Source organism: Echinicola soli (assembly GCF_006575665.1).
Lineage (GTDB): Bacteria > Bacteroidota > Bacteroidia > Cytophagales > Cyclobacteriaceae > Echinicola > Echinicola soli.
In genome coordinates, this window is record NZ_CP041253.1 from 182,844 (window position 1) to 413,529 (window position 230,686).

Genomic DNA, 230,686 nt, shown 5'->3' on the forward strand with positions numbered 1-230,686 from the left:
TTGAGCCATCTACAATGACCACTTCGCTTGACTGCATACTTTCAGCACAATCTGATATTCCATCGTTATCACTATCCACATCCGCATAATCGGGTACATTGTCGCCGTCGGCATCACCGGATAGGGTATTGTCATAACAGTCACAAGTGTCGCCTATCCCATCGTCATCAGCATCGTCGCTGGCAGTTTGACTATCACCAATTCCCTGTTCCTGACTGATGGTTTCCCTGACAGGAACCCCACGGGCGTCTACACAGCTGCGGTCAGGGCATAAATTCCTCTTCTCTTCAAGATCCCCCCCATCATTAAAAGCCTCCTGTAAATCAGCCTGCGTAAAAGCCCCATCTCCCTCTATAGCATCGGGGCAGCCGTCTCCATCACTGTCCAGATCATGATGATCAGGAATATCATCCTGATCAGTATCGGCAGGTTCACAATCTAAAGCCGTCGTCGCCCTTATCCATACCCTATGAATGGTATTGTTGGCCGATCCACTGCCATCCGGCGCATCCACTTCCCATCGATTCCCACGTCCTCTTATGCCCCAATGGTTAGTTAAATTCCTGTAAAAAGGAAAATTTGTCAAAGCTTGATCATTTTGATTCAAAAATCGGTTATTTGCTATTGCAGGCAGGTTGGCCGTATGCCCACTAAGCAGTGTATGATTTGCCACATCGGAGATCCCGGCAAAAGATCCTATGCCGGTTTTGACATACGAAGTCCCTAATGTGGTTTTAAAATGAATTTTCCGGCCATGTAAACTGGTTTCTCCATAAAAACGTATTTCAAAGTCGCCATCAAATTGATTAAGGGCTGAATTGCCGGCGTGTCCCCATTTGGCCATATCTGCAGCTTCACTGGTTCCCAAAGCAGCCCCACTGGTTTCGGGGAAATCGTCTCCGGCAGCTAATGCGGTCAATGAGGGATTAGTGCCTCCCTTATGTACATACTGCAGTACCAACAGCCATCCGCCATTTTCACTGTCATCTATATCCGCTTGAAAAACCCCTTCACCTAAATCAAAATAATACCTTCCCGAAGGGATATTTCGAATTTGTGACAAACTCGTGAAAGCACTATGAGGTGCCAACCCATCAGGACAGGCACCTTCCTGCATATCAGGAATCCCGTCATTGTCGTCATCAACATCTGCCCTGTCATTTATTCCATCTCCATCCAAATCATCCGTTGATCCCGTTTGCTGTAAGTTGTGGTGATATCCGGGAAATAAAAAACGGCCTGAAGCAATACCTACCTCCAGGTCCCAATCCCCGTCCTTTCCTGTAATATCCTCAGAAGCGGCCACTTTGATTCCAAGTTTGTTCCCTATGTATTCTACTGCTTCTGTTCCTATGTTCCCCTTAGCAAATTCACAGCCGTAAATATGCAGGTTTTTGAACCTTGAATTTTGAATACCTGGCTCCAAAAAATCCACAATTTGTGCTTTATCCAGCCATTCCCCATCAATCAGCAGATACCCCGGACGGCCATGGGTGATCAAATGATACGTTTCCGAACCTGAAGCTCTCTCCAATAAAAAGAAGCTTTCACGCTCTTTAACGGCTTTATCCACATATATCCCCCCCGCATAATCAGCAGAAAAGGAACAACCGAACAAAAAAGCACAAATGATCAGTACCGTAATATTAAATCTATGCATAAATCAACCGATTAAGTGCCCTGTTAAAGGCCTTTCGCGTTAGTTTTCTTTGACCACAAAAATGATGTTCATAAATGAACTTTCGGTCACTTCGGTACCGGAGAGCAGTTGGTAAGTCAGCACACCGGCATCACTGACACTTATCGATGCACTATCAAACACCGTATCATCATACCAGGTAATATGGTATTCCAATGCCCCCGAAGGCAATACCGGAATACCTTCTGTAGCTCCGGGGTTCTTCACCGTATTGGTACTTACCCCGGTATATTGGTCTATGTACTTTTGATAGAGATCGATTGTGAAGGTTCCTGTACCGCCATCAAAACCATAAGCCACATCTCCATGAGGTAGCTGCTCCTCCGCTGTCGGTATCAATACCGATGGCATAAAAAAGAACTTCGGAAGCACCGCCTTTAAGCTTTTGAGCACCCCGTCTGCCCCGGCGACGACCACACGGTCTTTTTGACCCTCCGCTGCCTGTTCCAGCTTTCCTCGGTAAGTATTGTTTTGAGCAGTCGGGTTCACTTCGCGCAACCTGACCGATCCCTGTTTTATATCCAGGCGATCGGTCGCCTCATCGCCGGAAAAGTCCCCGATGCCCACATTGCCCGTATGAGTCGCTATCGCCATCACCTCGGTAAGCTCGTCGCTTCCCGTAAAACTGAAATGGCCTGCACCAGCCGTGGTACCGTCCGCCACATATCCAAAGGCTGCATAGTCGGTATCCGTGTCACCCAAATGGCCCCTGAAACGGATCCCGCCCAGGTGATCACCCGCCTCGATATCCAATTCGGATGCCAAACTGCCCCGCGAACGAGCAAACAGGATGCCTGCTGATCCGGATGCCAAGCTGCTGAAATATTTGAAATGGCCGATAGCTGCCCCCCCACGGACGTCCAGCTTCCAGGACGGGTCTTCCGTACCTATGCCTACCTTACCGTCATCCTTGATCACAAAACCTGTCCCTGCTGCACGGACAGTCCTCCCGTCGCTTTCCGTGCCCAGCCTCACCATCCCATTGGTAGCGTCGTCCTCCCAGATGTCCACCGAGGTGTCCATCGCATCCATCACCGCCTTTTCCAGCCATTGGGCACCGTTCCAATACCAAAAGCTCCCCGTGTCGGTATCGTAGACCTGCGTCCCTACCGGGGTGGACAAAGGGAACCTGCCCGTGTCAGTGCGATCCGCCGTGGTCACACGGGGCATCAAAAATCCGCTGGTAACGGTTTCCTGGGCTAACAAACCCGGTAAAAAACCTACCACCAGCAATAATAAAAGACCGAAATGTTTCATACAAAGGGTTCATTTTTTGATAATTCAACTCCATATCGATTTATTTTATTCCATAACCGATTCTGATTCCCCCTACTGGGCAGACAGACTCTTAGTGATGATTTTTAAATCGAACTATGGTTAATTAATAAATTCTATAAAACAGGGCCGGCACCTAATAACCGAATACAGGCTCCGCACCAATATTCTCCTACCTACTTGAAAGCTAGCCGGGTTTTTAGCTCGAAGTATGCACCAGAAAACATATTATAACTTGACACCGTACCTACCAAAAAACATGGAAATAACAACACTGGTTAAAACAGGTTATTTTCGCCAGTTACTGGTTTCTTAAAACAGTTTTACGTGTATTATTAGCGTAAAAATGTATATAAACGTTAACCCTCATGAATATAGGTGATTTTCTTAATAGATAAAAGAAGGCGGTTAGGGAAATCCCTTTTAGAATCTGATAATTTTAGCTCTGAAATTATCATTTAGTGCAGCGAGCAGTCCTTTGGAGGAATTACTTTTCTTGGTTTATTTCTCCTGGTCTATTAAAGTCAAGACCATTTTAGCGATCATGTTGTAGTTGCGGGCGGAATGGTATTTATTTTTAAGTGATGCATCTTCTTTGAAGATAACATCCAGGTTCCAATGCAGGTTGTTTTCCAGCAAGTATAAGTGGTTGCCTTTGTTTGTTCTTCCAGGATCTTTCAAATCTGCAAAAAATGAAGAAAAACCGGGATTTTTTCGGGGGATATCGTTGGATTGGGCATCTTCTTTACCCACTGACGGATATAAACAACTCCCCCTCTTTTCAGAATTTTTAAAAAGCGATTTCCCTAACCAAGTAACAGTAATATGACAAAGAGGGATTTTTTCATTTATCATTATCCAAAATATCACCAATATCGGGAGATCGGCATTATAATAATATGGACAATAATCCATCCCGGCCGAGGGGATTACCTCATCGTCAAAATAGATGTGACTCTCGACACTAGAACACCACCCTTACGATACCGTCACCCGAATGGTAAAATGCACCTGCGGTCAATCCCTCTGCTATAGCAGCCGCATTGTCTACAAAGACCGGTAATCCCGCAACCTGTAATTTCGAAGTTGGGCTATTGGACCCGATCCCCACTTCACCCAAGTCTGTCACAACCACTTCTGAACCTGCGGCACGGGCAGTGGAGCCGTCACTCTGAACACCCAATTCCACCCGTTCATTGGCTCTATCGTCCATCCAGGCATCTTTAGTGTTATCGGTTTGGCTCATATCGGCTACTTTTAACCATACTGTCCCGTTATTATAATAAAATCCAGGGCTTATATCTCCCACTGTTGCGGTATTGTATACCATCATACCGGCCACATGGGCTCTCAGGGGACTTGCTGCCGTGGTGGATGTCAATTCAATCCGCGGTATCAACACCCCTTTGTCCGTAGCACTGATATCCAGTTGGGCATCGGCATTCGGGAAGCCCGTTCCTATACCTACCTTTCCGTCATCTTCTATTACAAAATCAGTATTGTCGTCACGGACAGAACTACCGTCACTTTTAGTTTCCAGTTTTATTTGGTCATTAGCACTATCGTCTGCCCAGGCGTCCCGGCTTCTGTCTGCTTCCGAATTCACCGTCAAACACTCAAAAGTTGTTCCTTTATATATTTGTATACAGTTTTCTTCTGTATTGTAAATGACCATACCCTCTGAAGGATTCTTATTGGCCAGTGTGGTCACTTCCGCTCCGCTGAGTCTCGGAATCAGCATGCCCTTTGTGTTGCTCGACACATCCAGTACCGAATTCCCATCCGGAATCTTGGTCCCTATGCCTGTCTGCGCCATAGCCGAAGGCACAACCAAACACAAAATAAATAACATTAATGAGTTCCTCATCGTTATCATCCGCTTTATCATTTCTTTCCTTCCTGTTCTACCCCGCACCATTCATTGTACCTATACAAGAACATAAAAAAACAACCTCTTCAACCCAGTTTTTGAGCTCCAGCGCCCTCCTCCTTATGCCCGGCATAGCTACGGTTAATATGAATATAAACCGATCATCCTTACAAATAAATGTATAATTTTACTTTTTTAAGAATAATTACCTACGCACATATACGCAAAACAGTAGGTTCCCACTCCTCAAAACAAATACATCCTCTAAAAAGAAAGTTGTTACAACAGTTACCGCATTAAATTTCAATCATAACCGGGGCAATTTGTTCAATTAAAAAAAAACGTCAATCCTGCAAAAGGGGGACTTACCAGGGGGATAAAAACAACTGGGCCAGCTTAATTATTATATACCAGTACCTGCATTTTGGTAAGCATGGCTTCTGTGTCGCCATTATAACCGATAAATGACGAGGGATTAAAATTAACCGTCTGGTTATCACTCCATGCTTTATACTGTACCTTAAATGTATAGGTTCCTGGGGAAAGTGTTACCGACTTGAGCAAAGTAGTTGATATCGGCACATGATCAAGATCACCAATATCGCCTGAAGCAGCATAAGCCGATGACACCTTAGTGGTTCCCTGCAACAGTGTAAATACTCCCTGGGCTGCCTGGCCACTAATAATTTCCCCAGATCTAACGGCATAACCTGTAATGGTAAACAACAATGTTTGGGAGGCACCTGCTGGCACGGTATGGGTAAACGTCACGCCAGGTACGTCAATAGGCGTTCCATTCGCACCAAAACTTGTAGTAGTGGCCTCGGAAGTCCCTTGTACATATACAGCCTTAGCAATGGTTCCGGAAGTCGTAGTGTTACTTTTCCATGTCGGTGCCGCACCCGCCCCATTGGAGACCAGGACTTGTCCTGCCGTACCCGCACTGCCCGCAGTAGTAGCATTGCCCCCTAAGTTTATTTCATTGGTTACTTGCAGGGAGCCGTTTACATGGAGCTTGGCTTTGGGGTCAGTAGTTCCAACGCCTACATTTCCCCCAGCTAAAATGCTTAAACGAGTATCTGTTCCAGTAAATCCAAAATCTAAACGATTGGAAAGACTACCCAGTCCAACATTATAAAAACGATATTCCCCTGAATTATTAGTAGTTGATCCCGTTCCTATGCGTATTTGAGTATTCTTTCCTGTCGCAGTATTTTCAGTTGCTAAAAAATTAGCTACAGTCACAAAATTGCCGGTTGATGTTGTTTTTGTTTCTACCTGTAATGTTGCTTGGGGATTGTTGGTAGTACCTATACCCACATGTCCACCCGTTGGGTTCAGCACCAAAGGCAAGCCAGTAGCACTTCCATTACCATGCGATTGAATATACCCCCCCCCCATGGCGAAATGCTATATGTCCCAAAGTCTAAGTTGTGACCAGATCCATCTACTCTAAGAGTAGCATTAGTCCCTTCCGAAACAACACCACTTGTAGGTGGGTTATCCTCACCCTTAACCACTAACTTATTCAATGGGTTAACTTTGTTTATGCCCACATTGCCCGAAGGACTAAGAATGGTCATCAGTTCACTATCCTCAAAAGCAGCTCCGCCAGTAAAAAAAGCATATCTACCATCTTCAGCAGTTGTGCTTTTCGCTACAAATGCCATTGTAGCGTAATCAACGTCTGCACCTCCCGTGCGTCCCCTGAACAGCAACTTGCCAAGAAAGTCACCTGCCTGAATATCAGCCTCCGAACCTATCATCCCACGAGCCCTGGTAAACAGGAACCCCGCAGAAGTATTAGTGGCTCCTGAAGTAATACGCTTGAATTGCCCAATAGCTCTCGAACCCCGTACATCCAGTTCCCATACAGGGTTGCTGGTCCCTATCCCCACTCTGCCATCGTCCTTCGCCACGAACTCAGTTCCGGCTGTCCGGGCCGTGATACCATCGCTCAATGTACCCAGTTTCACCATATCATTGGCAGGATCGTCTACCCAAGCATCTTTGGTGATATCAGCATCAGTGGTGGAAGCCATAGTTACCCAGTCCGTATCATTGTGATATTGGAAGGTTTTATTAGGACCGTACCGGATCATGCCCTCTCGGTCAGCATCGCTGCCAGAGGTGGATTTTAGGTCCTCACTGCCCAGTTTGACATAGCCATTCACGTCCAAGCGTGATTTAGGGGCAGTGGTGCCTATGCCAATTACACCATCATCACCGTAAATCCAATTGCCAATATTAAGTTGGTTAATACTAAGACCAGGAGCAGGTGCTACTTCGGTCCCATTCCCTATCACTATATTATTATCGCCAGTTGTGCTTTTTCCTGCACCTTTTCCTATCAGAATGTTATCATGGCCATCGGCATTATATCCTGCGCTATCACCAAGCATTATCGAATTTTCAAAAACACCCATCCTACCCGCAGATTGTCCTATTATTGTGTTATGCGAAGGCCCCTGGTCGTTAAAAGTCGTTGAACCGGCAAAATGCCCGATATACAAGCCGGGGGATGTATCTACATCCATGCCCGAACCCAATTTCTCACCAGCCGACTGGCCAATGGCTATAAGCCCATTAGCCTGGGCATCTTGACCTGCATCTTGACCGATAAGTATCCGGTTGCTCCAATCAGCATCAACTGTACCTGTATTTTGACCAATGAAAATGTTGTTATTGCCCGTACCTGCATCTGTGCCGTTACTGCCTATACCTGCATCTTTGGTAATATGGTTGTTGGTGCCTACAAAGCGCATATCTTGAGAAGAAACATCGGCCACTCTCACCCATGCGGAGCCGTCGTTGTAGTAAAAGCCGGGCGTGACATTTTCCGGTGCAGTGCCAGCTGTCGCTGTGTTGTAAACGATCATTCCAGCAACATTTGCGGAAAGTGGCGCAGGGGACGTGGTACTGGTCAAAGCCAGTCGTGGGATCAGCACGCCCTTAGTCGTACTGGACACATCCAGTACTGCACTCTCATCGGGGGATTGTGTTCCTATACCCGTTTGCGCTAACGTTTCCGTAACAGCAACAAAAAAAAACAGTCCCAACACTACATGTTTAAATTTCACTACTTTAAAATTCATATCTTGATCATTATCTAAGGTTCCTATATATGGACATTACCTGATCCGCCTTTCATACCATTGTCATTTTGAAGATCAATTCTTATAGAATGCGATATACTCAACCTCTTAGTGTATTTATCTAAGCCTTTTTACCGAAACTTGACTTACAGGGCCACTACCTGTATCACCACTACTTTGTGCTCTTATGGTAGTTGTTCCTCCGGATGCAGCACACCTAAACGAATAGGTCTTCGCTGCAAGCATATTAATGGATGTGATAAGTGTAAATGTTTGTAGCCCTGTACCTATAGCATCGTTTACACGCGCAACCCAGGCACCCGCAGTATTATCCCAAATACCTATAACTGGATTTCCGCTAGCTGTATTGGATAATTGCATGTTCATTACAATTTGATAAATACCATCAGCAGTTACTGTAAAGGAATTTGTACTTGCAGTTCCACTGTAAGTACCTTCATTATCCATAATTTCAACATTTAAATTACCAATGGCTGTTGCTGATGAAGATGACGTACTAAAATTATCCGATAAGTGTGCGATAATTTCCTGTGCGATTCGAAGTTCTCCGTTTACTGCTATTACTGTACCATTTGAAGTCGGTACAATGCCCGCAGGTGATTGCCACGTAGGAGCTGCCCCGGAGCCATTGGACGTTAAATATTGCCCGGCAGTACCGGCACTTCCTGCCGTTGTGGCATTGCCGCCCACATTTAGTTCATTGGTCACTTGTAAGGAGCCGTTTACATGTATTGTTTTCTGCGGTGTTGCAGTGCCAACCCCAAGGATATTGGTAGAATTAGTATTAATTGAAACCACTTCAACCGACTCCGAAGAACCTGTTCCATTAAAGAATGCAAAGCGACCATCGCCTATGGTGGTGCTTGTTGCAACATACCCAAGTGTGGCATAATCTTCATCTGCGCTACCAACACGACCGCGAAATTGTACTTTCCCAAGAAAATCACCGCTAGAAATCCCTAATTCAGAACCTAATGTGCCACGAGCTCGGGTAAAAAGAAACCCTGGAGCATTATTGGCGGCAGTATTGTTCACCCGTTTGAACAATCCTATTGCCCTATCCCCCTGAACGTGCAATTGCCAGTCGGGATTACTGGTTCCTATACCTACCCTGCCATTATCCTTTGCCACAAATTCAGTCCCTGCTGGCCGGGCCGTGGTGCCGTCACTTTTAGCCCCCAGCTTTATTTGGGTATTGGAATTATCGTCTACCCAGACATCTTTGGTAAGATCTGCTCCTGTATCCACTGTTAGACATTCAAAAGCACTTCCCCTATATATTTGGACACAACTCTGGTCGGTGTTATAGACAAGCATGCCGTCTGCAGGGGAATTTCCTTCCAAAGCGGTCACCTGCTCGCCGGTAAGCCTGGGGATCAGCACCCCCTTAGTTGTACTGGACACATCCAGTACCGCATTTTCATCCGGGGATTGGGTCCCTATACCCGTTTGGGCTAACGTTTCCGTAACAGCTACAAAAAAAAACAGTCCCAGTATTGCAGTTTTAAATTTCACTACTTTAAAATTCATATCTTGATCATTATCTAAAGTTTCTATAAATGGAATTTCACACATTTTTCACCATCATCTATGGTTTATCTACAGCGTATGCAGAAGCTGCTTCTCTCCCCATCACCACACAGGACGTATTTTCCCGTAAACCATCATACCCCCTAACCAGTGGTATGATGGCTTAAAACTTCTCAAGACACTTGCAAAGTTTATCTTTTTTATTTGGATATATGACTTAACAACCTGCCCTAAACGTTAACTTCTAACATCGCTTCTCCCCTATCTGCTTCTAAAGCTTTGAAAGACGTTCATAACGACAGGTGTAAAATTAGGAGCAGCAGCATAGTTCATTCTTATAGATCCTCCCGATCCGATGCCTGTTGCGCTTAAAACCAAATCGCCACCAGAATCAAAGTTGAAGGTTAAGGTTTGTGTGCCTTCACCAGTAATCACCAGGGGGTTTGATCCTGTTCCACCAACCTCATAACCATAAGTAACCACCCTGAAGCCTGAGTTGTAGCCATAAGTAATCTCAGCATACAGGTTCAACCCTGTTCCATTAGAACCTAACTCAAAACCTCCACTGTACATCTGGAACCTAACGATAGAGCCGTTATTTACTGACACAATATCTTGTGGGGTATTTGTGATATTGTAAGTACCATCGAAAGAAGTTGCACCTGAGTGTTCAAGTACTGGGTTGAATTTTTTGTATACATATCCGTTTCCATCTATATACATCGGACTATTATTAGGACTGGTATATGCGATGTTTGCATCCTGTTTATTTTTGGAATTGGAAATATTCTCTAAACGAAGCCCACTCGCGCTTGCCGATGCAGGTTTTACATTTAATCGAGCCGTTGGTGCGGTAGTCCCAATACCCACATTGCCCCCGGCTCGAATACTCATTCGCGGATCGCCAATGCCATCAAAGCCAAAATCCAGACGGTTTAAATCACTATTACTTCCTTGATAATTGAACCTGATATCGGCACTGTTCCTGTCGCTTGAGGCAACACCCAGTTTCAAATTCGTATTATTGCCAGCAATGGCATTAGCAGGTGCCAAGAAATCCGCTATCGGCACATAGGCGCCTTCGCCGGTAGCGTCTACTACACTAAGTTTGCTGAATGGAAATTCCGTCCCAATACCCACATTGCCGTCATCATAAGCTACAAATCCTCTTCCCGCAGGACGGATCGTGGTACCATCGCTCAATGTACCCAGCTTCACCATATTGTTGGCAGGATCGTCTACCCAGGCGTCTTTGGTAGGATCCACTCCGGTATCCACAGTTAGACATTCAAAAGCACTTCCCGTATATATTTGGACACAACCCTGGTCGGTATTATAGACAAGCATGCCTTCTACAGGGGAATTGTCTTCCAAAGCTGTCACCTGTACCTCGGTAAGCCTGGGGATCAGCACGCCCTTAGTCGTACTGGACACATCCAGTACTGCATTCTCATCGGGGGATTGTGTTCCTATGCCCGTTTGGGCTAACGTTTCCGTAACAGCTAGGAAAAAAAACAGTCCCAGCACCACACTTTCTAATCTCATTCCTATAGAATTCATATCTTGAATATTTTTTTCAATCCATTTTGCCTTACCTCGGAAAAAACAATCGTCATATTTCTCCAAGGTTTTGAGCGTATATTTTTCGATCAAACCAGGCAGTCCTTCATAGAATAAGCGTAAAGTGTTCAGATTTATATTGGCAGGAGCTCCATTTTCTTCTCTGATCAAAAAAGCTGGCTTAAAGGTTAAATTATCGGAGCGTGGAACGAAACCACCAGCAGTTAGGTAAAAATGAAATTCCCAATAGCCAAAGCCGATATGAAGTCCGTCGAATATAGATTGACTGATTTTGGGAAGCTGTTGAGCAAGCCCAGCCATTATGCCCAAGGCAAACGCATGTAAGACCGCTATTTTATATACTTCGCCCATGTTCAAAACCTAAATCAAAATTCTACTTACTTCATAAATAAAGAACCTATTCAGGACGCGCCTATTAATATAGTTATTAACTATCATTTATAACCACTTACAAACTAGTTAAATACTTGTTCATACAAAGGAATAAAGATATTTAACTATAAAAGAAAAATCACATACGTAAATATACGCAAACTGATAAATCCACCCCAACCTCACGTAACGAAAATAAAAAAAACATATAAAAACAAAAAATAAAACAATTTAAAAGCATTAAAAACCATTAAAAACACAATCACTTCATAAAACTATCAAAACAAAAAACACACTACAAACTACAATAATTTAATATTTAAATAATCCTATATAAATTAAAAAAGTATAAATTCTTCTTAAAATCTATTAAAAAGAAGCGTTCCACTTCCAGTAAGAAAAACAACGTGATTCACGTAAAATCCGCCAACACAAGACTTCTTAGCTTCCTTATCTCCATTATCTCATTTGGTCTTCTGAAGCAGAAAAATGTTGCATAAATTAACGCAAAAGAAAAAACTAAAGGTTCTATATGATTTACAGTGGGTAAATTATCCTCGGGACTGTCCCTCTTGTGCGGATAGATCAGGGAAATAGTTTTGTCCCTACGGCACAAAGCCCCTTAGAGGCAACCTGATTTTACCAAGTTTAAATGCCTAGCGGCTAGGAATCCCTCCTCTCTATTTTAGCCGACAGAAGTGTAAGCAGGGATGCTCCGTTAGGTGCATTAGCTTGGTAACAGAAATTGTGGATCAAGCGAAAAAGCTGGGGGGATTAGGGTTGGTTTCGATAGCACGCAGATGATGCAGATTAATAAAATTTACGCTGATTTTTTTATACTGGAGCACGCATTACTATTGCTAAATTAAAGAGAAATATGCTTACCAAAACCACCTGTAAATCTCTCATCTTCCAGAAATATTGTTTGGTCCTCAAAATGTGCTAAAAAGGAGGCAGGCGAAAAAGCTGAGGGCATGAATCCCTTTATTTTAATAGGATTTCTTTTTTGTTTTTTTGCCACAAAGATTCTAAAACCCAAAGCTGTTTGTTTTCCATGAAATTTGGAATCCGCCTACAAAACACTTCGTGTCTTGGCGGCTTCGTGGCGACATACCAATTGAATATAAATCTTCTCCCGCCCCCAGAAATATTGCTTGATCCGAAATTAGATACAGTATCCTCACAGTATTCCATATAAGGCCAATAAAAAGGGGAGATCGTATAGCCTTACAACCTCCCCCTATAAGTATATAAATCGTTTCCTATAATTCCGCTTTGATCCTGGCTGCAATATCTGCCAGTTCTTGATCATTTAGCGTTAATTTAGGCCGGGTAAAATTGATATCATCCATCGTATTCAAGGGCACCAAATGGATGTGAACATGTGGCACTTCCAGTCCGATCACTGCTACGCCAACCCGTGTACACTTGATAGCCTTATCCACTCCTTTAGCCACCTTTTTAGCGAAAATATTCAGCCCCGAAAGCATTTCATCTTCCAAGTCAAAAATATAATCCACTTCCTTTTTAGGAACGACCAGCACATGTCCCTTTACCAAGGGCATGATATCCAGAAACGCGATGTAATTTTCGTCTTCCGCTACGATATGGGCGGGAATTTCTCTTTTAATGATCTTTGTAAAAATACTTGCCATGGGATAAAAATAAAAAATCCCGAAGGAAATACCATCGGGATTGTGCTTTTTAGTATGTAATGTCTAGTACTTCAAACTCCACTACACCTGCAGGTGCATTTATCTGAGCGATCTCGCCTACTTTCTTGCCTAAAAGGCCTTTCCCAAAAGGTGAGGCCAAAGAAATTTTATTGGCTTTTAGGTCAGCCTCTTCCTCTGACACCAAGGTATAGGCGACCGTCATGCCATTTTTTACATTTTTGATTTTCACAGTGCACAGAATCCCCACTTTTGACGTATCCATTTTGGAATTGTCCAGCACGCGGGCATTGCCGATCACGCCTTCCAGCTTAGCTATTTTCAATTCAAGAAGCCCCTGGGCATCTTTGGCAGCATCATACTCTGCGTTTTCACTAAGGTCTCCTTTGTCCCTTGCCTCAGCGATCTGCTTGGCAATATCCTGTCTTCCTTTGGTCTTCAATTCCTGAAGCTCATCCTTCAGTTTCTTAAGCCCCTCTTCTGTATAATATTGTACTTGTCCCATAGTCTTATAATTTCTCAAAGTGTGAAAAATAAAAGAACGGTCTCATTTCTGAAGACCGTTTCTCTTTTCCACTTGTATTTTGTGTATAGTGCAAATATAAGTAGATATTGATGACAAAGCAATTTTACCCTTTGGATTTATAGGCCAAACTGCCTTATTCCACTAAAAACTCACCTGAAATCTTACTTACGAGCACCTCATTGATCTTTTCATAGGATTGGAAAGTCCAGCCCGCTATATGTGGGGTAAACAGCACGTCTTTTCTAGTCACTAGCTTTTCAAAAGAACGCTTTTGGAGGGCTGTTAGTGCATGGAGCTTCTCATTTTCGAGTACATCAAGCAACGCTCCTTTTAGGATCCCTTTTTCCAGTGTTTCATTTAATGTCTCCAAGTTGATCACCTCTCCTCTCGCTGTGTTGATGAGGTAAAACGGCTTACTAAAATCACCTAATACCTCTGTAGTAAAGAAGTTCCTCGTTTCCATAGTGAGTGGGACATGGATACTCAGGACATCCGCCTCCCGCTGAATCTCCTCAAAAGTGGCCTCGGTGGCATATTCATCACTGTAGTGCTCTAAGTACTTATCATATGCAATCACATTAACGCCAAAACCACTAAGCCTGCGGGCAAAGGCTCTCCCCATATTACCATAACCAAAAATCCCTACGGTCTTGCCCTGAAGTTCTTCGCCCCTATTGCCTTCTCTGTCCCATATTCCCTGGCGCACTTCGTTATCTGCTTTCTGGAGGTTGTTGAACAGCATCAGCAGCATCGCTACAGCATGCTCTGCTACCGCGTCACGGTTCCCCTCAGGGGCATGAAATAGCTTTATCCCATGCTCTTCGATATAGTCCAGGTCTATTTTATCCAGTCCGGCACCCGCCCTTCCGATAAATTTCAGCTTGATTGCCTTTTCTAACAGCGGCTTGTCCATCGGCGTTTTTGACCTGATGATCAATCCTTCATAATCTGCGATGATATCCTCTATCTCTGCCCGGGTGATCTTTGGGCTATAATTCACCTTAAAACCTTTCGCCTCCAGCAAAGGTGTAATACTGGAGTGCATTTCATCAATTATCAGTATGTTCATCTATCTGTTCATTAAAAACTTGGCCACCCCAAGTCTTCTATTGTCAACTTTTAAAGGTTTAGCAGCATCATGGCCACTAAAAAGTAAACTGCTAACCCTAAAAGGTCATTTGCAGTAGTGATAAACGGCCCAGAAGCCATGGCGGGATTGATCCCTATTTTATCCAAAACGATCGGGGTCACCGTCCCCATAAACGAGGCCAAAAGCACCACGCTGAACAATGCAAACCCAACCACGATGCCAAATTTCACCTCATTGCCATAGACAAACACCACCGTCCCGAAAACAACGGCGCCCAACACAATACCATTCAGCACGGCCACCAGCAGCACTTTAGCAAATCGCCTCCCAATACTTTCGGCAAATACCGATTTTGCCGCCAGAGACTGTACCACAAGTGAGGATGATTGGATGCCTACATTCCCTCCCGTCGCGGTAATTAGCGGAATAAAAGAGGCCAGCTGAATGTATTTGCTCAATCCGTCATTAAACACCCCGATGATCTTTGCACCCATCAATCCGCCAAAAATCCCTATCAACAGCCAAGGCAAGCGTGCTTTTGAAAGCCGAAAGACTGAATCCGATTCCTCCACGTCATCGGAAATACCTGTCATCGCCTGCATATCTTCTTCTGCCTGCTCCCTGATCACATCCAGCACGTCATCGACTGTAATCCTCCCTACCAATTTATTTTTGGCATTGACCACGGGAAGTGCTTCAAGGTCATACTTACGCATAATCTCGGCGATTTCTTCTTCATCCATATAAGTGGGCACCGACATGATATCTTCTTCGTAAATATCCTTGATCTTGGTATTTGCAGACCCTAAAATAATCTTCTTTAACGCCACCCTTCCGAGAAGACTCTCTTTATTGTCCACCACATAAATAGAGTAGATTTTCTCAACATTTTCAGCTTGCCTTCGGATCTCATCAATGGTCTGCACCACCGTCCAATTCAAATTGGCCTTGATAAATTCCTTGGCCATCAAGGCACCAGCACTTCCTTCCTCGTACCGCAACAGCTCCATAATATGGCCTGCCTTCTCTCTTTCCTGCAGATGGCTGATGACGTCTTCCCGGTCTTTCACCACAAGCTGATGGAGGATATCCACCGCATCATCGGACTCCATCGAATCAAGCAAGACTGCCAATTCTTCGGATTCCATTTCCTGGACCAACTTAAACTGCGACTCTTCATCCAGCTCGATAAGCACGTCAGCGGCAAACTCATGTTCAAGCACCCGCAGCACAAACAGCACCTCCTCTATCTCCAACTCATCAAGCAATGAAGCCACATCAGCCTCTTTGGTTCCCTCTAATGATTCGCGGATACCTTCAATGTTCTCTTCCTCAATACTCGCTTTTAAGGATTCCAAGTACTCTCTCGAGAGCTCAAATTCTTTTATTTTTTCCAAGACAATTCCAGTTTATTGGTGAGTGAAATAAAAGCTGATACATCTAGCTGTTCTGCCCGTTTATCCAAAATGGGATCCTGTTTCATTTCGTCGGACAGGCCTAACGATTTCAATGCATTCCTTAACGTCTTTCGTCTCGTGCTGAAGCCCTGCTTTACCACCCTAAAAAACAACTTTTCGTTACAATCCAGCGTTTGGACATTGTTTCTCTTGAGCCGGATCACACCACTGTTTACTCTTGGTGGGGGATCAAAAACATCCGGAGGCACGGTAAATAAATATTCTATATCATAATATGCCTGCAAAAGCACACTCAGAATACCGTAATCTTTGTTACCATGTGGAGAGGCTATTCGCTGGGCCACCTCCTTCTGAAGCATACAGACTACTTCGGTCACATTACTTCGAAATTCCAGAACTTTGAAAAATATCTGAGACGAAATATTATATGGAAAATTACCAGCTACGATATACTCTCCCTCAATAACCTTTCCAAAATCATATTTCAGAAAATCGGCATCGATAATTTTTTCATTCAATTGGGGATATTTTTTATGTAAGTACGCAATTGACTCCTTATCAATATCCACCAAATACAGCTCCCATTCCTCCTGAAGCAGAAAGTCGGTCAGTACTCCCATCCCTGGTCCTATTTCCAATACCTTTTTGACGCCCATGTGACCAGTTACTGACATGGCGATCTTTTCTGCTATCCCAAGGTCTTTCAGGAAGTGCTGTCCAAGATGCTTTTTCGCTCTGACCTTCTCCATCTTTATTTGTCTGATAAAATTATACTAAATTGCCAATCAAAATTAAGACAATATATGTTAACCGCCATAAGATTACTAGACTCTCCGGGAAATCTTCTCCACCAAAGTGGAGTGATATTTATATCAGGTGAGAAAGACCTTGAGCAGGTACCTGTAGATAATACCAAGTCCGCCTATATCAACGCGCAGTTTTGGGAAAAGAATAAGTCACAAGTACATTTCTCAAGTGAAAACAGCCAATTGGTATTTGTAAAGGCCAAAGATCATGACAGCTCCAGTTATCAATTGGAACTGGCAAGAAAAGCAGGAGCTGCCAGTTGGAAAACGCTGAAGGAATCTGACCATCCCCGTGTTTATTATTTTGGAAAATCAGAGAAACTGTTATTGGCATTTTTAGAGGGAGCCGTCCTAGCTTCTTACAAATTCTCCAAATACAAATCCGCGAAAAACCAAGGGCCTTCTACGTTAGAGGTCTGTACCGATATTACCGATGAAAGCAATCTGGAAGAACTGGTCACGGTTTGCCTGTCCACTTTCGTTGCGCGGGACTTGGTCAATGAGCCGGTGATATACCTGAGTGCCGTCCAGCTAAGCAATGAGATCGAAAAACTGGGAAAAACCTATGGCTTCAACACTGAAGTACTGGATGAAAGTAAAATCACTTCGCTAAAAATGGAAGGCCTCCTCGCCGTCAATGCCGGAAGTGAACTTCCTCCGACCTTCACGATAATGCATTATAAGCCTGCTTCCGCCAAGAAATTCAAGAAACCCATTGTCCTGGTCGGAAAAGGAGTCGTGTATGACACCGGTGGACTTAGCCTTAAGCCCACACCAAACTCCATGGACTTTATGAAAGCAGACATGGCCGGTGCAGCTGCTGTTATCGGAGCGTTATGCGCTGTTGCCAAAACGGGATTGCCCGTGGAAGTGATCGGGCTCGTCCCCGCCACCGACAACCGCCCAGGCTATAATGCCATCACTCCAGGAGACATCATCACCTACCCCAACGGCAAAAGCGTGGAAATTCTCAATACTGATGCAGAAGGCCGGCTGATCCTTGCGGACGCACTGATCTATGCAGCCAAATATGACCCTAAACTGGTCATTGACCTGGCCACACTGACTGGTTCTGCAGCTGCTGCGCTAGGAAAAGAAGGCGCTGTGATGATGGGGAAAGCCTATGATGAGGAAAAAGGCTTCCTAAAAATAGCCGGCAAGGAAGTTTGTGAACGATTGGTGGAATTTCCCCTATGGGATGAATATGGCGATCAGCTGAAATCTACTGTGGCCGACATTTCCAATATTGGAGGCCCCACTGCTGGTGCCATTACAGCAGGGAAATTCCTCGAGCACTTCACGGATTACAACTGGATCCATATCGATATTGCAGGCCCATCGTTTATAAAAACCGGGGAAAGCTACAAACCTGCAGGAGGCACAGGCTTTGGGGTGAGACTGATCACACAATTTCTAAAAAACATTTCCAATTAAGCCCATTCCAAAAAAACGTTAAACCATCGCGCGATGCCCTCTGTCTAAATGCTTCCAAAGGAAAAGGATACGGTATTGAAAAAATATAAACAAACTGATGAAATGAATCCTAAAAAAAATAAGCCTGTAATTGGCATTACTATTGGCGACATTAACGGGGTCAGTGCTGAAGTGACCATGAAAGCACTCATGGACAATCGGATCCTCAAACTAGTCACTCCTGTCATCTACGCCCATGGCAAAGCATTGACTTTTTATCGAAAGCACCTAAAGCTGGAGGATTTTAACTTCATGCAGATCAGAAACATTGGCGAAATCCATCACAAAAAGGTAAACGTCATCAATGTAACCGAAGAATGTCCGGAGGTCATGCCGGGAACCGAGACTTCTGAAGCCGGTAAAATGGCCTTGGCAGCATTGGATCATGCCATTGCTGACATCAAAGATCATAAATTAGACGCACTGGTAACCGCTCCGCTAAACAAAAACAATATTAACGCTGAATCGTTGAAATTTGTGGGGCACACAGAATATTTGACCGAGGCTTTCGAGGCCAAGGAAAGCATGATGTTTATGGTCTCAGAGGACATGCGTGTCGGATTAGTTTCCGGCCATATTCCCTTAAGCCAGGTAACTGAAAGTGTCACAGGCCATAAGATAGAGCAAAAGCTAAAAATCATGCTGGCTTCGTTGCGCGAAGATTTCGGCATCGAAAAGCCACGAATTGCGGTTTTGGGGCTCAACCCACATGCCGGGGAAGACGGGCTTTTGGGCAAGGAAGAAATAGAAATCATCCAGCCGGCCATCCGGGAATTTAAGGACAAAGGCCATTTGATTTTTGGCCCGTATCCATCGGACGGTTTCTTCGGTATGATGCACCAGAAAAAATTTGATGGTGTCCTGGCCATGTACCATGATCAGGGCCTGGTTCCTTTCAAGACCTTGGCTTTTGACAATGGTGTCAACTTCACGGCAGGACTCCCTATCGTGAGGACATCGCCAGACCACGGCACTGCGTACAATATTGCTGGCAAGAACCTTGCTGACGAAGGTTCCATGCGCGCTGCCATCTTTATGGCCTACGATATCCTTTCCCAAAAACAACCTTGGGAAGAGGACGAATAAAAATAAATCGTAGCCATATTTTATATTTAAAAAATAGTTCGCTAAATTTGCGGTCTTAAACGAGCGGGAGGAATGGTTAAATTCTGGAGAGCTTTTGACATTGATATCATCAAACTCAACGAAGGAACGCATGAGTTTTCCTTTGATGTGTCCGATGAATTCTTTGAGCAAATCAAAGACAATGATCTGGTAAAAAAAGGAAATCTGAAGGTTATAGTTCTTCTACGAAAAGAAGTCAACCTTTTGGAGGCAACATTCAAAATAGATGGCACAGTGGAGCTCACCTGTGACAGGAGCTTGGAGAAATTTGATCAAGCGCTGCACACTGTCGAAAAGATCATCTATAAATACGGGCCGGAGGAGCAGGAAATCAACGAGGAGATCTTCGTAATTACCCGCGACACCCCCAAGATCAATGTTGCCCAATTGATTTATGAGTTTATAATACTTGCTTTGCCAATCAAGAAAATTCACCCTGATTACCAGGATGAAGAAGAAATGGAAGGCGAAGGCAGGTTGGTATATTGGTCAGACGAGCCGGAAGAAGGGGAAGAAGAAAATGATTCTTCCAAACCCGACATTGAAGATCAGATAGATCCCAGATGGGAAGCATTAAAAAACATTAAGAAAAAAGATTAATCTAAAAACTGTATAGAGATGGCACATCCTAAGCGCAAAATTTCAAAAACCAGAAGAGACAAGAGAAGAACGCATTACAAGCTTACCGCTCCAGGTTTAGCTCAATGCCCCACTACAGGTGAATTCCACTTGCCTCACAGAGCTTACTGGCTTGATGGCAAACTTTATTACAAAGGTCAAGTGATCATTGAAAAAGAAGTTCTTGCCTAAGCAAGTAGATTTGATCAACGAATCTTATGTCACTTAGATAAGTGAAAGCTATAATTAAATCCATTTGGAAAAAAACCAGATGGATTTTTTTTATGCAAAAAGGAGAGCCTTTGGCCAGTTTTGACCAAATTCCCATTTCCCTCTATCAGCTTCTAAAAAGACGTCCCAAAAATCGCGACCTGCGAACTGAAGCGAGGGCTGCAAGGTTTTAATCGGGCACAAAAAAGATTCTACTTCCAAAATTACTTGGTGGTAAGGCACATTTTAAATAATTTTGAAAGCCAAAATTATTTTGTATTTATTTTACATTAAGGAATACTACAAAATAGTATAGTGTAAGGGGCAAATGCGAACTTCCCTCCGATGTAACAACAGCATTTGCCCAAAACAAAAAATAAATGGAAAAAACTAGAGCTGTCATTACCGGCGTCAATGGATGGGTTCCGGATTACGTTTTGACAAATAAGGAACTTGAGTCCATGGTGGAAACCAGCGATGAATGGATCACCTCTCGTACCGGCATCAAAGAACGACGAATCCTTAAAGGCGAAAACAAAGCCACTTCGGACATCGGTGCCAATGCCATCAAGGGACTTCTCGAAAAGACGAATACTAACCCAGAAGACATTGACCTCATCATCTGCGCGACGGTAACCCCTGACATGCCTTTCCCGTCCTGTGCAAATACGATCGCCCATAAAGTAGGAGCAAAAAACAGTTACAGTTTTGATATTTCTGCTGCATGCTCAGGTTTTATCTACGCACTTACCATAGGCAGTCAGTTTATCGAAACAGGCATGCATAAAAAGGTCATCATAGTGGGCGCAGACAAAATGTCCTCCATCGTAAACTATGAAGACAGGACGACCTGCATCATCTTTGGTGATGGTGGCGGGGCCGTGTTATTGGAACCCACCACAGAAAATGTGGGCGTTATGGACTCCATGCACCATTCTGACGGATCCGGCTCCCCTTATCTGCACATCAAGGCAGGAGGCAGCTTAAAGCCCGCATCCGAAGAGACCGTCAAGGCAAAAGAACACTATGCTTACCAGGAAGGCTCTACAGTCTTTAAATTTGCAGTAACCAACATGGCCGAGGTAAGTGCCCGGATCATGGCCAAAAACAACCTCAAGGGAGACGACATTGCTTGGCTGGTACCTCACCAGGCCAACAAACGGATCATTGACGCCACCGCCAACCGCATGAACGTGGGACCTGAAAAGGTCATGATCAACATCGAAAAGTACGGCAACACCACCGCCGGAACCATCCCGCTCTGCTTATGGGATTATGAATCAAAACTTAACAAAGGAGACAATATCATCCTTGCCGCTTTTGGAGGAGGATTTACTTGGGGCTCCGTTTATCTCAAATGGGGATACGACCCAAAATAAATTAACATAACTAATAAAAATTTTATGGCAAGTACTGCAGATTTCAAAAATGGTTTATGCATGGAAATGAACAATGACATTTGGAGCATTGTGGAATTCCAGCATGTCAAGCCCGGAAAAGGCGCTGCTTTTGTCAGGACCAAACTAAAAAGCCTAACCACTGGCAAGGTCCTGGAAAAAACCTTTAACGCTGGAGAAAAAATCACTACCGCCAGAGTAGAAAGAAGACAGCACCAGTTTTTGTATGCAGACGACCTAGGGTATCATTTTATGGATACCACCACCTTCGAACAGATCCCTATTGAAGAGAAGCTCATCGACAGGGCCGACCTGATGAAGGAAGGGCAGCTGGTGGACATCCTTATCCATGATGAAACAGAAACACCCCTTGGTGTAGAGTTACCGCCTTTTGTAGAGCTTCTGATCACTTATACGGAACCCGGCATCAAAGGCGACACGGCCACCAATGCCTTAAAACCTGCCACACTGGAAACAGGAGCCACTGTAATGGTACCACTTTTCGTGGACCAAGACATCGTGATCAAGGTGGATACACGTGACGGATCATATTCAGAAAGAGTAAAATAATTTCAAAAGCTGTGTGATTTAGTTAAATTACATAGCTTTACGTTTTTATAAGCCCATTGATTGCTCCATAAAAAAAAGCAATTGTTAAAACATAATTTTATGAAAGCCAAAGAAATCCAAGAACTAATAGATTTTATTTCCAACTCGGGCTTAGCCGAGGTAAAAATCGAAACGGACGAATTTAAATTGTCCATCAAGAAAAATGCAGAAGCCCAGGTAGTCAAAGCTGTAGAAGCAGCTCCCGCACCTGCACCAAATCCGGCGTCGGCGCCAGCACCTGCTGCGGCTTCCGCTCCCGCCACAGAAAAAGAAGCTCCTGCGGCTGACTCCAACAATTATGTAGAGATCAAATCGCCGATGATCGGCACCTTCTATACCACACCGAACCCTGATGCTGACAACTTTGTCAACGTAGGGGACAGCGTAAAGACCGGGCAGACCGTTTGTATCATTGAAGCCATGAAACTGTTCAATGAAATTGAGTCTGAGGTTTCAGGAAAAATCGTAAAAGTCCTAGTCGAAAATGCCACACCGGTAGAATACGACCAACCCCTATTCTTGGTTGACCCAGCAGGATAAACTTATTTTTCCACCAATTTGAAAGAACCGTGTTTAAGAAAATACTAATTGCCAATAGAGGAGAAATAGCACTGAGGATCATCCGTACATGTAAAGAAATGGGAATCAAGACAGTGGCCGTTTACTCCACAGCAGATAAAGACAGCCTCCATGTGAGATTTGCAGATGAAGCCGTCTGCATAGGTGCGGCTCCCAGCCGTGAATCCTACCTGAACATCCCAAGGGTCATCGCGGCAGCCGAAATCACCAATGCTGACGCCATCCACCCTGGTTATGGTTTTCTTTCAGAAAATGCTGAATTTTCTAAAATCTGTGAAGAATACAACATCAAATTCATTGGTGCCAGCTCAGAAATGATCAATAAAATGGGAGACAAGGCCACCGCCAAAGCGACCATGAAAGCAGCTGGAGTGCCTACCATCCCTGGTTCTGAAGGTTTGCTCGACTCCATCGAGCAAGGCATCAAGATCGCCAATGAAATGGGATACCCGGTCATCCTCAAAGCCACTGCTGGTGGCGGTGGACGCGGCATGAGGATCGTCCGTGAAGAAAGTGGATTCAAAAAAGCATGGGATGACGCTCGCCAAGAATCTGGCGCAGCCTTCGGCAATGATGGCCTGTACCTGGAGAAATTCGTAGAAGAACCTCGCCATATCGAAATCCAAATAGTCGGCGATAGCACCGGAAAGGCCTGTCACCTCTCAGAAAGAGACTGCTCTATCCAAAGAAGACACCAAAAACTGGTCGAAGAAACGCCTTCTCCTTTTATCACTGACGAACTCAGGGATGCCATGGGCAAAGCTGCCATAAAAGGCGCAGAGGCCATTGGCTATGAAGGCGCCGGGACCATAGAGTTCCTTGTGGACAAGCACCGTAACTTCTACTTCATGGAGATGAACACCCGTATCCAGGTAGAACACCCGATCACCGAAGAAGTGACCGATTACGACCTGATCAAGGAACAAATAAAAGTAGCTGCGGGCATCCCCATCTCGGGTCAAAACTACTATCCAAAATTATACGCTATGGAGTGCCGGATCAATGCCGAGGATCCAACCAATGGTTTCCGACCAAGCCCTGGCAAAATCAACAACCTCCACCTCCCCGGAGGGCGTGGTGTAAGGGTGGACAGCCATGTATATGCCGGCTATATCATCCCACCAAATTATGATTCGATGATTGCCAAGCTGATTGTCAGCGGACAATCAAGAGAAGAAGTGATCGTAAGAATGAAGCGTGCACTAGAGGAATTTGTCATTGACGGCATCAAGACTACCATTCCATTCCACATTGCTCTTCTGGAAGACGAACAGTTTAAAGCAGGTAATTTTACCACGAAGTTTCTGGAGACTTTTGACTTCTCCATTATCAAAGGATAAAAAGCACAACTTCGACTATAAGAAAACAGAAAGGCTCCGATTTTGGAGCCTTTCTGTTTTTTGAACCTGTTTTTAACATGGTTTCATAATTGCTCCCTTTCCACTTCCCTTTTAGCGCCGACGTGGATCACCTTATAAGAACACCCCTTCATTAGCACCTCAGAACCTCCACTCATAGCATTATTGGTATAAAACTGATATATTTAACATCACCACTAATCATATCGGCCTATGCAAACTATACTTGGATCAGGAGGAGTTATCGCAAATGAATTGGCCAAGGAGTTAAGTCCGTACACGACCGAGCTCAGATTGGTTAGTCGCCACCCTCAAAAAGTAAATCCCAATGACCATACTTTCGCTGCAGACCTCACCAATGCAGCACAAGTAAACAAAGCAGTAGCAGGGAGCCACATCGTGTACCTTACAGCCGGGCTTAAGTACAAGACCAGGTTATGGGAAAATGCTTGGCCAAAAATCATGTCCAATGTCCTGCAAGCGTGCATCCGCCATCAATGTAAATTGGTGTTCTTCGATAACGTGTACATGTACGACCCCAATTACATTGGTCAAATGACGGAGAATACCCCTGTCAGGCCTGTTAGTAGAAAAGGGGCTGTCAGGGCCAAGATTGCAGATATGCTATTGGAAAAAGTAGAAAAAGGGGAGCTGCAAGCCCAGATAGCCAGATCCGCTGATTTTTACGGCCCCCATATCAAATTAAACAGCCTCCTAACAGAACTTGTCTTTAAGCCAATGGCCACATCGGGAACAGCCAAATGGCTAAGCAATGCCCACCAGCCGCACGCATTTACCTTCACGCCGGATGCCGGCAAGGCCCTTGCACTTCTCGGCAATACCGAAGATGCCTATAATCAGGTATGGCACCTTCCCACAGCCTCCAATCCTCCAACAGGCAAAGAATGGATTTACCTTATCGCCAAGGAATTGGGAAAAACGCCAAAACACCAGGTGTTACCGCCATGGTTTTTTGCTGCTTCTGGATGGTTCGTCCCTTTTATGAGGGAATTAAAGGAAATGCTGTATCAATATGATAGGCCATATGTCTTTGACAGCACCAAATTTCAAGAGAATTTTTTCTTCAAGCCTACCAAATACAAAGTCGGCATAAAAAAAATCATCGAGACTGAGTTTTCCACTTAAATCAAAACGTCTATTTTCCTTCAATATCCGCAACCAGTTCCTCATACCATGCCTCACCGTATTTACGGATCAAGGCATCTTTGACAAATTTATAGATGGGAACATTTAGCTCTTTCCCGAGCCCGCAGGCAGGGCTACAAATTTCCCATCGGTCGTAGTTCAAGGCATCATATTCATCGTATTTGGTCACTCGTACTGGATAAAGATGGCAGCTGAGGGGCTTTTTATAATCAATATCTCCTTGGATATGCGCCTCTTCAATACCACATTTCAACGTACCGTTTTCATCTCTTAAGGCATAAGCACATTCCCGATTATTTATAGTGGGCGTTCCTTTTTCACCTTCCTGGTCGATCACCCACGTACCTTGCTCCTCAATCGCCTTGATGCCCTCCTTGGTGAGGTATTTCTTGATTTTTGGATAAAGTTCTTCCAAAATCACCGTTTCATCATCTTCTAAAGGTGCTCCAGCATCACCTTCCACACAACAAGCCCCTTTACATTTTTCCAAGTTACAAACAAAGAAATGCTCTTTCAGGTCATCACTGAGCACTGCATTACCTACTAATATCATAAATTTTCTCTTTTCCGGTACAAAGTTAGAAAAAGTACGGCGCATATCCCCTCCATTCGCCAAAGCATTGCTTTATAGCAGAACATTTCTATATATTCATGAAAAATCAATGGAAATTCACTTATTTTGCAAGGTGCAAGCTGACTTGTCGCTCCGGTCCTAGAGGCTGGTGAGGAAAGTCCGGGCAACATAGAGCACCATACTTCCTAACGGGAAGGGGTTTAGCTGGAGACAGCTGAACTACAGACAGTGCCACAGAAAACAAACCGCTCCATCCCCCGGGATGGGGTAAGGGTGAAAAGGTGGGGTAAGAGCCCACCGGGCAGCGGGCGACCGATGCCGCATGGCAAACCTTATGGGTTGAAAGATCAAATAGGCTCCGGTCCAAGAGCTGCTCGTTCAATTCCCGCCTTGGCGGGAAAACCGGAGTGGGTAGATCGATAGATCCTGATCGCGAGGTCAGGGCCAGATAAATGACAAGTATCCATCCCATTGATACCGGGATGGGGACAGAACCCGGCTTATAGGCTTGCACATTTATCATTTAACGTTATACAATTACTTATGCCGAAAATCCTGATTATCGATGATGAGAAAGTCATCAGATCTACGCTCAAAGAAATTTTAGAATACGAAAATTATGAAATCCATGAGGCACAGGATGGTGTAGAAGGGCTGAAAAAAATAGAAAGCCAGGATTTTGACTTGGTGCTCTGTGATATCAAAATGCCCAAAATGGATGGACTGGAAGTACTGGATAAAGTTTACCAATCCGACAAGCAGCCACAGTTCATCATGATATCGGCACACGGCTCCATCGAATCGGCGGTAGAAGCTACCAAAAAAGGTGCTTTTGACTTTATCCCAAAGCCTCCTGACCTCAATAGACTTTTACTTACGGTCAGAAATGCATTGGAGAAGAAAGACTTGGTCACCGAAACCAAGGTCCTCAAGAAGAAACTTTCCAAAAAGCTGGATATGGTGGGAGAATCCGCAGCTATTCAGCAAGTAAAGGAAACCATCGAAAAAGTAGCCCCGACGGATGCGCGGGTACTTATCACGGGACCTAATGGAACGGGAAAAGAGCTCGTAGCACACTGGCTCCATCAAAAAAGCGGGCGGAGCAAGTCGCCATTTATTGCGGTAAATTGCGCAGCCATTCCTGCTGAGCTTATCGAAAGTGAACTTTTTGGCCATGAAAAAGGAGCATTTACTTCTGCCAACAAACAGCGGCAAGGGAAATTTGAGCAGGCCAATGGCGGCACCATCTTCTTGGATGAAATTGGTGACATGAGCCTTTCTGCCCAAGCCAAAGTACTCAGAGCGCTTCAAGAACACAAGATTTCCAGGGTTGGCGGAGACAAAGACATCAAAATAGATGTCAGGGTTTTAGCGGCCACCAATAAGGATTTAAGGAAAGAGATAGAAGAAAACAACTTTCGCGAAGACCTCTACCATCGTCTTAGCGTGATCCTCATCCAAGTGCCCGCATTGAAAGACCGAAAAGAAGATATTCCATTGCTAGTGGATCGCTTCCTGGAAGACATCGCCAAGGAATATGGCACTTCTAAAAAAGGTATCGATGAAAAAGCGGTGGCAAAATTACAGGAATATCAATGGACAGGAAATATCAGGGAGCTTAGGAATGTAGTAGAAAGACTGATTATACTGGGAGGAAAATCAATATCCCTCGATGATATAAAAAAATACGCTGACTTCTAATCAGCGTATTTTTTTATCCTTTTACTTCTTGGTTATCCATTGCTTTTGCGTAAGCAGGACAAGGCTTGCTCGAAGCACATGCTCCTAGTGCCAATAGGCCGGAAGCAAGAATAATAGCTGCTAGTCTTCTCATACTAAAATCATTTTTTATCCAAATCAAATATGTCCAATATTAAAAGGAATACAAAATTAATTCACCATTAAATTACATCCTCTAATCTCACTATTATCAAATCTCCCAAGGATCTCAAGCCTCCCCTGGCTATCAAAACGTCCCAGATCTTGCGTCTCTATAAATGCACTGGAATGAAAATTGGCCAAGTCTATGATGTTCACACCACCTTGTTTCCGTGGGCTCCAGGACAAAGGGTCATTGACATCCCGCAGCATAACACGCATGCTGGCAGGTAAGCGATATTTCCCCTCTCCCTGCGAATACGCCTGCGACATCAGCTCTGTCATACCATACTCTGAATGAATCCTACGCTGCTTAAAAGCATGTGTAAGTACCGCATGAACCTCCTCACGGATCATTTCCTTTCTTCGCCCCTTCATGCCTCCAGTCTCCATCACGATTAAATTGTCCATCTGGGGAAAATCCTCTCCAAACTGCTCCGCCAAGTCCAGCAAAGCAAAAGTCACCCCCAGTAATAATACCTTTTTCCCGTCCTTTAATTGCTTCAGGTGATAAAGCCGGTCGATCAATACATCGTAATTGTACAAATAGAACCCCGATTGGCCAGAGCCTGATTGCTTGATAAAATGATCGGCCATGGCCACCAGTGAGCTGCCCTTCCGCTCCAAATAAGCCGGTAAGAGCGCCAACACATGAAATCGTTCTAACGAACCATAAACCTGCTCAAAAATCTTCTGTGAATGCCTCAGGTAATATTCCTCAGACCAGATAAAATGCCGGCTCGTAACCTGGCCAGTGGTGCCACTACTGGAATAAAACGACTCAAACCCTTCATAGGGCCCACTCACCACCTTGTGTGACTTAAAGAAACGAATGGGTAAGAAGGGAATCTCATCCACCGCTTTCACCTCTACAGGGTTGATGCCCCGAGCATCCAAATACGCCTTGTAGGTCGTATTTTCTCTTGCTTGATAGTGAAACAGCTCCATGGCCAGCGGTTCAAAATCACCTGGTTCCATGCGCTGGACCTGTTCAGAAAAACTTTTGAAATAATTCATCGTTTTATTATCTATAATGGACAAATTTAAGCAAATTTAAGATTGACTCTACACAATCAACTATTACTGGCAATATGAAAGCAAAAAGCTATGCATATATCTTGGTTTTAATTTTTTCTGTGGGTGCCTGCGTGTCTCCCCCTGATAATTTCCCTACCGTTCCGGAGATCAGTTATGCTGGACTTTCCTACCTGGAATTGGACGGTGCTTCGGATTCCCTCAAGGTTGCCATAAACTTCCGGGATGCAGAAGGAGACCTTGGTTTAGACCCAAAAGAAGACAATCCTCCCTACAACCCACTCATATTCCTTACCGACGAAAGCGGAAATTACATCACCTATTCCAACCGTCCTGCCGATGCCCCCAACTACAACCCGAGGGATTGGGAGGTAAAACCAACCATTAATAATGAAACCATCGAAGATACCCTTTGGGTGGAGCATAACCCGGATTATTACAATATCTTCGTGCGCTTTTTCATTAAGAGAAACGGTACGTTTAACGAATTCAAATGGACTGACGCCCCATATTACACCACATTTGACGGGCGTTTTCCGCTGATACTTAACGACAATAACCAACGGGCCGTAGAGGGAACCATTGAATACTCCATGCTTTCCTCAGGATGGCGATCCATCTTCCGAAACGACACCGTCCGTCTGGACCTGCAAATCCAAGACCGGGCACTCAACAAGAGCAATGTGGTTTCCACGCCTGAATTTACCCTCAATCAAATTCAGCAGCAATAAATCAAAACGGCTTAAATCAATCGCTGATTTAAGCCGCTTATATTTATGCCCTTTGCCAAGGGCCTAAAATTCCTTTATTACAATCTCCTACTACCATATTGGATAGCTTACCGGATCTACTTCATGCATGATACGATAGGCTTTTTCCACCACATCATCCACGCTAGGCTTGGAGAAATAATCCCCATCCGAGGAATAAGCAGGACGGTGTGGCTGTGCAGAAAGGGTCACTGGCTCAGAATCCAGCTGATAATAGGCCTTTTGCTTTTCCAAAACCTGCTGCATCATATAGGCTGACGCACCTCCCGGGACATCTTCATCGGCAAAAATGACACGATTGGTCTTTTTGATGGACTCAAAAATGATATGATGCACATCAAAAGGCAGCAACGTCTGCACATCTATCACCTCCACAGAAACGCCATATTCATCCAACTGCCCGGCTGCATCCAGCACGACACGGCACATGGCACCATAAGTTACCACGGTAATATCCGTGCCCTCCCTGAGCACTTCAGGCCTGCCCAAAGGAACGGTAAACTCACCCACATTGGAAGGCATCAGTTCCTTTTGGCGATAAGCATTGAGGCACTCGATCATCAGCGCAGGCTCATCGCTTCTCAATAGCGTATTGTACATCCCCGCTGCTTGCGTCATATTTCTTGGTACACAGACCAACAATCCGCGCAAGCAGCCCAAAATAGCACTCATGGGCGAACCTGAATGCCAAACACCTTCAAGACGGTGTCCCCTTGTCCTCACGATCATAGGAGCCTTCTGACCGCCTTTGGTGCGGTAATGGAGACAGGCCAAATCATCGGTCAGCGTCATCAGGGCATAGTAAATATAATCCAAATACTGGATCTCGGCAATTGGGCGCAAGCCGCGGAGGGCCGTCCCTATTCCCTGACCAATGATCGTCATTTCACGGATTCCTGTATCGGTAACGCGCAGCTCCCCGTGCTTCTCCTGAAGCCCAGCAAAAGCTTGGTTAACGTCACCGATTTTTCCCACATCTTCCCCAAAAGCAAACACCCTGGGGTCATTGCTGAGCATTTGATCAAAGCACGCCTGCAAAACTTCCCTGCCGTCCACCGTTGGAGATTTATCGGTATACACTGGATCGACTATCTTAATGCGCTGATTCCCTTCTTCGGACTCACTATAGAGATGGCTATTATAACGATCATAATTGCGACTCTTCTGCTCCTCGTACCATTCTTTTAAAGGAGTCCTGGCCTCTTCTGCATCAAAACGCATTAACAACAACGTCTTCCGAACCGCTCCGAAAACATCTTTTCTAATTGGATTAATTGTTTTGGAAAGATCACCTGACAGCTGACTGAGGGCATCTTGCTGCTTACTGTGACTAGCCGCATCCTTGATCAGGCCAACGACCACTTTAAGGTCAGATTTAATATCTTCTGTAAAGGATTTCCAAGCTTTTTCCTTTTGTTCTCTCACAAACCGAACAGCCTCTTTATCGATTTCATTCAGTTCCTCCTCGGTTGCGATACCGTTTTCCAGAATGTAGGTACGGAACATCATGTTACAATCATGATCTGCCTCCCACCGCAGTCTCTCCTTGGACTTGTAGCGCTCATGCGATCCAGAAGTAGAATGCCCTTGAGGCTGCGTCATTTCGACCACATGAACCAGCGAAGGCACGGAGTGTTCCCTTGCCAGTTCTTCGGATTTTTTATAGGCCGCATGAAGGGATTCATAATCCCAGCCTTTGGCCACAATGATCTCCACTCCAGGCTTTCCCTCTTCCCGCTGATACCCAGCCAAGGCTTCCGAAATACTGCCTTTGGTGGTCTGGAACTCATTTGGTACTGAAATACCATAGTCATCATCCCAAACGGAAAAAACCACCGGAATCTGTAAAACACCTGCCGCATTGACCGTCTCCAAAAACATCCCTTCGGCACAAGAAGCATTTCCGATGGTTCCCCAGGCAATCTCCTTCCCGAGCCCCTTGAACTGCTTTAGCTTCTGGAGTTCTTCATTTTCCCTAAACAGTTTGGACGCGTAGCCCAAACCAATCAGTCTAGGAACTTGCCCGGCAGTAGGTGAAATATCACCACCTGAGTTTTTGGTATTTCTGATGTCCCTCCAAGAGCCATCATCGTTTAGCGAGCGGGTGGCAAAGTGTCCATTCATCAAACGCCCACCGGAAGCAGGCTCCTCCTTGACCTGGGTATGCGCATAGAGCTGTGCAAAATATTCCTGTAATCTCAACTCTTCAATCGCAAACATAAAAGTCTGGTCACGGTAATATCCAGAACGCCAATCGCCCTTCCTGAAATATCGTGCCATGACCACTTGCGCCAGTTCCTTGCCGTCACCGAAAATCCCAAATTTAGCCTTGCCCATAAAGACCTCTTTCCTTCCCATTAAGGAAGCTTGACGACTCTGCTGAACAATTCTATAGTCAAATAAAATTTGATCCTTCTCTAAATCTAGATTAACCTTATGTCTTGGTAACGTTTCCAATTCTATCATATTTAAATATTAACAGCTATTTTGGGTTTTTCAAGGTACTTCAAAAATACTGATTTTTAAGTTCTATACAAATAGAACCCTCAAGTATTAACTCATAAAACCGATAATAAATTTCAAAAACAATTAAACTTAACAAGTTTAATAAAATAATATTCCGATAATAACGAAATAGCGATAAAATTACAATATTTTAAAATTTTACCTAATTGTATTAAAGTAACGTCAATTTTTAAAAATCCTATCACCAAATAAAAAACATCTAAAAAGAATTGTTTTGAAACTTTATACATATCAGGATATTTAAAAAGAATTTTATTCTACAAACAACTAATTTTCTTACCCGTACCAAAATAATCAGTAAGTATCTAACAACCAATCACCTTACAGTTAGTATATTTGCAAGGTAAGTAGTATATCCAACCAATAACAGTTATGATCATAGGGATACCCAAAGAGATTAAAAACAACGAAAACAGAGTTGCCCTAACACCTGCTGGTGCTCAGGAACTGGTCAAAAGAGGCCACACCGTATATATACAGCACACAGCCGGTGACGGCAGCGGTTTCCCCGACTACCTTTATGAGGAAGCAGGAGCCAAGATCCTCCCCACTATTGAGGAAACTTACCGCATCGCTGAGATGATCATGAAGGTCAAAGAGCCTATTGAGCCGGAGTATGACCTTGTTCGTGAAGACCAACTTTTGTTCACCTATTTTCACTTTGCTTCCCACGAACCACTGACCAATGCCATGATCAAAAGCAAGTCAGTTTGTCTCGCTTATGAAACGGTGGAAAAACCAGGAGGAGGCCTCCCTCTCCTTGTCCCTATGTCGGAAGTAGCCGGTAGAATGGCCACGCAGAAAGGTGCAAATTACTTAGAGAAGCCACTTGGCGGAAAAGGCATCCTCATGGGAGGCGTGCCCGGCACATTACCTGCAAAAGTCTTGATTCTAGGCGGAGGAATAGTCGGAACACAAGCCGCTTGGATGGCGGCTGGCATGAAGGCCGATGTCACTATCCTGGATGTTTCGCTCCCACGGATGAGATACCTATCCGACGTGATGCCTGCGAACGTAAAAACCAGAATGTCCAATGAATACAACATCAGGGAACTGATCAAAACCGCCGACCTGATTATTGGCGCGGTACTTATCCCGGGAGCCAAGGCACCACACCTTATCACCAGGGATATGCTGAAGGAAATGCAGCCTGGCACCGTACTCGTAGATGTGGCAGTGGACCAAGGAGGATGCATCGAGACCTGTAAGCCTACGACCCACCAAGACCCCACCTTTACTATCGATGGTGTACTACATTACTGCGTAGCCAATATGCCAGGAGCTGTACCTTACACTTCTACCATCGCACTGACCAATGCCACCCTTCCTTATGCTATCCAATTGGCAGACAAGGGATGGAAAAGAGCCTCTAAAGAAAGTATAGAGCTGACGACAGGGCTGAATGTAATAAAAGGGGATGTGGTTTATAAAGCCGTAGCGGATGCTTTTAACCTACCTTTCACAGCAGTGGAAAAACACTTAGAAAACTAAAAATCAATCCCTTAAATAGGATATTTCCCAAATATAAATAAAAAGACTGCTTTGTAAAGCAGTCTTTTTTCTGTTATATATGATTTACAGTCAATGCTGTCCTAAATAATTTTTGATTTACCCTTTAGTCTGTATTTGAAAGCAAATTGGGGACATATTAAGGAGTTTGAGCAAACAGATCCCCCTGTACTATTTTCAGGGGTGGTTTTTCGGGTTCCGTAAATGGGCTATCAAGCCATTTTTGCAGTTCGATTTTCACGAATATATTGAGCCGGATAAAGGCCACCAGATTGGACAGGTGCCAGCCGAATTTAGCTGTTGCCTTCATGACTTTGATCAGCAGGATGGTGATCAAAGCCGTCCATATCTGGATCATTACTGCATTTTTAGAGGTTCCGATAAAGGTTTTGATATGCAATAGCTGCTTGATGTCCCGAAAAAACACCTCAATCTCCCATCTTGATTTGTAGAGGTCCCCAATGGTCTGGGCCGCCCAGGCAAAGTTGTTGGTGATCAGTTCAATGGTCTGCCGGTTTTCCTCATCCCACACGGCCACTCTTCTGAGCCTTCCCTTATACTTGGTTTTGGATTGTGGGTTGGTCAGTTCGATTTCTTCGTCTTTGAGCACATGTTGGGCGGTTGTTTCGGGCAGCTCCCGTTCTTCGACGGTGCTGAAGGCAAGGTTTCCCTTGTGCCTGATCACGAAGAACACCCCTTTGCTGTCCCAGACGTTGAGCATGGGCAAGTCATTGTAATACCGGTCGGCGACGATCACCGAGCCCTTTTCCAAGGGAATGTCGTAAGCTCCTTTATTATCCCCGACACTCCCCTCGGTAATGTTCACGTAAACAGGGAGTTTCCCGTCATATTCCAGCAGGGTGTGCATCTTTACAGCTCCCTTTTTGGTACGGAAAGTAGCCCAGTCAAACACCGAAAGACAAAGGCTGATCACCGTGGCATCGAGCAGGTAAACGGGGACCTTGATCCTGAGTTTGGACCTCTTGACAGCTGCCTGCTGTCCTAAACTTCCCAGTAGGGAATAGTAAAGGTCCCTGAACAGGTCCGAATCCCTTCGTTTGTTCTGATAGCTGATACTTGATTTGGAGGGGGCTTTGGCAATACCAAGATGGTTAAGGTTCCCGGTAGCAGACCGGAGTCCGTTGGAAATGTCCCTTACCGAGGTGCTCTTGGCAAAATGGCAGAACAACATCGAGACAAGATGCGTCCAGCTGTCAAATCCCTTGCAGCCCTTATCGGTTTGCTTTTCCTTGACCAATTTCTTGAAAATTGATCGGTCTATCTTTTTAATAATCTGTGAAAACAATGTAATATTACACATGAGAGGTTCGTGTTTTTTGGTGCAAACCCAAAATAACTTTTTTGGGCAAAAAATAGAACCTCTCATTTTTTATTTAGGACGCTATTGATTTACAGTGGGTAAATATCACGGATCAAGCGGAAAAGTTTTTTGGAGGGGAATAGGGTTGGTTTCGATAGCACGCAGATGATGCAGATTAATAAGATTTACGCTGATTTTTTATAATAAACGCGATTTAAAATACCGTCATTGCGAATGCAGAGCAACGGAGTGAAGCAATCTCGTTTTCTTAATACGGGATTGCCACGTTCCCGATAGGTCGGGACAGGCTATACTTCCTCGCAATGACGGATTTATACTGATTTTATAATCTACACATTCCTATTGCTACATTAAAGAGAAATATGCTTACCAAAACCACCTGGAAATCTCTCATCTTCCAGAAATATTGCTTGGTCCTCAAAATGTGCGAAAAAGGAGGCAAGCGAAAAAGTTGAGGGCATGAATCCCTTTATTTTAATAGGATTTCTTTTTTGTTTTTTTGCCACAAAGATTCTAAGACCCAAAGCTGTTTGTTTTCCATGAAATTTGGAATCCGCCTACAAAAAACTTCGTGTCTTGGCGACTTCGTGGCGACCTACCAAATGAATATAAACCTTCTCCCGCCCCCAGAAATATTGCTTGATCCAATATCACTCGGATCATCAGGAACCGTAGTAGCCTGTCCCGAAATCCTTCGGGACAGGCTGGCAAATATCAGGAAAGAACTGATTTTGAAGCAATTTCACACCTGAATAAAAGAACAGAAAATAACATGCCCCTTACCATATTGGGTTACGTGCAACATTACGAATACACATATTTAGGAAAATAAATTTTCAAACTCCTCGACTTTTCTTTCCCTCAAAAACTGTATCGTCTTATCGATATCCACTGACAACACCCTGTCCTGGGCATTAAAACTCACCTGCTCCCGATAACACCCAACTAAGCCCTCCACAATAGCAGAACTCTTCGCAGGGCGTCTAAATTCCAATGCTTGTGCAGCTGTCAACAACTCTATGGCCAGGATCTTTTCCAAGTTATCCAAAACACGCAAGCACTTGGTGGCTCCATTGGCACCCATACTGACATGATCTTCCTGTCCATTTGAGGAAACAATCGAATCCACCGAGGCGGGCGTACAAAGCTGCTTGTTTTCACTCACTACTGAAGCCGCGGTATATTGCGGGATCATCAATCCAGAATGTAGGCCTGGATCATCCACCAAAAACAATGGAAGGCCGCGCTGACCGGAAAGCAGTTGATAAGTCCTACGTTCGGAAATATTACCAATTTCCGCCATCGCAATGGCAAGATAATCAAATCCCAGTGCCAATGGCTGACCATGAAAATTGCCGCCGGACAAAATCTCATCTTCGTCAGGGAAGATATTAGGATTATCGGTCACAGAATCGGCTTCACGCTCAAACGTCTTTTCCACAAAAGCCAACGTGTCTTTGGAAGCCCCGTGCACTTGGGGAATGCACCGGAAAGAATAAGGATCCTGTACCTGCTTTTCTTTTGATAAAGCAATTTCACTTCCTTCAAGATAGTGACGCATGGCTGCAGCTGTACTTAACTGCCCCTCATGAGCCCTCACTTGGTGAATCAGCGCGTTAAAAGGCTGCAAATTCCCATTAAAACCATCTACCGAAATCGAAGCAATCAAATCAGCCCACCTGAACAACGCTCCTGCCCGCTGGGTAATATGCACTCCATAGCTTAGCATGAATTGGGTACCGTTGATAAGCGAAAGCCCTTCTTTTGACCGTAACGTAACGGGCTGCCAGCCAAATTCCTCCAACACTTGAGCACTGGGCAAAATTTTACCTTCAAAATAAACCTCGCCCATTCCAATCAACGGCAAACTCAAGTGGGAAAGCGGAGACAAATCCCCAGAAGCCCCCAACGACCCTTGGTTATAGACCACTGGAAGTACATCATGGTTGTAAAAATCCACTAAACGCTGGACTGTTTCCAGCTGCACACCTGAATGACCCCGAGAAAGAGACTCAATCTTGGTCAGTAACATCAGCCGCACCAGCTCCTTAGGCACCTTCTCTCCCACCCCGCACGCATGCGACTGTAGTAGATTATACTGAAGCTGCTGAATCTCCTTTCGATCAATCCTTACTTGCTGCAAATAGCCAAATCCGGTATTGATCCCGTAAAACAGGGCCGTCTCATCCTGAGAAATCTTATCATCCAGGTATCCCCTGCATCGCCGGATCCTTTCCATGGCCGCAGGCGATATCACCAAAAGCTCACCACTGGACACTACACGGTGAATCCTCTCTAAAGTAACGGGCATTTCGCCAACTTTATACTCTCCTCGCTTTACTGCAACATCTATCATCATAGGTCGATTTAAAATCTGTAGAAATAAATGGGTTTATACACTGACAACAGCAAAGGTCAAGATTATAACTAATAATAAAAAATAGTATTATATTCACTATTTAATAACTAAAAGTGATCAAAAATGGAATTGAGACAGCTAAGATATTTTTCGGTATTGGCAGAGGAATTGCATTTTCGAAAAGCAGCCGAACGACTGTTTATCGTCCAACCGGCCCTTTCGAAACAAATCAAATTACTAGAGGAGGAGCTGGGAACAGCCCTGTTTAAAAGAGATAAAAGGAATGTCCGGCTTACTGCTGCAGGCCAATACTTTAAGAAAGAAACTAAAGGCATCCTAGATCAACTGGAATTGATAAAAAGCCATGCCAAGCTAGTGCAAGAAGGCGAAAAGGGTGAAATCAGGATCGGCTACGTGGGATCCTGCATCCATACGTTTTTACCTGATGTGCTTACCGAAATGCACCAATCCCACCCCCACATCCAAACCTATCTAAACGAAATGACCAGCCGTACCCAATTAGAAGCCATTAAAAATGGAGAATTGGACATTGCCTTTCTAAGAAACCCCTATCCTCAGCCCCAATATGGAAGTCAGTTGGTATTCAGGGAACCTTTTTCTCTTGTCCTCCCTGCAAACCACCCGATCGGCCCTGAAAATTTCCAAAAAATCTCCCAACTAAAATCAGAAGAGTTTATTCTTCCCACTCAGGCGGACGGGGAATTATACTACAGACTACAGCTGAGCATATGTGAAGACGGGGGATTTTCTCCTCACATTGCTCACGAGACCGTCCATGGACATACCGTACTTAACCTCGTGGACCATGGACTGGGCATCACCTTTCTTCCGGTCTCCTTTGAGCACGTCTCCAATGCAGCCGTAAAATTCATTCATTTACCCGATATCCCCCAAAAGGCTGAAATCACCGCACTCTGGAACAAGGAAAACCCCAACCCCAGTCTCCAAAAACTCCTTAACTACATCCCCTGCATTGACTGACTCCCGCTAACAGCACCAGCTATATAATTAACCTTCATTTTTTCACATTCCTATTTCAGTCCATTTAAATTTTCGTTATATTTCTTTTCTATTTCATAAAATACATAACGAAAGAAAAAAAACCATTATAGCGCCCATTTTAAATCCCCCTCAAATGATCAAAAGAAAAACAACATTCGCCATTTTGGCACTATTCCTTATCGGCTCACTCCAAGCCCAAGAAACCGAAAAACACCTTTCAGTCATCCCAAAACCAGCTGAAATGACCCTAAAAGAAGGGGATTTCTCCCTAAACGAGGAGACTTACATATTTGCAGAAAGTGACCAGTCAAGAAAATCAGCTGATATTTTCAATAATTTCCTGGACAAACTTTACGGCATCAGACTCCCTATATCGGCCCTTGAACAAGACAGACCTTCCATCGAATTATCTGTAACGACCGACGAGCATGACACCAATGAAAGCTACCAACTGGACGTTGACAAAACACACATCTCTATCTCAGGTTCTGAAAAAGGCATATTTTATGGGCTTCAGACCAGTCTCCAGCTCATCTCCCAAACCAACGGAACACTCACCCTTCCCGCGGTTTCCATTAAGGACAAACCAGAGTTTGGTTATAGAGGCATCATGCTGGATGTTGGTCGTCATTTTTTTGAAGTAGCAGAAATAAAAAAGATGATCGACCTGATGGCTTATTTCAAATTCAATAAAATGCATTGGCACCTAACAGAGGACCAAGGCTGGAGACTGGAAATCAAAAAATATCCCAAGCTCACAGAAATAGGAGCTTGGCGAGACTCCACCATCATCGGGCAATATTGGGACTACGACCCTTTTATTTATGATGGTGTAAAACATGGTGGATTCTACACCCAAGAAGAAGCGAGGGAAATCGTCAAGTATGCTGCGGACAGAATGATCACCGTCATTCCTGAAATCGAGCTCCCCGGACACAGCTCTGCTGCCCTTGCTGCTTACCCGGAATTTGGTAGTTTTAAAACGGACGGATACGAGCCAAAAGACGGAAAACCGCTGACCGGATCTGTCATGGCCATGAACGAGAAAGGCGAACCCTACGACAATGACCTCAACACTGCCGTCCCAGGATATTGGGGAGTCCATCCCAATATCTATGGCGTGAAAGAAGAAACCTTCCAATTCCTGGAGGACATACTCATGGAAGTGATGGACATTTTCCCCAGCGAATACATACACATCGGTGGTGACGAAGCCCCAAAAGACCACTGGAAAACCTCAAGCATCTCCCAAGACCTTATTAAAAAGGAGAACCTGGAAGATGAACACGAGCTACAGAGTTATTTCATTACCAGAATCGAAAAATTCCTCAATGAAAACAACAGAAAGCTCATAGGATGGGACGAAATCCTGGAAGGCGGATTGGCTCCCAACGCAACTGTCATGAGCTGGAGAGGTGAAAAAGGCGGAATAGCAGCTGCCAAGATGAACCATGACGTCATCATGACTCCCAATAGCCACATGTACTTTGACCATTATCAGGCAGAAGATAAAACCACCGAACCCGTGGCCATCGGCGGATTCCTCCCACTCGAAAAGGTCTACCATTACACTCCACGTCCTGAGGCGTTGACCGCTGATCAGCAGACCCATATCTTAGGGGTACAAGCCAATCTTTGGACAGAATATATTGCCACCAACAACAAACTGGAATACCACCTTTTCCCTCGTGCCCTGGCCTTGGCCGAGGTAGCCTGGATGGGTAGCCAGCGAAAGGACTACCAGGAATTCACCGCCAATCGCCTCCCCAAAAGGCTCGCTGAACTAGAACAGCTCCAAGTATTCTACCGGGTGCCCGAAGCCGAGGTCACTATATCCACCGATGAGCGCTCAGGCCGGCACATGATTGCTATTCGGCCCTTGGTAAAAGGCAGCAACGTCTACTATACCGTGGATGGCCACAAGGCAGACCAAACAGGAAACCTTTACACTGGTAGTTTCTTCGCCCCCATCACCGGACCTGAACAGGAAAGCCTGACACTGCGCTATATCGTCATCACACCCGAAGGCAGACAAAGCAACGAATTCTCATCCACCATTCAATAAAGGCCAATCTGATGAAAAAACTATCTTTAGCATTATTGCTCAGCCTTGCTGCGATTCCATTCTGGACACATGCACAGCAAACCTCTCTCACCCTGATGAGCTATAACATCTATCACGGGGAAAAACCTTACGAAAAGGGCAGTAAAAACCTGGAAGAAATCGCTCAGCTGATCAAAGACATCGACCCAGACTTTGTCGCCCTGCAAGAAGTGGACAGCATGACCCAGCGAACCGCAGCAATTTATGATAACACCCCTATAGACTTAGTGAAAGAACTGGCAAAGCGTACGGGGATGCATGGATTTTTTGCCAAAGCGATTGACTTTAGCAACGGAGGGTACGGAGAAGGGCTGCTCAGTAAGCATCCTGCACAAATGCGAAAAATCGACCTCCCCATTCCCGAGGGAGGAGAAGGAAGAGCAATGGCGCTAGCTACTCTTACATTGGAAAATGGGGATCAAATTACTTTTGGTGCCACCCACCTCTGCCATCAGTTTGACGCTAACAGAATGGCGCAAACCAAGGCAATCGTGGAACACCTCCGAAAAACAAATGGAGCCGTGGTGGTAGCAGGCGACCTTAATTTCAAACCAACCGACAATCCATATCCTATTATGGAAAAAGATTTCACTGATGCAGCCGCTGCTTTTGGAAACCCGCAAGCTACCATCCCATTTGACAATCCCACATCACGGATTGACTATGTATGGCTTTCCAAAAATGTCAATTGGGAGATCAAGGAAGTAAAGGTGATCCCAGTGGACTTTAGTGATCATATGCCTGTAGTCACTAAAGTCATCTTAAAGGAATAGGATCAAATAAAACGGGCCTTTCCCAATTCTGGTGAAAGGCCCTTATTTTTTAGCCAGCGATAATCACTTCCACATTATTTCTCTCGAGCATTTTCACATGCTCTGTTTCGATCCGATCGTCTGTTATTACTTTATGCACTTTATTAAAGCCTGCAATAAAAGCCAAACCTATTTTTTTGAACTTGGTCGAATCTGACACCACGATCACCTCCTCTGCGATATCAATCATGATCTGGTTAAGGTACGCTTCCTCCATGTAGTGAGTAAACACGCCCACATCAGCCTTAATCCCATCGACTCCCAAGAACATTTTATTACAGTGCAGCTGCTTCAGGTTTCGCTCTGCCATAGGCCCTACCAATGACATGGAAAACTCCTTCAGGAAACCTCCTGGCATCATTACATCCAGGTTATCATAACTTGCCAAATTATTGACAATATCCAATGCATTGCTTATCACGGTCAATCGTTCAAACTTGGCGAGGTTATTGGAAATCTCAAAAGTGGTCGTCCCTGAATCCAATATAATGGAATCATTCTCCTCAATCATCGACACCGCTTTCTTACCAATCTTACGCTTGAGATCCAGGTTAATCTTTTTCTTTTCAGTTACCGGAAGAGCCATATTATTGGTCTTGAAGGCTCCTCCGTGAGCCCTTACCAACAGTTTATTTCTTTCTAAATTTGCAAGGTCATTTCGGATCGTCACCTCACTTACGCCCAAGGCTTTACTCAGTTCACTGACATTAACCTGCCCATGCTCATCCAAAACCTCCAAGATCCTGGATCTTCGCTGTGCCGTCTTTTTCATATCTATTTATCTATCTATGTTTTATTAAATAATACAGTTCTCTTAAAAAGTCTTTCGAAAAATACTCAATAAGTTTCATTTATCAAACACCTCTTTAATTCATAACCTTTTGATCGCTATCAAAATAACAAGACATAATTTACGATTATAACTTTTTACTTTAGAACGAACGCCTAAACACAAAATTATATTTTCGTTTTTTATTTACCTGAAAACTTAATTAAAAGACAACTTTAACGAAAGCAAAGTTTTCGATTGTTTCCAATTTATTGATTTTATTTATTACTCACAAAGCCCCTTAACCTTCCCAAACACCTTGTTTTCAAGCAACTAATCCCGCACTTTTCCACATGCACTTCCCATAATTCCCATGCTAGATCAAAGTCCTTTATAGTACCTTTTGACAATACCACTTTATAAATACAAGAAATCAAAACAAAATTTATTTTCGTTTTGTTTGTATTTCAATATTAATTCGCGAAATTAGTGGCCAGATATAGATTATCTGGTTTGTTAGGGTTATTTTTCTAAAAAGGCCGATCACTGTACTCCACACACAGATGATCGGTTTTTTTTATGATCATAAGGACAGGACTCTAGCAAAAAGTTGAGGCTATTAATAACCTGATTTTCTATTAATTAGTATGGATCAAGTGAAAAAATTGGGGGGATTAAGGCTGGTTCCGATAGCATGCAGATGGCACAGATTAATAAGATTTGGGCTGATTTCTTTATACTGGGGCACGCATTCCTATTGCTAAATTAAAGAGAAATATCCTTACCATAGCCACCTGGAAATCTCTCATCCCCCAAAAATATTGCTTGGTCCATTAGTATTATAAAACATCCCCGAAGGTGCCGGAACAGGCTTTTCCGGTGCCAAGCAGACCCAATAGTGCGCCGTAAAAAGGCACCGCATTCCCGTAATTAATGAGACTGCCACAGCTCCTTCCCTCAAATCCCCTTTTCACGTTTCGCAGTGACGATTTTTAAATCGAACTGAGGCTAATATTGAAACCATCAAGGGGCTCGGGACATACAAGGGACTCCCTGGTATGCGGTAGACAATGAAGTTTGACCAAAAAATCCCCATAATTGCATGCATCTGTCCCCGTCTGTAGTTATCTTTATTTATCAGCAATGCTCAAAACTTAACCAACATGAAACCTCTCCCTACCCTACTTATGCTCTGTTTCGGGATTTCCTTTAGTCTCCTGGGGCAAGACATTCCAAACAGTTATTCCCTGATCTATGAGCAGGACTTTACAGAAAAGGAAGCTATTGATGAGTTCGAAATGACCGATCAGCGGGCATGGGACCTCACCGTTGAAAAAGCAGGATACGCTTTAGCCATTTCCCAACAGAGCGACTACAGCCCACCGTTCAGGTCTCCCTTTAACATTGCCATGATAAAGTCTGTAAGCGTGGGCAGCTTTATCCTTGAAGCCGATTTGCAGCAAACGGGAAAAGAGTATGGCCATCGGGACCTTTGTATTTTCTTTGGCATGAAAGATCCAGCAAACTTTTATTACACCCATATTGCCTCCAAACCTGATCCTCATGCCCATAATATTTTCTTGGTCAACGATGCCCCCAGAGTGGCCATTGGTAAAAAAATAAACGGTGGCATAAACTGGGGAAGCACAGAACAGTGGCATAAAGTAAAAGTCATTAGGAACCTGGAAGACCACAGTATCAAGGTGTACTTCGACGATATGACCACTCCAATTATGGAAACCACTGACAATCATTTCAATATTGGCCATATTGGCTTTGGGACTTTTGATGATATCGGTAAGTTTGACAATATTAAAATCTGGGCTCCAGATCAAATCAAACCTTCTAAAAACTTCTTCGGCAACTAATTGGCTCTCTAAAATTATCGGTATTTGGCCAGTTCCTGATCGATGTATTCATTCCACTTTCGCTGGGCATCTTTATTTCTTCCGTGATCAGTTTCATCATCATAGGCTTCCTGCATTTTGTTCATCTCCCGATATGTCTCTATATACAAGTAGCCGATACGGCCATCATAATCCTCAGGACCAAGCTCCAACTGCCGTACCTTTTCCTTAAAGCGTTCCACTACGATTTTGGTAATATCAAAATGGCGTTGCTCATGATTGATTCCATAAGCATCCTTTCTGGAACTCCTTGCCCATGAGGATGATTTAAGCATAAAAACCTTCACGACCAACTCAAGTTTCACCCTGCCATCTTCCACCTTTGGATCGCCTTCCCAGGCAAAGCTGGTAAAAATCGATGCAGCGTAAGAACTTCCCGTATGCGGCCTGGCCTTAAAATCATCCCAATCCAGTTTTCTATCCGGATGGTAAAAAACAGTGTCACCTTTTTCGGCTGCCGGATAATCCACAATCTCCAAATCGAGGCCTTGGGCCAGTTTAATATTCCGCGGTGCTTGCTGGTTGATCCATTCATTGAAGTAATTTAACGCATTCCCCAGGGACTGCTCCATGGCACTTCCAATGACCGCATACCTCCCCAAGGACCTGGTATAGCGCGCTCCACCATCATAATCGAGCAAATGAACCAAACTATCCCCATCCAACAAAAAACGTAAGGATAAACCTATTTGCCCTTTTATCTTACCATCTGTGGCGCTTTTCTCCGCTACATTCATTTCTTGCACTTGCACCACCACAGGTCTTTTTGACCGATCAGTGTAAAGCATTCCTTCGATGAAGCCCTCCGTACTTTTCACTACCCCGTCTTTAATTTCCAGTGATTCCTTCCTCAGGGATTGGGAAGAAGTAAAGATTTCACCGATACTTGACTGGGCAACCCTGATATCCTGAACTCCACTAATAAAAAACTCGGCTGGCCGAATGGACTGCTTGCTGGACTTTAGGACCAAGTATATGGGCGTATCCTGAGCCATTGCTTTATTTATAACACAAAGCAAAAGCAATGACATAATGCCATTTGCAAATATTTTAGTTACCCTCATTATACCTTATTACAACTGGTCCTTTCGTGAAAGATAATAAAAAAACTGCCGTAGCTCCACGGCAGTTCCCTTCCTTTATAGAATTGTACTCTATTAAGGCAAAATCACCTCATCTATTACATGAACCACACCATTGGTCGCATGGATATTTAGCATATCAGTATTGAGCGCAGCACCTCCCACAGTTCCCGCACCAAGATCAATCGCTAGTGATGCGTCTGTGTTTAACGGTGTAAGTGAAGTTCCCGTTCTTAGATCCTGGGAAAAAGCCCTGGCCGGCACCACATGCGCAGTAAGCACTGCCGTCAGGGTTTCCATTGGAATATCATTGTAATCATTCCAGTTTGGATTGGTATCATAGAGCGCCTGAAAGGCTGCATCTGTCGGCGCAAAAACCGTAAGATCACCTTCATCGCCACTCACCGCATCTACCAGACTGGCACGCTGCAAGGCTCCTACCAACTGTGTAAATTCAGGAGTAGCTGCAGTAGTCATTCCCACAGCTATTTCAGCAATGGACTGAGAAGGTGGCATAATTACGTAATCCAATGTATGGATAATGCCATTTGATGCCTCTATATCGGTATCCACCACCATGGCCGAGCCATTGATCCAGAAATTCCCGTCCACATCCTCACTCACATAAAAACTAGCTCCGTTCACTGTTTCTAGTTCCCCAGCACCGACACCGGATGCCATTACTTCGCCAGCAAGCACATGATAGGTCAAAATATCAGCCAAATCAGGACTCCCCAATAAGTCATCAGCAGCCATACCAGTATCATCCAAAAACGCCGTAAAAGCGGCATCGGTAGGAGCAAAAACGGTAAATGGACCATCTCCTTTCAGTGTGGTGACTAAATCTGCTTCCACCACTGCAGATTCCAGCACTGTAAAGTCATTGCTAGACGTAACGATATCCACGATATCGTCTTCCTCCATAGGCACAGGATCATCATCATCGTTACATGCGATCAGAAACATCCATGCTGAAAAAAGCAGCAAAAGGATGGGAAACTTTGTCTTTGTGGTTTTCATGGTTCAGTTGAATTTAAGTTAATGTTTTGTTATAACTGATTAACCATTCGCAGGTATTTTTGTTTAATATTTATGATAAAAAATTAAACAAATTAGTGAAAAACACCATTTACACACGTTAAACATAGCATAAGATGCGATAAAAAATCATTGGCATCCGGGTGAAGATTTTGCTTTCGCAAGGAAATCCGTTAAAACCCACCCCTAAATCCCCTAAAGGGGACTTTCTGATCAACCCTTCAGAGGACGGGGTAGTTTTAGGAAATCGAAAATATCTTTTCTCTTTTCGTTTAAACCTACTTTTTCGGCGTATGTGAAATTTAGTCGGACGACAGTAATAAAAAATTGATCATTCTACCAACTCGTACCACTCGATCTCGCTAAGATTAGCTCTTCTGCCACGCTGAACAGGCGCATAATGCTCTGCAAGATATGCCACAATGACTTGCTCATTTTTCCCAAGATCCCACAGCCCCTGGGTTTCCTGCATCCAATCAATTAACTTTTCCCAATGTTCCTTGTCTCCACGGTTTTGGGTGATCAAATTGGCTGCATGACAATTGGTGCAATTGGCAATAACCATTTCATATCCCTCAGCAGCCACCAGACCAGTGGCCACATGGACACCATCTTTGACCAAATTTTCTGACACCAGCGGTGGAGGGATTGTGGTATCCTCTTCCTTGGGACTAACCAACACATCAGGGTGCTGCTGCAGCAGTAGCACCCCTCCCAACAGTACCATTACGACTATGCCCAAAACCACCACTATCGTAAAAAGCCCCTTTAATGACTTGATAATATCCTGATCCATCCTAACCTACTTTTACGGCAATTCTGTGACATGCATTGTTTAAATACCCTTTCGGATTCCAACCTGGAACCACCATGGGCTGACTTACCCCATTGCTATCGGTGGCCCTCGCCCATACCTCATAGTATCCCTTTTGCGGGAATTCCACCTGTGCACTGAAGTGCTGCCAAGCCAATCGGTTTACTGGCGGGGCTAGTTTGCAGGCCTGCCACGTCGCGCCAAAATCAATAGAAACATGCAGCTCATTCACCTCCAACTCCCCTGCCCAAGCATGTCCCCTTATTTCCAGTGAATCTCCCAAATCTATCATGGCCCCACTTTTAGGATAGGTAATCAAGGACTTTACAGGCATGGATTCAATGATACACATCTCCTCGTCGGGTACCTCCTCACCCGGAGAAACGGGCTTGCAAGGAACACGGTAAGAGGGAGCTGCCATTTTGGTCCCGTCGTGTACTTTATCCCTAACCGAGATCCTATTCAGCCACTTTCCAGAAGCCGATGCGGGAAAACCTCCTGCCACCAACCTTAGCGGGTACCCATGCGCGATAGGGATAGCTTCACCATTCATCTCAAAAGCCAACAACGTTTCCTCTTGTAGTGCTTTGGCAATTGGAACGCCTCGAGAGATCGGCTCTTTATCAGGATCACCGCTCAGGTGAGTATCGGCAGAATGGTAACCAATATATACTGCATTATCCCCAATCCCGACATCTTCCAGTACATCCTTGAGCCTCACGCCTGTCCAGAAAGCACAGGAAACAGCTCCCGTTTTCCACTGGTTGCCGCTGGCAGGCGGATAAAATTCACTGCGGCCGTTCCCTCCACACTCAAGTGTAAGCTGATAAGTATAATGATGAAATCTACGCTTTAGCTCTGCCAGTGAATAGGTTTTTGGGGAGGACACCGCTTCTCCATCAAATATGAGTTCCCAACTCCCTTCGTCGATGGATTCTGGAATGAGCCCATTATTTCTTATGAACATTTTATCGGCGGGTGTTACCTTATCATCCAACAGGTGTGGTTGTGATTCAATGTTCCAAGGCTTATTATTAAGGACGATAAGCTCTTTGTCCTTCTTGAAAAGCGTATATGGATCATCATCCTGTAATACTACCGGCACGTACCCCTCCGGCATGGATGATGCAAAAACCACCTTGGCCCCCACTGCCGCAGCAACAGTCGCTAGTGTGCTATTCCTTAAAAACTTCCTTCTGCTACTCACAGAAGGAGTATGCTTATCTTCCTTGGCCATTGGTATTGCTAGTTTATGCTGAAACAAACGGTATTGGTTCTTGCCTTATAACCTTTCCACCTTCGTGGTCATTCAAAAATAAGAAAGTTTCAAATTCTTCCGAAGGAAATTATATTGATCCTCCATATCTTTATCGCTCCCCCTTTCCAAAATAACAGTAAACCACTTGCCATCCGTCAATATCTTTAAGTTTTTCCACAAACTGTATAATATGGGTCAAGCGAAAAAGTTGGGGGGGGGATTAGGGTTGGTTCCGATAGCACGCAAATGGTGCAGATTAATAAGATTTGCGCTGATTTTTTTATGCTGGAACACGTATTCCTATTGCTAAATTAAAGAGAAATACACTTACAAAAACCACCTGTAAGTCTCTCATCCCCAGAAATATTGCTTGGCCCTATAATATTCGCTACAGACCAGTTCGATCCAGTTCGGCTAAAAAGACAGAAACCCCATTTCATGTGTTGGCACAAAAAATGAACATCATTAAAACAGGCTCGCTTCAAAGATTAGAAATACGCCTAAAGAAGTATTGGAAGCAATCATGTTCGACAAAGCCTGGATCAAATTACCCTAACTAAATTAACATATAGATCTATACTACTTAAAAGTAATTTGCCCCTATTCCTTCATTGCCCCTAAACAGGCCATTTCTCTGAGCGATAGGCACTGTCCCAAAACATCCACTCCAGTTTGGACGCCATCTCAAACGCCTCAAACATCTCTTCTCGTGCTGTGGGACTGGCTTTCTCTGCCAGCTGGTCTGTGATTTCGAGTGCCTTGGCGACGGAAGTCGCAAATTCCTCCCCAGCATAGGTATCAATCCAGTTTTTGTAGGGGTTCTCACTTCCATCTTGCTGTGCGTAGATGTAATCACCTACTTCTTTATAGATCCAAAAACACGGTAAAATAGCAGCTACCGCCTTTTCTATATTGGCAAAGCTTGCCTGGTTTCTGATATAATTGGTGTAGAGCAAGCAGGAAGGGGAAGGGTCTACCTCATCAGGGAGTCCCAGCTCTTTGAAATAGCTCTCATGTAGCGCCCGCTCTACCACAATGGCACCAGCGGCAAATTCCGAAAATGCCAACACCTTGTCCAGATCAGTCAAACGACCACTGATCGTACTAAGGGCCTTGCCAAATTCACCCAAATAAAACGCATCCTGCGCCATGTAAAATTTAAACGTTTCCTTTGGCAGTGTACCTTTCTGCAACTCTTGATTAAAAGGCATATGGATGATCTTGTCATAAAGGGGAGCGATTCCCTTCCATGCTTCATTGGTCCAGCTCATGGATAATCATTTTTTGGGGTTGGTAGAAGTGATTCAAAGGCCCACTTCCCTGACCTGTCTTAATGGTTTTCCCTGCGTCAATCGCCTGAAAGACGAAGCTTCTGGCCAACTCCACTGCTTTTTTAATATCCATTCCCCTTGCCAGAAAAACAGCTATGGCAGATGACAGTGTACAGCCTGTTCCATGTACATTTCCTGTGTTTATTTTTTCACTTTCAAAGACATGCTTTTGCTCATTACCACAAAGGACGTCTGCCACCGTATTTCCATTTAGATGTCCTCCTTTGACCAACACATAGGTTGATCCGTATGGCAACAATTGGCTGGCTGCTTTTTCCATCTTAGATAGTGAATCCACTGCTTTGCCGATCAGTACTGCTGCTTCATCCATATTGGGCGTGATGATATGCGAAATAGGGAAAAGTTCTTTTTTCAATAATTCGACCGTTTCCTCCTTAATCAAACGGTCTCCACTGGTAGCCACCATGACAGGATCAAAGACCACGGGAATACCGGGATATTGGGCTAGTGCCTCCACAATTACCTGAACCACTTCTGGTCGGTTGATCATCCCTATCTTTATGGCCTTCGGTTCGATGTCTGAAAGCACCGCTTCCAGCTGCTCCTTTATGTGCTCCACGGGGATATCATGGATACTCTTCACGCCTAAGGTATTCTGTGCTGTCGTGGCCGTAATGACACTGGCACCAAAACAGCCTAAGGCAGAAAATGTCTTTAGATCCGCCTGGATACCTGCCCCACCACCACTGTCTGATCCTGCAATGGTCAGCACAGGGATATACGTCTTTATTTTATTGCTCATTTTACTTTTTCTATTTCGTTTCGGAATTTCTCCGCTGCTTTGGCAGGGCTTTCCGCACTGCAAATGGCCGACACGACCGCGAGACAGTCTGCTCCCGCACGGATGACTTCTGCAGCATTTAATGCATTAATATTGCCGATAGCCACTAACGGTTTGGCAGTAGCATTTCGGAGGTCCCTTAGCCCTCCCAACCCCCATTCAAAACGGGTATCAGGCTTAGTGGGAGTAGAAAAAACAGGGCTCACGCCGTAATACCAACCCAAATCAGCCTCCTTAGCGGTAAGTTCATCCATTCGCTCAAGTGATAGCCCAACCGGAAATTCTTCGCCTAAAAAAGCTTTAGCGCCTTTCATACTACTGTCAGACTGCCCGATGTGTACTCCGTGAGCAGCTACTTCTTTTGCTACCTCTAAACTATCATTGATTACCAAGGGGACTTTATACCGATCGCAAAGGGACTTCACCTTGTGAGCCTTATTTAAGAATGCTTCCTTTGAAAGTTCTTTTTCCCGCAATTGGACCAAATCCACACCGCCCTTCAATGCTTCCTCCAGCACCCAAAAAAAATCCCTGCCAAGGCAAGCCTGTTGGTCGGTTACCAAATACAGTTTATAAGGGAACGGAGTCTCAGTCATGACTTTCTTCCACCTTTGCCCATTGCTTCACTTCACTTTCCTTGAGATGATAGAGCGCATCATACAAATACAATTGGAGCGTCCCGGGTCCCTCGGCCTTGCGTGCAGCAATCTCTCCAGCTAAGCCGAGCGTGGTCATTCCTGCCACTGTTGCCCGATAAGGATCAGGTTCTATTCCCGCAAAGGCCGCTACCAAAGCAGTCGCTGTACAGCCCATCCCGGTTACTTTCCCCATCAGTTCATGGCCATTCTTGATCTTGGTCAACTTATCGCCGTCAATGACATAATCTACTGCCCCGGAAATGCACACTACTGCCGATGTTTCTTTGGAAAGTTGCTTGCCATATGCCAAGGCCTCATCAGAAGAATGGGTACTGTCCACGCCTTTGGTCTGCACATTCGCCTTTGCCAAGGCCATGATTTCTGAGGCGTTTCCTCTTATAATGGTCGGCTTAAAGGTCAATAGCCGGGTCAAGGTCTCATTCCGGTACGGCGTAGCACCAGCCCCGACAGGATCCAATACCCAGGGTGTATTCCGTTCATTGGCTTCCTTGGCTGCGAGCAGCATGCTATCTACCCAAAACTCATCCAATGTACCAATATTTACTACCAGTGCATTGACGATCTTGACCATATCAGCCATCTCCAATTTGGCATGAGCCATGATTGGGGATGCCCCGATGGCCAATAAGGCATTTGCAGTATTGTTCATGACCACATAATTGGTGATACTCTGCACCAATGGCCCTTTCTCTCTCAGTATTTTTAGATTTTTTATTACAGATTCCTTCATATCCGTTAGCTTAAAAAACTTTAGGGAACCTGCAAACTATACAGGCAAAAGCCTGCAAGAAAGGATAACTTTTTCCTTCGTCGGCATCACCCGCGTCAGGTTCAAAGGGTCTCATCTCAGTCCCATGCAGGGACACCCCTAAAGTTTGTATAATGGTGAATTTACGATTTTAATCCCATGGAGCAAAGTTACTCCCAAGAAGATTCATGCTGTAAAACTCCTGGTCAAAACACTTTTGCTCAAGAGCGTAAATCAAAGTGCATCCGCAGGTTTCTTAAAGCACGATGCAGCCAACTCATAGGATTCTAATCGCTCTTCATGGTCATAAACATGAGAACAGATCATGATTTCATCCACCTGGGCAATTTCCTGAAAATGCTCCAAGTTTTCCCGAACTGTTGCGGCTGTCCCTACAAAACTACAAGCCATCATCTGGTTTATAGCAGCTGCTTCCGGTTCTGTCCACAAGCCGTCCATGGTATCCACCGGAGGCCTTAATGGATAGGATTTTCTTCTCACAATTCCCAATGCCATTTGATAAAAGGAAGTAGCTGTTTTATGGGCTTTCTCATCGGTTTCCGCAGCAATCACATTGACGCAGGAAACCACATAGGGATGTTTCAAATATTCAGAAGGCTGGAAATTCTCCCGGTAATAGCGAGTGGCATCCAAGAATTGTGCAGGTGCAAAATGGCTGGCAAAGGCATAAGGCAAACCATTCTTGGCTGCGAGCACGGCACTGCTCATGCTGCTTCCCAGTAAGTAGATTGGAATATCGAGTCCTTCACCTGGAATGGCCCGGACCTTACCATCGATGTTTTCATCAGAAAGGTAAAGCTGAAGCTCTTCCAGATCCCGGGGAAACTCCTCCACCGTCTCCAACCGATCCCGCCTTAAAGCCCTCGCAGTCGTCTGATCGGTACCAGGAGCTCTTCCCAAGCCAAGATCAATCCTCCCAGGATAAAGTGAGGCCAATGTCCCAAATTGCTCCGCCACCATCAATGGAGCATGATTAGGCAGCATAATCCCTCCTGATCCTACACGAATATTTTCGGTTCCTCCTGCGATATGCCCTATCAAAACAGCCGTGGCAGAACTGCCTACACTGACCATATTGTGATGTTCCGCCAGCCAAAAACGCTTATAGCCCAATTTCTCCACATGTCTGGCAAGATCCAAGCTCCTAGCAAAGGCATCTCCGGCATCGTGGTGCTCTTTAATAATGGCCAAATCCAGTACGGAAAAAGCTACTTCATCCAGTGGTTTGATATTTCTCATTTCACATCATATTGTCGTCTTCTTACCAACTGGATTAACTCCAAAATCGTTCTCTTAACGCCAATAATCAGTGTAAATTAGTGAAATTTATGAATGTTCGCCTTGAAAAAATCACCCAAACAAATCAGAGCTCAAATAACGGTCCCCACGGTCACAGGTAATGCAGACGATCACCCCAGCATCCAATGTTTCTGCGAGCTTCACAGCTGCATGTAAGGCTCCACCGCTGCTCATACCAGCCAGTATCCCTTCTTCTTTTGCCATTCGGCGCGTCATTTCAGTCGCCTCATCTTGACTTACATCGATGATCTGATCCACCCGTGTGGCATCGTATATTTTGGGCAAAAACTCCGGTGACCATCTTCTGATCCCTGGTATACTAGAACCATCGGTAGGTTGGGTGCCGACTATTTGAATCGCTGGATTTTGCTCTTTCAGGTATCGGGAAACTCCCATGATGGTCCCCGTAGTCCCCATGGCAGAAACAAAATGCGTAATACCACCATTGGTGTCACGCATGATCTCTGGACCCGTTCCCTCATAGTGAGCCTGATAATTATCAGGATTGGCAAATTGGTTCAGGATATAATACCCTTCCTTTTCGGCCATCTCTTCGGCAAGTGTCCTGGAATATTCGATGGTTTTGGCAGCGGGAGTCAAGATTACTTCCGCGCCATACGCCTCCATCGAAACCACTCTTTCCCTGGTTGAATTATCGGGCATGATCAAGGTCATTTCCACACCAAGGACCTTGGCAATCATCGCCAGGGCGATCCCTGTATTACCACTGGTGGCTTCTACTACCCTATCTCCTTTTTTGATATCTCCACGGTCCATGGCCCTTTTGATCATGCTATAGGCTGCACGGTCTTTCACACTGCCGCCGGGATTTTGTCCCTCTAGCTTACAGTATATCTTGACGTTGGGATTGGTGGGAATATGTTCAAGCTCAACAAGAGGCGTCTTGCCGATCAACTCAAATAACTTCATGTGCTAAGCATCATTTTTAAAAACATACATGTCAGTGGTCTCCGCACTGGCATCATACATTTTGGTCTGATAATAGATTTTACTTTTGGCGGGGATACTTTTCGTCAGCCAAACATTCCCTCCAATGACACTCCCTGCGCCGACAACGGTTTTGCCCCCAAGAATCGTAGCTCCGGCATAAATGACCACATGGTCCTCAATCGTCGGGTGGCGCTGGATATCGGCATCTTCCTTGTTCACACTTAGTGCGCCTAGCGTGACGCCTTGATAAATCTTCACATGGTCGCCTATACGGGTGGTTTCCCCGATGACCACACCAGTGCCATGGTCAATGCAAAAATACCTGCCAATTTCCGCTCCGGGATGGATGTCAATACCCGTCTTGCTGTGCGCAAACTCGGTAATCATCCTGGGGATGAGTGACACTCCCTGCTCATGGAGCAAATGCGCTATCCGATAGGCAGCAATGGCATAAAACCCCGGATAACTCCTGATCACCTCGGTCGTTGACTTCGCTGCGGGGTCACCATCAAACATGGCATGAATATCCTCATGGATGGCATCGTACACGCCGGAAAGGCGATCAAAAAACGCCTCTGATACCATTTCACTGTCCACATCGATCAGCCTGTTGTTTTTGCCCAAGATCTCCTGCAATTGGATCTGGTAGTATGTTAACTTATCCTCTATCTCTTGGGTATCATGCAGGATCTTAATAGCATATTCCGGAAAAAGCACACCCAAAACACCTTCAAAAAACTCCTGAACCTTCCTTGGTGAGGGACATCCGGGACATTGCTTGTGGGAATCGTGAATTTTTTTTATAAATGATTTTCTATATTCCATCGTAAACGTTAGCAGTTATAGAACAAAACCCAGTCTGATCACATATGGTTCAGTATAAATCAGGTTTTGGTTATCATACAGCACATTGTACAGCAAGGTGAAGTTCACACCACCTCTGCGACCGAAGGGCACAAAATATCCGCCCCCTAAGAACAAGCCCGGCACCCACTCCCTGTCTGCTACAATCCGTCCAAAATCATCCTCCCTATAAGCCTCCACACTAAGGTTTTCATATTCTGCATGGGCAAAGAGATTGGGAAGGACATTATAGCGGTTAAAGATTCTGCCTCCATAAACATTGGAAGCTTCTCCAAAATTCTTGTACTTGAGGTACTGATAGGTAATGCCTAAACCCGCAGAATAACGGTCGGTAATCATCACTCCCACCAATGGAGACACTTCTACATAAGTAATGTTACCAAACTGTAACCCAAGGTTACCTCCAAAATACAGCCGTTCGCTTAAAGGGACTTTTTCATCTTCTTCCTGATAAAATTCCCGCTGCGCCACTACCTCTACTGTTCCTACAAAAAAGAAAAGTACAAACAATACGGGCAAAGCCCTGAGTTTACTCATCGACGATAACATACAGATCTTCAGTTTTTTTCTTCATTAAGTATCTTTCACGAGCAAACTTTTCCAAAAGTTCGTAATTACTGAGTAATTCTTGTCGCTCGGACTTAATCTTTTCTTTCCGTTCCTGGTAAAATTCCTTCTGATCTTGCAGACTATTGAGTTTAGACCGTAATTTAAATTGGCTGATAATATCATTATTATCAATGAACACCATCCAAATCAAAAAAAACACGGTGAAGATAACGTAAAAATTCTTAGTGTATTTTAGGTACTTGGCCATAGGACGATCCGTTTTGCTTATGACAAATATATAAAATAGTCGGGACTAATCTTCAAACGGCTATGTACAATAAGGGATAATTGGCTATTGGTTGTTAGGTTAGAAGGTTGAAAGTTATATGATTGGGAAATTGGAAGATTGGAAGATTGGAAGATTCGGTATGTTATGGATCGATAAAAGAGCCGGTTTCAGTTGTATGGACTTTGTCTGCCATGTTGTGCCGTAACCATTGACCTTTGTCAACTGCCTATTTGGTTTTTACTGAATCTTATAAATTGAAATCTTAACTTTCAGATTTCAATTTATACAGCCAAAAATATTGAAAATTGAAATTTACACTTTCGAATTTCAATATTTTTCATCCATATTTGATACATATTTCGGTTAAAATATGATACGCAGGGAAAAGCAACAGCACCTTCAGCAGGCATTGCACGCCATGCCTGTGGTAGCACTACTCGGTTCCAAGCAAGTGGGCAAAACCACCCTGGCACTTTCTATCACAAAGGCATTTAATAAAAAGACTACTTATCTCGATTTGGAACTGGATTCGGATTTCAACAAACTGACCGATCCTGAAGCCTATTTGGGGCGGTTTTCCAGACAGTTATTTAGCGGAGGACGATAAAGCGAGCTGGGATTGGCGGACTGACTTTATTTCCACTTATTTGGAACGTGACATCCCTCAAATGGGCCCTGATATTCCGGCTACTTCACTTAGAAAGTTCTGGACCATGTTAGCCCACTATCACGGGCAACAAGAGGTATTGAGTGAACTTGGCAGAAGTCTGGAACTCAGCCATACGACCATACGGAATTACCTGGACGTACTTACCGACTTCTATATGGTGCGCCAATTGCCCCCTTGGTCAGGTAATGTAAAAAAACGTCTCGTAAAGTCACCCAAAATCTACTTAAGGGATACCGGACTGCTTCACCGGTTATTACAGATTTCAAATTTTGAAAGCCTTATGGGACACCCTGTACTGGGTGCCAGCTGGGAGGGATTTGTGGTAGAGAACATCCTCCGACAGCTTGATGACCGATGGAAATACTGCTATTACCGGACCCATACACAAAATGAGATCGATTTGGCCCTGGAAACCCCGGACAATGAAATTTGGGTAATAGAGGTAAAACGTTCTTCCACACCAAAACTCTCCAGACGATTTCACCAGGCCTGTGAGGATGTTCGGGCCACTAAAAAATGGGTTATAACCGCTGGAAAAGACCAATACCCCCTTACAGATGGCGTGGAAGTGATTGGACTCCAAGCTTTTTTGGGACTAAAGGAATTGAAGGGGGACGCTAAGTCGCATTCAGGTTGTTAGCGCAGAATTTTTATTGGTGATCAACCGTTAATAAATTAAGGTGTATCAAGTCAAGAAGGATACCTATAGCGTAATAGCCTTTAGGTTCTTAAAAACAACAGATAAAAAGCTCTCACGGACAAAATGTGTCCGTGAGAGCTTTTTACTTTGTATTACATCAGATATTATCAAACTAAATTTCACACATTATGAGACCAAACAAGCTCAAGTCCAAGGAAGTAGCCGAAAAGGATGTTGTTGATTTCAATACATTGGTCACCATCTGAAAAGATAAAAAGTCAAGGTTGTTCTGGAAGATTTTGTTGGCGCCGAATGGCAAACAGCTTAAAACTACTTCCGGGTTGGAATTTATTCCTCTAAATAATTTCTATACACTTCCCCAGTTCCTTCTCTATATTTCAGGAATAGCTGCTTTGACCTACCTCCCGCGCTTTGTACTTCCGGGAGGAAGCGGCATCGGTACAGAAATCCCGGTAGCCGCTGCCACCGCTTTGACTTGGTGTATCATGATATTGGCAACGTACAGGTATAGAATCCTTCATGCTGTAAATACTATGTTTGTGAAGGAATTACCCTTTCTTGCCCCTTATTTTAGCTTACTCCCATTAAATCTCCCTCTAAGCCCTGTTTTGCTTCAGACAAGCTCGCAGTGACGATTTATAAACGAACTGTGGTTTGTACCACGGCGTGCAGCCTATCCGCGGAAAACAAAAAAAGCATCCGCCGCGGCGGATGCTTCTACAGTTATTAGTTGGAATTGGACGTTTACTTCTTAGGGAAATAAGCGGTGTCGCCCAAAAGCTCTTCGATTCTCAGCAGCTGATTGTACTTGGCCATTCTGTCAGAACGAGAAGCAGATCCCGTTTTGATTTGACCGGTGTTACAAGCTACGGCAAGATCAGCAATCGTGCTGTCTTCGGTCTCACCGGATCTGTGGGACATTACGGCGGTAAATCCCGCCTTGTGCGCCAGATCAATGGCATCCAATGTCTCTGTCAACGTACCGATTTGGTTTACTTTGATCAAGATAGAATTGGCAGATTTTTCTTCAATACCTCTTTGAAGGAATTTCACATTGGTTACGAAAAGGTCATCACCTACCAGCTGTACTTTGTCGCCGATTTTGGCAGTAAGCATGGCCCATCCCTGCCAGTCTTCTTCATCACATCCATCTTCGATAGAGTCGATGGGGTACTTTTCGGTAAGTTCTGCAAGGTAAGCCACTTGCTCTTCTCTGCTTCTAACTACACCGGTATCTCCTTCAAACTTCTTATAATTGTATTTTCCATCTTCAAAGAACTCAGAAGCAGCACAATCAAGGGCGATAGTAACATCATCTCCCGGCTTGTAACCAGCCTTAGTAATGGCATCCAAGATGCAATTAAGCGCTTCTTCCGTTCCTCCAGAGAAGTTTGGTGCAAAACCACCTTCATCACCTACAGCAGTGCTCAGGCCTTTGTCATGAAGGATTTTCTTAAGATTATGGAAGATCTCAGCACCAGTTCTCATGGCTTCGGAGAAAGTAGGTGCACCTACTGGCCGGATCATAAATTCCTGGAATGCGATAGGTGCATCAGAGTGGGAACCTCCATTGATAATGTTCATCATCGGTACTGGAAGGGTCTTGGCATTCACGCCACCCACATATCTGAACAATGGCAGACCAATATCATCAGCTCCCGCTTTGGCTACTGCCAAAGAAACACCTAAAATGGCATTGGCTCCCAATTTTGATTTTGTATCAGTTCCATCCAATTGGATCATCAAATCATCGATACCACGCTGATCGAAAACGGATTGGCCAATCAGTTCAGGCTGAATGATTTCATTAACGTTTTTCACGGCTTCAAGCACTCCTTTGCCCAAGTACTTGCTCTTATCTCCATCACGCAGTTCCACGGCCTCATTGACACCGGTAGAAGCACCACTTGGCACAGCGGCCCTTCCAAAAGCACCACTTTCAGTAGCTACATCTACTTCTACGGTAGGGTTTCCCCTGGAATCTAAAATTTGTCTAGCATGAATTGCTGTAATCAAAGTCATAATGCTAAAAGGTTTATAGGTTGTATTAATTATTGTTGATCAAAGAAATAAAATCATCAAACAGATACCTGGAATCATGTGGCCCAGGAGCGGATTCTGGATGATATTGGACCGAAAATACAGGTCTATCTTTTAACCTGATGCCGGCTACGGTATCGTCGTTAAGGTGGACATGGGTAATCTCTATATCCGGATGCCCTTCACTGTCCTCCCTTACGATATTAAACCCGTGGTTTTGCGAGGTAATTTCACTCTTTCCAGTCAGCAAATTCTTGATAGGGTGATTGATTCCACGGTGGCCGTGGTGCATTTTATAGGTTTTTATCCCAACTGCTTCCGCCAAAAGCTGATGGCCAAGGCATATACCAAAGATGGGCTTATTTAAGGCAAGGATTTCCTTTACGGTATCCACTGCATAATCCATTACGGCTGGATCTCCTGGTCCATTGGAAAGGAAATAGGCACTTGGTTGCCACGCTTCCATTTCGGAAAGAGGGGTCTTGGCAGGAAATACTTTACAATATGCTCCACGAGCTACCAGATTCCGAAGAATGTTCTTCTTGATTCCATAATCCACACAGGCGACTTTGATACTAGAGTGCTCATCACCTACATAGTATGGCTCCTTGGTACATACTTTAGAGGAAAGCTCTAGACCGGCCATATCAGGCACCTTCTCAAGCTCCTTTTTTAAGTCTTCAAGACTATCATATTCGGAGCTGATAATAGCGTTCATAGCACCTTTTGACCTAATGTGCCTCACCAATTTCCTGGTGTCCACATCAGCGATACCGGTGATACCATTGGATTCTAGAAATTCCTGAAGAGATTGGGTAGCGTCTAACCTGCTGTAGATTTCAGAAAAACTATTGACCACGATACTGGCGATAGTGGGGCCATCAGATTCTGCTTCAGAATCGATCACACCATAATTACCAATGTGTGAAGTGGTGGTCACCACAATCTGTCCCGTATAAGACGGGTCAGTGTAGATTTCCTGATAGCCGGTCATGCCTGTATTAAAGCAGATCTCGCCACCATTTGTACCATGTCTACCGATCAATGTACCGTAAAATACGGTTCCATCTTCAAGAAGGAGTGTTGCTTTTTGTTTGTCCATTTATTGAAATTGAATGCCCAAATTTAAGGATTTTATCACTAAGAGACAGAAATTTTTTAAAAAGGATAATAAAAAAGGGATTGAACTAACGTCCAACCCCTTTCATATTTAATATCATGAATGCATATATTATTCAGATTTTGTTTCCTCATCTGAGTCAGCATCACCTTCAGCAGCCTTTTTATCTGCTGGCTTTTTCTCAGTCTTGGCTTTGGTTTCTGCCGCTTTCTTTTTTGCCTTTGGAGCTTTTTCTTCCTTAGCATCTGCAGTTTTTTCCTCAGCACCTTCAGCTTTCGCTTCAGTAGCAGCCTCAGCATCTTCAGACTTACCTGATCCACGACGGCTTCTTCGAGTTTTCTTTTTCTCAGGCTTAGCTTCTTTCAACATCAATTCGTTGAAATCCACCAGCTCAATGATACACATTTCTGCATTATCACCTAGACGGAATCCAGTCTTGATAATACGAGTGTACCCACCAGCTCTATTGGCCACTTTCTCAATCACTTCACCAAAAAGTGCCTTGATAGCCTCTTTGTCTTGAAGGTATGAGAAGGCAATACGTCTGTTATGTGTAGTATCTTCCTTGGCTCTAGTCACTAGAGGCTCTACATATTTTCTTAATTCCTTGGCCTTGGCAAGCGTAGTAGAAATACGCTTGTGAAGAATAAGAGAAGCTGCCATATTAGAAAGCATAGCCTTTCTGTGGGAAGCTTTTCTTCCAAGGTGGTTGAATTTCTTACCGTGTCTCATCGTTTTTTATTCTTCGTCAAGTTTATACTTAGATATGTCCATGCCGAACTGCAAGCCTTTCTCTTGGATAAGCTGCTCTAGTTCTGCTAAGGATTTTTTACCGAAGTTTCTAAATTTCATCATATCAGAAATCTCCAGTTTCGCTAAGTCTCCCAATGTTTTCACATCGGCAGCTTTCAGGCAGTTAAATGCCCTGACAGATAGATCAAGATCACTAAGCGGAGTCTTAAGCAACTTACGCATGTGAAGGAACTCTTCGTCTATCGGCTCAGGAGAATCTCCACCTGGAGTATCAATAACCATCGTCTGGTCAGAGAACAACATAAAGTGCTGGATCAGGATCTTAGCTGATTCCTGAAGGGCCTTTTCAGGGTGGATAGAACCGTCAGTACTCACTTCCAGAACCAACTTCTCAAAGTCGGTCTTTTGCTCTACCCTGGTGTTCTCTACGCTATATTTCACGTTTTTGATAGGAGTGAAGATCGCATCGATCGGAATCACTCCAAACACCTGCTCTTTTGGTTTTGATTCCTCTGCAGGAAGGTAGCCTCTACCTTTTTCTACAGTAAGCTCAATTTCAAAGCTCTTGGAATCATCCAGGTGGCAAATAACCAAGTCTGGATTCAATACCTCAAAAGAAGAGGTGAACTTAGCGATATCTCCAGCAGTAAAAACATCTTGGTTCTTCACTTCCACAGTGATCTTACCATCGATGGAATCATGGATTTTTTTAAACCTCACCTGCTTTAGGTTAAGGATAATATCAGTTACGTCTTCCACAACTCCCTCGATCGTCGAGAATTCATGAACTACACCGGGTAATTTCACCGAGGTGATGGCGTAGCCCTCAAGGGAAGAGAGCAAGATTCTTCTCAGCGCATTACCAATTGTAACCCCGTAACCTTTTTCAAGTGGCTTAAAAGTGAACAAACCGTGGAAATCATCGGCTTTTTCCATCACCACTTTTTCGGGCATTTGAAATGCAAGTATGGACATATCAATAGTTCTTTTAAGTCAGAAAGTTTAGTTATTACTTAGAGTATAATTCGACGATAAGTTGTTCCTTGATATTCTCAGGAATGTCCTCTCTTACGGGAACACTTACAAACTTACCGGACAGTGAATTATTATCCCACTCTAACCAGGAATAACGGTTTGCTCTACCTGCAAGACTGGAGGTAATCGCCTCAAGCGACTTAGATCGCTCTCTAACTGACACAACATCGCCTGGTTTTAATGTATATGAAGGAATGTTTACCAATTCCCCATTTACCAATATATGCTTATGAGAAACCAATTGTCTCGCCCCTCTTCTGGTCGGTGCTATACCCAATCTGAACACAGTGTTATCCAGACGGGCTTCCAACAGTTGGAGAAGGTTTTCACCGGTAATCCCTTGTTTTCTGGAAGCAATCCCGAACATTTTGGCAAATTGTCTCTCCAATACGCCGTAAATATATTTCGCTTTTTGCTTCTCAGCTAGCTGAATTGCATATTCAGATTGCTTCTTTCTTCTTCCTCTTCCGTGTTGACCAGGAGGATAGTTTTTCTTCTGAAGTGCCTTGCTTTGTCCTTCGATAGGCTCTCCGAATTTTCTAGAAATTTTCGCTTTTGGACCTCTATATCTAGCCATTCTTATTTCTTCGTTAAATTAAACTCTTCTACGTTTTGGAGGACGACATCCATTATGAGGAAGCGGAGTCACATCGATAATCGTAGTAACATCAAGACCTACATTCTGCAATGTTCTGATTGCAGACTCTCTACCAGAACCTGGACCTTTTACAAACACTTCGATTTTACGCAGTCCCAAGTCATAAGCTACTTGTCCACAGTTTTGTGCGGCCATTTGTGCAGCATATGGAGTATTTTTCTTAGATCCTCTGAAGCCCATTTTACCGGCTGAGGCCCAGGAAATCACCTGACCTGAATTATTGGTAATGGAAATAATGATGTTGTTAAAAGAAGCTTTGATGTGGGCCTGGCCTACAGCTTCCACCTTAACAACTCTCTTTTTCCCTTTCGATTTATCGTTTCTTCTTTGAGCCATAATCTATATCAAGATTTATTTGGTTGCTTTCTTCTTGTTAGCAACAGTCTTTCTCTTACCTTTTCTAGTTCTAGCGTTGTTCTTTGTCTTCTGACCTCTTACTGGAAGTCCTTTTCTGTGACGAAGACCTCTGTAACAACCGATATCCATCAATCTCTTAATGTTCAACTGAACCTCTGACTTCAAAACACCTTCAGTCTTGAATTCCTCAGCAATGATATTCCTGATTGCGGTAGATTCATCATCTGTCCACTCTCCGGCTTTTTTATCAAACGATATTCCTGCTTTCGTTAGGATCGCTTTCGCAGAGCTTCTGCCTATTCCGAAGATATAGGTCAAGCCAATTTCCCCGCGCTTGTTGTCGGGAATGTCAACACCTGCAATTCTAGCCATAATTTTAACCTTGTCTTTGTTTAAACTTAGGATTCTTCTTGTTGATGACGTAAAGTTTACCTTTTCTTCTGATCACTTTACAATCAACACTTCTCTTCTTAATAGATGCCTTTACTTTCATGACATTTTATTTATATCGATATACAATTCTGCCTTTAGAAAGATCATATGGAGACATTTCCAGTTTTACTTTGTCCCCTGGCAAGATCTTTATGTAATTCATTCTCATCTTACCGGATATATGGGCGATCAGTTGATGTCCATTCTCCAGTTCCACTTTAAACATCGCGTTGGATAACGCTTCTATGATTGTGCCATCCTGCTCTATTGATGCTTGTTTAGCCATATTTAGAATTTAAAGTTTTCTTCTATATATTGATGCGTAGTGAGTATTTCTGTCCTATCCTCAAATATTGCTATGGTGTGTTCGTAATGTGCCGAGGGTTTCCGGTCAGCCGTTCTGATCGTCCATCCATCTCTTTCTTGGACGACATTCCTGGTTCCCAGATTCACCATAGGCTCAATGGCGATTACCATACCGTCCTTAAGTAAAGGTCCACTTCCTTTTTTACCGTAATTTGGTACTTCAGGTGACTCGTGAAGGCTTTTGCCTACACCATGTCCTACAAGCTCTCTTACCACGGTATAGCCTCGGGCCTCGACAAATTTCTGAATGGCATTTCCTACATCGCCTATTCGATTACCGAACACGGCCTTTTCAATACCTAGATACAATGACTCTTTCGTGTCCTGGAGCAATGACAATATTTTTGGGGAAACTTCACCGACAGGGTAAGTATAAGCGCAATCGCTATGAAAACCTTGGTGAAAGACTCCACAATCTATTGAGATTATATCGCCATCTTTCAAAACATTATCACTAGGAAATCCATGAACCACTACTTCGTTCACGGAAATACATAATGATGCGGGAAAACCATTGTAACCTTTAAAGGAAGGTACTCCTCCGTGATCCCTTATAAATTCTTCAGCCACTTTATCAAGGTGTGAGGTCGTTACCCCTGCCTTTACAAGCTTGGCCACTTCTCCGTGGGCCTTACCTAATATTTGAGCACTTTCTTTAATTAACTGGACTTCTTCTGAAGTCTTGTAGTGTATCATATTATGCTACTGCGTAATTAGAAGGATTGTTCTTCATGTTTCCACTTTTCATCATCCCTTCATAATGCCTCATCAGCAGATAGCTTTCTATTTGACGCAATGTATCCATTATCACCCCTACCATGATCAACAGGGACGTTCCCCCGTAAAACTGGGCAAACTGATTACCCACTCCGGCAATCATCGCAAATGCTGGCATTATCGCTACAAGTGCAAGCAATACTGATCCCGGAAGTGTGATCCTGGATATAATATTATCAATGAAATCTGCTGTAGGAGCTCCTGGTTTCACCCCTGGAACAAATCCCCCGTTCCTCTTCATGTCTTCTGCTATCTGCTCCGGATTTACCGTGATGGCTGTATAGAAGAAGGTGAAAAGAATAATCATCAAGGCAAATACCAAGTTATATTGCCAGGAAGTAGGATTACTGAACGTGCTACCAATATAGTTGGCAATATCACTTTCTGAAGACCAAATTTGTGCGATCAGTGCCGGTACAAACATCAAGGATTGTGCAAAGATAATCGGCATTACACCTGATGCATTTACCTTGATTGGGATGTATTGACGCTGTCCGCCGTAAACCTTTCCTCCAACTACCTGCTTGGCATATTGTACAGGGATCCTCCTGGTGGCTTCTGTAAGTGCTACAACACCTACTACAACGAAGAACAACACAAAGAATTCAATAATCAATAACAACGCACCAGAAGTCCCTTTGGAAACAACCTCTCCGAGAATAGCTCCTGGCAAGTTAGAAATGATACCAATCATGATCAGCATAGAGATACCGTTACCGATTCCTTTTTCTGTGATCTTCTCTCCTAACCACATACAGAACATGGTACCCGAAGTAAGAAGTATCAGAGAACTGAACATAAACAGCACCTGGCTTACCAATATGGCATCATTAGGAATAGTAGCTTTAATATACCCTATCCCCTGTGCCAGAGTGATCAAAATCGTCAGCACTCGCGTGATCTGATTGATTCTTTTTCTACCCGACTCTCCTTCTTTCTGGAGCTTTTGGAAATAAGGTACTCCAACAGTTAATAATTGCAGCACGATGGATGCAGAAATGTACGGCATGATACCTAAGCCAAAGATGGAAGCATTACTGAACGCCCCTCCCAGGAATGTATCGATCAAGCCAAAGATCCCTTCTGATGAACCTTCGAGTTGATTAGGATCAACTCCCGGTAAAACGATATAAGAGCCCAATCTGAATACAACCAGAAAACCGATTGTATTCACGATACGGATTCTTAGATCTTCAATAGAAAAGATATTCTTAACTGTTGAGATAAATTTTTTCATTTGTTAAATCTTGTTAACAGTTCCGCCCAGCTTCTCAATTGTTTCTGAAGCAGAGGCTGAGAAATAATGTGCACTTACGTTTAATTTTGACGTAAGTTCGCCTCTTCCTAGGACTTTTACAACATCTTTTTTAGAAACCAATCCGTTATCCACAAGGATATCAAACGTAATGGAGTCAGTGTCAAGCTTTTCAGCCAGAGCCTGTAATACGTCTAAATTTATTGGTTTGTACTCAACTCTGTTGTGATTTTTAAAGCCAAACTTAGGAACTCGTCTTTGAAGTGGCATCTGGCCCCCTTCAAAGCCAAGCTTGCGGCTGTAACCGGATCTTGACTGAGCACCTTTATGACCTCTTGTCGACGTTCCGCCTCTACCGGATCCCTGTCCTCTACCGATTCTCTTACGGTTTTTTACGGATCCTTTTGCAGGTTGTAATGTATGTAATTTCATGATTAGGCTTCCTCTACTTTTACAAGGTGACTAACTTTTCTTATCATTCCAGCCATCTGTGGAGTATTCTCTACTTCTACAGACTTGTTGATTTTACCAAGGCCAAGGGCTACTATGGTAGCTTTTTGATCCTTAGGTCTGCTGATCGTACTTCTTACTTGAGTTACTTTTACCTTCGCCATGTTCTTACCCGTTAAATACTTTAGACAATTTAACACCGCGTTGTTGTGAAACGGCAATTGCATCTCTGATTTTTGACAATGCATCGATGGTTGCCTTCACCACGTTGTGTGGGTTGGAAGACCCTTTGGACTTCGCCAAAACGTCCGTTACACCAGCACTCTCCAATACAGCACGCATCGCACCACCTGCAATCACACCGGTACCTGGAGCTGCTGGCTTGATCAATACCAAACCACCGCTATATTTACCAATGGATTCATGAGGAATGGTTCCTTTCAGTATAGGCACTTGTACCAAGCTTTTCTTGGCGTCTTCGATACCTTTGGTAATAGCATCGGTTACCTCATTGGCTTTACCCAAGCCAAAACCAACAATGCCGTTGCCATCTCCTACTACTACGATAGCTGAGAAAGAGAAACGTCTACCACCTTTCACTACTTTAGCTACACGGTTGATAGCCACTACTTTTTCCTTAAGCTCTGTATCTGTTGCCCTGATGGGTTTTCTTCTTAATTGCGACATAATTGATTAAAATTTAAGGCCACCTTCCCTCGCACCTTCTGCGAGAGCTTTTACATTACCATGATACAAGTAGCCATTTCTATCAAAAACTACTTCTGTTAATCCGCCTGCTACCGCACGCTCAGCTAACTTCTTTCCTACTTCTTTAGAGGCAGAAACGTTGATATTAGCCTTATTGCCTAGCTCTTTGGAAGAAGCCTGGGCAAGCGTATGACCTTTAAGGTCATCTACCAGTTGCGCGTATATACCCGTATTGCTTTTGAATACGGACAAACGAGGTCTCACGTCCGTACCCGAAATTTTCTTCCGAACACTTCTCTTGATCCTAGATCTTCGTAAATTTTTATTAAAAGCCATCTTTCAATTATTTTTTAGCGGCAGTTTTACCAGCCTTACGTCTAATATGTTCACCTACAAAGCGAATACCTTTACCTTTGTAAGGTTCTACCTTACGTAGCGACTTGATTTTAGCGGCTATTTGCCCGATCAATTCCTTATCAATACTCTCTAGCGATACCAACGGGTTTTTACCTTTTGGTGTCTCAGCACTAACTTTGACTTCATCAGGAAGGGCAAAGAAAATATTGTGGGAGTAACCTAGGGAAAGCTCTAGCACTTGACCCTGGGTAGTGGCTTTATAACCCACACCTACTAGTTCCAATTCTTTCTTATATCCTTCACTTACACCAACAACCATGTTGTTGATCAAAGCGCGATACAGGCCATGAAGTGACTTATGCCTCTTCGATTCGGTCGGACGGGTGAATACCACCTCGTTTTCTTCCACCGAAACGGCAATGTCGGGATTCACATCCTGAGTCAGCGTACCTTTGGGACCTTTAACAGTAACAACATTATCTGTTGCTACGTCTACAGTAACACCCGCTGGTAGATTTATTGGTTTTTTACCTATTCTTGACATAACGGTATTATTAATATACGTAACAAAGTACTTCTCCGCCTATTCCTTCAGTACGGGCTTCCTTATCGGTCATCACACCTCTGGAGGTGGAGATAATTGCAATTCCCAGTCCGTTGATCACCCTAGGAAGTTCATCCTTAGGAGCGTATTTCCTTAATCCTGGCTTACTTACTCTGGAAAGGTTCACAATGGCATTCTGCTTCGTGGCAGGGTTATACTTCAAGGCAATCTTAATCGTGCCCTGAGGTCCTACTTCCTCGAATTTGTAATTCTGGATGTAGCCCTTGTCATGAAGTACCTTTGTCATCTCCTTCTTGATATTAGAAGCGGGGATCTCAACGATACGGTGAGAGGCCTTAATGGCATTTCTCAACCTGGTCAAATAATCAGCTATTGGATCAGTCATATTAATATAAGTCTAACTGCACGCCCTAAAGAGCGTGCAAAGTTACACATTGATTCTTAGAATAAAAACTTTTATATGATTTTTACCAGCTGGCCTTAGTGATACCAGGAATTTTACCCGCAGAGGCCATTTCCCTAAAGGTCACCCTGTTGATACCAAACTTCCTCATATATCCTTTTGGACGGCCAGTAAGTTTACATCTGTTATGTAGCCTTACAGGAGAGGCATTCTTTGGCAGTTTATCCAGGGCTTCATAGTCACCTGCTGCTTTTAGTTCGGCTCTCTTTTTGGCATATTTCGCTACCAGACGTTCTCTTTTTCTCTCACGAGCTTTGATCGACTCTCTTGCCATAATTATTCTTCTTTATTGTTGTTTACAAAAGGCATCCCAAAAGCTTTCAACAAAGCATAGCTCTCCTCGTCGGTTTCAGCTGTCGTAACAAAAGTGACGTCCATACCGGAAATCCTGTTTACTTTATCGATGCTGATCTCGGGGAAGATGATTTGCTCTTCTACACCCAAAGTGTAATTTCCTCTTCCGTCAAAACCTTTGTCACTGATACCTTTAAAGTCCCTTACACGTGGAAGTGCTACACTAGTAAGACGATCCAGGAATTCATACATTCTGTTTCCTCTCAATGTCACCTTCGCACCAATTGGCATCCCATCTCTAAGCTTAAAGTTAGAGACCGATTTCTTTGCTTTTGTAGCTACAGCTCTCTGACCGGTGATCAGGGAAAGTTCTTCTACACCTTGGTCTACCAATTTCTTATCTGCCACAGCAGCTCCGATACCCTTGTTGATGACGATTTTCGACAACTTTGGCACCTGCATCACTGTCTTGTATTGAAATTTCTCCTTCAGTTCAGGAGCGATTTCTTTGATGTATTTATCTTTTACTCTAGGATTAGCCATTGATCACCTCCCCGGTTTTCTTAGAATATCTTACTAATTTTCCATTTTCTCCTGGCTTCCTTCCTGTCCTGGTGGCTTCACCAGTCTTAGGATCGATCAGCATCAGGTTACTTACGTGAATGGCAGCTTCTTTCTTTTCGATACCTCCTTGAGGGTTGGCAGCTGTTGGCTTCACATGTTTGGTTACCATGTTAAGGCCTTCCACAATAGCTCTTCTCTTCTCCAAGTTTACCGAAAGAACTTTACCAGACTTACCTTTGTCATCTCCGGACAATACCTTTACAGTATCTCCTCTTTTGATGTGCAATTTAGGTTGCTTATTCTTTTTTCTTTCCATGATTACAATACTTCAGGTGCCAAAGATACGATCTTCATAAATTGCTTCTCTCTCAGCTCTCTTGCCACTGGACCAAAGATACGTGTACCTCTTGGCTCATCATTATTGTTCAAAAGAACCGCTGCGTTATCTTCAAAACGGATATAAGATCCATCTTTTCTTCTAACCTCTTTTCGAGTTCTTACGATTACCGCTTTAGAAACGGTGCCTTTTTTCATATTGCTGGAAGAAAGAGCAGATTTTACTGTCACGACTACTTTATCTCCGATAGAAGCATATCGCTTACCGGTTCCTCCCAGTACTCGGATAACAAGCACTTCTTTAGCGCCTGAGTTATCCGCAACACTTAATCTGGATTCTGACTGTATCATGATTATTTAGCTCTTTCTATAATTTCTACTAATCTCCAACGCTTGTTCTTACTCAGCGGACGAGTTTCACTTATCTTAACGAGGTCTCCTTTGCCACACTCGTTATTCTCGTCATGAACCATAAATTTTGTAGTCTTAGCAACAAACTTACCGTACATCTGGTGTTTAACCCTTCTTTCTACGGCAACGGTGATGGATTTATCCATTTTGCTGCTGACTACTTTTCCTATTCTTTCTTTACGTAGATTTCTCTCAGTAGCCATCTTCTTGTTATTTAGCTAGTTGTTTGGCGGTCAAGAAAGTCTTCAATCTTGCGATAAGCTTCCTTGTCTCACTAATTCTATTAGGATTCTCTATAGGAGAAATTGCATGAGCAAACCTCAACTTTGTAAGTTTCTCTTGCTCAGCGGCAATACGCTCAATGATTTCACTCTCGGAGAGTGCTTGGATTTCAGAGTTTTTCATAGTTGTTATTATCCTACGTAATCTCTACGCACTACAAATTTTGTACTCACTGGAAGCTTTTGCTGGGCAAGACGAAGAGCCTCTTGGGCCAATTCTTGGCTTACACCAGTTGCTTCAAAAAGGATGGTTCCTGGTTTGATTACTGCTACCCAGTACTCAGGGGCACCTTTACCCTTACCCATACGGACCTCAGCAGGTTTCTTGGTGATAGGCTTGTCAGGAAAAATTCTGATCCATACTTGCCCTTCCCTTTTCATTGCTCTGGTCATCGCAATACGAGCTGCCTCGATTTGACGAGAGGTAATCCATCCTGCTTCCAGGGACTTAATACCAAAGTTACCGAAGGCAAGAGTATGTCCTCTTTGCGCGATACCTTTGATGCGTCCCTTTTGCATCTTTCTATATTTAGTTCTTCTTGGCTGTAACATGATTTCTCACTTATTGGGTGAAAATTAGTTATTTCTCTTTCTTCTCTTAGGACCGCCTTCTCTTCTTCTTCGTCCCGCTCCGCCAGATTTCTCATTGGCGATTCCGGCATTTGGAGAAAGATCTCGCTTGCCATAAACCTCACCTTTGAAAATCCATACTTTGATACCGATGATACCATAGACGGTCTGCGCTTCAGAGAGTGCATAATCGATGTCCGCTCTCAAGGTGTGCAAAGGAATTCTTCCTTCTTTGTACATCTCAGAGCGTGCCATTTCTGCACCACCAAGACGTCCTGAAAGCTTGATCTTGATACCTTCAGCACCTACTCTCATCGTAGCGGCAATGGATTGCTTCATTGCTCTTCTAAATGAGATTCTCGCCTGAAGTTGCTGAGCGATTGATTCTCCTACCAATTTCGCATCCAGTTCAGGACGCTTGATTTCAAAGATGTTGATCTGAACATCCTTATTGGTAAGCTTCTTAAGCTCTTCTTTCAATTTATCTACTTCCGCACCACCTTTACCAATGACTACACCTGGACGGGCAGTGTGGATAGTAAGTGTTATTCTCTTAAGCGTTCTTTCGATAATTACTTTTGCAATGCCCCCTTTAGGAATCCTGGCATATACATATTTCCTGATCTTTTGATCTTCGTACAGTTTGTCGGCAAAATCCCTGCCGCCATACCAGTTGGAATCCCAGCCCTTAACGATACCTAGTCTAAGACCAATAGGGTTAACTTTTTGTCCCATATTCTAATCTTAATTAGCGTTTTCTTTTGTTTCTACTTCATCAGCGGTAACTTCAGAGTTGAACGCATCTACTACCAAAGTCACATGATTTGATCTTTTACGAATTCTGTGGGCCCTACCCTGGGGAGCAGGTCTAAGTCTTTTCAGCATTCGACCACCGTCCACTTGAATAGTCTTTACATATAGGTCAGCTTCTTCAAGTTTTTCGTCTGGATTTTTTGCTTGCCAGTTTGCAATGGCAGATAGCAACAATTTCTCCAGTTTTGCTGCACCGTGATTCGGTGTAAATTTCAATATGCTCAAGGCGCTACCTACTCTCTGTCCCCTTACCAGGTCAGCTACAAGACGCATCTTGCGAGGCGACGTAGGTACATTATTTAGTCTTGCTATTGCTTCCATGATTATCTTCTTCCTTTATCTTTTTTGGCAATGTGACCTCTAAAGTTTCTTGTAGGAGCAAATTCACCAAGCTTGTGACCTACCATGTTATCTGTTACAAATACTGGAATAAATTTATTTCCATTATGCACAGCAAAGGTATGGCCTACAAAATCCGGAGAGATCATAGATCTTCTTGACCAAGTCTTGATCACAGACTTTTTGCCGGATTCGTTCATTGCATCTACTTTTTTGGCCAAGTGATGAGCTATATAAGGCCCTTTTTTTAATGAACGTGCCATAATTATTTAGATCTTTTACTAATGATAAACTTGTTTGAATACTTTTTAGGCGATCTGGTTTTCTTACCCTTAGCCAGCAAACCAGTCCTAGATCTTGGGTGTCCTCCAGATGAACGGCCTTCACCACCACCCATTGGGTGATCCACAGGGTTCATCGCCACACCTCTTACTCTTGGACGCTTGCCTAACCAACGGTTTCTACCAGCTTTGCCCAATACCACGTTCATGTGATCTGCATTAGACACGGTTCCTACGGTAGCTTTACATACACCCAGGATCAATCGCAGCTCGCCAGATGGTAGTTTGATGGCTACATATTTACCTTCTTTTGCTACCAATTGTGCATAGCTACCAGCACTTCTTGCCAATGTACCACCCTTACCAGGCTTAAGCTCCACATTGTGGATAATGGTACCTAAAGGAATGTTCTTCATCGGAAGGTTATTCCCTACTTCAGGAGCTACATTCTCTCCGGAAACAACAGTATCTCCTGCTGTCAATCCTTGCGGTGCGACGATGTAAGCCTTCGCTCCATCAGCGTAATACAATAACGCCAATCGAGCTGTTCTGTTAGGATCATATTCAATCCCTTTTACAGTAGCAGGCACTCCATCCTTGTTCCGCTTATAGTCAACTAATCTTAGTCTTTTCTTATGACCCCCACCGATATAGCGAGCGGTCATCTTTCCTGAGTTATTTCTTCCGCCTGATTTCTTCAACGGAGCCAACAATGACTTCTCTGGCGTGGACTTAGTGACTTCGTCAAAAGTCGGTGCCAGTCTATATCGGGTACCGGGAGTTACAGGCTTTAATTTTTTAACTGCCATGATTCTGATTCAATTAAATTTCTCCGTAAAAGTCAATTACTTCTCCATCGGCTACTTGTACAATAGCTTTCTTGAAAGCATTGGTATAACCGGATACTACTTTAGTCTTTGTGTAACGTGTCTTTAGTTTTGCTGCATAACGCATTGTTCTCACTGACACCACTTTTACACCGAACATTTTCTCTACGGCTGCTTTGATTTCTGGCTTCTTAGCAGTTTTCTCTACTACAAATCCATAAACGCCTCTTTCGTTCATTGCCGAAATCTTTTCCGTAATCAAAGGCTTTTTTAGTATATCCATTGTCTTACTTCGATAAAAGGGTTTCCAACTTACTTACTGAACCTTCACAAAGTACCAATGTATCCGCGTGCAACAGATCATAAGTATTGATATCTGCTACGGTTTTTACTTGTGCTTTTGGAAGGTTTCTGCTTGACAAATAAACATTGTTGTTTGCTTCTGGAAGCACCAACAGTGTCTTCTTATCCGCCAAAGAAAGACCAGACAATAGCGCTACGTAATTTTTGGTCTTGATGCTGTCAAAGCTTACATCTTCCAAAATCGTCAAGCTGTTGTCCTTAGCTTTGTAAGTAAGGGCAGATTTTCTTGCCAATTGTTTTACTTTCTTGTTCAACTTGAAAGAGTAGTTTCTTGGTCTTGGACCGAATACTCTACCCCCACCCCTGAACAATGGAGATTTAATAGAACCAGCTCTGGCACCACCGGTACCTTTTTGTTTCTTTATCTTCTTTGTTGAGCCGACTATCTCAGCCCTCTCTTTGCTCTTATGAGTACCCTGTCTTTGGTTGGCCAAAAACTGCTTCACATCCAGGTAGATCGCATGATCATTAGGCTCGATCGCGAAAATTTCGTCAGAAAGATTTACCTTTCTACCTGTCTCTTCACCGTTATGTTTTAATACTGCTAATTCCATTTGATTACTTCTCTAAAATAACGTAAGAATTTTTTGGACCAGGGACAGAGCCACTTACCAAGATCAAGTTCTTTTCAGCATAAACCTTCAATACTTTAAGGTTCAATACTTTCACGCGGCTTCCTCCCATTCTACCTGCCATTCTTAGGCCCTTGAATACTCGAGATGGCCAAGAACATGCTCCAATAGAACCGGGGTGTCTTTGACGGTTATGCTGACCGTGGGTAGACCCACCTACACCAGCAAATCCGTGACGTTTTACAACACCCTGGAAACCTTTACCTTTAGAAGTTCCGATAGCATCTACAAAGTCTCCTTCTGCGAAAACCTCTCCTGCTTTTACGGATTTCCCAAGATCCACTTGACCTTCAAATTCAATTCTGAAGTCTCTGAATTCTACAACTTTCTGCTTAGGTGTGGTTCCGGCCTTTTTAAAATGGCCCAGCAATGGCTTAGGAGTGTTTTTCTCCTTACGCTCACCATAACCCAACTGAACAGCGCTGTACCCGTCTGTTTCTACATTTTTTACTTGCGTCACTACGCAAGGACCAGCTTCTATTAGCGTGCATGCGACACTTCGTCCATCGGCACTGAAAACGCTAGTCATTCCTACTTTTTTACCTATTATTCCAGACATCTTCTGTTATATAATATAATTATGCACACGTATTTACACACTTGTGCCTTTTTAAGGACTGCAAAGTTAGTAATTAAAATACAGCTTACAAATTACAACTCATATATTTTCAAACATTTACAAAAATTATATTCCATAAAACACTGACATGCTGTGCCTCCTACAAAATAATATATGAGCATTATCTAAAAAAGAAAAGACCCATCCGCTGATGGCGGACAGGTCCTTTTGCTAAATTTTATGCATAAAGATCAAACTTTGATCTCTACATCTACTCCACTTGGAAGTTCGATTTTCATCAAGGCATCTACAGTTTTAGAGCTGTTGGAATAAATATCCACCAACCTTTTGTAGGTACACAATTGATACTGATCTCTTGCCTTCTTGTTTACGTGTGGCGACTTCAGTACCGTAAACTTCTCCTTTTTGGTAGGCAAAGGAATCGGACCAACCACCACTGCTCCGGTAGTCTTTACAGCTTTAACGATTTTCTCTGATGACTTGTCCACCAAAGTATGATCGTAAGACTTAAGTTTTATTCTTATTTTCTGATTCATGTTCAATTAAATTTAGGCCTTAGCTCCTTTTACTTCAGCAATTACACCTTCAGCGATATTATTAGGAACTGGTTCATAGTGAGAGAATGTCAAGGTAGCTGTTGCTCTACCGGAAGAAATCGTTCTAAGGTCAGTAATATAACCAAACAACTCTGACAATGGCACAGCAGCTTTAACTACTGATGAAGTACCTTTGGTATCCATCCCTTTCATTAATCCTCTTCTTCTGTTCAAATCACCAGTGATAGGTCCAGTATATTCATCTGGAGTAACCACATCCACAGACATAATTGGCTCCAATAGTTGAGGCTTACATTTCTTGGCTGCCTCTTTAAAACCTAATCTGGCGGCCAATTCAAAGGAAAGCGCATCGGAATCGACATCGTGGAAGGAACCGTGGAACAGTCTTACCTTCATCGCCTCGATCGGATAGCCGGCCAAAGGACCGTTTTTCATCGCTTCCTGGAATCCTTTTTGAATAGATGGAATAAATTCTTTCGGAATGACACCACCTACAATACCGTTTTGAAATTCAAGGCCCGGCTTAATTTCGCCAGACTCGGGATCTTCCTCTTTAGGACCAAGTTCAAATACGATGTCGGCAAATTTACCTTTACCACCTGTTTGTTTCTTGTACACTTCTTTGTGTTCCACAGAACCAAACAATGCTTCCTTGTATGCCACTTGGGGAGCACCTTGGGTGATTTCCACCTTAAACTCCCTCTTCAGGCGGTCAATGATGATATCCAAGTGAAGCTCACCCATACCTCTAAGGATTGTCTGACCGGTTTCATGATCAGTATTCACTTGTAGGGTTGGATCTTCTTCCACCAATTTGGTGATGGCCATGGACAGTTTATCCACATCTGCCTTGGTCTTAGGCTCAATGGCATAACCGATCACAGGCTCTGGGAAGATCATGGATTCCAATACCACCTTGCGGTTTTCTGCACACAGGGTATCCCCTGTTTTGATATCTTTAAATCCTACGACAGCTCCGATATCCCCGGCTTCTAATCGTTCGATTTGATTTTGTTTGTTGGCGTGCATTTGGAATACACGTGAAATTCGTTCTTTGTTGCCAGATCGGCTGTTGAACACATAAGAACCAGATTCCAATACTCCGGAATAAGCTCTTACAAAACAAAGGCGCCCTACGAATGGATCAGTGGCGATCTTAAAGGCAAGACCTGCAAAAGGCTCTTTTACATCCGGAGCAAGAGAAACTTCTTTCTCCTCATCATTCAGGTCATGGGCGATGACATTGTCCTTGTCCAGTGGAGAAGGAAGAAGCTCCATCACCAAGTCCAACATGGTCTGAACTCCCTTGTTTTTAAAAGAAGATCCACATACCATTGGTACGATCTTCATATCGATTACAGCTTTTCTCAATGCTGTAAGAATTTCATCTTCTGTAATAGAGCTGGAATCCTCGAAGAATTTCTCCATCAGCGACTCATCATAGTCAGCCACTGCCTCCAGCAAATGCTCTCTCCACTCAGCGGTCTCTTCCAGAAGATCCTCTGGAATAGGCACCTCTTCGAAGGTCATTCCAAAATCATCTTCATTCCATACGATCGCACGGTTGTTGATCAAGTCAACCACACCGCGGAACCTGTCTTCGGCACCGATAGGAATTTGCAAAGGAACAGCATAGCTACCCAGCATGTCCTTCACTTGTTTACATACGTCTAAGAAGTTTGCACCTGCACGGTCCATTTTGTTAACGAAGCCGATGCGGGGTACTTTATAATTATCAGCTAATCTCCAGTTAGTTTCAGATTGGGGCTCTACACCGTCTACTGCACTAAACAAGAAAACAAGCCCATCCAATACACGCAGGGAACGGTTTACTTCTACAGTAAAGTCCACGTGACCTGGAGTATCGATGATGTTGATTTGGTATTTATTATCTCTATAAGGCCAGAACACCGTAGTGGCTGCTGAAGTAATGGTGATACCTCTCTCTTGTTCCTGAGCCATCCAGTCCATCGTAGCAGCACCATCATGCACCTCTCCGATTTTATGGGAAACGCCTGAATAAAACAGTATCCGCTCTGTCGTTGTTGTTTTACCGGCATCGATGTGAGCGGCAATACCGATGTTTCTGGTAAATTTTAAGTTTTTTGACATCCTGATTAGAATCTAAAGTGAGAGAATGCTTTATTGGCTTCTGCCATTCTGTGGGTATCATCTTTCTTCTTCACAGCTGCACCTTCTCCTTTGGATGCAGCGATGATTTCACCAGCCAGTCGGTCCATCATCGTTTTTTCTCCCCTTCTTCTGGCAAAGGTAATCATCCACTTGATACCAAGTGAGGTCTTTCTTTCAGGTCTTACTTCCATTGGTACCTGGAATGTAGCTCCCCCAACCCTACGACTCTTCACCTCTACAGCTGGAGTTATATTGTTAAGCGCTTTTTTCCAAACCTCAAGACCATTCTCACCCAACTTCTCTTCTACTTTCTCTACTGCATCATAGAAGATTCTGTAAGCAATACTCTTCTTCCCGTCTACCATAAGGCAGTTCACAAACTTGGTCACCAAAGTATCATTGAACTTCGGATCAGGAAGAATATATCTCTTTTTCGGTTTCGCTTTTCTCATTGTTCAGTTTGTTTTCTAATGTTTATTTTTTGTCCTTAGGACGCTTAGCACCGTACTTGGAGCGACCTTGCTTACGGTCTTTCACTCCTGCTGTATCCAGTGCACCTCGGATGATGTGATAACGCACACCTGGAAGGTCTTTCACACGACCACCTCTGATCAATACGATAGAGTGCTCTTGCAAATTGTGTCCTTCACCTGGAATGTAAGCGTTCACTTCTTTTCCATTTGTCAATCTAACCCTGGCCACTTTTCTCATCGCCGAGTTAGGTTTCTTAGGTGTAGTGGTGTACACCCTTGTACACACACCCCTCCTCTGAGGACATGCATCCAGTGCTCTAGACTTGGACTTTGTCACCAAAGTGGTTCTACCTTTTCTAACTAACTGTTGTATAGTAGGCATTAACTGATAAAATTTATTTACTCCTTTAACATATGAAATTTGGACTGCAAAGGTAACGAAATCGATAAAACAAACAAAATTAAAGAGTTATATTTTGATTAAGCCTCGCCGAGTGTCCCGCCAAAGTTCATGGGGAATTCCGGAACGTCATTACCCGCTTCTATTTTACCGAAAGCTTTTTCATACTTCTCCACATTGTCCTTCAGTGCCGAAAGTAACCGCTTGGCATGATCCGGCGTCATGATAATCCGGGACTTTACCCGTGCCTTGGGAACGCCTGGCATCAAACGGATAAAATCCAACACAAATTCAGAGTTGGAATGGGCAATCATCGCCAGGTTGGCATAAATCCCTTCAGCCACCTCATCGGACAGTTCCACATTGATCTGCTGATTTTTCTCTTTTTCTTCCTCCTTATTATCTTCCATTACTTTTGGGTATTGGTTATTGATGATTCAGTTTTTGGCCTTTTACTTCGGCCTCCTGGCTTCCGTCCTCCTTGGCCTTATTGGACTTAACCAAAAAAGGCCTGCAATGAATACAGGCCTTTTGCACTTTACTTATAGCAAATTACTTTACAGTCTCCTTAGACTTACGGGACTCTCTCTCCTTGTCAGTGGAAGAAGATAGCTTCTCGTACTCCTCTTTGGAACCAACGATGATGTGCTGGAAGTCTCGCTGTCCTGTACCGGCTGGGATTAAGTGCCCAACAATTACGTTTTCTTTCAAGCCCAACAACTCATCTCGCTTACCTCTGATAGCTGCTTCACTCAAGACCTTGGTAGTCTCCTGGAAGGAGGCTGCTGATATAAAGCTTTCAGTACCCAAAGATGCTGCTGTAATACCTTGAAGTGTCGGCTTGGATACGGCAGTTTCCGCATCTCTTACCTGAACAAGCTTAAGGTCTTTACGCTTCAAGCTGGAGTTTTCATCACGTAGCCTTCTGGAGGTAATGATCATACCAGCTTTTAGAGTGGATGAATCACCAGCGTCCATTACGACCTTCTTATCAAGAATATTATCATTTTCCTCTCTGAATGCCCACTTATCTACGATCTGTCCTTGAAGGAATCCAGTATCACCAGCATCAAGGATCTCTACTTTCTGCATCATTTGGCTTACGATCACTTCGATGTGTTTATCGTTGATCTTCACACCCTGCAGACGGTATACTTCCTGGATCTCATTAACCAAGTATTCCTGAACAGCTGTTGGTCCTTTGATGGATAGGATATCATTTGGCGTGATAGCTCCATCAGAAAGTGGCTCGCCAGCTCTGATAAAGTCATTTTCCTGAACCAGGATGTGCTTGGACAGGGATACCATATAACGCTTCTTCACGCCGTCCTTAGATTCGATGAAGATTTCTCTGTTACCACGCTTGATGCCTCCATAAGTCACCACACCGTCGATTTCAGAAACTACCGCCGGATTGGACGGGTTACGTGCTTCGAACAGTTCTGTTACTCTAGGAAGACCACCCGTGATATCCCGAGTTTTACCTACCGAACGAGGAATCTTCACAAGGATCTGTCCCGCTTTCACTTTGTCGCCCTCTTCTACAGCCAAGTGTGCTCCTACTGGAATGTTGTAGCTCTTGGTTTCGTCACCATAGTTTACCACTACAGCTGGGTTCTTGGTCTTATCCTTGGTATCGATGATTACTTTCTCCTTGTATCCAGTCTGATCATCGGCCACCTCCTTAAAGGTCACCCCTTCGATGATGGACTCAAAGGAAACATCTCCGTCAAATTCGGATAGAATCACGGCATTATATGGATCCCATGTACATAGAGAATCACCTTTACCGATCTTCTGACCATCTTTTACGTTAAGGATAGCACCATAAGGGACGTGGTTAGAAACCAGTGTTTTGCCAGATTTGGCATCGTTGATCTTGATCTCACCGGATCGGCCCATCACGACTGCCACTGGATCTCCGTCCTTATTGGTAGTATTGATAAATCTGAATTCTTCTTCAAATTCCACTACACCTTCAAACTTCGCATTGATACTTGCCTCTACGGAAATGTTAGATGCTGTACCACCCACGTGGAATGTTCTCAAGGTAAGTTGTGTACCTGGTTCACCAATGGATTGGGCTGCAATAACCCCTACGGATTCACCATTTTGCACAACACTACCAGTGGTCAGGTTACGACCGTAGCATTTGGTACAAACGCCTCTTCTGGATTCACAGGTCAATACTGATCTGATCTCCACCTCTTCTACTGCAGACTCATCTACTTTTCTGGCAAGCTCGTCAGTGATTTCTTCTCCAGACTGAATGATAACCTCATCAGAAATCGGATCAACCACATCGTGCACAGAAACCCTGCCCACTATACGTTCAGAAAGTGGCTCTACGATCTCGTCATTATCTTTAAGTGCCTGTACGACCAGGCCTCTTAGCGTACCGCAATCCTCTTCGGACACGATCACATCCTGCGCCACATCCACCAGTCTTCTGGTCAGGTAACCGGCATCGGCGGTTTTAAGCGCCGTATCGGCAAGCCCCTTACGCGCACCGTGCGTAGAGATAAAGTACTCCAATACATCCAGCCCTTCCTTAAAGTTGGACAGAATAGGGTTTTCGATGATCTCTCCTACAGACCCTTGAAGGTTTTTCTGTGGTTTGGCCATCAATCCCCGCATACCTCCCAGCTGACGAATCTGTTCTCTTGAACCCCTCGCGCCGGAGTGCATCATCATGTAGATAGCATTGAAGCCTTGTTTATCCTCCTCCATCTGCTTCATAAGGATATTTGTCAGATTGGAGTTGGTTCTTGTCCAGATATCAATTACCTGGTTGTATCGCTCGTTATCAGTGATCAGCCCCATCAGGTAGTTATTCCATACCTGATCCACTTCGTCTTTTGCTTTGGTGATCAATGGATCCTTGTCACTTGGAATGATCACATCGTTCAATCCCATGGAAAGTCCGCCGGCATAGGCCATCTGGAATCCAAGGTGCTTGATATCATCCAAGAACTGGGCACTACGTGCAATACCACATATTTTCACTACTTCGGCAATAATTTGCTGAAGCTTCTTTTTGGTCAATAGCTCATTTACATAACCTACTTCTTCTGGAACAAACTGGTTAAAGATCAATCTACCAGCAACGGTTTCAACGATCTTATCTACCAATTCTCCGTTCTCATCCCTTACTTTCACTTTACACTTAATGAAAGCGTGTTGTGAAATAACTTTTTCGTTTAAGGCGATGATCACATCCTCCTCGCCGTAGAATGTCATCCCTTCTCCAGGAACAACCTCTTCTTCGGTGGATCTTTTCCCTTTGGTTACATAATACAGTCCCAACACCATATCCTGTGAAGGCACGGTAATTGGTGCCCCATTAGCTGGGTTAAGGATATTGTGTGAAGAAAGCATCAAGGTAGATGCCTCCAAAATAGCCTCATGGCCAAGTGGCACGTGAACGGCCATTTGGTCACCGTCAAAGTCGGCATTAAAGGCAGTACACACCAATGGATGCAACTGGATAGCTTTTCCTTCGATCAATTTCGGCTGGAAAGCTTGAATACCCAATCTGTGCAGCGTAGGAGCCCGGTTAAGCAATACAGGGTGTCCTTTCAATACATTTTCAAGGATGTCCCATACCACCGGATCTTTACGGTCTACAATCTTCTTAGCGGATTTCACCGTCTTCACAATGCCTCTTTCGATCAGCTTTCTGATGATGAAAGGCTTGAAAAGCTCCGCTGCCATATTTTTGGGCAAACCGCACTCGTGAAGTTTCAGTTCAGGCCCTACCACGATGACAGAACGTCCAGAATAATCCACACGCTTACCAAGCAAGTTTTGACGGAAACGCCCTTGCTTACCTTTCAGCATGTCGGAAAGTGACTTCAGTGCCCTGTTTCCGTCAGACCTTACTGCATTTACCTTTCTGGAATTATCAAAAAGGGAATCCACCGCTTCCTGAAGCATACGCTTCTCGTTACGAAGGATTACTTCTGGCGCTTTGATGTCAATTAGTCTCTTCAGACGGTTGTTTCGGATAATCACCCTTCTGTATAGGTCATTCAAATCAGAAGTAGCAAATCGTCCACCATCCAATGGCACCAATGGACGAAGCTCTGGTGGAATCACAGGTACCATTCTCACGACCATCCATTCGGGACGGTTTTCGATTCTGGTCCTTGCATCCCTAAAAGCTTCCACCACCTTCAGACGCTTCAAGGCCTCAGCTTTACGCTGCTGCGAAGTATCTGTGGCAGCTTGGTGACGAAGGCTATAAGACAGATCATCTAGATCCAATCGAGACAATAGCATCTCAATAGCTTCGGCTCCCATTTTTGCGATGAACTTATTAGGATCATCATCATCAAGCATTTGGTTTTCTTTTGGAAGCTTATCCATGATATCCAAATACTCGTCTTCTGTTAGAAAATCAAGGTACTGAAGGCCATCTTCTGCCTTGACACCAGGATTAATAACAGCGTATCTCTCGTAGTATACGATTTGATCCAGTTTCTTGGTAGGTAACCCTAGCAAGTAGCCGATTTTGTTCGGCAGGGATTTGAAATACCAGATGTGCGCCACAGGGACCACCAGTTCAATGTGCCCCATTCTTTCACGTCGCACCTTCTTCTCGGTAACCTCAACCCCACATCTGTCACAAATAATACCTTTATATCTTATGCGCTTGTACTTTCCACAATGACATTCCCAGTCTTTGACAGGGCCAAAAATCCGCTCACAGAAAAGACCGCCCATTTCAGGCTTATACGTTCTGTAGTTGATGGTTTCTGGCTGTGTCACCTCACCATGAGAGCTATCCAGGATGGATTCCGGAGAAGCCAAACTAATAGTGACTCTGGAAAAGTCGTTGTTTAGTTTTTTATTTTTTCTGAACGCCATAATTTGTTTTGTGCTTATGTGAAGGGCCTTGCGGCCCAATAAGATCTAATTTAGTCGAGTGTGATTTCTAGTGCCAAACCTCTTAGTTCATGAACCAATACATTAAAGGATTCAGGAATATTTGGTTTTGGAAGGTTTTCACCTTTTACTATGGACTCGTAAGCCTTGGCTCTACCAATCACATCATCAGACTTCACGGTAAGAATTTCTTGTAGCACATGGGAAGCACCGAAGGCCTCCAATGCCCAAACCTCCATCTCTCCAAAACGCTGACCACCAAACTGGGCCTTACCACCAAGTGGCTGTTGCGTGATGAGGGAGTATGGACCAATCGATCTTGCGTGCATCTTATCATCTACCAAGTGACCCAGCTTCAGCATATAAGCGATACCTACGGTCACCGGCTGATCAAACTGCTTTCCTGTCAGACCATCATATAGATACGTCCTTCCGAAGGAAGGCAAACCTGCCAGATCCAGTTCTGCAGCTACTTCTTCAGTGGTAGCACCATCAAAGATTGGTGTTGCATATTTCTTGTTCAGTTTCTGTCCGGCCCAAGCAAGCACCGTCTCAAATATCTGCCCAATGTTCATACGGGAAGGTACACCCAGCGGATTTAGCACGATGTCCATTGGCGTTCCGTCTTCCAGGAACGGCATATCTTCATCACGCACGATTTTCGCCACAATACCTTTATTACCGTGACGACCCGCCATCTTATCACCTACTTTTAGCTTACGCTTCTTAGCCACGTAAACTTTGGCAAGTCTGACGATTCCGGCAGGAAGTTCATCACCTACTTCCAGGGTAAACCTGTCTCGCTTAAACCTACCAGAGATTTCATTTCTGGTATTGGTATAGTTTTTCACCAATTGCTGGATCAAGCTGTTGGTGTGCTCATCTTCTGTCCAGTCATCAAGGATGATATCTGAAATAAGATTCGCTTCCTCCGGTACATTATAGTTACTCTCATCCCTGTACGGATTCTTAGCAGGGAAAAGATTATTCTCTATGTTTTGGTGGTTAAACTTCACTCCTTTGCTGATGATTTCATCACCAAATTTGTGCTTAACACCCAAAGAGGTCATACCTTCCAGTATGCTGACCAATTTATTGATCATCTTAGCCCTTACTCCAAGAAGTTCCTTTGTGTAAGTTTGCTTGAGTTTTTCTACTTCCGCTTTGGCTTTTGCACGAAGGTCCTTGTCCTTTTTAGGTCTGGAGAACAACTTGGTTTCGATCACCACACCATTAAGGGATGGAGAGGCCTTAAGTGAGGCATCTTTCACATCTCCAGCTTTGTCACCAAAGATCGCTCTAAGGAGCTTTTCCTCAGGAGTAGGATCTGTTTCTCCTTTTGGTGTAATCTTACCGATAATGATATCTCCCTCTTTCAGTTCAGCACCGATACGGATAATACCATTTTCGTCCAAGTTTTTAACGGCCTCTTCTGATACGTTTGGAATTTCAGAGGTCAATTCCTCCTCACCACGCTTAGTATCCCTCACTTCTAGTTGGAACTCTTCCACGTGGATGGAAGTAAAGATATCTTCACGAACGACACGCTCGGAAATTACAATTGCATCCTCAAAGTTATATCCTTGCCATGGCATGTAAGCCACTTTAAGGTTTTTACCCAAAGCCAGTTCACCTTGGTTGGTTGAATATCCTTCTACCAGTACCTGTCCTTTGGTAACACGCTGGCCCTTCAGCACTAAAGGCGTCAGGTTAATGGTCGTATCTTGGTTAGTTCTTCTGAACTTGATAAGGTCATAAGCCTTATATTCATCACTGAAGTTCACCAATAGCTCATCGTCACTCAAGTCATACTTAATGACAATTTTCTTTGCATCCACAAAATCCACTACGCCATCAGCCTCGGCAATAATCAATGAACGGGAGTCCACTGCAGCCTTTGCTTCAAGTCCGGTACCTACGATCGGCGATTCAGCTTTCAGAAGCGGTACGGCTTGGCGCTGCATATTGGATCCCATCAGGGCACGGTTGGCATCATCATGCTCCAAGAAAGGAATCAAGGAAGCGGCCACAGATACAATCTGGTTTGGCGCTACGTCCATATAACTGATTTCCTTCGGCTCGAGCACAGGGAAGTCACCTTCATAGCGCGCCTTTACACGGTCATTCACAAAGCTGCCATCAGCCTCCAATGGCGCATTGGCCTGTGCAATGTTATTATTGTCCTCTTCTTCAGCAGTAAGGAAAACGATATCTTCTGTCTTCATACCGGCCTTTCCTGCCTTCACCTTTCTGTATGGTGTTTCCAAGAAGCCCATGGAGTTCACTTTGGCATGCACACAAAGGGAGGAAATCAATCCAATATTTGGCCCCTCTGGTGTCTCAATGGTACACAGACGACCATAGTGGGTATAGTGAACGTCACGTACCTCAAATCCTGCTCGTTCTCTGGATAGACCACCTGGTCCCAAAGCGGACAACCTACGTTTGTGCGTAAGCTCTGCCAACGGGTTGGTCTGGTCCATAAACTGAGATAGCTGGTTAGTTCCGAAGAAAGAGTTGATCACTGAGGAAAGAGTCCTTGCATTGATCAGGTCCACGGGCTTAAAGTCCTCGTTGTCCCTTACATTCATTCTTTCACGGATGGTTCTTGCCATTCTGGCAAGTCCTACACCGAACTGGCTATATAATTGCTCCCCAACGGTTCTTACTCTCCTGTTACTCAAGTGATCAATATCATCGACCACTGCCTTGGAGTTGATAAGACCAATCAGGTATTTTACGATGTTAATAATATCTTCCGTGGTCAGAACAATCTTCTCCGCCTCAATATCAAGACCGAGTTTTTTATTGATTCTGTAACGACCTACTTCACCAAGATCATATCGCTTATCTGAGAAGAACAGGCCATGGATGACCTCTCTTGCAGTGGCCTCATCTGGAGCCTCTGTATTACGCAACTGGCGGTAGATTACCTCAACTGCTTCTTTCTCCGAGTTGGAATTGTCTTTCTGAAGTGTATTATAGATGATGGAATAATCAGCGATGTTTACATCATCACGGTGAAGGATCACACTCTTGGCACCTGAATCAAGGATCAATTCGATATCCTCATCGGTCAGCACAGAATCCCTCTCCAACAATACTTCGTTTCGGTCAATAGAAACTACTTCCCCGGTATCCTCATCTACAAAGTCTTCCACCCAAGTTTTCAAAACACGGGCGGCTAGTTTTCTACCGACAATTTTCTTAAGGTTGGACTTATTGGCTTCAATTTCCTCTGACAGCCCAAATAGATCCAAGATAGCTTTATCCGAACCATAACCAATAGCTCTCAAAAGAGTGGTAACTGGGAATTTCTTCTTTCTGTCAATGTAGGCATACATGACATTGTTGATATCCGTAGCGAATTCTATCCAAGATCCTTTGAAAGGAATAATCCTGGCAGAATACAGCTTGGTACCGTTTGTGTGTTTACTTTGCGCAAAGAACACCCCTGGAGACCTATGAAGCTGGGATACAATTACCCTTTCCGCGCCGTTAATGACAAAAGAGCCTTTCTCGGTCATATACGGAAGGTTTCCCAAGAATACTTCCTGTTCTATTGTTTCAAAATCTTCATTGTCCTCATCAGAGCACAACAAGCGAAGCTTTGCCTTCAATGGAACAGAGTAAGTCAACCCTCTGTCAATACATTCACCCACACTATATTTAGGCGGATCTACGGTATAATCAATAAATTCAAGTGTGAAGTTTTCTCTCGAGTCACTTATTGGGAAGTTCTCAGAGAACACCTTGAAAAGCCCATCCTGTCTCCTCTTTTCAGCGGGAGTATCCAATTGGAAAAAATCTTTGAATGATTGTAACTGGATGTCGAGGAAATCCGGATAGTCTTTGACCACCTTAATAGATGAGAAACTTTTCCTTTCGGTTTGATTCTGGATAGCCAAGGCAGTATATGTTTATAGTGATAATAAATAACTGAATGCGGCAATTTCCGCTTAGAATAGTGCAATTTTAAAACTGTGCACAAACAGGAAAAGACCTGACTTAAAAGTCAGGTCTAATCAATAACCTACATCCAATCAGATGAGGTTATTCAAATTATTTAAGCTCTACTTCAGCACCAGCTTCCTCAAGTTGCTTCTTAAGTGCTTCTGCTTCGTCTTTTGCAATACCTTCTTTGATTGCCTTAGGAGCGCTGTCTACTACTTCTTTAGCTTCCTTAAGACCAAGGCCGGTCAATTCTTTAACCAATTTCACTACTGCAAGCTTTTGTCCACCAGCAGCTTTAAGAACTACATCGAAAGAAGATTTTTCTTCTTCACCAGCACCTTCACCAGCACCACCAGCTACCATTACTGGAGCAGCTGCAGCAGCAGGTTCGATACCATACTCTTCTTTCAATATTTCGGCTAATTCACTAACCTCTTTAACAGTCAAGTTAACTAACTGCTCAGCGAATGCTTTAAGATCTGCCATTGTATTATTATTTAAAATTAACTGATTTTTTTACTTAATTGATTTGAATGATATTATGATTCTCTTTCAGAAAGAGTTTTAACAAGCCCTGCCAATGTATCTTTTCCACTCTGTAGAGCAGATATAACGTTTTTGGCTGGAGACTGAAGCAATCCGATAACTTCGCCCAATAGCTCTTCTTTGGATTTCAAAGAAGCCAACATGTCGAGATTGTTTTCACCAATCACTACATCGCTGTCAATTGAAGCGCCTTTGAATACGGGTCTTGTCTCTTTAGAACCTGCTTTTTTTCGATAGTCCTTGATTACTTTTGCAGGCAAGTTTGCTGTCTCTGACGCAAAAATGATTCCTGAAAAGCCTTTAAGAACACTGTCTAATTCTGAGAAGTCTGCATCAAGATTATTCAGAGCTTGTTTAATAAACGTGTTTTTGTATACACGGTATTCAACTCCTTTCTCATAACACATTCTTCTGAAAGTATTTACCTGAGCAACGGTGAAACCTGAGGCATCTGTGATATAGAAATGCGGAGTTTCTTTGAATTTCTCGGTAAGACTTTCGATTATTGTTTTCTTTTCCTCTCTAGTCATAATTAAATACCTTGAATACTCCCCTTATCAATTGCAATACCAGGAGACATTGTGCTAGATAAATGTATACTCTTGAAGTATGTACCTTTAGAAGATGCAGGCTTCAATTTAGAAATTGTATTGATGAGTTCCTGGGCGTTCTCTTGGATCTTATCAGAATCAAAAGAAACTTTACCTACACTTGCGTGTACAATACCGAACTTATCTACTTTAAAATCTATTTTACCACCTTTTACTTCTTTCACTGCTTTCCCCACTTCTAGGGTTACAGTTCCAGACTTAGGGTTAGGCATTAGGCCTCTAGGACCCAGCACTCTACCTAATCTACCTACTTTAGCCATTACGTTGGGCATGGTGATGATCACATCGATATCAGTCCATCCACCTTCGATTTTGGCAATATAGTCATCCAAGCCGACGTAGTCAGCTCCAGCTTCTTTCGCTTCTTCTTCCTTGTCCGGAGTGCAAAGTACCAATACTTTTACATCTTTTCCGGTACCATGGGGCAAAGCAACCACGCCTCTTACCATTTGATCAGCTTTTCTAGGATCTACACCCAAACGGATGTCAAGATCCACAGAAGCGTCAAATTTCACAGCAGTGATGTCCTTGACGATCGAAGAAGCCTCAGTAAGGGAGTACTGCTGGCTTGGGTCGTACTTAGAAAGAGCTTCTTTTTGCTTTTTTGTTAACTTAGCCATTGTTTTATGTTTATTCCTCCCAAGGAGCTTTTCCTGAAACTGTGATTCCCATACTTCTTGCCGTTCCTGCAACCATTTTCATTGCGGACTCCACCTTAAAGGCGTTCAAGTCAGGCATCTTCACCTCAGCAATTTCTTTTACCTGATCCCAGGATACTGAACCTACTTTTTTCCTGTTTGGCTCTGGAGAACCTCCTTTTAACTTCGCAGCCTCTAACAGCAAGTTTGCCGCTGGAGGAGTTTTGATCACGAAATCAAAGGACTTGTCAGAATAAATCGTAACAAGGACAGGTAGAAGTTGACCCATTTTTTCCTGAGTTCTGGCATTAAATTGCTTACAGAACTCCATGATGTTCAAACCCTTGGCACCAAGGGCCGGACCAACAGGAGGAGATGGATTTGCCTGGCCACCTTTCACCTGTAATTTCAGATAACCAGTAATTTCCTTAGCCATTTCCTAGTCTTGTTTTTCTACTTGCATAAAGTTTAACTCAACAGGGGTATTTCGTCCGAAAATCTTAACCATAACATTAAGCTTTTTCTTGTCCTCAAACACCTCTTCTATCGTTCCCGAGAAACCACTAAAGGGACCATCCATTACATTAATGGTCTCTCCGACTATATATGGCGTATCAAGCTTCTCGGCAAACTCATCAATCCCTTCAACCCTACCTAAGATACGGTTGATCTCTGATTGTCGTAATGGCTCAGGAGTCTTGGAAGCTCCTCCTGCGTTTGCACCTAGAAACCCGATAACACCCGGGATACTCGTGATTACGTGATTGGCTTCACCATGGGACAAATCCGCATTAACCAAAACATAGCCAGGAAAGAAGTTTCTCTCTCTGACTCTCTTTTTGCCATTGCGCATTTCATATACTTTTTCAGAAGGTATTAACACCTCGGGAATATAATCCTCCAGTTTCTGCCGGGTGATTTCGTTGTCCAAATAAGATTTGGCCTTCTTCTCTTGCCCTGCTACCACTCTGAGTACATACCATTTATGTTCTGCCATCAGTAACTATTGATTCTATTTAGAATAAATCATAAAACCATTTCATGATGTTCTCAAAGCCCAAATTAATCAAGCCGATAACTACAGCAAAGATCAAAGAGGCAACAAGAACCAGCACAGCATTGCTTTGCAATGAAGAATATTTAGGCCATGTAACCTTGTTCTTCATTTCGTCTATTGACTCTACAACAAAGTTTTTTACGTTCATGTTCTATGATTTTAATTGCACGGGCAGAGAGATTCGAACTCCCATCAACGGTTTTGGAGACCGCTATTCTGCCATTGAACTATGCCCGTGTTTTTCCTTTTACAATCCAAAAGGAACGCAAAAGTAGGTAATAATATATAAAGAAACAAATGCGATCCTGAAAAATTCAGAATCGCATTTTATATATCTTGATCAATTATGATTAGTCAAGAATTTCAGTTACCTGACCGGCTCCTACTGTTCTACCACCCTCACGGATTGCGAAACGTAGACCTTTTTCCAAGGCAACTTTGTTGATCAATTGTACTTCCATAGTGATGTTATCACCTGGCATTACCATCTCAACGTTCTCTGGAAGTTTTACTTCTCCAGTTACGTCTGTGGTTCTCAAGTAGAACTGTGGACGGTATTTGTTAAAGAATGGAGTGTGACGTCCACCTTCTTCTTTAGACAGTACGTAAACCTCAGCTTTGAATAGAGAGTGAGGAGTTACAGAACCTGGCTTACAGATGATCATACCTCTCTTGATCTGAGCTTTCTCAATACCTCTTAGAAGTAGACCTACGTTGTCACCAGCTTCACCTCTGTCCAAAATCTTACGGAACATCTCCACACCAGTTACGGTAGACTTAAGACCTTCAGCTCCCATACCGATGATATCAACTGCATCACCAGAGTTGATCACACCTCTTTCTATTCTACCAGTAGCCACAGTACCACGACCAGTGATCGAGAATACGTCCTCTACAGGCATCAAGAAGTCTTTGTCAATAAGACGCTCTGGAAGTGGAATGTAGCTATCTACAGCTTCCATCAATTCCATTACTTTTTCTTCCCACTTGTCTTCACCGTTAAGGGCGCCAAGTGCTGAACCTTGGATAACGGGGATGTTGTCTCCGTCGAAGTCATAGAAAGAAAGCAATTCTCTTACTTCCATATCTACAAGCTCAAGAAGCTCTTCGTCATCTACCAAGTCAACTTTGTTCAAGAAAACAACTAGTGCTGGTACACCTACCTGACGAGCAAGAAGGATGTGCTCTCTAGTTTGAGGCATTGGTCCGTCAGTGGCAGCAACTACTAGAATAGCACCGTCCATCTGCGCAGCACCAGTTACCATGTTTTTCACGTAGTCAGCGTGACCAGGACAGTCAACGTGTGCATAGTGTCTTGATTCAGTTTGATACTCTACGTGTGAAGTATTGATAGTGATACCTCTTTCTTTCTCTTCTGGAGCATTATCGATAGAAGAGAAGTCTCTTAATTCAGAAAGACCCTTTCTAGCCAATACAGTTGTAATGGCAGCAGTCAAGGTAGTCTTACCGTGATCGACGTGACCAATAGTACCGATATTTACGTGCGGTTTGGAACGGTCAAAGGTTGCTTTTGCCATGCGTGAAAATCCTCTGTTTAGTTAATGATATGAATTAGTTAAATTATGCTAATGTCATTGAGCCAACGATGGGATTTGAACCCATGACCTCTTCCTTACCAAGGAAGCACTCTACCCCTGAGCTACGTCGGCTGATAACATCGATTATCTATGCTTTACAAATAAGCATAGAGCGGGAGACGAGGCTCGAACCCGCGACCTGCAGCTTGGAAGGCTGCCGCTCTACCAACTGAGCTACTCCCGCTTATTACTCTATCTAGTTTTTCTATACTGACACCCCGACCTTGAATCTCGAAAGTCAATAATAACACTTCGTGATCTTACAGCTGGGCATATTTTTTACATACCAAAATCTTGCAAAAGAATATCAACTCTTGACAATAGTTTCAATCGTCGTCTTACTTTTTGAAAAACTTTTGCTGTACGATTTCCACAAATTTAGAAAAATCCGTGGAAATATAAAGTGTGGGGGAAACAGGATTCGAACCTGTGAAGACATAAGTCAACGGATTTACAGTCCGTCCCAGTTGGCCGCTTTGGTATTCCCCCAAATCAGTATTTCAATTCGTTAAGCCCTTTTTCGAACGCGTTTGTCCTTTTTTGTTTGTCTTAACGGATGGCAAAATTATACCCTTTTCTGAAACATTCAAAATATTGCACAAAAATTCCTTAAGTTTTTTTCGTGCTTTTTATTAAGTTTTTCGAAATCAGGTAATTAATTTTCTTCTTGATAGGGTGCCAAGAAATACTTTTCGCTGTTCTTGATGGATGCATCGGGTTCATGGTCGAAAATATCATTGATTTTTACCTGTACGCCTTCCTCATCAATAAAACCAAAAAGGGCCTGAAAAGCTGCAAATCTCACATAAGATGCTGTGTGGTTCATCCCTGTCTGATAAAGCCTCTCAATGGCCCTATCACTGTCCTCGCCTGGTAGCTTAACAAAATAATCCCCATAGTAGCCGATCAGATAATATAAATCTTTACCGGATGTACGGTCATAAACTTCATGTAACCACGCTCCCTTCCCCGCAACTTCCTGTTGCGTGAAAAAATCGATCAGGGGAATTATCATTCGAATACTCTGTTCATCTTGGAATGCACTTGCCACTGTTTCTTTTTCGATCCCATCGCCCTCCATTTGCAGATAAGCATCCAGTGCTGCTCCGGCCACATAGTATGAGGAATCCTCCATCCAAAGCATGTATTGGTCTGCATAATGATCCCCTCCAATCGCCGCCAATGCGGTAATGGCACTCGCCCGGACACTGTTACTTTTGTCCTGGCTTGCTAGCGCCACTAAAGCTTCCTCCATCCCAAATGATGAAATGCTACTTCCGAAGTTATTCAGGGTAACTTCTCTAATCGGCCAGAAATCATCTTCCAGCCCCAAACTCACCAACTTCCGCACATCTGTTGTGTCCAAAGACCGCTGGCCTAGGCTATCCAAGGCTTCATACCGCGCCACACCAAACCGTGACTCGCTAAATTGTGCCCTCAACTGATCATCACTTCTGGTGGTCTGCTTTTCTGCGAGGAGCACTTTTCGCTCATCAAAATAGGCCTCGGTGATAGGAATATTATTATCCAATTGAAATTCCCCTTGCTTTCCCCTCAGGACAAATTCCTTCGCAAACCGCTTCCCTCCTGCATACCAGCTCACTTCAAAAGGCAAAACATATAATGGGGTATTTTCCAGGTCCTGCTGCTGCGTCACTGTCAACAACACATTATCTGGCTGACTGTAGTCAAAATCAATATCCAAGACAGGGTGGCCTGACGCCAAAAACCACTGGTTAAAAAACCAGTTCAGGTCTTTGCCGCTGACTTCTTCCAGTGCCAACCTGAGATCATGCACCTCCACGGCACGAAAAGCATGCTTGGTCAGGTAATTTTTCAGTCCTGTAAAGAATGCTTTATCTCCCAAATAGTCCCGCAACATATGCAGCACCCTTCCTCCTTTCGCGTAAGAGTGACTGTCAAACATTTCCTCATTGTGTTCATATTCAAAGCGGATCAGGTCCACTTGCTTTTCTTCCGCTTCCCAAAGATAGGTTTCCAGCTCTCCGATATGGTGAAGGTCTGCCGCGTCCCTTCCCTCTTTGTGCTCGTACCACAAGTATTCTCCATAATTGGCAAACGCCTCATTTAGTGGTAAATTTGACCAGGACTCTGTGGTCACGTAGTCACCAAACCAATGATGAAAAAGCTCATGGGCAATAATCCCATCATATTCACTGTCAATCGCTTCCCGAGCATTCATATTGAGCTCCTCCATAAAAATAGAAACAGTGGTGTTTTCCATGGCTCCCGACACGAAATCCCTCACCACCACCTGATCGTACTTCGGCCAGGGATAAGGTACCCCCAGCAATTTTGAGTAAAAGTCCATCATCTCAGGTGTCCTGCCAAACACTTTTCCAGCTCCTTCGGCAAATTGCTTTTCCACATAATAACCCAGCGGGATACCGTTCCACTGGGAGGATACATGCTCAAATTCCCCTACAGCAAAAGCCACCAAATAGGGAGCTGAAGGCTGTTCCATCACCCAATGATCGGTACGCATGCCATTTTCAGACTTCTCTTGCGCTACCAGTTCACCATTGCTGACCGTGGTGAATTTTTCCTCTACGGTAAGTTTTAGGTCATGGGTAGCGCGCTCATTTGGGGTGTCGATGGTCGGAAACCACTTTGAATTATGATCAGTTTCTCCCTGTGTCCATACTTGAACCGGCTTTGCTTCTTCCCCAGTGGGATTAATAAAATAAAGGCCTTGGGTATCGGTGATTGCCGCGCTTCCCTTCCCGCTATTCCTACTCGGATGGGCTGTATAGCTGATATGTATAGAAAGGGTATCCTCAGCGGTATAGGTCTCTGGAAGCCGTATTTCCAACTGCTGGGAATCATACCTAAATTCCAGATGCTGGTGAGAAGTACCTAAACTGACTGTGTGAAGATCAAAATCCTGCGCATCCAGCATCAAATTGTTTTGAGGATAGAAGTAAGGCCTCAACAATAATTCCACCTCCCCATGCACCAACTGCCTTTGCCTGTCAAAGCTTAGATCCAGCGAAGTATGAAGCAAATCAAACTTCCTTTCGGGTGTGGCTCTATAATTGCTTAGGACGTTTTCCCGCTCCATTACCAAGCCCCGAACATCACCTGAACCCTTCTTTTCAATCACCGGTAATGGCTGCTCACTGGCTGACGGGACGGTGGATTTTCGGACACTGCATGCACCCCACAACATCACTCCCATTAAAAAAGGGAAAGAGAATCTAACATTCATAAAGGCCAATTAAAGATAAATTGTATATTTAAAGTCAAAACAGCACAAATGTACTCAGTTACCGTAAACGAAAAAAACTTTAGTATTGAACAGGACGGTGGAGACTTTTTGATTAACGGGACCGCCGTGGACTGGGAGATAAACCCAATAGATAACCGTCATTTTCATATCATCAGAGGTCACAAATCTTACGTAGTGGAACTGGTAAGGCTGGATGCTGCCAAAAAAGAGTTGACGTTAAAGATCAACAACAAATCAGCGGAGGTCAAGATCAAGGACAAATTTGATCTCTTATTGGAAAAACTGGGCATGAATGGCCAGGCAAACACCAAGCTAAGCTCCGTTATGGCCCCTATGCCAGGACTGATCCTGGAAATCAATGTTCAGGAAGGGGATATCGTAAAAAAAGACCAACCAATGGTAATTTTGGAAGCCATGAAAATGGAGAATATCATCAAGGCTCCTGGAGATGGCACTGTCAGAAAAATACTGGTTGCCACAGGGCAAAGTGTAGAAAAAAAACAAATCTTGATACAATTTTAGAAACGATCGTTTAGTTTTCTAAGCTCAAGAATTTATATTTGTCGAGTTTATCTATTCATCAATAAAACAACAATTGGCAGGCTAGCTAACCAACTTTACTTATGAAATACAAACGAATTCTGCTCAAGCTCAGCGGTGAGGCTTTAATGGGACCCAATGGCTACGGCATTGACTCCAATAAATTAAAGCAATACACCCAGGAAATCAAAAAAGTGAAAGAACTGGGCGTCGAACTCGCCATTGTCATCGGAGGCGGAAACATTTTTAGGGGTGTCCAAGGAGAAAAAGTAGGTATAGACCGCGTACAGGGCGATTACATGGGAATGCTTGCCACACTTATCAATGCCATGGCCCTACAAAGTTCCTTGGAACAAAACGAGATGTACACCAGGCTCATGTCAGGCATCAAGATCGAGAGTGTCTGCGAACCCTTTATCCGTAGAAGGGCCATCCGCCACTTGGAAAAAGGCAGAATTGTGATCTTTGGCGCAGGAATAGGCAATCCTTACTTCACTACTGATTCTACCGCCAGCCTTAGGGCAATTGAAATCGAAGCCGATGTGGTACTGAAAGGCACGCGCGTAGACGGTGTCTATACTGCCGATCCGGAAAAAGACAAAACCGCAGAAAGATATACCAATATATCCTTCCAAGAAGTGTACGAAAAGAACCTAAATGTCATGGACATGACAGCATTTACACTCTGCCAGGAAAACAACCTGCCCATTATTGTATTTGACATGAACAAGGCCGGCAACCTGGAAGATTTGGTAAAAGGAGAAGAAGTTGGTACTTTAATCACCTCAAATTAAGTAAACATAAAGATGGAAGAGATACAGTTAGAGCTCGAGGCAGCAAAGGAACAAATGCAAAAAGCTGTCGACCATACAGTGAATGAACTCCTCAAAATTAGAGCTGGTAAAGCCATGCCCAATTTGGTGGATGGTATTATGGTGGATTATTATGGATCCGCTACGCCCATTCAGCAGGTGGCCTCGGTCAACACTCCCGATGCCAGAACATTGGCCATCAAACCCTGGGAGAAAAACCTCATCGGTGAGATAGAGAAAGCCATCATCAACTCCGACTTGGGACTTGCCCCCCAAAACAATGGTGAAATCGTCATCCTCACCATTCCGCCACTAACTGAAGAGCGCAGAAAAGACTTGGTAAAGTACGCCAAAAACGAATGCGAAAACGGTAAGATCAGCATCCGGAGTGCCCGGAAAGAGACCAATGATTCACTGAAAAAACTCCAAAAAGAAGGTGTTTCGGAAGATGATGTCAAAAGAGCAGAAGATAAAGTCCAAAAACTAACCGACGATTTCTCTGCCAAAATTGACGCCCTATTCGAGAAAAAAGAAGCCGATATCATGAAGGTGTAGTTTAGTGCCTTTGCATTACAAAAGCGGGCCACGGATACATAGCCTGCCCCGACCCATCGGGGAATATTTTATCAGTGTAACCGTGGCCTGTTTTCTTTCCTCTCAGTATTAGGCTTTGGAGAATCATATGGAATAGTTTTTTTTGCCCCAGCAACCTTGCTTCATCCGCCTTTAACAATACCCTTCTCTCAGTCACACAACTGCCATTCCTATCACCTGTGCTAACTTTTTTCAGCGATCCCACCTACTCTCCAAAGTCCACATTGATAAAGGTCGCTATGCCCAGTCTCACACCTCCACGTGAATATTCTCCATTCTCAAATCCTGCTCCCACTTCCACCCGGAATATACGAAACAGATTGTCCAAGGAATATCCCACCTCCCAGTAATGCGGAGAATTTACTGTCTTCAGGTAGTTGAAAAACACATTTTCCCTGAGCCCTGAAAATCGCAGCATCGGCAACTGAGTCAGCAAAAATTTCCTGAACTGATAGTGGATAATACCACTGATATAATCTCCTTTAGTACTGAATTTGTAATAGTCCATAAAACGGTAGTTGCTCACTGTTCCCATATTGCTGAAAATGGTCCTGTTACCGCCAAAATGCTCATAATCCATAAAGTACACTTGGTCAGCATTCAGGAAGGAGCCTGCTCTTACGTTAAAATCCAGCTCGCCACTGACCCCAAATTCAAAGCTGTGCTTTACCCCTAGCTCCAACTGGTCAAAATCCGCACTTCCTTCCCCGAGCCCCACATTGGCAATACCTTTATGGTAGCGCAGGCTGACCACTGGAGCAGTATTGCCCAATGGGTACTTTTTATCATTTCTCACATAATATTTCAGTCCCGGACGCCAGTTAAATTCTGCGTTAAGTAGCAAAGATTCATTTGATTGGAACGCGGCTTCATCTGTCTCTATATTTTCAGGCTCATTGGAACTATAATCCCGACCTGTTTTCTTGTAAAAACTATAGTTCGACTGGTTGGTGAGCATCCCCCGATCAGCATAGGTCAATGATAAATTATAGGAAAACGCATCCTTTGGCCGATGGTCCATGTAGAACCTTACAAATTGCTGGTTGTAAAGCTTCATGTAATTTTGCCTCAGCAATAAAGAGTAAGCAGCATTCACCAGCTCATTGATCGGGTTTTCTCCATTAAACTGATAAATGTATTTTCCTGCTGTCAGGCCATACAGAAACCTAGCACGGTCCTGTTTCCAGGACTTTTGGAAATCCAAGGTACCATACCACTGCTTACTGGAAAATCCGTAACGCACCTCCGGACTTATCTTCCAGGTGCTTGTTCGCTTAGAGGCACTGTCCATCCGGATCACTTGATAATCTCCCCCAAAACCAAACTTAAATCCTTCCACCGTATTAAAAGACAGTTTGGTAAAATTGGCATCAAACCCAGCTGACCTACCGCCTCCGAAGTGATATGTTCCTCCACCCAAGACATCCAGTGGATTGAAGGACTTTTTGGCCTTCTTGGCAATGGAATCCACCTCACTTTTCTTGGCCTCCTCCACTATGGCCAAGCTGTCATCACGGTGATAGCCCCTCGTTTCCTTTTCGGTAAGCTTTACCGGACGGATGCTGTCCCAATAGGCTATGCTCCGCTCATGGGCCATGGAGTCCACTTTATGATTCCTGACCACGGCTACATCGGCGTTTTTCCGTTGCTTCTCCTGTTCCTTTTCGTATTGGTTGATCATTTTACGAAAATCCTTCCGGGACATTTTACTGGCATCGGTGATTTGCTCCTGGGCAGGTGTTTTCCGCTCAAAAATCTCCACCTCTTCAGGAATATCCTCAACGTTTTCGTCCAAAATTTCTGTCTCGGCTACTAAATCCGGGTTAAGGGAGATCTGGTAATCCCTGGTGGACGCGAGATATTTGTAATGCCCTTTAAACCCAAAAAAACTTCCCCCAAAGGTATAAACATGCGTTAACGGCATCCACACACCTTCATCCACCGGCGCATACTGTTGTGTCACCCCTACGTCAAATCCCATGATGGAGGTTTTCAGCCTTAGGCTATGAATGGCCCACAGGTCTTCGATAATATAAATATGCCCTTCAAAAACCTGCTCTCCCCGGGAGCGCGGGGTCACTTGGACCTTATTGACCAATACACCATTTTCGAAAAAAGTCCCCTCATGCTTAAACCGATAATATGAAAACGCATACCTGCTGAGCGGAGATACCACATCATTGATCTTGTCCTGATAAAAAGATGCTCCGATGTATGGGGCGGGATCCGTTTGGTTACTTTCTCCAGAAGAGCGAATACTGATTACTTTTTCACTCAGTTCATTGGGTTGTTTGAAGGTAATTTCAGAAACAGACTCAGAGGTATAGGCTTCATTTAGCGAAATCCCTTCCTCCTTCAGCTTTTTCTTTAAAAAAAAAGGGGCATCGGTCAACTCCCCGGTACCTTTAATGTACACTTTCATGGTATATTCGGCCACCTGCAGTCGATGATACTTGGCTTTGGCAATGGCTTTTCTCATCACCGTAAGCGCAGGATCTTCGGCACCGCCCTTTACTTCCACTTCTTCCATGGCATAGGTCTGGGAGGCCAAGGCCACATCCAGCTGCACCCAACCATCCTTTACCTCCACTGTTCGCTGCTGGGTTTCGTAGCCCAGGTGCCTGACGATTATATCATAATGCCCCGGAGCCAATGCGTATTCAAATGCTCCATTTTGATTTGTCGGAATCCCATCATTAAGGTTCCTCACAAACACCGAGGCATAGGCCACTGGCTCTCCATCCTCGGTAAGCACCTTGCCCCGGATACCTTGACCTAGGACTGTAGGCATTTTCCATAGACAGACCGTCAGAAAAATCGCCATTGATCGCAGTAAAAAACTTCTCATAAGAACTGTAGACTTTTACAGGGAGAAATTAAGCATTTAAAATCAAAACCCTTCAAAAACAGGCCATCTCTTGACATACTTTAACAAAAAGAATATCACAGCAGAAAGAAAAAAGTACAGGCATAAAAAAAGCTTCCTAAGAAGCATCGAAATAAAGAACGGACAGCTATGAGCTGCCAATTCTTTCCTTTTATTTAAACCTTACGCGATAAATATACCTTTGCTGTGAAATAAATCAAAATTTTAAGAGAAGTAAATCTCCAAAGCTCCATTTTTTGGGCAAAAGCCTTTCTGACCTTTTCCATTTTACCGCAACTAAAGCGATCACCCTCCCTATCATACCCCAGGCACATAAAAGAGACTATCCGATGGTAATTATCACGTATTATGGAAACCATTCCGGCTTTGCCTATCCCTTTCACCAGTATTTCCAAACACGCTGTTCCTCGCGTGAGGCGAGGAAGCTATTGCGAACACCAATAGAATAAAATAGAAGCCAAAAGTCAATGGCAACAGCCTCAGTTCGATCATAAAAACCGTTTACATCAGCAAAAACACAATTTGAACATAAACGAACCATAATCTTCAGGATGATATTTGTCAAAAACACACTTTTAACAAATATTAACACAGCAATCGGTTCCGGTTAAAGATGCCTAATTGAATAATTATATTTTTTCAATAATCAATAATAAAACAATAGATTTTATAGAAATTTTTAAATATTAATAGCAGGAAACGTAAAATATAGTTTTGTTTTTCTCCAAATATTAAATCACTTTAGTAAAAGCAATAAATCATTTTAATAACCCTTTTAACATTAACCCACATGACTCAAACTTTACGGAAGCTAAGAGTCCTTTTGCTATGTTTATTTTTTTCTGCCAGTTGGCAGATGGTAGCATTTGGGCAAGGGAAAGAAGTGACAGGAAATGTTATTTCTTCCGAAGACAAGCTACCATTACCGGGTGTATCAGTTTTGGTACAAGGCACCACCCGGGGAGCAATCACCGATCTGGACGGTAATTTCAGCATCAACCTTAATGAAGGCGAAGATGTTCTTACATTTTCATTCATTGGATTTGAGACTAAAAGTGTTGCCGTCGCTAATCAATCTGAGATCTCTGTCACCCTTAACCCAGACATGCAAGCCCTGGAGGAAGTGGTGGTAGTAGGTTACGGCGAACAAAAGAAAGAAACAGTCACAGGATCAGTGACCGCCGTAAAAGGAACAGAACTGGCCAAATCCCCGGCGACAAACATTTCCAATTCCATCGCTGGCCGTATGCCCGGAGTCGTGGCCGTAAACCGTAGTGGTGAACCAGGCTATGATGGATCAGGCATCCGTATCCGGGGATCAAATACCTTAGGGAATAACGATGCCCTTATTGTAATCGACGGAATCCCTGCCAGGGCTGGCGGTTTCGAACGCCTTAACCCTAATGATATCGAAAGCATCTCGGTCCTAAAAGATGCCTCTGCGGCTATCTATGGTTCCAGGGCAGCCAATGGTGTCATCCTGGTAACCACCAAACGCGGCAGGTCCGGCAAACCGGAGCTATCCTATCAGTTTAACCAAGGCTGGGCACAACCAACTGTAATACCAGACTTGGCAAATGCCGCTCAGTACACCCAAATGCTCAATGACCTCAGCGTTTATGAGTTACCAGTGGATGAATGGCAAGCGGCCAATGATGCCTATAAAAACACAGGTGTGTACACACGTCCCAACGGTCAAGAAAGGGCAGCTCCGTACACTCCTGAAGACATCGCTGCCTACAGGGCAGGAAATGACCCCTGGAACTACCCCAACACAGACTGGTACGATGCGACCTTAAAGGAGTGGTCCCCACAGTCCAAACACAACTTACAGCTGATCGGTGGCAGTGAAAACGTAAAGTACCTGGCCTCCCTTGGTTACCAAAACCAAGATGCCTATTATAAAAACTCTGCCACAGGCTATAAGCAGTACGACCTGAGGATTAACCTTGACGCCAAGATCAATGACTATGTTAGCCTGAAATTGGGCGTACTGGGCAGAGAGGAATTCCGATTCTTCCCTACTCGGGGTGCTGGAGCAATCTTCCGTATGCAAATGCGGGGCAAACCCCATCAGCCTGCCTTCTGGCCAAATGGACTCCCGGGACCCGATATCGAAAACGGTGAAAACCCCGTGGTCATCACCACCAATGAAACGGGTTATGACCGGGACAAAAGGGACTATTTCCAGTCCAATGGAGAACTGACCATCAAAATCCCCGGTGTAGAAGGGCTGAAATTTATCGGTACCGCAGCGGTAGATAAACTCTCCAGAGATATCAAAAGATGGGAGACACCTTGGACACTTTATGAGCGAGGAAGCGGCTTCGAAGAAGATGGCGTGACCCCTGTGCTGGTTCCCAGCCAAAGGGGGCCTGCTGATCCCCGCCTGAGACAAGAGCACTTCAATCAACTCAACATCCTACTGGGCGGTGTTCTCTCCTATGAAAAGACCATCAACGAAGACCATAAACTAAACATCCTGGCCGGTACCAACCGTGAAACCGAAGAAGGAGATGATTTCTTTGCCTTTCGCAGGTATTACCTCTCTACAACAATTGATCAATTATTTGCCGGTGGTGAACTGGAAAAAGATAACGGCGGTGATGCTTATGAACGTGCCAGGCTAAACTATTTTGGACGTGTAGCCTATAACTACAAGGAAAAATATTTGGCCGAATTCCTCTGGAGATACGATGCTTCGTACATTTTCCCTGAAAACACTAGGTTTGGCTTCTTCCCCGGCATCATGTTGGGATGGGTAGCTTCTGAGGAAGACTTCTTTAAAAATGCCATCCCTGGACTGGAATTCTTCAAAATCCGTGGTAGCTGGGGCCAGATGGGAAATGATCAAGTTTATTACGACTCCAACGACGACGGGACACAGACCTTACAGGAATATCAATTCCTTTCGACCTATCTATTTGACAGCTATATCATAAACGGTGTAGAAACTAAAACTTTATACGAAAGTCGAGTGCCGAATCCCGCCATTACTTGGGAAATTGCCAACAATGCCAATATCGGGATAGAAGGGCAGCTACTTGACGGTAAGATTTACTTCGAATTTGATTATTTCTATAACAAACGTACCAATATCCTTTGGAGGAAAAACGCTTCTGTACCACAAACCACAGGAATTACCTTACCAGCCGAAAACATCGGTGAAGTCGCCAATTCTGGTTTCGACGCCTTGATGGGCTATCGTGGAAGAACCAGCGGCGGCTTTAACTACAGCGTCAGTGTAAACGGTGGCTACGCCAAAAACAAGATACTTTTCTGGGATGAGCCACCAGGTGCCCCAGATTGGCAGCTATCTACCGGCAAGCCGATGAACACCTTCCTGGTATATCAATATGACGGTGTATTCCCAGACCAGCAGTCCATCGATAACGAAGATCTGGACTATTCTGCGATCACCAATGAACTGCGTCCTGGAGATATGAGATATGTAGATTATGATAATGATGGTGCCATCACACCGGATGACCGTGTACGGATGGACCAAAACAACATCCCATTATTTCAAGGTGGTATGAACATCACTGCTTCCTATAAAAACTTTGATCTGTCCATACTCTTGCAAGGAGCATTTGGTGCCAGGCAATACGTAAGTGCTGGAGAATCAGGAAATATCGGCAACTACCTGCTGGACATCTATGAAAATCGCTGGACAGTGGACAATCCAAGCAGCGAACACCCAAGGATTGCCAACAGAAGTGACCAGTATTATTCCAATGGCAACACCTATTGGTTTAGACAAGCAGATTACATCCGGTTGAAAAACTTTGAGATCGGCTATACCCTTCCAATGGAGATCGGGGAAAAGGTGGGCATTAAAAACCTCAGGGTATTTGCCAATGGCCTGAACTTGTTCAATATCATGAACAAGCTAGAAGTAATGGATCCTGAGTCCTCCAACTCAACCGGTCAATACTACCCGCAGGCAAGAGTGATCAACACGGGGCTATCTGTTACCTTTTAAATCCTAAACTGACATGAAAATGAATAAATTCAAAAACATAACCTATCTATGCCTCCTGGCAGTGAGCTTATGGGTCATGTCCAGCTGTAATGCAGATTTTGTTAATACAGTCCCTTTGGAAGAGGTGAACTCTGAAGATGTATGGTCAGACCCGGCCCTTGCAGAAGCTGCAGTCACTGGCGCATATGCCGGCCTGGGCCAAGGAGGTTTTAATGAGCAAATGCTAGCTTCTCTTACCGATGAAGCCATCTTTACCCACCCTGGAAGAGATATTACCGTCATTACCGAAGCCAGATCCAATCCTGCAGAACCTGGCTGGATCAATAACACCTTGGAATGGGGCAATATGTACAGTAATATCAGAGCATGTAACGTAGCTATCGAAAACCTCACCGAGCCGTTATTTACAGATCAGGACTTAGCTGACCGACTGATGGGAGAGGCCAAGTTTATGCGCGCCTATTACAGCCACCAACTATTGCGCTACTACGGTGGTTTTCCAATTGTGGACAGGGCCTATGAATTGGGCGAAGATTCTTATGAAATCCCCAGAAATACCTGGGAGGAATGTATCGATTTCATCGTCGGAGACCTGGATGAGGCAGCCACCTTATTGGAAGGCAAATCCATGGATTCCGGTAGGGCAAGTAGAACAGCCGCGCTGGCCCTAAAATCCAGAATTCTGCTCTACGCCGCCAGTGACCTGCACGACATCCCTACGGCTTCCGGTCAGTCCAGCTTGATTGCCGGTTATGCCAATCCCGAATACTTGGGATACACTTCCGGCGATCGCATGTCCAGGTGGCAAAGGGCAAAAGATGCTGCCAAGGCAGTCTTGGACAATGACGAAGGTAACTTACTCAATCTCTCGGCTCCCGTCTCCCAGGAAGAAGGAATCCAGAATTATATGAACAATTCACTTTCTAAAAACGGTGGTGAGGAAGAACTGATCTTTGCGCGGTATTTTATCAATGCAAAGCAAGAAGACGGTGGACGTCAAGGCCTGTTCAATGGGCCGAACGGCTATAACAACTGGGCCGGGAACACGCCGATTCAGCATTTTGTGGATGACTATGAGATGATGGACGGTACGGAGTTTGACTGGGACAATTCAGAGCATGCCGAAGCCCCTTATAAAAACAGGGATGCACGCTTCTACGCTTCCCTGCTCTACGACGGGGCCCAGTGGAAACCACGGTCATCAGCCAATCAGTCCAAAGACCCTCTGGGACAAATCCAGACCGGACAATATGAAATCACACAAAACGGATCAATCGTAACCCATTTTGGGCTGGATACCCGTAACAGCTCCATTGAAGACTGGAACGGCTCTTACACCGGCTACTATATAAGAAAATTCACCGATCCGGATCCTGCCATCGTAGACCAAAACACCTGGCAGGAGATTCCATGGCCTTTCTTGCGCTACACTGAAGCGGTATTGAACTATGTGGAAGCCTGTATCGAACTTGGTCAGGAAGAAGAAGCTCGCACTTGGTTAAACAGAATCCGCTACCGCGTAGGCATGCCCGCCATCAACGACTCCGGTGAAGCCCTTATGGAGCGTTACCGCAATGAACGACGTGTCGAAATGGCCTACGAAGAACAACGCTACCATGACTGTCGCCGCTGGATGATTGCAGATGAGACCTTGGGAAGGAAGGCCAACGGCATCAATATCGTGGGAGAATTCAAATCAGGCCAAAGCTTGGAACTCTACCGATATGATCCTGAGATATACGATTATTCCTATCAAGTCACACCTATTGACCCGGGTAAGGAAAACCGTCAATGGCTGGATAAAATGTACTTCCTGCCAATTCACCAAAACGAGATGAACAGGAACGCCAAACTCGTACAGAACCCAGGCTACACCGAATAACCCTAACCTATTGTTTTTTCATCTAAAAGAATCTATACCATCTAAAGCAATGGTATAGATTCTTTTTATATTTAAATTCCAAACCCAACAATACCTCTATGCTAAAACGTTACCCCCAATTGGTCTGTCTTGGCTTGCTCTGCGGTATGCTCATAAACTGTAGTCAGCCAGAAGAAAGTACCGCACCGGACATCCCACCGTTATTCACCCTTCTCTCCTCCTCCCACACGCAAGTCTCCTTCAAAAACCAACTCACCGAAGGACTCAATACCAACGTCCTGATGTACGAATACTTTTACAATGGCGGTGGTGTGGCCATCGGTGATGTAAACGGCGATGGTTTGGACGATATTTATTTCACCGGAAATATGATCGCCAACAAACTTTACCTGAACAAGGGTCAGATGACGTTTGAAGATATCACTACCGGCTCTGGCACCGCCGGACGGAATAGTCCCTGGAAAACCGGCGTCACCATGGCAGATGTAAACGGAGACGGCAAACTGGACATCTACGTTTGTTACTCTGGCAACCTGAGGCCGGAAAAACGAAAAAATGAACTGTATATCAATGAAGGCAATGAAGATAACGGCCATCCAAAATTCTCAGAACAAGCTGAAAAATTCGGTATTGCCAGCAGTTCCACCAGCACACAAGGCATCTTCTTTGACTACGATAAAGATGGAGACCTGGACTTGTTCCTTCTCAATCACAACCATAAATCACTTCCCATATTGGATGAAGCCAGCACCACTGCCATCATGAAAGAAAAAGATCCAGCAGGATCGCAGCTTTTCAAAAATGACAAAGGAACATTCACCGAAGTAACAGAAGCTGCTGGCATCCAAAACTCGGCACTTTCCTATGGGCTGGGTGCTGGAGCTGCAGATATCAATGGTGACGGATGGACAGACTTATACATCTGCAATGACTACACCGCGCCCGATTACCTGTACATCAACAACCAGGACGGTACATTCACCGACCGCATTGGCAATAGCATGGGACACACTTCCCACTTCTCTATGGGCAATGATGTAGCTGATGTAAACAATGATGGGCTTCCAGACCTCTTTACACTGGACATGCTTCCTGAAGGCAATGAACGCCAAAAACTACTCATGGCCCCTGACAATTATGAGAAGTTTGACTTCAAGGTAAATATGGGCTTCCACCACCAGTACATGCGAAACATGCTGCAGGTAAACAACGGCAACAGCACATTTAGTGAAATCGGCCAGCTATCGGGGATTTCCAATACGGACTGGAGCTGGTCGGCCCAATTTGCTGATTTTGACAACGACGGTTGGAAGGATCTCTATATCACCAATGGCTACTTGCGCGACTACACCAATATGGACTTCCTCAAATTTATGGGGGATTATGTCCAAAACAATGATGGTAACATCAGACGTCAAAATGTACTGGAGCTGGTAAAGCAAATCCCCTCTTCCAACCTCCACAACTACATGTTCAAAAACAACGGAGACCTTACCTTTGACAAGGTGAGCAAAAGCTGGGGGCTGGATTATTTATCCAATAGCAACGGTGCGGCCTATGCTGATCTAGACAATGACGGTGACCTTGACCTTGTGGTAAACAATATCAATTTGGAAGCTTTCATTTTCGAAAACCAGGCAAACATGCAGCTTTCCAATAGCTACCTGAAAATCAAGCTGAATGGAGAAAAATCGAACAAATTCGGATTGGGCACTAAGGTCACTCTATACGATGAAGGGAAGACCCTATTTCAAGAACAGATGCCCGCCCGAGGCTATCAATCCAGCGTTTCTCCCGTGCTCCATTTTGGACTGGGAGAAACCGAATTTATCGATTCCCTGCAGGTGAAATGGCTGGGAGGGAAAGCCCTGACCGTCCGAAACATCGCCACCAATCAACTGATCACGCTCAACGAATCTGAAGCAGAAACCCTTGATCTTGATAAAGAACCGCCAGCACCACTTTTCAAAGAAACCAACGCTCCTTTCACTGTTAAGCTGACCCAAAACCAGCTCAATGACTTCAAACGACAGCCACTGATCGTGAATCCACTTTCCTTTGAAAGCCCTTCCCTGGCCAAAGCAGATGTCAATGGTGATGGATTAGAGGACATTTTTGTAGGTGCAGGCTCTGGTGACATTTCGAAGGTCTTTATCCAGCAAAAGAACGGGCAATTTATCACAAAAGGAGAAGACGAGTTTGCTTTGGATAAAGAAAGTGAAGACAGCTATGCTGAATTTGCGGATGTCAATGCAGATGGGTTTCCAGACTTGTATGTTTGCAGTGGCGGTTACGGTAATTTTATGCCTGCCGACACCAAACTTCAGGATCGACTTTACCTTAATGACGGAAATGGAAATTTCAAAAAACAATCCCCATCCTTACCAGAAATGCTGACCAGCACCAGCTGTGTCACCTTCCTGGACATAAATGGAGACCAAGCACCGGATATTTTCGTGGGAGGCCGAACAGTACCTGGAAAGTATCCTGAAATCCCCCGGAGTTATCTACTTGTCAATGACGGCAAAGGAAACTTTACCGATCAAACTGCCACCGTGGCTCCTGCATTGGTCAATCCAGGCATGATCACAGATTCGGCACTGGCTGATCTTAATATGGATGGCAAACCTGAACTACTTACTGTGGGAGAGTGGATGCCGGTTCAGGTTTTCACCGTTGGCAAAGGGAAATTAGAAGAAGTCACCAACCAATATTTTGACAAGGAATACAGTGGCTGGTGGAATGCCATCCATATCGATGACCTAAATGGGGACCAAAAACCTGATCTGGTATTGGGAAACCAGGGAACCAACGCCCAAATCCATGCCAGTGACGATGAACCAGCCAGTTTAATCTATAAGGATTTTGACCAAAATGGCTCCTTGGACCCTATCCTGTGCTGTTATATTCAAGGGGAAAATTATCCTTATGTCACTCGAGACGAACTACTGGATCAAATGGCGAAAATGCGCACACGCTTTCCTGACTATAAAAGTTATGCCAGTGCTAAGATCGAAGACATCTTCACCAATGAAGAGCTTAAGAACAGTAAAACACTTACCGCAAACCATCTGGCAACGGCCCTCTTCCTGAGCACAGCGTCACAAAAGTTATCCTTGGCCAACTTACCAATACAGGCTCAAAACAGCCCCGTCATGGCCATCGCCAGCGGAGACATGGACAACGACGGAAACAAGGACATTCTCCTCTGTGGTAACATCGAAAATGCAAGGCTTCGGTTTGGGAAATATGATGCCAATTATGGGCTTTTGCTAAAAGGCGATGGAAAAGGCAACTTTATAGACTTATCTCAGGCCCGTTCGGGATTCTCCCTGAAAGGTGATGTAAGAAGCATCCTTTCACTACAGGAGAAGTGGATCTTTGGGATCAACCAAGAAGGAATTGTCACTTATGCCAAAACCAACAACACCAATTAAACCCCTGATCATTATGAAACGCATTAGTTTTCGTCTAGCTTTTATCGCATCCCTCAGCGTAGTAATCGGCTGTAGTACAGACAAAAAAAAAGCACCTGAACTACCCACCAAATACATTGGTGAAGTCGCCGAGCAAATGACAGAGCTGATGATCCATGATGTCACCAATCCCCCATTGGCGGCACGGTTCTTTTCGTATGCCTGCCTCACGGGCTATGAAATTGTGTCCCAAAATGACTCCTCGCTGACGGATTTACACGGGATTATCAATCAATACCCGGACATCAAAAAGCCATCCGGCTTCTCTGAACAGGCATATCAATTAAGTGCGATACTGGGCATGATCCAGACGGCAAAGACCATTCAGCCATCTGGAACTGAACTTCAAGAATATGAAGATACGCTGCTGGACAGTTGCAGGGAAATGGGATATTCTGAAGAGACCATCAAACATTCCTTAGCTTATGCCAAAGCTATGACCAAAGCGGTCTTAAACTATGCCAAAACCGATGGCTATACCCTCATCAGCAACTATCCCCGTTATACCCCTTTGGGCACCCCGGGAAGTTGGTACCCTACTCCTCCTGGGTATTTTGCCCCGGTAGAGCCTTATTTTGACACGGTCAGGCCATTCTTTCTTGATTCAGCAGCCCAGTTCAAACCACTCGCGCCGATAGCCTTCTCAGAAGGTAAAGATTCTGAATTTTATACAATCACCAAAGAGGTCTATGACGTAGAAATGTCCGAAATAAACAAAGAAATTGCTGCATTTTGGGACTGTAACCCCTTTGCTTTACAGGACAATGGCCACCTGATGGTGGGAATGAAGAAAATCTCTCCAGGAGCACATTGGATGGGGATCACCAACATCGCCTGTCAAAAAGCAACACTTTCCTTTACGGAATCCATGAAAATCCACACCATGGTGGCCACCACATTAATGGATGGATTTATTGCTTGCTGGGATGAGAAATACCGTAGTAACCGCATCCGCCCCGAAACGGCCATTAGAAAGTACATAGACCCCACATGGACACCTTTTTTGCAAACGCCACCTTTTCCGGAATACCTGAGTGGACACTCTACCATTTCCACGGCAGCAGCGGTCGTCCTTACCCACTATTTCGGGGACAATTTCAGCTATTCGGACACCGTCGAGGAACGCTATGGACTGAAAGCCCGGGACTTCACCTCCTTTAACCAAGCAGCCAACGAGGCCGCCATTTCAAGGCTCTATGGCGGGATCCACTTTATGGATGCCATCACCAGGGGCCAAAAACAAGGAAAGGAAGTAGGGAATTGGGTGATCAAGAAATTTTCTCCCTCCAAGCAAAATCAAGCAGGAGCTGCCCACGCGATGAAGTAAATGACATATTGAATAGCAGCTTAAACTGATAGCTATGGTCTTCCCCAGACAGACGTGAACTATTCTCAAGAAGGCTGAAGAGGGATGTCACTCGCCACAACAAGGCCAAATGATGGCACTGACCCCTGACTCTACCTGATCGACAGACAGGCTCGCTCGGTATGACATCTTCGTAAGTACCATATCATAACGGAATTGGGGTATTCCCTTCGGGGTTGCTAAATCTAGCCGTGTTTTCATCGTCCAAGGATCGATTCTTGGACGATGAATGGTTAAATCCCACCTAATCCCTTGTTAATGATCCCTATTATCAGAAAATCGCTTGTAGCCATTAAGGCTGAAAGCCCAGCCCAGTTCTTCCATCTATCCAAATATATGCACAGGAAGATTTTTAGCTGGTCTTACAGGCCGCACATCACCTATTGGCCCAATGCGTGTCATTGGGCTGGATTAAACATCCCCTTCGGGGGAGTAATTTAAAAACAATTTCCCTGACCCTTTTTGGTAAGTTGATATATTCCTATAACCGCAGAAAGGGTTAATATGCACAACCAATGGTCAGTTGTCCACCCCTTGAGAATCGGCAATTAGACCTGTTGTTCATAAAACCATTAATTTTGCTCATGCTTGGTAAATGCGTTTGCCCTAAGGACAGTGACGTTTTTTTTAAATCGAACTGAAGTTATCTGTTCATTTCAACAGAAAAGTCCTATGGCCAGATGTTATCAACCTTAAAAAACACAAATATTTACAGTAATTTTAATGGTTATAATCATCAATCATTAGTGATAAATACCAAATAATGTTTTTATTTCAAAACGATCAAAAATGAACATTTTTCAAATTGAAATCGATTTCATCAATCAAAATGTAAATATCCGTTTATTATTTTCACCAAATCAATAAAACTTACGGGGTATATTTAAAATAATGACATAAAAACGATAAAATAAAAGAATAAAATCTTCTCATCAATCCCATTAACAATATTATATTGCGAAAATATATTAGACAGTATTTTTACTTAAACCTAAAAATACTATCAAAAAACCATCTATCTAGAGTGGCAGCAATAAAGGTCTCAGCTTCAGGGCCATTCCTCTTTCCCGTTCCGGAATTTCAATAGAAGGTAAAACAAAAGGAATATCGCCCATTGACATACAAGGAACTACACATTAGCTGGTCATCAGAAACAATGATATACCGAAGTTATTTCGGTATAATCCGCTGCTCTAAACCTAAATAGTATTATCAATTAATCATGCTTATCCAATTTATTATGAACCGGTTGCCCAACCTATTAAGATCTACGCTCCTATTACCCATCCTCCTATTGAGCTTCTGTAAACCAGAAGCCGATTATCAGCATCTGCTCACCGATAGTTCGGCGCTTTCTACAGCCAACAGGCATTTGACAGAAGTAATGGTGCACGATATTTTTTCCCCACCGGTATCCAGTAGAATTTATGCCTACGCCTCCCTGGCAGCCTATGAAGTCACTGCGCTTTCGGATTCATCATATCACTCCATGACGGGTAAGTTGAACGGTTTCAAAGCGGACAACTTCCAGGTAAGTCTTCCGTGCAGCTATCCCCTGGCAGCGCTGGTGGCCCACTATAAAGTAGGCCAGACACTGGTGTTCTCCGAAGATAAAATCAACCAAAAAAGGGAGACCTTATATCAAAAATTAAAAGATAACGGAATGCCCGACGATATTTTCGAAAATTCAGTTAAGCTGGGAAATGCCGTCGCGGCCCATGTCCTTGATTATGCCTCGGGAGACAATTACCATGAAAGCCGATCCTACGAAAAATACACAGTTACCTCAAAACCCGGCACCTGGACCCCTACTCCTCCTGCATACATGGAGGGCATTGAGCCCCACTGGAATAAAATTCGTCCCATGACCATGGATTCCGCGGCGCAATTTGTTCCTGCCAAGCCATATCCCTTTGATACCGATCCTGAAAGCAAATTCTATAAAGAGGCAAAAGCGGTAATGGATATAGGAAACCAGCTCAATGACAATCAGAGTGATATTGCCTTCTTCTGGGACTGCAATCCTTATAAAATGAACATCAAGGGACATGTCATGTTTGCCGAAAAGAAAATCACCCCGGGAGGACACTGGATGGGCATAGCATCCATCGCTGCCACAGGCCAAAACCAGGACTGGAAAGCAACCAGTCAGACCCTCGCCTACACCTCTATTGCCCTATTTGATGCCTTTATATCCTGCTGGGATGAGAAATACAGAAGTGTTCTCATCCGGCCGGAAACGTATATCAACCAATATATGGATGAAAACTGGCTTCCTATCTTACAGACTCCCCCTTTCCCGGAATACACCAGCGGCCATAGTGTAGCATCTAAAGCAGCGGCCGTCGCACTTACCCATCTGATCGGCGATCAGTTTCATTTAGTGGACAGTACCGAAGTACCCTATGGGCTGCCCATAAGAGAATTCAACTCCTTCAAGGAAGCCTCCGAAGAGGCGGCGATAAGTAGGTTTTATGGAGGTATTCATTATATGCAGGCCATCGACGAAGGGGTAGAGCAAGGCCGGATGGTAGGCAATCACGTGCTTTCAAAAATCTCCGAAAACAATAAAGAAACGCTCTCATCCAAATGATCTTTTTACGGGTCAAGCGAAAAAGTTGGGGGGATTAGGGTTGGTTTCGATAGCACGCAGATGGCGCAGATTAATAAGATCTGCGCTGATTTTTTATACTGGAGCACGCATTCCTATTGCTAAATTAAAGAGAAATATGCTTACCAAAACCACCTGGAAATCTCTCATCCCCCAGAAATATTGCTTGGTCCCTTTTTACGGGTTTGGTTGAGAATGTACAATTCAGTGTCGTTTAGTTAACGTATTGCATAAATCGAACCGAGGTTATATGGAATGCTCTGTGAGTAAATATACATGAACAAACGTGTCCTTGAACTGGACACCTGATTTACACAAAAAATTTCTTGCCTTTGATATAATCCTCTACAAGGGGTGGCAAAAGATAGGTTACGGACTTGCCTTCCTCTACGGACTTTCTGATAAAAGTAGCTGAAATATCGATCAACGGGGCTTCCACGTGACGGACATTTGGATGGTCATAGTTTACCGACTCACCAGGCCGGGGATAAACATACAGTCCGTATTGTCCCAAAATCTGATCGCTGTTCTTCCACTTGTGGAAATGCGTCAGGTTATCTCCACCTATGATCAGTTTAAAATCATGCTGTGGAAATTTATCGGAAAGATAGGCCAAGGTATCCACGGTATAGCTTGGCTTGGGCATATGAAATTCCACATCAATGGCCTTAAACCGATAATTCCCTTCAATGGCCAGTTCCACCATCCTAAGCCTATCAAATTCGTGCAGTAGGGCCTTTCTTTTTTTGAAGGGATTTTGGGGAGATACCACAAACCATACCTCGTCCAAGTCAGTACTGTCCTGCATGACATTGGCAATGATCAAATGTCCAATGTGGATGGGGTTAAATGAACCGAAAAATAAACCTACCTTCAATTTCCTCTATTTATCAATGAATGCATTGATTAACTTTTCTGCCTCATCGAAAGACTTCTCCATATGGTCGTTGACAATTGTCACGTCAAATTGACCTTCAAAAGTCATCTCGAATTTTGCTTTGTAGATCCTCCGCGAAAGGCTTTCTTCAGACTCAGTACCTCGATCCTTCAGCCGTTCTTCCAAGGTATCCAAAGAAGGCACCTTCACAAAAACCGCCAATGCCTTATCCCCAAAATATTCTTTCAGATGGAGACCACCCTTGACATCTACATCGAATATAACGTGCTTGCCACTGTCCCAAATCCGCTGGATCTCGGATTTCAATGTACCATAAAAATTCCCCTCGTAAACTTCTTCCCATTCGATAAATTCATCCTGGTCAATTTTCTCTTTAAATTCCTGGGGAGTCAAGAAGTAATAATCCTTACCGTGCTCCTCATGGCGTCCTCGCTTATCCCTGGTGCAGGCAGATATCGAAAACCCCAAATCATTTCGGGAGGAAAGGAGGTGTTTGACAATAGTCGTCTTTCCGGAACCCGACGGGGCCGAAAAAATGAAAGCTTTTCCTGAAGACATATGTGGGTGGTGATCGCTTATTTTATTTCTTCTATTTTCTGACGGATGCTTGCGGCCAATTCGCCAGGTACAGCTTGCTTGGTGCATTTGTTTTTCAGCACTTCCCTTATGGCTTGCTCCAGGTGGTAGTGCTCAAAACAAGGTTGGCATTTGGACAGCTTATCCTTAAGGATTTCCTTGGAACTATCACAGTCCTCTCCATCCAAAATACGTTCCAGCAGCTGAAAGCACTTACTCACATCACCACACTCAAGTTTTCTTTCTCCGGATGAGTTTACATTTTTCTCCATGTCACTTTATTTTCACTTTAAAACTCAAATCAATCTTCATCAGCATCATATCCCATATCCTTTGCATAAGAATGCAATTTCTCCTTCAATAAGTTCCGGGCACGGTGTAATCTTGACCTCACAGTACCTATCGGAATGTCCAAAATCTTGGCCATTTCCTCATAGGTAAACCCTTCCAGATCACACAATATGATCACTGTTCTGAAGTCCACAGCCAAACTGTTCAGGGCATTGGAAATTTCGTCCCCGAGCATATCCTTTACTGCGTCTACCCTCAGATCAGAGGTAATATTGTAATCAACACTATCTGAGTTATAATAAGTTTCAACCTCTTGATAATCAACCTTGGATGGTTGCTTGCTTTTCTTCCTATATTCGTTAATAAAACTGTTCTTCAATATCCTGAACAACCATGCTTTTGCATTGGTCCCTTGTTCAAAAGAATTGATAAAACGGTACGCTTTTAGATAGGTATCCTGCACCAGGTCCTTGGCATCATCTTCGTCAAATGTTAGCCTGAAGGCAAAATTATACATCGAGTCTATGTGAGGCATAAACTCTTTGTCGAAGATGTTATTCTTCTCTTTGTCGCTATATTTTTTCTTTTGTACCTCAGACATAAGTTTCAAAAATAATCATTGACTCAATTTATCACTAATTTTTTGAAAGAATTCGCTCCTTTTGATTTATTTTGGAAATCAAAAAACCGTCTATTCTCCCTAGAATAAGACGGATTTAACGTAAGACAGCTGTTAAATGTTTGCATTTCGAATAATTTCTTATCTCCCGCTTTGGAGCCTTTATATCTTTTCTGACTGTTTCTATCTGATAGCCTATTACTTGGTGGGATACCGCAAAAAGGTAGTTTGGATCAACTTAAAACATGCCTTTCCGGAAAAAACGGACAAGGAACTAAAAAAAATCATGCGGGAATTTTACCGTAACCTCACTGATTCCTTTGCCGAGACCATCAAACTTATGACTATGGGAAAGGCTGAAATGGAAAAAAGATTCCAGCTCGAAAACATGGACCTCCTCCGCGACCTTCTCAAGAAGGAGCAAGTCATCGTGGGGCTTACGGCTCACTTTTTTAATTGGGAAGGGCACCCCCTGGCAGTTCGCGCACTGGTGGACGAGCGGATCGAAATTGTCTATCAAAAAGTTTCCAGCCCTTTTTTCGAGAACCTCATGAAAACTATCAGAAACAGGTTTGGTGGATACCTGGTAGAAAAGAACAAATTCCAGCGCCACTTTATCAAATACAGGCACCATCCCCGCCTTATCGGCCTAGCCGCAGACCAACGTCCCAACAGGGAAGACCAACGCTACCACGCCAAATTCATGCACCGGGAAACAGGCTTTTTCGAAGGTGCAGAAAAACTCGCCAAGCGGTTTAACCTAACTGTTATCTTTTCCGAAGTCCACAAACTCAAACGTGGCCACTACAAATTCACTTATCGCTTTGTGGCTGAGCCACCCCATGACACCCGTGAACACAGTATCACGGACCAGTTCATCGCATTGACCGAAAAGAATATCCGAGAAGAGCCTGCACTTTACCTGTGGTCACACAACCGCTGGAAAAACAGCTGAAATCAGAAAAAAGTAGTGAGACTTGCAGATAGCAAAAATATAAGTTTGAGTCGGGAGACACAGTCTTTGTGCTCCCGACTCAGAGACGGCGGGACAACGCTAAGACGTGGTTGTACCGGGGCTCGGTTCTCTGCCCCGGCACTAAAAAACATTGAGTTCCTGCCTGGGCACAGCCCATAACCAATAATGGGCAAAAGCTGGGGAAGGTTTTAGAGGAATTGGTCAAAACTTTCATCTAAGGGAAGACCAGTTATTACAATGTTTGACAATGAAACCTAATAAATAATCCGGTCAACTATAACCAAGGATTTACACCGGAGCTGGATGTCCAGCAGTGCCCCCCTCAACATCCATGCAGGAATAGCATACAGTACGTATCTGTGGACCGGATGCTTTTCGTCTTTACCACTGATATTTCTCAATTCACTTTGTAATTCTTTCAAGCTCCCTACATTCCAACCTTAAACCTTTCTACCTTTAACAACACTTGATTTTTCCAATCTCCCGATTTTTCAGCCTCCCAATCTTTAAATTTCCCAATCCCCTTACGTAAGTAAACTATTCCTCTTAACTTTGAGGTTTATAGGAGGAAAGAAGTATGGATTATTTAGAAGGTTTAAATCCCCCACAACGAGAAGCCGTAGAACACGCAGAAGGACCACTGATGATCATTGCCGGTGCAGGTTCCGGAAAAACCCGGGTGCTCACTTACCGTATCGCTTATCTGATCAAAACCAAAAACGTAGATCCCTTTCAGATTTTAGCGTTGACCTTTACCAATAAGGCCGCCAGTGAAATGCGTCATCGTATTGAAAGGCTGATCGGATTGGAAGCACGCAACACCTGGATGGGCACTTTTCACTCTATTTTTGCCAAAATCCTCAGAGTGGAATCAGAAAAACTGGGTTTCCCTTCCAACTTCACTATTTATGATACCGATGACAGCAAATCCCTGATCAAGAGCATTGTAAAGGCCAAAAACCTAGACGAAAAAGTATACAAACCGAACACCGTACTTTCGAGAATCTCCGGAGCCAAAAACAGGCTGATCTCATGGGAAAACTACATCAACGATCCCTATATCAAAGCAGACGATGAAGCAGCCATGAAGCCACGTATGGGAGAGATTTACCGGGCTTATCAAAAAAGGCTCTTTAAATCTTCAGCAATGGACTTTGATGACCTATTGTTCAATACCAATGTACTGTTCAGGGATCATCCCGATGTGCTCAACAAGTACCAGCAGCGTTTTCGGTATGTATTGGTGGATGAATTTCAGGACACCAACCTATCCCAATACCTGATTACCAAAAAACTGGCTGCGGTTCATCAAAACATCTGCGTAGTAGGCGATGATGCACAAAGTATCTATGCGTTCCGTGGCGCTGATATCCAGAATATCCTGAATTTCGAAAAAGATTACCCAGACCTCTATGTAGTCAAGCTGGAGCAAAATTACCGCTCTACCAAGAATATTGTGGAAGCGGCCAATTCAATCATTGAGAAAAACAAAGCCCAGCTCAAGAAAAATGTCTGGACCCAAAATGACAACGGAGACCTCATCGAACTGATCAAGTCCGCCTCGGACAATGAAGAGGGCAGAATGGTTGCCTCGACCATTTTTGAAGAAAAAAACAATAAAAAGCTTCAGAATAGCGATTTCGCCATCCTTTATCGTACCAACTCCCAATCCAGGGCACTGGAGGAAGCACTTCGCAAAATGAACATCTCCTATAAGATCGTGGGAGGACTATCCTTTTACCAAAGAAAGGAAATCAAGGACCTCATGGCTTATTTTCGCTATGTGGTCAATCAGGATGATGAAGAAGCCTTCAAGCGCATCATCAATTATCCCAAAAGGGGTATAGGACTGAGCAGTGTAGAAAAGATGATGGTCGCCGCCTATGAGCACGACATCCCACTATGGCAAGTGGTCACCAACTCCAGCAGCTTCCTTGCCGGACGAGCAGCAAACAGCGTATCGGACTTCTCCACCATGATCAAAAGCTTCCGCATGGAAGTAGAGCGAAAGGATGCCTATGAGGCTGCATCCACCATCGCAAAACAATCGGGATTGCTCAGGGAACTGTATGAGGATAAGACGATAGAAGGCCTAAACCGCTATGAAAACGTCCAGGAATTGCTCAATGCCATCAAAGAATACGTGGACAATCCTGATAATGAAGATAAAAACCTAGGTGCTTTTCTTCAGGAAATCGCCCTGCTTACTGATAATGATCGTGACAAGGATGAAATGGATGCAGTCACCCTGATGACCATCCACTCATCCAAAGGTCTTGAATTCCGACAAGTATTCGTAGTGGGAATGGAAGAAGACCTATTCCCCTCCCAGATGATGATGCAAAGCCGTGAGGACCTGGAAGAAGAAAGGCGGCTATTCTATGTGGCTTCTACCAGAGCCATGGAAAAATTATACTTTAGCTACGCCATTACTCGTTATCGTTTTGGCAGGCTTTTGGATTGTGAGAAAAGCAGGTTTCTAGATGAAGTGGATCCCAATTGCATCAGGGTCACCAAGAGGAGAGGACAACAACCCATAGGTGATCATTTTGGCCAAAGCAATGGCCGGGAAGGGAAATCCGGATTTGTGGGACTTAAAACTCCGTCTGTAAGAAAAAACACCACGGCCAAAGTCTATACCCCAAGTCCTGATTTCAAGCCTTCCAACACAAATAATCTGGCAGCAGGCATGAAGGTAGAACATCCAAAATTCGGCTATGGGAAAGTACTAAAAGTAGAAATTGAAGGTTTAAATAAAAAAGCGACGATTGGCTTTGACAATTTTGGAGAAAAGACTTTATTACTTAGCTTTGCTAAGCTTCGGATAGTGGAATGAACCTTGTAATGGCCTTACCCAAAAAGCCCATTCCCAAATGATTAACTTAGAACAAGTAATACACAGTACTGCCTCGTTTAACGACATTTTTTCGTAACTTGAAACTATCGTTAATTAATCTGAGGAACGGTATGGAAGAAAAAGAAAAGCATAAACACTCAGTTATTTTGAAAGAATACGGAAAAAATATCCAGAAACTGGTGGACTATATATCCACAGTCCCTGACAAGGCCAAGCGTACAGAGCAAGCCTACACGCTTGTAGAGCTCATGAAACAGCTAAATCCACAGCTGAAAATCGAAAATGACCAAAAACTTTGGGATGATTTGTTCATCATGTCCGGCTTTGAACTGGACGTGGACAGTCCATTCCCAATGCCTGAAAAAGAACTGCTTGGCAAAAAACCCCAGGTAGTAGGCTATCCTGAAGGAGAAGTGAAATTCAAGCATTACGGCCGAAACATCGAGAAGCTGATCGAAAAAGCCATCGAAATCGAAAATGATGAGGAGCAGGAAGCTGCGATCGTATATATTGGCCAATTGATGAGAAGTTTTCATTCTACCTGGAATCGCGAAAACTTCGATGATGGTATCATCATCGACGATATCAAAACCCTATCCAAAGGAAAACTGCACATCGACCTGGAAAAGGTAAAAGAGAATGCACTTTTTGAAAGCAGCACGAGAAGGGACTTCAAAACCAACACCCAAGAAGCCTCATCCACCAGCAACAATAGCGGCGGAAGAAGAGCTGGCAAAAGAAGAAACAACGGAGGTAATTACAAAAAACGCAGAAATTAATGTCCTCATTCAGAGTAAAAGGGGGATTAAAACTCAAAGGCGAAATCACCCCGCAGGGTGCCAAAAACGAGGCACTCCAGATACTTTGCGCCGTGCTTCTTACAGAAGAAACTGTCCAAATCCATAAAATTCCCAACATCCGTGACGTCAATAAACTCATAGAACTATTGGCAGACATGGGGGTGGAAGTTTCCAAAACCGGTCCTGAAAGTTATCAGTTTAATGCCGCCAAGGTAGACCTCGACTATTTGGACACCGACAAATTTCTCACCAAAGCATCCTCCTTGCGTGGCTCTGTAATGCTCTTAGGGCCACTTTTGGCCAGGTTCGGCAAAGGAAAAATCTCCAAACCCGGCGGTGATAAAATTGGCCGTAGAAGGTTGGACACTCACTTTGTAGGCTTCCAAAAGCTGGGCGCCAAATTCCATTACGACACCAAAAGGGAAATATATAATATCGACGGCCATAACCTGAAGGGTGTTTATATGCTTTTGGATGAAGCTTCCGTGACTGGTACAGCCAATATCGTGATGGCAGCAGTGATGGCAGAAGGCAAGACCAGCATCTATAATGCAGCTTGTGAACCTTATTTACAGCAGCTCTGTGATATGCTCAATCGTATGGGTGCAAAAATCACAGGTGTAGGCTCCAATCTGCTCCATATCGAAGGCGTCAAAAAGTTAGGAGGCACAGAACATACGTTGCTTCCAGATATGATTGAAATTGGCTCGTTCATTGGCCTTGCCGCCATGACCCAGTCCGAGATCACCATCAAGGATGCCCAAATCCCTCGTCTTGGAATCATCCCTGACACATTTAAACGAATGGGAATTAAGATGGAATTCAAAGGAGACGACATCTATATCCCAGCGCAAAAGCACTATGAAATAGAAACATTCATCGATGGGTCAATCCTCACTGTAGCTGACGCTATCTGGCCCGGCTTTACGCCTGACCTCTTGAGCATCGTACTGGTTACTGCCACACAGGCAAAAGGCACCGTGCTTGTTCACCAAAAGATGTTTGAAAGCAGGTTATTCTTTGTGGATAAGCTCATTGATATGGGTGCCCAGATCATCCTGTGCGACCCCCATAGGGCCACCGTAATCGGATTGGACCGGAAATACCCGCTAAAAGGCATCAGAATGACGTCCCCAGATATCAGGGCAGGGGTATCACTGCTCATTGCTGCGCTTTCAGCTGAAGGCCAATCCATTATTGATAATGTTGAACAAATCGACAGAGGATACCAATATATTGATCAGCGACTCAATGCTTTGGGAGCAGATATTGTTCGCATAGATTAAAAAAACGATAGCCGGTAGATGACACTACCGGCTATTTTTCTAAAAATAAAATAGGTTATCTCCCTGCTAATTTCTTTCCTTCCTCCTGAACAGCTGCGATGTATTCATACAAACTTGTTACACGCTCAGATGGGTAAATAGTCCTCGCTTTGGCCAATTGTTTATAAGTCATTTCGATGTCCCCCTCATTAAAATGGTGAACAGCATCATTATAGTATTGCAGCCCGGCTAATTCCCGCAAGGAGATGGAAGCATAAATCGTGTTTTCCTCCGTGAATTGGGAAGCCACACTTCCTAGCTCAGCTAGCTGTTTGGCCTTACCATTTGCCACCGCTGCGTTAAACACCGATATATATTGTTTTACAGCCTCTTGATCCTTAATAAATCCAGCCCGAGGCTCAGTACTCTCAAATACATAAGTTTTATCACCCTCTCCTTTTATAAGTAAAAAAACATGATAATCTGTTTCGATCACTTCATATTCAAAACCATACCGATCCAATAATAGACCATAAATAGCCGAACCACTTACACAGTCATACACTCCGGTCTCTAAGGCATCATTAAAGGAGCTATGTTTCACATATTCTTTGAGCACATACTGGTGTGCTTTGTAAAAAACCTCCCCCAGAAACCATTCTGTATACGCCTTCTTCTTGGATCGCTTGTCCAACTTCTCAATCAACCTATCAAGCTGTGCGGTTTCTACATTCTCGGAAGCATGTAGTGCCATCAACAAATCCATTGGTGCCGGATCGTCCAAAAACAACTGTTCTTCTGCCGAATTCTCAAACACGGAAGATTCCAGATCCCATCCCTGAGACATCGCATGGCAAATACCTACAAATAACACCACTACACAAAACATCAACCTTTTCACCTTCCCTCCTTTCTTTGTTAAGTTAATATTACTAAAATTAACAATTTGATAATATTAGAGCAATACTAATGCCGCTTTTAACATATTAAGTTTTTTAAGTAGCTGGATTTAAATCAATTACATATTTTCCAAATATTAACAAACCTGATCCAAATAAGATATATTGGCTCTATATAGAATCAACATTTTATTCGGCTATTTACCATTTTCAAGCAATCTAAGAATACCAAGATCTTTTCATTACCTCAGCAGATTTGCTTCAGCATCACTTAAAAGAGGATTTCGAGGAAAGCACAGTCATTTATACTACAACTATCTTGATTAAAAGCATAAAATTTGTGTATATTACCTACTGGATTGTAGACAACCAGCTATTAGATTACAACAATTCTGACTACCCATATATCAAAAGTTGTCCTTTACGATCAAAAAGAAACTACTATGAAAACAGACATTTACTCTTTATTGCTATGCCTATTATTTTTTGTGGCAATTGGCACCACTGTTTATGCTCAAGAAATGCCCTCAAAGAAAAAAGACCTCGAAGCTGCCTATATGACACACGCGGCTGAGATTTCCTCATTAAAGGAGAAAAACAGTGAGCTGGAAACCAACGTATCCAAACTTGAAGCAGACGTAAGAAAACTCGGCTATGAGAAAGAAGGGCTTATAGAAGACCTTAACGCACTGGACAACCAGTTAATGGAATTAAAAAAGAGCGAAGCCTCCCTTAAAGCTGATCTTACCGAAACCCAAAACGAACTGGAGATCAACAAGGGAATCAATATGCAGCTCAAGTCGATGCTATCCACCCTAACAGCAGCCCAGCAAACTACTGGAGAACACAATTCCTCACAAGTGACGCTTGTCAGCAATGGCACTGAGTCCCCATATTATCTTGGCAGCTTCATCGGCACAGCACCCGAATCGGTGATAAAGGATGAAAATGGGAAAGACATGGTCATCAGTGGCCAAAAAATAAAAACACCACCTATCGCACACACCTTTACTTTTACACCTGACCAAAAAGTACGACTGGAGCAAGTCAATGAGAACGACCAATCGGTCAAACAGCTATCAGGTACGTATCAGATCACAAAAGATGATGCACAAAGCTATGAAATCATCTGCTCAGTAAATGACGGCTCTGACATCACCCTTACCTATGCGATCACCATAGACAAAGCCAGCCAAAAAACCATGTGCTCACTGACCAACCAACCCCCGTTTGAATTACTAAAAAACATACTGATGGATAATATCGGGCAGGTCAAAACCGAATAAGCATAAAAAAGCCACGAGCTGAAAAACAGTCGTGGCCTTTTTATTTTTTTTTATCGAATTCCTTATACGTAATTGTTCAGCATTACCGGCATTACTAGCATCAGGATATCTTCATTTTCGCCTTTATCGCTTGGCACAATAAGACCGGCACGGTTTGGCGCGCTAAATTTCAGCGTCACTTGCTTGGAGCTGATATTATTCAGCATCTCTACCAAAAATTTTGCATTGAAGCCGATTTCGATATCCTCGCCATCATGCTCACAGGACAGTCTTTCATTTGCCTCATTAGAGAAATCAAGGTCCTCAGCTGAAATTTGCAGTTCACTTCCTGTTAATTTCAACCTCACCTGATGTGTTGTCTTATTGGCATAAATGGCGATCCTCCTCAAAGAGCTCAAAAACTCCACTCGGTCGATGGTCATGTCGTTTTCATTATCCACCGGAATGACATTTTCATAATCCGGATATCGCTCATCCACCAAGCGGCAAATCATCTGGATGTTGCCAAATTTGAAATAAGCATTGGAGTTATTGAACTCTACGGTTACAGGTACATTTTCAGAAGGAAGTGTAGACTTCAGCAAGTTAAGTGCCTTTCTAGGCACAATAATGCTGGCTGCCTCTGGAGCTGCGATATCCACTCTTCGATAACGAATCAATCGGTGGCCGTCAGTCGCTACAAATGTTGTATTTGTATTGCTCAAATTCACATAAACACCTGTCATTGCCGGCCTAAGCTCGTCATTGCTTGTCGCAAAGATAGTGTTATTGATCGCGCTGCTCAGCACATCGGTAGACATGTCCACTGCAGTGGCATTGCTCACAGAAGGGATTTTAGGGAAATCAGTAGCATTCTCTCCTGCCAACTTGTAGCGCCCGTTGTCAGAACTGATCTCCACACTATAGGTGTCATGGTCAATACTAAAAGTCACCGGCTGCTCAGGTAAATTCTTCAGGGTCTCCATCAGAATTCTGGCGGGCACCGCTATATTTCCGTCTTCCTTGGCCTCCACGTCAATTTCTGTCATCATCGAAGTCTGAAGGTCGGATGCCGTTATGGTCAACTTCCCTTCTTTTATTTCAAAAAGGAAATTCTCAAGTATCGGCACTACCGGATTGGTGGTCACCACTCCATTGATTCCCGAAAGTTGCTTCAAAAGAGCTGAAGAAGAAACAATAAATTTCATGCGAATATGATTTAGTTATCCAAGGTCAGAGCCAGAATTGATGTAAGTAAGTTCTAAAAAACCAACAAATCCCAACACTCTAACCCGAGGCTTATATTTCAATTAGTTTTCAACAGGGTAAATTTATAAATAAAATTAGAAAAGCAGGTACCTATAGCCAATTTCTACCTAAAAAATATTCTTTGCTCCGCAACAAAGACTTTTAGTTGCCCACCCTAGATAAGTCCATTCACACAAACCTTAACCTCCTACCTTTAACATACCATTTATCATCACCCTGCAGCCATACCAGTTTATCGCCGCACGGCATATTTTCGTCTTCGCAAATACACCTTGATCAAACCAATGACAAGGACCACCCCTACAGGAAGCGCTACATTGATAAATTGCCACATCGTTTTTTCGGACTGGACACGCTTTTTATCAAGTGGACGGATTTTAAGTTCCTTACTTCTGGTGGCCATGATACCATCCGGATCCACCAGGTATTTCATCATATTTTGCAGCAACTCGCGATTGGCAAAATTCACTTCTGAATTCGGATCAACTCCCAGTGGCAGCGGGTCGCCCGAAGGAGCATCATGTAGCCCCTGCAACCAATCACCATCGCCCGTCACGATAAGTGCTCCTCCAGTGGAGTTTTCTCTAAAATCCGGATCATCCTCAAAGGCCTTGGGCAAAAACCGATCTTTATACACCGAAGAAAATGTCCCTTCCAGCAAGTACGCCAAGGGAAGGTGGCTTTGGTCAAAAAGGGAAATCGCCGGCTCCTGGGACATATCCTCAAATGCCACCCTCACAGGCTGTGGCATTTTTCTGCTGTATTGCCCACTAAAAATCAACGGCGTCTTCTCCACTCCGGTAGCCTTCACTGTATCCAATGAACTCACCATCCTAAACATTACCTGATCAAAGCCTTTGACAATCACGTGATCACTCATGGTATTGGCCACGACATAAAATGGCCAGGGAAGTGGGACGATTTGTGATTGATTGCCAAACTCGCCTGCTACCACAGGGTAATAACCAAAGTTCATGTCCTGGATAAGATCCTTGTTTATGCGTACCCCATACTTATACAGCATCCGATCTAGCCCTGTTTCAAAGCCTACCGCCACGGTTCCTTCCCCTCCCGCCTTCTCCATGTCCACTGCCAACGGGTCAATTCCAAGCAACAGCTTCCCGCCCCGCATTAAATATTGATCCAGAAGGTAAACTTCCCGCTCCGAATAGGCATCCCGGGGGCCTGCCACAATAACCGCATCAAAGCTAAGCAGGTCCTCCACAGACTTGGCCTGCTGAAGGGGGACTTTGTACACCTCATAGTCCTCTGAAAGCGCCTCCACTATCCCAAAGCCCTGATCATCCTGCAGCTCTCCGTGATTGGTAATCATCGCCACTGCACGCTTTTCCCTACTCGTCAATTTACGAATCATGTTGATCAGCTCGTATTCCAAATTCTCAACGGACAGGTTGAGGGTCTGGTCTGGTGACATACCTCTGTTTCCTTTTAAGAGAAGCCCACCTGTTTCATGGGTAGCATTCCGAATGATCACTCCTGGAAAAATCAACCGTGAGGTCTGGGTACCGTTTTCTGTGGCAAACAGATTGGTAGGGTTAATACCAAATTCGGAAAGGTAAATGATATACTCTTCCTTTTCCTTATTGCTTTCAATCCCCATCGGGTCAAAATACCTTGAAGAGATAGGTGCTCCACTGTAGGCATTAAACGTTTCGAGGGTAGCTTTGATATTCTGCTGGAACCTTCTCATTCCTCCTGGCAGCTTTCCTGAAAGCAAAATATCCACTTCCAGGGGCTCTTCTACCGCCTCTAAAATCTCCTTGGTAGAAGCGTGCAACGAATAGCGCTTTTCCTCGGTCAAGTCAATTCTATATCGGGCAAATTTGCTCAGCAAAAAGATTGTCATCAACAGAACTCCTAACAAAACGATTCCCATAACCAACCGCTTTCTCTTTTTCTGACGAATATCTACCGACTGCTGCTTCATCTTTTTCTGATCAATAAGGTGGTAACTATGATCAGAGAGATGATCCATCCCAAAAAATAATATACATCACCGCTGGCAATCACCCCACGACTCATGCTTTCGTAATGGTAACCCAGACTAAGGTCTTCCACTAACAGCACCAAACTACTCGTGGAAAGCATATCTGCCAGTGCCGTAAAACCGAAATAAAGCACAAAACTCAAAAATGCACCGATCACAAATGCTGTGATCTGATTATCTGTCAATGCAGAACTGAAGAGCCCTATCGCTGCAAAGACAGCACCTATCAACAACATCCCCAAAAAAGACCCCAAAAATCCGGCAGTATCGATATTCCCGACTGGTGCCCCTAACTGGTAAATACTGAAATAATACAACCAAGTGGGCAACACCGCCAATATGACAACCATCACTGCAGCAATGTATTTGGAAAGTACAATTTGATGGGGCTTTAGCGGAGCGGTCATCAGCAATTCCCACGTGCCGTTTTTCTTTTCCTCTGCTATCATCCTCATGGTGATGGCAGGAACCATAAAAACAAACACATACGGTGTATACACAAACAACGCCTCTAAGTCAGCAAAGCCGTACGCTAACACACTCGTCTCAGGAAACACCCATACCAACAGCCCCAAAGCAACTAAGAATATCGAAATAATCAAGTAGCCTGTGAGGTGATTAAAAAAAGCATTGAATTCTTTATAAACTAAACTGATCATTCCTTGGTGCTGGTTAACTGACGAAATATGGATTCCAGGTTTCGCTGCTCTTGACGGAGACTGAGCAGCGACAGGGACTTTTCACTGACCAGCTCCATGATCTCCTTTCTCAAGACGGATACATCAGCTGCCTTAAGCTGAAAATAACCATCTCCCAAAACGCGCAATTTATCAAGTCCCTGCATCGCTGCAAACCACTCTTCTTTTAGTCTTTCTTGTGTTTCCAGGTACAACACCGTCTCTGCTTCATCTGACTTCAAGTTTGCCAACAAGTCTTGTGCCACCACCTTTCCCTGATGGATGATGACCACTTTCTCGCACAGTGCTTCCACTTCCTGCATCACATGGGTACTGAGAATGAGGGTCTTTTCCTTACTGATCGACATGATCAGCTTACGGATATCCACCAGTTGGTTTGGGTCCAGACCTGAGGTAGGTTCATCCAGGACAATCACTTCAGGATCATGGACCAGGGCTTTTGCCAGACCTACACGTTGCCTGTAACCCTTTGATAGTGCTCCTATCTTTTTATGCTGTTCGCCACCAAGCCCGCAGGCTTCTATCACCCCGTCAATACGGGAGGCTGCCTTGCGTCCTTTGAGTTGGTAAAGCCCTGCCACAAAAGACAAAAACTCCCTCACATACATTTCCAAGTACAATGGATTGTGCTCTGGTAGGTAACCAATCATCTTGCTGGCCTCATGCGGATGGTCAATGACAGAAACACCATTTACGAGAACATCCCCTTCGTCAGGAAGAAGGTAGCCGGCAGCAATTTTCATGGCCGTGGACTTGCCTGCCCCATTTGGACCCAAAAACCCCAGCACCTGACCTTTCTCGGCAGTAAAGTTCACTCCGTCCAAGGCCTTTTGTTGGCCATAATATTTGCTCAGCTCCTTTACTTCCAAAGCCATGTCATTGCTTTCCTTTTGGTCGTAGCGGCCTGCATTCTACATCTGCTATGAAATAATTGGGATGTGTCTGTAATGTCTGCACCATGGTCGTGGCCACATCCTCTGCCCTCATCATATTTTCATGGGCATCCATTCCTTCGATATCATCAAAAAAATGGGTGCGTACAGAACCCGGATAGATCGTGGACACCTTAATGCCATATTCCCTCAATTCCATATACAAGGCATGTGAAATCCCTTTTACGGCATGTTTGGTACCGCAGTATCCTGCCATGTTGGCGACGCCATTCAGTCCTGCAATGGAAGCCACGTTGAGAATATGACCTTCATCCTGTTTTTTCATATTGGGCACCACCTTGCGGGTTACATAAAAGATTCCATGGACATTCACATCAAACATCCCTTTCCAATCTTCTATATCCATTTCATCGATTTTTCCCACCTTGCCAAATCCAGCATTGTTTATCAAAATCCTGATATCTTCTCCTAGCACCTTTACCGTTTCATGATAAGCGCTATCTACTGCGGAAGCATCTGACACGTCACACGAAAAGAAGTAAAATCGTTCATGTTCCAATGGAGGACTGTTTCTTCCCCAACCAGCCACGGTCACCCCGCTATCCAATAGCTGGCGGGCCACTTCTAGCCCTATCCCCTTGCTTACCCCTGTAACAATTGCTGTTTTCCCTTCTAATATCATGATTTGGTGAATTTGTGCGGTTATGTGCAAAATCACCCCAAATTGTCCCTTTTTTTGGAGTTATAAAACATTTCAAACTAAAAACTTATTAAAAGTTCCTAACAGCTTATTTTTATCCCTTGGATCTTTTCTTAAATTGAGTAACAAGCAACCCTTATTGATATGATAAAAAAACACCTACTTCCCATATTCCTGTTCTTAGGAGGAACTGTCTATGCACAATCTACCCTTCATCAGGAAATCGATGACCAAGCCGAATCCATTGAACCCAAAGTAATCGAATGGCGGCGTGATATCCATGAAAACCCTGAACTGGGCAATCAAGAAACGAGAACCGCGCAGCTCATCGCCGCACATCTCCGGTCATTGGGAATCGATGTGGAAGAAAACATTGCCGTCACAGGAGTAGTGGGATTATTAAAAGGCGGCAATCCAGGGCCGACAGTGGCTCTCCGTGCAGACATGGACGCTCTTCCTGTCACAGAACGTAACGAACTCCCCTTTAAATCCACCAAAAAAACTGTTTACAATGGCCAAGAGGTCGGGGTCATGCATGCTTGTGGCCACGACACGCACGTGGCCATTTTGATGGGCGTAGCCGAAGTGCTTTCTTCCATGAAAGATGACCTCCATGGCACCGTGAAATTCATCTTCCAACCGGCTGAAGAAGGAGTCTTCGAGGAAGGAGTCTCTTCCTGGGGTGCCAAGCAAATGGTCGAAGAAGGGGTCATGGAAGGCGTAGATGCTGTCTTTGGCCTACATATCAATTCCCAAACGGAAGTGGGCAACATCAAATACCGCTCGGGGCCAGCCATGGCCGCAGTGGACAATCTCAAACTCACCGTTAATGGCCGCCAAGCCCATGGTGCCTACCCTTGGTCCTCTGTAGACCCTATCGTCACCTCCTCCCAAATCATCAATGCACTGCAGACGATTATCAGCCGAAATGTCAACATTACCGAAAACCCCGCCATTGTCACCATTGGTAGCATTCATGGTGGGGTGCGCCAAAATATCATTCCCGAAAAGGTGGAAATGCTGGGCACCATCAGAACTTACGGCAGCTCTCAGCAAACGCTCATCCACCAGCGGATCCATGAAATCGCTACCAAAACAGGTGAAGCAGCTGGTGCCAGTGTAGAGGTGAAAATTGACAAGATTTATCCGGCTACCATTAATGACCCTGACCTTACCGAAAAGATGGTAAATACCTTAAAGACAGTGGCAGGAGAAGAACATGTCATCTATCATGACCCTATCACGGGAGCAGAGGATTTTAGCTACTTCCAGCGGGAAGCCCCTGGACTGTTCATCTTCCTGGGCGGCATGCCAAAAGGCGCCGACCCCGCCGAAGTAGCCGCTCACCATACACCGGACTTCTTCATCGATGAGTCGGGATTATTACTCGGTGTACGTGCACTCAGCTACTTGACAGTGGACTATATGGGAATAAAGTGATAACCCGAGTTCGACTATAAATTCGATGTCATTCCGTCACTGCGAACCTCTCCGGTGCCCAACAGGCCTGTCTTCCACCATAGTCTGGGGAGCAACGTCCCGTCTTTAGAAAACGAGATTGCTTCACTCCGCCTTCGCTGCGTTCGCAATGACGGTTTTTAAAACTCAGGTTAATAGATATGAGACATGAGGGGACAATACACCGAAAACCCAGGGAGTGCTAATACAGGGGCAAGCGGAAGAGCTGGGGCATGAATCCCTTTACTTTAATATGATTTTTTTTTGCCACTTAGGCCCTAAGACCCAAAGCTGTTTGTTTTCCATGAAATTTGGAATCCGCCTACAAAACACTTCGTGTCTTGGCGACTTCGTGGCTACATACCACATGAACGGAAACCTTACCCCGCCCCAGAAATATGGCTTGATCCCTAATACACAAACCACAAGAGCACCCGTGAACAGATGATGCCAAGCAGGCTTGTCTGGTGTAAAAAACAGGCTTGTCTGGAGCCAAACAGGCTTGTCTGGTGTAAAACAGGTGTGTCTGGAGCCAAGCAGGGAGGAACAGCTTGTCTCGGAGGCTATCGGGAACGAGGCAGCCTCATCTCAAGAGAAGGAGATTGCTTCATCCCGTTGCTCTGCGTTCGCAATAGCCTGTCCCGATACTTTCGGGGACGTTAACGACAAGACATAACGTTTTTATCTTTGCTCTTTCTTCTTTCCTCTATCTTGATACTTGCTATTGGATATACCTCGTACTTTTATCTTCGTACTTCCTGCTACTGCTCAAAAACCAGCGTAGAAGGATCAGCTCCAAGTTCTTTTAGGGAGCCATTGACCACCTTCATAAAGCCGGGAGGGCCGCAAACGTAAAAATGCTGGTGTTCGAAATCGGCTATCTTCGATTTCAAATAGGCTTTATCAATCACCCCTTTGTCATAAGCTGTATCCTTTTGGTTGGAAATGATATTGATAAATTTATGTCCTAGAATAGCTTTCAGCTCTTCATAGAGAATGATATCATCATTGGTTTTATTCGCAAAAACAAGGACACTTTTCCCTACTTTGTTCTTTTTGCGTAAGCTCCTAAGAATGGATATAAAGGGCGTAATCCCTGCCCCACCGGCGATAAAGACTCCTTCTCCCTTAAAAGAAATGGTGCCCCAAGGATCCCCGATCTCCACTTCATCACCAACTTTTAGATTTGCCAATCTCTTGGTAACTCCTTCGTGGTCATTATAGGATTTGATCGTAAACTCCAAATGATCATCAGAGGGTAAATTCGTAAACGTAAAAGGTCGCTTTTCTGCTTCCCACCCAGCTATTAGCAAACTTACCTCAGTGGCTTGACCAGGTGTGAATTGGTAGCCACGAGGCTTCTCTACTTTATACCGGTTGACATCATGGGTCACCGGCGTGATTTCCAGTATTTTCAGTCTATAATTTGCCATACCATAACTTACAAAAAACCTGTTGCTTTTAAAACACCACTAACTGGTAAATTCACATTGAAACAATAGCGTCCTAAATAAAAAATGAGAGGTTCTATTTTTTGCCCAAAAAAGTTATTTTGGGTTTGCACCAAAAAACACGAACCTCTCATGTGTAATATTACATTGTTTTCACAGATTATTAAAAAGATAGACCGATCAATTTTCAAGAAATTGGTCAAGGAAAAGCAAACCGATAAGGGCTGCAAGGGATTTGACAGCTGGACGCATCTTGTCTCGATGTTGTTCTGCCATTTTGCCAAGAGCACCTCGGTAAGGGACATTTCCAACGGACTCCGGTCTGCTACCGGGAACCTTAACCATCTTGGTATTGCCAAAGCCCCCTCCAAATCAAGTATCAGCTATCAGAACAAACGAAGGGATTCGGACCTGTTCAGGGACCTTTACTATTCCCTACTGGGAAGTTTAGGACAGCAGGCAGCTGTCAAGAGGTCCAAACTCAGGATCAAGGTCCCCGTTTACCTGCTCGATGCCACGGTGATCAGCCTTTGTCTTTCGGTGTTTGACTGGGCTACTTTCCGTACCAAAAAGGGAGCTGTAAAGATGCACACCCTGCTGGAATATGACGGGAAACTCCCTGTTTACGTGAACATTACCGAGGGGAGTGTCGGGGATAATAAAGGAGCTTACGACATTCCCTTGGAAAAGGGCTCGGTGATCGTCGCCGACCGGTATTACAATGACTTCCCCATGCTCAACGTCTGGGACAGCAAAGGGGTGTTCTTCGTGATCAGGCACAAGGGAAACCTTGCCTTCAGCACCCTCGAAGAACGGGAGCTGCCCGAAACAACCGCCCAACATGTGCTCAAAGACGAAGAAATCGAACTGACCAACCCACAATCCAAAACCAAGTATAAGGGAAGGCTCAGAAGAGTGGCCGTGTGGGATGAGGAAAACCGGCAGACCATTGAACTGATCACCAACAACTTTGCCTGGGCGGCCCAGACCATTGGGGACCTCTACAAATCAAGATGGGAGATTGAGGTGTTTTTTCGGGACATCAAGCAGCTATTGCATATCAAAACCTTTATCGGAACCTCTAAAAATGCAGTAATGATCCAGATATGGACGGCTTTGATCACCATCCTGCTGATCAAAGTCATGAAGGCAACAGCTAAATTCGGCTGGCACCTGTCCAATCTGGTGGCCTTTATCCGGCTCAATATATTCGTGAAAATCGAACTGCAAAAATGGCTTGATAGCCCATTTACGGAACCCGAAAAACCACCCCTGAAAATAGTACAGGGGGATCTGTTTGCTCAAACTCCTTAATATGTCCCCAATTTGCTTTCAAATACAGACTAAAGGGTAAATCAAAAATTATTTAGGACAGCATTGACATTGAAAATAAAACAGATTCCCCCAGGCACCCAGGGAAATCGCTTTTGGATGAGCGACTGCGTATTCCACTAGTTACACCATTCTAACAATGCCTTTATCCCCGATACCACCGGGGCAGGCTATTCGGATCACGATACATCGGGAAGGAATCTCTTATTTAAAATTGAGATCCCTCCTCAAGTCGGGATGACAACGAATTATAAATTGTGATTTATACAACATTTTTTTTAAGAGCGATTGCCCTGCCCAGGCACCGGCCGCTACGCCATCTTACTGATCAGGGAAGCAATGATACGTGTCATCTTAGGTTCAGCAATCGCCGCCGCTGCTATGACCTCTTGGATGGATATCTTCTTCACCTTTCCAGGTGAGCACAAATCAGTAATGGCAGACACCGCAAAAACGGGTAAATCCATCTGCCGTGCCACGATCACTTCCGGAACAGTGCTCATCCCCACTGCATCAGCTCCAATGGTTCGCAGGTAACGGTACTCTGCCTTCGTCTCCAAGTTAGGGCCTTGTACTCCAGCATATACTCCCTGATGAACCCTAATGTCTTCCGCTTTAGCAGCCTCAACTGCCACTTCCAGCATTTTCGGATCATACGGTTCGCTCATATCCGGAAACCGTACTCCAAAAGCATCAAGGTTTTTGCCCCGTAATGGATTTTCGGGAAAAAGGTCTATATGATCAGTGATCAACATCACATCGCCTACTTCAAACTCCGGATCCAAGCCTCCTGCAGCATTGGAAACAATAAGTTTCTTTATTCCCAACTGCCTCATCACCCTGACAGGAAAGGTCACTTCTTTCATGGAATAGCCTTCATAATAATGAAATCGTCCTTTCATCGCCACGACATTTACACCATTCAACACCCCGAAAATCAGTTCCCCGGCATGCGTCTCCACTGTGGAGACGGGAAAGTAGGGAATGTCTTTATAGGAAATGGTCTTGTGCACTTGAATTTTATCGATAAGCTGCCCCAAACCTGTTCCTAAAATAATCCCAACTTCTGGAGAGAGGCCTTGCTGCAGTGAAATGTACCTCACAGCTTCGGCTATCTGCTCGAGGTAAGGGACACTGGTATCTGCTTTTTTCATATTTGATTGGTTTATGGAAATCTTTCCTTTTATTTTTAGTGTTGTACCCAAAAGAAGGTGTGCCTGTTGTGAACGCTAAAGATGGCAACAGGGTATCCTAAACACCAAATTTCAAAAGTAATAAGTACTCATATTCATGATAAAAATAATCATTGGTACCAATAGAAAAAATGCGTTATCCAAGACCATCGCTTCCCAGTACCAAGAAATTCTAAAAGAGAAGGGAGTCGAATCAAGCATCATTGACCTGAGAGAACTTCCTGATGATTTTGTATTTTCGGCCCTTTATGAAAACAATGGTCAAAACCAAGCCTACAATGCCCTTCACGCAGACGTAAAAGCAGGTAGCAAATTTGTATTTATCGTTCCGGAGTATAACGGATCATTTCCAGGGATCCTAAAATCATTTATTGACGGGATGACTTATCCCAATACGTTCAGAGGTAAAAAGTGTGCCATGGTAGGCCTGTCTTCAGGAATAGGCGGCGGTGGCATCGCATTGAGCCACCTTACCGACATATTCCACTACTTGGGCATGCACGTCCTGGCCAATAAGCCAAAACTTGCAAAAATTGAGGAAAATATGTCTAATAACTTGCTCACCAACAAGTTTTACATAGACCTTTTAAAAACCCAAGCAGCAATGTTGATTGACTTTTAGTTAATCAACATTATCATGTAAAAACCGGTTATTGCCCAGAATCTCATTATCATCATTTAAGTTGAACTTAGAGATATTGGTTTCTGAGCTATGTTGCACATCCTGGAGTTTTACATTTTTTCTTAAATAAGCTGGCGTATCAAGCTTTTCTTTAAATTCATCAGGAGTTTGGTTGACCGCCCTGAGGTTTTTAAGCCGTTCAAATCGCTCATGTGCTCTTTGCATGGCCTTTTGCTTGATTTGCTCATAATATTCATTGGCATAACCTGTTTGTGATGCGCTATTGCTTTCCTGTAGCTGCGCTTTTGGCTGCGCTGGTTCATCATCATAAAGTGGTGTCACCTTTTTCTGCGGATTAGCAGGAACGAATTCAAACTCCCCATCTTCTTGGGCATGTTCGTTTTCGGTATCCACTTGGGGCTGCTGGTTGGCAGGGCTTGTGGATTGCTGCTCCTCCTGCTTGTGGTTATTGGCAGGAGTAGGCTGCTGAATGGTAAAGGTAAACGTCTGACCTGCAGAAGCGTTGTTTTCCTCTTCCACCTTGGTGGTCTTTCCGGAATCCAGGTCGATCACCTTTTTGGTGCTTTCTTCCTGCTGAGGCTTGGCTTCTTCGCCATAGGTTCCTTTGGCTAGCTGGCCCGCCTGAAAACCGGTAGCAATTACTGTCACACGGATCGATTTTTTCAAATCCGGATCGATGCCTTGGCCAAAAATCACCTCTGCATCATCACCTGCCCTGTCTTGGATATATTCGGTGATCTCGCTCAATTCATCCATAGAAAGTTCTTCTTCCTCACCGGACATAATCGACAATAGGATTTTTTGGGCACCTTTGATGTCCACATTGTTCAGCAATGGCGAAGCGATGGCTTTCTCGGCTGCCTTGATGGCACGACCTTCCATCTCTTCGGTAGCAGAGCCCATCACGGCTGCCCCGGCATCTTTCATTACCGTCTTCACATCCTCAAAATCGACGTTTACATCCTGATGAACAGTGATGATCTCAGCGATGGATTTCGCAGCAGTGGTCAAGACGTTATCGGCTTTTCCAAATGCAGCGCGAATGGGCAGGTTGCCATAAACCTCTCGCAGTTTGTCATTAAGGATGACCAACACCGTATCACAATTGGACCTTAGTTCTTCGATCCCTTTTTGGGCGGCACCTGTCTTCTTACGGCCTTCAAAAATAAATGGAGCGGTCACTATTCCCACAGTAAGGATATCCATATCCTTGGCGATCTTTGCCAATACCGGAGCGGCTCCCGTACCGGTTCCTCCGCCCATTCCAGCGGTAATGAATACCATCTTGGTATTGTCCGCCAATAGCTCCCGGATTTCTTCTTTGCTTTCCAGGGCTGCATTTTTGCCTTTTTCCGGATTGGCCCCTGCACCAAGTCCCTCGGTCAGGTTGGCGCCTATCTGTAGCTTTAACGGTACCGGGCTGCTCTTCAGCGCCTGGGCGTCCGTATTGACTACCACAAACTCCACATCCTTTATTCCTTGTCCAAACATGTGGTTCACGGCATTGGAACCACCTCCTCCCACACCTATCACCTTGATGATAGATTTGTGGTTTTTAGGAATATCAAATTTGTAATCTCTCATAGTATCTGACATTATTTCCTCAATTTTTGGTGAACTGTATTTCTATTTTTCTAGGGTCACTACCTATCTTAAAATGAGATCAGTAGTTTTCCTCATCTCCTAAATCGTCTGTTATAAAATCCTTTAATCTTCTGCGAATACTGCCAAAGATATCCTTTCCCGGCAATTCAGCACGCTTTTCTTGCCTTCCTGGAACCTGACGCTGACGGTAAATGTCCTCTCTATCATCCAGTGCTTTAAAGCCTGCCAGCACCAATCCCACCGTAGTGGCAAACATTGGGCTCTTCACTTCTTCGATCTTGGATTTGCCAAGGTGCTCATTTGGATAGCCAATACGCGTATCCAAGCCTGTCATATATTCAAAAAGCTGCCCTACTCCCTGTAGCTGCGAGCCACCGCCAGTAAGCACGATGCCTCCTGCCAGTTTTTTGTATAGACCGCTGGCCACAATTTCCGATTGGACCATCTCGATGATCTCTTCCATTCTGGCTTCAATGATATGTGCCAGGTTCTTGACCGAAATCTCTTTTGGAGGACGGTTTCTCAAACCAGGAATGGAAACAATTTCATTTGGGTTGGCCTCTTCCGATATGGCACGACCAAACTTCGTCTTCAGTAGCTCCGCCTGGTTCTGCATCACCATACATCCCTCCTTGATATCAGAAGTAATGATATTGCCACCAAATGGGATGACGGCGGTATGACGGATGATATTATCGTAGAAAATAGCTATGTCTGTGGTACCGCCACCAATATCCACCAAGCAGCAACCAGCCTCTTTGTCCAAATCACTGAGAACGGAAAGTGAACTTGCCAATGGCTCAAGAATCAGGTCTTTGGAATAAAGCTCTGCTCGTTTTACGCATCGGTTGATATTATTGATAGCTGTGGTCTGGGCAGTGATGATATGGAAATCTGCTTCCAAGCGGGCTCCGGACATGCCCACAGGGTCTTTGATACCATCTTCATAATCCACTGTATAATCCTGCGGCATCACGTGAATAATCGTATTTCCTGGAGGCACTACAATGTTCTCCATGTCATTGGAAAGGCGACGCACATCCTCGATGGTAATCTCATCATCCTTGGTGTTTCGGATGATCACCCCGTGATGCACAGAGCTTCGGATATGTTGTCCGGCAATACCCACGATAACCTCGCGGATATCTACTTCTGCCATATCTGAAGCTTCATATACTGCCTTCTGAATAGCATTTACCGTCTTGTCAATATTGGTCACAATACCGCGGATCACACCATCCGAAACGGCCTTGCCCATGCCAAGAACTTCCAGTTTTCCAAATTCATTCTTGCGCCCGATGATCGCACAAATCTTCGTGGTGCCAATGTCCAGTCCTACGATTAATTTTTCAGTTTCCATAGCTATATCAATTATTCACAAATGATTTGATCCTTAAATTTCACGTTTACCCTAGAATAGGCATCCCAGCCTTTCTCGGGTATGATTTCTTCATAGAATAAATTTATCCGTTCAAATTTATCCTCAATGTCTACAGGCTTGCCAAATTCAATTTCCTGTCGCCCTACCTGCTGAAACAAACTTATATTTCCTTTCCTGTCTATTTCCAAGGAGGCAATCTGTGCACTCCAAAAGTCACTCCTATCAATAAAATAGATCAGGTCCAATAAATCCTGATGCTCTTTTCCCAAATCCTTCGCCGCCAACAAATCATCGACACCCTTCCCTTCGATGATCAGCACCCTGGAGGTATAGTGCGAGGATGTCGGCAAGATCAACCCCTCTGACGAAATATAACCGTCCGCTGCCAATGGCCTTGTAATTCGTGCCATCGGCCGGTATTGATCAATCCTCACCAGCACATCTCCCTTCAGGTCATTATAGACCTCTGCATTCTTCACGAAGGGATGGCTCTCTACCTTTTCTTCCAGCTTACTTAACTGGATATTTTCAAGTTTAGCGCCCTCCGAAAGATTAGGGAAGGTTTTGAGCAGCATGGATGAAATCTCATCTTCCTCCACAAAGTACACATCACTGATGCCGTTCACTTTCACCGACAACCCATGGTAGCTGCGCTCAGCTCCTTTCTTCTCCACAAAACCTATAAATCCCACCAACACCAACAAAAGTGCAGTGAATATGGCCGATTGCTTTATTTTCAATTGCTTCAGTCCCATTGCTCCATCAGGTTATTGATTGGATCCACTAATCGATCGATATCTCCCGCCCCCAAGGTCACCAGCACCGCTGGCCGTTGTTTATCCAAAAACTCCAGTAATTCATCCTTGGAATGCAAAGACTTCTCCTTTGCGCTGATCTTATCCATCAGCATCTCCGCATTCACTCCTTCTATCGGCAGCTCCCTGGCAGGGTAGATATCCAATAAAATCACTTCATCGGCCAGGGATAGTGCCTCTGAAAATCCGTCTGCAAAATCCCTCGTCCTGGTATACAGATGAGGCTGGAAAACTGCCGTAAGTTTTTGCTCGGGATACATCGCTCTCACTGACTTTAAAAAAGCCCTTATCTCCTCTGGATGATGGGCATAGTCATCGATGTAAACGCCCTTCTCATCCTGCCGCTTGATCTCAAATCGGCGCTTGACACCTTTAAACGTCTCAAGCCCCTCTCGGATGGCGGCTTCACTGATCCCGAAATGCAAGGCAATGGAAATTGATGCCAAGGCATTTTCCACATTGTGAAAGCCGGGCACACGTAAAACCAGCCCCTTGATGGTCTTCTCTTCGCTGACATAATCAAACTCAAAAGAGGCAATTCCAGCCTTGATATTCTCTGCCCTGACAGCCCCTTCTCCCAGTCCATATTGACGCAAAGTCAAACTGCCAAAATCATTCCTATTTAGCTTTTCAAGGGCATCTTTTTGAATAAATAACACCCCATCATCAGGAAGTAAACTGATGTACTTTTCGAAGTTTCTTGTAAGCTCCTGAGCATCACCATAAATATCCAAGTGATCGGCATCCACACTCGTCACCACAGCCACATTCGGATGTAATCTCAAAAAGGAACGGTCAAACTCATCCGCCTCTACCACTACGATCGGTTGCTCCTCATTTTCCTCATCATGTAGAATAAGGTTACTCTCATAATTCTGCGTAAGGCCGCCCAAAAAAGCGGCAATATTCTTACCAGCAAATTTCAGCATATGGGCCACCATACTGGAGGTTGTGGTTTTGCCATGGGTGCCGGCCACACCGACAGTATACATGGAAGACGTAATCATGCCAAGTACCTCCGAGCGCTTTTTCAGGTCAAAATCTTCCTTGATGAAGTGGTTGAGCTGTACGCTGTCTTTTGGTATCGCAGGCGTCCATACGATCAGCACATCTTCAGCATTTTCTTTGATGTTCGCAGGAATCGTATCCACGGTATCCTCATAGGTAATCTGTATCCCTTCCTCTTCAAGCTTTCTGGTCAAAGGGGATGGTGTCCGGTCATACCCGCTCACAGGGATACCGATATGGTTAAACCACCGGGCAATGGCACTCATGCCAATCCCGCCGATCCCCAGAAAATACACGCTATGTAACTTTTCCCAATTCATTTGATCAACGCTTCCAGTTTCTTTACAATCTCCCGGGCAGCATCTGGCTTGCCCATTTTCTTTATATTTTTGCCAAGGCGCTCCATTCCTTCAGGATCCGCCATAAGTCCGTCCACTTTTCCAACAAGTCCCTCCACAGCCTCATCATCGCTAAGTAATACCGCAGCATCTTTCTCTACACAGGCCAAGGCGTTTTTTGTCTGGTGGTCTTCGGCCACGTTAGGAGACGGAATGAAAATCACCGGCTTGCCTACCAAGCTCAATTCTGACACCGACAAGGCACCCGCTCTGGAAACCACCAGATCTGCAGCCGCATAGGCCAAGTCCATTTCCCGAATAAACTCCAGCGCATGCACATGCGCCAGCCCCGCTGAGACCAACTTCGCTGTCATTTCTTCAATATAAAACTTCCCTGTCTGCCAAAGCACCTGATAGCCTTGCTCCTCAAAATGCTTCATCGACGCCACCACTGCATTATTGATGGTCCTGGCGCCCAAGCTTCCTCCCAACACCAACACCACCTGTCGACCCGCTTCCAATCCAAAATGGCTCAGTGCCTGCTCTTTTTTGGCCCCAAGGTCCAAAATGTCCTTTCTCACTGGATTGCCGGTAAAATAAATCCTGTCAGCAGGAAAAAACTTTTCCATTCCCTCATACGCCACACAAAATGCCCTTGCCTTTTTGGCCAATAACTTGTTGGTCAACCCAGCGAAGGAATTTTGCTCTTGGATCAGCGTGGGAATCCCTTGCTGTTGGGCCACGTATAGCAATGGTCCACTGGCATATCCTCCAACACCTACTACTGCATGAGGCTTAAACCGCTTGATCAGTTTTTTGGCTTTGTTGATACTGTCCCAAAGCTTAAAGGGAAAGCTCAGGTTTTGCAGGGTAAGCCTGCGTTGAAGTCCTGCCACGGGTAAGCCTTCGATGGTATAACCTGCTTCCGGGACTTTTTGCATCTCCATTTTTCCTTCAGCACCGACGAAAAGGATTTCACTTTCCGGGTACCGCTCAGCCCAAGCATGGGCGATGGCTATAGCCGGATAAATATGTCCGCCTGTACCACCTCCACTGATCATGATTCGATATGTTTCCTTCGCTTCGATAAATTTTTTATTTACTGCGCCATCTGCATGGCATTTTTATTTCCTACATTCATTTCTCCTACAAAACCATCTTCATGATCTCCTCGGCTGACACTCAGGATAATTCCCAGCGAAACCCCTGTAAACAACAGGGACGTCCCCCCCATGCTGAGCAATGGCAATGGCTGACCGGTAATCGGTCCCAGTCCCACTGCCACGGCCATATTGACCATGGCCTGGATGACCAACGCAAAGCTTAACCCGGCCGAAAGCAGCCCTCCAAATGGCCGATTGGAAATCGCCACCACTCGCATTCCCCGATAGAGCAATGCCAGGTACAGGAACAGCACCACGCCTCCACCCACCATTCCATATTCCTCAATGATAATGGCATAGATAAAATCAGAGTACGGATGGGGAAGGGAATTTCGCTGTTCGCTATTGCCAGGGCCCTTACCTGCCACTCCTCCCGTAGCGATCGCCATATAAGATTGCTGTGCCTGATAAGGAATATCTTCATCTGACATAAAGTTTTCTATCCTGGAAAAGAAGGTTCCGCCCCTTTGCCCCAAGAATATCGCTGATGTAAGTGCCAAAAAGCCGATCAGGCAAACAGCGATCAAAAACTTCACAGGCACCCTTCCTATAAACATCAGTAACAAGCACGTACACAACAGCATGACCGCTGTGGACATATTGGCCAGGCCTATCAATAGACAGATCAACCCGATCCATATCATCACTGGAATAAAGGTCTTCTTAAAGTCCTGGATATTTTTCTGTCGCTTGCCCAGCATTCCTGCCACTGCTGCGATCAATGCCAACTTCGCCAAATCCGAGGGCTGAAAAGCCTGGTTGATGATAGGAATGGTCAACCACCTGTTTGCATCGTTTACATTTGAACCAAACAGATAGGTAAAGGCCAATAGTGGCACAGATACCCATAAAGCCATCAAGCTCAATTTCGAATAATATTTATAAGGCAAACGGTGCGCCGCCCACATCACCACCAAACTCAGCAACACCAACGAGGAGTGCTTGATTAGGTAGGCTTCTGTGTTTCCGCCCATCCTCCGATAAGCCAGGGATCCGGTGGCAGAATACACGACCAGGATACTGACGATCGATAGCACCAGCACAATCCCCCAAATGATGGGATCACCTTTAAGGTTTTTATCTATCCATGCTTTGACACCTGTCATATTGCCTTTAACTTCAAGTTATTTACTGCTTTCTTAAATTGATCTCCGCGGTCCTCATAGTTTTTGAACAAGTCAAAACTCGCACAGGCCGGAGATAATAGCACCACGTCTCCATTCGCTCCTCTTTCCAGTCCCCACTGTACTGCAGACGTAATATCCTGTGTTTCCAAAATCTCTGGAATCACTCCTTCAAAAGCCGCCTTCAGCTTATCATTATCTTTGCCCAGGCAGATCAAAACTTTTACATGATCTTTCACCACCGGCATTAATGTTTCATAATCATTGCCTTTATCTACACCTCCCGCTATCCAGATCAGCGGCTCCTTGAAGGTGGATAAGGCATATACCGTTGCATCCACATTGGTGCCTTTGCTGTCATTGATAAAGGTCACTCCTTCCAGTTCCCTCACTTTCTCCATACGGTGAGGGGCATTTTTAAAATCGGCCAACCCTGCTTTCAATGCTTCTTCGTTTACCCCTGCCAACAATGCAGCGGTAGCGGCACACATGACATTCAGCATATTATGGTTTCCCTTAAGGGCCATCTCGCTTTCCGGAATTGAAATCATACGATTTCTGAAATTGAGCTTCACCTCTGCGCCGTTGAACAGGCCACCATCTTTTCCAATGTTCTCCAAGGACACTTCATGTACCTTAGGCCGAATATTCATGCTGCTCATTCCCCGCCAGATATGCTGGTCCTCGCGGTAATAAATAAAATCATCCTCCTCTCCCATTTGTTTTAGCACAGCTAACTTGGCCTGGATGTAATTGTCCATTTTATAGTCATACCGATCCAAATGATCAGGGGTAATATTAGTCAGCACCGCGATTTTTGGCCGTAAGGTCATAAACCCATCGATCTGGAAACTGCTTACTTCCAGCACCCACCAGTCATGATCACCATGTACGAGTTGACTGGCCCAACTCTGACCTACATTCCCTCCTAGCCCTACATCCAAGCCACCATTCTTCATCAAATGGTAGGTCAGCATGGCGGTCGTGGTCTTTCCATTGGTGCCTGTAATAGCGATCACCTTACCTTGGGAAAAACCAAAAGCAAATTCCAATTCGTCAATGACAGGCGTTCCCTGCTCCATGGCTGCCTTTACCACTGGATGTGAATAAGGAATTCCTGGGCTTTTGATCAGCTCGGGAAAACCCACCAGTTTTTCCGATTCGTGGCCTCCTTCCTCATAATCGATCCCTGCTTCCTCCAGCTGGAGTTTCCTGCTGTCTTTTATACTGCCCCCGTCTGAGACAAAAACCTCATAGCCGTTCACCTTGGCCAGCAATGCTGCGCCAACCCCACTTTCTCCTGCTCCCAAAATGGCTATTCTCTTCATTTCTTATCGTAGTTTTAATGTTGCCAAAGTAATGATGGCCAGCAAAATCCCTACTATCCAAAAGCGGGTTACGATCTTGGATTCTGGAACTCCACCTTTTTGATAGTGGTGGTGCAAGGGGGACATACGAAAAATCCTCCTGCCTTCACCATATTTCCTTTTGGTGTATTTGAAATAGCTTACCTGCATGATCACAGACAGATTTTCTATCACAAAAATCCCACATAACACTGGGATCAACAGCTCCTTGCGCAAGGTCAGGCAAAGTACGGCGATCACCCCTCCGAGCATCAGGCTTCCCGTATCTCCCATAAATACTTGGGCCGGAAAGGAATTGTACCAAAGAAACCCTACACAAGCTCCCAGGAAAGCGGCACAGAAAATCACCAGCTCACCGGAATTGGGGATAAACATCACATTCAGGTACTGGGAGAAAATCGCATTGCCACTGATATAGGCAAAGATGGCAATGGCCAAACCTATGATCGCCGAAGTACCTGCTGCCAAGCCATCTATTCCATCAGTGATGTTCGCGCCATTGGAAACTGCGGTGATGATAAAAATCACCAGCAGGATATACAGATAAGGCGTCACATCATCTCCCAAGAAGCCCAAGAAGTTCTCATAGTTGAGCTCGTTGTTCTTCATAAAGGGAATAGTAGTCTTCATGGCTTTCACATCTTCAAAAGCTGGAGTTTCCACTACGCCTTCTTCGATGGACACGGGGTTTTGGAATTCCCGAACGACCACATCTTCATGAAAATACAAGGTAGCACCTACGATGATGCCAATGCCGATCTGTCCGATGATCTTGAACTTACCGGCAAGCCCCTCTTTGTTTTTTCTAAATACCTTGATAAAATCATCCAGGAAACCTATCCCTCCTAACCAAATCACCGTCACAAGTAACAGGATGATGTACACATTATATACATCGGCAAAAAGCAAAGTGGGCAGGATAATCGCCGCGATCATCATCAAACCGCCCATGGTAGGGGTTCCTTTTTTTTCGGTTTGCCCTTCCAGACCAAGGTCACGGACGGTTTCCCCGATCTGCTTCCTCCTGATCCAATTGATCATGCTTTTACCAAATGTGATCGTAATGATCAGTGAAAACATTGCCGCCATCCCAGCACGAAAGGAAATGTACCTAAACACCCCCGTCCCAGGAAAGTCGTATGCACTGTCGATATAATCAAAAAGATGGTAAAGCATTCTTTATTTCGTATGTATCAATTCCATTAATTCCTTTACAATTTTCAGATCATCAAATGGATACTTTACCCCTTTGATTTCCTGATAGGTTTCGTGACCCTTTCCGGCCACTAAAATGATGTCCCCCTTTTGGGCCATGACACAGGCTGTCTTGATTGCTTCCTTCCGGTCAGCAATCACCACGGTCTTTTTGTATGCCACAGGATTGACCCCCTCTTCCATTTCATGGATGATCGCCATGGGATCCTCATCGCGCGGATTGTCGGAAGTCAGCACCACCTTATCGCTCATTTCTGTAGCGATTTTGGCCATTACCGGACGTTTTGTCTTGTCGCGGTTTCCTCCGCATCCGACCACTGTAATCACCTTTTCGACACCTGTACGAACGCCCTGGATGGTTTTAAGCACATTCTCCAAAGCATCCGGTGTATGGGCGTAGTCCACAATCGCCGTGATGCCTTCGACATTCAGCTGATCGAACCTCCCTTGTGCCCCCTTGATGCTGGACAACTGCCTCAATACCTCCTCTTCCTCTTCGCCCAGCAAAATGGCCACTCCCATCACACTGGTAATGTTATAGGCATTAAACTCCCCAATCATCCTAAACCAAGCCTGACGGCCATTTAGGTCCAGTTCCAGCCCTTGCAGCGTATTGCTGAGCACTTTGGCCTTAAAATCAGTAGGGTATTTTAAGCCAAACGTGTGTTTGTTTGCCTTGGTGTTCTGCATCATCACCATCCCTCGTTTATCATCTGCATTGACCAGCGCAAAAGCACCTTTTGGAAGCTCATCAAACAGCTTCTTCTTGGCTTTGATGTATTCGTCAAACGTCCCATGATAATCCAAATGGTCATGGGAAATATTCGTAAAGACTGCTCCTGCAAGCTTCAAACCTGCCATCCGCTCCTGCACGATGGCATGGGAACTTGCTTCCATAAAACAATGGGTACATCCTTCCCTTACCATTTGTGCCATGAGCTTATTGATCGCTACACTATCAGGGGTGGTGTGGGTGGCCGGGATCACCTCGCCATTGATTTTATTCTCGACGGTACTCAACATGCCCACCATGTATCCCAGCTCCATAAAGAGCTTGTGCAATAGCGTCACACAAGTGGTCTTTCCATTGGTGCCCGTTACGGCCACTACTTTTAGCTTCTCCGTGGGATGGTCATAGAAATTAGACGCCATGATGCCCATGGATTTTGCCGAATCGACCACTTGGACATAGGTAATGTCCGAAACCAATTCCGAGGGCAAGTCTTCGCAGACAATGGCTATAGCGCCACTGCTAATGGCTCTGGCAATAAATCCATGCCCATCCACTTGTGTTCCTTTGGCGGCCACAAAAACATCTCCTTCACTTACCTTCCGGCTATCGAAGACAATATCCTTCACCACTACTTCCATATCTCCGGTAGTAGAGGTCAGTGATACTTTGTACAATATGTCCTTTAATGTCTTCATTAACCTAAAACGATTCGTATTGAGCCTCCTTTGGGCACATTGGATCCGGCATGGATGGATTGGCTTTTCACCCTTCCACTGCCAGAATAATTGACTTTTAATCCTTTGTTTTCCAACACATATAATGCATCACGTAATGTCATCCCCGAAACATCCGGCACCACGGGCGCTTCCACTTTATTGGATTTCCAAGAGATGGAATGGTTGACCAGGGATGACTGCACCCACTGTTCATCACCATTATAATGGTTTGAAAGGCCAAATCGGTTACAAATCATCTGCAACTCATCCACTTTTCCTGCCTGGATATAAGGAAATACGTCGTCTCCTTTCCGTGTTTTGGGAGAAGCAATTTCTTTATCCTTATTTAACTCCAGGTCCTGCGCATAAATCTTATCTGCGATTTCCTTAAAAACCGGTGCCGACACATCACCTCCATACGCATTAAACCCCTTAGGGCTGTCGATGACGATGATCATGCTATACTTTGGCTTATCGGCAGGGAAATATCCCGCAAAAGAAGTATAGTATTTCCGGGTATACCGTCCATTTACCAGTTTTTGGGCAGTACCGGTCTTACCGGCAATCTTATAATCACTGTCGTTGATATTTCGGGCTGTTCCGCGGACCACGACACCTTCCAGCAATTCCTGTAATTGCCCGATGGTCCTTTCTGAAGCAATACTCTTACGGATCACTTCAGTATCATATTCTTCTTCCACACTGTTTCCTCGCTGGATACGTTCCACGATCATTGGCTTGACCGCTCTTCCACCATTCGCCACGGCATTGTATAGGGTCAGTGTATGAAGCGGGGTGAGCTTTAGCTCATAGCCAATGGACATCCATGGCAAAGTCGTCCCGTACCAATTTTTCTTGTTTTTGGGATCTTTAAAATAGGGCACACCTTCACCCTTTAGCTGAAACCCCAAAGGCTTATCCAGCCCCACCTGCTCCACATAGCCTAAAAACTTGGCCGGATCCACACCAAACTGCTCATCCACCAATCGTGAAATCCCCACATTGGAGGACTTTTCAAACGCCTGTCTGACCGTTAGTTTTCCGTACCCTCCATACTTAGCATCCCGCATGGTCTGGTTATAAAACTTATAATTCCCATCGCCAGTATTCACTGTATCGGTCAGGTTTACCTTTCCTTCTTCGAGTAAAGCCAATATGGACAACAACTTAAACGTCGATCCAGGCTCGGTAAGTCCTTGCTCCCCGATGGCATAGTTATAATATTCTCCGTAACCGTAGCCACTGTCCTTCTTCTCCAGGTTTGCAATGGCTTTGATATGCCCTGTTTTCACTTCCATGACCACCACACAGCCATATTGGGCATCTTTGTTCAATAGCTGTCTCAACAGCGCAGACTCTGCCACATCCTGGATATTGATATCAATGGTCGTGACCACATCATAACCATCTTCAGGTCTGATATCTTCCGCATCATGCACCGGCTTCCAGGTGCCTCCTGCAATTTTTTGGAAGAGGGCTTCTCCATTTTTCCCTTCCAGATAGCCATTAAAGCTGTATTCCAGCCCAGCACCATAATGGTCTTCATTTAAAAAGCCAATTGTCCTTCCCGCCAGATTTTTGAAAGGGTTATAGCGCTTTTCTACTTTTTCGAAAATCACGCCTCCCCCCATTCTTCCATTGCGGAAAATGGGCCACGTTGACATCACCTGTTTTTCTTGGTAACCTATCTGTCTCCTGTTCAAGACAATGTACCTTCTGCCCTCCAAGCGTGCATCATTGATCATCCGCTTATACGCATTGGCGGATTTATCCTTGTAAAATGCGGACAACTTTCTGGATAAGGAATCGATCCCTGCCCGATAGTTGTCTTCATCGGATATACCAGGATCCAGTGCCACCCGATAGAAGGGCAGACTGGTAGCCAATAAGCTTCCGTCGTCACTATAGATATTCCCGCGTGTAGCACTGACCTTTCGGTACTGAAGGTTGATATCATCGGCTTTCTGCCGCCATTTATCACCATCCACAAACTGAACATGGGCTATCCTGTAAAGAATAGCCCCTGCAAAAAGCACTACCGCCAAAAAGGCTAGTCTTACCCTCAGTAATATGGATTTCTTAATGTTCATTTATCCCTGATAATCTTTTTTGGAGGTTCTTCGATTTCGTAAATGTTTAAAACCTTGATCTTTCTGGCCACCTCTGATTGTTTGCTGCTGAACATATATTCTGCTTCCAGTGTGGTGACATCAGCCCTCAGGTCTTCCACTTCCTGCTGAAGATCCTCTATTTCCCGTATGGTACTCTCTGCTTTATGATTGCTCCAGATATAAATCAGTGCAATAAAGGCAGCGTACAGAAAAGGGGGGACCAGCTTCACCGGAATTCCTTCTCCCAGGATATTGCTCATCTTCAGCTTCTCCTCGATCAGTGCAAAGACATTCCTGCTATTGGCAGGTTTCCCGGACACCCGGGTTTCATTGCCTCCCTTTTTCTTTATTCTCTTTTTAAAAGTATTCCCTTCCATGTCTATACTTTTTTTGCAATTCTCAATTTGGCACTTCTCGCACGGTTGTTCTTGGTGACCTCCTCAGGACGAGCCTGAATGGCCTTTCTGCTTACCGGCTCCAGTGGACGAATCAGGTTTCCATAAAAATCCTTTTCTACCTCTCCCTGAAATTTCCCTTTGCTGACAAAATTCTTTACCATTCTATCCTCAAGGGAATGGTAGCTCATCACCACCAATCGTCCCTCAGGCTTTAGCACCTCTACTGTTTGCCCCAACACATCTTCCAGCGCCCCCATCTCATCATTCACCTCGATCCGCAAAGCCTGAAAGACCTGGGCAAAATATTTGAATTCCCTTCCCCTTGGTGCCAGCTTCTGCAGCAGTTGCTTGAACTGCTCTGTGGTTTCAAAAGGCTTATTTGCCCGCTCTGCCACCACCGCCTGTGCCAGGGATTTGGCATTTCTCACTTCCCCATACATCCCAAAAAGCCTATGGAGAGCTGCTTCCTCATAAGTATTGAGCACATCGCGGGCAGACACACTGCCCAACTGGTTCATTCGCATATCCAAACTCCCTTCAAAACGGGTACTGAACCCTCTGGAAGGCTCATCGATCTGGTGGGAGGAAATCCCAAGATCGGCCAAAATCCCGTCCACTTTACTCACTCCGTACAGCCGGAGGTACCTTGCCAAATCCCTAAAGTTGGCCTGGACAAATGTAAACCGGTCGTCATCAGGAGCGTTTGCGACAGCATCCTCATCCTGGTCAAAACCATACAGCCTACCTTCTGGCCCTAAGTGTTTAAGAATTTCTTTGGAATGGCCTCCTCCACCGAAGGTTAGGTCCACATAGACCCCATCTGGGCGAATGGCCAAGCCCTCCACACACTCGTGGAGCATTACTGGAATATGATACGCTGTTGCACTCATTTATTTAGTATCTGACAAATACTCTCTTGCCTGATCGGCAAACACTTCAGGATCGTTTATCAAGAAATTATCATATCGCTCAGGATCCCAGATCTCAATGGTCTTCCCCATGCCCACCACTATTACTTCCTTGCTTATACCAGCAAACCCCAGCAATGGCTTGGGGATCAAAAACCTACCCGCAGTGTCCAGCTCAATTTCTGTGTTTCCACGGTAAAAGCTCCGCTTGAAATTCCTCTGCTTGGGGTCAAAGTCATCCAGTGCAGACACTTTATTGTCCAATTTACGGTACTCATTCAAGGGATAGAGCACCAAACACGGGTCAAACCCCCTGCGCATAACAAGCTCATTACCAAAAGTATCCGGCAATGCCGCCTTTAGTTTGGCAGGCAAAACCAGACGTCCTTTGGCGTCAAGCTTGCAATAATATTCGCTAGAGAAATTCCCCATGTTACTATCGATCGATCTTCTTCAAATACAAAAGTAATAAAAGCAATCACACAATCCACCACCTTTCCCCACTTTTTCCCACTTCTTTATAAATGTATCTAAAAGTTTAATTTTTACCAATAATTACACAAAAAAATATATAAGTTATCAACTGATTTCCACCATGTTACGGCATAAGGCAGTCATACTAAAAACCGATCAAAAAGGGCTTATTTTGTACATAGAGGTGGATTTATATAAAAACCAAGATTTCATAAAACCTACAAACCATGTGATCCTACGCCTTGTGGGGGGATTTCCCATAAAACTCCAAAATTCTCATTTATGGGCTCACTATTGATGAAAAGAGCACTATAAATACCTTAAAAAGTTTACAAAAAACGGAAAAGACCCTTCAATAATCCCCCATTATTCATACATAAAAAATGAATTGTGCTACACAAACTAAGGTCTTTACTTTTTACGCTCAATGGTATATTTTACCAAATTGGCCAAAGATTCTTTGTAGTCCGAACTTGGCTGCCCTTCTAAAATCGCCAAGGCCTCGTCAAAAAACCGGGTCATCACTTCCTGGGCATACTCCAGCCCTCCCGAAGCCTTTACAAACTCAATCACTTGATTGACAGCCTTTTTGTCCTCGTTCTTATTGCGTATCAGGTAAATGATGCGTTTCTTATCCGTCCAGCTTGCATGGTTTAAGGCATAGATCAGGGGAAGGGTCATCTTCTTCTCTTTAATGTCAATCCCCACTGGTTTGCCTACCTCATCTTCCCCATAGTCAAAAAGATCGTCCTTGATCTGAAATGCCATTCCCACTTTCTCCCCAAACTCCCGCATTCGCTCCACCGTCCCATGGTCTGCACCGGATGTCAGAGCGCCCACGGCACAACATGACGCAATCAAACTAGCGGTTTTTTGTCGGATAATGGTATAATATACTTCCTCTGTGATGTCCAGATTACGGGCTTTGGCGATCTGCAGCAGCTCCCCTTCACTCATCTCCCTCACGGCATTGGAAACTTCTTTCAGCAAGTCAAAATCGCCATTGTCGACACTGAGGAGCAAACCTCTCGACAATAAATAATCCCCCACCAGTACCGCAATCTTATTTTTCCATAGTGCATTAACCGAAAAAAATCCCCGACGGTAATTGGCATCATCCACCACATCATCATGCACCAGCGTCGCGGTATGCAACAATTCGATCAACGCCGCACCGCGGTAAGTGGATTCACTGATACCTCCCGCCACCCCTGCTGTGAGAAACACAAACATAGGCCGCATTTGTTTGCCTTTGCGCTTGACGATATAACTGGTGATGTGGTCCAAAAGCTTGACCTTGCTCTTCATAAAAGAACGAAACTTCTTTTCGAAGTCGATCATTTCCTCCGCAATGGGGGCTTGGATATGTTTAAGGTCTGGCTTCATCACTATTTTAGAGATGCAATAATACAATCAAATAAGCCATTGACAAAATGGATGTAGGGATTATCAGCTATTTTATTGGATCATTTGAACCGCAGAACCTTCCCCGGCTTGCCGGGAGGCGCAATGCTCATAGATAGGATTGGTATAACTGATCACTGTTGCTGATGCCTGCACTGAGCAAAAACTGAAGAGTGCAATTCGGAATCCCCATGCGGTGGATTTGTTCGCGGCGGATCCTTTTGGGGCAATCCTCCTCAGACGGGCTGATGCCCAAGAAATGTACCAAACCCTTTCAGAACGTAGTAGTCGTGACACAGGTCTATCTTCTTATTTCCCCACAAAGCAACGGCCACCTGACATCTACCATCAAAAAGTATAATAAAAATACATACTTCCTAAAAACTGACCTTCTGCCAGTGAGGTTTCTTGTGTCCGGTAAAAGAACCGGTAAGCAAATCCCACTTTTGGGTACGCTAGCACCAACTGCCCAAAAAATTCATTGACATTTCTTATTGGGTCCATCGTGGCCAAATCAAATGCAAAGGATTTTTTGGTCCCCTGTAAGGTTGCATTCCAATACACCCGCCTAAAACTTGCTCCACCTTGGAAATAAAGCTCCCTTTTACCCGCCTTTCCCACTCGGCTACCCGCTATAAAACTCTCCGGAGCACGATTAAACTTCCCTATTCTAAAGGAGGGAGTAATCCCCAAACTCCGGTCGTAATTCCCCAAGGCTATCCTTGGCTGGAGCCAAAAATCAACTTTTCCTTCCCGAAATACATTGACTGCGCCCTCCAGCTTGACATTCGCCAAGGCACCACTTTGGATCTGGTACTTCCAGCCTCTGGGCTGAGGAAATCCAAAAAGGGTATGGTACCACACTTGCACATCCTCTGCTTTGGAACCAGGCCCTATTTTCCCAAAAAGCAAATTGCCCGATAGCCATCCACGGTTGATAAAGCGCTGATAACCGACTTCCCCATAAAGCACCCCCGCATATGGGCGATCATATATTCTGATATCATTAGAGGTGTACCGCTCAGGGGTATAAATCTGCTGGGAAATGGTCACATTTAACCTGCCCTTTTTTGACAAGTAATGACTGTATCCAAAAAACACTCCATTGGTATAGTAACGGTCAAAATGGGAAAACGCCAGTGCGTCATTATCTACACGCAAGGAAAACTGGTGCTTTCTTATTGCTCCCGTATCTGTTTGCCCGAAGGAAAAAGAGGCAATCAAACTCAAAAAACATAAGAAAAAGAAGATTATTTTGAGCTTCTTCAATTTTTTAGTAATTATTAGGCGATCAGCTGTTAAATTATTAAAAAAACTTTATTTTGGTTACATTACCGTGTATTTGTTGATTATTGAGATAAAACTTCCTTAATAATTCACCTCACTACCAAAGCTTCATTTTTTCATTATCTTTGAAAAATCATCAACGAAAATCCCCTTGACTGACGATTATATCAAACAAAAATACGACCCGATTCTTCCTCGAAAAGATGAATGGCCAGTGGTGAAGTTAGCCAAAAGCCGCAAGGACTTTGTCCAAAACGTAGCTTCCTTCAGCAAAGATAAAATCATCAGCATGACCGGCAATAACCTTGATTTGCTCAAGGAAGAACTGGAAACGACACTTTACCGTGAAAAGCTGCGCGTCAAACAGAACCCTTGGCTCGTAGACCCAGACGATGAAGAGGAGTTTTGGTCTGGTGTAAAGTCCGCCTTGGTCCAGATATCCTTCGAAAGCCAAGCAACTGAAGAGGAAAGAAAAGTCGCTTACCATAAGATTCTGGAAAGCATCACTACACGATATTCGGAAGAAATCGCCAGTAACTTTAAGCACAGCCATTATAAGGCTACGCGCAAGATGGTAACCTTTGGCTTTTCCCGGTTGCTAAATGCGGGCCGGGTAAAAGGACTGGGATCGATCTTCAGTAAGCAATACACCCTTCAGGACAAAATCCAGATCATCGGCGAGACAGAACGGCTAAGGGACTTGGCATCAAAGGGCACCATCGTCATGGTACCCACCCACTTCAGCAACTTGGACAGTATTCTTATCGGCTGGACGATCAGCACTTTGGGCATGCCGCCATTCCTCTACGGTGCCGGACTAAACCTTTTCAATATCCAGATTTTTGCCTATTTCATGAATGCCCTTGGCGCATACAAAGTGGACCGGAGAAAGAAAAATCTGTTATACCTGGAAACCTTAAAGAGCTACTCCAGTGAAGCCATTCAATTTGGCTGTCACAGTTTGTTTTTTCCTGGCGGAACCCGCTCCAGAAGTGGCAAGATAGAAAACAAACTCAAGCTGGGCCTGCTCAGCACAGCCGTGGAAGCACAGCGTGCCAATTATGAAAAAGGCTTTAATGATATCAGCGGCAAAATATTCATCGTGCCAGTCACCATCAATTACCATTTTACCCTGGAAGCTCCCAGCCTGATCCGCGAACACCTGAGCCTTACCGGCCAAGAGCGATATTACAAGGAAACTGATGAATTTTCTAATTCTTATAAGATTTCAAAGTTTCTGATCAAATTCTTTACCAAAGGCTCTGATATCTCTGTTTCCATAGGACAGCCAATGGATATATTGGGCAATTACGTGGACTTGGAAGGTAACAGCACCGACCGCGATGGCAGAATGATCGATTGCCGTGACTATTTTATGTCCAACGGAAAGGTGAGCGTGGATCCTCAGCGGGAGGAAGTCTATACCCAGATCCTTGGTGACCGCATCGTCGAAGAATTCCATAAAATCAACCGGGTTTTCAGCAGTCACCTGGTCGCCTTTACGGCTTTTCAGATGATCAAGAAGCAAAACAGCAAAATGGATCTTTTCAGCTTGCTGCGACTTCCCGAAGAAGACTTGGTCATCGACTACAGTGATTTTCGTTCCACCTGCCAAACAGTGCTTAATCGCCTGATGGAAATCCGGGCCAAAGGTCTCGTGCATGTGGCGCCCCACTTGAAACAGGACATCGACAAAATCATCGCCCATGGACTGGCAAACGTCGGAATGTATCATTCCAAGCGGCCGCTGATCAAAACCAGTGATGATAAAATCACTACCCAGGACATGAGCCTTTTGTATTACTACCACAACAGACTGGATGGTTATGACCTTGAAAAACTCTTCAAATAATATTGAAAAACCTGTCGGTGTTATCGGTATTGGCAGCTTTGGTACCGCCATCGCCAATATCCTCGCCGAAAAAAACAACGTCATCGTCTACGCCAGAAAACAGGAAATCGTGGACGAGATCAATGAACAACACAGTGCAGAAGGCAGGGCGCTAAACCAAAGCATCTCGGCTACTACCGACCCTCAAACCCTTTGTGAGATGTGTGAGGTGATGTTTCCGGTGGTTTCCTCCTCTGGCTTTAGGGATGTCATGAAGAAATTCGCCCCCTTCCTTCACCCTTACCATATCCTGATCCACGGTACCAAGGGGCTGGTGCTCAACCTTCCTGAAGGCAGGAATCTGGACAACGTATCCAAAATCCACCGCGAAAACATCTGGACGATGAGCGAGGTGATCCAAAATGAAACCGTCGTAGTCCGCGTAGGCTGCTTGGCAGGCCCTAACCTGGCAAAGGAACTCGCCAAAGGCCAACCTGCCGCCACCGTGGTCGCCAGCCGCTTTAACGAAGTCATCCTCGAAGGCCAACGACTCCTTCGCTCCGACAGGTTCCAGGTATACGGCAATCAGGACATCATCGGCGTGGAACTAAGCGGCGTACTCAAAAACACCATTGCCATTGCCTCAGGAGCCTTGGCTGGACTGGGATTGGGAGAAAATGCCAAGGGACTGCTTATCTCACGGGGCATGGTAGAAATGATCCACCTGGGCAATGCACTTGGCGGCCAAACCCAGTCTTTTGTAGGATTGGCAGGCATCGGAGATTTGGTCACCACCTGTAGTTCCACCTTCTCCAGAAACTATACTGTCGGCTACCGACTCGCCAAGGGAGAGACATTAGATGCCATTAATGACAGCATGGATGAAGTGGCCGAAGGAATCAATACGGTACGGTTATTGAAAACCTTCCTGGAAGGGACCGGCATGCGAGCGCCCATTACCGAAAACCTGTACAAGGTCCTCTTCGAAGGATTTAAGGTAGAAGATGCGCTGTACTACTTAATGAAATATCCGTTCAATGTGGACATCGATTTCTTATGATCCTTGTCCCAACTTATTTTTGTACCAAATACATGAATGCAAAGACCCCTATGAAAGCGCCATCATTCACCTTCCTTTTTACCCTGTTGCTCACCACGCTGTCCTGTAGCTCAAACAAGTCTACCCTGCTTCTTATGGGTACTGCCCCGACGTTGGTAGCGGACGACTATGCCTTTACCGAAGGACCTGCCGTAGCGCCAAATGGTGACGTTTATTTCACCGATCAGCCCAACAACCGCATTTACCGTTGGTCTGCGGAGACAGAGAAGGTCGCGCTGTATATGGAAAATGCCGGACGATCCAATGGGCTTTATTTTGACCATAAAGGGAATTTGCTCGCTTGTGCAGATGAAAACTTCGAGCTTTGGCAAATTGACAACAATCAAGAGGTAAAAGTATTGGCAGATGGTTTTGGCCAGAAAAACTTCAATGGCCCCAACGACCTATGGGTCGACAAAAAAGGCGGCATCTACTTTACAGACCCATATTACCAGCGCGATTACTGGACACGACAAGCACCCGAAATGGACCAACAACGCGTTTATTATCGCTCTCCCAAAGGAGAAATCAAGGTGGCGGCAGACCACTTCATCAGGCCAAACGGTATCATTGGCACCAAAAAAGGAAAAACACTCTACATTGCGGATATTGGCGATAAAAAAACCTATCGGTACGAAGTCCAAAAAGACGGCCGTCTCAGTGAGCGCCAGCTATTCGTCAACATGGGATCGGACGGTATGACCATCGATGAAAATGGAAACCTCTACCTCACCGGCAATGGCGTGACGATCTTTAATCCTGAAGGCGAGCAAATCGGCCAGATTCCCATTCCCCAAAAATGGACTGCAAATGTCACCTTTGGCGGAAAAGACCGCAAGACCCTCTTCATCACGGCCGGGCCGGCCGTGTACACCCTGAAGCTGAATGTTTCCGGCGTAAAGTAAATATTTCCACCCCAACAACATCCTCATTATTGCGATGACCAGCGGGAAGTAGTAATCCCATATTTGGAAGATAAGATTGCTTCGCCCCACATCCCTTTCGCAATCACGACAGAAAACCGTCATCGCGAACACCGTGGTAGCGAAGTGAAGCGGTCTTTTGTTCATAAGCGAGATTGCTTCATTCCGCTATCGCTTCATTCACAATGATGCAAGGCACACACCAGTTGTTCCGACAGCTGTGCTGCAGAACTTCCAGCATTGAGTTTCCACCTCAATTATACATTTCCTGGGCCTTAAACATTTCATATTCACCATCCTTAAACGGATAATCCCAGCAACCCATGCGGTGAAAAAGCTGCCCCCCAAAGCCTTTCTTGTAAAGGTGGACCCCGTGCAGCGGATGGGAGCTGTCAAGGTTTGGCGCACAGCCAAACATGTCATACTCTATACAACCAAACTCCTTAGCACGCTTGATCGCCTCCCACTGAAGTGCATAGCTGGCCATCGCCTGGCGCTTGTCAGATGCAGAGGCGCCAAAAAGATAAGTAGCCCGCTTGTGGCTAAGCACCAGCAGCATCGAGGCCAACTCCTGTCCTTCATGCGATGCCATCAACAGACAGACCCTGACCTGCTCATCCTGATGCGCAAACAGTTCCAAGAAGTAATCCTTTGATTGGTAGACAATTTGCTTCCGCAGTGCCGTCTCTTCATAAAGTGCATACCAGTCATCCAACTTCTCCACTCCATATTCACGTACTTCCACTCCTCTTTTGCTTGCCTGACGAATATTGTAGCGCGTATTGTAGCGCATCTCGTACAGCAATTCTTCCGGCCCACGTTCTAAATCCAGGAAAAATGTGTTTTTCGGCAGGGCATCGCCTGGACTCTTGCGGAGGTTCCAGTGGTCAGTATTAAAATTCACGCGAAATTCTTGTGTCTGAGCAGAAGGCGGCCCCTGCCAATTGCCATGGGTATCATAAAACTCCTCCTCGCCGGCCCATTGGTTTTCCCATAGGAGATCGTAGCGAATAAAAACACAGTTATCCGGCAAATGCGCTCTCAAAGACTCCGACAGCTTCTCTAGAAAAAGCCCCTGATGCTCAAACTGGGGCTCCAGTTTGGGGCCATAAGGCACATAGGCAAAACAATGTCCCTCCCCGATATACTTGATCAGGATCAGCAAATCCTCCTCAAGCTGCTGTAGGGACTGGGCATAGGGATCCAGCAGCTCCTTGGACACCGTCAGCCGAAAGCCATTCGGTTCGAAGCCCTGCTTATTTTTGACCTTTGCCCAGAAAGGTGTCTGTGGCAAAATATTGGTCGTATTGATCTGGTCAACTGATTTTCGCTCCGCAGTACAGGTCATCACTTTTCAATTTTTCCATCAGCAAGGAACGCCATCGCCTCCACTCGCCATCAAACAAGCCGCAAAGCTAAAAAATCATCCAAACACCAAAAAATATTTTGTTTGCTTTTCTATAAATCAAGCTGTTCCGAATAAAAACTCAACCTCCCAAAATACAAAAAGGGAAAAAGCCTTCTCCATAATTACCCCATCCGCAGCACCGATTCGTTCAACACTACATTCATGCCTGCCGTGGTAGGTTCGGCCGTTCCGGCCATTACATACATTCTTTCCTTGCCCGTGGTCAGTACCTACGGCACTGTTAGGATGCTGTATTCACTTTCTGTTACCAAGCTAATGCTCCTAGCGGAGCATCCAAGCTAACAATTCTTTCCGCTAAAATAGTGAGATGTGTGTCCTGGCTAATACCGCAAGGTATTAAAGCTTGGTAATATCAAGTTGTCTCTAGGCCTCTCGGCTCTAGGCAGGTACAAACCTGTTTCCCTGATCTATCCCCACAAGCGGGACAGAAATCCTCAAAATAATTGCCTGCCAAGTGATATTGATATTTGTTTATTTCACTTTCAATGATAAAATCCGAAATTTCATAATCATCGTTGAAAAATAGTCCATTGATGTATCTTTTAATCGGATGAAACAAGTCCTTTGGGTATTTTCCAAACAATAAAATCCCATAGTCTTTCGAGATGCTATAAAAGTCCACGAAAGTTATTGCGTCCTTGATTTAAAAATCCGATTTTATGCAAGTATCTTGTTATTCTAGACCCTCTGTATAAATAACCAAAGCATTGACCAATCTCTCTTTATTCCTCCAGCAGCTCAAAGCTATTAAAATAGGAATTAACAATCCGCAGGAAACCTTTCTGATGATTAGCTCTATTTGGGTATTCAGCAGATAACCTGTACATTCTCCCCTCTTCTTTTATCCAAAGGTCTTCTATTATCTTGTAATCTAACGTATCAACAGCCGTCACTCTTTTCGAAAAAGCTAACGTATCATCCTTTACGGACAAAACGGCCAAAGAGTCCCAGTCATAATTGTATATTTCCATACCATCTGAATCTTCTGGCTTATCAATATTGGAAATCGTTTCGGATTTAATAATAGAAAAGGACAGCATCATATCATATTTCTCTAACCAATACATGTCCATATCATCAGTACCATTCTTCCATTTACTATTCTTGGTATCAGTATAAGGCAAGTATATTTTTATACCAAGCCCTTCCTCTAACTTCCCGCAACATTCCTGAGAGGATGATAGTAAAGAGTCTATCCTAAACTCCCAATAACGCTGAACTCCCCAGTTTAGGCCATGTGCTGATTCATCATCATATTCTTTTTGTAGATGCCGCTCATCCCTTCTAATCTCTGAAAGTAAACCTGATATATCATCATCACTAAAATCTTGCTTTTCAATCAACCAATTCATCTTTCGGGAAAAATACTCGGTAATATTAAAATGATACTGTTCATGATTCAACAAGTAATCAGACAAATATCTTGGTCTACTCTTCCATGAATGATTCTGATTCATTGCTGAGTAGGCTTTATATTGGTTTTCCACAGAATCATATTCTACAAAAACATTGGACTGTATGGTAGCGCCCCATTTTGAAAACGGCTTTGCAACTCCCCGGAAATCGTCCCAGGTCAATGCCCTCCATTTCTCCCATTTATTTGGTGCGTTAAAGCTCGAACTGAACAAAGGAATTAGTGCCAATATTGTCAATGATAAAGAGATTGTCGCTAACTTATATTTTAAAAAATTTGACATTTCATCTTTATTAATAAGTATTTGATAAAATCCACAATTGTTTCAAAAAGCAAAATTGAAAAGACGGTAAATATGGCTAAAAATACAATTACTTGAGCATTCAATGGCAGCGGAAACACGCTATCATACACGACATATTCGTAAACGCTGTAAAACAACATAAAGCTCAGGAAAAAAAACAAATCCACCATTGACCTTCCTAATAGATCATTTGACCTTTTGTGCTCTTTAAAATAGAGAACATGATTTATAATGATGAAAACAAAGAATAAAAACAACTTTAAAAATGGGTAATACTCTACAAATACGAATTCATCCTTATAATAATTTAATATTTGGAATAGTGCCATGCACAATAAAGTAGACGAAATCACTGTCAGAACATCCCGATAACTGAACGACCTAGCAAATAAGATAGGCCCAAAAGGATTATTCCTTTTGCAGGCAGTTCTAGCTACGCTAATTTCTTCTCTCGGATCTTCATCAGATTCCCCAAGCAGCTTTTCAGCAGCCCTAACAGCTTCTTCTCGATAATCGGCTCTATTATTTATTATTTGCTGTAGTTCCCTTCTGGTTTTACGCTTATATCTTTCAATGAACTGGCGTTCCATTTGCTCAAAAAAGTTACATTTACCTAAAATTCAACTTCTTAATTTATCCTTTTTTTTCATATTATCAACCATTTGCAATTAATCGCTTCGCCCAGTCCTTCACCTTTTCATTCGCCGTGATGACAAACTCCTGCCCCTTGGCGGCGGACTGGAAATATCCAGGGCGAAAGCTATTGCTAGTATGGTAGCTGATCGACACTTCCTTAAAGCAACTGGGCAGTTGCCACCTGCTTTTGGAAAATCCCGGTTTGGTCAATTGAAGGCCTTGGTGAAAATTCAGGATCCCTCCACCTGGCCTTTCCGGCAAAAAGCTTAGCTGTTCACTGGCACGGTAGATACAGTTGTTCTTCATCTCCCGAAATCGCTCTTGTGCATGGGCATGATAATGCATTTCTGAACGAAAGGCATCAAACTGATCCACCACCTCCCCCACTTCCAGGTACCCAAATATCAAATGCACTACAGGAGCCCCTTTCTGATAGACCAGCCCATCGTCGCCCATTTCAGCCTGCCTGAACGTCCCAAAAAACAGGAACAGATCCCCTTTTCCCACACCGCACTTTGCCAGGTGACCTTGGGCTGCACCGGTCTGCCCCAGCAATGGGCGCCATGTCGGATCCCGGGGGAGCACCTTACGGTCCAAATCTGGATCAAGATGACAGGTAGACGCACCGCTGAGCTTAGTGGCTGGATGAAGGGAACGGATGATATCCCAATAGGTATGTTCTCCATGTCTTAGGTCCTCAAATGCCAGGGTATCACGAGGCTCAGGTATGGGCAAACTCAGCAAGGCACCGTCCGGCAAGATCGGACTGGGCTGTCCTCCATACTGGGCATCAAAACCTTTCCTGCTTAAAATAATGCGCAAAACAACCTTCGTTTGATAAAGAAATTATCATCCCGCTTCTGTTTTAATACCCGGGATCGCATCATTGCGTTCGCGATGACGTCTTTTCCCTGCAATTTCAGCAATATCATAAACTACAGTCACCACCGATCACTTCTTCCTTGGTGGGATTATAGGCATTCTTTTTTACGATAAAGTCTTTTGACAGTCCTTCATTTTCCAATAACTCCTTTATGGCGCAAAAATCGGTTAGGGAGGGGTTATCATAGCAGGTCAGTTCATCTCCCATGTCCGTCACGGACTCCAAGCCTATGAGGCTCTTTAGCTGGGCATTTTTTGCAACATATAGTTCACCTTCCACTGATTCCAACATTTCCAATCCTTCAAAAGTCTCCAAGGAAGGATTTAGTGTCACAAAAAAGAGTTCTCCGACAAATTCCAACTGACCAAGTCCTGTTAGGTCTTTCAATACCTCATTCCTATGAAAATAGAGCTGTCCTTCGACCCGTTTCAGGCCATTCAATCCTCCAATGTCAGCGAGTGTTTCATTATACTGGATCAGCACATCTCCTTCCACCACTTCAATATGCTCCAATCCATCCAAGTCCACAATATCACCTTCCAGGTCTTGGATCACCAGGTCCCCCGTAATTCGAACGTAGTTATCATCAAATTCGTCAATCATCGCCTGTGAAGTCAAGGACACCTTCCCTTCAAAAACTGTTTCTACAGGCGGATCAGGGACCTGTTCCTCCTTACTACAGCTCCAAAATAAAACAACTAAACCTATCGCAATTAATACTTTTTTCATTAACTGTATTCCTTTATTCAAACCTCGATTTATTAATTTATCAAGCCCTAGAAAAGGGATTTTTCCTTTAATCCTTGCGCTAAAACAACCCTACCTAACCTCCCCACCGTGGCGGGGAAGAATATCTGCACATTGTTCGAGACTCAGTACTCATATCTCACTACTTTACTTTCTTGCTATTCCTCATGGGACAGCGGAACCAGCTTTGCTGAAAGATCAGGACGGTCCATCTCGGGGTCAAAAGGGTACATCGGTCGTTTTATCCGTTCATACTCCAGTCTCATAAGGTCCTGGTCCACGCCTCCAGGTGTCAGTGCCAGCAGCCAACCGGCACGCATATCGTATAGCTCTGGGACCAAGTAGCCTATTTTCACCACTACAATATCCGTATCTGTAGGTTTTAACCCCAGCTCGGTAAAATCGGATTTATAATGGTATGGCTTTCTCTTTTTTGTAACGATGATGTTTACACTGCCGCACTTGACCACCACCTCTGTTTCCGCATGGCGGTCTCCTTTTTTAATGGACTCTACTGATCCTTTGAGCATAATAGGCCCCTCAAAGCGGTCATCTACTTCAGCCCCTACAGGTGCTTCCACATGGCCTCCGACACCCACTTTTTCGGCCGCCTCTACCAACTTCGGGCCTGGAATGGATGCATAGATCACTGAAGGGCCGCTTTCTTCCTTGAATTCTGGCCTATCGAGTATTTTCCGCAGTGTCCATGTGACGTCTCCCGCTCCACCGGCAGTGGGATTATCCCCGGAGTCACTGATCATAAATGGCTTTTCATCACTGGCAATCGCTGAATCCAAGGCTTCCTTTAGGGTCGCTGTAGGCGCTACAAAGTCAAAATCTCCCCTGGCCTCCCAAAACTTTGCTGCCAAGTCTTCCGCTGTACTGATGACCCTCTCTTGGTCATCTCCCGTGACCATGACCACCCCGTGGTTTCGCGGCTCATCCGCCCACGCATAACCGATCCAAATGGCAGCATCTACGACCCCTTCTTGATTGGCTGCCGGAGCCACTTCTGCGTACAAGCTCCTTCCTGGCTCCACTCTTGTACTGGTCTTTTCGCCCGGCAATAGAATAGGAACGGGCACATAGGCCTTGTAAGCAGGCTTGCCCTTTCCGGATTCTATGCGCGAAAGCAAATTGTCCATGGCACGCTTCTTTGACTCCAATGCATCCTCATGGGGTGCCATGCGATAGCAGGTGATCAAGTCGGAATGCTTCGCCAATTTCAGCGAAACATTGCCATGAAGGTCCATAGAGGTGGAAATAATAGGTTCCTTACCGATCACCGCACGAATCCGCTCTATCATGTCACCTTCGGGATCATCCAGTCCCTGTACACTCATGGCACCATGGATATCAAAGAACAGCCCATCGTAGGGACCGTTTTTCTCCAACATGTCCAACGTCTTCTCCATCAACGATTCATACGCTTCCATACTTACAATCCCGCCAGGAATGGCTTTACCAGTCAGTGTAGGCACCCAATCGGCACGTTGACGGTTTTCTGTGCCTTCTGCCATAAAAGGATAGTTGCTAAAGATTTCTTCGCCAGTTTTCGCATGAAAGGCTGGAGCTTCTGTCACGGCAGGAGAAAAGGTGCTCGATTCAATGGCCAATCCAGCAATCGCAATGCGGGGTAAATTTACCTTCTCCGACTTTTGCTCAGAAGAGCTGCTACAGCCAAATAACAATACCAGCGAACAAAATATACTACATGTCAAAACTAGGGTGAATGATTTTATCATAAATGCAATTAGGTTTTATAATCTTCTGCAAAGTGTCCTACAAGACATGGAAATCAAGTAGTCAGTTGTCGAAAATCTGCCGTTGGGTCAGATACAAATAAATTGGCAGACGCGTGTAATTTGTGTTGGTTACCTGTGGTTCCTGATGTTTGTGCACCAAAGTTGAGTTAATCTATTCACCTAATTTAAGTAAAAAAATCTAACTACTCCTACTTTGTCAGGCTCGGGTTAAGTACAAGGATTCCTCCTTTCGTCGGAAGGAATCTCCTAAAATAATCGCAACATGACAAAGTAGGGCTAATTAAAACACAAGATTATATTCACTTCTGTTCCAATCGCCCCAGCCTTTTCATCAGGGGCGGATGGGAGTAATTGATAAATACATGAAGGGGGTGGGGATTGATCTGGGTAAGGGTTTTGACAGACAGTGTTTTCAATCCTTCCGCCAATGGTGCCGCCGAATACGTCTCCATGGCATATTGATCCGCCTCGTACTCATTCTTCCTGCTCAGCATATTCATTCCGATACCCAACAAGGTGGAAATCGGTGAAAACAACAGCACAAACCCTATCAAATTAAGGTGTACCGCTGCACGCTCACCTCCCAAGGACAAGCTGATGGTCTCACTATTGACAAAGAGGGATAGCACAAACAGCATGACCCCGGTTTGCAGGACACTGATCACCATGCTCTGGAGGATATGCTTCTTCTTGTAGTGGCCGATTTCGTGGGCCAGCACGGCAGTCAGTTCCTCTGTCGTGTGCTGCGCTATCAAGGTATCGTACAAAACCACCTTTTTGCGCTTGCCCATGCCGGAAAAGAAGGCATTGGCCTTGGTCGAACGGGTGCTGCCATCAATGACAAATACATTGTCCAGTGAAAACCCTACCGAGGATGCGTAAGAAAGGATGCTGTCCTTAAGGGCCCCATCCTCCAGTGGTGTCAGCTTATTGAACAGGGGCAGTATCCAAGAAGTATAAAACAAATTCAGCATGATCATAAAGAAAGCAGCTACCGCCCAAAAGTACACCCAAAAGGATTCCCCAAGGGTATTGACTAACCAAAGCAACAAGGCGAGCAAGCCTCCTCCGAGAACTATCCCAAGGGCATAACCTTTCAGCTTATCCAGCACAAAGGTCTTTTTGGTGGTTTTATTGAAACCATAATCTTCTTCGATCTTAAAGGTATGGTAATAATCAAAAGGCAAGGAAAGCACATCCGAAGCTATGAACAACACACCAAAAAAGATCATGGACTGCCAAATGGGGGAAGCGACCAAGCTTGCCACCATTGTATCCAGCCAACCAAAAAAGCCCCATTGCAAACAGGCCACTGTGACCAAAAAGGACAATCCACCAGTCAAGAGGCCAAATCGGTAATTGCTCCTTTGATAGTCCTTGGATTCCTGGAGTTTCTCTTGGCTTAGGTGGCTGCGCAATGTAGCGGGGACATCACCTACGCGCTGCCGGACATTGAGCCAGCTGGTCAGCTTATCAAATAAAAACCCCGCTACGACCACACCGATCAATACGTATTTCAGTTGTTCTGCATTCATGCAGCAAAACTATTAAAATTTGGGACAAGGAAGAATAGTATTTCTTAGCCGCGGCGCCCCGGGGTTACGATCAGGGAATCGATAAGACACGCTGATCTCATGCGCTCCGCCAGATTGGATCCCCAGTTGGGACATGGTATAGTCAAAACTGTACCCCACATCCAGCCCGGTGGGAAGGCTCAGTCCAAGCAAAAGTACGATAGCATCCCGATTGGTTTCGCTATTGAGCGGCTTATAGGGCAACCCCCTGTACCAAACTCCAAAGATCAATGGCTCGGCATAAACATAAGCTCCCAAGTCCAACTGTTCGAAAACACCTTGTTTTTTATAGTTGATCGTTGGGACAAAATACCGTTGTTTATACGTATGGGTAAAGTCACGCTTCATGGCTCCATGCCCCAGTCCGATCCGGTAGCCCCCGTGAAAGGAGAGTTTATAGGGCAATGGACTTTCCCCTTCCAGAAAAGACTGGTTGGGTTGGTTAATGTGGTGGATGGCACCTCCAAGCCAAAGGTCTTCGGTAAAGAGCAGGCCACCAAAAGACAGGGAAAGCAAGTTGATCGGCTCTCCAAGACCTGTAAGGTCTGTATTACCGGGAAATATAGGGCCAAATGGATCCTGCGGATTGATCTGGTTGGCGAATACCAGGTTTTCGTAATACCCTACCTCCCTGCGGATATAGCTGCCCTCAAAACCAGGGCGGAAATAAACGGATTCGCCGAGCTTCAGCTCATAAGCATACATGGCCGAGATGGTCAATGAACGCAAATCTGCCGCTCCCTGGACATCGTTCATCACCATCAGGCCGAAGCCGCTATTGTACTTTTCCAAAAAAGTATCGGCGTAGACCGAAAATGTATTGTACTGGGCGTCCAAACCTGGCCACTGGCTGCGGTAATTGGCACCAATACGCGTCTGAAGATCCGATCCGGCAAAAGCAGGATTCAGGTATAGTGGGGCCGCGTAATATTGACTGTATTGCGGATCCTGCCCAAAACCATTGCGGGTAGAGAACATTAATGCTAAGACGCAAAAAACTAGATATATATAAGACCTAAACAAAGATTTGTTCGTTTATTTGAGTAACGTTAAGCTTATTAAACGGCTGTCCCGTGCATCGTGTTTTAAAGCTCCCCGTAATATATGAAAAGGACTCCTTTTGACATAAACTTAAGATTCATTTATCTGTTTTTACCGTTATTATTGTGTCTGGCTACCCAAATATTCGTTTACGGTCAAGGCTACAATGATAATGAATGGATCTTTGGATACTGTGGGCCAAACACGGAAAACAATTATATCTCTTTTGGCAAGGGAGACAATCCCAATGTCAATACGCTACCTGGAAGCATTGTAGTAGGACAAGACAATAATGCCATTGCCATTGACCCGCTGACGGGCGAACCGCTTTTTTACACTAACGGAGAACTGGTGTATAATTATCTAAACCAACCCATCCAAGGAGCTCCCAATGGTATTAATGGTGATTTTGAAGGTACGCAGACGGTGGCCATTGCCCCTTTAAGTTACGATCCTGAAGGAGATCGGCTTTTTTATACATTTTACATTAGTCCATCAGGACAATTACTGTATTCTGTCATGGACATGAATGCACAAGGTGCAGCACCGGCAGATTCGCCACCAGCGGGTGAAGTGACCACCCTTGACGAACCTATTGGCCCGGCCTCTGGTGCCATCGCCGTAGTAAAAACACCCAGCTCCCCCAGCTATCTGATCAGTTTTGAAAGTGGAGAATTGATCTCCAGGGAAATCACGGAAACTGAAGGGGTATTTAACCAAACAGACAGCAGCCCTATAACCTTTGCGCCAGAAAAAATTGCTTTTGATGAGAATTCAGGCACCTTGGCCCTGATTCCAGAAAATGCCTCCGACCCGATTGTGCTGATGGACTTTGACACCAGCACAGGTAGTTTTTCAAACCCACGACCATTGGACCAATCCACTGGTGATGCTTCCGAAAATTATGGCGGAACAGGGCTTTCTCCCGATGGCGATTATTTTTATTATTCCAAAGATGACCAATTGCTAAGAATCCCTACTGACACGCTAGATGCCGATCCACAGGTGGTACCCACCACCAGTCCATCCGGAAACAACATCAGCCAAATCCACGACATTAAAGTAGGCCCTGACGGCCAATTGTATTATATCTATCAAGAGGAAAATGATGATGCCTTTTATGTGGGCACCGTCGAAAACCCCGACAATACCGTTCTGGAAGAACTTACCGTAGACGACAATCCATTTGAAGGCACTGATTTTTGCGGAGACACTTTCCCGACCTTTGCTCCAAATGCAGACATCGACGTTTCAGTGGATTTCACCTATTCACCGGAAATGCCCTGTATGAACAATCCGCTGCAGATCACTTCACAGCTTACACCTCCCAATATCCCCGTGGAGTCATATGAGTGGGAGCTCAGCCCGCCTCCTACTGACCAAGACGGGGAAGAAATCGAACTGGACCTGACTGAAGAGCACCTGCTCCTGCCTGCTGATGCGACCAGCGAACAAAATATCAACGTCACCCTTACGGTAACCTTGGCAGATGGCAGCACGCAGACTTCCAGCCAATCCATCACCTTTCAGGAAAACAACCTACAGGCCAGCTTTACCCCTTCGGACACTACTACCTGCCTGACCTGCATCGACCTAAATGAAATGCTGGAGGTCAGCTCCGGTGAAGAAGGCCAAGGTGGCTCCGGTGGCGGAGGCGGTGGTGGTATCCCCGGTATCCCTGGAGGGGGCGGCGGCGGAGGTGGCCAAGATGGCGGCTCCGACTATGAATATTTCTGGTCCAACAAAAAAGAGGAAGGCTGGATCCCTGAAGGTGCTAACGAAGTCTGTGATCCAGGCACCTATTGGGTGCTTGCCCGTGAACAAGGCTCTTCATGCTACGTCTACGCCGAAACTACCGTCAAAATGTGGGATCCTGTGGCCAACGAAAAAGTAGATGACCAAACCAATAATATCTGGTATTTCGGCAATAATGCCGGACTGGACTTTAACCCTGATCCTGACGACCCCAATGCTCCTTCTCCACGCCCTGTAGAAGTCCCTGATGGACATCCGGGCTGGACCATTCCAGAGGGAACGACCACCATTTCGGACCAAGCAGGACAGGTGCTGTTCTACACTGATGGCCAGACGGTCTGGGACCTGAACGGCAATCCCATGCAGGATGGCACAAATATCGGCGGCGACAATACCTCCGCCCAAAGTGTCATTGCCGTAAAAGTACCGCAGGAACAAACCCTGTATTACCTCTTCACCACCCAAACTTCTGGTGGCAACTCAACCACCAAATTTTCCCTGGTGGATATCAAAGGGGAAAACCAAAACGGCGTGGGCAGTGTGGTCAGCGGGGACAACTTTCTCTTTAGTCCGGGCACCGAGCAGTCTGCTGCCATTGCCTCGGGAGACACCACTTGGGTGATGTTCCATGAAATGGGCAATAATACTTTCCGAGCATACCCCACCACCTCCCAAGGGATTGGGCAGGTAGTGACCAGCGACGTGGGCACCACTCACAGTTTTGGCAATTCGGCAGGCTCAATGAAGTTCAGTCCTGATGGTGAAAAATTGGCCGTGACCATCATCGACGGTAATGGATGCAGCTTTGTGGATGTCTTCGATTTTGATGAAGAATCCGGCGAACTGAGTGAATATGCTACCCTTGACCTGGGCTGCGACGATGAGGTTTACGGACTGGAATTTGGGGGGGACAGCAATAAGATCTTTGTCTCCTACCAAAACGGCAAGGGCATCGAAGAATACCAAATCCAAGCTCCCAGTGATGACGACGATGACAACAACTGCCCATCCTGCTTCGAAAACGCTGCTGACCAAGCCGCACTGGAACAATGCATTGAGGACAATGTCAATCTGCTGGCCAACAGCTCTGGCACTAACTTTGGTGCCATCCAAATGGGACCAAACGGCCAAATTTACGTCGCCATCCCAGGTGCCACCAACATCGGCACAATCAACCCCGGCTCAGATTGTGACAATTCCACTTACAGTCAACAACAGGCCGTCTCCACCGAAGGCGGCACCAGCAACCTTGGGCTCCCTGCTTATGCCCAAAACAGCGGCAGTAATATTCCCGACCCTGAAATAGCAGGCCCGGAAAGCCTGTGTTTGCAAGATGGTTTAGCCCTGGGGGAATTTGAAGGTGGCGGAGAACCGGATATTGACACCTACACCTGGACCATTCTGGATATGGATGGCCAAGAAGTGTTTTCCACTTCCGGACCTGGCGATGAATACCAGATCATGGAATATGAATTTGATTCGGCAGGTACTTATACCGTCACCTTGGACGTGGAGCGCTGCGGAAACCCCGATTATTATAACGGCGAGCTGACCGTGGAAGTCATTGGTCCTCCACCATTGACGCTGACCGACGATATTACGCTTTGTAGCGGCAGCCCGGTTACGCTGACGGCCATTGATGATTATGATCCTGCTGAAGGGCTTTACATCTTCGAATGGACCAATGCGGCGGGGGAAATCCTGGGCAATACCAATTCTATCGAAGTTACCGAGGAAAGCATTTACACTGTCAGTGTAGTGCTGGCCAATACTGACGAGGAAGACCCGACCTTTCAGGCCTGTTCTGCTTCCGCTTCCGTCTTTGTTGGCCCTGCGTTTGATTTTGAGCTGACACAAGATGCAGAAACATCCTGTTATGAGGAAAATTATATCAATTTCGCCCCGGATACGCCCGTTTCGGGCGAATGGGCCTACCAGTTGCAGGGCTCCACAGAAGCCCCTACTGTTTTGGGAGAGGGCTACGAATGGGAAGTAGCAGTGGAAGCGCTTCCTGCTCCCGGAACCTATGACATTATATTCAGAGCAGAAGACCCGATCTTGGAAGGTTGTACAGTAGAAAAACGTGCCGAACTGGTCGTGGCTCCCTTGCCTGAAGTTGAGGTCAATGTCATCTCCCCCACCAGTGACTGTGACGATCCCAGTGGGAGCTTTGAATTCACCATGCTTTCGGATGCAGAGACGGTTAAGATAGTAGAGCTGAATGAGGAATTTCCCAATGTAAGCGAAGGGGAAACCATCGGCCCATTCGAGGACTTGGCTCCTGGAGTGTATACCATTACGGCAGAAAACGAAGGATGTACTTATACGGAAACAGTCAGCATCGAAAACACCAATCCGCCGGATGGGCTGGATGACTTCAGTATTGTGACTACGGCCGAGCGCTGTACCAGTGACGGTATATTGGATGGAAGAATATCGATCACGTTCCCTGTGGATGGCTCCATCACTTCAGCTAACTATGTCATCACCAGGGAAGAGGACGGGGAGCAGTTTACCGGCTCTACGGACAATATGCCTTTAGCGGTTCCTCATGGCACCTATGCCATTGAAATCTCCACACCGGATGGTTGTGCAGTGACAGCACCTCAGACGTATGAAATCCAAGAAAAAGCATTGGTCAACTTCAGCGTGCCTTCGGCACCATTGGCTTGTGAAATTTTCTTCTTTGAGCCAGAAAACGCAGACGATATCGACTACACCATCACAGGCCCTGATGGCATGGACATCAGTCCCCAGCCAAATGGCCTTTATCCATTGGGCCAAGAAGGAGTTTACCAGGTCCGGGGAGAAGATCCAAATGGGGTGGATTGTCCTCGGGTCCGGGAAATGGATTTGACATTGACCGGTCAGGTGGAGTATTCTTTGGAAGGCCCATTTTATGACTGTGAAACCGGACTTAGGTATGAAGCGGAAATAGATCCTGCTTTTGATGAAGCAGACTATGTTTATCTCTGGAGGACCTTTCCGCAGGGAGAGATCATAGGACGAGAACGGATCTTTACGCCTACCCGTGAAGGCACCTATACCTTGGATGTACAGCCCCGAAATGGTGCCGGCTGCCCTGCTCCTTGGATAGAATTTGACGTTCCGGTCATCGTCCGTAACATTCCGGTCGAACTTACCTTGGAAACAGGCATTTGCTCGGATAGTCCGGAGGGCACTCTTAGTGCTGGCTTTGACGCACCAGCGTCCGCCAATATTGAAGTCGCCTGGTTTAGGACGGATCAAAATGGCAACTTCACTATTAGAATGTCTGAATTTGATGGTGAATCAACCATTTCCGTTACAGAAGCCGATACCTATCAAGTCCAATTGATCAATTCCACCAACGGCCAACAATGTACCGTGGGCTCGGATGAAATCACTGTATTGAGTTCTGATGCCGAACCGCCTCAGCTGGAAGAAAGCTATACCATTTGTGCCGCAGAAGGCATTACAGAAACCTTGGAAACAGAAGGAAACTGGCAGACCTATGAATGGTGGAGAGAGGATCAGCTCATCAGCACTGACCCCACTTTCACCCCGACCGAAAAAGGAAATTACACATTGATCGTAACGGATGCGGCAGCTTGCTCATTTGCGGTTACCTTTGAGGTCATCGAAGACTGTGGTCTACAGGTCACCACGCCTGACGCCCTTATTCCCGGAGATCCGGAGCGGAATTTCGTCGTCTATGTCAATGACTTTGTGGACGAGATTTCGGTATTGATCTATAATCGCTGGGGCGAGCTGATTTTCCACTGTATCCAGCAAAACATTCCTGAAAATGCCCCGTTCTGCCCCTGGGACGGAAAAGTCAACGACAAAAAAGTACCTGTCGGAACCTATCCGGTGGTAATCAAGTTAAAAAGCAATGCCCAAGGAATAGAACAAACCATTAAAAAAGCTATAGTTGTAATTGAATAAATATGATCGCATTGATTTCTCCGGCAAAGACGCTGGATATGAGTACTACTGACATTCCACTGGCCACGCAGCCAGACTTTAAGACCGACATCAAAGCCCTGGTCAGCATCATGAAAAAAAAATCTGCCGGTGACATTAAGCAACTAATGAAAGTAAGCGATAATATCGCCCAGCTGAATGAAGAACGCTACCATAATTTTCACAAGGATTTTACTTCCAAAAACTCCAAGCAGGCACTACTGGCCTTCAAAGGGGACGTTTATCGCAGCATGGCCGTAGACGATTACTCGGAAGAAGACCTTGCCTTTGCCCAAGACCATCTACGCATCCTTTCTGGGCTCTACGGACTCCTAAAACCCATGGACCTGATCCAGCCTTATCGTTTGGAAATGGGCATCAGTCTGGAAAACAAAAAAGGCAAAAACCTCTATGAATACTGGGGCACCAAAATCTCCAAAGCCATCAACAAAGCTGCTGAGGGCCAACCTGTGATCAATTTGGCATCACAGGAATATGCCAAATCCGTGGACAAAAAAGCACTAAAATCCCCCATGATCCAAGTCAACTTCAAAGAGCACCGGGATGGCAAATACAAAATCATCGGCATCTTTGCGAAGCAGGCGAGGGGCATGATGGCGGATCATATCATCAAGCATAAAATCACCGATCCTGAACAATTGAAGCTATTTAACCGGGAAGGTTATGAATTTTCCGAACCACAGAGCAAGGAAAATGAGTGGATTTTCGTTAGGTAATTAAATAGAATAATAGTTAAAGAGAATCCCGTGACGACCCATTGGTCTCCGGGATTTTTTTACACCTCGATCATTTCTCATGAAAAAGCATCTTTTTGTTGGACTTGTAATAGTATTCCTGATGAGTGCTTGCTCTGCAAGCCGTAAGACCACCTCCAGCCGCATCGAAAAAGGCCAAGCCAGTTACTATGCCGATAAGTTCATAGGCCGGAAAACAGCAAGTGGAGAGCGCTATCAGGCCGGGAAAATGACCGCGGCACATCGCTCCCTACCGTTCGGCACTGTCGTAAAAGTCAAAAATCTCCGCAACGGAAAAACCGTCAAGGTCCGCATCAACGACCGGGGGCCGTTTGTCCGGGGACGTATCATCGATGTGTCCAAAAAAGCAGCAAGGCAACTGGACATGATCCGCTCCGGTGTGGTACCGGTGGAGGTGAGGTATTAAGGGAAGGTTTGAAGGTTCTGACAAGAATGTAGTCTGGAGCACACCCTATTATGTCCCATCTTCCTATGTGCTTGTTTCAGAAATATTGCAGCATATATCCCCCTTTCGGATCAAGCGGAAAAGTTGGGGGGATTAGGCTTGGTTTCGATAGCATGCAGATGATGCAGATTAATAAGATTTACGCTGATTTTTTATAATAAACGCGATTTAAAATACCGTCATAGCGAGGAAGTATAGCCTGTCCCGAGCTATCGGGAACGTGGCAATCCCGTATTAAGAAAACGAGATTGCTTCACTCCGTTGCTCTGCATTCGCAATGACGGATTTATACTGATTTTATAATCTACACATTCCTATTGCTACATTAAAGAGAAATATGCTTACCAAAACCACCTGGAAATCTCTCATCTTCCAGAAATATAGCTTGGTCCTCAAAATGTGCTAAAAAGGAGGCAAGCGAAAAAGTTGAGGGCATGAATCCCTTTATTTCAATAGGATTTCTTTTTTGTTTTTTTGCCACAAAGATTCTAAGACCCAAAGCTGTTTGTTTTCCATGAAATTTGAAATCCGCCTACAAAAAACTTCGTGTCTTGGCGACTTCGTGGCGACATACCAAATGAATATAAATCTTCTCCCGCCCCCAGAAATATTGCTTGCCCCCCTTTCCCCAGTAAACTCCCTTATGGAACAAATAAAAAAAGCTACCTCATTTGAAGTAGCTTTTTGGATTCATATCAAAAATTAGTGATCAAGGCTCTAGCGCCTTCACACCTGGCAATTCTTTTCCTTCCATGTACTCGAGCAAAGCACCTCCTCCTGTGGATACAAAAGATACTTTTTCACCAAAACCGAATTTATTCACTGCAGCAGCAGAATCACCGCCACCGATCAAGCTGAATGCGCCTCCTTCAGTAGCGGCCACTACCGCCTCAGCTACAGCTTTGGTTCCTTTGTCGAAGCTTTCCATCTCGAAAACACCCATTGGTCCGTTCCAAAGGATGGTTTTGGAATCTTTGATGACATCGGCAAAAATCTTTCTGGTTTCTTCTCCAATGTCAAGGCCCATCCAGCCATCTGGGATCTGGCCGCTTTTGGAAACTCCTTGTTCTGCATCATTGGCAAATTCCTTGGATGTAATGTTGTCCACTGGCAGGTACAAGTTCACACCTTTGGCCTTGGCTTTCGCTTCCAGCTCTTTGGTCAGCTCCATCTTGTCCGCTTCCAGCAGCGAATCACCAATGCTTCCTCCTTTTGCCTTGGCAAAGGTATAGGACATTCCTCCTCCAATAATCAGGTTATCCACCTTATCGAGTAATTTCTCGATGATCAATATCTTGTCGGAGATTTTGGCCCCGCCCATGATCGCTGTCAATGGTCTCACGGGGTTACCAAGCACTTTATCGGCATTCTCCAATTCAGAAAGCATTAGGTAGCCACACACCTTGTCATTGAAGTTTTCTGCAACAATGGCGGTAGAAGCATGGGCACGGTGTGCTGTTCCGAATGCATCGTTCACATAAATATCGCCAAGCGTCGCCAGTTTTTTGGCAAATCCAGCATCTCCTTTTGTTTCCTCGTCATAGAAACGAAGATTTTCCAGCAGCAGTACCTCGCCACCTTTCAGGGCAGCAGCTACTTGCATCGCTTCATCGCCGATACAGTCAGGAGCAAATTTCACCGGATGGTCCAGTGCTTTCTCCAAATCCAGCAGGATATGTTTTAGCGAAAATCGTTCATCAGTTCCGCCTTTTGGACGGCCTAGGTGAGACATCAAAATCACCGACCCCCCATCATTCAATATCTTGTTGATGGTAGGCAATGCCGCTTGGATCCGAGTGTCATCAGTAACTTTAAAATTAGCGTCCAGCGGCACGTTAAAGTCCACTCGTACCAACGCTCTTTTCCCTTCAAAATTAAGGTTGTCAACAGATTTTATCCTACTGTTCATGGTTAAATAGGTTTTATATGATTTATTTCTTTAAGTTATTGTAAAATACCGGCCCTTCGACTCTAACTGGCGCAAAACCAGGCTTCGCTGGCTGTCTGACAGCTTCACTCAGGAACCGATTTGGTGAAATCCCCTCTGTCACCTATCAGGGGAAGCCTCAGCCAGTTGGAAATCCTTATACCTTGTTCACTGGGCAATCTGTACAATACTTTTGCCCATCTTTATTCTTGATTCTTTACTCTAATCTTGCTACTAGCTACTTGGGTCTCATAACTAGTATCTCAATACTCATGTCTGTTGTATCAAGTCTCACACCTAACGTGCAGCTGCCCTTCTCAGTCGATCATTAACGGCTTTCCCAAGGCCTTTTTCGGGCATTTCGCCAGACAAGATCACACTTACATCCTGCTTATCCAAATACCGCATAGCTGCAAACAAATTCTGTGCTGCTTCTTTATAATCCCCCGATGCACTCAACGTACGCTGGTAATCAGCCGGTACGCCATCAAAAGCCTTGCTAAAACTTAGCACGCCAAATTTCTCGCCTTTCTCCAAATAATGTGGTACCAACTGCTCCAAATCACCTACAACAAATGGAATTCGTGGAGCATAGTGGCTTTTTAACATTCCAGGGGACTTCGGATTACTACTGGACTGTGGCAAAATCAGGACATTTCCTACCACCTTTTTGATGTCAGAAACCTCTACCCCACCTAAGCGGTAGATAGTGATCTGTCCTTCTTCCACTCCTACAATCGTACTTTCCAGTCCTATCTGGCAATTGCCACCATCCAGCACATAGTCGATCTTTCCATCCAGTTGGTCCACCACATGACTTGCACATGTAGGGCTAATATAGCCAAAAGGATTGGCACTTGGTGCTGCCAAAGGGAAATCCAATGACAACAGCAGCTCCCGGGTCAACGGATGGCTGGGAACCCTCACGGCCACTTGGTCCAGTCCGCTCGTTACCAAATCGGGAACGATGTTCTTCTTCGGAAGAAGCAGTGTCAAAGGTCCAGGCCAAAACGCTTTGGCGAGCGCTTCCAGCTCTGACGGCATCGCTGTAGTATATTCACTGATCTGCTCGATGCTGCCTGTATGTACAATCAGCGGATCAAAGCTTGGTCGGTTTTTGGTTTCGAATATTTTACTTACAGCTTCTGCATTCAGGGCATTTCCTGCCAATCCATACACCGTTTCTGTAGGAATCCCTACCAGCTCGCCCTTTTCCAAGAGCCATTTGGCCTTGTTGATATCCTTTCCGATTGTAGTCATTAAGATTCCGATTCGGTATCACAAAATTCATCGATCCATTCCTTGGCATCCTCATAGCCCAGTCCAAGGGACGTTTTCAGATGCATGCAGCCTTCCTCCTTTTTATTCAACGCACTCATCTCTGTAACACCTAAAAGGTAAAAAGCTGCTCCATTCGTATCATCGATTGCTACGGATCGCTTCAGCGCATTGATGGCTTCCAGCGGATTGTTATTTCCCACCAGGGCTTTTGCTCTGTTAAAATGTACCAATGCTTGGTTTGGATCCACCTGAAGGGCATTGTCAAAATCCAAGATGGCATCTTCATACTGCTCCATCCCCAAAAGCGCCAATCCTCGATTGTAATAAATATCGGTTTGATTGGGATCCAAGGAGCTGGCCATATTATAATTGATCACTGCATCCTTAAATGCTTTCTTCTCCAGGTAGGCATTTCCAAGATTCAAGTAAGGCTTATAAGAAGTAGAATCTTTCTCCATGGCCACTTCAAAATTTTCAATGGCCTCATCCCATTTTCCCTGTTCAAAAAATGCTACTCCTTTGGCATTATGGGCTTCTGTATTGTTAGGATTTTTCTGGATTACCCGATCAAAATAGGTAATCGCCTCATCGAACTTTTCCAATCTCATTTCCTTTATGCCGGCATCATATAGTTCCTGCTCAGAGGGAGAACACCCCAATAGCAATACCACCATCAAAGGAATAATAAATAGCTTTTTCACTTTTAATAATTTTTCAGACAAAGATACGAATTATAAGCAATTTGACAGCTTATTAATCCGATCTTTAGCAGATAGGCAATCCTCACCGGTAAAAAAAGAACCAACAGACACTTGGTCTACACTTATTCCCCCTCCACATCGAATGTAGGCAGGTTTAGCGTTGACGGGACATTAGCACACGACCTCTGACTTGCTGGTTTTTTCCAGCATTCTCAATATCGAGTCGTTGGCCTTGACCACATCTGGAATAGTCTCATACTTCACCCAGGCTAAGTCTTTACTCTCCTCACTAATGGTAAGTGGCTCGTCCATGGCCGCCTCGATCAAGAAGCGTACATCATAGTGAAAATGCTGCGGATCACGGTCATTGGCAGGAATGATATGCTTGTCTATATCAAAAATCCCCCTGTCCACGAGTTTTAACGATATCAAGCCGCTCTCCTCCCGGGCTTCATTCATGGCCACTTCCAAGAGGTTCTCATTGCCATCTGCATGTCCACCGAGCTGAAGCCAGCGGTTCAGCTTTCGGTGATGGGTAAGCAATGCGTGTGTCCTGGTCTTGTTTACGATCCAAGCGGACGCGGTAAAATGTCCTTCTTTGCGATCCCTAAGAAAGGCCAAAGGATCATCAGTCAGTTCGATAAATTGCTCAACAAACAACTGCTCGTCTTCAAACGGCGTCCGATAACTTTTCAGTGCTCTTTTAAGTTCTTCTCTATTCATAGGATGATTACTGCGGATTAAATATAGCTTCAATAAAGGATTCAAATGAGCGGGCCTTGGTGTACAGCCTGTCCGAATAGACAGTTACCAAAATCTTGATCATTTGAGGCTTGTGATTTACCGACACTTTTTCTATAGCAACATTCCCAAAAAGTTGGTCGGTACGTTCTGCCGTGAAGGTTGCTTTGGGCTTTAGGTATTGTTTTTCGGTGGTGTTTACCCCGGAGGCTTTTTCTTGAATCGTCCGGTCCAAACTCACCCTTTCATACCCTAAAGCTACAATTCGCTGGCCAAAAGCAAAGAAAAGTCGGGAAAAAGTTTCCGAATTCAGCGGTAAATCATACGATATCGCTATTCCATTGGCATATGGAGACCTAAAAACCTGTAATTCAGGAACAGTTTCCTCACCATTTTTTTGATGGTGATAATTATTATAAATCAGTTCAAAAACATCCTTTCCTTCCGGTGATTCCATCCAATTCAGTAATGCCTTCACCTCTCCTTCTTCCTGTACAAAGTTCTCCTTATGGGTCAAAGCTGTATTCTTATCAGCAAACAGCTTTTTTAAAATATCGTCTACAAATTTCATTCAGTTATTGATTTTTATCCTGCCGTCAGCCAAACTCACGATTTGGCCTTCATCTTCCATCGTCCTCAAAAGGTTGACAGCGTATTCATCAGTTGTGGATAATTTCGCTTTGGCAAGTAGCTCCTGATAGGTAAACGCATCTCCATCCGCTAAAGTTTGAATAAGCTTCTCTCTCGCCTGTTCCAGGTAGCTTGGTGCATTTGCTGCCTTCTTTCTTTCCAGGCATACATCACACACGCCACATTGCTCGTCGGTCACTTCTCCGAAATAGGCTAGCAGCTGTTGGGTGCGGCATGTTTGGAAATTGGTCACGTAGCCGACCATGGCCTTGGCTTTTTCCACACTGGTGTCCCTTCGTTCGGCGATCCGCTTGGTATTCAAGGGAAGGCGTCCCGCATCATGCCGATGGGTCAAAAAGGTCACTTGTGGCTGGTCTTTTTTCTTATTATAGGCCGCAATGTCCAGATTATCCATCCGTTCCAGCAGTTTTACCACTTCTTTTTCCGGAATATTGAGCACGCTGGCGAGCTTATCTTCCCGAATCTTCAGGTACTCGGAAAAGAGTTCCCCTCCATACATCCTCAACAGTACCTTGATCACTGGATCCAAGGCCGCATGAGCAATCTGATATTCATATAACCGGCTCTGACCGATGAGAAAATGAAACGTACTTGGACTATAATACCCCTCACTAAGCTCTACCAACGCTTCTCCCTGGAGGATTTTTAGTGCATTGTATGTCAACAGCAAATCCAGGTTATAGGTATTGGTAAAAGCAGTGATATCAAAGTCATAACTCACCATCAGACTACTGCCTACTGCAATGCGGTAATAATTGGCAAGGCTTTGGTATACCCGCTTGATAAAGTCAATGGGAGGATAGGATTGCTCTGCTCGCTCCACCAAAACATCGAGGTCCTTGTCATGGTAAATCAGTACCGCAAAGGCCTTCCATTCATCACGCCCCGCCCTTCCGGCTTCCTGGTAATAGTTCTCCAGGTTTTCTGGCAAATCCACATGGATAACGATACGTACATCCGGCTTGTCAATCCCCATACCGAAGGCATTGGTAGCGACTATTACCCTCACTTTGTTATTTTTCCAATCCATCTGTCGCTGTTCCCGCAGTGCTTTTTCCAGACCTGCGTGATAAAAAGTTGCCGAAACCCCTAACCGATATAGCGCTTGGGCCAGCTCTTTGGTGGCCTTCCTGCTTCTTACATACACGATGGCCGAGCCACTTACTTTTTGCAGGATTTCAATGGCTTTTTCAAGCTTGTTCTCGGCTTTACGAACAGCATAAGACAGGTTCTTTCGGGAAAAGGACTTTACAAAAACTGCAGGATCCTTTAACTCCAACTTTTCCATGATATCTGCCTTGACCTGCATGGTCGCTGAGGCAGTGAGGGCAATAAAAGGCACCTTAGGATGATATTCCCGCAGTGCGGCAATTTCCAAATAAGGAGGCCTGAAATCATACCCCCATTGGGAAATACAATGGGCCTCGTCAATGGCCACCATACTGACTTTCATGCGCTTAAACCGCTCGATGAACAGGTCCGATTTCAATCGCTCAGGCGAGACATAAAGAAACTTATAATTGCCATAGATACAGTTGTCCAGCGTAGTGTCAATCTCCCTTTTTCGCATGCCTGAGTAAATGGCCGTGGCCAGCACTCCCCGCTTCCGCAAATTATCCACTTGGTCTTTCATCAGGGCTATCAAGGGACTAACGACAATGCAGATTCCTTCCTGCATCAATGCAGGCACTTGGAAGCAAATGGATTTCCCTCCGCCTGTGGGCAAAAGCGCCAATGTATCCTTCCCAGACGCTACCGAAAGGACAATATCCAGCTGCATGGGTCTGAAATCATCATACCCAAACACCTTTTTCAATACCGAAAGCGCCTTTGTCTTCAATTTACCAGTCGATTTTTTTCTTTTCCAAAAACGCTTTTATTCCCTGTTTACAATCTTCCGTCTCACGGGCTTTGGCATTCATCCGTGCAGCATAGTCCAGGGCTTCCTCCATGGACATGTCCTGAACTTCGGTGATCATCTTTTTGGTCATGGCCATGGCCTCACCTGAGTTCCGTTCAATAAGTCCCTGAGCCACTTGGTAAACGTTTTCTTCCAGCTCATCTGCTTCGAAAACATCATTGACAAGCCCTGTCTCCCGAGCATCGGCTGCCTCCACTAGTTCTCCGGTAAGCAAGAGCTCCTTGGCCTTTCCTTCTCCAAGCTTTCGCAAAAGAAACACCAATACCATCGCAGGCACAAAACCAATTCTCACCTCGGTATATCCCATTTTGGCCTGGGGCACAGCATAGGCAAAATCACACACGGAAATCAATCCACAGCCCCCGGCCAGTGCATGCCCCTGCACTTGGGCTATGACCACTTTGGGGAAGGTATAGATTCTGTAAAAGAGTTCTTTTAGTCTTTCACTATCTTCCAGATTCTCCTCAAAAGTATTGTCCTGCATCCTTTTGATATCTTCCAAATCGGCTCCAGAGCAAAACACCTTGCCTTCTGCTTTGATAATGGTTACCTTCACTTCATCAGCAGTCTCACACTTATCCAGTGCCTGCTGAAGTCCACTGACCATGGCGGCATTCAGTGCATTCCGCTTTTCGGGCCTGGCCAAAATCACGTAGCCAACACGGCCTTTTTGCTCAAATTTTACTTGCTCTTCCATAATTTGGGGAGTTGATTGAATGAAGATAGGGTGTCCAAGCTGTTCTTCCAAAAAAATAGATTCGCTCACTCAAAAATAAGTCTTACGCCACCCTTCTTGGTGGACAATTCACTTGTTTCAGCCATTTTACTCCAGCCGTCACCATTGTAAAAAGCCGCTGATATTCCTGTATTTTCCTCCAACCGGATCCCTCCATTCTGTGCCGTCACCACATGGCCATTGGGCAAGAAAACCAGAAACCCTTCGCCTTGACCAGCAAAAACCATCGGAAGTAATGCGGAAGGTTTGCTTGCCATTCTATGGGGTAGGACCTGATAATCGAGGTCTTTTTCGGGAACAAATTGCTGGAAGAAACCGGCAAAATCCCCTGAATGATAATCCATCGCCACTCCCTCTCCAATGCTATACACATAGAGCTTCTCTCGATGATCCCGGCCAAAGTACGACCACCAACTCCCAGCAATAAGCCCAACAATGACCAAAACGGCACCATAGGCAAATGCTTTTTTTCTTTTTACCAAAAACAGGTAAAGGCATGCCATTATCCCCCAAAGCAAAATCACAGTCGTCGCTTTCAGGGTTATCCCTTCTGTCTGGGCGTAAGGAAGGGTATCGAAGAGAAAAACACCCCCATTCATAACTTTTAGCAATTGTTCTAAAAGCCAGCCCAGCGGCCACCATGTCCAGCCTACCAATGAAAGCAACATAAACGGCAAACCAACCGCCATGACCAAAAAAGCATTTGGAATGACCCACAAATTGGAAAGTAAAAAATAATTGGGAAAGACATGAAAATAATAAGCAGACAATGGAAAAGTCGCCAGTTGGGCGGCTATGCTGACCGAAGTAATTTCCCACAGATAATACATGACCTTGTTTTTGGGCAGCCAAATAGACACAATGGCCGGCTGCAAGATCAAAATCCCAAACATGGCCGCATAGGAAAGCTGAAACCCCACTTCAAAGATAATGAACGGATTGAAAAGCATCAGCAATAACGCTGAAATGGCCAAGGTGTTAAATACAGAAGAGCTTCTGGACTGCATTTGAGCAAGTGAAAGCACGGTAAACATCGTCGCTGCCCGCATGACGGATGGAGACATTCCTGTGAGCATCGCGTAAATCCATATGAGCAGCACCACGACTGACAAGAACAACATACGCTTCCCAGTAGAAAGCTGTGAAGGTTTAAAAAACAACAGGAAAAAGCCATAGATCATCCCCACATGCAGGCCAGAAACCGCCAGCACATGCATGGCTCCTGCCGTGACGTAGGCCTCACTGACCGCTTCGCCCAAATCAGCTTTTTGCCCTAGCAGCAGGGCTTTTCCCACTTCCAACGCATGATTATCCTCAAAAGTCTGCGCTAGAAGCTTTCCAAGCCTTTCCCGCACTAGCAGTATTGAGCCAGACAGCGAGAACCGGCCCTCCGTCCCCAACCTTATAACTTTATCATTCACAAAATGCTGATGATACACCTGCTTCCTAGCCATAAACCTCCGGTAATCAAACCCTTTGGGATTTTTGGGAGGAGCGATGCGCTGGGGAGCTCCGATAACCCAAATCACGTCTCCTGGGCGCAACGGACTTTCCAACCGGTGATAGATCAATACCTTACCAGAGGCTTTTTGATAGCCGGCGCTTGTTTGGACATACTTGACGGCCAGTTCATTCCCATAGGTACTGGTCTTGGGCTCATCTGGCGAAATCACCTCTCCCATATACCCCTGCACCTCACCCATATGCAAAAGATGGTCGTCATCGGTGGCGATATCCTTCCGAGCGGTAAATGCATATCCAGCAATAATCAACAGCAGATAGGCCAAAAGTGGAAAAAACACCCGAAATTTAAAACGATTACTCCTTCCATTAACGATCGCCAGCCCCAGGTAAATCAGCAAAATCGTAGCCATCACTATCCAAAGCACCACGGAGGAAAATATGCTTCCAAAAACCGTGTAGCACACAATCCCTACGACAAAAAACAGGACGTACCTCAAGAAAGGAAATTCATTAAACTTCATAAATGCTGAAAAAAGTCATTTTATAAATTAACAAATCCCAGACTGTTAATCAAATCCCCTTTCCAGGACGGAAAAAAGGTTATTAGATGAGAGCCTTCACTTTCCACTAAAAGCACCATCAATTGCGGACCAAGCAATATTTCCGAAGGACGAGAAACTTCTAGGTGGTTTTGGTAAGCATATTTCTCTTTCATCTAGCAATAGGAATGCGTACTCCAGTATAAAAAAATCAGCGCAAATCTTATTAATCTGCACCATCTGCGTGCTATCGAAACCAACCCTAATCCCTCAACTTTTTCGCTTGACCATCAATTGCTAAAATCAATAATTCCGAAAAAATAAAAAAGGCTACCCATTATGGATAGCCCGCTTTTTTTCCTTTAAAATCAGTTGATTTCTAGAACCTGTAACCAATGCTGATACCGGCATTTACCTCCACAGCTGAAAATCTGTCATTCACCTCTTCGCTAAAGCCCCTCACGATATTTACATAAGGTGCTATCGCAAATTTGTCGCGCTGCACCCATTTGTATCCAGCACCAATTCCGATCATGCCGCTATTCATGTCAGTAACAGCAATGCCACCATTACCATCTGGCTCTGTAAAATCTCCAAAACGGTACTTAAAGAAGGGATAAACATAGATGTTTCCTTGCTCAGGATCATTGTTCAGGAAGTAGAAATTATAAGAAACCAATAAACTACTGGTATTAAACTTCTTCCCATCGCCTTGTCCATTATAGCCAAAGCGGTCATTGATCAGGTACTCCACTCCAATGGACTGATCGCTGTCCACAAATCGCTCATAACCGATTTCCACCGATCCCTGAACGATTGTATTCAAAATATTCAATTTGATTTCATTTGGGTTGTAATCCGTTTGGGCGTAAGCCCCCATCATCATGCCAGAAAACAGGACAATTAGTAATAGCTTTTTCATAATATGATAAATTCAAATAATAGGTATATATAAATAATAAAAACTTGGTAAATCCTACCCCGAAGTACAAATCATGACAAACACATCACAAATATCGCTCCATTTTGTAATGGAGAATATCGCATTCGGAAAAAATATCTCCTACTTTTTCAAAACCAAACTTAGCGTAAAGCGGAACGGCTTGCAGCTGAGCATGGAGATAGAGGTATTTTCCATCGGTACCCTCTGCGGAAGCTATATCGTCCAGGGTAGCCTTCACCAGTGCCTGGCCCACCCCTTTTCCTCTTGCTTCTGCCAAAACGGCAAAACGCTCCAACTTAATTCCCTTTTCCGTAACTCGCCATCGGGCCGTCCCCACTGGCACATTGTCTAAAATGGCAAGGACGTGCGTGGAAATTTCTTCAAATTCATCGTACTCTTCTGCCGGGGGCACATTCTGACCAACCACAAAAACCTCTTGGCGAATGCCAAACACCTTGTCCAATGTGCCCTTATCCGTTACCTTTTTTACGGTTATTTTGTTCATCTTTAAACTGCTCCTTTTGCTGATCATCCCGATCGTAAGCTTCAATAATGGATTTCACTAACTTGTGCCTGATGACGTCTTTCCCGCTGAGATTGACCAGCCCAATACCCTTGACATCCTTCAGGACACGTAATGCTTCCCTTAATCCGGATATTTGCTTGGACGGCAGGTCCACTTGGCTTTGATCACCATTGATAATCACCTTGGAATTTGGCCCCATACGGGTCAAAAACATTTTGATCTGCTCTCTTGTGGTATTTTGTGCTTCATCGAGTAGCACGAAAGCATCGTTCAGTGTCCTTCCTCTCATATACGCCAGCGGGGCAATTTCGATTACGCGATTTTCCTGATAAAATTTCAGTTTTTCTGCCGGTACCATATCGCCTAAAGCATCATAAATTGGCCTCAGGTAAGGATCCAGCTTTTCTTGTAAATCGCCGGGCAAAAAGCCTAAGTTTTCCCCAGCTTCTACTGCTGGCCGAGTGATAATGATCCGTTTCACTTCCCTGTTTTTCAAAGCTCTTACAGCCAAGGCCACAGCGATATAGGTCTTCCCAGTCCCTGCAGGGCCTAGGGCAAAAACCAGGTCATTCTTGTAGGCAGCATCCACCAGTTTTCGTTGGTTGGTGGACTTTGGTTTGATGGCCAGCCCCTTGTTGCCATAGACGATGATGTCATTTTTAGGGTCTTCCTCAAAGGGCACTCCTTCCAGCTCGATATATTCCTTTACATTTTCCGGAGTGACCTGACCAAACCGGTTGAAATGTTGCAGCAACATATTAAGTACATCGTTAATGCGGATGATTTCAGGTGCCCTGCCCTGAATGCGAATTTCATTTCCGCGAGAAACAATTTTGCTTTTGGGAAATGCCGCAGCGATCTGGCGGATGTTCTCATTCTCAGTGCCGAGAAAATCCAAAAGCGGAATATTTTCTAAAGTAATTACCTTTTCTACCAATCCGTTAATATGTATTTAGGGTTGTCAGATTATTCTTGCAAGAATAAAATTTCTATTTTTGTTTATACTTTACAAAAGTACAAAAATTTAATTGACTTCGTTCTATGGCCTTAGTAACATTCCTGTCAGATTTTGGAGATAGCGATTATTATGTACCTGCCGTCAAAGCTAGGATGTTATCCATTAACCCTCAGCTTCATATCATCGATATCACCCATAAGATTGACGCTTATGATATCGCACATGCGGCTTTTATCCTGCGATCTGTCTACAAGGAATTCCCCAAGGGCACCATTCACTTGGTCGCTCTCAACAGTACCAGTAGCATGACAGACGGTTTTATCGGTGTCAAACTGGAAGAACATATCTTCGTGGGACCAAACAATGGGGTCCTCAGCATGCTGGCGGATTATGATCCGGGTATCGTCGTGAAATTTGCCGACATCCATATCAAAGACAGCACCTTCCCTGCCAAAGATATCCTCGCACCCATCGCTGCTAAAGTAGCCAGTGGGGCAGCGATACATGATTTTGGTGGACCGCTCCAAGCCATCCGCAAAATGATGCCGCGTCAAATCAAAGCGACCAAAAAGCAGATCGTCGGTCATGTCCTGCGCATGGACGGGTATGGCAACCTGATCACCAATATTCCCAAAAATGTCTTTGAACAGCTCAACCCTGGCAAATTCACCCTTGAGTTTAGCCGTGAAGTGATAACCGAGCTCCATCCATCCTATGATAGTGTAGAGCCTGGAGATTGCTTTGCGTTATTTAATAGCCTTGACTTTTTGGAAATAGGCATTAATCATGGCCATGGAGGTGATTTGCTGGGATTAAAATACGACAGCCCCGTGGTCATCAATTTCCATAGGGAAGAAGAATAAAAATACAGCACAAATAACTACATGAACACTAAACACTTACCCATATCAGGGGTTATCCCTATTGAAAAAAATTAAAATTAGTAGGCTGTAGTTATTGCATAGAAAAAAATCTTTGTCCATATTTGCATCCCGTTCGGAATGGAATGGGGAAAAGCATAGTGAAAACTATCAAGCCTTGGTGGCGGAATTGGTAGACGCGTTGGTCTCAAACACCAATGAGGTAACACTCGTGCCGGTTCGACTCCGGCCCAAGGTACAAAAAGCCCCTTCAGATGAAAATTTGAAGGGGCTTTTCTATTTTTAGGCAAACCATTGGCAAACGGTTTTAATTTTCTATCTAATAAGACTTTGTCCTTTCTCTCTCTGTTTCGGGTATTTCCCCAACTCTTTCCTCTTTCCGAAAAAGTCAAAAGTTTCTCATCTAATCTTCTGACGATACAGAAAAGCCACCTTACTCCGATGGCTTTTTTTGCAATTCCTCCTTACTCAAAACCACATCCTCATAGAGAATCTTCGTCAAATCAATAGTAGGTAGAATAAACTCTTCAAAATTAGTCTTTTTCAACTTCTCGTGTAACACACCTCTTGCCGTTCCCGCAGTAATCGTTGCTAAATGCCTACATAAACCCATAGGAAGTTCTATATCACTATTTTTCTTTTTTGAAGTGTAAAATGAATTGAAGTCTTCTTCCTTAATTTCAAAATCACAAGCAACCTCTAAAATTATAAAAGGTTTTTCCTTGCAAGAAAACTGAATACTTATCCCAACTAAAACTGTTTGTTTTATGTCATCAGCCTTTATTGGAACCCCAACCTTCAACCCAACATCACAATTGTCCTCGTAATTTTCCTTCAATACCGCAAACTGTAATGTTTCGATATCAATTAATTTGAATTGAATATTTTTTTTCACTGCCATACTTAACTTGCCTCTGAATATTCATTCTGCCCATATTTACCTCTTGGATTAATAAATACAGCAGTATTAAAAGCCCCAAGCTTCTCATCAATCCTTATTTCATTAACCACTTTATACTCGGCACGTTCCTTTTTCACAACTTCTTCATCTTCTGATAAAATTGTCAACAATTGTATCCCTAAAGCTTTTTCCAATTTCACAATAGTACTGTAGGTAAAATTCTCCTCTCCCTTCACAATTTTACTTACTTGTTGAGCAGATACATTCATCTCTCTAGCCAAATCTGCCTTTCTCCAGCCAAGCTCATCTAGCCTCTCCAAAACCCTAAATGCAGTTTCTGAAGACCTCCTCAGCCAATCTCTATTCTCCCTTCTCCATTCAACTTTTTCTTTCCATCCAGATCTAGGAGACTTATTTGCTAATTCACGGATTTTCTTTTCTAGATTATTCATATCACTATATATCTAAATAGCCAAAATTCAATTCAGGATTATCTTTTTCTAGAAACCCCTTAACCAATTTAAGCTTTTTTAACTCATCATTTGTATGTTTTCTATATTCCATCCTATCTGTCAGTTTAATTGCTCCTCCTGTTACAATAATCATTGACCGATATCTAATTGCATATATTCTTAAATAGCTCTTTCTCTCCTCACCTTTTCCTTTTAGACTCTGCTTCTCATAAGATTTCTGGCCTTTTTCTCTATTATCTAATGGCTGGAATAGTTTTTCTAGTGTTGCATTTTCTTCTTGAGAGGCTGCATCATATAAAACATCAAACAATTCATTTGCATAGTCTTTTGCTTCCCTTACTACACGTTTTAAAATACATTTACCATATTTAATTTGATAGTCTCTTTGAAATCTCTTAAAAAAATCTCGCAAATATTCATTAGAAGTCCACTGATCATACAATAAACTAAGTGCATCCTCTTCATCACCATCATATTTTATCGAAAGAAGGTTATTTTTTGGAATATCAAAGGTACGAACTATTTCCATTTACTAAACCTATAAGTTTACTTTTTTGTTCAAAAATACAATTACATAAAATTTTCTTACTTTAAAAGCAGCAACAATATGAAAACAAAAACTCTGAAATTCAAGAATCATAATAAAAACTCCTTTGATGATTAATTTTAATGTTACCATTATATGGAACAATTATTAAATCACTTTTCATAATTCTTTCAATACAAACATCAAAAGCATCACTAAAAATTTAAATTCTTCTTTATATTTCACAGTTATAAAGTTTCCTATTACTGGCATCTAAATTAACTTGACGTTTGTTATGGACTAACTTGCGCAGCACTAATATACCGCAGAAACATTTTGGCATTTTCATCCATATCCTTGGGCTTATTAATATAGGATAGAAAAGTACTTTCCTTGGAATGGCCTGTAATCCCCATCAAGACCGTCGTAGGCACTTTCTCGTAGTAATTGGTAGCAAAAGACCTGCGGCAAGTATGGGAGGTAATGAGCTCATGTTTCGGGTATTTCCCCGGCTCTTTCCTTTTGGTCTCCTTATTAAACTTCTTTCCTTCCAGGATTTCGTCAAGTTCTGCTGTTTTTCCTATTTCTTTAATATACTCATTAAATTTCGCCTGGCTAATCCTATGAGGAAATCCTTCCTCTAACACCCTTTCCACTTCCTTGGTAAGGGGAACAGGAATCACCTTCCCTGTTTTTTGTTGCTTGACATCGAATACCCGGCACTCCCCAGTATCTCGAATCATCTTTTCCGTTAGTTGAAGTAAATCACCAACCCGTTGTCCTATTTCACAACCTATCAGCAACCATTTCCGAGCGTTGATCAGTGCCTCCCTTTCCAATTTAGTTTTTCTGATTGCTTCTAGATCATCAAACGTAAGCGTTACTATATTTCTCTCTTCGTTAGACTCTGAAAGGCTCTCTATTAAGTGAATCTTGGGATTGACTTTAATTCCAATTTTTTCAGCATCTTTTGCGATACTTTTTAGTAGAGATATACACTTTCCTGTGTTATTGATGGAATATTTCTTTGTTTGAAACAGCCAGCTTTTAAAACGTTCGGCAAAGGCAAGGTCTATTTCCATAAATCGAACAGGTTTTTTGAGCACTTTCTCATACTCCTGAAGGATATTTTTAAACGTTTGATAATTTTTAATCGTGTTCTCGGACAGCCCCACTTTACTCCGTCCCTTGATCTTCCTACTTGGCGCATTTTGGATAATGTAATCAAGATGACAAATAAACAAATCACTATCATCTGACTCCTCACGATTGAAGCATCGATCTATTTGCTGATCAAAAAACTCTCTGGAAAACGAAGCTCCTGCTGCTTGGACTTCATTGATCCGATCCATCAAAAAAGCTTCAAGCACCCTAAGCTGCTTGACCATTTGCTTGTTTGCTTCATCATTTTGCTTGGGATACCCCTTTGCACTACTCCAATTTCTGGGATGTATGAAAAAACCCGTTTTGCAGTAATAGGCATCTCCCCTTTTTATAGATATGGTTACATAAACCGGAACTGGTTTATCCAATTTACTTTTAAGTCGATATTTAATACTGGCCATAAGATAGAATGAGGTGTTTGCCAAAGTTACTATATTTGGCAAACCATTGGCAAACCAATTCGCTATTTTATGCTATTTATTTAAATATCATGCTATTTCAAATCTTGTTCACAAAACAAAAAAACAATCTCAAATTCATTATTACAGGGGTTTTTAAGATCAGAAAGACAGGTTTCAAAAAACGAAAAATCCAACTATTACTACTCCGGCCCAAGGTACTAAAAAGCTCTCTTTCTGGAGAGCTTTTTTTGGTTATAGTAAAACGTAATTTTTCACAAACAACTTCCAGTCCGCTCCCAAGGGAATGACCACATATTGCCCTTCCGGGGTGACCAACACCTTAGTGGGAAAGGAAGATACTCCAAACGCATTCAAATCTTTACGATCAATTTCAGCCACGGGAAAAGTATAGTCATTCTCATCCATAAAGCGGGAAAGGTTTTCAGACATAAATGAAAGTGTATAGACCAATAACTTAGGAACGCCTCCCCTTGTAAGGTTTTCATGGTAAAAAGCCTGTACTTCCGGCATCTCCTTTATACAGGGGGGACACCATGTGCCCCAAAAGTCAAACATCAGCCATTTTTCTTGTTTATCGGAAAAGTTGATCTTGTCGTGTTTAGAAAAGCGAAACTTCAAATTGGGCACCTCAGCACCTTGACTATTGATATGGGCCTGCCAGTATACCGGAAAATCCTGCTTTCCACCGTGATCGGCATAGTAGTTCATCAGCAATTTCATATTGGTATCCGATGGATAGGCAAAGGCAATCGACGCCATCTGCTCTAAGGCCGCAGCATGCTCTCCTTCTTTATCAAGCCAGGAAAAATATTCAATACGGTACTTCAAAAGCTCCATTTGACCTGTAAACAAAAAGGCATCCATCTGAAAAGCCCGCTTTTCCGCTAAATCCATCTGATCAGGACTGTATTGAGCTGATTTTCCCAAATATTCCGGATTTTGATCAAAATGCTCATAACGATAATGATAACTTTGGGCAAGCAAGTAGCGGCTCCATGCTCTCTCAGTCAAGGTGAGTTGGTCTCTATTGTCAGATTCATGACACTCGCAGGCTTCCAAGTTTGCGACTACCTTTTTGAGTACTTCCTGCTGCCGTTTCTTTGAAACAAACGGCTTGTCTTCCAACTCTTTCAAGGTCATTAGCATGTAGGTCTCCGCTTTGGAATTTGCAAATCCAGTACCTTCCTCCAGATAAGCGGTCAAATCCGTAAAGCTCTCATTTACCCTTACTGAATCATTACTGTAGCGCACCTTTCCCCACAAATACAATGGTGTCAGCATTTCCTTGATTTCGGGATCTCCCTTTGAAATAAGCACCTTTAAAAAGCTTAACACCTTGATGCCATAATCGTCTTCTATCAGCCGTTTGCTCAATACACGGTGATGAGCATCCCAAAAATAGGGGACATAGACACGGTACATCTCCAGCGAAAGCGGAAGGGCGTTCATGATTTCCTCTTTCTTCAGCTTATCACTAAGGTCATTGTACAAGGGAGCAGCTCCATTTGGCGTTTGACAAAAAGCCGAAACGCTTATCACACTTATTAACAGTACAATTAAAAATCTTCTCATAAAAGGGTTATTGTCAATTAACTATAATAACAGTCATATAATAAAGAAATAAAATTATCTGGAATAAAGCCAGCCTTAAAGACATCCATCAATGCAACCAAATTAAGCGAATGACGGCCCCCTATAAACTTGATAATCAACAGACAAAAACACTACAGCCCTCGCAAGCACAGCCCAATCCCTTAACTAGGCTGATCCTTCGATTCTGATCTGATCAGCCCCAGCTTAATTCAAGGTGCGGATTAGATTTTATCAACCACCCGCTAAAACCCAACCCTAACCTCTTCTTTTCCCTGCACATGCCGAAACAACAGGTAAATGCAGGCAATATCAAAAGCCGCTAAAGTAAATACACCAAGCAAAGTAAGAACTACCGTAATAAACATAATAGCCGTAATCAAGCCTAAGATCCCAATAGCTTGATAATGCTGCCCCAAAGACTTTTTGGACAGCACCAAGCCAATGGAAAAAGGAATCAAGGAAATCCCAAAAGCCACCACCTCCAGTACACCAAACCAAATATCTTCTGCCCCTACCACTTTACCGGAATAGATGTCAGCACCAATAATGCCTGCATTGACCAACATCACAAACACCGCCCCAAACTGGAGCACTTTGTTGTCTGTTCGCTGGCCGACCAGGTAAAAACCATAGGCAAAGGCAACATAGGAGATCAGCACAACGGTTTTAAGCAGGGTGTAATATCCGGGCTGCTGCATTTCTGTATTTGCCATCAGGGCGATTTCCCAAAGCACCTCATAAGAAGACGACAAAAAATAGATTACGCCTGCCATCCCCGCCCACCACAATTGGCGCTTATCGACTGCCGAGAAAATAGGCTTTGCTGTTGGCTGAGGCCCTTCGGGTTCATTGGCGGGCAGCTGGATATCAAGTACTTCCATGATGGTCTTTACGGTAAATGCACGCGGTGTCACTTCTCCTGCTTCGATGCGCTGGATGGTGCGCACATTGATATTACAGCGCTCTACCAGTTCTTCTTGGGTCATTCCTTTGGAAAGTCGCTGCTGCTGAATGACCTTTCCCAATTCAGGTTGTTTCATCGTTAATAGTGTTTGATTGACCATCGCAAATTGGAATATATTCATCTAATATTGCCCGAAAAACAACCGGATTTGACCCGACTTTTACCCGACATTGCGCCGAAAACCACCAATAAAGCCGTTTTTAAAATTTTCCCGCTACCTAAGCAAATACATTTTTCCATATCCTTTTTTGAAGGCTTTGTCTCCAGCCGTAGCGCGGTGCTCGACAAATTGCCCATCCTTCCGCACCAGCACTCGGTAAATATACACCCCATTGGCCAGTTGATCACCAAACTCATCCTTCCCATCCCAAGCATATTCGGAAATGTTATTGCCAATCTTTACGGGACCTAGCTCCTCTTGCAGGATTTCGCGGACCACCTTGCCCGTTACCGTCATGATCTGGATTTTTATTTCATCCGGAGGCACCGCCCCAGTCACCGTAAACACAAAACGTACACTCGTGCTAAAGGGATTTGGATAGGGATAAAAATGGGTAATGGTAGACTCATTGATCACCTCAAAGGTCACCTCATAAGGTTTCTCTCCTGCTTTATTGCCACTGGCATCTTCCGCATTGATTCGCAGGGTGTAGACACCATCCTCCAATGGCCCTGGCTGATACTCCACTTTAAAATCAGTATTTTCTGTGGCGTCAAACCACTTCAGGCTAGGATCACTGAAAGCCACCCGTTCGAAGACACAGGTTTCACAATTCCTTTTTAAATGCACTTCCACCCCGGTAGTATCCTGCTTCAGCAGCGTTTCATTTTCATCCTTCACCAAAGCCGCTATCAGAACATTGGGAGAAACAATGTCTCCATCCATGATATAGACCCCATCAAAGCTTACGTCCAGCACGGGGTTTTGGTCATCAGCAGCCACCAGCAGGTAATCTGCCAAGTCCAGTACATTATTTTTATAGGACTGTTCCAAATACTCTCTGGGGTTCACCGCCACATTGAGTGAGTTTTTTCCGGCCTTACCAAATGAATCAAATTCCAATTCAAATGCATAGGACTCCCCTGCTTTCACTGCAGGGATTTTCCGCTCAAATTCCTCGATGGAATTGTGGTTTTTATTATGCCAGGACCATCTCAGCGTAAGTGAATCTGTAAAGTCATAATTGGAAATATTCACAAATTCGAATGCTACCGTGGCCTCCTCACCTTCCTGTAAATCGAGCATTTCCTCCTTATCTTTTAACAGCAGCACCCCTTCGGGAACGCCCGTATAATTTACCTGCCACTGCATCAGTTGATGAGGAATGCGCTCTTCGGATTCCTCCAGTCTGTATTGCAACCGGAGAAATGGATACATGTCAGCGTTGATATCTTCCAGCCTTACTTCACCATCCACGATATTCTCAAAAAGTACGGTCTCTGCACCTGAGGCAGACACGCCGATCACATCAAAGGCAAATTGCTCTGCACCCAAGTCACCAACTGTTTTGGTCTGATTGTAGAATGCCGCCCAAGATGACGCAGGACCCACACGACGGGTAGCCACGCTTCCATGGTCATAAAAGCCTTTCATCTGTGTGGAAAAACTGATGGACTGCTCAGCAGCCGGCACTTCAGAAGCCTTGTCAGCAAGCACCTCCACCGCTTCACCAGGAGCCATCCCCTTTCTTCCAAAAAGGATATACGGATCACCATTTTTCAAATTACGCAAAGTGGCTTCATTGGCACCAATTTCCCGCATTTTCAAAAAAGCAGCATCCGGCCAATCCTCAAAGCCCATACTGCCCACCGAAAAAATAACGACATAATCGCCTTCCTTCAGGCCATCGATATAATCCATCAGCACGGTCTGGCCTTCCCCCGTAATCCATCCACTCCGGATGTTTTGTATGATCTGTGGCGTTTTCCCACAGCTTCGCGGATCGAGCACATCAAAATCCTCCAGCGGAATCACCAAATAAGGAGCCAAGCTTCGCTGGTCAAAAGCCATTAAGCCAAAGGAATTATTGGTGCATCGACGCTGAAAAAGGTCCTGGTTATACGGAATACCATCCAGCTCAATCTGCACTTGCCCATATGCCAGCCCTTCTGTCTGTGCCCCGAAAGTAAACACCTCCACCTCACGCTTAGTACCCAAATATTCCCATTGACCGGCTGTCTGATTGATCGTGAGATTATAGAGCTGGTCTTCTGCAAGCTGTGCAAACTCCCGCTGAATCCATCCTTCTGGGCCGTCAGGGATATACGAAAAGCTGCTCCTTGTCCATGCTTTGCTTTCACCTTCACGCTGCTCCAAAAATTTCGTACGCCAATAAAACGTAACGGTATCAGAAACATTGATTCGGTCACCGATACTTTGCTGCCATCTGGCGATCCCACGAGTGGTCACCCGTTTTTCCTTTCGCCAAGCTGAGCTAAAATCCGGCATTACATCCAGCTGGAAAACAATTGTCCTGTCCTCAGTCGCTTTGCCCGGCACCTGCGCAATCAGCTCCACTTCCCCATCATGGTGAATGGCATAGTCCAACGGACTTAGGTTTTGCGTGCCACTGGAGGTAATAAACTTATTTGCGACAATGGTATTATTGGCATAGGTAAGTTCCGGAATGGCCCTTTCTGTATTCAGCGAGATGGTAAAGACATTGTCCCCAGCGGAGACCAAGCCAACATTGGGAACGGCAAAATGTACCGTATCACGATAAAATACCGGTGCCAGTTTTTGAATATCATAATTAACTACCGTCCCGTCGGGAAGCTGCCTGCTGATCTTAAAGTCAAGTGTATCCTGATTCACAATCCCGAGATTTCGCACTACAAAACTAAGGTCCAACGTATCTGTCAAAGAGGTCACAGGTGCTCCCTCTGCATCTCCTAAATCCACCTCTTCCGCATTCAGGGAGTAATCTGCTTTCTTGGCAGGAAATATTCGTACAGCAGGATCCCCGAGCATGATCATCTGATTGGCATGGGACTGGTTAATGGAGGAAGTACCATAGCGATCATAAAATCGCTTGTCCCCTGCCAGCTTTACCTTTCCGATGGGCTGGTAAATCAAGGAGGAATCAGCAAAAGCCGCATGATAAAACGACTCCGAATATCGCCTCAAAAACACATCCACCCCAATACTGGAATGCGCCATAAAATTGGAAGCTCCCCGATCAGGAGTCAAAATCCAATCCTCACCAAAAGTATAGGCACCTCCAAAAGCATTTCCTGCATCACAGCCGTTCAGCAAGAGCACAGGGTATTTGCCCTTGTTATCATAGCCTAGCTCATCCTGACTTACGAAACCAATATCGATATCAGTAGTAGAGGTCGCCGCATGCCCAAAAAACGTCACCATGCTCACGCCTTCATTGACCTTATCGGAGATATTGATCAGCTCGACTTCTGTGTTGCTGCGTTTTCGATAAGTGGTCACCTCTCCACCAAAGTACGGCCCTTCTGCAGTGCTTTCGAATCCCTTGACAAAATTATAATATCGCTCAAGCTCAAACGCTGAAAGCCCACCACTCAGGTGAACCATATCTTTTTGCCAAGTCGCTGAAGTCCCTAGTGCTTCTTTCTCCTTTATCTTGTTCAGATAGTGATTGATCTCTTCGGGTACCCTGGCTGGAATCCTTCCCACAGCGATGTCCTCTGTCATGGAATCTCCACCATCTAATCCCACTACAAAGCGGTTGTCAGTATAAGGGTATCCGTATGTAGGGACCAAATCCTGCACAGAGAACCTCTCAGGATGGTCTCTGTAGTAGTACCTTACCCCTCCTGAATTGGTATAATTGTACATACCGTAAGCCCTCCCCATGAGCAGAAGGTATTCCGGTGTATGGCGGGCAGCATACTGGCGTAAAAATTCCTTTATGGCCAAAGGGGACTTTTCCCCGTAATTAAACTGATTGTACAGTTCCTCTGCGGTAAAAGTCAACGTTTGATAGCCACCACCTGCTGCAGACTCCCGGTACGATGCATAGGCAGCCACTGGATCGGTATTGGAGGAAGTAGCCTGCTGGAGGCTGGGATGCGTCAGGATCAGGTAATTGGCATCAGTGCCCAACAAGTCTCTAAACCGTACCTGGTCCAATACCGTTGGTTCAGCCACTTCCCGTTCTGCCTGAACCAACACTTCTGAGCTCATGGTAGTATTTCCCACCGGAATTCTTATTCCACCTGTACCTTCTTGAATCGTCAAATGAATAGGAGCATTCGGATTGGTAACATCATAGGCCAGGTATTTCTCACCGACTTGCTCCAGTTGCAATTGATATTCACCTTCGCCTAATTTTATGTGCTCATGGTCAAATTCTCCCGTTATTTTTTTCTTTTGATAGGTCAAAGAAGCGAAACTGACCGACACGTTATCGTTAGAACCTGACGTACTTACAGGGGCTATTCTCACCACCACCCGACCATCAGAACCAATATCAGCTGGCTGTAGACTGGCTGTATATTCCGTAAACGAATAGCCTTCCAATGCCACTTCTGTTACTTTCCGCAAAGCCTCCTGGCTAGCGCCTACATACACCTCCACGAGATGGTCAACGCCCGACCTCCCCACCATTCCCAGCTTGATCGATGCGGAAAATTCAGTTGCCATTTCCCCAAGGTTTTTGAAAACAATGTCCTGGACATTGCCACGGGTGATCACAGGGCCGGTCCATCCCTGCCCTTTATCATAAATTCCCACGTGCACGCCCAATGAATAAGTCTGGCCCAAGGTGTACTGATCCGAAAAAATCTGAGTCACTTCAGTTTCATATCTTATCAAATTAGCCGCGTCAGCAGGTAGATTTTTATTGGCCATCCTTTTACCAATCTGTCCTGGCGTGACAGTAAGAAAAAACACGGTAGCATCGCTGTGGTTATTATACAGTGGATTGGCCATGTGTGATGGATTGGGGTAAAGGGGCCTGTCTGACTGCCCGTCATTGCGTTCACCAATAAACTCCACATAATCCCCCTGGTCAAATCTACCGTCAGCTTGCCCATGGACATAAATGGCTACTTCTTCACCACGATGGAATAATCTCAAGGTACGTGGATCCACACTGGAGGGGTTCATTCCCGATGCTGAAAGTGCGGCAAAGCTGATCCTGTAAATCCCATCCGTGGTAGTTGGGATTTTATAATAAGTTTGGGAGTAATCGATCCATTCGGTTTGCCCTTTGGCCACCAATGCCCAAATCATCATCAGGAGATATAGGAAACTAGCTTTTCTCATTGACATTAATTTTCTCCCCACCCTTTGTGCAACCGAAAACCTTCCCCTAACGGCTCTAAACTTACCTTTAGGCTAAACACATGGGTGTAGGGCGTTTCGGAAACATCCCCAATATCAGTCAGTGCATAATCGATGTATGCTTTTTCGTTCAGAAAAACTCCCAAACCAAAACTTGGCTTGAAAGAAAGAGATTCTACACCGTCAAAATCTTTGATGTACTGAAAATTGCTCACGCCACCTCTCAGGTACGCCACCTGCTTGTATCCGAATTCCATACCGACCTTAGGGTCAATGCTCATGGCTGAGGTACTGATGATGGTATTCCGTCTACCATCAAATGTCATATTTAAATCCAAAACCGCCTGAGCCGTAAAATTGTCCTGCACATTTACCGTCTTTGACAGACTTAGTATAGCCTGTGGCAGCGTCAGCTCAATCGAGTTTTGGGGAAGTTCATTATCTGTTTCTGCATAGATCTCCCGCACCATTTCTGCATTATGGGACCAAGCATTAAAAGTCGTTGTCACATCCCGCAGCATGACCCCAATTTGCCAAGTATCTGCCAAAAAAATCCCTCCTACATCAAACCCAAAACCCCAAGCGTTGGCAAATTTCCCAACATTTCTATGGATGATTTTGGTATTGATCCCAGCCTTGAACACATCACTGAAATCCCTGGCATACGAAAGTAAAAAGGCGTAATCTGCTGCATTAAAAAACTGGATATTATCATAATTTAATGCCCCATTGGCATCGTATAAAAAACGGGTATCCGGGATATCATCCACCCCAAACCTGATCAATGAAACGGCTACCTGGTTATCCTCCTCGATATTGGTAGAAAAGCCTGCATAATCGTACTTGGCAATTCCGGCAAAATACTCCGCATGCATCAGGGAAAATTCATATTTATGTTCAATGGCCAGCAAGGCTGCCGGATTCCAATAAGCTGCTGTCACGTCCTTCACTGCGGATACTTGCGCTCCCCCCATACCCAAGGCCCGCGCACCCACGCCAATATTCATAAATTCATTGGAGTACTTCGGCGTAATCCCCTGCGCCACCACATCCATACTGGCAAACAGCAAAACCAAGCCGAATAAAAAATGTTTCAATGCAGTGATTTTCAATTTTTCCACAGCTGCAAAGTAAAAAATAATTTAAGAGAAACGAACAACTCATATTTAAATTATAAATCTTCATTACAATTTCCGGACTGTTCATTACCGAACAAACCCTGTTCACTAAAAATACACCATAAAAAAGGAATAAGTACCGAAAAATTAGTCGAAAAAAAATCTAAAAAAAAAATTCATCGTCACTAGAATCGACCCAAACAGGCCTTAACAGGTGTTTTACAGGCCATTAATTCAATTCTTGTACATTAAAAACATCCTTTGATGACCCAGTTTTATGCAATGCAAGGTAGCTGTTTTAACTTTGGTATTGTTTTTCGGCATAAGATTAGGGAAATGAATTGACTAGGCAGGAAGTAGAAAACGATGTAAATGAGTCACCCTGATTTCATCTACACTAAAAAGGAAAATTTGATGAAAGCATCCAACACACAAATACAAATGCGGAAAGGAATCTTAGAATTCTGCATCCTGCATATCATATCCCGGGGGGAAGTATATGCCTCCGATATGATCGAAGAGCTGACAGAAGCAAAATTAATCGTAGTAGAAGGCACGCTCTATCCACTGCTCAACAGGCTAAAAACAGCGGCTTTGGTCTCATACAAATGGGTAGAATCGGAGTCTGGACCTCCCAGAAAGTACTATTCCATCACCCCGGAAGGAAGTCAATTTCTCGACCAACTCAGCGGCACTTGGAATGACCTGGTCAACTCTACCACATTAATCACCTCGAAAAAATAAGGCCATGAAAAAGACTATTAGCATAAATATCAGTGGCATCCTCTTCCATATTGAAGAAGACGGCTATGACCACCTTAAGAAGTACCTGGAGTCTATTAATAAACACTTCTCACACTATGAGGACAACCAGGAAATCATCAAGGACATCGAAAACCGCATCGCTGAGATCTTCCTTAGCAACCTGAAGAACAACAAACAGGTCATCACGGCCGAAAACGTAGATCGACTGATCGAAAAGATGGGTACCATCGCTGATTTCAAGGCAGTGGAAGAAGAAAAGACTCCCGAAACCGACACATCCCAAGAAGCAGAAAACGGCGACAGTGAATTTTATAAATACATCACCCCTCCGGATCAAGAAGCGGGAAAAGGCTATAAAAAACTCACCAGGCTGGAAAGGAGCAAAATCCTAGGGGGCGTCTGTGCCGGCCTGGCCCATTACCTGGCCATCGATCCCCTATGGACTCGTCTGGTGGCGATCCTGCTGCTTTTCAGCGGGGAGTTTTCCCTTCGCAATTTTGATTTATTCCCCTGGGATTGGAATATCTCCCTTTCCTTGGGTTGGTGGGCTGTATTGGCCTATATCGTGCTCTGGATCATCCTGCCGGTTTCCTATGAAGAACCCGAAGATAAAAAGATAAAAAAGCTCTACCGAAATCCCGACGACAGGGTAATCGGTGGTGTCAGCAGTGGGCTGGCTGCATACTTTAAGATAGAAGTACTTTGGGCACGATTGGCTTTTGTGGGATTAATATTCGCTGGTGGTGCGGGACTGGTGATCTACCTGATTCTTTGGATCATCACCCCGATCGCAAAATCCATTACTGAACGGATCAAGATGAAAGGTGGTGAAATCACCCTGAGTGCCATCGAAAGCACCATTATCGAAAACAGGCAAATTCCTGAGCCTCCCATCCAACCTAGAAACCAAAAATCCTGGTTGGCACCATTCCGGTTTCTGGGGGACTTGATCAATGGCCTGGGAAAGGCCCTCGGCCCCTTCGGTAGGTTTATATTGGACGTGATCAGAGTGGCGTTTGGATTGCTCATCTTCTTTATTGGACTTATCATCACGCTAATACCACTGGCCTTCTTAGGAGCCTATTTTGAGTTTTTCACCAACGACAGCCTTCGGTACATGGTAGATAATATACCAGTGGAAATGCTCTCAGAGTTCCTTCCCATTTGGCTGGCCATGGCCGTAAGCGTGGTAGTATTCATCCCTGGGCTTATCCTCACCCTACTCGGCATCAGCGTGATCATCAGAAGGAGCTTAATCGAATCAAGGTTTGGACTGGTTTCATTCGGCATCTGGCTGCTGAGTATCATGGTCTGTGCCTTTCAGATTCCCAAGACCATTGCGGAATTTAAGGACGAAGGCAAGTTCACTACAGAAACCGTCCTTGATCCCAAAGGGAGCGTATTTATATTGCAGGGAGGTGACCGCGAGCAGACCATGGATGAACTTGAACTGGTCCATATTCGGCTAAAGGGCACCGCTGACAGCACGGTACTTTTGGAACAAGACTTTAAGTCCCAAGGAAGCTCCAGGACAGATGCCATCAAAAATGCCAAAGCTATCCAGTACGATTATTCCTTAGAAGATTCCGTCCTTACTTTCTCCCGTACATTGGAGTTTGCCAATATGGCCAAATTCCGGGGCCAAAACCTGAACCAGACCTTGCACATTCCTTACAACCGTCCTTTTGTAATGGACAAATCAATGATTTCAATCCTCAAAAACACCATTTACGCCAATGGCTACAAACTGAAGGATGTCACCAAGCACAACTACTGGGTGTTTAACAAGGACGGATTGCTCTGTCTCACATGTAGTGATGAGCACAAGCAGAGCCAGGCCGACAGCCTTTCCAGGGTAAAATTTAAAGATTCATTCTTCTTAAAAGAATAAATATTCATATTCGTTGATTTGATTTTTGAAAAGGCAAGTGTGGCGTCACACTTGCCTTTTACTTTTTATCCTTCTATCTTTTACAAACGATAAAATACTATGGACATCAGGGTGAAATTTTTAGGAGGTGCCCAAACCGTGACGGGATCTCGTTACTTGTTGGAAATCGACAAAACCAAAATACTTATCGATTGTGGACTTTTTCAGGGGATCAAGGAATTGCGCCAGCGCAACCGTGATACCTTCCCCATTTTGGCATCCGAAATTGATATGATCTTGCTAACACATGCACATATCGACCACTCTGGCTACTTACCAAAGCTGGTAAAAGAAGGATTCAAAGGACCAATATTACTTACAGAACCTACATTGGATTTGGTCAAGATTCTCCTTCTGGATGCAGGAAAACTCCAAGAGGAGGAAGCGGAATATGCCAAAAGAAAGGGATATTCCAAACACGAAGAACCTACCCCACTCTATACCATGGAAGATGCCGAAGAGGTGTTTGACCAGCTTTCTCCCATTAGCTTTGACCAGCCCATTAGTCTTACGCCTTCAGCTACACTGACGGCATATAATGCCGGACATATCCTGGGAGCGGCCATCCTCAAAATCCAAGTAAATGGTGAACATCAGACCAAAACCATCGTCTTTTCAGGCGATCTTGGCCGGTACAATGACCCGCTACTCAATCCGCCCATTGGACTTCCCAAGGCTGACATTCTATTTATAGAATCCACTTATGGGAATCGCACCCATGAATCCCATTCCCCCGAAAAATCATTGGCAAATGCCATCAATGCAACGTACCAAAAAGGTGGAGTGTCAGTAATTCCTTCTTTTGCCGTAGGACGGACACAGCTGGTCCTTTACTACTTGTTTAAACTTCAGCAAAAAGGCAAGATCCCGCAAATCCCCATCTATGTGGACAGTCCAATGGCAATAGACGTAACCAAACTTTATAAGGACTATTTGGCCTACCACCGCTTAGGGCCTTCATTGCAAGAAAACGGTGCAAATCCTTTTTCCCATAAACACCTCCACTATTACCAAAACCAAGAAGCCTCCATGTCCCTAAACAACCTAAGAGGAGATGCGATCATTATTTCGGCAAGTGGCATGGCCACCGGAGGGCGGATCGTACACCATTTATATAATCGTTTACCAAATGAAAATGATAGTATTATTTTCGTAGGCTATCAAGCAGAAGGTACACGCGGGAGAAAACTTCTGGATGGGGAGGAAAAAGTCCGGATGTATGGTATTGATGTGGCTGTAAAATCCTCCATTTACTATATCGATGGATTAAGTGCCCATGCAGACCAACAGGAACTGCTCCGTTGGGCCGATTGCATTGCCGACAAGCCTAAATTGACCTTTGTGGTTCATGGGGAGCAAGAAGTATCCACAGCATTTGCCCAAACCCTTACGCAAGAATTTGGCTGGAATACCATTGTTCCGGATTACCTGCAATCCTTTGAACTATTTAATGGAATTTGATTTGGCACAAAATGTGTTAACTCCAAGCTAACATTCACAAGAAAACATAAACCATGAAAACCAAGCAAGCATTATCACCCGTCTTTTTTTCTCTTTTTGCCACCGCTTTTATTGCTGTGCTCCTATGTGGATGTAAAGCACAGCGAGTAGATACACAGGGAGTAGTCGGCCAGGTGTATTGGATTGAAGGAAACCAAATGCCCACGATCACAGACGGTGACAACGTAACTCCCGCAAAACCCGAAAGAAAAAAAGTAAAAAGGACCATCCGCATTTATGAGCGCACCCACATCAACCAAGCCACCATGGGAGATCATCTTTTTAAGGATATCGAAACCCCAATGATCGCCGAGATAGAAACAGAAGAAGATGGTAGTTTTGCCATTGGACTTGCCCCTGGTGCCTATTCGATTTTCACGGTTGAGGAAAATGGATATTTTGCCAATGTCTATGACCTGGACAGCTACATCCAACCCGTGGAAGTAAAGGAAAATGAATGGAACAACATCCAAATCCTGATCAATTACAAAGCAGCTTATTGAGTAGGTCGAGTTAAATATTAAAAGAAGGGGAAGTTTGTGGGTTTTATTTTTTAGAAAAACGTCGCTACGAACTTGGGATCAAGCAATATTTCTGGGAGATGAGAGATTTCCAGGTGGTTTTGGTAAGCATATTTCTCTTTAATTTAGCAATAGGAATGCGTGCTCCAGCATAAAAAAATTGGCGCAAATCTTATTAATCTGCACCATCTGCCTGCTATCGAAACCAACCCTAATCCCCCGAACTTTTTCGCTTGATTCCGAACTTGTCCGGAGCCAAGCAAGGCTAAAGGGACAATTTGTGCGATGGAAAGAGCTTACACCAAAGACATCATTCCGCAATAACTACCGAATAAAGAGGCTGAACCCAGATTCAGGTTTGTAAAAAGATACATCTGTGGTTAATTCATCTCCTAGTGGAATAACATTGAAGCATTCCAATCAGTAAAAAAACCTATTGCTCGCTAGCTTCCATATACCTAATATTTTTTTTGAAAAAAAATCCCAATCCCCATGCAACCCTTTTTGCTTAACTTGTATCTACCTTATTGAAACCCACCTATTGCCAGTTAAAAGGCAGAGGGCGAATTTCAAAAACCTTTAGAACGAACATTTTCGAGGGAACGCAAAAAGCATGTTTATCAGAAAAACTTTTACCACTGAATCCGCCATCATACAAGGGTGCCTCAAGGGAAATCGCAATGCCCAGAAGCACCTGTATGATCAATATTCAGGAAAGTTTCTGATCATTTGCCGACGGTATATCAAAGACCGTGACTTAGCCGAAGATGTCATGATCGAAGGGTTTATGAAGATATTTGAAAAATTGGAGCAGTATGAAGGCAAGGGCAGTTTTGAGGGATGGATGAAACGCATAATCGTCACCCAATCACTGCTTACGCTTAGAAAAAACCAAAAACTGTCCATGGAAGTAAACCTGGACTACGAACTGGAGACGAGCTTGCCTCGATACGAGTTTGTGGATATGGAAACCAACGAACTGTTGGAAATGATCCATGAATTGCCACTCGGCTACCAGACGGTTTTCAACCTGTACGCCATAGAAGGATACAGTCATGCAGAGATCAGTGATCTTTTGGGGATTTCGGAAAACACATCAAAATCCCAACTCAGCAGGGCCAGGGCCATGCTAAAACAAAAAATCACCCAGTTACAATTAAAAGAAAGGAGAATCAATGGATAAGCAGAAAGATCCCATAGACGAATTGTTCCGCGACAAGCTGGAGCAACATCAAGAAAAGCCAAGCGGTTTGGCTTGGGAGCGACTGGAATCCCAACTGGGACCAGGGAAACCAAGCAACAAATGGGGCTGGATAAGCGTGGCGGCCATGTTTATAGGCGTCATGGGCCTAGCCTATCTGCTCTGGCAATATGCACCTGCCGAACAAGCCACAGCACCGCAAATCGCTGAAAAAACAGTCGAAAGACAGCAGGTTCCGAATGAAAGTATCAATGCTCCTTCGCAACCGACAATTACTGACCAACCTGCTTTGGCGGAAGCTCCAGCACCTGTTACTGCAGAAGTGAAGACAAAAAGTAAGCAAACATCGAAACAACCTACTGATCAAACACAACCGAAAAGGACTTCGAATGCACCCGTGAAGCCGGTTCAAAAAGAAAGCTTACCAATAGCTGACCATAACGTAAAAAACACCCCAATGCCCAAAGCAGATGTGACGACGCTACCACAACGTGAAGTCCCGGAGCCAAACATAGCGGAACTTATTACTGAAAATACCACGACGACACCGACGGAAGAAGAGTCCGTTTCCTATAAAGTAAGGATCAAGTCCAGTGGCCTCAGCGAAAAACCAAAGAAGGAAAAATTAGTCGAAGAAATCGGCGATAAGATCAATACACTAGGTGGCCTATTAGGCAAAGTAGACCAGGGATACGCAGACCTGCAGGATGCAAAAAACAATCTATTTGCTGCACTGATCACCAAAAACGAAACCAAATAAGCAATAACATTAACTTTACGAACGATGAAAAGATACCTTTTGGCCATGATTCTGTTGGCCTTAGCACACACTTCCTTTGCCTCAGGAGGGACCCACAGCGCTTTCACGGCGGCAAAAGACAGCATTATTGTGGAATACGGTCATTCGGGGAAAATCGTCATCCTTGTCGATAACAAGGAGGATTTCGAAAAATTAAAAATTCTGGATGTCAACCAGATCATCAATGAACTGGACTTGGAACTGGATGAAAACACAGGCGACCTTACAGTGGTAGAAGTCGGTGATAAGGACGGCCATAGCAAAGAAATCGTCAAAGTAGAAGAAGGCGGTGCCGAAACGGCCGTTTCTGTGGGAAGGATAAAAGTGATCGTGGACGAATCCGGCCCCACTACCAAAGTCCGTGTGGAAAAAACCAAAAAACCCGAACCCAGTTTCAGGACATATTTTAACGTGGACCTGGGTATTAACAACTACCTCAGAAGCGGTGGAGGATTCCCCACTTCCGACCAACCCTATGCGGTCAAAGGCTGGGGCAGCTGGAATGTAGGACTTAACCTGATGGCCAGCCAGCGCTTATCCAAAGGCTTCTATTGGGATTTTGGCCTTGGGGTACAGTGGTACAATTTCAAATTTGAAAACCGGGATTACCAGGCCGTCCGTGGTGACCAGGGCATTGACTTCATCCAACGTACCGATGTGGACGGATTCAAAAGCAAAGTATCTGCCTCATACCTCACGGCCATGACCCTGCTGAAGTTGGACTTTGGCCGCATGAACGATAATGGCCATAAGGGACTTAAAATTGCCGCTGGACCTTATTTCGGCTATCGCGTAGGTGGTAGAAGTAAGTATGTATATCGCGAAACAGGAGGCTCTGGAAGACATAAAGACAAGCTAAACACCGGTATCTACCTGAATAACATCCGCTACGGCATTCGTGGTGAAATCGGTATTGGCCGCGTCACATTTTTCTCTACTTACGACCTAAACGAGCTCTATCAAGATGGAAATGGCCCTTCCGGGGAGTCCCTGCATCCAATTACCTTTGGCCTTGTTTTCTAATCAATCATTCCAACACGCTAAACACAATACCATGAAAAATCTTTTAACACATATCAGCCTGGTTGCTTACCTGTTTTTGGCTGCAAGCACGGTGGCCCTTGGCCAAACGAAAATTGAAAAGAGCTTCGAAAACATCCATAAATTGGATATCGAAGGCGGTAGCATTGAAATTTCCTATAAAGGGGACGCTGGACAAGAGCTTATCGAAGTAGTGGCAGATTTGGGCAATGACGAAGATGCAGGCAAAAACCTGGTCTTTGTGACCATTGGCAATACCCTCAAAATCTCCTACCAAACACCTCCTAATAGCTGGAAAAACAATAACAAAGGCAAAAGATACGTGCGGATCACAGGACCTGAAGCAATCGACCTAAGCGCCGTCAATTCTTCAGGAAAAATGTATATCAGCACGGTAAAATCAGACAAAATCTACCTTAAAGCAAGTTCCGGTATGATAGAAGCAGAAGACCTTACCGGCGATCTGGACATCAAGGCATCTTCTGGAAAGATATCCGTAAAACGTGTAACCGGAAATGTTCTCTGTAAGGTAAGCAGTGGCATGGCAGCACTTGAGTACATCAAAGGGAATACGGATATCACCTCCAGTAGTGGAAAAATTGAAGCCAATCACATTTCCGGCGAGGTAAACGTCAGCGTTACTTCTGGCAGTGCTTCCCTCGAGGACATCTCTACTGTTGGCAGTATGAAACTGTCTTCTGGCCATGTAAAGGCCAAGAAAGTGGGATTCGGCCCTAACACCAGCTTTCATGGCAATTCAGGGGCTTTTCATATCAAAGCCAATGCGGACTTGGCCATGTATAATTACGACTTGAGCGCTGGCAGTGGCATGGTCAAAGTCGGCGGAAGTAATTCCAGTGACCACTTGGTCATCAACAACCAAGGAGCTTATACCATTACCGGAAAAATCGGATCAGGAATGATTTCTATCGAGTAAGCATCGATTTACCCTTTCGCTTCTAAAGCAAGAGGCTGTCCCATAAGGTATTTAAAACAACCCTTTGGGACAGCCTCTTTTGTTTAATATCTGTATCTATCCTTCCCGTATTCTAAACGCCTCGATAGTCGCTCGGTCTTCTCCCTTTAGCCGTAACAAGCGGATGATTCTATCCGGGGTAGGCTTGGCCAGGGAAGTCAGTACCAGTGTCACCGCATATGCTACGGTAAACCCGGGGTTTTCATAAACGATCAGGCCAAAGGCGCATAAAAATCCTGCCACAAAAAGCTGCCAAAAACGGGCCATAGTCATCTTGCAGTACTGCTGTACTTTTTCTTCCAAGGGTATTTCCGTACTTCTTAACTGCTTGACACCTCCGTTAAACTTGAAATAACTAAATGCCAATAGCAGTGGAATCCCCACCAACAGCCCCATACTTAACCAAAGTGGAAAAGTAGGAATGGGCAATTCCATATTGCCACTGGTAGTATACAGGTAAGCAAAGGCAAAAGCCGGCAAGGGAATCGCGATCAAGATCAATATATTCCTTTCCAGCTCCCAATATTTCTTTTTCATTTCCATGATATTTATCCTATATCCACTTTCACATCACCTGTCAGCGGATGTGACATGCAGCAAAGAATATATCCTTCTTTCTTTTCACCGTCTGACAGCCCTGCATCTTGTTCCATTTTCACTTCGCCGCCAGTAAGCTTGCCACGACAGGCTGTACACAATCCACTTTGACAACTATAGGGCATATCATAACCTTCATCCAAGCCTGCTTCCAAAATCGACTTTCCTGGAGGCACCTCAAAAGTATGCTCCTCTCCCTCTAGGTTAATGGTCACCTCCCTGGTCAAAGACGGCTGAACAGAGGAAGATTTCTCTACTTCTTTTTCGGCTTCTTCGGAAGATGATGTATAGAAACTTTCCCTATGAATATTGTCATGCGGCACATTTAGCTTTAGCAGTGCCTCTACGCTCGCTTCCATCAGTCCTTCCGGACCACATAGGTAGTAAAGCTCCTTGTCGGCTTCCGGGAAATGTTTCTCGGATAAAATCTGTTCGATCATCTGTTCATTTAGTCGGCCCTGCAGACCAGACCATTCACCTGAAGGCCTGGAAAGCGTATGCACCACTTCAAGACGGCCTTGTTGCTCAGCCACTAGCTTTTGAAGTGACCGATCAAAAATCACCTGCTCCTCCGAACGGTTACAGTAAATCAATGTCACTTGGGACAGCGGTTCATTGATCAATACTGATTTGGCGATCCCCATGATAGGAGTAATGCCACTTCCTCCGGCGATCATGATGAAATGGTTTCTGTTCTTGGAATGAAAGTCGGCCGTAAAATGTCCCATTGGCTTCATCACCTCAATGGTCTTTCCCGGTTTGATAGACTCATTGACGAAATTGGAGACCACACCTCCCTCGATCCTTTTTACCGTAATGCCTGGATGTGGATCCACGTACGGCGAAGTACAAAGGCTGTATGAACGGCGTTCTTCCTTGCCATTAATGTCCAGGATCAGTGTCAGAAACTGCCCAGGTTTATATTCCAAATAGGGCTCTGGCTGCTCAAAATAGATCGAAACGGCATCTGGGGTTTCTCGCACCACTTCACGCACTTTTAAGGACAAATATTGACTACCTCTTTTCTTCTCTTCTTTATTCTTCTTAAATAAATTGAATATCATTGCTTTATGTCGTATTATAATACACGCTACATTTCTGGCTTCAAAATTAAGACCGATTTTTTAAAAACCATTTTAATCGCCAAGTAAAATCCCATTTTGCGCCGCATTATCGATTAGGCATGGGATGGATAGCACTAATGTATAATTAAGGTTAAAACACATCGTATCGAAAGAGGTTCATATTCCAGTAAGAAAAGGGCTACCCAGTAAAAATATTTTTCTTCTGCTGTAGCGTTTTTACATAAGGTTACGTTTCGAGAACAAAACCTACATAACAGAAAGAGAGTAAAATAGATTAAACCAACGTAATTATGTTAACGCGATTAAACAAAATCAATTTATCCACCAAGTGGAAGAGAAGTCTAGGACTTATCCTCCTTGCGCTATCACCCCTTCTGATCACCAGCTGTCTGGATGATGATGACACCGAATACTATGACGGTCCATTGGCCTATGTTTCCTTTTATCACGGTTCGCCAGAAACCGGCGCAGTGACCATCTATGCTGATGGTGTCAGTAAACCTCCTTACAGCACCTACGACTTTAAGTATACTGATTATTTCAACTATGCCAATTTCTATACCGGTGAAAGAACGCTTTCCTTCAAAAACAGGAACGCCAATAATTCCCTTCTGGACACCACGGTAAGCCTGGAAGAAAATCAAGTGTATTCCTTCTTCTTCATCGACGGAGAAGAGTCTGATATGGACATCGTACAGGCTGAAGATGAGTGGGATTCACCTGCAGAGGACAAAGCTATGGTCCGTCTGGTAAACCTGTCTCCGGACTCACCTGCACTGAACCTGTACATCAATGATAAAGAAACGCCAACCTTTGAAGGAGAAGCCTTTAAAAGTGTCACGGATTTTGTAGAGATTGATGCTGACTTGACCACTTTCACAGTGGAAGGAGCCGGAGAGATCAACTTAACAGCAGAAGATCTTGATCTCCGCGCCGAGCGCGTCTACACCGTTATCGTCAGGGGATATGTCAATCCCGAAAGTGGATCTAACTCGGAAAAAGACCTTAGCATCCAGGTAATCAGAAATTACCCCAACTACTAAGATTTAGCTAAACCAACATATTTAATTGTTTGAGAGGCTGCCCTTTTGGCGGCCTTTTTTTATGAAGTAGCAATGCCCGCAGGCCCTTCGGCATCGCTCAATAATCGCTAAGTATCAAGACATTCATTTGCTTAGGATCGGTTTAAGTCTGGAACTAACGTGGAATAGTGACAGTTTCCAACCATAAAATGGCTGACTTAAGCAGATACAATCATTCAAGGAACAAGATGATATCAAGAAAAAAGGCGTAAATCAGCTCTACTATTTACGCAAAACCATTACCACTTGAAATTACCTCCAAATTAAAGGGCTTTTAACCATTAAACATTTATTTTTGCATCGACATACAATTTCAAAACAGCATCACCATGAATCTAAATACGCTGACCGCAGTATCCTCAGTAGATGGAAGATACGGAAGCAAAACCGCTCCATTAAGGGCTTATTTTTCTGAATTTGCCCTGATCAAGTACCGGGTAAAAGTGGAAGTGGAATACTTTATTGCCCTTTGTGAACTGCCATTGCCACAACTAACAGGTATTTCAAAAGATCTTTTCCCGAAGCTACGTGCCATCGTAGACGATTTTTCGGAAGAAAATGCCGAGGCCATCAAGGAAATCGAAAAGACCACCAATCATGATGTAAAAGCCGTCGAATATTTCCTAAAGGAAGAATTTGACAAACTAGGGCTAGAGGCACAAAAAGAATTTATCCACTTTGGCCTGACTTCGCAGGACATCAACAATACCGCTACGCCACTGATGCTCAAGGATGGATTGGACCGGGTGATTCTGCCTGTCTTGGTAGAGGTCATCTCCAAACTCCATAGCCAAGTGGATGAGTGGAAAGATATCTCCATGCTGGCCAAGACCCATGGACAGCCTGCCTCTCCAACTCGCCTGGGCAAAGAATTTCAAGTATTCGTCACTCGCCTGGAAAACCAACTTTCGCTTCTTCAGCAAGTGCCCTATTCCGCCAAATTCGGTGGTGCCACTGGCAATATGAACGCACATAAAGTGGCCTATCCAAACCAAGAATGGAATGCCTTTGCCAATAATTTTGTAAGCAATCACCTTGGAATGGAGCGTAGCTTTCCTACTACCCAGATTGAGCATTATGACAACTTGGCAGCGGTATTTGATGGACTGAAACGGATCAATACCATACTGCTGGACCTTTCCAAGGATGTTTGGCAGTATGTCAGCATGAATTATTTCAAGCAAAAGATCAAAGCTGGTGAAGTCGGATCCTCGGCCATGCCCCATAAAGTCAATCCTATCGATTTTGAAAATGCAGAAGGCAATCTGGGCGTTGCCAACGCCTTATTGGAGCATTTGGCTGCCAAACTGCCCATTAGCCGCCTTCAGCGTGACCTGACGGACAGCACCGTATTACGTGTGATTGGAGTGCCTTTGGCGCATATGCTAATTTCGTTCGAATCGCTCAAAAAGGGACTGGGCAAACTGGAGCTTAACAAGGCAGCGATCGATGCAGACCTGGAAGACAACTGGGCAGTGGTGGCGGAGGCCATTCAGACAATACTCAGAAGGGAAGGCTATCCAAAACCATATGAAGCACTAAAAGACCTTACCCGCACCAACACCCGTATCACAGAACAATCCATCCAAGAATTTATCGAAACCCTGAATGTTTCCGATGATGTCAAGGCGGAACTGAAAGTAATCACACCGTTTAACTATACCGGAATTTAGGGTTGGCGATATCAACTTAAATGCCCAGCAAAACTGCTTCATAAGTAGAAATCCCGTCACTGTGAACCCTTCCGGTGCCAAACAGGGCGTAAGAGGGAATTTGCGAGAAGGAGCAGCATTTAGAAAATTCAGTCCCTTTGGGGTTGCTAAATCTAGCCGTGTTTCCATCGTCCAAGGATTGATCCTTGGACGATGAATGGTTAAAATTGACCTAATTTCCCGTTAACGAATCCTATTATCAGAAAAATCGCTTGTAGCCATCAAGGCTGAAAACCTTCCTACATTAACCCGAGGCAAGGACTTGGGGCATAAGCCAAAAACATTCCTCTAACGCAGGCTGAAGTTCAGTTCTTACATCTAGCCAACCTATATGCACGGGAATACCTTTAAACCCTGAGTCGATTTAGAAACCGTCCCCGATAGTATCGGAGCAGGCTATACTTCCTACCGATGACGTTATAACTGTTTTTAATCGAATTGTATAAACTCAGGTTAAAAACAATTTCCCTGATCCTTTTCGGTAAGTTGATATATTCCTAAAACCGCCGAAAGGGTTAATATGCACAACCAATGGTCAACTGTCCAACCCTTAAGGATCGGACAGTTGGGGCTGTTATTCATAAAACCATTAATTCTCCTTATGCTTGGTAAATGCATTTGCCCTGCTGAGGCTATGAGGAAACCTCACTTTTTATACAGTTTATTTCGGCAAGAAAACCTCAGCCATCATGCAGCGGATACTTCCACCACCGATTTTCTCGATCGTAGGAATTTTAGCGGTAATTACTTCTGTGTACTTTTTGATCACATGCCACTGTCCTCGCTTAAGACTGTCAAACGCCGTTTGGGACATAACGGTAAATTTCTTTCCATGTGGGCCCGTTAGCTCCAGCATATTTCCTGCAAAGGCAAACTTCTGTGGAATGGTAATGGGGACAATCTTTTTGCCAGAGGCCTCCAGGGATTCTTTTACCCGCTGTTTGACGGATTTCCCCACGATGCTGTCCAGACAGACCACTGCGAGCTGGCTGCCCACGTGCATCATGACATTGGTATGATAAATGGGAATCTTCTCTTTGGATTGAGAGTGGACTGCCCGAAAAGCCACAACTTGATAATCCATTAACCTTTCGAAGTAATGTAGCGGCTCCTGATGCGTCCGCTCTGAAAGACAGGCATAGGCAATTTTATGTTCCCGATCCAACACCATGCTGCCTGTACTTTCCAAAAACTGGTCCTCATCTTCAAAAAATGTAAAATCTACTAGTTCATTGACCTTAAAACCTTGGGCAGCCAGCAAATCCACCAAATCTTTCCTACGTTCTTTCCTTCTCACCGGAGAAAGCATGGGAAACAATAATAGACGGCCATCCTCATGTGTACTGAACCAGTTGTTTGGAAAAACGGCGTCAGGCTTTGCAGGATGTGGATTATCCTGCACCACGATCACCTGGATTCCCTTTTGCCGTAATAAGGCCACCACATCGTCAAACTCCTTTTCAGCTTCGGCTTGGATTTCGGCTACATCCCGAGCATCAGTCTGCTGGTAGCTATTGTCCTGGGCAGTCTCTGGATTAAAGCCAAAAGCCGCAGGACGGACCATTAATACGGTGGAAGTAGTCTGTACCGACATGATAAGCTTATTAATTTCTAACCTTCCGGCAAGTTACAAACTACCTTTCGCTAAGCCCGTTATTTTTTATAATATTGATAAAGGACTGGCTTGATACGAAAACGCTCTTCGCTGAGTGAAAAAAAACTGTGGCCATTTTTGGAAAATGCTATGGCCTCTCCTTGCGGCTCCGGTACGTATGGCAATTGTACCGGTTTTCTGGAAAGGGCCTCGGCGATGGACTCTCCTTCCTTCCGCGTCCAATAATAGATGACCCAATAATTTTTGATGATAATTTCTTTGCCATCGGGCGAGATATCGCCCGCTACGGACATGGTAATGGGGAGGTTCTGTAGTGGCTCCAATTCCACCTCCTCCTCATCGAGTTTATCAGCCGGTGCACGATAAAGTACATTACTGGAATCCCGCTTACTGACGATGTACACATCACCATTCCAGGGATCCACCATCAGCGTCTCGGCATCTCTGGCCCCATCTGGGTATTTCAGTTTGATCTTTTCTGGCTGCACATGCAGGTCTGTGCTATCCATGGCAGGTTCTTCAAACTTCAGCAGGCTGATAGATGGATATTCCCCATCATTATCACCGATCTCCCCGACATATACATAAGATTTCATGCCCCCAGCATCAGGGCCGACTGCAATGTCCTCCCAATCACGATTAAAGGTATTATCCAAGGTGATTTTCCCCGTCACATTTCCCGTAGAATCCAGTTTATAGACAGTGGGCTTTCCTCCGCTGTCATTGTGTGTATATAGAACATTTTCATGGATTCTGCTCACCGCTAGTCCACTGGCTTCTTTGAGCAACTTCCTATCCACTCCGCCCACTTCCTTACCACTGTAGTAGAGCGTATCCACCACCTGTGGATTGATCCTTACCTGATACTTGTTGTATATCTTTTCGGACAATAAATACGGCATCAGGGAAGCCAGAAAGGTAAGTTTCACTATAACTTGGAACATGAATTTCATAGCCCAAAACTAACAAAAAGGAGACCAAAACCACTCACTGTCAAGTCAATGGAATGTTAAATTATGTAAATGGCATCATGATGTACCTGAGACGGGTAAAAAGGTCAACAAATAAAACAAATCATGAAAAACTGATCACGAAATTGCCCGTCCCCCAGCCCTTGGGCCAAGCAATATTTCAGGGGGATGAGAAATTTCCAGGTGGTTTTGGCAAGCATATTTCTCTTTAATTTAGCAATAGGAATACGTGCTCCAACATAAAAAAATCAGCGTAAATCTTATTAATCAGCACCATCTGCGTGCTGTCGAAACCAACCCTAATTCCCCCAACTTTTTCGCTTGATCCTGAGTCTAGCTCTCCGAATAGACATAAAAAAAGTGGCCCAAGCTGGGCCACTTCATAAATAAAACCGTCTATTAAAATCTAATCTGCTTTTTCTTTCTTTTTGACTGCTATGTTTAGCTCATCACCCTTACCTGGATAATCGGCTTTGATCACATCACCCTCAGAAAGGTCCCCTTTGAGGATTTCTTCCGCAATGGCATCTTCCAGGTATTTCTGGATGGCCCTGTTTAGCGGCCTTGCACCATACTGCTGATCGTAGCCTTTCTCGGCCAAGAAATCTTTTGCCTTATCGCTCAATTCTATCTTATAACCGAGTTCCGTGATTCGGCTGAACAGTTTTTCAAGGGTAATATCGATAATTTTATGGATATGCTCCTTGCTAAGGGAATTAAACACCACAACATCATCCAATCTGTTCAAGAACTCAGGACTAAAGGCCTTTTTCAGGGCACTTTGGATGGTCGATTTCATTACTTCATCCATGTTCTCTTCCTTTGCTTTGGACGCAAATCCGATTCCTGCGCCAAAGTCTTTCAAGTCCCTCACACCGATATTTGACGTCATGATGATCACGGTATTTCTGAAATCCACTCTTCTACCAAGCCCATCAGTCAAAATACCGTCATCCAGTACTTGAAGCAATAGGTTAAAGACATCAGGGTGAGCTTTTTCGATCTCATCCAGCAATACGACAGAGTACGGCTTTCTTCTTACCTTTTCTGTCAGCTGACCGCCTTCTTCATACCCCACATAGCCCGGAGGCGCTCCCACCAATCGAGAAACACTGAATTTCTCCATGTATTCGGACATGTCAATCCTCACGAGTGAATCCTCTTTATCAAAGAGATATGTCGCCAGTGTTTTGGCGAGTTCTGTCTTACCCACCCCCGTAGGTCCTAGGAAAATAAAGGAACCGATCGGTTTTTTGGGGTCTTTCAATCCTACTCGGGTACGTTGAATGGCTTTGGTCAATTTCTTGATCGCATCACTCTGGCCAATCACCTTGTCTTGTAGCTCGCCGCCCATATTCAGCAATTTATTGCCTTCTTTTTGGGCTATTCGCTTGGCAGGGATTCCTGTCATCATAGCGATCACTTCGGCCACATTATCTTCTTCTACCGTATAGCGTTTGGTTTTACTTTCCTCTTCCCACTTAGCCTTTGCATTCTCCAGTTGTTCAAGGAGCTTTTTCTCCCTGTCCCTGAGCTGCGCAGCCTCTTCATATTTTTGGCTTTTCACCACACGGTTTTTCTCCACTTTGATATTTTCCACCTCTTCTTCCAGCTTCAGGATTTCATCAGGCACATGGATGTTATTGATGTGCACGCGGGCACCAGCTTCATCGAGGATATCGATGGCCTTGTCTGGCAGAAAGCGGTCAGAAATATAGCGGTCGGACAATTTCACACAGGCGTTGATCGCCTCAGGTGTGTAGTTCACATTATGGTGATCTTCGTATTTGTCCTTGATGTTATTCAGGATCTGTATCGTTTCTTCCGGAGTGGTGGCATCCACCATTACCATCTGGAACCTTCTGGCCAGGGCACCATCTTTCTCTATATACTGACGGTACTCGTCCAAGGTAGTGGCGCCGATACATTGAATTTCTCCCCGGGCAAGTGCAGGCTTAAACATATTGGAGGCATCCAGTGATCCGCTGGCCCCGCCTGCTCCTACGATAGTGTGCAGCTCATCGATGAAAAGGATGACATTTGGAGATTTTTCCAATTCGTTCATTACGGCTTTCATCCGCTCCTCAAACTGACCACGGTACTTCGTACCGGCTACCAAAGAAGCCAAATCAAGCGTCACCACGCGTTTGTTAAACAGCACACGGGAAACTTTCTTCTGAACAATCCTCAGTGCCAGCCCTTCTGCGATGGCGGTCTTACCTACTCCTGGCTCACCGATCAGGATAGGGTTGTTTTTCTTTCTTCTGGAAAGAATCTGTGCCACACGCTCGATTTCTTTTTCCCTACCGATAATCGGGTCAAGCTTATCATCTTCAGCCATCCGGGTAAGGTCCCTGCCAAAATTATCCAAGACAGGTGTCCTGGACTTTTCGGTAGCGCCTTTACTTCCTCCACCGGAGGAGCCACCGGAACTGCCAAAGAGCTTGCTGCTTTCCTCGTCGGTATCATCTGCCTCAGCTCCAGAGCGGGGCGTTTGATCTGTTTGGAATTCCAGCATTTCCTTCACAGTATCGTAAGTCGTATCGAATTTATGCAAAATCTGGGTAGCGATGTTATCCTCATCCCGAAGGATGGACAGCAGCAGATGCTCTGTTCCGATAAGTTGGCTTTTGAATATTTTAGCTTCCAAATAAGTAATTTTCAGTACTTTTTCAGATTGCCTGGTCAGCGGAATATTGGCCAAGTTTTTCACGTTGTGATTGGCCGTTCCTTTTACAGCACGCTCCACGGAATTGCGGAGCTCATCCAAAGGCACTCCTAATTTCTTCAATATGGAAACAGCGACACCTTCCCCTTCACGGATCATGCCCAGCAAGAGGTGTTCGGTTCCTATATAATCGTGACCCAAGCGCAAAGCTTCTTCACGACTTAGAGAAATCACCTCTTTGACTCTATTTGAAAATTTTGCTTCCATTTAGTTCCTTTCTGAATTGTAAATAATTCTCTATATAATTTTACCGAATTTGTTTTAAAAACACAATCCTTTTACAGATTGTTCATTTCTTTTTTTTTGATTGTGAGATTATTTCATTGGCCACCGGCCCCTCACAAAACAACAAATCGATAACGCTCAAGTTAGGTACAAAGTCCAAGCCAAAGAGCTGACCGTATGGCTTCGGCTCATAAATATTTCTTTGCTCAAATGGCTCCTTTGCCACAATTGTTCTCCTCAGGTCCTCATAGGAAGAATAATCTTCCTCTTTGGCCCCTATGGATACCTTGGTTTTTACCTTCATTAATTTCAGACAAAGTGTCAGCAATTCAAAGTTTAAATCGTACAAATTGTCAATATTTTTATCATAGATAGCTTCATAGTATGGAAAGAAATATTCAAAGAAAGGTGCTTTACCATAAGCACTGCGGATGCCGCGAAGGTGAATATTTTTCCATTTTTGCTTATAATCTATTTTTATCTCTCGGTATTTCACCTTCTTATTGCCCCCGATCACCGGGATACTAAGGCCCTCCACTTTATTGGCCAACCGGATATGCGCCCGGTTTCGGTAGGTCTGCTTTTGGTAACGGTCATCCCCTTCCAGTATGAGCTGATCAGCTCCTTGGATAGCCACAAAGAACTCTATCGGGGGCAGGTAAAATAAATCCGCACAAATCACTTTCTTTTCCATGCCCAAAAATAGTCAAAACTTTGTGCTATTTCCGTTTCCTGGCTCCTACCTAGAGCATCTCTTCCAAATCGCCCTGGCCCTGTCTGAGGATCTCTATCTCCTCACCTGTACAATCGACGACTGTAGAGGCCACGTTATTTCCGTAGCCACCATCGATGACTACGTCTACGAGATCCTTGTATTTTTCGTAGATCAATTCCGGATCAGTACTATACTCCAGTACATCATCTTCATCTCGAATGGAAGTGGTTACAATGGGTTGACCAAGTTCTTTAACCAATATACGTGGAATACTATGGTCGGGGATGCGTATTCCCACGGTTTTCTTTTTGCTATGCAGCAATTTCGGCACCTTGTTATTGGCATCCAAAATAAAGGTAAAAGGCCCCGGAAGGGCTTTTTTCATCACCTTAAACACCGGTGTACTGACCACCCTGGTGTATTCGGAAATATTGCTGAGATCATAGCAGATAAAGGAGAAATTCTGCTTTTGAGGCTTCACTCCCTTGATCAGGCAAATCTTTTCTATGGCCTTCTGATTATAAATATCACACCCAATCCCATAAATGGTATCGGTGGGATAGATCACCACACCACCCTGCCGAAGCACCTCCACTACTCGGTTTACTTCGCGCGGATTGGGGTTTTCAGGATAGATTTTTATAAATGAAGCTGCCATAAAATAATTATTGATTTAGAGAGCATGTATGTCAATGTATCAAATTTAGCACCAAACCACTAACACTTTTTACTAGTTGCGTACATTTGTGTATGAATAAGTATCTTCACTCATATCATTTCCCTATTTTTGTGCCTAGATAGGAAATGCCTCGATAAATTACCATGATCACAAAAAAGAATCAAAAGTATTATATGATAGCAATGATCGCTATATCAGTTTTGATTAGCTCATTTGCCTTTTATTTTTATCAAGTCTTCTTCAGTCCAAACACCCTTACGGAATCAGATGTTCCCGCCGAGCTGAAAATCCCCAGCAATGCTACCTTCCAGCAGGTTTCCGATAGCCTTACCGAAAACAACATTATCACCGATGTGATTTCCTTCAGCTTCGTAGCCAAAATGCTGAAATATCAGGAAAATGTCAAACCTGGCCGTTACATCATTCCCCCAAAATTATCCAACAGGGAATTAGTCGCGCTTCTCCGTTCAGGAAGACAAACCCCTATTGATCTCACTTTTAACAATATAAGGACCCAAGAAGACCTGTCAGAAAAAATTTCCAAGAACCTGGAAATCTCGCAAGATCAATTTCTTGCCCTGCTACAGGACAGTGTTTATATCCGTAAATTCGACTTTGACGAGGAGACAATCATGAGCATGTTCATCCCCAATACCTACGAGGTGTATTGGAACACCAGTCCAGAACAGCTCTTTGACCGGATGTATCGGGAGTACAATAAGTTTTGGACCAAGCCAAGATCAGCCAAAGCCGATTCCCTGGGCATGACCAGAACAGAGGTCTCCACACTGGCCTCTATCGTCCAGGCCGAAACTGCCAAAAAGGATGAACGCCCAAAAATAGCAGGCGTTTACATCAACCGGCTGGAACGCAATATTCCGCTACAAGCTGATCCCACCTTGGTCTTTGCCCTTGGGGATTTCAGCATCAAAAGGGTCCTGAACGTCCATAAGCAAATAGACAGTCCCTATAACACCTACTTGCACACGGGACTGCCTCCGGGGCCAATCAACCTGCCGGACATCTCCTCACTGGATGCTGTGCTCGATTACAATCAGCACAATTACCTTTATTTCTGCGCTAAAGAGGACTTTTCGGGTTATCATGTTTTTTCGACCAATCTACGTGACCACCTGATCCAAGCGAGGAAATACCAAAATGCACTGAACCAAGCGAACGTATATTAGCCTATGTTTACCGCCACCTCCCAAATAAGGGTACGCTATGCCGAAACCGACCAAATGGGGTATGTCTACTACGGCAATTACGCCATGTATTTTGAAGTGGCCAGGGTGGAATCCCTCCGGCAGGTGGGTTTTTCGTACAAAGACATGGAAGACCAAGGTGTCATGATGCCCGTACTGGAGAACTATAGCAAATACCTTAAACCGGGAAGATATGACGAGCTTCTGACGGTCAAAACCACCATCAAAGAAATGCCCGGGATCAAGATCAGGTTTGATTATGAAATATTCAATGAGGTCAACGAGTTGATTCATAAGGGACATACCTTACTGACATTCCTGAAAAAAGACGACCACCGACCATGCAGACCTCCAGCGGATTTAGTAGATTTATTGAAAGCTTACTTTTAGCCTGAAGCACGAATGGTCAAAAAACGAGTGCACGACATATTGCAAAGACTGGACAGGTATGCCCAAAAGCTAAGGCGGATCCACCTCAAAAACCCAGACCAAAATCTATATGATGTAGGCAAGATTTTTATCCACCAGGTCCAGAAAGACGAAATCGATGACCGTGCCAGTGCCGTAGCCTTCAATTTCACCATAGCCCTCTTTCCGCTGACGCTGTTTTTGCTGAACATGCTGCCCTTTGTAGAGATTTTCTTTCCGGAAGTCACTCCTGAAAACATCCTTCTTTTTGTAAAAGAAATACTGCCCGCCCCGCTTTATGAAGGCACGGAAGCCACTGTACAGGATATCATCAGCAGGCCACGACAGGGCATGCTGTCCTTTGGCTTCTTTATGGCACTCTACCTGTCCACCAATGGCATTGTCTCCCTGATCAGTGCATTCAATGCCTGCTACAGGACCAAGGAAAACAGGGGATTCGTCCAGACCCGGCTGATCGCGGTGATGATCATTGTATTTTTGGTACTGAACCTTTGTGCTGCTGTCCTGGTAATGATTTTTGGCAACAAAGCATTAGACTTGCTGACCGACTACGGGGTGGTCTCAAGCAGCAGTTATATCCTTTATTTACTGGTGGCATCGCTGCGGTTCTTTGTGCTGCTATTCCTCTTTATGCTGGCCACCTCGTTCATCTTCCACTTTGCTCCAGCGGTGCATGACAGGTTTCATTTTTTTTCCGCCGGATCAGTGACGGCAGGATTGCTGATTACTTTTGGGTTTTACCTGTTTTCGTTTTACCTAAACAATTTCGCTTCCTATAACAAGCTCTATGGCTCCATCGGCACGATGATCGCGCTGATGCTATGGATCCTGATCACTTCATTTATCATCCTAGGCTGTTTTGAGATTAATGTAAGCCTGACGAAAGCAGTAAAGAAGAAATATACCTCCAAAATTTAGTCGCCACCTAACCAGTAAGTTATATTTAAGCAGGAATCTTAATTCCCAAAAGCATTGTAAAAATCACATAAAGTAGTACCTTTGCAAACCGTAAGACAAACACAAATGTCCTACAAACATAACGCATTAGACCCAGAGGAGTGGCAGAGTGGTCGATTGCGGCGGTCTTGAAAACCGTTGTACCGCGAGGTACCGGGGGTTCGAATCCCTCCTCCTCTGCACAAACAAACCCTAACTCGCTTAAAGGCAATGAGTTAGGGTTTTTCTTTTTAATTTAGTAGCGATTTTAGTAGCGATTTCAAAATAGTACAGGATCAATTATTAATTCTACTAGACTCATTTCTTTATATGACTATTCGGTATGTTGCACGTAAGGGTAAATTGCAGCAACAACAAGTCGATTAAACAACTTATCCCAAAAATATCTTCTGTTCAGTTTGTAAACAAACTCACCAAGGTAATTTTGAAGGTACTTCTCCGAAACCATATGATAAATTCCCAGCAGGTTCTTTTTTAAGTTACTGATGGCGGTATGTACCCAATTTAGGTCTCCATTGGCGGAATCTTCTGAAGATTTCACCTTGATATGATCTCCTACAAGGCTCTCCAAGTTGACATAAGCCTGGTTCTTATCGGTGAATAGTACCGTCTCCTTACCAATGGCTTCTTCCACTAATTGCTCAACGGTTTCAGCGGTCACGTTCTTGAGTACCTGCATTTTAAAGAAACCACAATGCCTGCTTGTTTTGCCGGTATCAAGATCTTCCAATGGGGTGGATTCTGCCGCAACTGCAACGATGGCCTGCCGCTGGCTGCCTTTGCCCCGCTTCAAATGCTTCTTAAACGCCTTGGAAGTGGCTGTCTCCACATAAGCCTCATCGTATTCCACCATCCCTTTTAACATATAGATACCATCCCTTTTGCCCATGACAGACCTGATTTTATGCATAAGGTTAAAGGCTGTTTCATACCTGCTCAGCCCCAGCTGTCTTTGAAACTCCAGACAGGAAAAGCCTTTCTTGGTAGCAGACATCAACAGAAAGGCTGTGAACCAGGTGTGGAGCGAAAGATTACTGCACTCCATTACCGTACCTGCTTTAAGGGAGGTCCTTCTTCTGCACTTGCTGCATTCGAAGAATTTACGGCCACTAAACCAATAGTGCTTGCTAAAGGCACAACATGTTTTACAGTAGATACCTGTTCTTTCACGATAGAATTTCAAGAAGTGCTCACAACTTTCCTCGTCCGGGAAATGGTTGATAAAATCAATGATGTTCATGGCTTATAAATTTTACCTCAAGAAACATCATCTAAGGGGCTTTATAGATTAATTGACACTACCTGTCTTAGAATATTTCCCTACGTGTACTATTCCGAAGAGTCATATTTCTTTAAACGCTCCTCTCCTTCTCCAAAATGGATGGGCTTAAGTATTCTATTCCGATAGAGGCCTTTATAATTTAAAATATTTAATAAAGAGAACTCTATCAACCAGATTCCAAACTGATTTGCCTCATATTTTACTTCACAAGGCATTTCGAGTAATTTCTTCCTTTTGTCAACTTGAGAATGAATTATTCCATTTCTAATAGAAACAAAAAGATCAATTTCATCTTGAATCTCATGACTTCCTTCTATGTACGATTTAATATTTTCTAGCTTATGATTTATCTTTCTAAGATCGATAAATTGAGATAATAACAATCTTATCTTATTTGCTGCAGACATATTTTCAGCGTCCCTTCCAGATATAATCTTTCTTTTCTCAATAATTAGCCAATTATATATAAGCTCCAAAGCTGTCTGAGTCATAATGATAGAATTTTCCATATGGCTCGGAGCAGCATTAGCCTCTAAATACCAGTGAATTGCTAAGGTTAAAAAGCTCCTATCTTCTTCACTTGAGAATAGGTTATAAAAATTATTCCATAATCCACTTACCCCCTCCGTTGAAATATTAGAGGGCCATGAAAAAGAGAATTGGTAATGATCATTTATATAATTGGAATAGTCCGTCCAAATAATCTCATCTTCATGCACTCCGTTAATGAACAAAGGAGAACATCTTCTTCCATTCAAAAAACTAAAAAAATTATGAAGCGTATCGAGTAATTGTTTTAAGTTTTTATGATCAAATCTTCCATTCTTAAATACTATTTCACCAGCATACAAGAAAATATACCCACCTTTCTTCTTTAAGGAATCTCTTAACTCTTTAAAGCCAGGTATTTTATCAATAGTTATGGTAAAATCCTCATTAATAAGAGTAATTCTACTATTACTAAAAGCTAGGGAACCAGAGGGCTTTTTAACTTTAACTCCTTGGCCATTAAAGTCTCTTAAATTAGGGATTGAAAAAGACAACTTCGAAACTTGAATTGACCTATCCCCCTTAACAACTTGCTTAGATGATCTCCCTTCTACTTTAGTAATATCTGATTCAGACAAATTGGTTATAAACACTGAAGAAAAAACAACCATATCAATTAAAATCAGATATTTAGCCTTAATATCTATTAAACCTGCGCCCTTTAACAAAACCCCATTAAACTTCACCCCTATTTCTGGAAACCAATTAAAATAGATTTCTCCATCTAACTGATATTTAGTTTGTTCATTTTCGTTTGAAAGATCAAATCTCCCTGTAAAAATTGAGTACACTTGATTTGGTTCTTCCATTAATACAGTAGGCTTCAAAGCAAATGGAATATCGTGCTATATTTCATTATTTTGATTTTTCATATAAAATTAGATTATTCACACCTTGTAAAGCAATATTAAACAACAACATACTTTATTTATTGTAATTTTCAAAAGTTTATTCGTGCCCATTTCCTCTTATATTATTAAGCTTTATTTTAGGAGATCTACCATCCTCAAGTAGGTTTCTTATTTTATGGGTTATTTTAAATGAAATAGCTTAAGGTAATATTCCATTTAATTTATGATCTGAAATAATGGTGCGAAACACCTTATTACTAATAAAAAGATGTAAAAATCACGCCTAAAGTTTTTCCCTGATTATCTTTTTTCCAGCTTTGCAAAAGTTGGATCATAGTAATATTCGCTAATCGTTCCCTCCTTTATTTTCTCTACCATCTCATCAATGATAAATACAGGAACGAGAAACCATTCTCTTGCTTTGACTGGTTTTCCAAAACGATCTATAATCTCAATATCAAGTCTAGCTGAGTTAAAAAACTTATGAATTAGGTTCTCAAGCTTTCCTCGATTAATGTTGGCCAATTTATAGGTGGCAACAATTTCAACATTAGCCAGAAGGAATGTCGGGTCATTTTTTGCATTGACTATTCGCTTCTCCACTTCTCCCCCCGTCACCCCTATCTTATGAACGATATTCCTACTTTCTTTAATAGTGGGATGGTTTGACTGACTCCTTAGAACGTAAATCGTCCCACTTTCTTGATCATCAGCACTGTTTTCTCCTGAAAATAACGGTCCAGAATTGCTATCTGATATGTATCTACTTGTTTCATCCTTATACATGGCTCTAATAAGCGACCTCCACAGAATGTTACTTTCTGTGCCATTGGCGTATATTACTCTTAACCGTGCATCATCTTCACCATTAGGTGCTTTGAAAATTCCCCCAAACTCTGCTATAAGGGCTATTTGACCACCAACGATAATGAATTGTGATTTTTTGAGTGTGGTCTTAGTAAAACCTGCGTCTTTTCTAAAGCGAATCGTTGACCTCAACCCATTGTCGATATCTTTTTTTACAGCTTTAAATAATGGTTTGAATTCGTCAAAATCTTTACAATGTGTACGATTAGCAATTTCTTCTGCAGCCCTCTTTTCAGCTCTAGTTTTGACGTGTTTCAAATTTGTTATTGAGTTCTCCTCATTCTCATCCACACCAAGTTGAGCTAACAATTCATCATCATCTAAATATTCAGGAATTTCACTGTCTTCTTTAGCATCAGCACTTAAAAGGTTTTGGTAGTCTAAATCCTTCAGAAGGTTCCTACATTCGTCCTGTTTGCGGATTTGATCAAGCCTTACCGCATAGAGACGTTCAAAAATATCTTTATTCTCACCATGTTCTGGTATGCGCTCATGATCCTCTACAAACTTCTGAATTTCTTCAAATCTCGCAATAATCCGCTCCTCACGAAGCGTATGTTTGATTGGCTTTTTGACCTCAACCTCTATACCTAGTTCTGCCAACAAAGCATCATCTTCTACGGTAAGTTTCCTTTTCTTAGCCATTAGCTTCTTCAGATTTTAATCTAGCAAGATAGGCAATTCCTTGTGCCATACGTTGCTCCCACGGATCAGCAGATTTGATGTCAGGCAATCTACCTCTTTCTTTTTTAAACTTCAATGCGCGTTTCGCCAACTCTCTAGCATCATCCAAAGAAAGGTTCGGATTTCGGGCAGCTATAACTTCTGCCATGGCTTTGAGACTTTGTTCCGTCATAGCTTTTGACAAGATCGAATACGCTTCACTGAACGGGTTAATGCTGTCTATCCAATCAACATCCAGCTCACGTACATCCATGGCAAATTTACGAACTCCATCAATAAGAGCAGTACTTCCTCTTGCCTGTAATTCAGGATCATTATTTAGCACTTCTTTGGCCTTTTGCGTCAAATTTAGTGTAGCTATGGCATGTTGACGTACAGCTTCTTGATCTTCCACATCCAGCTCTGGATATCTATCTTTAATAATTTTGCCCATCCGGATTTGTGTCAATTCTTCGGGAACGGTTTCTTCATCAAATAAGCCTCTTTCTATTGTCTGCCTATCCTGAGCAAAAGCCGCAATTACTTCATTCAAATCCTGTTGACAAATGCGCTGTGCATCTTCACTTTTTGGTTCAGTCAGTCCTTTAATTTCAATTTGGTATTGACCATTTTCCTCATTTACACCAATATTACATCGTTCTGGATCGTATCCAGTTTCTCCATAGTAATAGTTAGGATCTGGTTCATTTTCTAACCTTTTAGGAACAAAGTTGAATTTCGGTGCAAGCACTTGCTCCATCAATAAACTAGCAGAAATTGCTTTAAGTGTATCATTAATTGCATCTGTAACTGCGTCTTCCGAGGCATCTGGTTCTGCAATTAAGTTAGTGAACCGTGAATGTGTCTTACCTGGTGCGTCTCGTGTGGCTCGCCCAATGATTTGTACGATCTCTGTTAAGCTGGAACGATACCCCACTGTAAGTGCATGCTCACACCATATCCAGTCAAACCCTTCCTTTGCCATTCCAAGAGCTATGATAATATCTACGTGATCACGGTTACTTTTGGCTTCCGTAAGTTTTAAGGCGGCAGAAACCTTGTTTCTTTTGGTTTGATCATCATCAACCAAATCAGCAATTTTTAATATTTTTCCATCAGTTGTTTGGATCAAATGAAAACCAGTATCAGGATCAACACCCTGCCACTCTCCTAACTCATGCATAATATGGTTCACCTCTTTGATTTTATCCCCCATACTTTCTCTTGAGTTAACATTGGGAATATGAATGATTGTCTTTTCATTCGCATCAAGGACATTCAGAATATCCTCCGCATAGGCTCCACTATAAAAAAAATAACCAATGTTAAGAGTCTTTAGGTATTCATAACCATTGAGCTGTTCATAATAGGTATAAGTAACGGTATCGAACTTGGCTTCATCCTCTGGCATCAAAACAGGGTTAGCATCTCCTCGAAAGTATGAACCTGTCATGGCTACAATATGTACCTTATCTCTCGCAACAAACTGTTTCAACTGTGACCCAAGTACATTGTCTTCTTCAGCACTCACATGATGAAATTCATCAATAGCAATCAAGCAATCATCAAATACTTCAACTCCATAGCGTTCTACAGAAAAACGGAAGGTAGAATGTGTGCATACCAATATTGGATCTTCACTTTCAAGAAATGATTTTACAGAATTGACCTTACTACCATCCTCTCCAAGAGAGTTACACAGATTCCACTTAGACTTCATCTCCCAGTCGTAGTAAAAACCATACTTCGTAAGTGGCTCATTAGAAAAACTTGACCCAATGGATTTTTCAGGCACTGCCACAATGGCCTTCTTGATACCTTGGTTGTTGAGCTTATCCAAAGCGATAAACATAAGCGCTCTACTCTTACCAGAGGCTGGTGGTGACTTGATCAGAAGATACTGTTCCCCTCGCTTTTCATAGGCTCTTTCTTGCATCGCCCGCATACCCAATTCATTCGATTTGGTAGAGCTGCCTGTACTCTTATAATTAACGGTGACGGAGGGTACGGTTTTATTGTGGTTCATGCGGTTTTCTTTTTGGCGGTCATTTTAGTATACAGTTCGAAAAGCTTTTCAAGGCGTTCAGTATCATTCTTAAATCGCCTGCCTATGTATACACGCTCCAACACTTCATCATTGCGTTCATGAGCCTGGCGTAAATCTTCAGGCATTTTATCAGCATCATATAAATCCGCTATTGTGGCTGGGAAATGTCTTTCTCGTGCCATCAGGATTTCTTCTGCGCAGGATGTTAAATCTTCCTTGTTTTTTTGAGTAAGTGATGGCAAAGGAAATGTATTCCATCCAAGAGTATTAGAGTATCGAAAATCAGTTTTCAATTTGCCACATACTGTAGCTATCCATACAATGTGAAGCCTTGAAACTACTATTGATAGACTCCATAATGGAGCATCATACAAGGCAAATGCTGCATTGGAAACAATACTTTTATTTGGTAGGGGAAGAGAGGGTAAATAATACCGATTCTCTGAACTTACGCTTGGAATAATGAAGACTTTCTCACTGCCAGTTTGTCGCTTTTCGTCAAAGCGGTGAGGCCAAGCTGCTCCTTGTTGAGTACGAACCTTTGTGCTTGATTTTCTAAATTTCTTGATTTCTTCAAATCTATTTTCTAGAATACGATGATCATATGCTTCTTCTTTTTTATCGTCATTTATCCATATACAATACCTTATAATACCCCGTATTGCTTCTGATGAGCCAAAAAATGGTCTAATGAAATCATCGGGAATGCCTTCCTTTTTCAAGACGTTTGCCTCATGTGCATCTAATGACAAGTAACCACCATCTACTGGTTTACTTCCAAAATCCATTGGCGGAATATTTGACATTGGATGTGAAACTTTTTCGACCAAGATATTCTTTGCTGCAACTAGATATGGATTAATGTTTTCTGATTTTTTTTCTATGATTTCACCTTCATCGTTTAAAGAAAATAAACGTCGAATTTTAGGCGCCTTATTAGAAAAACCAACTATAACCACAGTCACTCCTGCATTGTAGCTAGCCAGATTAGCCCATTTAAAGGATGTGTGGGCAAACGAAATTTCATGACCTGTTTTAAGAATTAGGGGCCAAAGAATTGGGACCTGTTGACCTTGACATATTGAATTTGTGGAAACAAAAGCTGAAGCTGAATTTGTATGCTTCCCGAACTCAGCCGCCTTCATGAACCAACCCGCAACATAATCTAAAGATTTCCATGCTTTCGTCAAGTTCTTAAATATGGATTGAAGGTCAGCTTTTTGCTCGTTCGATTGCCATGTAGACCCTAAGTAGGGTGGATTACCGCATATATACGTTTCACCTCCTTCATTTTCAAAATCAATCTCTGCCTGATCCATTGGGGTACTAAATAAGTCTTCCCTAAAAAGCTTCACCGCTGTACCAGTTGGACGACATATAGAAAGCCAGTTTAGCTGAAGTGCATTACCACATGTAATCCAGTTTTCAGCATTTAGCGGGAGGAATTCAGCAAGAGCTAGTTTTTGTCCTCGGTATATAACGTTACATTGATATTCTGCAATGATAAGCGCCAGTCTGGCAATTTCTGCCGAAAAATCCCTCAACTCAATGCCTCTGAAATTGGTGAGAGGAATCTCAGTTAAACGGTCAGCCTCCCCTCTCTTTTTATTAATCTCATGTTCAATTTCGCGTAATTGTTTGTAAGCAATTGTAAGAAAGTTACCTGAACCACAAGCAGGATCAAACACCCGAATACGAGATATGCGTTTCCTGAGGTTGAGCAATTTTCGAGGGTTATCACCAGCTTCCTCCAATTGGGCTCTGAGGTCATCAAGGAATAGAGGGTTCAGAACTTTCAAGATGTTAGGCCGTGAGGTATAGTGCATTCCCAAGGCTCCGCGCTCATCTTCATCAGCCACAGCCTGAATCATTGATCCAAATATATCAGGGTTTATTTTCTTCCAATCGAGATTCCCGACATGTAGCAAATAAGACCTCGCAATCTTCGTAAACTTGGGTGTTTCTGTAGATCCGGAAAACAAATCGCCATTTACATAAGGAAACTTATTTGCCCAGTTTTTTACATTTTGATCAGCACGTTCAGCCTGTTTTATATCCATCGCTCGGAAGATCTCGCCAATAATCTCATGAGTATCCGAGGCATCACTGGCGCTCATTTGTTGCACCGTAGTGGTAAAAAGACCATCTCCACCAAATATATCCGTATCCTCAGCGAAAAAGCAGAAAATTAGGCGGGCAAGAAAGTGATTCATATCATGGCGCCGCTCTGCTGTTGCCCATTCTGGATTATGCCGAAGAAGTTCAATATACAGCTTAT

The 230,686-nt window shown here is 44.3% G+C and carries 202 protein-coding genes, 6 tRNA genes, 1 other RNA gene and 1 riboswitch (2 of these 210 only partly in view); of the genes, 59 read left to right on the plus strand and 150 right to left on the minus strand.

Features of this window, described 5'->3' with window-relative positions; translation table 11 throughout:
* From FKX85_RS00845 to rsmA, 13 genes are all read right to left on the minus strand, one after another.
* Positions 1-1,660, minus strand: partial view of a DUF4347 domain-containing protein gene (locus tag FKX85_RS00845; protein ID WP_141612950.1) — the 5' portion only. 1,013 nt of this gene lie to the left of the window's left edge; the window shows 1,660 of its 2,673 coding nt (coding positions 1-1,660); the start codon lies at positions 1,658-1,660; the stop codon falls past the left edge of the window.
* Positions 1,661-1,699: 39 nt separating this feature from the next.
* Positions 1,700-2,956: a hypothetical protein gene (locus FKX85_RS00850; RefSeq protein WP_141612951.1), complete on the minus strand. Its 1,257-nt coding sequence runs from the start codon at positions 2,954-2,956 to the stop codon at positions 1,700-1,702.
* A 519-nt stretch (positions 2,957-3,475) separates the two neighbouring features.
* Positions 3,476-3,829: a hypothetical protein gene (locus FKX85_RS00855; RefSeq protein WP_141612952.1), complete on the minus strand. Its 354-nt coding sequence runs from the start codon at positions 3,827-3,829 to the stop codon at positions 3,476-3,478.
* Between the two features lie 109 nt (positions 3,830-3,938).
* Positions 3,939-4,841: a hypothetical protein gene (locus FKX85_RS00860; RefSeq protein ID WP_141612953.1), complete on the minus strand. Its 903-nt coding sequence runs from the start codon at positions 4,839-4,841 to the stop codon at positions 3,939-3,941.
* A 399-nt stretch (positions 4,842-5,240) separates the two neighbouring features.
* A complete protein-coding gene (locus FKX85_RS00865) occupies positions 5,241-6,089 on the minus strand; it encodes a hypothetical protein (RefSeq protein WP_141612954.1) in 849 nt (282 codons plus the stop codon).
* 92 nt (positions 6,090-6,181) lie between these two features.
* Complete coding sequence (locus FKX85_RS00870) at positions 6,182-7,939, minus strand: autotransporter outer membrane beta-barrel domain-containing protein (protein WP_141612955.1); 1,758 nt, start codon at positions 7,937-7,939, stop codon at positions 6,182-6,184.
* A 117-nt stretch (positions 7,940-8,056) separates the two neighbouring features.
* Positions 8,057-9,535, minus strand: a complete 1,479-nt coding sequence (locus FKX85_RS00875; RefSeq protein WP_141612956.1) for an autotransporter outer membrane beta-barrel domain-containing protein — start codon at positions 9,533-9,535, stop codon at positions 8,057-8,059.
* Positions 9,536-9,751: 216 nt separating this feature from the next.
* Positions 9,752-11,422, minus strand: a complete 1,671-nt coding sequence (locus tag FKX85_RS00880) for a hypothetical protein (RefSeq protein WP_141612957.1) — start codon at positions 11,420-11,422, stop codon at positions 9,752-9,754.
* A gap of 1,283 nt (positions 11,423-12,705) precedes the next feature.
* Positions 12,706-13,098, minus strand: a complete 393-nt coding sequence (locus tag FKX85_RS00885) for an HIT family protein (protein ID WP_141612958.1) — start codon at positions 13,096-13,098, stop codon at positions 12,706-12,708.
* Positions 13,099-13,147: 49 nt separating this feature from the next.
* Positions 13,148-13,621: a transcription elongation factor GreA gene (greA, locus tag FKX85_RS00890; RefSeq protein WP_015264045.1), complete on the minus strand. Its 474-nt coding sequence runs from the start codon at positions 13,619-13,621 to the stop codon at positions 13,148-13,150.
* A 154-nt stretch (positions 13,622-13,775) separates the two neighbouring features.
* Positions 13,776-14,711, minus strand: coding sequence for a 2-hydroxyacid dehydrogenase (locus tag FKX85_RS00895; RefSeq protein WP_141612959.1), 936 nt, complete (start codon positions 14,709-14,711; stop codon positions 13,776-13,778).
* Positions 14,712-14,761: 50 nt separating this feature from the next.
* The gene (mgtE, locus tag FKX85_RS00900) at positions 14,762-16,129 is read right to left on the minus strand and encodes a magnesium transporter (protein ID WP_141612960.1); all 1,368 of its coding nucleotides are present in this window, start codon (positions 16,127-16,129) and stop codon (positions 14,762-14,764) included.
* Complete coding sequence (gene rsmA, locus FKX85_RS00905) at positions 16,117-16,899, minus strand: 16S rRNA (adenine(1518)-N(6)/adenine(1519)-N(6))-dimethyltransferase RsmA (protein ID WP_141612961.1); 783 nt, start codon at positions 16,897-16,899, stop codon at positions 16,117-16,119. Before rsmA ends, mgtE begins: the two co-directional genes overlap by 13 nt.
* 54 nt (positions 16,900-16,953) lie before the next feature.
* On the opposite strand from rsmA, the gene FKX85_RS00910 reads away from it, so the two are divergent.
* From FKX85_RS00910 to FKX85_RS00950, 9 genes are all read left to right on the plus strand, one after another.
* Positions 16,954-18,390: a leucyl aminopeptidase family protein gene (locus FKX85_RS00910; protein WP_141612962.1), complete on the plus strand. Its 1,437-nt coding sequence runs from the start codon at positions 16,954-16,956 to the stop codon at positions 18,388-18,390.
* A gap of 102 nt (positions 18,391-18,492) precedes the next feature.
* Complete coding sequence (gene pdxA / locus FKX85_RS00915; RefSeq protein ID WP_141612963.1) at positions 18,493-19,515, plus strand: 4-hydroxythreonine-4-phosphate dehydrogenase PdxA; 1,023 nt, start codon at positions 18,493-18,495, stop codon at positions 19,513-19,515.
* Positions 19,516-19,587: 72 nt separating this feature from the next.
* Positions 19,588-20,154 carry a YceD family protein gene (locus FKX85_RS00920; protein WP_141612964.1) on the plus strand — a complete coding sequence of 189 codons (567 nt, stop codon included), beginning with the start codon at positions 19,588-19,590 and terminating at the stop codon, positions 20,152-20,154.
* A gap of 18 nt (positions 20,155-20,172) precedes the next feature.
* On the plus strand, positions 20,173-20,364 hold the full coding sequence (rpmF, locus tag FKX85_RS00925) for a 50S ribosomal protein L32 (protein ID WP_141612965.1): 192 nt from the start codon (positions 20,173-20,175) through the stop codon (positions 20,362-20,364).
* Positions 20,365-20,762: 398 nt separating this feature from the next.
* Positions 20,763-21,761, plus strand: a complete 999-nt coding sequence (locus tag FKX85_RS00930) for a beta-ketoacyl-ACP synthase III (RefSeq protein ID WP_141612966.1) — start codon at positions 20,763-20,765, stop codon at positions 21,759-21,761.
* Between the two features lie 24 nt (positions 21,762-21,785).
* The gene (gene efp, locus FKX85_RS00935; protein ID WP_141612967.1) at positions 21,786-22,349 is read left to right on the plus strand and encodes an elongation factor P; all 564 of its coding nucleotides are present in this window, start codon (positions 21,786-21,788) and stop codon (positions 22,347-22,349) included.
* Between the two features lie 99 nt (positions 22,350-22,448).
* A complete protein-coding gene (gene accB / locus FKX85_RS00940; protein ID WP_141612968.1) occupies positions 22,449-22,928 on the plus strand; it encodes an acetyl-CoA carboxylase biotin carboxyl carrier protein in 480 nt (159 codons plus the stop codon).
* Between the two features lie 29 nt (positions 22,929-22,957).
* Positions 22,958-24,307: an acetyl-CoA carboxylase biotin carboxylase subunit gene (accC, locus tag FKX85_RS00945; RefSeq protein WP_141612969.1), complete on the plus strand. Its 1,350-nt coding sequence runs from the start codon at positions 22,958-22,960 to the stop codon at positions 24,305-24,307.
* Positions 24,308-24,538: 231 nt separating this feature from the next.
* Positions 24,539-25,471: an NAD-dependent epimerase/dehydratase family protein gene (locus FKX85_RS00950; protein ID WP_141612970.1), complete on the plus strand. Its 933-nt coding sequence runs from the start codon at positions 24,539-24,541 to the stop codon at positions 25,469-25,471.
* Positions 25,472-25,481: 10 nt separating this feature from the next.
* Here FKX85_RS00950 and FKX85_RS00955 read toward each other — a convergent pair whose 3' ends face one another.
* Positions 25,482-26,045, minus strand: coding sequence for a DUF3109 family protein (locus FKX85_RS00955; protein ID WP_141612971.1), 564 nt, complete (start codon positions 26,043-26,045; stop codon positions 25,482-25,484).
* Positions 26,046-26,177: 132 nt separating this feature from the next.
* On the opposite strand from FKX85_RS00955, the gene rnpB reads away from it, so the two are divergent.
* Positions 26,178-26,585: RNase P RNA component class A (rnpB, locus tag FKX85_RS00960), an RNA gene on the plus strand.
* A 24-nt stretch (positions 26,586-26,609) separates the two neighbouring features.
* Positions 26,610-27,767: a sigma-54-dependent transcriptional regulator gene (locus tag FKX85_RS00965; RefSeq protein ID WP_141612972.1), complete on the plus strand. Its 1,158-nt coding sequence runs from the start codon at positions 26,610-26,612 to the stop codon at positions 27,765-27,767.
* A gap of 189 nt (positions 27,768-27,956) precedes the next feature.
* Here FKX85_RS00965 and FKX85_RS00970 read toward each other — a convergent pair whose 3' ends face one another.
* Positions 27,957-28,961: a LuxE/PaaK family acyltransferase gene (locus FKX85_RS00970; RefSeq protein WP_141612973.1), complete on the minus strand. Its 1,005-nt coding sequence runs from the start codon at positions 28,959-28,961 to the stop codon at positions 27,957-27,959.
* A gap of 74 nt (positions 28,962-29,035) precedes the next feature.
* Here FKX85_RS00970 and FKX85_RS00975 point away from each other — a divergent pair, with 74 nt between their 5' ends.
* Entirely contained in the window at positions 29,036-29,710 is a 675-nt protein-coding gene (locus FKX85_RS00975) for a hypothetical protein (protein ID WP_141612974.1), read from the plus strand.
* Positions 29,711-29,800: 90 nt separating this feature from the next.
* Here FKX85_RS00975 and FKX85_RS00980 read toward each other — a convergent pair whose 3' ends face one another.
* Complete coding sequence (locus tag FKX85_RS00980; RefSeq protein WP_141612975.1) at positions 29,801-32,215, minus strand: alpha-ketoacid dehydrogenase subunit alpha/beta; 2,415 nt, start codon at positions 32,213-32,215, stop codon at positions 29,801-29,803.
* Between the two features lie 432 nt (positions 32,216-32,647).
* Between FKX85_RS00980 and ald the strand changes: the two genes are divergently transcribed.
* The gene (gene ald / locus FKX85_RS00985; protein ID WP_141612976.1) at positions 32,648-33,766 is read left to right on the plus strand and encodes an alanine dehydrogenase; all 1,119 of its coding nucleotides are present in this window, start codon (positions 32,648-32,650) and stop codon (positions 33,764-33,766) included.
* Between the two features lie 157 nt (positions 33,767-33,923).
* Here the strand turns inward: ald and FKX85_RS00990 are convergent, their stop codons facing one another.
* On the minus strand, positions 33,924-35,105 hold the full coding sequence (locus FKX85_RS00990) for an IS4 family transposase (RefSeq protein WP_141612977.1): 1,182 nt from the start codon (positions 35,103-35,105) through the stop codon (positions 33,924-33,926).
* Between the two features lie 841 nt (positions 35,106-35,946).
* Positions 35,947-37,485: a histidine ammonia-lyase gene (gene hutH / locus FKX85_RS00995; RefSeq protein WP_317130660.1), complete on the minus strand. Its 1,539-nt coding sequence runs from the start codon at positions 37,483-37,485 to the stop codon at positions 35,947-35,949.
* Between the two features lie 123 nt (positions 37,486-37,608).
* Here hutH and FKX85_RS01000 point away from each other — a divergent pair, with 123 nt between their 5' ends.
* From FKX85_RS01000 to FKX85_RS01010, 3 genes are all read left to right on the plus strand, one after another.
* Positions 37,609-38,487, plus strand: coding sequence for a LysR family transcriptional regulator (locus FKX85_RS01000; protein ID WP_141612978.1), 879 nt, complete (start codon positions 37,609-37,611; stop codon positions 38,485-38,487).
* A 154-nt stretch (positions 38,488-38,641) separates the two neighbouring features.
* A complete protein-coding gene (locus FKX85_RS01005) occupies positions 38,642-40,573 on the plus strand; it encodes a beta-N-acetylhexosaminidase (RefSeq protein ID WP_141612979.1) in 1,932 nt (643 codons plus the stop codon).
* Positions 40,574-40,584: 11 nt separating this feature from the next.
* Positions 40,585-41,385, plus strand: a complete 801-nt coding sequence (locus tag FKX85_RS01010) for an endonuclease/exonuclease/phosphatase family protein (RefSeq protein WP_141612980.1) — start codon at positions 40,585-40,587, stop codon at positions 41,383-41,385.
* 49 nt (positions 41,386-41,434) lie between these two features.
* Here FKX85_RS01010 and agaR read toward each other — a convergent pair whose 3' ends face one another.
* Positions 41,435-42,196 (minus strand): transcriptional repressor AgaR, encoded by a 762-nt coding sequence (gene agaR / locus FKX85_RS01015; protein ID WP_141612981.1) that lies wholly within the window; start codon positions 42,194-42,196, stop codon positions 41,435-41,437.
* Positions 42,197-43,356: 1,160 nt separating this feature from the next.
* Here agaR and FKX85_RS01020 point away from each other — a divergent pair.
* Positions 43,357-44,061, plus strand: coding sequence for a hypothetical protein (locus FKX85_RS01020; RefSeq protein ID WP_210416890.1), 705 nt, complete (start codon positions 43,357-43,359; stop codon positions 44,059-44,061).
* Between the two features lie 14 nt (positions 44,062-44,075).
* Here FKX85_RS01020 and FKX85_RS01025 read toward each other — a convergent pair whose 3' ends face one another.
* The 13 genes from FKX85_RS01025 to FKX85_RS01085 form a co-directional block, all read right to left on the minus strand.
* Positions 44,076-45,095 carry a DUF922 domain-containing protein gene (locus FKX85_RS01025; protein ID WP_141612982.1) on the minus strand — a complete coding sequence of 340 codons (1,020 nt, stop codon included), beginning with the start codon at positions 45,093-45,095 and terminating at the stop codon, positions 44,076-44,078.
* Positions 45,096-45,257: 162 nt separating this feature from the next.
* Complete coding sequence (locus tag FKX85_RS01030) at positions 45,258-46,202, minus strand: fasciclin domain-containing protein (protein ID WP_141612983.1); 945 nt, start codon at positions 46,200-46,202, stop codon at positions 45,258-45,260.
* 349 nt (positions 46,203-46,551) lie between these two features.
* Positions 46,552-47,016 carry a hypothetical protein gene (locus tag FKX85_RS01035; RefSeq protein WP_141612984.1) on the minus strand — a complete coding sequence of 155 codons (465 nt, stop codon included), beginning with the start codon at positions 47,014-47,016 and terminating at the stop codon, positions 46,552-46,554.
* A gap of 1 nt (position 47,017) precedes the next feature.
* Positions 47,018-48,271 (minus strand): sulfite oxidase, encoded by a 1,254-nt coding sequence (locus FKX85_RS01040; RefSeq protein WP_141612985.1) that lies wholly within the window; start codon positions 48,269-48,271, stop codon positions 47,018-47,020.
* Positions 48,272-48,909: 638 nt separating this feature from the next.
* A complete protein-coding gene (tenA, locus tag FKX85_RS01045; RefSeq protein WP_141612986.1) occupies positions 48,910-49,563 on the minus strand; it encodes a thiaminase II in 654 nt (217 codons plus the stop codon).
* Entirely contained in the window at positions 49,547-50,386 is an 840-nt protein-coding gene (thiD, locus tag FKX85_RS01050) for a bifunctional hydroxymethylpyrimidine kinase/phosphomethylpyrimidine kinase (RefSeq protein ID WP_141612987.1), read from the minus strand. Before thiD ends, tenA begins: the two co-directional genes overlap by 17 nt.
* Positions 50,383-51,021, minus strand: coding sequence for a thiamine phosphate synthase (gene thiE / locus FKX85_RS01055; RefSeq protein WP_141612988.1), 639 nt, complete (start codon positions 51,019-51,021; stop codon positions 50,383-50,385). Before thiE ends, thiD begins: the two co-directional genes overlap by 4 nt.
* Positions 51,014-51,814 carry a hydroxyethylthiazole kinase gene (gene thiM, locus FKX85_RS01060; RefSeq protein WP_141612989.1) on the minus strand — a complete coding sequence of 267 codons (801 nt, stop codon included), beginning with the start codon at positions 51,812-51,814 and terminating at the stop codon, positions 51,014-51,016. Before thiM ends, thiE begins: the two co-directional genes overlap by 8 nt.
* 55 nt (positions 51,815-51,869) lie before the next feature.
* Positions 51,870-51,964: riboswitch (TPP riboswitch) on the minus strand.
* 102 nt (positions 51,965-52,066) lie between these two features.
* Complete coding sequence (locus tag FKX85_RS01065; protein ID WP_168196197.1) at positions 52,067-53,092, minus strand: LLM class flavin-dependent oxidoreductase; 1,026 nt, start codon at positions 53,090-53,092, stop codon at positions 52,067-52,069.
* A gap of 111 nt (positions 53,093-53,203) precedes the next feature.
* Positions 53,204-54,082: a cysteine synthase CysM gene (gene cysM, locus FKX85_RS01070; protein ID WP_141612990.1), complete on the minus strand. Its 879-nt coding sequence runs from the start codon at positions 54,080-54,082 to the stop codon at positions 53,204-53,206.
* 3 nt (positions 54,083-54,085) lie between these two features.
* Positions 54,086-54,928: a serine O-acetyltransferase gene (locus FKX85_RS01075; protein WP_141612991.1), complete on the minus strand. Its 843-nt coding sequence runs from the start codon at positions 54,926-54,928 to the stop codon at positions 54,086-54,088.
* Between the two features lie 15 nt (positions 54,929-54,943).
* The gene (locus FKX85_RS01080; RefSeq protein WP_141612992.1) at positions 54,944-55,516 is read right to left on the minus strand and encodes a hypothetical protein; all 573 of its coding nucleotides are present in this window, start codon (positions 55,514-55,516) and stop codon (positions 54,944-54,946) included.
* Positions 55,497-55,784 carry an FtsB family cell division protein gene (locus tag FKX85_RS01085; RefSeq protein WP_141612993.1) on the minus strand — a complete coding sequence of 96 codons (288 nt, stop codon included), beginning with the start codon at positions 55,782-55,784 and terminating at the stop codon, positions 55,497-55,499. The genes FKX85_RS01080 and FKX85_RS01085 overlap by 20 nt, the downstream gene beginning before the upstream one ends.
* A gap of 391 nt (positions 55,785-56,175) precedes the next feature.
* Between FKX85_RS01085 and FKX85_RS21540 the strand changes: the two genes are divergently transcribed.
* The 3 genes from FKX85_RS21540 to FKX85_RS01095 all read left to right on the plus strand — a co-directional run bounded on the left by FKX85_RS21540 (position 56,176) and on the right by FKX85_RS01095 (position 57,768).
* A complete protein-coding gene (locus FKX85_RS21540; protein WP_210416891.1) occupies positions 56,176-56,412 on the plus strand; it encodes an AAA family ATPase in 237 nt (78 codons plus the stop codon).
* Positions 56,413-56,473: 61 nt separating this feature from the next.
* The gene (locus FKX85_RS01090; RefSeq protein ID WP_229239829.1) at positions 56,474-57,115 is read left to right on the plus strand and encodes a DUF4143 domain-containing protein; all 642 of its coding nucleotides are present in this window, start codon (positions 56,474-56,476) and stop codon (positions 57,113-57,115) included.
* Positions 57,116-57,399: 284 nt separating this feature from the next.
* A complete protein-coding gene (locus tag FKX85_RS01095; protein ID WP_141612994.1) occupies positions 57,400-57,768 on the plus strand; it encodes a hypothetical protein in 369 nt (122 codons plus the stop codon).
* 112 nt (positions 57,769-57,880) lie between these two features.
* On the opposite strand, the gene eno is transcribed toward FKX85_RS01095, so the two are convergent.
* From eno to FKX85_RS01345, 50 genes are all read right to left on the minus strand, one after another.
* Positions 57,881-59,158: a phosphopyruvate hydratase gene (eno, locus tag FKX85_RS01100; RefSeq protein ID WP_141612995.1), complete on the minus strand. Its 1,278-nt coding sequence runs from the start codon at positions 59,156-59,158 to the stop codon at positions 57,881-57,883.
* A 25-nt stretch (positions 59,159-59,183) separates the two neighbouring features.
* Entirely contained in the window at positions 59,184-60,278 is a 1,095-nt protein-coding gene (carA, locus tag FKX85_RS01105) for a glutamine-hydrolyzing carbamoyl-phosphate synthase small subunit (RefSeq protein ID WP_141612996.1), read from the minus strand.
* Positions 60,279-60,407: 129 nt separating this feature from the next.
* A complete protein-coding gene (gene rplQ / locus FKX85_RS01110) occupies positions 60,408-61,028 on the minus strand; it encodes a 50S ribosomal protein L17 (RefSeq protein ID WP_141612997.1) in 621 nt (206 codons plus the stop codon).
* Between the two features lie 6 nt (positions 61,029-61,034).
* Complete coding sequence (locus FKX85_RS01115; protein ID WP_015264091.1) at positions 61,035-62,024, minus strand: DNA-directed RNA polymerase subunit alpha; 990 nt, start codon at positions 62,022-62,024, stop codon at positions 61,035-61,037.
* Positions 62,025-62,058: 34 nt separating this feature from the next.
* Positions 62,059-62,661 (minus strand): 30S ribosomal protein S4, encoded by a 603-nt coding sequence (gene rpsD, locus FKX85_RS01120; RefSeq protein WP_141612998.1) that lies wholly within the window; start codon positions 62,659-62,661, stop codon positions 62,059-62,061.
* 18 nt (positions 62,662-62,679) lie between these two features.
* Entirely contained in the window at positions 62,680-63,078 is a 399-nt protein-coding gene (gene rpsK, locus FKX85_RS01125) for a 30S ribosomal protein S11 (RefSeq protein WP_141612999.1), read from the minus strand.
* A 15-nt stretch (positions 63,079-63,093) separates the two neighbouring features.
* Positions 63,094-63,471, minus strand: a complete 378-nt coding sequence (gene rpsM / locus FKX85_RS01130) for a 30S ribosomal protein S13 (protein ID WP_015264094.1) — start codon at positions 63,469-63,471, stop codon at positions 63,094-63,096.
* 4 nt (positions 63,472-63,475) lie between these two features.
* The gene (rpmJ, locus tag FKX85_RS01135) at positions 63,476-63,592 is read right to left on the minus strand and encodes a 50S ribosomal protein L36 (RefSeq protein ID WP_009034194.1); all 117 of its coding nucleotides are present in this window, start codon (positions 63,590-63,592) and stop codon (positions 63,476-63,478) included.
* 6 nt (positions 63,593-63,598) lie between these two features.
* Positions 63,599-63,817 carry a translation initiation factor IF-1 gene (gene infA / locus FKX85_RS01140; RefSeq protein ID WP_015264095.1) on the minus strand — a complete coding sequence of 73 codons (219 nt, stop codon included), beginning with the start codon at positions 63,815-63,817 and terminating at the stop codon, positions 63,599-63,601.
* Between the two features lie 2 nt (positions 63,818-63,819).
* On the minus strand, positions 63,820-64,593 hold the full coding sequence (map, locus tag FKX85_RS01145) for a type I methionyl aminopeptidase (RefSeq protein ID WP_141613000.1): 774 nt from the start codon (positions 64,591-64,593) through the stop codon (positions 63,820-63,822).
* 1 nt (position 64,594) lies between these two features.
* Positions 64,595-65,911, minus strand: a complete 1,317-nt coding sequence (secY, locus tag FKX85_RS01150) for a preprotein translocase subunit SecY (RefSeq protein WP_141613001.1) — start codon at positions 65,909-65,911, stop codon at positions 64,595-64,597.
* A 3-nt stretch (positions 65,912-65,914) separates the two neighbouring features.
* Positions 65,915-66,361: a 50S ribosomal protein L15 gene (rplO, locus tag FKX85_RS01155; RefSeq protein WP_141613002.1), complete on the minus strand. Its 447-nt coding sequence runs from the start codon at positions 66,359-66,361 to the stop codon at positions 65,915-65,917.
* Positions 66,362-66,363: 2 nt separating this feature from the next.
* Positions 66,364-66,543, minus strand: coding sequence for a 50S ribosomal protein L30 (gene rpmD, locus FKX85_RS01160; RefSeq protein WP_210416893.1), 180 nt, complete (start codon positions 66,541-66,543; stop codon positions 66,364-66,366).
* Between the two features lie 4 nt (positions 66,544-66,547).
* A complete protein-coding gene (gene rpsE / locus FKX85_RS01165; RefSeq protein WP_141613004.1) occupies positions 66,548-67,066 on the minus strand; it encodes a 30S ribosomal protein S5 in 519 nt (172 codons plus the stop codon).
* A gap of 6 nt (positions 67,067-67,072) precedes the next feature.
* A complete protein-coding gene (gene rplR, locus FKX85_RS01170) occupies positions 67,073-67,423 on the minus strand; it encodes a 50S ribosomal protein L18 (RefSeq protein ID WP_141613005.1) in 351 nt (116 codons plus the stop codon).
* Positions 67,424-67,430: 7 nt separating this feature from the next.
* Positions 67,431-67,988 carry a 50S ribosomal protein L6 gene (gene rplF / locus FKX85_RS01175; RefSeq protein ID WP_141613006.1) on the minus strand — a complete coding sequence of 186 codons (558 nt, stop codon included), beginning with the start codon at positions 67,986-67,988 and terminating at the stop codon, positions 67,431-67,433.
* Positions 67,989-67,998: 10 nt separating this feature from the next.
* Complete coding sequence (gene rpsH, locus FKX85_RS01180; RefSeq protein ID WP_141613007.1) at positions 67,999-68,394, minus strand: 30S ribosomal protein S8; 396 nt, start codon at positions 68,392-68,394, stop codon at positions 67,999-68,001.
* A gap of 82 nt (positions 68,395-68,476) precedes the next feature.
* Positions 68,477-68,746 (minus strand): 30S ribosomal protein S14, encoded by a 270-nt coding sequence (rpsN, locus tag FKX85_RS01185; RefSeq protein WP_015264104.1) that lies wholly within the window; start codon positions 68,744-68,746, stop codon positions 68,477-68,479.
* Positions 68,747-68,748: 2 nt separating this feature from the next.
* Entirely contained in the window at positions 68,749-69,309 is a 561-nt protein-coding gene (gene rplE, locus FKX85_RS01190) for a 50S ribosomal protein L5 (protein ID WP_141613008.1), read from the minus strand.
* The gene (gene rplX / locus FKX85_RS01195; RefSeq protein ID WP_015264106.1) at positions 69,302-69,646 is read right to left on the minus strand and encodes a 50S ribosomal protein L24; all 345 of its coding nucleotides are present in this window, start codon (positions 69,644-69,646) and stop codon (positions 69,302-69,304) included. The genes rplE and rplX overlap by 8 nt, the downstream gene beginning before the upstream one ends.
* Positions 69,647-69,648: 2 nt before the next feature.
* The gene (gene rplN / locus FKX85_RS01200) at positions 69,649-70,017 is read right to left on the minus strand and encodes a 50S ribosomal protein L14 (RefSeq protein WP_015264107.1); all 369 of its coding nucleotides are present in this window, start codon (positions 70,015-70,017) and stop codon (positions 69,649-69,651) included.
* Between the two features lie 2 nt (positions 70,018-70,019).
* Positions 70,020-70,280 (minus strand): 30S ribosomal protein S17, encoded by a 261-nt coding sequence (gene rpsQ / locus FKX85_RS01205; RefSeq protein ID WP_141613009.1) that lies wholly within the window; start codon positions 70,278-70,280, stop codon positions 70,020-70,022.
* Positions 70,281-70,287: 7 nt separating this feature from the next.
* Complete coding sequence (gene rpmC / locus FKX85_RS01210) at positions 70,288-70,482, minus strand: 50S ribosomal protein L29 (protein WP_015264109.1); 195 nt, start codon at positions 70,480-70,482, stop codon at positions 70,288-70,290.
* A gap of 8 nt (positions 70,483-70,490) precedes the next feature.
* On the minus strand, positions 70,491-70,910 hold the full coding sequence (gene rplP, locus FKX85_RS01215; RefSeq protein ID WP_015264110.1) for a 50S ribosomal protein L16: 420 nt from the start codon (positions 70,908-70,910) through the stop codon (positions 70,491-70,493).
* A gap of 24 nt (positions 70,911-70,934) precedes the next feature.
* On the minus strand, positions 70,935-71,663 hold the full coding sequence (rpsC, locus tag FKX85_RS01220; RefSeq protein ID WP_112783425.1) for a 30S ribosomal protein S3: 729 nt from the start codon (positions 71,661-71,663) through the stop codon (positions 70,935-70,937).
* 9 nt (positions 71,664-71,672) lie between these two features.
* A complete protein-coding gene (rplV, locus tag FKX85_RS01225) occupies positions 71,673-72,062 on the minus strand; it encodes a 50S ribosomal protein L22 (protein WP_141613010.1) in 390 nt (129 codons plus the stop codon).
* A gap of 2 nt (positions 72,063-72,064) precedes the next feature.
* Complete coding sequence (gene rpsS, locus FKX85_RS01230; protein ID WP_015264113.1) at positions 72,065-72,343, minus strand: 30S ribosomal protein S19; 279 nt, start codon at positions 72,341-72,343, stop codon at positions 72,065-72,067.
* 2 nt (positions 72,344-72,345) lie between these two features.
* Entirely contained in the window at positions 72,346-73,170 is an 825-nt protein-coding gene (gene rplB, locus FKX85_RS01235) for a 50S ribosomal protein L2 (protein WP_141613011.1), read from the minus strand.
* 13 nt (positions 73,171-73,183) lie between these two features.
* Positions 73,184-73,471, minus strand: coding sequence for a 50S ribosomal protein L23 (rplW, locus tag FKX85_RS01240; protein ID WP_141613012.1), 288 nt, complete (start codon positions 73,469-73,471; stop codon positions 73,184-73,186).
* 4 nt (positions 73,472-73,475) lie between these two features.
* Entirely contained in the window at positions 73,476-74,105 is a 630-nt protein-coding gene (gene rplD / locus FKX85_RS01245; protein ID WP_141613013.1) for a 50S ribosomal protein L4, read from the minus strand.
* A 4-nt stretch (positions 74,106-74,109) separates the two neighbouring features.
* Positions 74,110-74,742 carry a 50S ribosomal protein L3 gene (rplC, locus tag FKX85_RS01250; protein ID WP_141613014.1) on the minus strand — a complete coding sequence of 211 codons (633 nt, stop codon included), beginning with the start codon at positions 74,740-74,742 and terminating at the stop codon, positions 74,110-74,112.
* A 251-nt stretch (positions 74,743-74,993) separates the two neighbouring features.
* Positions 74,994-75,299: a 30S ribosomal protein S10 gene (gene rpsJ / locus FKX85_RS01255; RefSeq protein ID WP_015264118.1), complete on the minus strand. Its 306-nt coding sequence runs from the start codon at positions 75,297-75,299 to the stop codon at positions 74,994-74,996.
* A gap of 12 nt (positions 75,300-75,311) precedes the next feature.
* Positions 75,312-77,432: an elongation factor G gene (gene fusA, locus FKX85_RS01260; protein WP_141613015.1), complete on the minus strand. Its 2,121-nt coding sequence runs from the start codon at positions 77,430-77,432 to the stop codon at positions 75,312-75,314.
* A 5-nt stretch (positions 77,433-77,437) separates the two neighbouring features.
* On the minus strand, positions 77,438-77,905 hold the full coding sequence (gene rpsG, locus FKX85_RS01265) for a 30S ribosomal protein S7 (protein ID WP_112783432.1): 468 nt from the start codon (positions 77,903-77,905) through the stop codon (positions 77,438-77,440).
* Positions 77,906-77,927: 22 nt separating this feature from the next.
* Positions 77,928-78,308: a 30S ribosomal protein S12 gene (rpsL, locus tag FKX85_RS01270; RefSeq protein WP_015264121.1), complete on the minus strand. Its 381-nt coding sequence runs from the start codon at positions 78,306-78,308 to the stop codon at positions 77,928-77,930.
* A gap of 98 nt (positions 78,309-78,406) precedes the next feature.
* Positions 78,407-78,736: a DUF3467 domain-containing protein gene (locus FKX85_RS01275; protein WP_141613016.1), complete on the minus strand. Its 330-nt coding sequence runs from the start codon at positions 78,734-78,736 to the stop codon at positions 78,407-78,409.
* Positions 78,737-78,878: 142 nt separating this feature from the next.
* The gene (rpoC, locus tag FKX85_RS01280) at positions 78,879-83,195 is read right to left on the minus strand and encodes a DNA-directed RNA polymerase subunit beta' (protein ID WP_141613017.1); all 4,317 of its coding nucleotides are present in this window, start codon (positions 83,193-83,195) and stop codon (positions 78,879-78,881) included.
* A gap of 50 nt (positions 83,196-83,245) precedes the next feature.
* The gene (rpoB, locus tag FKX85_RS01285) at positions 83,246-87,121 is read right to left on the minus strand and encodes a DNA-directed RNA polymerase subunit beta (protein ID WP_141613018.1); all 3,876 of its coding nucleotides are present in this window, start codon (positions 87,119-87,121) and stop codon (positions 83,246-83,248) included.
* Positions 87,122-87,275: 154 nt separating this feature from the next.
* Complete coding sequence (gene rplL / locus FKX85_RS01290; RefSeq protein WP_112783436.1) at positions 87,276-87,653, minus strand: 50S ribosomal protein L7/L12; 378 nt, start codon at positions 87,651-87,653, stop codon at positions 87,276-87,278.
* A 53-nt stretch (positions 87,654-87,706) separates the two neighbouring features.
* Positions 87,707-88,243: a 50S ribosomal protein L10 gene (rplJ, locus tag FKX85_RS01295; RefSeq protein ID WP_141613019.1), complete on the minus strand. Its 537-nt coding sequence runs from the start codon at positions 88,241-88,243 to the stop codon at positions 87,707-87,709.
* A 2-nt stretch (positions 88,244-88,245) separates the two neighbouring features.
* Positions 88,246-88,944, minus strand: coding sequence for a 50S ribosomal protein L1 (gene rplA, locus FKX85_RS01300; protein WP_141613020.1), 699 nt, complete (start codon positions 88,942-88,944; stop codon positions 88,246-88,248).
* A 10-nt stretch (positions 88,945-88,954) separates the two neighbouring features.
* Positions 88,955-89,398, minus strand: coding sequence for a 50S ribosomal protein L11 (gene rplK / locus FKX85_RS01305; RefSeq protein WP_015264128.1), 444 nt, complete (start codon positions 89,396-89,398; stop codon positions 88,955-88,957).
* A gap of 3 nt (positions 89,399-89,401) precedes the next feature.
* Entirely contained in the window at positions 89,402-89,959 is a 558-nt protein-coding gene (nusG, locus tag FKX85_RS01310) for a transcription termination/antitermination protein NusG (RefSeq protein WP_141613021.1), read from the minus strand.
* A gap of 19 nt (positions 89,960-89,978) precedes the next feature.
* Positions 89,979-90,167 (minus strand): preprotein translocase subunit SecE, encoded by a 189-nt coding sequence (secE, locus tag FKX85_RS01315; protein WP_015264130.1) that lies wholly within the window; start codon positions 90,165-90,167, stop codon positions 89,979-89,981.
* 18 nt (positions 90,168-90,185) lie between these two features.
* A tRNA-Trp gene (locus FKX85_RS01320) sits at positions 90,186-90,256 on the minus strand.
* A gap of 113 nt (positions 90,257-90,369) precedes the next feature.
* Positions 90,370-91,557 carry an elongation factor Tu gene (tuf, locus tag FKX85_RS01325; RefSeq protein ID WP_141613022.1) on the minus strand — a complete coding sequence of 396 codons (1,188 nt, stop codon included), beginning with the start codon at positions 91,555-91,557 and terminating at the stop codon, positions 90,370-90,372.
* A gap of 60 nt (positions 91,558-91,617) precedes the next feature.
* A tRNA-Thr gene (locus FKX85_RS01330) sits at positions 91,618-91,689 on the minus strand.
* 39 nt (positions 91,690-91,728) lie between these two features.
* Positions 91,729-91,801: transfer RNA gene (locus tag FKX85_RS01335), tRNA-Gly, on the minus strand.
* Between the two features lie 222 nt (positions 91,802-92,023).
* Positions 92,024-92,106 (minus strand) — tRNA-Tyr (locus FKX85_RS01340).
* 166 nt (positions 92,107-92,272) lie between these two features.
* Positions 92,273-94,846: a M1 family metallopeptidase gene (locus FKX85_RS01345; RefSeq protein ID WP_141613023.1), complete on the minus strand. Its 2,574-nt coding sequence runs from the start codon at positions 94,844-94,846 to the stop codon at positions 92,273-92,275.
* Between the two features lie 48 nt (positions 94,847-94,894).
* Here FKX85_RS01345 and FKX85_RS01350 point away from each other — a divergent pair, with 48 nt between their 5' ends.
* From FKX85_RS01350 to frr, 3 genes are all read left to right on the plus strand, one after another.
* Positions 94,895-95,389 (plus strand): acetyl-CoA carboxylase biotin carboxyl carrier protein subunit, encoded by a 495-nt coding sequence (locus FKX85_RS01350; protein WP_141613024.1) that lies wholly within the window; start codon positions 94,895-94,897, stop codon positions 95,387-95,389.
* 101 nt (positions 95,390-95,490) lie between these two features.
* On the plus strand, positions 95,491-96,201 hold the full coding sequence (gene pyrH, locus FKX85_RS01355) for a UMP kinase (RefSeq protein WP_141613025.1): 711 nt from the start codon (positions 95,491-95,493) through the stop codon (positions 96,199-96,201).
* A 12-nt stretch (positions 96,202-96,213) separates the two neighbouring features.
* Positions 96,214-96,774 carry a ribosome recycling factor gene (gene frr / locus FKX85_RS01360; protein WP_141613026.1) on the plus strand — a complete coding sequence of 187 codons (561 nt, stop codon included), beginning with the start codon at positions 96,214-96,216 and terminating at the stop codon, positions 96,772-96,774.
* A 244-nt stretch (positions 96,775-97,018) separates the two neighbouring features.
* Here frr and FKX85_RS01365 read toward each other — a convergent pair whose 3' ends face one another.
* A complete protein-coding gene (locus tag FKX85_RS01365) occupies positions 97,019-99,661 on the minus strand; it encodes a DUF5686 and carboxypeptidase regulatory-like domain-containing protein (protein WP_141613027.1) in 2,643 nt (880 codons plus the stop codon).
* Positions 99,662-100,490: 829 nt separating this feature from the next.
* Between FKX85_RS01365 and FKX85_RS01370 the strand changes: the two genes are divergently transcribed.
* The 5 genes from FKX85_RS01370 (at position 100,491) to FKX85_RS01390 (ending at position 113,002) form a co-directional block, all read left to right on the plus strand.
* Positions 100,491-103,685, plus strand: a complete 3,195-nt coding sequence (locus FKX85_RS01370; RefSeq protein ID WP_141613028.1) for a SusC/RagA family TonB-linked outer membrane protein — start codon at positions 100,491-100,493, stop codon at positions 103,683-103,685.
* Positions 103,686-103,704: 19 nt separating this feature from the next.
* Positions 103,705-105,567 (plus strand): RagB/SusD family nutrient uptake outer membrane protein, encoded by a 1,863-nt coding sequence (locus FKX85_RS01375; protein WP_210416894.1) that lies wholly within the window; start codon positions 103,705-103,707, stop codon positions 105,565-105,567.
* Between the two features lie 98 nt (positions 105,568-105,665).
* Positions 105,666-109,004: a VCBS repeat-containing protein gene (locus tag FKX85_RS01380; RefSeq protein ID WP_141613030.1), complete on the plus strand. Its 3,339-nt coding sequence runs from the start codon at positions 105,666-105,668 to the stop codon at positions 109,002-109,004.
* A gap of 13 nt (positions 109,005-109,017) precedes the next feature.
* A complete protein-coding gene (locus tag FKX85_RS01385; RefSeq protein ID WP_141613031.1) occupies positions 109,018-110,370 on the plus strand; it encodes a vanadium-dependent haloperoxidase in 1,353 nt (450 codons plus the stop codon).
* A gap of 1,261 nt (positions 110,371-111,631) precedes the next feature.
* Positions 111,632-113,002 (plus strand): vanadium-dependent haloperoxidase, encoded by a 1,371-nt coding sequence (locus FKX85_RS01390; RefSeq protein WP_229239728.1) that lies wholly within the window; start codon positions 111,632-111,634, stop codon positions 113,000-113,002.
* A 328-nt stretch (positions 113,003-113,330) separates the two neighbouring features.
* Here the strand turns inward: FKX85_RS01390 and nadD are convergent, their stop codons facing one another.
* Genes nadD through FKX85_RS01410 form a run of 4 tightly spaced genes read right to left on the minus strand, consistent with a single transcriptional unit; the run spans position 113,331 to position 115,386 of the window.
* Positions 113,331-113,897 (minus strand): nicotinate (nicotinamide) nucleotide adenylyltransferase, encoded by a 567-nt coding sequence (nadD, locus tag FKX85_RS01395; RefSeq protein WP_141613032.1) that lies wholly within the window; start codon positions 113,895-113,897, stop codon positions 113,331-113,333.
* A gap of 6 nt (positions 113,898-113,903) precedes the next feature.
* Positions 113,904-114,476, minus strand: coding sequence for a guanylate kinase (gene gmk, locus FKX85_RS01400; protein WP_141613033.1), 573 nt, complete (start codon positions 114,474-114,476; stop codon positions 113,904-113,906).
* A 17-nt stretch (positions 114,477-114,493) separates the two neighbouring features.
* Positions 114,494-114,766 (minus strand): anti-sigma factor, encoded by a 273-nt coding sequence (locus tag FKX85_RS01405; RefSeq protein ID WP_141613034.1) that lies wholly within the window; start codon positions 114,764-114,766, stop codon positions 114,494-114,496.
* Between the two features lie 29 nt (positions 114,767-114,795).
* A complete protein-coding gene (locus FKX85_RS01410) occupies positions 114,796-115,386 on the minus strand; it encodes a sigma-70 family RNA polymerase sigma factor (protein ID WP_141613035.1) in 591 nt (196 codons plus the stop codon).
* Positions 115,387-115,522: 136 nt separating this feature from the next.
* Here FKX85_RS01410 and FKX85_RS01415 point away from each other — a divergent pair, with 136 nt between their 5' ends.
* The 4 genes from FKX85_RS01415 (at position 115,523) to murA (ending at position 121,323) form a co-directional block, all read left to right on the plus strand.
* Positions 115,523-116,359 (plus strand): lysophospholipid acyltransferase family protein, encoded by an 837-nt coding sequence (locus FKX85_RS01415; protein ID WP_141613036.1) that lies wholly within the window; start codon positions 115,523-115,525, stop codon positions 116,357-116,359.
* A gap of 598 nt (positions 116,360-116,957) precedes the next feature.
* Positions 116,958-119,216 (plus strand): ATP-dependent helicase, encoded by a 2,259-nt coding sequence (locus FKX85_RS01420; RefSeq protein ID WP_141613037.1) that lies wholly within the window; start codon positions 116,958-116,960, stop codon positions 119,214-119,216.
* Positions 119,217-119,347: 131 nt separating this feature from the next.
* Positions 119,348-120,016, plus strand: a complete 669-nt coding sequence (locus FKX85_RS01425) for a DUF4290 domain-containing protein (RefSeq protein WP_141613038.1) — start codon at positions 119,348-119,350, stop codon at positions 120,014-120,016.
* Entirely contained in the window at positions 120,016-121,323 is a 1,308-nt protein-coding gene (gene murA / locus FKX85_RS01430) for a UDP-N-acetylglucosamine 1-carboxyvinyltransferase (RefSeq protein WP_141613039.1), read from the plus strand. Before FKX85_RS01425 ends, murA begins: the two co-directional genes overlap by 1 nt.
* Positions 121,324-121,378: 55 nt before the next feature.
* Here murA and FKX85_RS01435 read toward each other — a convergent pair whose 3' ends face one another.
* Positions 121,379-122,203 carry a hypothetical protein gene (locus FKX85_RS01435; protein WP_141613040.1) on the minus strand — a complete coding sequence of 275 codons (825 nt, stop codon included), beginning with the start codon at positions 122,201-122,203 and terminating at the stop codon, positions 121,379-121,381.
* Between the two features lie 441 nt (positions 122,204-122,644).
* Between FKX85_RS01435 and FKX85_RS01440 the strand changes: the two genes are divergently transcribed.
* Entirely contained in the window at positions 122,645-123,487 is an 843-nt protein-coding gene (locus tag FKX85_RS01440; RefSeq protein ID WP_141613041.1) for a hypothetical protein, read from the plus strand.
* Positions 123,488-123,549: 62 nt separating this feature from the next.
* Here the strand turns inward: FKX85_RS01440 and dnaN are convergent, their stop codons facing one another.
* The 5 genes from dnaN to FKX85_RS01465 all read right to left on the minus strand — a co-directional run bounded on the left by dnaN (position 123,550) and on the right by FKX85_RS01465 (position 129,016).
* Positions 123,550-124,674: a DNA polymerase III subunit beta gene (gene dnaN, locus FKX85_RS01445; RefSeq protein ID WP_141613042.1), complete on the minus strand. Its 1,125-nt coding sequence runs from the start codon at positions 124,672-124,674 to the stop codon at positions 123,550-123,552.
* Positions 124,675-124,967: 293 nt separating this feature from the next.
* Positions 124,968-126,683, minus strand: coding sequence for a gliding motility-associated ABC transporter substrate-binding protein GldG (gldG, locus tag FKX85_RS01450; RefSeq protein WP_141613043.1), 1,716 nt, complete (start codon positions 126,681-126,683; stop codon positions 124,968-124,970).
* Positions 126,680-127,402 carry a gliding motility-associated ABC transporter permease subunit GldF gene (gldF, locus tag FKX85_RS01455; protein ID WP_141613044.1) on the minus strand — a complete coding sequence of 241 codons (723 nt, stop codon included), beginning with the start codon at positions 127,400-127,402 and terminating at the stop codon, positions 126,680-126,682. The genes gldG and gldF overlap by 4 nt, the downstream gene beginning before the upstream one ends.
* The gene (gene gldA / locus FKX85_RS01460) at positions 127,399-128,316 is read right to left on the minus strand and encodes a gliding motility-associated ABC transporter ATP-binding subunit GldA (RefSeq protein ID WP_141613045.1); all 918 of its coding nucleotides are present in this window, start codon (positions 128,314-128,316) and stop codon (positions 127,399-127,401) included. The genes gldF and gldA overlap by 4 nt, the downstream gene beginning before the upstream one ends.
* Position 128,317: 1 nt before the next feature.
* Positions 128,318-129,016 (minus strand): SDR family oxidoreductase, encoded by a 699-nt coding sequence (locus tag FKX85_RS01465; RefSeq protein WP_141613046.1) that lies wholly within the window; start codon positions 129,014-129,016, stop codon positions 128,318-128,320.
* A 162-nt stretch (positions 129,017-129,178) separates the two neighbouring features.
* On the opposite strand from FKX85_RS01465, the gene FKX85_RS01470 reads away from it, so the two are divergent.
* Entirely contained in the window at positions 129,179-130,474 is a 1,296-nt protein-coding gene (locus FKX85_RS01470; protein ID WP_141613047.1) for an amidohydrolase, read from the plus strand.
* Between the two features lie 779 nt (positions 130,475-131,253).
* Here the strand turns inward: FKX85_RS01470 and FKX85_RS01475 are convergent.
* Positions 131,254-131,925, minus strand: coding sequence for an FAD-binding oxidoreductase (locus tag FKX85_RS01475; protein WP_141613048.1), 672 nt, complete (start codon positions 131,923-131,925; stop codon positions 131,254-131,256).
* Between the two features lie 150 nt (positions 131,926-132,075).
* Between FKX85_RS01475 and FKX85_RS01480 the strand changes: the two genes are divergently transcribed.
* Entirely contained in the window at positions 132,076-133,257 is a 1,182-nt protein-coding gene (locus tag FKX85_RS01480; RefSeq protein ID WP_141613049.1) for an IS4 family transposase, read from the plus strand.
* A gap of 329 nt (positions 133,258-133,586) precedes the next feature.
* On the opposite strand, the gene FKX85_RS01485 is transcribed toward FKX85_RS01480, so the two are convergent.
* Positions 133,587-134,429 carry a purine-nucleoside phosphorylase gene (locus tag FKX85_RS01485; protein ID WP_141613050.1) on the minus strand — a complete coding sequence of 281 codons (843 nt, stop codon included), beginning with the start codon at positions 134,427-134,429 and terminating at the stop codon, positions 133,587-133,589.
* Between the two features lie 136 nt (positions 134,430-134,565).
* Between FKX85_RS01485 and FKX85_RS01490 the strand changes: the two genes are divergently transcribed.
* Positions 134,566-135,090, plus strand: a complete 525-nt coding sequence (locus tag FKX85_RS01490; RefSeq protein WP_141613051.1) for an NADPH-dependent FMN reductase — start codon at positions 134,566-134,568, stop codon at positions 135,088-135,090.
* Here FKX85_RS01490 and ftsZ read toward each other — a convergent pair whose 3' ends face one another.
* The 16 genes from ftsZ to FKX85_RS01570 all read right to left on the minus strand — a co-directional run bounded on the left by ftsZ (position 135,091) and on the right by FKX85_RS01570 (position 153,140).
* Positions 135,091-136,695: a cell division protein FtsZ gene (ftsZ, locus tag FKX85_RS01495; protein ID WP_141613052.1), complete on the minus strand. Its 1,605-nt coding sequence runs from the start codon at positions 136,693-136,695 to the stop codon at positions 135,091-135,093.
* 79 nt (positions 136,696-136,774) lie between these two features.
* Positions 136,775-138,076, minus strand: coding sequence for a cell division protein FtsA (ftsA, locus tag FKX85_RS01500; protein ID WP_141613053.1), 1,302 nt, complete (start codon positions 138,074-138,076; stop codon positions 136,775-136,777).
* Positions 138,077-138,087: 11 nt separating this feature from the next.
* The gene (locus FKX85_RS01505) at positions 138,088-138,852 is read right to left on the minus strand and encodes a cell division protein FtsQ/DivIB (RefSeq protein ID WP_141613054.1); all 765 of its coding nucleotides are present in this window, start codon (positions 138,850-138,852) and stop codon (positions 138,088-138,090) included.
* Complete coding sequence (murC, locus tag FKX85_RS01510) at positions 138,843-140,240, minus strand: UDP-N-acetylmuramate--L-alanine ligase (RefSeq protein WP_141613055.1); 1,398 nt, start codon at positions 140,238-140,240, stop codon at positions 138,843-138,845. The genes FKX85_RS01505 and murC overlap by 10 nt, the downstream gene beginning before the upstream one ends.
* Positions 140,237-141,346 carry an undecaprenyldiphospho-muramoylpentapeptide beta-N-acetylglucosaminyltransferase gene (gene murG / locus FKX85_RS01515; RefSeq protein WP_262711634.1) on the minus strand — a complete coding sequence of 370 codons (1,110 nt, stop codon included), beginning with the start codon at positions 141,344-141,346 and terminating at the stop codon, positions 140,237-140,239. Before murG ends, murC begins: the two co-directional genes overlap by 4 nt.
* 11 nt (positions 141,347-141,357) lie before the next feature.
* Positions 141,358-142,527 (minus strand): FtsW/RodA/SpoVE family cell cycle protein, encoded by a 1,170-nt coding sequence (locus FKX85_RS01520; RefSeq protein WP_141613057.1) that lies wholly within the window; start codon positions 142,525-142,527, stop codon positions 141,358-141,360.
* A complete protein-coding gene (murD, locus tag FKX85_RS01525; protein ID WP_141613058.1) occupies positions 142,524-143,873 on the minus strand; it encodes a UDP-N-acetylmuramoyl-L-alanine--D-glutamate ligase in 1,350 nt (449 codons plus the stop codon). The genes FKX85_RS01520 and murD overlap by 4 nt, the downstream gene beginning before the upstream one ends.
* A gap of 3 nt (positions 143,874-143,876) precedes the next feature.
* Positions 143,877-145,088 (minus strand): phospho-N-acetylmuramoyl-pentapeptide-transferase, encoded by a 1,212-nt coding sequence (mraY, locus tag FKX85_RS01530; RefSeq protein WP_141613059.1) that lies wholly within the window; start codon positions 145,086-145,088, stop codon positions 143,877-143,879.
* A gap of 3 nt (positions 145,089-145,091) precedes the next feature.
* Positions 145,092-146,555, minus strand: coding sequence for a UDP-N-acetylmuramoyl-L-alanyl-D-glutamate--2,6-diaminopimelate ligase (locus tag FKX85_RS01535; RefSeq protein WP_141613060.1), 1,464 nt, complete (start codon positions 146,553-146,555; stop codon positions 145,092-145,094).
* Positions 146,555-148,666: a penicillin-binding protein gene (locus tag FKX85_RS01540; RefSeq protein WP_141613061.1), complete on the minus strand. Its 2,112-nt coding sequence runs from the start codon at positions 148,664-148,666 to the stop codon at positions 146,555-146,557. Before FKX85_RS01540 ends, FKX85_RS01535 begins: the two co-directional genes overlap by 1 nt.
* The gene (locus FKX85_RS01545) at positions 148,663-149,064 is read right to left on the minus strand and encodes an FtsL-like putative cell division protein (protein WP_141613062.1); all 402 of its coding nucleotides are present in this window, start codon (positions 149,062-149,064) and stop codon (positions 148,663-148,665) included. Before FKX85_RS01545 ends, FKX85_RS01540 begins: the two co-directional genes overlap by 4 nt.
* A 2-nt stretch (positions 149,065-149,066) precedes the next feature.
* Positions 149,067-149,975 carry a 16S rRNA (cytosine(1402)-N(4))-methyltransferase RsmH gene (gene rsmH, locus FKX85_RS01550; protein ID WP_141613063.1) on the minus strand — a complete coding sequence of 303 codons (909 nt, stop codon included), beginning with the start codon at positions 149,973-149,975 and terminating at the stop codon, positions 149,067-149,069.
* A complete protein-coding gene (gene mraZ / locus FKX85_RS01555) occupies positions 149,976-150,425 on the minus strand; it encodes a division/cell wall cluster transcriptional repressor MraZ (RefSeq protein ID WP_141613064.1) in 450 nt (149 codons plus the stop codon). It lies immediately after the preceding gene.
* A 453-nt stretch (positions 150,426-150,878) separates the two neighbouring features.
* The gene (locus tag FKX85_RS01560; RefSeq protein ID WP_141613065.1) at positions 150,879-151,853 is read right to left on the minus strand and encodes a polyprenyl synthetase family protein; all 975 of its coding nucleotides are present in this window, start codon (positions 151,851-151,853) and stop codon (positions 150,879-150,881) included.
* Between the two features lie 72 nt (positions 151,854-151,925).
* A complete protein-coding gene (locus FKX85_RS01565; protein WP_141613066.1) occupies positions 151,926-152,168 on the minus strand; it encodes a hypothetical protein in 243 nt (80 codons plus the stop codon).
* A 51-nt stretch (positions 152,169-152,219) separates the two neighbouring features.
* Positions 152,220-153,140, minus strand: a complete 921-nt coding sequence (locus FKX85_RS01570; RefSeq protein WP_141613067.1) for a lipid A deacylase LpxR family protein — start codon at positions 153,138-153,140, stop codon at positions 152,220-152,222.
* Between the two features lie 169 nt (positions 153,141-153,309).
* Here FKX85_RS01570 and FKX85_RS01575 point away from each other — a divergent pair, with 169 nt between their 5' ends.
* The 3 genes from FKX85_RS01575 to FKX85_RS01585 are packed head-to-tail and all read left to right on the plus strand — an operon-like array spanning position 153,310 to position 156,993.
* Positions 153,310-155,010, plus strand: coding sequence for a 1-acyl-sn-glycerol-3-phosphate acyltransferase (locus FKX85_RS01575; RefSeq protein WP_141613068.1), 1,701 nt, complete (start codon positions 153,310-153,312; stop codon positions 155,008-155,010).
* Positions 154,985-156,049, plus strand: a complete 1,065-nt coding sequence (locus FKX85_RS01580) for an NAD(P)H-dependent glycerol-3-phosphate dehydrogenase (RefSeq protein ID WP_141613069.1) — start codon at positions 154,985-154,987, stop codon at positions 156,047-156,049. Before FKX85_RS01575 ends, FKX85_RS01580 begins: the two co-directional genes overlap by 26 nt.
* A gap of 32 nt (positions 156,050-156,081) precedes the next feature.
* Positions 156,082-156,993 carry an SMP-30/gluconolactonase/LRE family protein gene (locus tag FKX85_RS01585; RefSeq protein WP_229239729.1) on the plus strand — a complete coding sequence of 304 codons (912 nt, stop codon included), beginning with the start codon at positions 156,082-156,084 and terminating at the stop codon, positions 156,991-156,993.
* A 271-nt stretch (positions 156,994-157,264) separates the two neighbouring features.
* Here the strand turns inward: FKX85_RS01585 and FKX85_RS01590 are convergent, their stop codons facing one another.
* Entirely contained in the window at positions 157,265-158,359 is a 1,095-nt protein-coding gene (locus FKX85_RS01590) for a lipid II:glycine glycyltransferase FemX (protein WP_141613070.1), read from the minus strand.
* 222 nt (positions 158,360-158,581) lie between these two features.
* On the opposite strand from FKX85_RS01590, the gene FKX85_RS21365 reads away from it, so the two are divergent.
* Positions 158,582-158,722: a hypothetical protein gene (locus FKX85_RS21365; RefSeq protein ID WP_168196198.1), complete on the plus strand. Its 141-nt coding sequence runs from the start codon at positions 158,582-158,584 to the stop codon at positions 158,720-158,722.
* A gap of 440 nt (positions 158,723-159,162) precedes the next feature.
* Here FKX85_RS21365 and FKX85_RS01595 read toward each other — a convergent pair whose 3' ends face one another.
* The 7 genes from FKX85_RS01595 to FKX85_RS01625 form a co-directional block, all read right to left on the minus strand.
* Positions 159,163-160,137 (minus strand): hypothetical protein, encoded by a 975-nt coding sequence (locus FKX85_RS01595; RefSeq protein ID WP_141613071.1) that lies wholly within the window; start codon positions 160,135-160,137, stop codon positions 159,163-159,165.
* A complete protein-coding gene (locus FKX85_RS01600) occupies positions 160,122-160,748 on the minus strand; it encodes a hypothetical protein (protein WP_141613072.1) in 627 nt (208 codons plus the stop codon). Before FKX85_RS01600 ends, FKX85_RS01595 begins: the two co-directional genes overlap by 16 nt.
* A gap of 64 nt (positions 160,749-160,812) precedes the next feature.
* Positions 160,813-161,616, minus strand: a complete 804-nt coding sequence (locus FKX85_RS01605; RefSeq protein ID WP_141613073.1) for an Nmad3 family putative nucleotide modification protein — start codon at positions 161,614-161,616, stop codon at positions 160,813-160,815.
* A gap of 106 nt (positions 161,617-161,722) precedes the next feature.
* The gene (locus FKX85_RS01610; protein ID WP_141613074.1) at positions 161,723-162,406 is read right to left on the minus strand and encodes a hypothetical protein; all 684 of its coding nucleotides are present in this window, start codon (positions 162,404-162,406) and stop codon (positions 161,723-161,725) included.
* 176 nt (positions 162,407-162,582) lie between these two features.
* The gene (locus tag FKX85_RS01615) at positions 162,583-164,169 is read right to left on the minus strand and encodes a M81 family metallopeptidase (protein WP_141613075.1); all 1,587 of its coding nucleotides are present in this window, start codon (positions 164,167-164,169) and stop codon (positions 162,583-162,585) included.
* 320 nt (positions 164,170-164,489) lie between these two features.
* Entirely contained in the window at positions 164,490-165,725 is a 1,236-nt protein-coding gene (locus FKX85_RS01620; protein ID WP_141613076.1) for a M48 family metallopeptidase, read from the minus strand.
* A gap of 12 nt (positions 165,726-165,737) precedes the next feature.
* On the minus strand, positions 165,738-166,787 hold the full coding sequence (locus tag FKX85_RS01625) for a PorP/SprF family type IX secretion system membrane protein (RefSeq protein ID WP_141613077.1): 1,050 nt from the start codon (positions 166,785-166,787) through the stop codon (positions 165,738-165,740).
* A gap of 81 nt (positions 166,788-166,868) precedes the next feature.
* Here FKX85_RS01625 and FKX85_RS01630 point away from each other — a divergent pair, with 81 nt between their 5' ends.
* The 3 genes from FKX85_RS01630 to FKX85_RS01640 all read left to right on the plus strand — a co-directional run bounded on the left by FKX85_RS01630 (position 166,869) and on the right by FKX85_RS01640 (position 173,687).
* The gene (locus FKX85_RS01630) at positions 166,869-172,487 is read left to right on the plus strand and encodes a T9SS type B sorting domain-containing protein (RefSeq protein WP_141613078.1); all 5,619 of its coding nucleotides are present in this window, start codon (positions 166,869-166,871) and stop codon (positions 172,485-172,487) included.
* Between the two features lie 2 nt (positions 172,488-172,489).
* Positions 172,490-173,242: a peroxide stress protein YaaA gene (gene yaaA, locus FKX85_RS01635; RefSeq protein WP_141613079.1), complete on the plus strand. Its 753-nt coding sequence runs from the start codon at positions 172,490-172,492 to the stop codon at positions 173,240-173,242.
* 79 nt (positions 173,243-173,321) lie between these two features.
* Entirely contained in the window at positions 173,322-173,687 is a 366-nt protein-coding gene (locus FKX85_RS01640) for a septal ring lytic transglycosylase RlpA family protein (protein WP_141613080.1), read from the plus strand.
* Positions 173,688-174,435: 748 nt separating this feature from the next.
* Here the strand turns inward: FKX85_RS01640 and FKX85_RS01645 are convergent.
* The 11 genes from FKX85_RS01645 to FKX85_RS01695 all read right to left on the minus strand — a co-directional run bounded on the left by FKX85_RS01645 (position 174,436) and on the right by FKX85_RS01695 (position 186,093).
* Complete coding sequence (locus tag FKX85_RS01645) at positions 174,436-175,635, minus strand: phosphoglycerate kinase (RefSeq protein ID WP_141613081.1); 1,200 nt, start codon at positions 175,633-175,635, stop codon at positions 174,436-174,438.
* Between the two features lie 315 nt (positions 175,636-175,950).
* Positions 175,951-176,913, minus strand: a complete 963-nt coding sequence (locus tag FKX85_RS01650) for an L-threonylcarbamoyladenylate synthase (RefSeq protein WP_141613082.1) — start codon at positions 176,911-176,913, stop codon at positions 175,951-175,953.
* Complete coding sequence (locus tag FKX85_RS01655) at positions 176,913-177,608, minus strand: tetratricopeptide repeat protein (protein ID WP_141616662.1); 696 nt, start codon at positions 177,606-177,608, stop codon at positions 176,913-176,915. Before FKX85_RS01655 ends, FKX85_RS01650 begins: the two co-directional genes overlap by 1 nt.
* Before the next feature lie 198 nt (positions 177,609-177,806).
* Positions 177,807-178,358: an NUDIX hydrolase gene (locus FKX85_RS01660; RefSeq protein WP_141613083.1), complete on the minus strand. Its 552-nt coding sequence runs from the start codon at positions 178,356-178,358 to the stop codon at positions 177,807-177,809.
* 7 nt (positions 178,359-178,365) lie between these two features.
* Positions 178,366-178,947 carry a hypothetical protein gene (locus tag FKX85_RS01665; RefSeq protein WP_141613084.1) on the minus strand — a complete coding sequence of 194 codons (582 nt, stop codon included), beginning with the start codon at positions 178,945-178,947 and terminating at the stop codon, positions 178,366-178,368.
* Positions 178,948-180,867 carry a RecQ family ATP-dependent DNA helicase gene (locus FKX85_RS01670; protein WP_141613085.1) on the minus strand — a complete coding sequence of 640 codons (1,920 nt, stop codon included), beginning with the start codon at positions 180,865-180,867 and terminating at the stop codon, positions 178,948-178,950. It lies immediately after the preceding gene.
* 1 nt (position 180,868) lies between these two features.
* Positions 180,869-181,645, minus strand: a complete 777-nt coding sequence (locus tag FKX85_RS01675; RefSeq protein WP_141613086.1) for an enoyl-CoA hydratase/isomerase family protein — start codon at positions 181,643-181,645, stop codon at positions 180,869-180,871.
* A gap of 65 nt (positions 181,646-181,710) precedes the next feature.
* A complete protein-coding gene (locus FKX85_RS01680; RefSeq protein WP_141613087.1) occupies positions 181,711-183,669 on the minus strand; it encodes a ComEC/Rec2 family competence protein in 1,959 nt (652 codons plus the stop codon).
* A gap of 397 nt (positions 183,670-184,066) precedes the next feature.
* On the minus strand, positions 184,067-184,609 hold the full coding sequence (locus tag FKX85_RS01685; RefSeq protein WP_141613088.1) for a DUF3575 domain-containing protein: 543 nt from the start codon (positions 184,607-184,609) through the stop codon (positions 184,067-184,069).
* A gap of 85 nt (positions 184,610-184,694) precedes the next feature.
* Entirely contained in the window at positions 184,695-185,135 is a 441-nt protein-coding gene (locus tag FKX85_RS01690; protein ID WP_141613089.1) for a GNAT family N-acetyltransferase, read from the minus strand.
* Positions 185,101-186,093 (minus strand): PhoH family protein, encoded by a 993-nt coding sequence (locus tag FKX85_RS01695; RefSeq protein WP_141613090.1) that lies wholly within the window; start codon positions 186,091-186,093, stop codon positions 185,101-185,103. The genes FKX85_RS01690 and FKX85_RS01695 overlap by 35 nt, the downstream gene beginning before the upstream one ends.
* Positions 186,094-186,197: 104 nt before the next feature.
* Between FKX85_RS01695 and FKX85_RS01700 the strand changes: the two genes are divergently transcribed.
* Together FKX85_RS01700 and FKX85_RS01705 are read left to right on the plus strand one after the other, a co-directional pair.
* The gene (locus tag FKX85_RS01700; protein WP_141613091.1) at positions 186,198-186,977 is read left to right on the plus strand and encodes an SAM hydrolase/SAM-dependent halogenase family protein; all 780 of its coding nucleotides are present in this window, start codon (positions 186,198-186,200) and stop codon (positions 186,975-186,977) included.
* A gap of 172 nt (positions 186,978-187,149) precedes the next feature.
* Positions 187,150-187,233 (plus strand) — tRNA-Leu (locus FKX85_RS01705).
* Between the two features lie 195 nt (positions 187,234-187,428).
* Here the strand turns inward: FKX85_RS01705 and FKX85_RS01710 are convergent.
* The 8 genes from FKX85_RS01710 to FKX85_RS01745 form a co-directional block, all read right to left on the minus strand.
* Positions 187,429-187,896 carry a hypothetical protein gene (locus tag FKX85_RS01710; RefSeq protein WP_141613092.1) on the minus strand — a complete coding sequence of 156 codons (468 nt, stop codon included), beginning with the start codon at positions 187,894-187,896 and terminating at the stop codon, positions 187,429-187,431.
* Between the two features lie 2 nt (positions 187,897-187,898).
* On the minus strand, positions 187,899-188,348 hold the full coding sequence (locus FKX85_RS01715; RefSeq protein ID WP_141613093.1) for a helix-turn-helix transcriptional regulator: 450 nt from the start codon (positions 188,346-188,348) through the stop codon (positions 187,899-187,901).
* A 4-nt stretch (positions 188,349-188,352) separates the two neighbouring features.
* Positions 188,353-188,898 carry a hypothetical protein gene (locus FKX85_RS01720; RefSeq protein WP_141613094.1) on the minus strand — a complete coding sequence of 182 codons (546 nt, stop codon included), beginning with the start codon at positions 188,896-188,898 and terminating at the stop codon, positions 188,353-188,355.
* Positions 188,899-189,188: 290 nt separating this feature from the next.
* A complete protein-coding gene (locus FKX85_RS01725; RefSeq protein WP_141613095.1) occupies positions 189,189-190,460 on the minus strand; it encodes a tyrosine-type recombinase/integrase in 1,272 nt (423 codons plus the stop codon).
* 252 nt (positions 190,461-190,712) lie between these two features.
* A complete protein-coding gene (locus FKX85_RS01730) occupies positions 190,713-192,053 on the minus strand; it encodes a TlpA family protein disulfide reductase (protein WP_141613096.1) in 1,341 nt (446 codons plus the stop codon).
* 263 nt (positions 192,054-192,316) lie between these two features.
* A complete protein-coding gene (locus tag FKX85_RS01735; protein WP_229239731.1) occupies positions 192,317-193,114 on the minus strand; it encodes a helix-turn-helix domain-containing protein in 798 nt (265 codons plus the stop codon).
* 138 nt (positions 193,115-193,252) lie between these two features.
* Complete coding sequence (porU2, locus tag FKX85_RS01740) at positions 193,253-198,280, minus strand: putative type IX secretion system sortase PorU2 (RefSeq protein ID WP_141613097.1); 5,028 nt, start codon at positions 198,278-198,280, stop codon at positions 193,253-193,255.
* 5 nt (positions 198,281-198,285) lie between these two features.
* Positions 198,286-199,395: a putative type IX sorting system protein PorV2 gene (locus FKX85_RS01745; protein WP_449390383.1), complete on the minus strand. Its 1,110-nt coding sequence runs from the start codon at positions 199,393-199,395 to the stop codon at positions 198,286-198,288.
* A 435-nt stretch (positions 199,396-199,830) separates the two neighbouring features.
* Between FKX85_RS01745 and FKX85_RS01750 the strand changes: the two genes are divergently transcribed.
* From FKX85_RS01750 to FKX85_RS01785, 8 genes are all read left to right on the plus strand, one after another.
* On the plus strand, positions 199,831-200,160 hold the full coding sequence (locus tag FKX85_RS01750; RefSeq protein ID WP_141613099.1) for a PadR family transcriptional regulator: 330 nt from the start codon (positions 199,831-199,833) through the stop codon (positions 200,158-200,160).
* 4 nt (positions 200,161-200,164) lie between these two features.
* Positions 200,165-202,072 (plus strand): PspC domain-containing protein, encoded by a 1,908-nt coding sequence (locus FKX85_RS01755; protein WP_141613100.1) that lies wholly within the window; start codon positions 200,165-200,167, stop codon positions 202,070-202,072.
* A 99-nt stretch (positions 202,073-202,171) separates the two neighbouring features.
* Positions 202,172-203,572, plus strand: coding sequence for an MBL fold metallo-hydrolase RNA specificity domain-containing protein (locus tag FKX85_RS01760; RefSeq protein ID WP_141613101.1), 1,401 nt, complete (start codon positions 202,172-202,174; stop codon positions 203,570-203,572).
* A 53-nt stretch (positions 203,573-203,625) separates the two neighbouring features.
* On the plus strand, positions 203,626-204,114 hold the full coding sequence (locus FKX85_RS01765) for a carboxypeptidase regulatory-like domain-containing protein (RefSeq protein ID WP_141613102.1): 489 nt from the start codon (positions 203,626-203,628) through the stop codon (positions 204,112-204,114).
* 631 nt (positions 204,115-204,745) lie between these two features.
* Positions 204,746-205,315 carry an RNA polymerase sigma factor gene (locus FKX85_RS01770; protein ID WP_141613103.1) on the plus strand — a complete coding sequence of 190 codons (570 nt, stop codon included), beginning with the start codon at positions 204,746-204,748 and terminating at the stop codon, positions 205,313-205,315.
* On the plus strand, positions 205,308-206,093 hold the full coding sequence (locus FKX85_RS01775; protein WP_141613104.1) for a hypothetical protein: 786 nt from the start codon (positions 205,308-205,310) through the stop codon (positions 206,091-206,093). The genes FKX85_RS01770 and FKX85_RS01775 overlap by 8 nt, the downstream gene beginning before the upstream one ends.
* 24 nt (positions 206,094-206,117) lie before the next feature.
* Complete coding sequence (locus FKX85_RS01780) at positions 206,118-207,155, plus strand: outer membrane beta-barrel protein (RefSeq protein ID WP_141613105.1); 1,038 nt, start codon at positions 206,118-206,120, stop codon at positions 207,153-207,155.
* A gap of 31 nt (positions 207,156-207,186) precedes the next feature.
* Positions 207,187-208,110, plus strand: a complete 924-nt coding sequence (locus tag FKX85_RS01785) for a DUF4097 family beta strand repeat-containing protein (RefSeq protein ID WP_141613106.1) — start codon at positions 207,187-207,189, stop codon at positions 208,108-208,110.
* A 96-nt stretch (positions 208,111-208,206) separates the two neighbouring features.
* Here the strand turns inward: FKX85_RS01785 and FKX85_RS01790 are convergent, their stop codons facing one another.
* Both FKX85_RS01790 and FKX85_RS01795 read right to left on the minus strand, forming a co-directional pair.
* Positions 208,207-208,686, minus strand: coding sequence for a hypothetical protein (locus FKX85_RS01790; RefSeq protein ID WP_141613107.1), 480 nt, complete (start codon positions 208,684-208,686; stop codon positions 208,207-208,209).
* An 11-nt stretch (positions 208,687-208,697) separates the two neighbouring features.
* The gene (locus FKX85_RS01795; protein WP_210416895.1) at positions 208,698-209,810 is read right to left on the minus strand and encodes a ferredoxin--NADP reductase; all 1,113 of its coding nucleotides are present in this window, start codon (positions 209,808-209,810) and stop codon (positions 208,698-208,700) included.
* A 311-nt stretch (positions 209,811-210,121) separates the two neighbouring features.
* Here FKX85_RS01795 and FKX85_RS01800 point away from each other — a divergent pair, with 311 nt between their 5' ends.
* Positions 210,122-210,874: a DUF4397 domain-containing protein gene (locus FKX85_RS01800; RefSeq protein WP_141613108.1), complete on the plus strand. Its 753-nt coding sequence runs from the start codon at positions 210,122-210,124 to the stop codon at positions 210,872-210,874.
* 368 nt (positions 210,875-211,242) lie between these two features.
* Positions 211,243-212,586 carry an adenylosuccinate lyase gene (purB, locus tag FKX85_RS01805; RefSeq protein WP_141613109.1) on the plus strand — a complete coding sequence of 448 codons (1,344 nt, stop codon included), beginning with the start codon at positions 211,243-211,245 and terminating at the stop codon, positions 212,584-212,586.
* Between the two features lie 700 nt (positions 212,587-213,286).
* On the opposite strand, the gene ctlX is transcribed toward purB, so the two are convergent.
* From ctlX to FKX85_RS01830, 5 genes are all read right to left on the minus strand, one after another.
* Complete coding sequence (ctlX, locus tag FKX85_RS01810; protein WP_141613110.1) at positions 213,287-214,219, minus strand: citrulline utilization hydrolase CtlX; 933 nt, start codon at positions 214,217-214,219, stop codon at positions 213,287-213,289.
* Positions 214,220-214,278: 59 nt separating this feature from the next.
* Positions 214,279-215,184 carry a hypothetical protein gene (locus FKX85_RS01815; protein ID WP_229239732.1) on the minus strand — a complete coding sequence of 302 codons (906 nt, stop codon included), beginning with the start codon at positions 215,182-215,184 and terminating at the stop codon, positions 214,279-214,281.
* 433 nt (positions 215,185-215,617) lie between these two features.
* Entirely contained in the window at positions 215,618-218,146 is a 2,529-nt protein-coding gene (locus FKX85_RS01820; protein ID WP_141613112.1) for an ATP-dependent Clp protease ATP-binding subunit, read from the minus strand.
* A gap of 82 nt (positions 218,147-218,228) precedes the next feature.
* On the minus strand, positions 218,229-218,858 hold the full coding sequence (locus tag FKX85_RS01825; protein ID WP_141613113.1) for a WbqC family protein: 630 nt from the start codon (positions 218,856-218,858) through the stop codon (positions 218,229-218,231).
* Between the two features lie 49 nt (positions 218,859-218,907).
* Positions 218,908-219,537 carry an L-threonylcarbamoyladenylate synthase gene (locus FKX85_RS01830; RefSeq protein WP_141613114.1) on the minus strand — a complete coding sequence of 210 codons (630 nt, stop codon included), beginning with the start codon at positions 219,535-219,537 and terminating at the stop codon, positions 218,908-218,910.
* 164 nt (positions 219,538-219,701) lie between these two features.
* Between FKX85_RS01830 and mltG the strand changes: the two genes are divergently transcribed.
* From mltG to FKX85_RS01850, 4 genes are all read left to right on the plus strand, one after another.
* On the plus strand, positions 219,702-220,745 hold the full coding sequence (gene mltG, locus FKX85_RS01835; protein ID WP_141613115.1) for an endolytic transglycosylase MltG: 1,044 nt from the start codon (positions 219,702-219,704) through the stop codon (positions 220,743-220,745).
* A gap of 3 nt (positions 220,746-220,748) precedes the next feature.
* Positions 220,749-221,153, plus strand: coding sequence for an acyl-CoA thioesterase (locus tag FKX85_RS01840; RefSeq protein WP_141613116.1), 405 nt, complete (start codon positions 220,749-220,751; stop codon positions 221,151-221,153).
* A 12-nt stretch (positions 221,154-221,165) separates the two neighbouring features.
* Positions 221,166-222,110, plus strand: coding sequence for a YihY/virulence factor BrkB family protein (locus FKX85_RS01845; RefSeq protein WP_141613117.1), 945 nt, complete (start codon positions 221,166-221,168; stop codon positions 222,108-222,110).
* Between the two features lie 134 nt (positions 222,111-222,244).
* A tRNA-Ser gene (locus FKX85_RS01850) sits at positions 222,245-222,329 on the plus strand.
* Between the two features lie 133 nt (positions 222,330-222,462).
* Here the strand turns inward: FKX85_RS01850 and FKX85_RS01855 are convergent.
* The 5 genes from FKX85_RS01855 to FKX85_RS01875 form a co-directional block, all read right to left on the minus strand.
* Positions 222,463-223,389, minus strand: a complete 927-nt coding sequence (locus FKX85_RS01855; protein WP_141613118.1) for an IS1595 family transposase — start codon at positions 223,387-223,389, stop codon at positions 222,463-222,465.
* An 89-nt stretch (positions 223,390-223,478) separates the two neighbouring features.
* Positions 223,479-224,789, minus strand: coding sequence for a hypothetical protein (locus FKX85_RS01860; RefSeq protein ID WP_141613119.1), 1,311 nt, complete (start codon positions 224,787-224,789; stop codon positions 223,479-223,481).
* A 342-nt stretch (positions 224,790-225,131) separates the two neighbouring features.
* The gene (locus FKX85_RS01865) at positions 225,132-226,343 is read right to left on the minus strand and encodes a GIY-YIG nuclease family protein (protein ID WP_141613120.1); all 1,212 of its coding nucleotides are present in this window, start codon (positions 226,341-226,343) and stop codon (positions 225,132-225,134) included.
* Positions 226,336-228,387 carry a DEAD/DEAH box helicase gene (locus tag FKX85_RS01870; protein ID WP_141613121.1) on the minus strand — a complete coding sequence of 684 codons (2,052 nt, stop codon included), beginning with the start codon at positions 228,385-228,387 and terminating at the stop codon, positions 226,336-226,338. The genes FKX85_RS01865 and FKX85_RS01870 overlap by 8 nt, the downstream gene beginning before the upstream one ends.
* Positions 228,384-230,686, minus strand: partial view of a class I SAM-dependent DNA methyltransferase gene (locus FKX85_RS01875; RefSeq protein WP_141613122.1) — the 3' portion only. 451 nt of this gene lie beyond the right edge of the window; only the last 2,303 of its 2,754 coding nucleotides appear in the window; its start codon lies beyond the right edge, outside the window; its stop codon occupies positions 228,384-228,386. The genes FKX85_RS01870 and FKX85_RS01875 overlap by 4 nt, the downstream gene beginning before the upstream one ends.

Coding starts and splice junctions, on each gene's coding strand:
- FKX85_RS00850 (WP_141612951.1), bottom strand. CDS start 2,956: ATGAAACATTTCGGTCTTTTATTATTGCTGGTGGTAGGTTTTTTACCG.
- FKX85_RS00855 (WP_141612952.1), bottom strand. CDS start 3,829: ATGATAAATGAAAAAATCCCTCTTTGTCATATTACTGTTACTTGGTTA.
- FKX85_RS00860 (WP_141612953.1), bottom strand. CDS start 4,841: ATGAGGAACTCATTAATGTTATTTATTTTGTGTTTGGTTGTGCCTTCG.
- FKX85_RS00870 (WP_141612955.1), bottom strand. CDS start 7,939: ATGAATTTTAAAGTAGTGAAATTTAAACATGTAGTGTTGGGACTGTTT.
- FKX85_RS00875 (WP_141612956.1), bottom strand. CDS start 9,535: ATGTGTGAAATTCCATTTATAGAAACTTTAGATAATGATCAAGATATG.
- FKX85_RS00880 (WP_141612957.1), bottom strand. CDS start 11,422: ATGGGCGAAGTATATAAAATAGCGGTCTTACATGCGTTTGCCTTGGGC.
- FKX85_RS00885 (WP_141612958.1), bottom strand. CDS start 13,098: ATGGCAAGTATTTTTACAAAGATCATTAAAAGAGAAATTCCCGCCCAT.
- greA (WP_015264045.1), bottom strand. CDS start 13,621: ATGGGACAAGTACAATATTATACAGAAGAGGGGCTTAAGAAACTGAAG.
- FKX85_RS00895 (WP_141612959.1), bottom strand. CDS start 14,711: ATGAACATACTGATAATTGATGAAATGCACTCCAGTATTACACCTTTG.
- rsmA (WP_141612961.1), bottom strand. CDS start 16,899: ATGGAGAAGGTCAGAGCGAAAAAGCATCTTGGACAGCACTTCCTGAAA.
- FKX85_RS00910 (WP_141612962.1), top strand. CDS start 16,954: ATGTTAACCGCCATAAGATTACTAGACTCTCCGGGAAATCTTCTCCAC.
- pdxA (WP_141612963.1), top strand. CDS start 18,493: ATGAATCCTAAAAAAAATAAGCCTGTAATTGGCATTACTATTGGCGAC.
- FKX85_RS00920 (WP_141612964.1), top strand. CDS start 19,588: ATGGTTAAATTCTGGAGAGCTTTTGACATTGATATCATCAAACTCAAC.
- rpmF (WP_141612965.1), top strand. CDS start 20,173: ATGGCACATCCTAAGCGCAAAATTTCAAAAACCAGAAGAGACAAGAGA.
- FKX85_RS00930 (WP_141612966.1), top strand. CDS start 20,763: ATGGAAAAAACTAGAGCTGTCATTACCGGCGTCAATGGATGGGTTCCG.
- efp (WP_141612967.1), top strand. CDS start 21,786: ATGGCAAGTACTGCAGATTTCAAAAATGGTTTATGCATGGAAATGAAC.
- accB (WP_141612968.1), top strand. CDS start 22,449: ATGAAAGCCAAAGAAATCCAAGAACTAATAGATTTTATTTCCAACTCG.
- FKX85_RS00950 (WP_141612970.1), top strand. CDS start 24,539: ATGCAAACTATACTTGGATCAGGAGGAGTTATCGCAAATGAATTGGCC.
- FKX85_RS00955 (WP_141612971.1), bottom strand. CDS start 26,045: ATGATATTAGTAGGTAATGCAGTGCTCAGTGATGACCTGAAAGAGCAT.
- FKX85_RS00965 (WP_141612972.1), top strand. CDS start 26,610: ATGCCGAAAATCCTGATTATCGATGATGAGAAAGTCATCAGATCTACG.
- FKX85_RS00970 (WP_141612973.1), bottom strand. CDS start 28,961: ATGAATTATTTCAAAAGTTTTTCTGAACAGGTCCAGCGCATGGAACCA.
- FKX85_RS00975 (WP_141612974.1), top strand. CDS start 29,036: ATGAAAGCAAAAAGCTATGCATATATCTTGGTTTTAATTTTTTCTGTG.
- FKX85_RS00980 (WP_141612975.1), bottom strand. CDS start 32,215: ATGATAGAATTGGAAACGTTACCAAGACATAAGGTTAATCTAGATTTA.
- ald (WP_141612976.1), top strand. CDS start 32,648: ATGATCATAGGGATACCCAAAGAGATTAAAAACAACGAAAACAGAGTT.
- FKX85_RS00990 (WP_141612977.1), bottom strand. CDS start 35,105: ATGTGTAATATTACATTGTTTTCACAGATTATTAAAAAGATAGACCGA.
- hutH (WP_317130660.1), bottom strand. CDS start 37,485: ATGATGATAGATGTTGCAGTAAAGCGAGGAGAGTATAAAGTTGGCGAA.
- FKX85_RS01000 (WP_141612978.1), top strand. CDS start 37,609: ATGGAATTGAGACAGCTAAGATATTTTTCGGTATTGGCAGAGGAATTG.
- FKX85_RS01005 (WP_141612979.1), top strand. CDS start 38,642: ATGATCAAAAGAAAAACAACATTCGCCATTTTGGCACTATTCCTTATC.
- FKX85_RS01010 (WP_141612980.1), top strand. CDS start 40,585: ATGAAAAAACTATCTTTAGCATTATTGCTCAGCCTTGCTGCGATTCCA.
- agaR (WP_141612981.1), bottom strand. CDS start 42,196: ATGAAAAAGACGGCACAGCGAAGATCCAGGATCTTGGAGGTTTTGGAT.
- FKX85_RS01020 (WP_210416890.1), top strand. CDS start 43,357: ATGAAACCTCTCCCTACCCTACTTATGCTCTGTTTCGGGATTTCCTTT.
- FKX85_RS01025 (WP_141612982.1), bottom strand. CDS start 45,095: ATGGCTCAGGATACGCCCATATACTTGGTCCTAAAGTCCAGCAAGCAG.
- FKX85_RS01030 (WP_141612983.1), bottom strand. CDS start 46,202: ATGAAAACCACAAAGACAAAGTTTCCCATCCTTTTGCTGCTTTTTTCA.
- FKX85_RS01035 (WP_141612984.1), bottom strand. CDS start 47,016: ATGGATCAGGATATTATCAAGTCATTAAAGGGGCTTTTTACGATAGTG.
- FKX85_RS01040 (WP_141612985.1), bottom strand. CDS start 48,271: ATGGCCAAGGAAGATAAGCATACTCCTTCTGTGAGTAGCAGAAGGAAG.
- tenA (WP_141612986.1), bottom strand. CDS start 49,563: ATGAGCTGGACCAATGAAGCATGGAAGGGAATCGCTCCCCTTTATGAC.
- thiD (WP_141612987.1), bottom strand. CDS start 50,386: ATGAGCAATAAAATAAAGACGTATATCCCTGTGCTGACCATTGCAGGA.
- thiE (WP_141612988.1), bottom strand. CDS start 51,021: ATGACTGAGACTCCGTTCCCTTATAAACTGTATTTGGTAACCGACCAA.
- thiM (WP_141612989.1), bottom strand. CDS start 51,814: ATGAAGGAATCTGTAATAAAAAATCTAAAAATACTGAGAGAGAAAGGG.
- FKX85_RS01065 (WP_168196197.1), bottom strand. CDS start 53,092: ATGAGAAATATCAAACCACTGGATGAAGTAGCTTTTTCCGTACTGGAT.
- cysM (WP_141612990.1), bottom strand. CDS start 54,082: ATGAAGTTATTTGAGTTGATCGGCAAGACGCCTCTTGTTGAGCTTGAA.
- FKX85_RS01075 (WP_141612991.1), bottom strand. CDS start 54,928: ATGGAATATAGAAAATCATTTATAAAAAAAATTCACGATTCCCACAAG.
- FKX85_RS01080 (WP_141612992.1), bottom strand. CDS start 55,516: ATGTTATCGTCGATGAGTAAACTCAGGGCTTTGCCCGTATTGTTTGTA.
- FKX85_RS01085 (WP_141612993.1), bottom strand. CDS start 55,784: ATGGCCAAGTACCTAAAATACACTAAGAATTTTTACGTTATCTTCACC.
- FKX85_RS21540 (WP_210416891.1), top strand. CDS start 56,176: ATGATACGCAGGGAAAAGCAACAGCACCTTCAGCAGGCATTGCACGCC.
- FKX85_RS01090 (WP_229239829.1), top strand. CDS start 56,474: ATGGGCCCTGATATTCCGGCTACTTCACTTAGAAAGTTCTGGACCATG.
- eno (WP_141612995.1), bottom strand. CDS start 59,158: ATGACTTTGATTACAGCAATTCATGCTAGACAAATTTTAGATTCCAGG.
- carA (WP_141612996.1), bottom strand. CDS start 60,278: ATGGACAAACAAAAAGCAACACTCCTTCTTGAAGATGGAACCGTATTT.
- rplQ (WP_141612997.1), bottom strand. CDS start 61,028: ATGAGACACGGTAAGAAATTCAACCACCTTGGAAGAAAAGCTTCCCAC.
- FKX85_RS01115 (WP_015264091.1), bottom strand. CDS start 62,024: ATGTCCATACTTGCATTTCAAATGCCCGAAAAAGTGGTGATGGAAAAA.
- rpsD (WP_141612998.1), bottom strand. CDS start 62,661: ATGGCTAGATATAGAGGTCCAAAAGCGAAAATTTCTAGAAAATTCGGA.
- rpsK (WP_141612999.1), bottom strand. CDS start 63,078: ATGGCTCAAAGAAGAAACGATAAATCGAAAGGGAAAAAGAGAGTTGTT.
- rpsM (WP_015264094.1), bottom strand. CDS start 63,471: ATGGCTAGAATTGCAGGTGTTGACATTCCCGACAACAAGCGCGGGGAA.
- rpmJ (WP_009034194.1), bottom strand. CDS start 63,592: ATGAAAGTAAAGGCATCTATTAAGAAGAGAAGTGTTGATTGTAAAGTG.
- infA (WP_015264095.1), bottom strand. CDS start 63,817: ATGGCTAAACAAGCATCAATAGAGCAGGATGGCACAATCATAGAAGCG.
- map (WP_141613000.1), bottom strand. CDS start 64,593: ATGATACACTACAAGACTTCAGAAGAAGTCCAGTTAATTAAAGAAAGT.
- secY (WP_141613001.1), bottom strand. CDS start 65,911: ATGAAAAAATTTATCTCAACAGTTAAGAATATCTTTTCTATTGAAGAT.
- rplO (WP_141613002.1), bottom strand. CDS start 66,361: ATGAAATTACATACATTACAACCTGCAAAAGGATCCGTAAAAAACCGT.
- rpmD (WP_210416893.1), bottom strand. CDS start 66,543: ATGGCGAAGGTAAAAGTAACTCAAGTAAGAAGTACGATCAGCAGACCT.
- rpsE (WP_141613004.1), bottom strand. CDS start 67,066: ATGTCGCAATTAAGAAGAAAACCCATCAGGGCAACAGATACAGAGCTT.
- rplR (WP_141613005.1), bottom strand. CDS start 67,423: ATGGCTTTTAATAAAAATTTACGAAGATCTAGGATCAAGAGAAGTGTT.
- rplF (WP_141613006.1), bottom strand. CDS start 67,988: ATGTCAAGAATAGGTAAAAAACCAATAAATCTACCAGCGGGTGTTACT.
- rpsH (WP_141613007.1), bottom strand. CDS start 68,394: ATGACTGATCCAATAGCTGATTATTTGACCAGGTTGAGAAATGCCATT.
- rpsN (WP_015264104.1), bottom strand. CDS start 68,746: ATGGCAAGAGAGTCGATCAAAGCTCGTGAGAGAAAAAGAGAACGTCTG.
- rplE (WP_141613008.1), bottom strand. CDS start 69,309: ATGGCTAATCCTAGAGTAAAAGATAAATACATCAAAGAAATCGCTCCT.
- rplX (WP_015264106.1), bottom strand. CDS start 69,646: ATGGAAAGAAAAAAGAATAAGCAACCTAAATTGCACATCAAAAGAGGA.
- rplN (WP_015264107.1), bottom strand. CDS start 70,017: ATGATACAGTCAGAATCCAGATTAAGTGTTGCGGATAACTCAGGCGCT.
- rpsQ (WP_141613009.1), bottom strand. CDS start 70,280: ATGGCTACTGAGAGAAATCTACGTAAAGAAAGAATAGGAAAAGTAGTC.
- rpmC (WP_015264109.1), bottom strand. CDS start 70,482: ATGAAAAACTCTGAAATCCAAGCACTCTCCGAGAGTGAAATCATTGAG.
- rplP (WP_015264110.1), bottom strand. CDS start 70,910: ATGTTACAGCCAAGAAGAACTAAATATAGAAAGATGCAAAAGGGACGC.
- rpsC (WP_112783425.1), bottom strand. CDS start 71,663: ATGGGACAAAAAGTTAACCCTATTGGTCTTAGACTAGGTATCGTTAAG.
- rplV (WP_141613010.1), bottom strand. CDS start 72,062: ATGGAAGCAATAGCAAGACTAAATAATGTACCTACGTCGCCTCGCAAG.
- rpsS (WP_015264113.1), bottom strand. CDS start 72,343: ATGGCACGTTCATTAAAAAAAGGGCCTTATATAGCTCATCACTTGGCC.
- rplB (WP_141613011.1), bottom strand. CDS start 73,170: ATGGCAGTTAAAAAATTAAAGCCTGTAACTCCCGGTACCCGATATAGA.
- rplW (WP_141613012.1), bottom strand. CDS start 73,471: ATGGATATACTAAAAAAGCCTTTGATTACGGAAAAGATTTCGGCAATG.
- rplD (WP_141613013.1), bottom strand. CDS start 74,105: ATGGAATTAGCAGTATTAAAACATAACGGTGAAGAGACAGGTAGAAAG.
- rplC (WP_141613014.1), bottom strand. CDS start 74,742: ATGTCTGGAATAATAGGTAAAAAAGTAGGAATGACTAGCGTTTTCAGT.
- rpsJ (WP_015264118.1), bottom strand. CDS start 75,299: ATGAATCAGAAAATAAGAATAAAACTTAAGTCTTACGATCATACTTTG.
- fusA (WP_141613015.1), bottom strand. CDS start 77,432: ATGTCAAAAAACTTAAAATTTACCAGAAACATCGGTATTGCCGCTCAC.
- rpsG (WP_112783432.1), bottom strand. CDS start 77,905: ATGAGAAAAGCGAAACCGAAAAAGAGATATATTCTTCCTGATCCGAAG.
- rpsL (WP_015264121.1), bottom strand. CDS start 78,308: ATGCCTACTATACAACAGTTAGTTAGAAAAGGTAGAACCACTTTGGTG.
- FKX85_RS01275 (WP_141613016.1), bottom strand. CDS start 78,736: ATGGAAGATAATAAGGAGGAAGAAAAAGAGAAAAATCAGCAGATCAAT.
- rpoC (WP_141613017.1), bottom strand. CDS start 83,195: ATGGCGTTCAGAAAAAATAAAAAACTAAACAACGACTTTTCCAGAGTC.
- rplL (WP_112783436.1), bottom strand. CDS start 87,653: ATGGCAGATCTTAAAGCATTCGCTGAGCAGTTAGTTAACTTGACTGTT.
- rplJ (WP_141613019.1), bottom strand. CDS start 88,243: ATGACTAGAGAGGAAAAGAAAACAATAATCGAAAGTCTTACCGAGAAA.
- rplA (WP_141613020.1), bottom strand. CDS start 88,944: ATGGCTAAGTTAACAAAAAAGCAAAAAGAAGCTCTTTCTAAGTACGAC.
- rplK (WP_015264128.1), bottom strand. CDS start 89,398: ATGGCTAAGGAAATTACTGGTTATCTGAAATTACAGGTGAAAGGTGGC.
- nusG (WP_141613021.1), bottom strand. CDS start 89,959: ATGGCAGAACATAAATGGTATGTACTCAGAGTGGTAGCAGGGCAAGAG.
- secE (WP_015264130.1), bottom strand. CDS start 90,167: ATGAACGTAAAAAACTTTGTTGTAGAGTCAATAGACGAAATGAAGAAC.
- tuf (WP_141613022.1), bottom strand. CDS start 91,557: ATGGCAAAAGCAACCTTTGACCGTTCCAAACCGCACGTAAATATCGGT.
- FKX85_RS01345 (WP_141613023.1), bottom strand. CDS start 94,846: ATGAATGTTAGATTCTCTTTCCCTTTTTTAATGGGAGTGATGTTGTGG.
- FKX85_RS01350 (WP_141613024.1), top strand. CDS start 94,895: ATGTACTCAGTTACCGTAAACGAAAAAAACTTTAGTATTGAACAGGAC.
- pyrH (WP_141613025.1), top strand. CDS start 95,491: ATGAAATACAAACGAATTCTGCTCAAGCTCAGCGGTGAGGCTTTAATG.
- frr (WP_141613026.1), top strand. CDS start 96,214: ATGGAAGAGATACAGTTAGAGCTCGAGGCAGCAAAGGAACAAATGCAA.
- FKX85_RS01365 (WP_141613027.1), bottom strand. CDS start 99,661: ATGAGAAGTTTTTTACTGCGATCAATGGCGATTTTTCTGACGGTCTGT.
- FKX85_RS01370 (WP_141613028.1), top strand. CDS start 100,491: ATGACTCAAACTTTACGGAAGCTAAGAGTCCTTTTGCTATGTTTATTT.
- FKX85_RS01375 (WP_210416894.1), top strand. CDS start 103,705: ATGAATAAATTCAAAAACATAACCTATCTATGCCTCCTGGCAGTGAGC.
- FKX85_RS01380 (WP_141613030.1), top strand. CDS start 105,666: ATGCTAAAACGTTACCCCCAATTGGTCTGTCTTGGCTTGCTCTGCGGT.
- FKX85_RS01385 (WP_141613031.1), top strand. CDS start 109,018: ATGAAACGCATTAGTTTTCGTCTAGCTTTTATCGCATCCCTCAGCGTA.
- FKX85_RS01390 (WP_229239728.1), top strand. CDS start 111,632: ATGCTTATCCAATTTATTATGAACCGGTTGCCCAACCTATTAAGATCT.
- gmk (WP_141613033.1), bottom strand. CDS start 114,476: ATGTCTTCAGGAAAAGCTTTCATTTTTTCGGCCCCGTCGGGTTCCGGA.
- FKX85_RS01405 (WP_141613034.1), bottom strand. CDS start 114,766: ATGGAGAAAAATGTAAACTCATCCGGAGAAAGAAAACTTGAGTGTGGT.
- FKX85_RS01410 (WP_141613035.1), bottom strand. CDS start 115,386: ATGTCTGAGGTACAAAAGAAAAAATATAGCGACAAAGAGAAGAATAAC.
- FKX85_RS01415 (WP_141613036.1), top strand. CDS start 115,523: ATGTTTGCATTTCGAATAATTTCTTATCTCCCGCTTTGGAGCCTTTAT.
- FKX85_RS01420 (WP_141613037.1), top strand. CDS start 116,958: ATGGATTATTTAGAAGGTTTAAATCCCCCACAACGAGAAGCCGTAGAA.
- FKX85_RS01425 (WP_141613038.1), top strand. CDS start 119,348: ATGGAAGAAAAAGAAAAGCATAAACACTCAGTTATTTTGAAAGAATAC.
- murA (WP_141613039.1), top strand. CDS start 120,016: ATGTCCTCATTCAGAGTAAAAGGGGGATTAAAACTCAAAGGCGAAATC.
- FKX85_RS01440 (WP_141613041.1), top strand. CDS start 122,645: ATGAAAACAGACATTTACTCTTTATTGCTATGCCTATTATTTTTTGTG.
- dnaN (WP_141613042.1), bottom strand. CDS start 124,674: ATGAAATTTATTGTTTCTTCTTCAGCTCTTTTGAAGCAACTTTCGGGA.
- gldG (WP_141613043.1), bottom strand. CDS start 126,683: ATGAAGCAGCAGTCGGTAGATATTCGTCAGAAAAAGAGAAAGCGGTTG.
- gldF (WP_141613044.1), bottom strand. CDS start 127,402: ATGATCAGTTTAGTTTATAAAGAATTCAATGCTTTTTTTAATCACCTC.
- gldA (WP_141613045.1), bottom strand. CDS start 128,316: ATGGCTTTGGAAGTAAAGGAGCTGAGCAAATATTATGGCCAACAAAAG.
- FKX85_RS01465 (WP_141613046.1), bottom strand. CDS start 129,016: ATGATATTAGAAGGGAAAACAGCAATTGTTACAGGGGTAAGCAAGGGG.
- FKX85_RS01470 (WP_141613047.1), top strand. CDS start 129,179: ATGATAAAAAAACACCTACTTCCCATATTCCTGTTCTTAGGAGGAACT.
- FKX85_RS01475 (WP_141613048.1), bottom strand. CDS start 131,925: ATGGCAAATTATAGACTGAAAATACTGGAAATCACGCCGGTGACCCAT.
- FKX85_RS01480 (WP_141613049.1), top strand. CDS start 132,076: ATGTGTAATATTACATTGTTTTCACAGATTATTAAAAAGATAGACCGA.
- FKX85_RS01485 (WP_141613050.1), bottom strand. CDS start 134,429: ATGAAAAAAGCAGATACCAGTGTCCCTTACCTCGAGCAGATAGCCGAA.
- FKX85_RS01490 (WP_141613051.1), top strand. CDS start 134,566: ATGATAAAAATAATCATTGGTACCAATAGAAAAAATGCGTTATCCAAG.
- ftsZ (WP_141613052.1), bottom strand. CDS start 136,695: ATGAGAGATTACAAATTTGATATTCCTAAAAACCACAAATCTATCATC.
- ftsA (WP_141613053.1), bottom strand. CDS start 138,076: ATGGAAACTGAAAAATTAATCGTAGGACTGGACATTGGCACCACGAAG.
- FKX85_RS01505 (WP_141613054.1), bottom strand. CDS start 138,852: ATGGGACTGAAGCAATTGAAAATAAAGCAATCGGCCATATTCACTGCA.
- murC (WP_141613055.1), bottom strand. CDS start 140,240: ATGAATTGGGAAAAGTTACATAGCGTGTATTTTCTGGGGATCGGCGGG.
- FKX85_RS01520 (WP_141613057.1), bottom strand. CDS start 142,527: ATGACAGGTGTCAAAGCATGGATAGATAAAAACCTTAAAGGTGATCCC.
- murD (WP_141613058.1), bottom strand. CDS start 143,873: ATGAAGAGAATAGCCATTTTGGGAGCAGGAGAAAGTGGGGTTGGCGCA.
- mraY (WP_141613059.1), bottom strand. CDS start 145,088: ATGCTTTACCATCTTTTTGATTATATCGACAGTGCATACGACTTTCCT.
- FKX85_RS01535 (WP_141613060.1), bottom strand. CDS start 146,555: ATGAAGACATTAAAGGACATATTGTACAAAGTATCACTGACCTCTACT.
- FKX85_RS01540 (WP_141613061.1), bottom strand. CDS start 148,666: ATGAACATTAAGAAATCCATATTACTGAGGGTAAGACTAGCCTTTTTG.
- FKX85_RS01545 (WP_141613062.1), bottom strand. CDS start 149,064: ATGGAAGGGAATACTTTTAAAAAGAGAATAAAGAAAAAGGGAGGCAAT.
- rsmH (WP_141613063.1), bottom strand. CDS start 149,975: ATGAGTGCAACAGCGTATCATATTCCAGTAATGCTCCACGAGTGTGTG.
- mraZ (WP_141613064.1), bottom strand. CDS start 150,425: ATGGGGAATTTCTCTAGCGAATATTATTGCAAGCTTGACGCCAAAGGA.
- FKX85_RS01560 (WP_141613065.1), bottom strand. CDS start 151,853: ATGAAGCCAGACCTTAAACATATCCAAGCCCCCATTGCGGAGGAAATG.
- FKX85_RS01580 (WP_141613069.1), top strand. CDS start 154,985: ATGACCTTGAAAAACTCTTCAAATAATATTGAAAAACCTGTCGGTGTT.
- FKX85_RS01585 (WP_229239729.1), top strand. CDS start 156,082: ATGAATGCAAAGACCCCTATGAAAGCGCCATCATTCACCTTCCTTTTT.
- FKX85_RS01590 (WP_141613070.1), bottom strand. CDS start 158,359: ATGACCTGTACTGCGGAGCGAAAATCAGTTGACCAGATCAATACGACC.
- FKX85_RS21365 (WP_168196198.1), top strand. CDS start 158,582: ATGCCTGCCGTGGTAGGTTCGGCCGTTCCGGCCATTACATACATTCTT.
- FKX85_RS01595 (WP_141613071.1), bottom strand. CDS start 160,137: ATGTCAAATTTTTTAAAATATAAGTTAGCGACAATCTCTTTATCATTG.
- FKX85_RS01600 (WP_141613072.1), bottom strand. CDS start 160,748: ATGGAACGCCAGTTCATTGAAAGATATAAGCGTAAAACCAGAAGGGAA.
- FKX85_RS01610 (WP_141613074.1), bottom strand. CDS start 162,406: ATGAAAAAAGTATTAATTGCGATAGGTTTAGTTGTTTTATTTTGGAGC.
- FKX85_RS01615 (WP_141613075.1), bottom strand. CDS start 164,169: ATGATAAAATCATTCACCCTAGTTTTGACATGTAGTATATTTTGTTCG.
- FKX85_RS01620 (WP_141613076.1), bottom strand. CDS start 165,725: ATGAATGCAGAACAACTGAAATACGTATTGATCGGTGTGGTCGTAGCG.
- FKX85_RS01630 (WP_141613078.1), top strand. CDS start 166,869: ATGAAAAGGACTCCTTTTGACATAAACTTAAGATTCATTTATCTGTTT.
- yaaA (WP_141613079.1), top strand. CDS start 172,490: ATGATCGCATTGATTTCTCCGGCAAAGACGCTGGATATGAGTACTACT.
- FKX85_RS01640 (WP_141613080.1), top strand. CDS start 173,322: ATGAAAAAGCATCTTTTTGTTGGACTTGTAATAGTATTCCTGATGAGT.
- FKX85_RS01645 (WP_141613081.1), bottom strand. CDS start 175,635: ATGAACAGTAGGATAAAATCTGTTGACAACCTTAATTTTGAAGGGAAA.
- FKX85_RS01650 (WP_141613082.1), bottom strand. CDS start 176,913: ATGACTACAATCGGAAAGGATATCAACAAGGCCAAATGGCTCTTGGAA.
- FKX85_RS01655 (WP_141616662.1), bottom strand. CDS start 177,608: ATGGTGGTATTGCTATTGGGGTGTTCTCCCTCTGAGCAGGAACTATAT.
- FKX85_RS01660 (WP_141613083.1), bottom strand. CDS start 178,358: ATGAATAGAGAAGAACTTAAAAGAGCACTGAAAAGTTATCGGACGCCG.
- FKX85_RS01665 (WP_141613084.1), bottom strand. CDS start 178,947: ATGAAATTTGTAGACGATATTTTAAAAAAGCTGTTTGCTGATAAGAAT.
- FKX85_RS01675 (WP_141613086.1), bottom strand. CDS start 181,645: ATGGAAGAGCAAGTAAAATTTGAGCAAAAAGGCCGTGTTGGCTACGTG.
- FKX85_RS01680 (WP_141613087.1), bottom strand. CDS start 183,669: ATGAAGTTTAATGAATTTCCTTTCTTGAGGTACGTCCTGTTTTTTGTC.
- FKX85_RS01685 (WP_141613088.1), bottom strand. CDS start 184,609: ATGAAAAAGCTATTACTAATTGTCCTGTTTTCTGGCATGATGATGGGG.
- FKX85_RS01690 (WP_141613089.1), bottom strand. CDS start 185,135: ATGAACAAAATAACCGTAAAAAAGGTAACGGATAAGGGCACATTGGAC.
- FKX85_RS01700 (WP_141613091.1), top strand. CDS start 186,198: ATGGCCTTAGTAACATTCCTGTCAGATTTTGGAGATAGCGATTATTAT.
- FKX85_RS01710 (WP_141613092.1), bottom strand. CDS start 187,896: ATGGCAGTGAAAAAAAATATTCAATTCAAATTAATTGATATCGAAACA.
- FKX85_RS01715 (WP_141613093.1), bottom strand. CDS start 188,348: ATGAATAATCTAGAAAAGAAAATCCGTGAATTAGCAAATAAGTCTCCT.
- FKX85_RS01720 (WP_141613094.1), bottom strand. CDS start 188,898: ATGGAAATAGTTCGTACCTTTGATATTCCAAAAAATAACCTTCTTTCG.
- FKX85_RS01725 (WP_141613095.1), bottom strand. CDS start 190,460: ATGGCCAGTATTAAATATCGACTTAAAAGTAAATTGGATAAACCAGTT.
- FKX85_RS01730 (WP_141613096.1), bottom strand. CDS start 192,053: ATGAGAAGATTTTTAATTGTACTGTTAATAAGTGTGATAAGCGTTTCG.
- FKX85_RS01735 (WP_229239731.1), bottom strand. CDS start 193,114: ATGAAACAACCTGAATTGGGAAAGGTCATTCAGCAGCAGCGACTTTCC.
- porU2 (WP_141613097.1), bottom strand. CDS start 198,280: ATGAGAAAAGCTAGTTTCCTATATCTCCTGATGATGATTTGGGCATTG.
- FKX85_RS01750 (WP_141613099.1), top strand. CDS start 199,831: ATGAAAGCATCCAACACACAAATACAAATGCGGAAAGGAATCTTAGAA.
- FKX85_RS01755 (WP_141613100.1), top strand. CDS start 200,165: ATGAAAAAGACTATTAGCATAAATATCAGTGGCATCCTCTTCCATATT.
- FKX85_RS01760 (WP_141613101.1), top strand. CDS start 202,172: ATGGACATCAGGGTGAAATTTTTAGGAGGTGCCCAAACCGTGACGGGA.
- FKX85_RS01765 (WP_141613102.1), top strand. CDS start 203,626: ATGAAAACCAAGCAAGCATTATCACCCGTCTTTTTTTCTCTTTTTGCC.
- FKX85_RS01770 (WP_141613103.1), top strand. CDS start 204,746: ATGTTTATCAGAAAAACTTTTACCACTGAATCCGCCATCATACAAGGG.
- FKX85_RS01775 (WP_141613104.1), top strand. CDS start 205,308: ATGGATAAGCAGAAAGATCCCATAGACGAATTGTTCCGCGACAAGCTG.
- FKX85_RS01780 (WP_141613105.1), top strand. CDS start 206,118: ATGAAAAGATACCTTTTGGCCATGATTCTGTTGGCCTTAGCACACACT.
- FKX85_RS01785 (WP_141613106.1), top strand. CDS start 207,187: ATGAAAAATCTTTTAACACATATCAGCCTGGTTGCTTACCTGTTTTTG.
- FKX85_RS01790 (WP_141613107.1), bottom strand. CDS start 208,686: ATGAAAAAGAAATATTGGGAGCTGGAAAGGAATATATTGATCTTGATC.
- FKX85_RS01795 (WP_210416895.1), bottom strand. CDS start 209,810: ATGATATTCAATTTATTTAAGAAGAATAAAGAAGAGAAGAAAAGAGGT.
- FKX85_RS01800 (WP_141613108.1), top strand. CDS start 210,122: ATGTTAACGCGATTAAACAAAATCAATTTATCCACCAAGTGGAAGAGA.
- purB (WP_141613109.1), top strand. CDS start 211,243: ATGAATCTAAATACGCTGACCGCAGTATCCTCAGTAGATGGAAGATAC.
- ctlX (WP_141613110.1), bottom strand. CDS start 214,219: ATGTCGGTACAGACTACTTCCACCGTATTAATGGTCCGTCCTGCGGCT.
- FKX85_RS01815 (WP_229239732.1), bottom strand. CDS start 215,184: ATGTTCCAAGTTATAGTGAAACTTACCTTTCTGGCTTCCCTGATGCCG.
- FKX85_RS01820 (WP_141613112.1), bottom strand. CDS start 218,146: ATGGAAGCAAAATTTTCAAATAGAGTCAAAGAGGTGATTTCTCTAAGT.
- FKX85_RS01825 (WP_141613113.1), bottom strand. CDS start 218,858: ATGGAAAAGAAAGTGATTTGTGCGGATTTATTTTACCTGCCCCCGATA.
- FKX85_RS01830 (WP_141613114.1), bottom strand. CDS start 219,537: ATGGCAGCTTCATTTATAAAAATCTATCCTGAAAACCCCAATCCGCGC.
- mltG (WP_141613115.1), top strand. CDS start 219,702: ATGATCACAAAAAAGAATCAAAAGTATTATATGATAGCAATGATCGCT.
- FKX85_RS01840 (WP_141613116.1), top strand. CDS start 220,749: ATGTTTACCGCCACCTCCCAAATAAGGGTACGCTATGCCGAAACCGAC.
- FKX85_RS01845 (WP_141613117.1), top strand. CDS start 221,166: ATGGTCAAAAAACGAGTGCACGACATATTGCAAAGACTGGACAGGTAT.
- FKX85_RS01855 (WP_141613118.1), bottom strand. CDS start 223,389: ATGAACATCATTGATTTTATCAACCATTTCCCGGACGAGGAAAGTTGT.
- FKX85_RS01860 (WP_141613119.1), bottom strand. CDS start 224,789: ATGGAAGAACCAAATCAAGTGTACTCAATTTTTACAGGGAGATTTGAT.
- FKX85_RS01865 (WP_141613120.1), bottom strand. CDS start 226,343: ATGGCTAAGAAAAGGAAACTTACCGTAGAAGATGATGCTTTGTTGGCA.
- FKX85_RS01870 (WP_141613121.1), bottom strand. CDS start 228,387: ATGAACCACAATAAAACCGTACCCTCCGTCACCGTTAATTATAAGAGT.